A 230,686-nucleotide genomic window follows, 5' to 3' on the forward strand; every position below is an offset into this window, starting at 1 on the left:
GAAGGTGAAGAGGTAATGTTTGATGTTGTAGAAAAGGAAAAGGGTCCAGCAGCAATTAATGTACAAAAAATTGAATAAGTAATTTTAGATAAAAACTTCGTAAAACTTACGAAGTTTTTTATAAAAGTAAGGTAAATTTATAAATAAGCGTTGCTCAATTTATTTAACAACATCAGACTTAAATGAATATCATATAGTAATCTATTTTAAATCACTTATTAACTTATCTTATGGAATCTCCATTTTATTTTATGATTTAAGGGTAAAAAGTGTTACACTGTGGAAAAATAATATTGACAAGGAAAGTGTGGGTATATATTTTACCATAATTAATAATGAAGTTCATTATCAATTATAAAGGAGTAGAAATTATGTGCAAAAGAGATGAAGTAGAATATATTAAAACTTTTAATAAAGAAGATTTGCTATATGTTACAATAAGCTATCACATTGCTCCAAGTATATTAGAAGATAAGCCCTCCACAATGTTGACTTTTAGTAAAGATGATAGAGATTTATACAAGCTTTGGAAGAAGTATGGAAATGAATATATTAAGCTTATGGATATAGAAGCATTTGAATTAGCAGAAGATGATAAGAAATGTACAGTTTTGTTTTATGAAAAAGAAAAACTAGAAAAGATTATTTTTAATAATGAAAATATGCAGTTTTTAAAAAACTTTGGGTATAATAACTTTTATAATTTAACTAAGTATTTAAATCACTTGAGAGATAGATTTAAGGTGTGTTGCCCTCATGAAATGGGCATATTTTTAGGGATTCCATTAAAAGATGTTCAAGTATTTATTTGTGGAGAAAACAAAGATTGCTTATTATGTGGATACTGGAAGGTATATTATAATGAAAAGGAAGCAAGAGACACATTCATAGCTTATGATAAGGCAAAGGAAAAGGTCATAGATTTTATAAAAACTTATGATAAAATGGATGTTAAAAAATTTAAGAAGTTTATGGAACTTCAAAGAAAAAATTCATTATTTGTACATTAATATATGATATAATAATAAGCTGTATAAGAAAAGGACATCTGAAGGGGGAATTAAAATGAATCCAATAGCGTTTAATATTTTTGGGTTGGATGTACGATGGTATGGGATATTTATTGCTACAGGTATACTTATTGGAGTTATATTTTCAAAGTATACGTGTAAGTTAAAAAGTATAGATTACGAAAAGATGCAAGATATAGTATTTATTGCACTTCCTTTTGCTATTATTGGAGCCAGGCTATATTATGTATTATTTAATTTGAATGATTATGATACACTCTTTGAGGCTATTAACATACGAGAGGGAGGGCTCGCAATACATGGAGGAGTAATAGGTGCATTCTTATCTGCATGGATTTATACTAAAAATAAAAATTTAAGCTTCATAAAATATGCAGATGCAGCAGTACCATGGCTGATTTTTGCTCAAGCATTAGGCAGATGGGGAAACTTCTTTAATGGAGAAGCACATGGGGGTGAGGTAACTTATGAGTTTATAAGTAGATTTCCTCAATTTATTCAAAAGGGAATGTTTATAGAAGGAAGTTATTATCATCCTACATTTTTGTATGAGTCACTGTGGAATTTGATGGTATTTTTCATTTTAATATATTTGCTCAAAAGAAAAAGTAAGGATGGAGTGGTTTTAGCTACATACATAGGCATGTATTCTTTAGCAAGATTCTTTATTGAGGGGCTTAGAACAGATAGCTTAATGTTTGGACCTATAAGAATTGCCCAACTTGTAAGCCTTATAGGAATACTTGCCTCAATTGTAATTTTAGTAATCATAAAAAGACGAACAGAGTAATACAGTGATTATTTTAACTATCAGTTATAAAGATAACTTTTTAGTTATTTTATACAGTAGAAATTCTACTAGGGATTAGCGAATAGAGACTACATATTAAAAAGGAAATTGCAATGCAATTTCCTTTTAGTGTATTATTCCTTCTTTTTTCATGTAATCTTCTAGCTTCTTTCCAGAACTTTTAAGAAAATCACTATATTTATCATCAAATTTTAATTGGGTGTCAGCTATTTTTTGCACATCTTCACTTTGAAGAGACTTATCACTCAGCTTAGTTGTCATATCTTGTAGGGTGTTTTGATCTGTAGAATTTAAGGAATTCAAATCAGTAATAACATACCAAGATCCATTTTTATTAAGTAAATTTAAAAATTCAAAATCTAGCTTTTCTTCTTGAATATTACTCATTGAAGTTTTAAAGGAGCAAAGGGCTACAGAAAGAGTGTCTCTTTTATCAATTGCATGTATGAGATTTAAAGATACTTTTTTTATATCATAAGCTTTAGATTTTGCATTTAACAATTTAATACTTGTAGTTTCAGAAGGATATATAGATGATTTGAATTCTTCTGAGTCGGTATCTAATTGATACATATAGTAATTTTTGATTGCTTCTTCAGGAGTAGTATTTTTAACAACAACTATAGAGTCTTTAGTTTTTTCTTCTATGGTATTAGTGGTTCCTGATTTTGTACTACAGCCTAAAAGCAGAAATATAGTTGCTGCTGAAATAACACATATACTTAAAAGTTTTTTCATTTTCACACCACCTTTTAGAAATATTACGACGGTTTTTAATGCTCTGTGTTGCATAGAATTCTCATCTAGGAAGACGTTCATTTCGCTAAAAACAGCTAATATTTATAAATTAAAAATTCCTAAACCTCCTAAACTCGCTGTTGCTCAGACAGTAGGAGGTTCTTAACGGAATTTTTAATTTATAAATAAAGCCGTTTTAAAGCTTATTCAATGTCTTCTACGATGAGAATTATATACTCTCAGAGCATTAAAAGGTTCTTCATATGAACTGCTGAAGGAAGAAATTCAGCTAACTGAATTTCTAAGATGTTTTAGGAATTAGCACATAAAGATCTTTTAGGACGACAGTCCTTAACGGTACAAGAACTTACACTAAATAAAAAAATTTACAAGCTAAAGATAAGGGAGTACTATAAAAAATAGAATACTTAATATCTTACGACCTATCGGTCTGCGGGCTTATTAGCCCTTTTATAAGTGTCAATTTAAAGGAAATTTCGCCAAAGCGAAATTTCTTCCTTCAGCAGTATACATAAAGATATTTTTAATGTTGAATTTAGTATGAGATTTGCATTGTAGAAGGCTTTGAACAAGTAATTAGAAGCTCTTTATTTATGAATTTAAAGCACCGTAAAGAACTTTTTACTGTCTGAGCGACAGCGAGTTTAAAAAGTTTAGGTGCTTTAAATTCACAAATATTAGAACTTCTTTACGTAGTGAACGCCTTCCTAAATGCAAATCCCATATGGAAGATTCAACATTAAAAACGTCGAAGTATCCTTAAAATGACCAATTTCCATTTTTAAATACAGGTATTTCTCTGTTGTCATAAGTTACACCTGTAATTTCTAAATCAGATGTTCCTATCATAAAGTCCTCATGTACTAAAGAGTTGTTAACTCCTGCCTGATTTAATTCCTCTTCACTCATATTCTCACTGTTCTTCAAGCATACAGGGTAAGCCTTTCCAATGGCTAAGTGACATGAAGCATTTTCATCATATAATGTATTAAAGAATACTATATTAGAATTTGAAATAGGTGAATCATAGGGAACCAATGCAACTTCACCTAAATAGTGGGAGCCTTCATCTGTTTCTACAAGACTTTTTAAAGAATCATAGCCTTCTTCTGCTTTGAAATCTACGATTTTTCCATCCTTAAAAGTAATAGAAAAGTTTTCAACTAAATTCCCATTACAATTTAATGGCTTTGAACTTACAACAGTGCCGTTTACCCCTGTTTTCAATGGAAGAGTAAATACTTCTTCTGTAGGCATATTCGCAATAAATTCAACACCATCTTGAGTTTGGTCGGCTCCACCAAGCCATATATGATCTTTTGGAAGCTCTATCTTTAAATCTGTTCCTATAGAATTTTTGTAATATAAGTATTTAAAATTATAATCATTTAATACTTTCATATTTTTTTCTAAGTTCTTTTTATGTTCTTCCCATGCTGCTACAGGATTCTCTTTATCAACTCGAACAATTGTAAATATAGCATCCCACATTTTTTTAATAGCTTCTTCGGTAGAAACTCCTGGGAAAACTTTTTTGGACCAAGCTTCAGTAGGAACGGATACTATAGACCAACTATTTTTATTACTCATAAGTCTATCACTATATTCTTTTAATGCTATTTTTCTAGATTTTTGAAATTTAGCTATTCTTTCAGGGTTCACGTCCTTCATAACTTCAGGATCAGATGCAGATATACTTAAAAAAGCAGCACCTTCTCTTGCATAGGAAGTATAAAATTCCTTTTGCCACTTAGGTACTATATCAAATATTTCATCAGGAGCTTTTATATATCTTATTTTGGAGAAAAGCTCATCATTCCAATTCATAACTACATCTTTAGCACCAGCTTCAAAAGCTTCTTCAGCAATCAGTCTTGCAAAAGGTGCACACTCAATAGGAGAATTTAAAATTAAAGTTTGCCCCTTTTGAATGTTTACACCAACCTTTACTGCCAAGGCAGCATATTTTTTAAGTATTTCATTGTTTACCATTTACATACTCCTTTCCTGTGTGATTTATAGAAATTTATAATTTCATTATAAATCACCACATCTCAATTCATTGAGATGCTCTATTAATTATTATTTATATTAAAGTTTTTTCATAGCAATAAAAAGTTCCTTCTTTTCCACTAAAGGTAACTTCTCCAACAAAGTTATATCCGCATCTTTCAAATAAGTTTTGAGCTTTTGTATTTAACGAATTTGTATCTATTTTCATGTAGTTTATACCTTTTTCTAGTGATAAGAGTTCTGCAAATTTCATAAGTTCTAACCCAATACCGCATCCTCTGAATTTAGGATTAACTGCCATTCTATGAACTATCATGGAAGGCTTTTTTAAAGACCAAGGTAAAGTATTATATTCTTCAGGTTCATCAAAATTTATACATGCAACTCCAGCAACTTCGTTATTACTCTCACAAACGAAAAGCTCTCCATTATATATATCATTTTTAAAATCTTCGTTTCTAGGATAATTTTTATCCCATTGAAAGTTATTATATGAATGCATATCAGATATAGCTATATCTACAATTCTTGAAATTTCTTCAATGTCTTTTAAATGTGCTTTTCTAACCAATTTAGTATCCCGCCTTTTATAATAAAAAATATATTTCCTATTATAATACCACAATTTAGAAAAGAGAGTACAATTTTCTTGAAAATAGTACTTAAAATTGATAATTTCAAATACTTTAATATTATAGAAAGTTAAAAGAGGGGAAGGGGATGAATGATAAAGAAGATAAATCTAAGAATAAGAGTGATTATGGTATTAATGAACTTAAGCAGTATTTAGAAAAGTATATAAAAGCATTAAAAAGCAAATTAATTCGCATGGATTATGAAATAGAAGCAAAAAAGACAGAACTTATAAAGATATTAAAGGAACAAAAGTCGCTAAAAAAGAATTTATCTAAAGTAAAAATACATCCTTTAAAAAAAGATTTAATAATAGATACAAAAACTGAAAATATAAATAATTGCACAAAACTATGGAGTATTGATTATATAGGAAAAGGTAATAAAAAGTGCAAGAAATGTCAGGAGGAGCTATATTTAGATATTGTATGGCTTGGATTGTTTAAAAATAAATATGAACAAAGTACTTCAGCGTTTATAGAATGTCCTGTTTTATATTGTACAAAATGCAAACTTTATTATATAAATAATATATTCAAAAAAGAAATTCAAAAGAAAATAGGGAAAAACGTTATAAAAATAGGTACGCCAAAGGAAAATGAGATTAAGCCTAACGATAATGTAAACATAGAAAGAAAATTATATAAAGAAGATGGGAACAAAGATAATTTGACAAAGGATAATGCCTATTTTGATAGCTTAAATAAGAAAAGTGAATTATATAAGCTAGGATACAATGTATCTAAATTAAATAAAGAAGAAAGAAAACAGATACTCTTGTACAAGGCTATTCCAGAGCTTGGTATTGATAATATATTGAGTCTTTTAAATTATCTTGTAGAGCTGAGAAAAAATAATAAAAGATATGTTAAAGCTGTGGCGGCATGGAAATGTGATATAGAACTATTAGAAAAACATAAAAGGGGAGAAGAGGTAAATGGCTCGTGATAATGAGAAAGTATATGAGTCCATAGATAGGCTTTTAAATGATATAAGAGATATATTAGATATTATTTTAAAAGAATTAGCAAGGAAAAGAAAGCACTTGGAGTATCTAGAAAAAAGAATAGACGTAGAAGGCAATAATAATTTACAATTGAAAAAAGTCTTAGATTATTATAATGTTAATAGTAATAATAATGAAAAATGATATGATTTTATGATACTATAAACAATCCCTTTTCTCGTATATTAAAGAAAGGTCCTTAATATATTTATATATGAAATAATAAATAATATAGGGGGAAGGGAAAAGATAAATGGATAAGGAAAGTATGATAATTCATCTGGAAAACTTAATAAGCTTATTGCAAGAGAAGAAAGCAAAAGACGCTAAAGTTAAGCATCTTAAATCTCAAGGTAAAGATGTCATGGAGGCAACTATAGCGATATCTATGATTATGATTATAGTAGCTTTCTTTGGGCATATGAATTCCAGTGCTTATATAAAAACAGTAAGTTTTATATTTAATAAGGAATTGTCAGAAGTATATATATATAATTTTTGTACTATGCTTATGTATATGGGGAGTGTTATACTTATTTCAGGGATTTTATATAAACAATTATTTAAGAGAATAAATTTAGATAGATTAAAAAGCTTAAAAAGAGATATCAAGGATATTGAAAACGAGCTCGATAATAATAGCATATATAATTTGTTAAAGGATACAGAATTTATTGATATAGAAGTACTTAAATATTTTCAAAAAAATTTAATAGCAGGACGAATGGATACTTTAAAAGAATGTATGAATGTATATAAAAGTGATAAGTATATGGAAGCTTTAACAAATAGTCATTAATCTCTAATCTCCAATTTCTAGTCTCTAGTGGTGATAGAATTACCTGATAGAGACTAATGATTTGGAGATTATTCTTTTGTTTTAGAAGAATTTTATTATATAATTCTAGTGGGGTGATTTTTTGAAAAGTAAATGGATGCTAAAGTGCACTAGTTCTAATGTAAAAGCTTTAGCACAGGAGATAGGAGTAAATGAAACTATAATCAATGTGCTAATAAATAGAGGGATAAAGACCTCACGAGATATAAAGAAATTTGTAGATGCATCTTTAAAAGATTTATATAATCCTTTTTTTATGATAGACATGGATAAGGGTGTAGATATAATAAAAGAAGCAATAGACATGAAAAGAAAAATAGCCATATATGGAGATTACGATGCGGATGGAGTCACAAGCACAGTAATATTATATAAAGCATTAAAAAGGCTAGGTGGGAATTTTATTTATCACATACCAGATAGGGAAGCTGAAGGATATGGAATGAACTTAGAGAGAATAAGGCATTTAAAAGAAGACGGAGTAGAGATAATTTTAAGCTGTGATAATGGAATATCTGCTATAGATCAAATAGCCTATGCAAAAGAACTTGGAATGAAGGTTGTGGTAACAGACCATCACGAATTAACTTTTAAGGAAGAGGATGGTGAAAGAAACTACATACTTCCCAGTGCTGATGCAGTTATAAATCCTAAGAGGTTAGATTGCACTTATCCTTTCAAATTGCTATGTGGAGCAGGAATAGCATTTAAGTTTGTGCAGGCACTTTATTCAGTATTTAACATTCCAGAGAATGAGGTTTTAGAATTTTTAGAGTATGCAGCAATAGGAACCATATGTGACGTAGTGGATTTAGTGGATGAAAACAGAATTATCGCTAAGAATGGATTAAGACTTATTAGGGATACAAAAAACATGGGATTAAATGCAATAATAAAAGAAACCTCAATAAATAAGGATACTATTAATTCTTATCATATAGGCTTTATAATAGGACCATGTATAAACGCTACTGGAAGACTTGAAACTGCTAAGCTTTCAGTGGAGCTCCTTTTAACAGAGGATGAGGAAGCTGCAAAGGGTTTAGCAATAAAGCTTCACCAGCTTAATATGGAAAGACAAGAAATGACTATTAAAAGTGTTGAGGAGATAGAAAGTATTGTAGAAAACTCATCACTAAAAAATGATAAGGTGCTAGTTATATATAAGGAAAATGTACACGAAAGTATAGCAGGTATTGCAGCAGGAAGAATAAGAGAGAAGTATAATTTACCCACTATAATACTCACTAAAGGTAAAGACATGCCAAAGGGTTCGGGAAGATCTATAGAAAATTATAATATGTTTGAGGAACTTTTAAAATGTAAGGAGTTTTTAGATAAATTCGGAGGACATCCAATGGCAGCGGGGCTGTCTTTAAAAGAAGAGAATATAGAACTTTTACGAAGAAAACTAAATGAAAACTGTATTCTTACAAAAGAGGATTTAATTCGTAAAATATCTATAGATAGAAGAATGAAGCTTAGTGAGGTATGCGTTTCCTTAATAAAGGAACTTAATATCTTAGAGCCATTTGGAAAAGGCAATGCCTCTCCGGTATTTGCAGAAAAAAACGTGGACATATATAAAATGAATTTTATAGGAAAGGATAAAAATACTTTAAAGTTCTCCTTGAAAATTGATGGAAGTTATAATAAAATTGATGCGTTGTGTTTTGGAAAGGGAGATGAATTTAAAGAGTATATAAAACAATACTTTGGTGATGATTATTTAGATATTATAGATAACCCTAAGAACTTAAAGATGGATTTTATATTTTATCCAAGTTTAAACGATTATAATGGATGTATAACTCCACAATTAAGAATAGTTGACTATAGAATTAGTGGTAAATAAGTTAGATTAAAAGGTAGGGTTAGATAAGAATTCTTGGGAAAATTAACCGGTTTACTAAAAAATACAAAAAGCTAGAAGGAAATTGAGGATTTTAATAGAATAATAGTATAGTAATTTATCTAACTAAATTGGGGGATAGTATATGGAGAGCAGGTTTGAAGGACTACCTTTTGGAGTTGTAATACTAGATAGGGAAACCTTAGACGTAAAATATAAGAATAGCATTATGGACAACATAATAAAACAACACGAAGATATTTCAGAAGATGAACTTAATATAATAGATGTGCCGCTAGCAATATTTAAAATAGTTAATACATGTGCAGATGATGGAGAAGAGCGATATATACCAGGAGTTGAAGTGTTTCCAGGATGCTTTTTTAATATAACAGTAAATACTTACAAAGATACAGTACAATTATTTTTATATGAAATAAAAGAGCCTGTATTAAATAAAAAACAGCAAACATTAAATAAGCGTGAGTTAACAACAGATATTCTAGAATCTATTCCTTATGTAGTGTATATAACAGATAAATCTGGAGAAATAAATTATTTAAATAAAACTGCATATCAATTTTTTGAAAGTGAAGATTCAACTTATATAAAAAATGCATTTGAATTTATAAAATATTATAATATCAAAAATGAACAGGGAAATGATTTGAAAATAGTAGAATTCCCACCATACGTAACTCTTACAGAAGGAAGAAAAGTTGAAAATAAGGTGATGAAATACTTTAATAAAGGCAAAACTGAATATTCTTCCATATCTTCATATCCTATATTTGAAAGAGATGAGGTTGTAGGGGCAACTGTAGTGTGTGAAATTATAACTGAAAGATATCTACAGAAATTAAGACAGGAAGAAGAAAAAAATAAATATTTAGAGGTTTCAACTGAACTTAAAACTAAGTGTGATATCATAGAAACCTTGAGAAATAGAGAAAAGGATCATCTTCGGCATTTAAGAGATGTGATAAACAATATATCTGAAGGTATAGTGGTTATAGATAAAGAAGATAGAATTACTTTATGTAGTAGTTCTGTATATGAAATAACCGGACTGAGACATATAGAACTTATGGATTATAAAAATATAATAAGAAAATATGATATAGCTGTAGAAGAAAACAAGGGCAGAAATATAGAATGGTTTTATAATGGATTTTATAAAAATAGACTTCCTATAAAAGATTTGATATTAAAAATTACTGAAAAGTCTAGTAAAAATATAAAATATATAGAATTAAATACGAGTCCAATACTTAGAACAAATGGGGAGTTGTTACATACCGTTGTAACTTTAACTGATATTACAGAAAAAAGAATTAATCAAATAATAGCAGAAGAACAGGCTCTATTTGTAGAAAATGTAGTAAATACATTAGATGTACCTATTGCAGTATTAGATTATCCTAAATGTAATTATAAGCTCTTAAATAAAAAATATGAGGAGCTGGTAAGTTGTATTGCAAAAAGAGAAATTAATGCATCAATGATGATTAATAAGAGTATATACGATGTGTTTAAAGAAAGTACAATTAGTGGAAACTTAACTAAAATAGCAGAGAGTGGAGAGGCTCAGATATTTCCACCGTTATATATTAAAGATTATCAAGGAAGAGATAAATATTATAAACCCAAAGTTGCTCCTTATAAGGATAAGAATGGGAAGACAACTATATATATACATGTGGTAGATGTAACAGAGGAAATAAATCATAATATTCAATTAGAAAAGGTAAATAAGTTAAAGGATGAGTTTTTTAATATAATTTCGCATGAACTTAGAACTCCTTTAACTATGATATATGGATCCTTGCAGCTTGCTTATGATGTATACAATGGGGAAGTTACTCCTAATATAGATAAAACATTAACAAGAATAAGAGAAAATTCTAGCAGGCTTTTAAAGTTAACTAATAACATGATGGATATTTCAAAGGCTGATGCAGGACTTTTAACCTTAAATAATGTAAATTTTGATGTAGTTATGCATAGTGAAAATGTAGTAAATTCATCTTTGTACTATGCTCAAAGAAAAGGAATAAATATAATATTTGATACAAATGAGGAAGAATGCAGTGTATTAATAGACAAAGAGAAATTTGAAAGAATTCTATTAAATCTTTTATCTAATGCTATAAAGTATACCGCTGAAAATAAACATATTTATGTAAACCTTGAAGTGGAAGAAGAATCTTTTATTTTAAGAGTTAAGGATGAGGGTGTTGGAATCCCAGCGGACAAAATAAATTCAATTTTTGATAGATATTCCCAATTGAATAGTTCATTGTCTAGAAGGGCAGAGGGTACAGGACTTGGACTTGCAGTAGTTAAGAAGTTTGTGGAAGCAATGAATGCATCTATTAAAGTAATTAGTGAAGAAAGAAAAGGTTCTGAATTTATAGTGAAGTTTAAAAGATATTCAAATGGTAAGAGCGGCTGTGCTCAATATGTAACCTTGTCTGATAATTTTGATGATATATTAAATATTGAAATGTCAGACGTGTATTAAAAACAATGAAAAAGGAGTTTGCTAAAGATGCAAACTCCTTCTTTATTTATAAGTTTCTTTCGTATTCTTCTACCATTTTCTTAACCATTGCTCCACCAACGGAACCGCATTCTCGTGAAGTAAGATTTCCGTTGTAATCAGAGAACTGTACTCCTAGTTCTCTAGCAGTTTCCATTTTAAATCTATTTAAACCTTCTTTAGCTTCTGGGACAACTACTTTATTTCCTCTACTTGCCATAAGTCTCTACCTCCTTAAATATAGAATACATATTTAGTACTTCTAGTAAGCTTAATCTAAGCCTTGTAGATTGCTAATAGTGTATTTTATCCTAAGGTGTGAAATTTCATTTAATTGTCTTATGGTATTATAGATTTCTTTCGTAAGCTTCCACCATTTTTTTAACCATGTATCCACCAACGGATCCATTTTCTCTAGAAGTAAGGTTTCCATTATAGCCTTCTGTTAAGTTAACGCCTAATTCTCTAGCAGTTTCCATTTTAAATCTATTTAAACCTTCCTTAGCTTCTGGAACAACTACTCTATTTCCTCTACTTGCCATAACTTTCTACCTCCTTAAATATAGGTTATGGCTATATCTATAAGATATTACTCCTATAGATAAACCATAAACTATATTATATCTATATTTTAATGATTTTTATTATAAATTTCTTTCATAAGCTTCTACCATTTTCTTAACCATGTAACCACCAACAGAACCATTTTCTCTAGAAGTAAGGTTTCCGTTGTAGCCTTCTGTTAAGTTAACACCTAATTCTCTAGCAGTTTCCATCTTAAATCTATTTAAACCTTCTTTAGCCTCTGGAACAACTACTCTATTTCCTCTACTTGCCATAACCTTTCACCTCCTTAGAATAAATTTTCGAATGGCGGCATCTCCTAAGACTAATTTCTTACAAGACACCAAATATTATATATATTATATTTAAGTTATGTCTTTATAAGTTTCTTTCGTACTGTTCTACCATCTTTTTAACCATATAGCCACCAACTGAACCATTTTCTCTGGAAGTAAGGTTTCCATTGTAACCTTCTGTTAAGTTAACACCTAATTCTCTAGCAGTTTCCAACTTGAATTGGTTTATTCTTTCTTTAGCTTCTGGAACTACTAATTTGTTACTTCTGTTTGCCATTTTTATTACCTCCTTTTACTTTTGTAATATTATCTTCTCCAGCTTACAAATAATTATATTAGTGAGTTAAAGGTAACATAAACACTTTGTACATATATTGTTAAAAAATTCTTTTTTATAAATAGAAACATAGACAAGAGCATGGGAATAATATAAAATTATAGAGAAATTATTCTAAAAGAAGGTGTAGACGTGGCAAAAAAGAAGATAATTTTAACTGGCGGAGGAACAGCAGGACATGTAACTCCAAATGTAGCTTTAATACCTAAATTAAAGATGATTGGATATGAAATTCAGTATATAGGAAGTAAAGATGGTATAGAAAAAAGCATAATTGAAAAGGAAGGAATAAAGTATCACAGTATATCTAGTGGAAAGCTTAGAAGATATTTTGATTTTAAAAATTTTTCTGATCCCTTTAAAGTTTTAAAAGGGGTAGCAGAGGCTTTTAGTATAATAAGAAAAGAAAAGCCAGATATAGTTTTTTCAAAGGGCGGATTTGTAGCAGTACCAGTGGTTATGGGGGCGTATTTTAATAGAATACCTGTTATTGCTCATGAATCAGATATTACTCCCGGACTTGCAAATAAAATATCAACTCCTTACTTAACAAAAATATGCGTTACATTTCCTGAATCACTTAAATATATTAAGGGAGAAAAAGGTGTGCTTACAGGAACACCTATAAGAGAGGAACTTTTTAAAGGAAGTCGTAAAAGAGCTCTTGAAATATGTGGGTTTAAAGATGATAAACCTATATTATTTATAATAGGAGGAAGCTTAGGTTCTAAATTTATAAATGATACTGTAAGAAGTATATTAAATGTACTTTTAAATAAATTTAATGTTATTCATATATGTGGTAAAGGAAACTTAGATAAATCTCTTGGAAATAAAGAAGGTTATAAGCAATATGAGTACGTAAAAGAAGAACTTCCTGATTTTTTGAATTCTGCAGATATAGTTATTTCTAGAGCTGGGGCAAATGTTATATTTGAGCTCTTAGCACTTAAAAAACCTAATATATTAATCCCTCTTTCCAAAAAATCTAGTAGGGGGGATCAAATATTAAATGCTAAATCCTTTGAAAAAAGTGAATACAGTATTGTATTAGAAGAGGAAAATGTTAATAAGGAAAATCTTTTAAATAAAATTAATTACTTATATGAAAATAAAGATAAATATATAGAAAATATGAAAAAGAGTCCTGTACAAGACGGAGTTGAAAATATAGTTGGATTGATAGATAAATATTGCACAAAGAGAAGTTAATAAGCAATCATAATAATTATTCATCTGATTTGAAGTATTTAGTAATTAATAATAAGTTATTGAAATATAATAAATAATTAAAAGGAAGCTTGCAAGCTTCCTTTTAATTATTTAGCGTAAAGTGTTAAATATTTACCATTAACTCATTTAATGCACAGCAGGTTCTTCTCTCCTTGGATTTTCAAAGGATGGTGGAGTAGGATTTGGGGCATCAAAGAACTTACCAGGTGTTGATAAATCAAAATAAAGCTTTGAATCATGTGTTACTCCAAAATCTTTATTGGAACCTTGATTTTGAACTTTATTTAATGCTTCTCTAAATAATGCATTATGAGCTTCTTCTCTATTTAATAAGAAATCTATAGTTTCCCTAACATACTTATCGTTAATTTGACGATGTAAATATTCATATACTACTTTAGCTCTTTGTTCTGAAGCTATATCAGATAACAAGTCGGCGCATATATCTCCAGTAACATTTACATAGTTAGCTGTCCAAGGTTCACCAGAAGAATTAACAAGACCTGGTGCTAACCCTGTCAATACATGGGTCTCTATTTCTCCGGCTGGTGTGGTTCTATAATCTACTGTATGGCCATTTAATAAATTTATCGTTTGTGCAACCATCTCCATATGACTTAACTCTTCAGCTGCAATATCTATAAACAAATCTTTTATAGCAGGGTCAGCTATTCTAAAACTTTGAGAAATGTATTGCATGGCTGCTTTAAGTTCTCCATTTGCTCCGCCTAGTTGCTCTTGCATAAGGACGGCATATTGAGGATTTGGCTTTTCAACTCTAACATCCCTAAGTAATGGTTTTTCGTGTTTGAACATAATAAAACGCCTCCAAGCTTGAAAATATAGTTTATAACAAAGTTAGTTTTGCATTTGGCTAGTCTATTTATACATTGTATGAATATTGTAAACTTATTTTAAAGTGCCTTGTAAAAATTAACCATAGGTATAAAATGAGAATATAAATATGCGTTGTATTAAAAACATTAAGGTAATAAAACTTAAAATTAGCGGCAAAATAAAATAGCTAGATTTTTAGTTAATAAATTATAAAAGTATAAGGAGGTTTCATTAATGAAAAAGATAGCTGTCATATATTGGAGTTACAGTGGTAATGTTGAGGTGCTTGCAGATAATATAGCAAAAGGAGCTAAGGAAGCTGGAGCAGAAGTTTTAATAAAGCATGTAGATTATGCAAAGGTAGAAGATGTACTAGAAGCGGATGTAGTGGCATTTGGAAGCCCATCTATGGATAATAACAGAGTGGAACAAGAAGAAATGGCTCCATTCATACATGAATTTAAATTACTTCCAGTAAATAAAAAGCCTGTAGTATTATTTGGGTCCTATGGATGGGATAATGGAGAATTTTTAAATAGTTGGGAAGCACAGATGAAGGATTATGATTTTAATATAATAGAGAAATTTGCAGTAAAGGAAGCGCCATCAGAAGAGCAAATTCAAAAGGCAGTAGAAATTGGAAAGAGAATGGCAGAGTTAAAAGAATTTGCTGCGTTCTAAGATAATATTGAATTCGATTTATTAATCTATAGAAACATCTCGATTTAATGGGATGTTTCTATTTTCCATATCCTAACACTAGTCCTAATGCTTTTATTTTTTTGATAAAACTACTACATAAAAAAATTATTTATGTTATAATATCACTTGTAAGTATTTTGTTAAAAAATAAACATAGATTAAAAGAAATAGAAAAATGAGTTAAAACGGAAAAAAATCATATTTATGACCAAATTTTTGTATTATTATGCGACTAAGAAGGTTTACATATCTATATTTTTGTTGTATATTAAATAACGTAGGGTATAGTACATGCTTTATAAGAATTATAATTTACCTATAAATTATCGCATCTTAATTGACGGAGATATTTTTCAGGAAGTATTATTGAAAATGTAAAGCATTAAATTAGCTTTAAAAATTTTGTAGAATTTCTACGAAATTTTAATTTAATTATATATACTTTAAAATTGTATAGAAAGAAGGGAAATTTTAATGAGAAGAATGAAGACTATGGATGGTAATACTGCTGCTGGATATATATCCTATGCGTTCACTGACGTTGCAGCTATTTACCCAATCACTCCTTCATCCCCAATGGCAGAACATGTTGATGAATGGGCTGCTCAAGGAAAGAAAAATATTTTTGGACAAACTGTAAAACTTATGGAAATGCAATCAGAAGCTGGTGCTGCTGGTGCGGTTCACGGTTCATTACAGTCTGGTGCATTAACTACTACATATACTGCATCACAAGGTCTTTTACTTATGATACCTAATATGTATAAAATTGCTGGTGAATTATTACCAAGCGTATTCCATGTTAGTGCAAGAGCTCTTGCAACACATGCTTTAAACATATTTGGAGATCACGCTGACGTTATGGCAGCAAGACAGACAGGATTTGCAATGCTTGCTGAAAGTAGTGTTCAGGAAGTTATGGACTTAGCAGCTGTTGCTCATCTTGCAACTATAAAGACAAGCGTTCCTTTCATGAGTTTCTTTGATGGATTCAGAACTTCCCATGAAGTTCAGAAGATAGAAGTATTAGAATATGATGAGTTAGCTAATTTAGTTGACATGGATGCTGTTAAAGCTTTCAGAGCAAAAGCTTTAAACCCAAATCATCCTGTAACTAGAGGAACAGCTCAAAACCCAGACGTATACTTCCAAGGAAAAGAAGCTTCAAATAAATTCTACAACAGAATTCCTGAAGTTGTTGAAGGATACATGAACGAAATCAACAAATTAACAGGAAGAGATTACAAACTATTCAACTACTACGGAGCAGAAGATGCTGAAAGAATAATAGTTGCTATGGGTTCTGTATGTGACTGTATAGAAGAAACAATAGACTACTTAATGGCTCAAGGAGAAAAAGTAGGTCTTATCAAAGTTCATCTTTACAGACCATTCTCAGTAGAACACTTAATGGCTGTTATGCCAAAGACTGTTAAGAAGATATCTGTTCTTGACAGAACTAAGGAACCAGGATCAATTGGAGAACCTTTATACTTAGATATTAAAGCTGCATTCTATGCAAATGAAACATTAAAACCAGTTATCGTTGGTGGAAGATATGGTCTTGGATCAAAAGATACTTTACCAGGACATATGATTTCTGTATTCGAAAACTTGAAATTAGATGCACCTAAGGATTTATTCACAGTAGGTATAGTTGATGACGTTACTAACACATCATTAGATATGGGACCAGACGTTGATACTACACCAGTAGGAACTACAGCTTGTAAGTTCTGGGGTCTTGGATCAGACGGTACTGTTGGAGCAAACAAGAGTGCTATAAAGATCATAGGAGACCACACAGACATGTATGCACAAGGATACTTTGCATATGACTCTAAGAAATCCGGTGGTATCACTGTATCTCACTTAAGATTTGGTAAGAAAGCTATAAAGAGCCCTTACTTAATCAATAAAGCAGATTTCGTTGCTTGTCATAATCAAGCATACGTTCATAAATATAATGTTCTTGACGGAGTAAAGAAGAATGGAACATTCTTATTAAACTGTATATGGTCAGATGAAGAGCTAAATGCTCAATTACCAGCTTCTATGAAGAATTTCATAGCTAACAATAACGTTAAATTCTACACAATTAACGCTGTTAAGATAGGCCAGGAAATCGGATTAGGCGCAAGAATCAACATGATCATGCAGTCTGCTTTCTTCAAACTAGCTAACATAATTCCAGTTGAAGATGCAGTTAAATACTTAAAAGACGCAGTTGTAAGCTCTTATGGTAAGAAGGGTGAAAAAGTTGTTAACATGAACAACGCTGCTATCGATTTAGGTGTTGAATCAATTCATGAAGTTGCAGTTCCAGAATCATGGAAGACTACAACTGAAGGATTTGTAGAAGAAGAAAAAGCAAAACCAGATTTCATAAAGAATATCGTTGATGTTATGAACAGACAAGAAGGAGATAAACTTCCAGTTTCAGCATTCAATGGATATGAAGATGGTACTTTCCCAAATGGAACAGCTGCATACGAAAAAAGAGGTATAGCAGTTAACGTACCAGAATGGCAAGCAGATAAATGTATACAATGTAACCAGTGTTCATATGTTTGTCCTCACGCTGTAATTAGACCATTCTTATTAAATGAAGAAGAAGCTAAGAACGCTCCTGCAGGATTCACTATGGTTGCTGCTAAAGGTGGCGCTACATTCAAGGGATTAACTTATGCAATGGGTATAACTCCACTTGATTGTACAGGATGTGGAAACTGTGCTGACGTATGTCCAGCTCCAGGAAAGGCTCTTATCATGAAGCCAGCTGGAACACAGTTAAAAGAACAAAGCAACTGGGAATATGCATTAACAGTATCCAAGAAAGAAAACCCAATGAACAAAATGAATGTTAAGGGAAGTCAGTTTGAACAGCCATTACTAGAGTTCAACGGAGCATGTGCAGGTTGTGGAGAAGCAGCTTATGCTAAGCTTATAACTCAATTATTTGGTGACAGAATGATGATCGCTAACGCTACAGGATGTACATCAATTTGGGGAGGATCTGCTCCTGCAACTCCATACACAATCAACGAAAAAGGTCAGGGTCCAGCATGGGCTAACTCCTTATTCGAAGATAACGCTGAGTTTGGTTTAGGTATGTCTCTTGGTGTTCAACAGTTAAGAGAAAGATTAGCTACTAAAGCAGCAGCAGCTATAAACGGAAACGTAAGTGAAGAGTTAAAGGCAGCTTTACAGGCATGGGTAGATACTAAAGATAACGGTGAAGCTTCAAGAGAAGCTACTAACAAGTTATTACCATTACTTGAAGCAGCTAAAGATTCAAATGAAGATGTAAAAGATATGTATGAAAACAAAGACTTCTTAGTAAAACAGTCTCAATGGATATTTGGTGGAGACGGATGGGCTTATGACATCGGATACGGTGGATTAGACCATGTATTAGCTACTGGAGAAGATGTAAATGTATTTGTATATGATACAGAAGTTTACTCAAACACTGGTGGACAGTCTTCAAAATCTACTCCAACTGCAGCTATTGCTAAGTTTGCAGCATCTGGTAAGAAGACAAGAAAGAAAGATCTTGGAATGATGGCAATGAGCTACGGATACGTATACGTTGCACAAATAGCTATGGGTGCTGATAAGAATCAGACATTAAAAGCTATTCAAGAAGCAGAAGCTTACAACGGACCATCATTAATAATGGCTTATGCTCCATGTATCAACCAGGGATTAAAAGCTGGTATGGGCGCTAGCCAAGCTGAACAGAAGAAAGCTGTTGAATGTGGTTACTGGCAGATGTACAGATTCAACCCAGAACTTAAAGAACAGGGTAAGAATCCATTTGTACTTGACTCCAAAGAACCAGATTGGACTAAGTTCCAAGACTTCTTAATGGGCGAAGTAAGATACGCTTCATTAAAGAAAGCATTCCCAGAAGTAGCAGATAAATTATATGCTAAGACTGAAACAGATGCTAAGGATAGATATGATGGATACAAGAGATTAGCTAACTACCAATTCTAATCTTAAAGTTTATAAAAAAGGGAAGACCGAGCAATCGGGCTTCTCTTTTTTTATAGCTTTTTATAGTGTCCATGGATTACAGAGTGAAAAGAAATTATTGTTTGACAATAATAAGATGATAATTCATAATTTTTTAGGGACTAGGTTAAGTCCATAAGTTAACAAAAAATATTTTTTTAAAAGGAAGAATATCATCCCCAAAAAAACACATACTATAATTGTAACTTCTTTCAAAGATTAATCTCAATAACTTTCTGTGATAACTCATAGAAGGCAAAAAGGAGATGGTTAACTTGGGCTTTAAGAATATGATGAAGATGAAAAACACGAAGATGAAAAAAGGTAACCCTATGAATGGCATGATGAATGACATGGAAAAGGGAGTAAAAAAACTAGTGAATAACATCAAAAAAGTATTCTAGGAAGTTACAAAAGGCAGGGGATAAACTCCTCTGTCTATTAATTTGTATTAATTATTATGATAATATGATAAAAAATGTTATTATTTTTAAGAAAATCATTATTTTTAGCTAATTTTTTAAAGAAAATTTAAAAAAACTCTTTTAAAATTACTAAATAAAGGTTAAAATTATACCATAACTAAAAAGGAGGTGACAATCTGGTTGTATTTATATGGCCAGAGAGTGAATATGGATAAAGAAAAAGAAGTTGGATGCGGATGTGGATGCGGAAGCGACCATGAAAATGAACATGAAGGATGCGGATGTGGATGTGGTGATGATCACGGACATGAAGCGTTAATGGTAGATCTAGAAGATGAAAACGGCAACACTGTTGCATGTGAAGTTGTAGATGGATTTGAGTATAAAGATAATGAATATGCATTAGTACAAAATCCAGAAGACGGTTCAGTATACCTTTTCAAGATCGTAGGAGAAGGAGAAGAGGGAGAACTAGTTATACCAGAAGATGAAGAATTTGATGAGGTATCAGCTTATTACCAATCAATTTGTGATGAACAAGAAAAATAATTTACTTAAAAAGAACCGTTGATACGGTTCTTTTTGTTAATCTTTAATCTTTATAACTAAAAGGAGGATGCTTTGCTTTGGATAACAATAGAAATAAAGAAGCAATAGACATTAATAATGACGAAAAGGTTCGTCTTGCAATATTTGATGTGGATTATACTTTAACTAAAAAAGAAACCTTGATAGAGTTTTATAAATTTATGTTGAGTAAAGATCCAAAACTTATAAAATTTCTCCCTAAAGTATTAATAACAGGTATACTTTATGCCTTTAAGATATATGATGCACACGCTGCAAAGGAAAATTTCATAAAATTTATTGATGGCGTAAAACAAGAAGAAATGATAATTCTAGTAAAACAATTTTATGAAGAAAAATTAAGTAAGATACTTTATATAGATGCTATAAATACAATGAGAAAATTAAAAGAAAAGGGATATAAAATATACTTAATTTCTGCATCAGCAGAATTTTACTTAAATGAGTTATATAATATAGATATAGTAGATAAGATAATAGGAACTCGATTTACTTGTAATAATGGTATTTATGGAAGAAAAATAGAAGGAAAAAACTGCAAAGGTGAAGAAAAAGTAATTAGATTAATGCAAGTATTAAAGGAAGAAAACTTGAATGTAGACTTTAAGAATTCCTATATGTATTCAGATTCATTGTCAGACCTTCCATTGTTTAAATTGGTTGGAAATCCTTATTTAATTAACTATAGAAAAAATCATGAAAGTATTGAAAGACTCACTTGGAGGTGAAGGATTAATGTATGTATTGGGTAAGTTTTTTTTAATGAATGATGAAAAGGTTACCACAAAAGAGTTTAAAGATGAATATATTAAATTCGGCAAAAGTCTCTACGAAGTAATAAAAGTTCAAGAAGGTACCCCGCTTTTTTTAGAAAAGCATTTGCAAAGACTTCATAATTCAGGAAGGCTTACAGGATTTGAGATATTTTTAAGTGATGAAATTATAAGTAAAAGACTTAAGGATCTTATAGAAGTAAATAAGATAAAAGAAGGGAGCATAAAATTTGTATTGAATTTTGATAAGAAGTTGTTTATAGCTTATTTAGAGCAGACCAATTTTCCAAAGGAATATCAATATAAAGAAGGGATTAAAACTGATTTATTCTATAAGGAAAGAGTGAACCCAAATGCAAAGGTATTGAATTTGTCTTTTAGAGAAGAAGTAGATAAATTCATAAAAGAAAAAAATATATATGAAGCTATATTAGTGGATAAAGAGGGCTATATAACTGAAGGAAGTAAATCAAATGTGTTCTTTATAATAGATAAAAACTTATATACAACACCTATATCAGGAGTGCTTCCAGGAATAACGAGGAGTACAATATTGGATATATGTAATGAAAATTCCATAAGTGTTATAGAGGAAAGCATAAATGTAGAAGATTTAAATTCAGTAAAGGGTGCATTTCTGTCTAGTACTCCATTTGATGTTCTTCCTATAAATGAAGTAGGGAATATTAAACTTAATTCAGCGGAAACTGAAATTATAAAATACATTATGAAATGTTATAATAACAAGATTTTAAGATATATTGATAAAAATAAATAAAGATTGAGGGAATGACAACGATAACTATAGAAAAGCCTTAAGTATGGTAGTGTGTTGTGGTATAAGTTATTATAAATACATCTGGATAATTATTTAAATAGGGGGAATTTTGTATGGAAACAATAACAAATATTTCCACAAAAACAAATACAGCTACAAATGTAAGCGGCAGTGTAATGATTAAAAATGGGGATATAATGGTAAAAAACCCTAATGAAAATGATAAAGCAGCCTGTCTCGTAATAGATGATTCTATTAAGGTAAAAATAAATGGTGAATTAGTAAAAGGTAAAGTTGAAATTTATGAAAATAGTGTAATAGAAATAGAATTAGAAGATGAGGAACTTCCTAAGAGATATTTAAATATATCTATATCAGATGATAGGATGAATGCGTATATAAGCATAGCTTATGAGCCAAAGTTTATTTATAAGCTAAAAGATGTAGAAGAGGGAAATAGTGCTATATTAAAAAAAGTTATAAAAGATCAAATTATGCCTGCAAAATATACAGTAAAAGAAATTAAAGAAGAGTTGGTCAAAAAAGGTATTATTTGTGATATAATAGAGGAAAATATAGCAAAATATGTAGAAGAAGGTTGCGAGAAAGTCTTAATAGCAAAAGGGATTTACCCTGTAGATGAAGAAGACGATTATATGGAATATAAGTTTTCTACAAGTGATGAACATATGGACTTTCAAGAAGATAAGAATGGAAATATTGATTTTAAAAGCATCGGTAATATAAAGTCAATAGAAAAGGGATCTGTAATAGCTATAAAACATCTTGGAAAGCCAGGGCATGACGGTAAAGATGTAATGGGTAAGGTTAAGAAACATAAGGCAGGAAAAAAGATAAAACTTAAATTAGGCAACGGGTGTGCCATTAAAGATGATAATATAATTATAGCTACAATAGAAGGAAAACCTTGTGTAAAAGGCAATGCCATATGTGTATACTCTATACACCAAATTAAGTCAGATGTTGATTTGGAAACTGGAGATATTAAATTTGTAGGGGATATAGATATACTTGGTAGTGTAAAAGAAGGCATGAAAGTTGAAGCAGGAAATTCTGTAACGGTTCACAAAGACATCTATAGAGCTTCTATCATTGCTAAAGGAGATATATATATTCGAGGGAATGCGGTATCTAGCACTATATTTGCTGGTGGAGTAAATGTAGACAAGCTTCAGTATTCAAAAACTTTAAATGCACTTAAATCTATGTTGAATGATATCATAAATAACATAGGGGAAATAAAGAAGTTTAATATTTTAGGTAATGCTAGAAAAGATGGTGAAATATTAAAGGCACTTATCGAAACTAAGTTTAAAAATTTAAATAGAGTTTGCCTTAACATTATTAGCCATATTAAACTAATAGGAGATGTAAAGGGACAAGAAGAGCTTATTCCACTTATGAAACATAAATTAATGGGATTAGCACCTATAAATGTGAAACATTATTCAGAGTTAGATTTAATTACAAAATGCATAGACAGCATAACAAGAGAAATGGATGGGGCACTTATACTTCCAGTAAACATTAATCTAGCTTATTTACAGGATTCTCGTATCAAGAGTACAGGAGATGTAATAATTACCGGAAAAGGTCAGTATGTTTCAGAGATAATTGCAAATGGAAGCATATATTTTATAGGACAAAAGGCCGTTTCAAGAGGAGGAGTACTAAAAGCTCAAAATGAAATAAAGTGTAAGGTCGTAGGAAGTGAAGGCGGGGTTAAAACTACACTTATGGTAGAACGCGGAGGAAGTATATGGTGCGATATAGCATATACTAACACAGTATATGTAATAGGAAATAGAGAAGTCGTATTAAATGCACCAAGTAAAGATATTCATGCTTATTTAGATGACAGGGGAGAGTTAATTCTTGATAAACTGATGTTATAGGAGGGATATAATGAATAATGAAGAATTAAAAGTTCTTATATTTAGTGTAGGCAATAATTATTATGCCACAGATATAATGGAAATTGAAAGAATTTTAGGATATGAGGAGCCTACAAAGCTTCCAGACTCACCTGAGTTTTTAGAAGGAGTAATGAATTACGAAGGAAATATCTTACCTGTAATATCCTTAAATAAGAAGTTTGCAATAGAGAGTAAAGAAAAGTCAGCAGATACTAAAATAATAGTTGCAAAACAAAATGATTATAAAACAGGAATAATAGTTGACTTGGTTTTAGAAGTAAAAGATGTAAAGAAGGAAAATATAGAAGATGCTCCCCAAATAGTGGGAGGAATCTCAAAAAGATATATTAAAGGCCTTATAAAGATAGATAAAAAAATAATAATATTTTTAAATTTAGCAACAATACTTACAGAAGACGAAAGACGTCAGATGCATGATTTATAGAAATTTCTAATTTCGTTATAAATCAGCACATCTTAATTTATTAAGATGTTTCATCTATATATAATTTATATAAATTATTAATTTTATTATAAATATTTAACAAGTTTTTATGAAAGGTGCATGCTATGGAAGTGATAGAATATAAAGTTGGAATTGCAGATATGGATGCGGCCTTGTCCCCTCACAAGATAATAACAGTAGGACTTGGTTCATGCATAGGTATAGCCATGTATGATAAAGTAAATAATGTAGGGGGGCTTCTGCACATAATGCTTCCAGATAGTACTCAATTTAATAATGTATCAAATCCCCTTAAATTTGCAGATTTGGGAATACCTCTTTTAATAGGGAAAATGCAAAAAATGGGAGCAGTTAAGAGAAATTTAAAAGCTAAAATAGCAGGAGGAGCTTCGATGTTTAGCTTTTCTGACAAAAGTATGAATATGGACATAGGATCTCGTAATGGAACTGCTGTGAAAAATATTTTAAAGGAATTATCTATCCCTGTAATGGCGGAAGACATTGGAGGAAATAAGGGAAGAACTATGATACTTGATTTAAAAAATGGGATAGTACAAATTAAAACAGTTGGTATGGGAGTAAAAGAAATTTAATGGAGCTGATATGCCGTGAGAAAGTTTAAAGTATTGGTAGTAGACGATTCTGCACTGATGAGAAAAATTATATCCGATATGATAAACTCAGAGAATAATATGGAAGTTGTGGCAATTGCAAGAAATGGGCAAGATTTTATAAAAAAGCTTGAAGATGTAAAACCAAATGTAGTAACATTAGATGTGGAAATGCCAGTAATGAATGGTATTGAGGCGTTAAAAGAATTAAGAACGCGAAATATAGGTATTCCTGTAATAATTTTAAGCAGTGTTTCTAAAAAATCCTCAGAGCTTACTATGGAATGCTTGGAAAATGGAGCTTTTGATTTTATAGCAAAACCTTCGGGAGCTATTTCATTAGATATAGACAAAGTGAGAAATGAACTAATAAGCAAATTAAATTTAGCTTATGAAAAATGTCAAAATGGATGCACTATTGAAGAAATAAGAGCTATATCAAAAGACATATCAAAGGAATTGAATGAAGAAAATAAATCTATCCCTAAAAAAAAGTTTGTAAATAAAATATCAGCGTTAGTTATTGGAGCATCCACAGGAGGACCTAAGGCACTTCACCAAGTAATATCAAATTTGCCTGATGATTTGGGGGTTCCAGTATTTGTGGTACAGCATATGCCGGCTACATTCACAAAAGCATTTGCTGAAAGGCTAAACAGTAGAAGCAAAATTACAGTAGTTGAAGCCTATGATGGACAAGCGGTTTCAAATAACGTTGTATATATAGCTCCAGGTGGTTTTCATATGGAAGTAGGAAAAGATAAAAAGATACACTTAAATAAAGAACCTACGGTTTGGGGAGTTAGGCCGGCAGTGGATAAGCTTTTTAAATCTGCAGCAGCGGTATATAAAGAAAGGTTAATGAGTGTAGTCCTTACTGGTATGGGAAGGGATGGAGCAGAAGGTACTATAGAAGTTAAAAAAAATGGTGGAATAACTATATCAGAAGATCGATCTACTAGTGTAATATATGGTATGCCAAAGGCAGCATATGAAACAGGTATGGTGGATATGGTTTTAAGATTAGATAAGGTAGCTTCAGAAATAGTTAAGATAGTTAAATGGAATGGGAGGTAAAATATGGATTTGGAATATTTTAAGCAGTGGGTATATAAAGAGTTTAGAATAAACCTCTCAGCTTACAAAGAAACTCAGCTGCATAGGAGACTTTTAAGTCTAATGTCAAGAGTAGGAGTAAATTCTGTAGAAGAATATATTGCTATTTTAAAAAAAGATGCAGGGCAAAGGCAAAAGTTTTTAGATTTTATAACGATAAATGTATCGGAATTCTTTAGAAATCCTGAAATATTTTCTGATTTAAAAAATAAAATAGAAACAGAACTTTTGCCAAATAATAAAAACTTAAAAATCTGGAGTGCCGCATGTTCCATAGGGGCAGAACCATACTCCATAGCTATGATACTTGATGAAGTAGCACCAAATGGGAATCATAGTATTTTAGCTACAGACATAGATAATACTATTCTGCAAAGAGCTCAAAAGGGAGAATATGCAGAATCTGAAATTAAAAATGTAAGTAAAAATGATATTAAAAAATACTTTACCCAAATAGGAGACAAGTATGTAGTAAATAACAAAATAAAAAATATGGTTAAATTCAAAAAACATGATTTAATTTTAGATAACTACGAATCAAACTTTGATCTTATTGTATGCAGGAATGTAGTTATATATTTTAATTCAAATATAAAGGATGAGATATATAAAAAGTTTCATGCCTCTTTAAAAAAAGGAGGACTTCTTTTTGTAGGGGCTACTGAAAGTATATATAATTATAAAGAATTTGGGTTTGAAAAAACTTCAACCTTTATTTATAGAAAGGTATAGGGGGGGTACAAAATGGATACATCACAATACATGTCCATGTTCCTTGAAGAATCTATGGATAACCTTCAAACTTTAAATGAATCACTGCTTCAGCTAGAACAGGAGCCAAATGATTTAGATAGAGTAAATGAAATATTCAGAGTAGCTCATACTATAAAAGGTATGGCTGCTACCATGGGATTTAATCAAATGGCAGAACTTACGCATAAAATGGAAGACGTTTTAGCTGAATTTAGAAATGGAGAGCTTAAAGTAACAGAAAAAGTAGTAACAGTATTATTTAAATGTCTAGATACCCTAGAGAGAATGGTAAATAATATTTCTGAGGGCATAGAAGAGGCAGTGTTTATAGACGATATAATGAATGAACTACAACACATTAAAGAAAAAGAAATTGAAATAGAATTAAATGAAGAAGCTTATAAAAGTGAAGAAAATAATAAATTTGCTATAAATGATAAGTTAAATATAGAACTAAATGAATATGATATAGATGTAATTAAAACAGCTGTGGAAAGAGGTTATATACCATATCATATAAAAGTGGTTTTATCTGAAAATACCTTGCTTAAATCTGCAAGAGCATTTTTAATATTTAAAAGCTTAGAAGATTCTGGAGAAATAATAAAATCTCTACCTAGTGCTGAAGATATTGAAAATGAAAATTTTGAATTTGAATTCGATGTGGTATATATTTCAAGTAGTAGCCAAGAAGATATATATAATGTTATTATGAGTATATCTGAAGTAAATAACGTAATAATTGAAGAAATAAATTTACAAAAAGAAAAGGCTAGAAAAGTTGAAGAAGATATCAAAGCTTCAGAAGTAATAAAAGAAAAGGTAATAGAGGTTGAAGAGACTAAAGTAAAAGAAGATATTAAAAAAGAAAGCAAACAAAATGTAAGTGTTAAAAACACTTCAAGTAACAATAAAGAAACTACCCATAAAAAACAGCATCAATCCGTAAGAGTAGATTTAGAAAGATTAGATAAATTTATGAATATGGTATCGGAGCTTGTAATTCACAGAACTAGACTTGAACAAATAAGCTTAAACTATAAACTTGGAGAGCTAAATGAAACCTTAGAACAGGTTGCAAGAACAACATCTGATCTTCAAGACTTAGTAATGAAGATCAGGATGCTTCCACTAGATGTTGTGTTTAATAGATTCCCTAGAATGATCAGAGATTTATCCGTAGAATTAAATAAGGATATGGAACTTATAATAGAAGGTCAAGATACAGAGCTTGATAGAACTGTAATAGATGAAATAGGAGAACCTTTAATTCACCTTATAAGAAATGCAGCTGATCATGGAATAGAGTCAAGAGAAGAAAGAATCAAAAAGGGTAAAGATCCAGTAGGGAAAATAAAACTTGTAGCGTATCAAGAAGGCACCAAAGCAGTTATAAAAGTAGAAGACAATGGTGGCGGAATAAATGTAGACAGGGTAAGGGAAAAGGCAGAAAGAATAGGCGTAAATACTGAAGGAATGACAGAATATGATATAATCAATCTAATATTTCTTCAAGGATTTAGTACTAATGAAAAGGTAACAGACATATCAGGTAGAGGCGTAGGCATGGATGTGGTTAAGACAAAAATCTCATCACTTGGTGGTACTGTAGAAGTTGTTAGCGAAAATGATAAAGGATCAGCATTTATAATAAAACTTCCATTAACGCTTCAAATAATACAGGCTCTTTTAGTGAAGATAGGTACAGAAACCATGGCAATATCTCTAGGATATATAGATAGAGTTATAGATTTTAGTGAAAATTTAGTGAAGAGAACAAATAGTAAAGAGGTTATAATATATAATGAAGATGTTATACCACTTGTAAGACTTAATAAGAAGCTACATTTAAATGAATCTGATAGTTTGAAGAAATATATAGTAATTGTTAAAGTAGGAGAAAAGAATATTGGGCTTATGGTGGATAGTTTATTTGGACAGCAAGAAATAGTAATAAAACCTCTAGGTAAAACACTTCATGGTATGAAAGAATATATAGGTGCAACAATACTAGGAGATGGACTTGTAACTCTTATCTTGGATGTAGCAGCCTTAGTTTAAGGAGGAATTTTTATGTCATATAAGGACCTTACACCTTTACAACTAGATGCACTGCGAGAGGTTGGAAATATTGGAGCAGGAAATGCAGCTACAGCACTATCCCAGCTTTTAAGTAAAAAGGTGGATATGTCTGTACCAGCTATTAACATTATATCCTTTGAGGACATATTTTCAAATTTAAGTGGAGAAGAAATAGTATATGGAGTACTGGTAAGGGTACTTGGAGATGCTCCAGGAAATATTCTGCTTGTGCTTAAAAGGAATACAGCTATGCATGTAATAGAAGCATTAACAGGTCAAAAGGGAGAAGACATAAACGAGATGGGTGAATCTGTTTTGGCAGAAATTGGCAATATACTTTCTGCAACTTATATGAATGCAATAGGCAGGTTTACCAATTTAAGTATAATACCATCAGTACCAGCACTTACTTATGATATGCTAGGTGCTATACTATCTACTACGTTTATAGAATCCGGACAATTTGATGAATACGTATTAGATATAGAAACTGCATTTATAGAGGGTGAATCAGAAATAAATGCACACTTTTATTATATACCAATGCCGGGTTCATTAGAAAAAATATTAAATACACTAGGAGTAATATAATTTGGAGGGAATATTAAATGGCTAAAGTATTAATTGTTGATGACGCTGCTTTTATGAGAATGATGATAAAGGATATTTTAGAAAAAAATGGATTCGAAGTAATAGGTGAAGCAAATAATGGTTTAAAGGCAGTTGAACTATATAAGAAGGAAAGACCAGATGTTGTAACTATGGATATAACAATGCCAGATATGGATGGAATACAAGCTGTAAAGGAAATAAAAGCAATGGATCCAGATGCAAAAATAATAATGTGTTCTGCTATGGGACAACAGGGAATGGTTATGGATGCTATAAAAGCAGGAGCAAAAGACTTCATAGTAAAACCATTTCAAGCAGATAGAGTTCTTGAAGCAATAAAAAAGGTTATAGGATAAATAACAGTTAGTAGTAAAACAAATATTTAATAGTTGTGGATGAAATTCAGCAAAAGCTGAATTTCAACTAAAACTATTAATAGTTAATTAGTAACTGTTAATTGTAACATTGGGGGTGTTTTTACAGTGCAGGTTGTAGTATTTACTTTAAGCAATGAACAGTTTGCAGTGGAAACTGCAAGAGTTCAGGGAATAAATGATATGATGGAAATAACAAAGGTGCCTAATGCACCAGCATATATAAAAGGACTTATAAATTTAAGAGGAAATGTAATATCACTTTTAGATATAAACCTTATATTAAATTTAGAAAAGTTAGATACAACTCAAAATAATATAATAATACTTCATATGGAAGAAGAGCTAGTAGGTATTGTTGTAGATAAAGTAGATGAAGTGCTTGAAATAGATGAAGATATTATTGAGAGAGTTGAAGATGAACAAATGGAGTTATACGTAAAAGGAGTTATAAATTTTAAAGATAGAATAGTAACTCTAATTGATATAGACAAACTCCTTGCAAACTAGCAGGAAATGAGGGGAACAAATGGCAGAAGTTTTATCACAAAGTGAAATAGACGCCCTTTTAAATGCCTTATCTACGGGGGAATTAAATCCTGAAGAAGTAAATAAAGAAGAAGAAAAACAAAAGATAAAACTATATGATTTTAGAAGTCCTCAAAAATTTTCTAAGGACCACATGAGGACATTAGAGCTAATACACGATAATTATGCCAGAATAATATCTAATTATTTAACAGCCCAATTAAGAGCCAATGTCAAAGTTAAGATTGAAACAATAGAACAAATAACATATGAAGAATTTATACATTCCATTCCAAATCCAACTATGTTAACAGTATTTAAAATGCCTCCTTTAAGTGCCACTATTTTATTTGAAGAAAATCCACAATTTGTATTTGAAGTAACGGATGTACTCTTAGGAGGAACGGGACATGGGAAATATAAGATAAGAGAATTTACAGATATAGATAAAAATATAATAAAAAAGGTAAATGAAGGAATGATATCAAGTTTAAAACTTGCATGGGAAGATGTACTCGAAGTACACCCTGAAATAGAGGGTTTGGAAACCAATCCAGCTTTAAGTCAAACCCTAGCCCCTTCAGAACCTGTAGCACTTATAACATTTTCTGTTGAAATGGGAAAAAATAATACTTTTATAAATATGTGTATCCCATATTTAAGTATTGAGAAGATATTAGATAAATTAATAGTACAATATTGGTTTCAGGATAATGATGAGGAGATTTTATCTCAATCAAGAGAAAAGATAAGAAAGAGAATGGATGTAGTTGAAACTGATGTTTCTGTTTTAATTGGAAAGACTGCTATAACCGTAGAAGACTTCCTAAGAATTAGTGTAGGAGATGTATTAACTTTAAAAGAGCAAATAAATTCAACAGTAACTGTAATGGTAGGAGATGAAGAATATGCCTACGCAAAACCAGGCACTATTGGAAGGAAGATGGGAATACAGATATTAGATATTATAGATAAGGATGTGGAAAAAGATGAGTAACGACTTTCTTTCACAAGAAGAAATAAATGCACTACTGAGTGGAGAACTAAGTGATTTTGTAGATGAAGGCAATTCCACTGAAGAAAGCAGTAATGATGATATGGAAAACGTATTTACAGATATAGAAAAGGATATTTTGGGTGAAATAGGAAATATATCTATGGGATCTGCATCTACTGCGTTATCTCAAATATTAAACCAAAAGGTAAATATAACAACTCCTGTTGTTAGCGTGACAACTCTAGAGAAGCTAAAAGCTGATTTTAAAGTCCCTAATTTAGCTTTAGAAGTTCAATATACAAGCGGTATTGTAGGTGAAAATCTGCTTCTTATGAAGGTTACAGATGCCTATGTAATTGCTAATCTTATGATGGGTGGTAATGGTGAAGTTGAACAAAATGATGGAGAACTTTCAGAATTAGAGCTTAGTGCTGTATCAGAGGCTATGAATCAAATGATAGGTTCTGCAGCTACTTCTATGGCAACTATGTTTGGAAGAGAAGTAAATATATCTCCACCTCATTCAAAAGTATGGATAGACTTAACCGAGAGTCTTTCTGACAATATAGCAGAATCTGAAGCAATAGTAAAAATATCTTTTAAATTGACTATAGGAAATCTTGTAGACAGCAGTATAATGCAGCTTTTACCTATTAATACTGCAAGGAAAATAGTATCTATAATGCTTGGCAAGGAAGAACCTATAGAAGAAAATAAAAAAGAAGAAATATCTGTGAGCGGTCATAAAGAAGTAGAAACTTCTAACTCTCAGGGAAAAATGAATGATGGTAATTACAATACATATCAGGAAAATTTATACACTGAGCCTTATAATTCTGAAGCAGCTATGATGAGTTATGAAAAGCCTGTAGAAGTTCAACAAGCTACTTTTAAGCCTTTACAAGAACAAGCAAGACGTGGAACTGCATTACCTAAAAATATTGATCTTATAATGGATGTGCCTTTAGAAGTATCTGTGGTACTTGGAAGGACTAAAATGAATATAAGAGATATTTTAAACCTAGCTACAGGTTCTTTAGTGGAACTTGATAAACTTGCAGAAGAGCCAGTAGAAGTTTTAGTAAATGGTAAACGTGTAGCATATGGAGAAGTAGTTGTAATAGATGAGAACTTTGGAGTAAGAATTACTAGTATTGTAAGTAATGAAGAAAAGATTAAAAGTCTTGGAAAATAGTTAAGAAAGCCTTGCATTAAGCAAGGTTTTTTTATTTTTTAACTAAATAACTATATTATGTGTTCGATAATATACATAAGAGTACGTTAAGAAATTTTGGAATCAATTGGAAAAGGTTGATATAAATAAATGTGATATAATAACGATGAATAATTGTTTGGAATATAGTTAAATACTAGTAAATATCAATTGATCACCAGCAATAAATAATAGAAGGAGGGTAAAAGATGCGTGTTGGAGGATTGAATAATGCAGATAAAATTATAAGTCTTTATAATAAGAAGAAAAGTGTTGATAACAAAGAACAAAACCATAAGGGTAATGGGAAAGACTCTATACAAATTTCTTCTTTAGGAAAAAGTCTTAGTGCATATTCTACAAATGGAGAACTCGTAAACTCTTCGGAAAAGTTAGAAAAAATAAGAGAGGAAATATCAAAAGGTATTTATAATAGGGACTCTAAGCTTGTAGCTGATAGCATATTAAGAGCTATAAAAGAACAAAAGTAAAATTAGGTTATAGGAGGAGCTATGGATTTAAAGTCGATTGTTATAAATGAAAAAAGAGCTTTGGAAACACTTTTAGAAAGACTAGAAAAGCAGCATAAATTTGTGGTTAAAAATGATGTGTTCAATATGGATAGCATAGTTAGAGATATAAATGAATCTTTAAGAGAAATAGCAAGTATAGAAATGGAGAGAAGAAATCTAACTACTGGTAAAGATATGAGTAAAATAGTTGAGGAATTTGGTGATGAAGAGCTTGAACGAGAATATAGAGAAATAAAAAAAATGCTCCATTCACTAGAACTTCAAAAAAGCACAAATGAGCTGCTAATAAAACAAAGCTTAAGTTTTACAAATAGAATGCTCCAATATATAAACCCAGATAGAAGCGTAAAGACTTATGGAGCATATGGAAAAATGAAAAAATAATATAGATAATTATTATTTTGGGGGGAGTAAATTTGTCAGGATTATTTGGTACCCTAAATATAGGGAAGTCGGGTTTGTTTTCAAACCAAAAGGTCATAAACACAATTTCTCATAATATAGCAAATGCAAATACAGAAGGATATTCAAGACAAAGGGCGGAGCTTCAAACCACAAGACCTTATTCGAATCCTTCTCTTAACAGTTCATCTGAAGCAGGACAAGTAGGTACGGGAGTAGAAGTATCTCAAATTACAAGAATTAGAGATACATTTCTTGATTTTCAAGTACGTGAAGAGCTTGGAATTGATGGATGGTATTCAGGAAGAGATAAATTTTTAACTGAAATAGAAGGAGTATTTAATGAACCAAGTGAAACGGGCTTATCAAGCCTCATAAGCAAATTTTTTGGTTCATGGCAGGAGCTTTCAAAGCAAAGTGAAACTTCAAATGCGCGAACTGTTGTAGTAGAGCAATCTCAAGCCCTAACAAATGAGTTGAATCATACATACAACAAACTTCAAAGTGTAAAAGAAAATGCTCAAGACCTTATAAAACAAACGGTATTTGAAGCAAATAAGATATTAGATCAAATAACTCAGTTAAATCAGGAAATAATCCAGGTAAGTGTAGCAAAAAATAATCCTAATGATTTAATGGATAGAAGAGATTTGCTACTGGATCAGCTTAGTGGGAAGTTTGGAATAACTGTAGATAAAAAAATATTTAATGGAGTAGATGTAAGTACAAGGAAAGATGAGGATGCCAACACTCCAGATGGAATAAACTTGGTTCAAGCTGTGGACCCCAAAAAGGATGCAGATGGAGATGGTGTTGCAGACAAAGCCGTAGTTGGGAGGCTTTCATATATTAGCAGTATTGAACCTGTAGAGGGTGAAGCAGGAAAATATAAAATTGAATATTACAAAGATGGAGATATGACTGACGATAAAAACAGAGTAGTAGTTGAAGAAGTAAGTTTAACTAAGGAAGAATTTATGAAATTGGATCAATGCAGAGTGGTATGGACGAATAGCGAAGGTCAGTTGTTAGATGCTGATGGAAAACCAAGCACAACAGACATGGTGAAATTTACTCCATCTTCTGGAGAACTTAAAGGATATATGTCTGTACAAGAGGATGTGGATAAGTATATTGACCAGTTAAATAAATTGGCTAAGTCTATAGCTTATTCTGTAAATGCAGTACATGGACAAACAAATGATGCAACTAAAGATGATTGCCTTTTCTTTGTAAATAAAGATAATGCCACTGCAGCTGGAGAATCGGGAATTACTGCGGGAAATATAAGCATTAATAAGAATATAATAGATAACGTTATGCTTATAAAGACAGGAAAAGATAATGGCGGAGAAAGTGATGGAACAAGAGCGCTAGCTATTGCTCAGCTTATGGATAAACTTATGGAAGTCCAAAAGGTAACAGAGGATACAGATAGGGAAAGTTTTATAAACGTGCTATGTGATGGACTAGAGTTGAATAGCGAAGGAATACAAACTGTAAAAGGTAGAACCAGTGGAATGAAGGTAAATAATTATTTTAAAGATGTAACAGATGCGTTAGGTGTACAAACTCAGCAGGCTAAAAGAATGGTTAAAAACCAATTTGTACTTTTACAAAGCTTCGAGGAATCAAGAGCATCTGTATCAGGAGTATCATTAGATGAAGAAATGGCAAATTTAGTTCAATCTCAACATTCATACCAAGCAAACTCAAAGATAATAGCAACCGTTGATGAACTTTTGGATGTTGTAATCAACGGGTTAAAGCGCTAGTAAGAATCACTAATTGCTAAAATTTAAAATGTAATGATTGACAATCAAAACTATATAAGATAGGAGGAGTATAAAAGTGCGTATAACAAATAAAATGCTTTCAAATAATTTTTTATATGACATGCAAAATAATTTGCAAAATTTAAGTAAGCTTCAAGGTCAGCTTAGCTCAGGCAAGGAAATTAGGAGACCTTCAGATGATCCTTTTAAAGTTGCAAGAGCTATGCAAATGCATACAGACATAACTTCAAATAAGCAATATAACACAAACATAAAAGATACTACAAATTGGCTTGATCAAACAGACACAGCATTGAATCAATTAGGGAAGCAATTTCAAAGAATGAGGGAACTCATGGTTTCATCAGGTAATGCTGCTTATGGAAGCGATGAAAGGCAAAAGATAAAGGATGAAATGAACGGAATTGTAAGTAATATATCTCAAACATTGAATGCAAGTTTTGATGGGAAATACATATTTGGGGGAACTAGAGGAACATCAAAGCCTGTGGGAATAAAAGAAGAAAATAATAACAATATAATAACTTACAAGGCTGCAGATGGTTCGGATTTAACTTTTACTGATGCCGAGGATCCTGTTAAGAAAATTATGAGTGAAAGGCTGGTTACAGAAATATCCCAAGGGGTTACTGTAGAATATAATGTCACATCCATAGATGTTTTGGAATTCAAATATAAAAAGTCAAATGCGACAGGTGAAGTAAATATGGATGTAAAAGATATATTAGAAAACATAGTAAAGCATTTAGATGGTAATATTGCAAAGGCTGACGGAAGCGGATGGGAACAAAATACTTCAGAAGCTAGCGCTGCGCTAATGGGACAAGACTTAGATGATATGGATGCAGTAATAAATAATATTTTAAAGCTTCGTTCCCAAGTAGGAGCAAAAATGAATGCCATGGATAGCGCACAGGAAAAGAATTTAGATGAAAACTTAAATCTTACTGATATACTTGCTCAAACTGAGGATATTGATATAACTGAAAAAACTATGCAGTTTGCTACAGCACAAACAGTATATATAGCAGCTCTCCAAACCAGCGCAAAAGTACTACAACCAACACTTATGGACTACTTAAGATAGGAAGAGGGGTTTTTATGCAACTTATTACAAAGTATCATGGTGCAATTGAATATAATGAAGAAGATATAATTACATTTAAAAAGGGACTTCCTGGATTTGAAAATCTAAAGAAATTTATAGTAGTTCCATTTGAAGATAATGAAGTATTTAGTATTTTAATTTCATTAGAAGATATGGAAGTTGGAATACCTGTTATATCACCTTTTAATGTAGATGAAGCTTATGAATTCAAACTGTCAGATGAAAAGATAAATGAATTAAGTGTAAATTCTCCAGAAGAAATACTAGTTTTAAATACCGTTACTTTAAATAGTAATGTAAAAAATATCACAATTAACATGAAAGCTCCAATAATAATAAATATAAAAGAAAAAATTGGGGAACAAATAATACTAGATAACGAAAAATACAGAATAAAAAAGCCCCTTTTTGAGGAGGAAAGTTCATGTTAGTAGTAACAAGAAAAAAAGGAGAATCCATATTAATAGGAGATAATATCGAAATAACAATTGCAAAAATAGATGATGGATCTGTGAAAATTGCTATATCTGCTCCTAAAGAAGTAACCATACTAAGAAAAGAACTATATAATGAAGTTCAAAATGAAAACAAGGAAGCTGCAAAAATTGACATGTCAATACTTAAAAACCTTAAAGGAAAATAAAAGTAATATAAGGGGTGTCTAAAGCATGGATGTTAAAGTGTTAAGTCATGGAGGACAAAGGGATTTTGACATAAACTTAAAAAACTCAAATGAAGTTATTATAAATAATGATAGTGTTAATCATAAGGATATAAATAATAATTTAGAAAAAGAAATTAAGTTATCAGATGTGGAAAAGGCAGCAGAAAAGCTAAACAAGCTCTTTGAAGATAAAAATACTCATATAGAATATGAACTTTACGGAAAGTCTAAAAGTATGACTATAAAGATTGTTGATAATAGCACAAAAGAAGTAATAAAGGAACTCCCTCCAAAAAAACTTATCGATATGGTGGACAAGCTTTGTGAGTTAGCAGGATTAGTTATGGATGAAAAGGCTTAAATGGAATACAAACTTAATAAAGTGGATTTAGATGTTCGTCAAAGAATTGAGGATTCTGTTAGGGATGGAGTTGTCCATAGAAAAGATGAAATATCAATAAAAAAAGATGGAGGAAATCCAGAAGAAAAGAGTAAAAATGAGTTTTCAAAGAGTTTGAAAAAGGTAAAAGAACAGAATAAAAAAGACAAAGAAAATAAAAGAAATAAACAAGATGATAAAATTTTAATTGAAGCGGTAAAGATGAAAGTTGTTAATATAGAAGCTTCTATAGAAAATAAAGATAAAGAAATCATAACATCGGGAAGATTTTTAGATACTAAGAGATAACTATGTAGCTTTATAAATGGGAGGTCTATATATGTATGGAAATAATGCATATAATGCATATAAAACAAATAGCGTAAACTTTGCTTCAAAGGAACAGTTACTGCTTATGCTTGTAGATGGGGCAGTAAAGTTTGCCAAAATAGGAAGACAAGGGATTGAAGAAAGAAATATTACTAAGGCCCACAGCAATTTAGTTAAAACTCAGGATATATTTTATGAATTAATGGCTACATTAGATGTTAGCCAAGCTGGAGAATGGGGACAAAACTTAATGAATATTTATGACTTTATTGTTAGAAAGTTAACTGAAGCTAATATTAAGAAAGATGTAAAAATTGTTGATGAAATTATTCCTTTAATAGAAGATATTAGAGATACTTGGAATGAAACATATAAACTTTCTAAAGCGGTGAAGTAAATTTAAAATACGTATGGAAGGGAATGTTCAAAATGGGTGGGATTACCTCAGCAAGTAGTAGGTTAAGATTAACTGGAATGGCTACTGGAATAGATACGGACGCAACAATAAAACAGATGATGTCTGCATATTATACTAGAGTAAATAAAGTAAAACAGCAGCAGCAAGTATTACAATGGAAACAGGATTCATATAGAGATTATATAGGTCAAATAAACTCACTTAAAAGCAAATATTTTGATGTGTTGTCAAAGGATTATATACTGTCAAGTAATAATTTTTCAGCTTTTCAGGTAACTCCTTCAGATACATCCAATACTTCAATTATAGCTAAAGCTACAACTGGGGCTATAGAAGGGAATTATAAGATAGAAGTAACTTCAGCTGATATAGCAACAAAAGCTTCACTTAGTCCAACTAAAAGTGTAAATGTTAAGGAAGCTACAGCAGGAGTTTCGTTTCCAATAGTTATAAAAGCAGATTCAAATAGTACTGGTAATTACAATAATATTTTACAAGTTACTTATAAAAATGAAGCAGGAGATAGTGTAGTTGAAGATTTAACTATAACATCAGGAACTTACAGTAATTTAACCAATTTAGCTGCACAAATTAATAAAGATATGTCTAATGTTGATATTGGTGGGGAGAAGAAACTTAGCGATAATGTTAAAGCAGTTGTAAAAGATGGTTCTATTAAATTCCTTCAAAAGGTCACTATAGATGATACAAATAAAGAATTAACAATTGATATTAATGGAACAACACAAAATATCACAATAGAAGCAGGAAGCTATACCATGGAGGAGCTAGCTATAAAGATAACAGGTAAGCTGTCAGGTGGATACAAAGCAGCTGCTTCAAGTGATGGATTATCAATTTCTTTGTCTAAAGATGGATCTCCTATTAGTGGTACTGCATATTTTAAAGATGATGATGAAGACATTACTAATAACAAAGAAATTTTAGTTGAGAATGTATCGCTACAAAGGCCTGTTGGGGCAGCAAATGCAGAGACTTTTTCTACTCCAGCAATAGATGGTAATTCATTATCTTTTGATAAGAGAATAATCGCAGGAATTAATGATACTTTAACCTTTAACGTTTTCGATGGAACTGGAGATACAACAACTCCTATAAGTGTTACATTAACAGCTGGTGCATATAATACATCTTCGCTTATTACAGCAATTAATGATGAACTAGGAGTAGGAAGTACAATAAAACTTTCCGAATCAGCTGACGGTAAGATATTATTTAATTCTACCACTAGTAACCAAATAAATGTAACTGGCAATGCGGCTACAACATTAGGAATATCAAGTGGATTTAAAATAGATCAAAGCGCTAGTGAGAAGATGGCTAATATTATAAGTAATACTGGAAAAGACAATGTTTCGTTTACCATAAATGGGAAGTCTTATAATTATGATTTTACCAAGACAAGTAATGAAGCAACTAATGGAGCAAAAGATAAAACCGTATCCGATATATTAAATGATATTTCAAAAGGTTCAAATGTAGATATATCTTACAGCCAATTGGATAGAAAGTTTTATATGACTTCAAAGGATACTGGGGCAAGCCAGGATATTAAAATAACAGATGATCCTAATAATAAATTTATAGAAAACTTATTTGGTACTACAACAGCTACCAAAGGTACTGACGTTGTTGTAAAGATAACGCAGCCAAATGGTTCAAGCAATACTCTTATACAAAGTTCTAATAACTTTACAGTCGATGGAATCAGCTATACATTAAATAGTAAACCTACTTCTCCGGTAACTTATGGAGTTAAAGGTGATACTGAAGGTACCTTTAATAAGATTAAAGGATTCATAGATAGTTATAACGAGCTTATAGGAAAAATTTCAAGTGTAGTAGAAGAGAAAAAACAGTACACCTATTTGCCACTTACCGATGAAGAAAAGGAATCTATGAGTGAAGATCAAATAGAAAAGTGGGAAACAAAAGCCAAACAAGGCATACTTTCAGGAGATAGTACCTTGGAAAATATGCTGCTTCAAATGAGAAGAGCATTTACCGATAAAATTGAGGGGTCTGGTACTAGTTTCTTTGAAATAGGGTTGAATACCTCAGCTGATGTATCTCAAAGAGGGAAAATAGTCATAGATGAAGAAAAGCTAACAGAAGCTTTGAAAAATGATCCTGATAAGGTAATGAATTTATTTATTCAAAAATCTACAACTCAGAGTTATTATTCAAGAACAATGAAAAGTGATGATAGAAAGATAAGATATAATGAAGAAGGAATTTTTAATAGAATAAGTGATATTTTTGAAGATAATATATCAACTTATAGAGATAGTAATGGTAAAAAGGGAATATTGCTTGAAATAGCAGGGATTAAAGGAGATTTTACAGAATTTAAGAATACCATTACTGATCAAATTGAAGATAAAAAGACAAGAATAAATGAAATGCTTGAAAGAATATCCGATAAGGAAGAGAGATATTATAAGCAGTTTGCACAATTGGAAGCTGCAATGAATAATATGAATTCCCAAAGCAGTTGGCTAGCTAGTCAGCTTGGAATGAGTCAAGGATAAACAAGTAAACTTGATATGGAGAGTTTATTATGAATTTAAGTGAAGAGTTAATCAAATATAAGAATTTAACTTTAGAATTAATTACTAGTGTAGAAAAGGAAGAGTACGACAACTTAGATAACTTATTAACTAATAGGCAAAATGTAATAGCACAAATAAATGAGTTAACATATTCTAAAGATGAGTTTTTATACTTATGTAAGGATTTAGATATATTAGTATTAAATCAAAAGTTAATAAAGATATCAAATCAAAAAAAGTCTGAGATTCGTAAACATATAGATGAACTAAGAGTCTCTAAAAATGCAAATAAAGGTTACAACAAAAAATTTGCAGTGGATTCAGTATTTTTTAATAAAAAAACTTAAAAATTTTTATAAAAGCTATTAAGCATTAAAAAAGCTTAACGATATATTAAATATAACAAATAAAAAAGTGGAAAAGGATTTCCGCAAATAAAAATTCAGGGAGGAATTTTATTATGATTATCAATCACAATTTAAATGCAATGAATGCTCACAGAAACATGGCTACAAACAATGTTAATTCAGGAAAGTCTATGGAAAAATTATCTTCAGGCTTAAGAATAAACAGAGCTGGAGATGACGCAGCAGGTCTTGCAATTTCTGAAAAAATGAGAGGACAAATCAGAGGTTTAGACCAAGCTTCAAGAAACTCTCAAGATGGTATATCAATGATACAAACAGCAGAAGGTGCTTTAAATGAAACTCACAGCATTCTTCAGAGAATGAGAGAATTAGCAGTTCAATCAGCTAATGACACAAATGTATCTACTGATAGAGAAGCTATTCAAGGAGAATTAAACCAATTAACTTCAGAAATAACAAGAATAGGAAATACAACTGAATTCAATACTCAAAAGGTATTAAATGGTGGCTCAGCTTCAACAATAAATCAAACTTTCACAGCAACATTACAAATAGGTGCTAATGAAAGCCAAACATTTAAAATTGAAATTAAAGATATGAGAGCTAATGCTCTTGGGTTAACAAATGCAGCCTCAGGTACAAATCCAGGTGATACAAATACAGCAGAATTAACAGATACTTCACTTGATGGAACAGCTGAATTTGCATTAAATGTTGGAAGCACTGCAGCAGCAGGAACAGCAATAACAACAATAAATACTGCAATTAATACAGTTTCCACAGAAAGAGCTAAGCTTGGAGCATACCAAAACAGATTAGAACATACAATTGCTAACTTAAATACAGCTTCAGAAAACTTAAGTGCATCTGAATCAAGAATTAGAGATGTTGATATGGCTAAAGAAATGATGTCATTCTCAAAGAATAACATTCTTAGCCAAGCTGCACAAGCAATGCTTGCTCAAGCTAATCAACAACCTCAAGGAGTTCTTCAATTATTAAGATAAGTAGAGAACTAATTTTAGTAATAACTAAAATTCAGTGAATCGCTTACTCCGCTGACGTAAGGAGGCGGAGTTTCCTATAAAAGATCAGAAAGAAATTTCTGGTTTTTTGTTTTTTTAAAGAAAAATATTATAGAGACGATATTAATAATACAAAAGAAATTAATTTGAGAGTTGGTGCAAGTATGAAGCTAAGTGCATGTATCATTGTAAAGAATGAAGAACAACATATAGAAAGGTGTTTAGAAAGCATATATCCTTTAGTTAAAAAAGGTATCGCAGAAATAATTTTAGTAGATACTGGTTCAAAAGATAAGACTATAGAAATAGCTAAAAGATACACTGATAAGATTTATTTTTATGAGTGGATGGACAACTTTGCAGAAGCTAGAAATTTTAGCATTTCTAAAGCTAAAGGAGAGTATCTTTTAATAATAGATGCGGATGAGGAAATAGAAAAAGAAGCATTAAATAAAATAATAGATTTATTTAATGCTAATAACTATAAAAAATTTAATGCTTTTACTTTTAAAGAAAAGAATTTTACAGATAAGGACTTAAAAAACTTTGGCATATTTACTAGGGCATTTATCTTTAAAAATTCTAAGGATTTTTTCTATACAGGAAGTATACATGAACAACCGAGTATTTTAAGGCCATCCCAAAATTTAGATGCAAATATACTACATTATGGATATATAACTAATGAAGAAACAAAAGAAAAAAAATTTATTAGAAATTCAAAGATGTTAAAAGAAGCATTAATTAAAGATCCTAATAATCTTTATTATAGGTATCAATTAGCAGTAACCTATGAAGTAAATTATAATTTAACAGAAGCTGTAGAACAAATAGATATTATTATAAATACAATAAAAAATAAAAAACATAACCAATTATACCTACTTTATTATAGTGCTGCTGCTAGAATTTATAATTCATATAAACTTTATAGTAGGGTAATAGATATTTGTAATATAGGATTAGAAAAACAATATGATTTTATTGATTTGATATATAGTGAACTTGGAGCATTTTATGCCATGGAAAACTATCAAGAAGCATTGAATTATTCAGAAAAATATTTAAATTTACTAAAAAGTTTTAAAGAACATGATATTTTCCATGATACAAGATTTTTATTTCACTCATTAAACTGTAAGGATGAAATAGAAAAAGTAAAACTCATATGTTTGTATAAAACAAAGAAAATAGAATTAAAAGAGCTTATAAAGAAATGCAAATTTGAAAATATTAGCGAATTGTCATCAAGGTACATAATTGAAGATTTAGTTCGTTTTATATGGAATTATAATATTGACAATAATATGCATATAGATGATTTAAAGTGTTTAAAAGATACTATTGATTTTGTATTTCAAAGAACATTAAACTCTAAACAATTAGTACCATTATCTAAAGAACAAAATTTATACATAATAGATAAATACTTTAAACTAGGCAAAACATTTCTTGAGATAGGGCAAATTTTAAATGAAGAAGAAAAGGTGTTTTTTAAAGAGATAGATAAGTGTTTCAAGAATGTTCAGAACAGTGATTTATTAAATGCTATAAAGAGTTTAAAATATGCAGTTGAAAAAAATCCTAATATGGCAAGACCTATGGAGATTTATATAGAAGAATTGTTAAGAAAATATAAGACTCTAAAAGAAGAAAATGAAATGGGTAGGCTTGTTAAAGAATTAAAAGATAAAATTGAATGGCTTATACAAAAAGGATATATAGAAGAAGCTGAGGGTTTAATTAAAGAATGCGAAAAGTATAATATAGATGAACAGTTATATTCGATGAAAGCTATAATATTAATTATGAAGAATAAAATTGAGGAAGCAGAAGAGTTGCTGATTACAGCTGTAAAGAAATACTCGGAGTGTTCAGACTTAATATATAATTTAGCTTATGTATATGAAATAAGTAAAAATGAAGTTTTAGCGTTAGAATATTATAAAAAAGCTTTAAAATTAAATAAAAATAAAGAAATTAAAGATCAATTAATAATTAAAATAAATAGTATAGAAAAAACTAATCTGAATTTAAATTATATAGAAAAATTAGCTGAAAACTATTTGTTTAAAAAGAAAGACTTAGAAAGAGCACTAATAATGTATAAAAAAATAGTAGAATTAAATCCGGATTACCCCTATGGAAATTATTATATAGCTGAATGCTATTTAAATATGGAAAATATAAATAAATCTAAGGAATATTTTCAAAAATCTATGGATTTAAAGCAATATAATGTTTCAGGTTTTAATAATTATGCTCATTTATTAAGTAAAACTGGAGAAAACGAAAAGGCTATTTATTATTTTGAAAAAGCCATTCAAAGAGCGGATAGGAAAGTAGAGATGTTTAGCAATTTGCTATTAACACTAAATTATGATTTGTTTTTAAGTAATGAAAAGATGTTTTTAAAACATTTAGAATTTGCAAAACTTATAGGGGAAAAAGAAGAGAAATTTAAATCGGTAAAAAAAAGTTTAGATATAAATAAAAAATTAAAAATAGGATACGTTTCTTCAGATTTTAGACAACATTCAGTGATGTATTTTATTTCATCTTCAATAGTTGCACACAATAAAAATAATTTTGAAGTATTCTGTTATTCTGATGTGTTGAAAGAAGATAGAATTACAGAGAGTTTAAAGATATTCTCAGATAATTGGAGAAATATAAGTAGTTTAGCAGATGAAGAAGTTGAAGAAGGTATAAAAAAAGATGATATAGATGTACTTGTAGATTTAAATGGGCACTCTGGTAAAAATAGGATGAGCGTTTTTGCTAAAAGAGCAGCACCAATACAAATAACATGGATAGGTTATCCTAATACCACAGGTCTGAAAAACATGGATTACAGAATAACAGATAGTCTCGCAGATCCAGAAGGAGTTACAGATAAGTATTACAGTGAAAAGCTTATACGAATGCCAGAATCCTTTCTTTGTTATGCATCAGGAGATTATCCTGATGTAGCAGAACAAATTCCTTATTACAGAAATAAAAAAATAACCTTTGGTTGTTTTAATAATATGGCTAAAATTACAGAGAAAACCATAAAAATTTGGTGCGATATTTTAAAAAATGTGAAAAATTCAGTATTAGTTTTAAAGAATACAGCATTCTTGGACGAAGACATAATAAATAGCTCTAAAGAAAAGTTTTTAAAGCACGGTATAAAAGAAGAACAATTAATTTTTTTAAAAAGAGATAATAATGTTAAAGAACATCTTAGTAGATACAATGATATAGATATAGCATTAGATACGTATCCGTATAATGGAACTACGACTACTTGTGAAGCTATGTATATGGGGGTTCCTGTTATAAGTTTAGCAGGAGAAAGGCATGCTTCAAGAGTAGGTGTAAGTTTGCTTACCAATGTGGGACTTGCAGATTTTATAGCATATAGTGAGGAAGAGTATATAGAGAAGGCAGTTTGTTTAGCTTATGATATAAAAAGATTAGAAAAAATTAAGCTAAAATTAAGGCATAATATTAAAAAGTCTCCTTTAATGCAGGCAGATAAATTTACGAAAGAACTTGAAAGAATTTATAGAAATTTATGGATTAGACATTGTGAGCGTGAAGATGTAGCTAAACAAAAAACAAATTTAGAATTTGGAGAATAATATGAAAAATCTAAGTATAGTTATAAAAGAAGATTCGAAAGATAATATATATAATTACATCAAAATTTTAAACACGCTTTTGGAAGATGGGGAAAGCCAACTAGTTATAATAAACAATTTAGAAGAAAAGCTTGATATAGAGTATGATCATATAATATATGAATTTAAAGAAGATTATAAAAAATTTCGGGAGTTTTGCTATGCATCATGCTTTAATAAGAACATATTAATTATAGAAAGCGGTATGGTCTTAAATGAGGAGTTAGTTAAACATATAAAAGAACTACTAGTAAAGTATAAAGATGTAAATATAAAATTGAATATAAAAAGATATTATTTAAAAGATAACTATTATAAAAAAGAAAGTAATATTATTTATAACTTGCAAACTTTAGACGAGAAAAAGTTAGAAGTTGAAATTGATGATTTTTGTTATTTTAATAACTTGGAAGTTAATTTAAATCATAATGTAACTAAATTTATAAAAGATAACAAATTTCAAGAACTTTATTTATGGTATAAAAATTATATTATAAAAGATGAAAATATTAAGCTTAAATTTTATAATTGTTTAGAAAAGTCTAAGATAGAATTAGAGAATATTTTTAATCAAACTATAGAAAATTACTTTATTTCTGAAAAGCTAGATTGCAAATATTGTGAATATTTGTGTTTGAGAAGGAAAATTATAAACAATGAATTATCAAAAGATTATCTAAAAAATGTATTAGAAGGAAATGAGTTTAACGAAGAGGATATTTATTTTACTAACATCATACTTGAGTTATTTAAAAGAAAAGAATTAATATGTGAGATATTTACAATTATAAATAAAGATACTATAGATGCTTATATGAAAAATATATTTGATGAATATAATAACTTTTATTTAATCATATATGATTTTTTAACTTCAACAGATACAAAACAGAAATTAAATACTATTGAAAATCAAACTATAGAAATATATATGAACTTAATTGAAATATACTCAAAAAATATGAGTTATCGTTCAGAAAAAAAGCATGAAAAAGATAAGATAATACGATTATTTGAAGACTATCTACAATATGGCTTATGGTTATTAAATAATAATAGTGATATAAAGAAAGATAAAAGAGATTTTTTAATACAAATAAAACAAGCATTAAATCTTATAAATTTAAGAAAAGTTGAAGATGCTGTTACTATTTTAAAAGAAGTAGCCGAAATTTACGAGATAATGACGATGCCAACAAGGTATTATATACAAAAGATTATAAGAGTTAATAATATTTATAAATATAAATTAAGTATATGCATAATGGCTAAAAACGAAGAGAAGTTCTTAGGTAAATGTTTGAAAAGTATAAAGCCATTAATAGATTCTGGAATTGCTGAATTGATTTTTGTGGACACGGGATCTACAGATAAAACTTTTGATATTGCATCAAAATATACAAATAAAATATATATCAAAGCATGGCAAGGTAATTTTTCTAAGATGAGAAACTATTGTATATCATTAGCGCAAGGAGAATATTTATTTATTCCTGATGCAGATGAAGAGTTAGAACAAGATGGATCAGGAAAATTAATTGAGCTATTTTCAACTGAAGAATATAAGGAATATTCAACATATACTTTTAAAGAAAAGAATTATGAAGATACTCAACTTAAAAAGTACTCAATGATTGTAAGAAACTTTATATTTAAAAATGAAGACACATTTTATTATTCAGGAAGTGTTCATAACCAACCTAATTTCAAAAAACCTATAATGAATTTGGATTTAACTATACTTCATTACGGTTATATAATGAATAGCAGAGAAGTTAAAGAAAAAAAATTTAATAGAACAGGTTATATTTTAAAAAAGGAATTAGAAAAAGAACCACAAAATCTTTATTATAGATACCAACTAACAAAGAGTTATTCTATATATGGAAAACATAAAGAAAGTCTAAATCAAGCAAAGCTATTTATGAAAATATTACAAAAGGTTCCTTTAGATTATAAGTATATAGTTTATTATAATGCAGCAGCGATAGTATACTTTTGCAATACTTTATATGATGAAACAATTAAAATATGTGATGATATTTTAAGTATAAGTCCTGAGTTTATTGATGCGATATATTTTAAAGCTCAATCATTATTCTTAAAAAAGAATTATGAAGAAGCCATAGATTATTATAAATATTATTTAAAGATACTAAAAAATATATATAAGAATCCTATAATAAATGATACAAGATTAGAATTCTACAGTGTTGATTCGAAAAAAATAGCAGAAACAGATATTATGATTTCTTATTTAAGTCTTTGTAAGTATTCAGAGTTTATAGAGTATACATTGACTGAAAACAAGGATGGGATAGTTAGGCATCAATTTGGAATGATTAATAGCTATATACAGCTTAAAAGTTTCAGAGAATTAGCTATATTTTATAAAGAATATATATACTTTGCAACAGAGAATGATAAGCTGAACTTTATTTATTATATCAGAAATGAAATAATAAACTTAAATGAGCAAGAATTAAAAATACTTTTTAATGAATTTAATAAGTTAAATATAAAAGATGAATATACTTATTTGATAAAATCATCCATAGAGAAAAGAGAGAAAAATTCATTAAGAGATACAATTAAATTTATGTCTAATCAGGATGTAGAAAACTTAAGTGCAGTAACGTTAGAAAAAGCAATAATAAATATTATTACTTTTTTAATTAATAATGAAGATGTAGATTTAAATTTGGATGAAATAACGAAGCTTAGAAAGATTACTAAATATATTTTAGTACAAGCTCTTAATAAGAAGACTATAAGTGGATTGAATAAAGAACATATATTAAAGATTATACTTAAACATATGAATTATAGCTTTTTAGTATATGAAAATATGAAAGAAAATTTAAGTAATGAAGAAACGTTGTTCCTAGAAAAGATATCTTTAGCTCTTCAGTATATTGAAAATAAAGACATAGTATCTGCAGTGAAAGCAATTAAAGATGCTGTACTTGAAGATGAAGAAATGGCTAATGCTATGGTAGTATATATAGAACATTTAATAGGTAAAAATGAAAAAAATATTGAGTTGGAAAACTATGCATTAGTGATAAAAGATAAAATTAAAAGATTAATAGAGCAAGGAATTTATGAAGCGGCGAAAAAATTAATAGAAGAATATGAAAGTATAATTAAAAATGACTTAGAGATATTATCCATGAAGGTTATTATTTATATCGTAGAAAATAAACTTAATGAAGCAGAGACGTTGATAAAAGAAGGATTAGAGCTAGATGGTAATAACTTTGATTTGCTATATAATTTAGGATATATTTATGAAATAGAAAAAAGATATCATGAAGCGATAGAATTCTATAGTATGGCAAAGGAAAATGCTAGTGAAAAAGAAATATATGTTGAGATAGATAAGCTAATTGATAACATAACAACTGTTGTAGAAGGGGATTCCAGTCTTAGAGGAAAAATATAAACTTATCAATACTCTTTAAATTGATGGACTATTTGAAAATGATTTCTTAAATTATCTTGAGATAGTTCATTTTTTCTGTTGCATTAGATAATAAGAGTCTTGCATTAAAGATTATGGTTTCCTGCACGATAAATAAATAATTAAGCCATATGAGGTGATTATCAAAATGAAAGAAATGGACAATCTAAAGGTTACTCTGAAAAATAATATAACTATGCTTATAGACAACGGAAAGTTAGAGGAAGCAGTATTATTAATACAGCAGTATAAAGAGATAGTTAGTGATGATGTTGAAGTATATTCCATGGAAGCTATTATATACATGATGAAAGGGAATTTTGATAAGTCAGAAAATATATTACTTGATGGTCTTATTATTGATGAAGAAAACTTTGATTTAAATTATAATTTGGCTTATGTATATAATGAAAAAGAAGATTATAATTTAGCATATAAATATTATAAAAAGGCATCAGAAAGATGTAATAACCAATTTGTAAAAGAAGAAATTAGTATTGTTTTAGATAATATAAGAATTAAGAAGCCAAGTTTATTAAAAGAGAAAAAGAAAATAGTTTTCTTTGATAAAGGTGATGATAAATTCATTTGGGATATAGTAAATGAATTATGTAAAGAGTATGAAGTTAAAAAAGTAACCATAACCAATTTGAGCCAAATTGATGAGTGGATGGAATGGGCTGATATTTGTTGGTTCGAATGGTGCGATGAACTGGTAGCCTATGGAAGTAAACATAAGTTAGCTAAAGAGAAGAAAATTATATGTAGGTTGCATAGATATGAAGCTTTGACATCTTATCCTCAAAATGTAGAATGGGAAAACGTAGACAAGTTAGTTATAGTAACTGACCATTTGAAAAATTTTTTGCTAGCTCAATTGCCGGATATTGATAAAAGAGTTGAGATTATAACAATAAGAAATGGTGTTAATTTAGATAAATATGAATTAAAAGAAAGAAATAGTGGATTTAACATTGCTTATATTGGATATATACATCAAAGGAAAAATCCTTTTCTATTAATACAAATAATTGAGAAGCTTGTAAAAATTGATAAAAGATATAAGCTTTATGTAGCAGGGCAATTTCAAGATTCGCTTATTGAACTTTATTGGAATTACCAAGTTGAAAAGATGGGATTACAAAATAATGTTATCTTTCAAGGTTGGCAAAATAATATAAACAAATGGTTAGAAGATAAAAACTATATAGTATCTACAAGTATTCACGAGAGTTTCGGATATGGTATTGCAGAAGCTATGGCAAGGGGCATAAAACCAGTAATTCATGATTTCGTTTTTTCAGAAGAAATATGGGATGAAAAGTACCTTTTCAACACTATTGACGAAGCAGTAAATATGATACTAGATAAGAAGTATGATTCTAAAGAGTATAGAAAATTTATTGAAGAAAAATATTCATTAAATAAACAAATTGAAATGATAAAAGGAACTATTGAAGAAATTAATAAAAAAGAAAATAATAATATAATCATTTTAGAGTATATATATGATAGATTGAATAAGTTTATTGGGTATAGTCAATATAATTTCGATAACTATGATTTTGAGTCATCAAAAATAATAATTGGCAAAAAAGAAAATATAAACGATGACTATGAATTAATTGAATTTATTATAATGAATAGTAGTAATAAAAAGCTCGTTATTAGCAATATTTGGAGTGATAGAAAAAATAATCAGATTATCATACCAGACCAAATGAAGAGAAGTAAGAACATAAAATTCATTGTGAAATTTATCCATGAAGCTATGCAGTGTCAGGTGGATTTTATTAATGGTATTGCAGGATTTGTATTTAATAAAGATATGATTGAAGATATAAAAATAAATGCAGATGTTTACAATTGGGAAAGGGCAATTCCAGCATCACAATTTATGACTATGCTAGGATATTTAAAAATTGCTGAAAGGTATATATTTGCAGGTGATTTTATTAATAACAGTGATACAGTACTGGAAGCGCCATGCGAGTTTGGATATGGAGCAGCATATTTTTCAAGTTTATGTTCTCATGTAGAGGCATTAGATATTGCAGATGATAATATTAATTTTGCTAAAGAAACATACTCAATGAATAACATTTCTTGGGTAAAAGGAGATGTAACTAATCTGGAATATAAAGATGATGAATTTGATGTTTATGTCTCATATGAAGTTTTTGAGCATTTATCTTTAGATATGGTTGAAAAATATTTGCACGAAGCATATAGGGTTATAAAAAGAGGAGGAAAATTTATCATATCTACTCCAAATAGAGAAATGAGAAAACATATTAATAATCCATTTCATATTAAGGAATATAGTTTTGTTGAGTTTAGTAGATTGATAGAAAAATATTTTAATAGAATAGAATATTATTCAGTAAGCAATTATAAAGTTGAAAAGGGAATGAAGGATACTGCTGTTAATATGATAGCGGTTTGTATGAAATAATGATATTACTTTAATATATAAATAACATTTGTATATTAAGTTACCGAGACAATAAACTAAATATTGGAGGTTAAGACATGAATGTAGAGGATCAAGCAGAAGAATTCTCAAAACAACAGTTTGAAACTCTTCAAACTGCAAATGAATATATAGTAAAACTTGAGGCTGGAATAGTTGAAGGTATAGGAGTGTTTAGAAGTAATGAAGAAGGAAAAGCTGTAGAAATAATTCCTTACATACTGGACGGGGTAGAATGGCTAAGTGATGCTATGAAACTTACAGTTGGTATTCATAAGCAAGAAGTTAATTATGATGAAGTTAGAGAAAAATTGGTAGAGATAATTGATGCATTTAATAATGAAGATTATATTTTAGTTGGAGATTTATTAGAATATGAAATATTACCTGTAATAGGTCAGTGGAAGAGTATAATAAGGAATTCTATAATAAATTAGTGAGAAAGGTCTTATATGTTATGGTCATATAAGACCTTTCTTTCTATATAATCTAGACAAAAAAATTTAAAGATTATGTTTTTCTACACGATAAATAATTAAAAGTAGACAAAAATCAGCACAATTTCTGGAGGAAATAACCAATGAGTTATTTTACTAACAAAAGTATATTAATAATAGGTGGAACAGGAACCATAGGAAATGGTCTAGTAAAAGAACTAATAAAACATAGTCCTAAAGTAATTAGAATATTTAGCCGTGACGAATATAAGCAGTTTTTGATGGAGCAAGAATATAAAAACTCTGCAATGTTTAGGTTTTTAATTGGAGATGTCAGAGATTACGATAGAGTAGAAAGAGCTATGAGTGGAATAGATATAGTATTTAATTTAGCTGCTATGAAACATGTACCAGCTTGTGAATATAATCCAACAGAAGCAATAAAGACAAACATATCAGGAATGGAAAATGTAATTAAAGCAGCAGAATATCATAACGTTGAATGCGTGCTATTTACAAGTTCAGATAAGGCTATAAATCCTACTAATTCTTATGGAGCTACCAAGCTTCTTGCAGAAAAGCTTGTTCAAGCTGCAAACTATAGTAAAGGTAATAAAAGGACAAAATTTGTTGCAGTAAGATTTGGAAATGTTATGGGATCTAGGGGATCAGTAATACCATTATTCAAAAAACAGATAGCTGAGAATAAAATGATTACCGTAACCGATTTTAATATGACTAGATTTATGATGGCTTTAGATGAAGCAGTAAATCTCATTATGTATTCAGCAGAGAACTCAGTAGGAGGAGAACTTTTTATTTTAAAGATGCCAGTAATTAAATTAAAAGATTTAGCTGAAGTTATAATAGAAAGTACTTGTAGCAAACTAAATTTACAATCACAAAAAATAAAAATTCAGTACATAGGGTTAAGGGCTGGTGAGAGAATGTATGAGGAACTGATGACAGAAGAAGAATCACTTAATGCCTATGATTTAGGAAAGATGTATGCGGTGCTTCCAACAGCTTTTTATATAGGAGTCCATGACTATTATAAGAATAAGAAAAAGGCGAAACAAGGAAGCTATAATTCTATGCATATTAAACCTATATTAAAAGAAGAAATTAGGTTGTAAATGTAAATGGTATATTAATTATGATAATTAGTTTAAATTAAAGGACGTGAAGGTCTTATGAATACAGTTAGTTTAATATTAGCAGGTGGTTCAGGGACAAGGCTTTGGCCTGTAAGTCGAAAAAATACACCTAAACAGTTATTGTCTTTAATAGGAAATAGAACACTATTGCAGGAAACTTGCAAGAGATTATGGCCTATAGTGCCGCCGGACAAACAATGGATAATAACAAATAAGGAATTATATAATCCAGTAACAAGTCAAATAAAGATATTAAAAGAGGAATTTCACAAACATATTAAAGATGAGGAATATATATCAATTCTTCAAGAGCCAACAGGTAAAAATACTGCGCCGGCAATTTTTTGGGCAGCTGCAAGATGCAAGGAGCTTTATGGTGAAGATACAATTTTATTAGTATTGCCTTCGGATCATTTAATTATGGGAGAATATGATTTTATTAATACAATAAATATAGGTATAGAAAAGGCAAAGGAAGGCTATCTTGTAACCTTTGGAATTAAGCCAACGCACCCTGAAACAGGTTATGGATATATAAAAGTGGATAAGGAAAAGATTAAATCAAATAAACCTTATTCTATTAATAAATTCGTTGAAAAGCCTGATTATAATACAGCAAAACAATATATTAAAGAAGGTAATTATTTATGGAATAGTGGAATGTTTGCTTTTCATGTAGGAACGCTATTTAAAGAAGGGGAAAGATTGTGTAAAGATGTTTCAAAAATATATAATAAGTATAATTCTCTTGTTATGGAGGAAGTTGCTTGTGCCTACGATGAAGTAGAAGAAGATTCTATTGATTACGCTATCATGGAAAGTACAAATAAAGCATGGGTTGTTCCTGCATCCTTTGGGTGGAATGATATAGGAACATGGAAGAGTTTATTCGAAGTAAGTCAAAAGGATAAAGAAGATAATTTAATTTCAGGTGATCACATTGTAATAGATACAAAAAACAGTCTTATCTATGGAAAAGATAGATTAATAGCTGCTATAGGACTAGAGAATATGGCAATTATTGATACGGATGATGCACTTATGGTATGCCCACTTAGTGAAACTCAAAGGGTTAAGGAAGTTGTTAATAAATTAAAGTTAAAAAATAGTAAAGAATATATAGAGCATAAAACAGTTGAAAGACCTTGGGGAAGCTATAAGATTATAGAAGAAAAATCAGGATATAAAATAAAAAAAATAATAGTAAAACCTAACCAAAAACTTAGTTTACAATTACATTATCATAGAAGTGAACATTGGATTGTTGTAAGTGGTACAGCAAAAATTAAAAATGGAGACAATGAAGAGTTTCTTTATGAAAACCAGTCTACGTATATACCAAAAGGAACCTTACATAGACTTGAAAATCCAGGCTTAATTCCTTTAGAAATTATTGAAGTTCAGTGTGGAGCTTATTTAGAAGAAGATGATATTGTTAGATTTGATGATGAGTATGGAAGAAATATATAGTAAATAGGAGATGAATTTATTGAAAAAAGCACTAATTACAGGGATAACTGGACAAGATGGTTCTTATCTTGCAGAATTTTTACTTTCTAAAGGGTATGAAGTTCATGGCATGATAAGAAGAGCAAGTACTTTTAATACCAAAAGAATAGATCATTTGTTTGAAAATCCCAACATAGGAAATAAAACTTTATTTCTACATCATGGAGATTTAACAGATTCAAGTAACATAAATAGAATGATAGAAAAAATCAAACCAGATGAAATATATAACCTTGGAGCACAAAGCCACGTTCAAGTATCTTTTGAAGTTCCAGAGTATACAGTAGAAACAGATGGAATAGGGACTTTAAGAATTCTAGATGCTATAAAAGAAAGTGGAATAAAAACTAAATATTATCAAGCTTCAACGTCAGAACTTTTTGGAGGGTTACCTGGAACAGCTCCTCAAAATGAAGACACGCCTTTCTATCCAAGAAGTCCTTATGCAGCTGCAAAACTTTATGCTTATTGGATAACTGTCAATTATAGAGAAGCCTATAATATATTTGCTTGCAACGGAATACTCTTTAATCATGAATCCCCAAGAAGAGGAGAAACCTTTGTTACAAGAAAAATAACAAGAGCAGTAGCGAGTATTATAGGGGGAACTCAAGATAAAGTTTCTTTAGGAAACTTAGATGCAAAGCGTGACTGGGGTTTTGCTGGGGACTATGTAGAAGGTATGTGGATGATGCTTCAAAATGATAAACCAAAAGATTATGTATTAGCTACAGGGGAAACTCATACAGTAAGAGAATTTGCTGATTTATCATTTAAAGAAGTAGGAATAGAATTAGAATGGATTGGAAAAGGTATAGATGAAAAAGCCATAGATAAAAGAACAGGAAAAGTACTTGTAGATGTAAATCCAAGATATTTTAGACCAACAGAAGTTGATCTTCTTTTAGGAGATCCATCTAAAGTGGAAAAAGAAATTGGATGGAAAAGAAGGGTGAGTTTTCAAAAATTAGTTAAAATGATGGTAGAATCAGATGTTAAAGATATATGCGGATTTACATCACAGCAATATAAAGAAGTAGCAGCAACAAGCAAGAAATAATAAATGGTTAAACTGTTTAGAAAATGACTATTATTAAGTATAACAGTTTGTAATTAATATTGTTAGGTTTTGTATAAAAATTGGAGATGGAAATATGAAAGAGAGAAGTAAAATTTATGTAGCAGGACACAGAGGACTTGTTGGATCGGCTATAGTTAGAAATTTAAAATCTAAAGGATATAAAAATATAATAGGAAAAACTCATAGTGAGTTAGATTTAACAAATCAAACAAATGTGAGAGAATTTTTCTTGAAGGAAAAACCAGAATATGTTTTTTTAGCAGCAGCTAAAGTTGGAGGTATAAATGCAAATAATACTTATCCAGCAGATTTTATATATGGAAATCTAATGATAGAATGTAATGTAATTAAGGCAGCCTATGATTTTGGAGTAAAGAAACTTATGTTTTTAGGAAGCTCATGCATATATCCTAAAAATTGTCCTCAACCTATAAGGGAAGAATATTTACTTTCAGATTATTTAGAACCTACAAATGAAGCTTATGCTCTTGCAAAAATAGCTGGACTTAAGATGTGCCAGTATTATAATAAACAATATGGTACTAAATTTATCTCTGTTATGCCAACAAATTTATATGGTCCTAATGATGATTATGATTTAGAAAATTCTCATGTGCTACCAGCACTACTTAGAAAATTTCATGAAGCTAAAATAAATAATGAACCTTATGTAGAAGTATGGGGTACAGGAAAACCACTTAGGGAATTTTTACATGTATATGATATGGCAGATGCTTGTGTATTTTTAATGGAGAATTATGAAGGAAATGACTTTTTTAATGTAGGAACGGGAAAAGAAGTTACTATAAAAGAGTTAGCGGAAATGATAAAAGAAGTGGTTGAGTATGAAGGAGAGCTGAGATTTAATATTGATAAACCAGATGGAACTTTAAGAAAATTATTAGATGTAAGCAAACTTGAAAAATTAGGTTGGAAATATAAAATAGAACTTGAAAATGGCATTGAAAATACATATGAAAAATATGTTTTGGATATATAAAGTGTTGTTAAGATTGATAATATAAAAGTAAGCGTTAAATAGTCCCCAGCCAAATAATAGCTGGGGACTATTTAACGTTTACATATCGTATAAGGCTTTTATATAATTTAGGTAAAAAAATATTTTAAAGATTAGTTTTTTTTATACGATAAATAATTAAAAGCAGACAAAATTCAGTACAATTCTTGGATAAAATAGACAATAAGGTACAAAGTACTATAATGAGCAGACATAAAAAGCGATTATAAGTCCATATATAACTTATATGGATTTTATAAGAGATATATTTATATAGTAACATATTGAAATGGGTGATGTTATGAATAAAATAACCAAACAAACAATTGAACTAATAAATGATGTTCAGTTAAATGAAGAATGTAATATAGAAATAAGTAAAGATAACAAATATGTTATGAGAATAAAAAAAGATGATAAATTAAAGTATATAGGAAGCAAATATTCAGTAGAAAGAGATATAGAAAGTTTTTATAAAAACATAGGTGAAATTAATTCTCAAACAATATTTATAATTTTTGGATTAGGTGCTGGAGAACATATTAAACACTTACTGTCTCAATTATCAGAGTATAATAAAGTTTTTATAATAGAGCCTAGTGCAACTATTATAAAAGAAACAATAAAAATAAGTGATTATAGTTTTATACTACAAGATAATAGAGTAGCACTATGCTATTTTGATGACAAAATAAGAAAATATCTAAATGATTTTATTGAAGATCATATGATAGATAATATAAAGATTGCAGTATTTTCAAATTATAATGTGATATTTCAAAATGAATATGAGCTTTTTATTAATGAAGTTAAAAGTGTTAAGAAGACTAAAGAGATGGGAAATAATACCCTGAACACTTTTTCACATGTATTGTTTAATAATTTTATTGAAAATGTATTTACTCTAGACGAATTTTATACTGTTAATTATCTAAAGGATATATATAAAGATAAACCAGCAATTATAGTATCAGCGGGACCATCATTAACTAAAAATGTACATTTACTTAAAGAAGTTCAGGATAAGTTTATAATAATATGCGGACCAAGAACTCTAGGAATATTACTGAAAAATGGTATAAATCCGGATTTTTTGTGTGAAGTAGATCCACAAGAAGAAGTGTACACTTTTGTAAGGGATTATATAGATTTGAAAATACCACTTGTTTTTATGGATTCTGCAAGTAATAAAGTAGTAAAGGAACATAAGGGTACAAAAATAATTGCTGCAAATCAAGGGATGGAAAAGCATTTAGAAGAGATGCTTGGAATTAAGGTGGATTCACTTATCCAAGGGGGATCTGTAGCACATTTTTGTATGGGTTTAGCAGTTTATATGGGCTGCAATACAGTAATATTCATTGGCCAAGATTTAGCATATACTAATGAAAAGTTTCAAGCAGAAGGAACCTATGCAGGAAAGATTGATGAAAAAAAATATAGTTATGAAAATGATAAAGAAAAATGGAGTAAAGATGAAAGCTATAATGTTTATGTGAAGGATATAAATGGGAGTTCGGTTAGGACGAGTATAGTACTCAATTCTTATAGGGAAGAATTTGAGGATATTATACAAGACTGCCAAGCAATAAAATTTATAAATAGCACAGAAGGCGGTGCTCATATAAAAGGTACTGAAGCGATGCCGCTAAAATACTCTATAGATCTATATGCAGTAGAAGCTTTTAATAAAAATTCAAAAGAAGTACTTCCTAAGCCTATAATAATAGATAAAGAACAATTTATAAAAAGAATGCTTAAAATAATAGATAAGCTAGAAATTATAAAAAAAGCTTGCAAAGAAGGATTTCAGTATTCAGAGAAGATGCTTTGCTTTTATAAATATAATAAACCTTGTGACATAAATAAAGTGTTTTCTCAATTAGATAGAATAGATGTTATTATAAACAATAAAGAAGATTTGGGTTTTTTTGCTTATAAATTAGTTGCTGCAATTGAAAGTGTTATGAGAAATGAAGATCTTAAAGAAAAGGAAAATGAAACTGAAAAAGAAATGGGTATAAGATTGTCTAAAAGAAGCTTTGAAATATATGCAGTTGTATCAAATGTAGTAGAGGAGTTTATAGAAACTTTAAAAGAAAAGTTTATATTTGTTCAATGCTTTCAGTTACAGTTAAAAGATAATTTTTATTAAATAGATGGTATTTCTTAATTATAAAGGTTGTGAAAAGAAAGTTAGGTGAAATAGTGAAGAATAAAATAAAAACAGAGCAGCGTTCTTTATTGTGGGATAATTTATTAGAAGATAATTATATAATAAAAAACATTAACTTTAACTATGATATAGATAAAGAATTAAATGAAAGATGTATATATAATATTAGTTCGGAGGGTTGTCTAAATTTTTTTTACGAAATAATCGAAGAAATAACTAAAGATGATTGTAAATTGATAGCCGAAGATATTGTTGAAACAGAACAAAGAGGATTATTACCTAAAATTAATGTTTCTAATAAAATTGAAAAAGAAGATAGATATTCACACTATTTTGTAACAAAAGAAATAGATACTAAGTATCTAATATGTATAAATCATTCAGGTTATGTTGGTCCTTATTATTTTATGCTAGCAAATAAGGAGCATATAGAAAAGTTAGACGAGATTTATGATGAGAAAATAGAGATTAATAAAGGTTTATTAGAAGAAGATAAGATAGATGGATTTATCTCTTATACTTGGAATAATGGTTGTTGGATAAATCAATATAAGAACAATGTAGTTATCGAAAAAAATGAACAAATATATCATGAAAAACCCATAATACAAAAGGTATTAAATGTTAAAGAAAATAAAATGATAATGTTAGATATCAATGGTAAAAAACATATAAAATATATCAAAAATTTAAATTCATTTGAAAAAAGATATATCTTGTTATCGATAAAAACATCAGATATCAATAAGATTGGACTCGACAAATTTATAAAAAACTTATCTTTAGGTAAAAAAGAAGGATATATTTATTTTAAACCAATACAAGTAAAAGTAAAAACTGTACAAGCTTTTATGATTTATTCGGGCAATCCTAACTTACAATATTTTAACAAACGGAAATCTGAATGGGAAAATATAAGGGAAGGCCAAAAACTAGATGTATATGATAACATAAAACTAAGAGTAAAAATGAGTAGTGGAGATAGGATAGAGGATATTGTATTTGTATCACCAAAAGAAAAAAGTTTCAACGGATATAATTTATTGAAAGAAATAAATTTTTCTAATGACTTGGATGTAGAGCTATCAGATAAATTTTATATAGATGAAATGAAATCTTACTTGCAATTTTTGTATGGCATAGATCGAAAAGTTAAATTAGACACCTTAGTTCCACTTGCCAACGTCCATATCAATAAAAATAATATATCTTTTGCACCTACTATTACAGAGAAAGATAACTGGATTAAAAGGAGGGGTATTGCAGATTGTTTATTAAATGAATCTATAGAACCTGAAAAAAGAGAAATAATTATAGTTAATTTTAGTAAAGAAAGAAATGTTAATTTTTTCATACAATTTTTATATGATTCTAGTTATCGTAAAGCTTTAGATGTTTTAAATAGAGATGGATTTTTAAATGAAATCGTTCGTTCAAATGTAAGTCATACGTTATTACATTCATTTAGAAAAGATAAATTGGAATTATATATAGCAAAAGAATTTGATTCTGATGTTCTGGGAATATATAGATTAGAACAAACGGATGATTTTTCATATTTAATTAACTTTAAAGAAGGATACGTTCAATTAAACAAATTTGAAAAACAAGTAGAAAGAATTTATAATGACAAATTAATTCTAAAAGATACGTTACATCTATATATGAGTTGTATAGACTTTGAAGATTTTATATCATCTCAAAGGAAAGCAGAAGTTTCAGAAATTGTTTATGGACTACAGAGTGGATTTGTTTATTTTAAACCTATTAAGATAGTTAACGGTAGTTTTTTTGTGAAAATAAATTCAAAAGGAAATCCAGTACTGCAATATTATTTATATAAAGCAGAAAAATGGATTGATGTAAAGAATGAAATTAATGTGGAGAATATTAAAGAGTTAAGAATGAGAGTGAAAATGAATACCGATGACTTAATATATAATATAGTAATTTTGGAGCATAGAAAGTAAATTGTTAAGTATTTTAATTAGTTTATATTAAAGAGTTAACAAAAATTAATGGATTTTAAAGAAATTGGTTTTATACAATGTAACTGATTGATATTAGGAGGAAAAAATGATTTCAGATCGATTTAAGAATGATGGTATTCCAAGTTGGAATATGAATGAAGTTCAATTAGAGTATAAAAAATTATTAGAATTTAAAATTAATAGTAAAGAATATGAATTAGAAAAAGTTGATAAGTGTATTTGTGGGAGCAATAATTTTGAAGTTTTAAGTGAGAAAGATCGATTTGGGTTAAATTTTACCGCTTGTATATGTAGAAATTGTGGATTAATAACAACATCTCCTAGAATAAAAAATGAATATTTAGATCATTTTTATGAAAATGAATATCAAGGTTTAACATTTGGATTTAAGATTGATAATAAAAAGGTTTATCAGACAGATAAAAGTTTAATGAAGTATAGACTGAACTTTTTAAAGGAACATCTTAATAAACATATTAACTCTATTATTGAAATTGGATGTGGAACAGGTCATAATTTAGTATGTATAAGAAATTTTTTAGCTGAGAATGGGGTAAAGTGTAATGTTTATGGTTGTGATTATTCTATGGAATGTATTTTAACTGGAAAGAATGTATTTAATCTAGATATTTATCAAGGAAATAGTAAAGTTTTAATAGAAAAGGGATTAAAAGCTGATTTAATAATTCTTAGTCATGTGTTTGAGCACTTTACACAGCCTTTAGAGGAAATAAAAATTATTAAAGAATTATTAAATGAAAATGGACTTATATATATTGAAGTGCCAGGTATTAAAAATTTAAAAGAAACTGGTATGTATGAGTATGATATGCTAAAGTATCTTACTTTAGCACACATGTATAATTTTTCGCTAGGAACTTTAGAGAATATAATGAAAATAGCTGGATTTAAACTAGTAAATGGAGATGAGTTTGTACATTCAATTTTTGCATTAAACTTAGAGAGTAATAAAATAGTTTTAAAAAATTATTATGAAGATATTAATAATAATTTGAAAGAACTTGAGAATTATAATGATTTTTATAAACAATTAACGAAAATGTATGCAGAAAAAAACTATAATAATATTATTGGAAAATATATAGGATATAATTTATTAGAGGTATTTTATTATTTATATAAATCTTATTTAGAGATTGGAGATAGTAAAGAAGCATTAAATTATTTAATGAAGTACATTGAAAAGGTAGTAAAGGTTAAAAAAGAAATGAGTATTGAATCATTAAAAAGAGAAGTTAAGGATAATTTTTTTAATGTTGCTTTAAATGATTTGGTTGAATTATTAATAGATTTGGAATATAATGTCGAGGATATTTATCTAAATGCAATATATCGGCTTAGTATAGAATATAAACTAATACGTAAAAAATTATTTAAAAATTTATACTCACAATTTACTTTGAATGAATACCATAAAATTTTAAACTGTGTAAGAATAGATTTACCTGAAACAAACTTTTATTTAGGAAAAACATATAAAATTCTTAAACAAAATACAAATGCAATCAATTATTTTATTAAATATATTAATTGTATAAATAAAGAAAGCTGGGATACAGAACTAGCCGTTTGTTCTAAGGATTTTATAATATCTGCATATTACCACTTAGGGGAACTGTACTTAAGTAAAAACAATAAATTAGAAGCTAAAAAATGTTTTGAAAAATCTATTGAACTTTCTGATAGTATACATATAAAAGCTCAAGAGTATTTGAGAGAAATAGATAATATTTAGTACGTAAAAACATGTTAGAGGGTAGAAAAAGGTATGAATAAAATTCAAGTTCCTTTTTGGAAAAGGCAATGATGGAAATATAAAATAAAAAAATCAGAAGCAATAAAATGCTTTTAAAATTGTATAGAGCTTTGTGGTGGTAATCATAAAAAAGCACATGAATATTTAAATAGTACGTATCAGTAAGACTAGAAAGAAACTATTCATTTAATATAATTATTATGAAAAATAAGAATTATATTAAATGGATAGCAAAAATGAATAAAAGGGGGAGAAAGGTTGCATTATTTATTACCTGAATTGAACCATACAGATAACCAGCAGTATATCATATATGGAACTGGTGAAGCAGCAAAACAGTATTTTTTACAAATAAAGTCACGATATGGAGAAAAATCAGTTAGTTTTTTTCTTGAAACAAATCCTAATAAAAATGAATTTGTGGGAAAGGATGTATTTAGCCCAAGTAAGTTGAAAACTATTGATATAAATCGATATAAGTATATTGTGACTTCATTTGCATCAACACAAATCATGATAGATAAATTAGTTTCATTAGGAATAGATGAAAAAATGATTATAAGACCTATAAAACCACTTTACAATATGACATTAGGTAGAAATATAGATATTGCTAACGATATATGCTTTTATCCTAAGGTTACTGATAAAAAAGTTTTACAAGATTTATTAGTGAGGATAGAATGGTATATACCTAAAACTAAATTTAATAATGTGAAATTATATTTAGCTACTGATATAGATAATGTAGAAAAATTAGAGAATGTTATTTATGTTGATACAGAACAAATTGAAAAAAAAATGTTGAATTGTGACATTATTTTAGTTTGGGATAAAAAGTCTTTAGATGAAACAATCATTGAAGCAAATAAATCAAAAGTATACTGTGTGGATCATATGTTTTATTCAACTGTAGAGTGTCAGACTTATAGAACAATATACTACAATTGTTTAGATAATAATGCTAAAGAATATTTTAATAATTTATCAAAGCTGAATTTTGGTGAGTTAGTTAAAAAGAATAAAAATAAACAAAAGGCCTATTTATTTGGAACGGGACCTTCGCTAGATCAAGCCTATAGATTTGATTATACTAACGGTTTTAATATAGTTTGTAATAGCATAGTTAAAAATCACAGACTACAAAATCATATAAAACCTGACTTGTTGGTCTTTGCAGATCCTGTATTTCATTTTAGTCCTTGTGAATATGCAAGAAAATTTAGAGAAGATGCTTTAGAGTCAATGAAAAAGTATAATGATTTGTATTGCTTGGTGCCAGATTATAATGTTCCTATATTATTAGCTCATTATCCAAATATGAAAGATAAAATTATTGGAATGCCAACTATAAGCAAAGATAAATTCAACTTTCCTAATATAGAGCATTTTTACACTAGAGGCTCATCAAATATATTGACTTTATTTATGATTCCAGTTGCTTCTTCTATAGCGAAAGAAATATATATTTTAGGTTGTGATGGAAGACAAAAAAGTGAAACATACTTTTGGAAACATAGCAAGGATGCTCAGTATGAAGGCTTAATGAAAACTGTTTTTGATATGCATCCATCATTTTTTAGAGATCGTATATACGAAGATTATTATGAAGAACATTGCGAAAATTTAAGAGGATTAATAGAATATGGTGAGGAACAAGAGAAAAAGTATTATTCTTTAACTCCTTCATATATTCCTGTACTAAAAGAACGCATGATTTCTAATTAAGAAATTAAAGGAAGTGATAAATTGAATAAAATAGTAGCTTTAGTGCCAATGAAAGGCCATAGTGAAAGAGTTCCAAATAAAAATATTCGAGATTTTGCAGGAGAACCTCTATTTTTTAAAATTTTAGAATCACTAGAAAAATCAAGATATATTAAAGATATATATATTGATACGGATAGCGATGTTATTCAGGAACTAGCAATTAAAAATTTTGATGTAAAATTTATTAGAAGGCCTAAAGAATTAATCGGGGATTTTATATCTATGAATGATATCATCAATTATGATTTAACACAAATAGATTCCCCATATTACATACAAACACATTCTACTAATCCATTACTAACAACTGAGACAATTGACAAAGTCATAGAGTTTTACTTTGAGAATATTTCTACTTATGATTCGTTGTTTACAGTAACTAGACTGCAAACTAGGTTATTTGATAAAAATCAAAATGCTATTAATCATAATCCAAATGAATTAATAAGAACACAGGATTTATCACCTGTTTTTGAGGAAAATTCGAATATATACATGTTTTCAAAGGATAGCTTTATAAAAAATAAGCAAAGAATTGGAAAGAAACCTTATATGTATGAGTTGGATAAATATGAGGCTATTGATATTGATGACGAATCAGATTTTATTTTAGCAGAGGCATTATATAATTTGAAATCTATAAAATAAGAAAATATAATTTGGAGGACAAAAATTGAAAAATATAAGCTTGAATAAAGAAGAAACTATTACTGTAGCTACATCTATATCCCCTAAAGATATTGAAAATCAAAGAAATGCAATAAATACGTGGATTGAATTAGGTTTTCATGTTGTTTCTCTAAATTGTATTGAAGAATATGAAAAATTAAAGCCATACTTTCCAGATATTGAATTTGTAGTAGTTAAAAGAGATGCTAGAAATGAATATGGTAAACCATATGTGTATTTCGATGATTTTATGGAGTTTTTTAGAAATTGTGATAGTAAAATATGCGGTATTATCAACTCAGATATCTATTTATTTGTTGAGAGCCATATTTTTAAAAACTATATTTATAAGCAGGCAGAAAAGTCAATAATTTTTGGATCGCGAATGGATGTAAAATCATTAGATAGTTTAATCGGAACGATGTTGAATAATGGATTTGATTATTTCTTTTTTGATAGAGAAATTTCATTTTTATATCCTAAAGAAGAGTTTTGTATAGGACAACCAGTATGGGATTATTGGATAATTCTTATACCGATCCTTAATAAAGTGAGAATAAAAAAAATTATTAATCCAATAGCTTACCATATTAAACATCCATTAAACTGGAGCAGTGAAACAGGAGCTAAATTTTTAAAGAGAATACTTAAGAATCACGGAGATAAATTGTCTGAATTCCAAAATGAAATAAAATGGCATAAGCACTTTATTAATTTATTAAAAATTATAAATGATCATTGTGAAGAAATTGTCCTTCATAATAATAATGATAAACAGAGAATTTTAGTTGTGTACGATAATTGTGGAGTAAATATTGAAAAATCTATTACATATAAAAGTATTTTGGAGCAAACATATAATAATTTTAGAATCATCATCGATAAAAGGGAAAATATAGATGCGACTCAATTTGATGAAGAGTTGATATATTTTATAAGAGAAGGTTGTATTTTAAATAAATACTTTTTGACATTTATGAATGATATAATTAAAAAAAATGATTATGCAGTATGTGGAATAAAATTAATAGATAATAATAATGGGTTGAATCAAAGTATTTATCCTGTTAATTTATCTACTATGAATTTTAAAATAAATGAGATAATCGAAGAATGTATAATTTATAGAACTAAATTTTTACAAAGGGTTAATAAGGATTTTAATAATCTAATGAATGGTACGCTATCATTTGTAGGAGATACTTTAGTTCAACTAAGTAATATTGAATATATTTCTAGGAGACTTAACAAAATAAAAAGTTCTAAAATATATATTTATGGTGCTGGGGGACATACCAAAGATTTATTCAATAAAATAGATTTTTCACAATTTAATATATGTGGAATTTTAGATAGCAATAAAAATTTGGAAGGTTTTGGAGTGAATAATTATCCAATATATCATTTCTCTAAAATAAATGAATTGCAAATAGATTATATTCTAATATCTTCTCTATCATATGAAAAAGAGATTTATAATCAACTAAAAGAAAGTTTTCAAGAAGATAAGCTAATAAGGATATACTTTATTTAATAAAACTTATGAGGTGTTAATTATGAGTATATGTGAAACTTGTACAAGTTTAGTAAATGACAATAATCTAAAGAATCCAGTAGTCTCAATTATTATGCCTGTTTACAATGGAGAAAAAGTAATTGCTGATTCTATTAGGTCGGTACAAAACCAATCTTTTAAAAATTGGGAACTCATAATTGTTAATGATAATTCTATTGATAAAACTATAGAAGTTGTTAAGAATATCTCCCAGCAAGACTCAAGAATTAAAATTTATAATAATATAGGTAAAGGTGTATCCTGCGCACGTAACAGGGGATTAGAGCTGGCAAATGGGAAATTTATAACTTTTTTAGATTCGGACGATGTATTTTTTCATAATGCATTAAAAAATCGAGTCGAAGCACTTTTGAAAAATCCGAATTTTAAAGGTGTATATTGTAGGACAGAGTTAGTGGATGACAATTTAAAAAAGCTTGATTGGCAAATGGGAAATCAAACTGAAATTACATTTAGGAATATGAGTAGTAATCCTATTCATTTAAACTCTATTATGGGACAGGCTCAGATATTTAAGTCTATTTGTTTTAAAATAGATTTGCCAAATGGAGAAGATTGGTTATATATTTCGGATATTCTACGTAGTGGAGCAACTTTTTATAGAGTGGATGGCTGTGCTATAGGTTATCGAATTCATAGTGGTTCTACTGTTTGTAATAATTATTTAAAGCATGAGAATAATCTGATACATGTTATAGATAGTATATATAGTGAAAGAGCGGGATTAACCAATGTTTTACCAGAGTTTATTAACGGGCTAACAGAACCTTCAAAAGAAAGCGTATTTTTACATCGACGTATAGGACTTTTAATATGGCTAATTTTAGAACAACGTGCAGAAGATATGGAAATAGCTATCAATGAACTTCATAGATATGATATGCTATCACTATCATCTAATTATATAAGAAATCAAATTAAGTTTCAAATTATGAGATATTATGTTTATAGAGGTTGTGAATTAGAACAAGGTATTGAAAAAGATAGTAAAAAAATATTAAATTTTATTGATAAAAGTAATATTTATAAGGAGTTTCCTGGATTTACGAAAATACTAAGAAAAATCATACTAGATATCTGTGAGTTTGGATATAAAGTAGTAAGATATGATTTACAAGGTTTAAAGGAAGGACAAACTTATTTGTTATATGGAACAGGTAGTATGTCTGAAAGAGTATGTAAAAATATTGAATTGGTTGGTGCAAATATAAAGTTTTTTACTGATTCAAATCCTGAAAAATGGGGCGGAAAATTTAAGGGAAAGAAAGTAATTCCTCCCCATGAAATATTTAAAGTTAGAAATGAATTTGATAAAATAGTTATTGCAAGTTCTTTTAATGATGAGATAGCAGGAAAGCTTTTAAGTCTTGGCTTTAAAGAAAAAATAGATTTTTTATAGAATGATAAAATGATATTTATTAAAAAATTAAGGAGGTGAGCCTTAATGAAAAAGATAGTATCTATCATTATAAGAACTTATAATGAAGAAAAACATATTGATACACTGTTGAACAAAATATATACACAAGATTTCAAAAAAGACATACTTGAGGTAGTTATTGTTGATTCTGGATCTGAAGATAATACATTAGAAATAATAAAGAAATATCCAGTTAAATTAGTTCAGATAACACCTGAAGAGTTCACTTTTGGCTATTCATTAAATGAAGGTATTAAAGTAGCAAGTGGTAAATATATGTTGATGATTAGTGCACATTGCTATCCAATTAATGATAAATGGATTAGCAAAATGATAGAGCCGTTTGAAAAAGATGAGAATATTGCTTTAGTTTATGGGAAACAAAGGGGCTATGATACAACTAAATATTCTGAACATGAAATCTTTAATACTTGGTTTCCTGATAATAAAAATGGGAAACAAAATGATCCTTTTTGCAATAATGCCAATTGTGCCATAAGAAAAAGTCTTTGGGAAACCTATAATTATGATGAAAAATTAACAGGGTTAGAGGATTTAGATTGGGCTAATGTAATATATAAAAAAGGCCATGATCTATACTATCAATCTGAAGCGGGTGTATATCATATTCATGAAGAAAAGTATAAACAAGTATATAATCGATATAAAAGAGAAGCCATTGCACTAAAGAATATATTTCCGGATACAAAATTTAATTTTTATGATTTTATCGCAATGTTTCTTTCTAATCTATTAACTGATTTGTATAGTGCTTTTAAAGAAAATAAATTCAAAGAGTTTTATGGAATTTTCCTATTTAGATTTTGTCAGTTTTGGGGTGCATATAAAGGACATAGATTTAAAAAACAGATTACTTATGAGCTTAAAAAAAGATTCTATTACCCAAGGAAGTTTAAAACTGATAATAAAGAGGATTACATTGCACCAGTAAAATTTATTGTTAAATTAAAGAGGGATAACTAATGATTCAACTTATAGATATTAGCTTAAAAGTGGGAGATACAATACCAATTTGGCCAAATATGCCTGCTCCTAAAATAGGCAAATTGAAGGATATACTCAATGGAGATGAAGTAACAAATAGTTGTTTATATACAGATATACATTGTGGGACACATATAGATGCTCCAGCTCATCATATACCTAATGGTAAATTGGTAGAAGATATACAATTACAATTATGTACTGGAAAAGTATTTGTTATAGAAATTACAGATGATGTGATTAATAAAGAAATAATTAACACATATAAAAATGTTTTTTGTGAATATAAAAAGGTTTTATTTAAAACTAAGAACTCAACACTATTGAATAATAAATTTGATGAAAATTATGTTGCATTTGATATGTCAGGTGCAGATGAAATTTCAAAGTACAATATGGAACTTTTGGGAATAGACTATTTGTCGATACAAAAGTTTGGAAAAGAATATAATACCGTACATAAAATTTTATTGGAAAAAGATATTGTATTGCTTGAAGGATTAGATTTAAGAAATGTTGAAAGTGGAGAATATGAACTTTATGCTTTTCCTATCAATATTTCTAATTCTGAAGGAGCACCAGTAAGGGCAGTATTAAAAAGGGAGAGTGAATAAAATATGAAATGGAAAGTTTTGGTTACAGCACCATATATGCAAAAAGAAATTGATAGGTTCGAAGAATTTTTTAAAGAAAATGAAATTGAAATAGATGTACCTTTGGTAGAAGAAAGAATGGAAGAAGCTCAATTAATAGATATTATAGAGAAATACGATGGAGTTATTTCAGGTGATGATAGATTCACAGAAAAGGTATTTGCAAAGGCAAAAAAATTAAAGGTTATCTCTAAATGGGGTACAGGAATAGATTCTATTGACAGAAATGCAGCTAAAACATATGGGGTTAAGGTTTGTAATACACCCGATGCGTTTTCACACCCAGTTGCAGATACAGTCATGGCGATGATATTAAGTTTTTCTAGAACTATTATACCTTCAGATAAGGCAATGAAGAATAGAGAGTGGATTAAAATAAAAGGGAAAGCACTTTCTGAACAAACAATAGGTATTATTGGAATGGGCAATATTGGTATGCGTGTAGCGAGAAGAGCTCAGGCTTTTGGCATGAAAATAATATCAAATGATATTAGAGAAATTAGCAATGCTGTTAAAGAACAATATGATATTGAAGAGGTTTCAAAGGAAGAGTTATATAAAAGAGCAGATTATATTACTTTAAATTGTGATTTAAATGAAACATCTTATCATCTATTGACAGAAAAAGAATTTGCAAAAATGGAAAGAAAACCAATAATTATTAATACTGCAAGAGGACCAATAATTAAAGAAAAGGATCTAGTTGAAGCATTAAAAAATAATATGGTTAGTGGAGCAGGGTTGGATGTTTTTGAATTTGAACCTCTTCCAAAGGATAGTCCATTAAGAAGTATGGAAAATGTTATTTTATCATCCCATAATTCCAATAGTAGTCCAAAATATTGGGAAAAAGTACATCAAAATACTTTAAATAACTTGTTAAAAGGCTTATTGGAGAAATAATTATGAAGAAAACAGTTTTAATTACAGGAGTTTTTGGTGGTATAGGCTATGCCACTGCAAAAGTATTTCATCAAAACGGATGGAAGGTTATTGGAGTTGATAGAAAAAAAAGTGAAGATAAAGAAAATGTTATTGACTTATACATAGAGCAAGATCTTTGTAAGCCGGAACAAGTTAATTATATTTTTGATAAGATAGCCGTTAACTATGGACGATTAGATTGCTTAGTGAATAATGCTGCTATTCAAGTATGCAAAAGCATAATAGAAACTACTGAAGAAGAATGGGATAGTGTTTTTGCAACAAATATGAAATCTATATTTTTAACTGTAAAAAATTCATATAACCTTTTAAGAGAAACCAGAGGAGCAATTGTTAATATTAGTTCTGTACATGCAATTGCTACTTCTAAAGATATTTCGGCCTATGCAGCATCAAAAGGAGCAATATTAGCATTTACAAGAGCAACAGCATTAGAATTTTCAGATGTTGGTATTAGAGTAAATGCTGTTTTGCCTGGAGCTATTGACACACAAATGTTAAGAGAAGGGCTATCTAGAGATCATGGTATAGGTGGAGACATACATGAAAGAATTGAAAATTTAGGTTTGAAACATCCGTCTAAAAAGATTGGCGATCCAGAAGAAATTGGGAAAACTATATACTTTTTAGCTGATAATAATCAGTCATCTTTTATAACAGGTCAAGCTTTAATTGCTGATGGAGGAGCACTTGCTCAGCTAAGTACAGAAACATAGATTACTAAATAAAATAAAATGAAAGTGAAAATCTAAAAATGGTAAGATGTCTTAAAATAACAATTATTACTGCTTGTTATAATTCAGAAAAGTCTATAGAAAAAACAATAAAAAGTGTCCTAAATCAAAAATATCAATATATTGAGTATATAATTATTGATGGTAACTCAACAGATAATACTATGAATATAGTCAATAAATATAAAGATGAGATTGATATAATAGTATCAGAAAAAGACGATGGAATTTATAATGCATACAACAAAGGAATAAAGTTATCAACAGGAAGTGTAATATACTTTTTAAATTCTGATGACTATTTATACAATGAAAATATTATAGGAGAAATTGGAGAACTTTTTATTAATAATGATGAAATCAAAATGATATATGGAAATGTCTTATCTGTAGATAATAAAAGTAAGTTTCAATATGAATTAGGAAGAAAGGTAACGTTAAATGATTTAAAGGAATGCAAAATGATACCCCATCAAGGTATATTTGCAAAAAAGCAACTATTTGAAATGTATGATTTATTTAGTGAAAGTTACAAAATATGTAGTGATTTTGACTTTGTGGTTAAATGTTTTAAAGATAATGAGAAAGATATCAAGTATATAAACAAAATAGTGGCGGTATATAGTCAAGGTGGAATTAGTACAAGACCAGAGAATGCAAGATTATTAAAGAAAGAATTTAATGATATAGTAAATAAGCATTTTGGTGTCTTGGACATAACTAGTGATGAAGAAAATTTAGATATTAACGCATTATATAAGGAATGGTTAGAGATCCTTTTATTAAATAATAAGGGTATTTCTAGTGTACTTACAGTATATGAAATAAAAAATGTAGCTATTTTTGGTGCTATGAAAACAGGATTGTACTTATTAAGTGATTTAAAGAAAGAAAATATCAATGTAATTAATTTTATAGATAATAATGTTAATATGCAGGGAAAAAAAATTGCAGAGATAGAGATAGTATCAATGGATTCTATAAAAAATAGAAAAATAGATGCTATATTAGTATCTATTGAAGGTGTTCACGACACAACAATCATTAAACAAATAAAAAAAATGGTTGGAAAAGGCATTAAGGTATTTTCATGGAAAGACTTGATTAGAATATACAAAGAAAATTAATTTATAAGGGGCTAACATATGGTTAGTATTATAATTCCAGTTTTTAATGGAGAGAAATTTATAAGTGATGCAATAAGAAGTGTATTAAACCAAACATATAAAAATATTGAAATAATAGTAATCGATGATGGTTCTATAGACAAAACTGCAGATATTGTAAAAAACTTTGATAAAATAAGATATATTTATCAGAATAATAAGGGGCCGGCAGCAAGCAGGAACTTAGGGATGGCTTTATCAAAAGGTGAGTATATAGCATTTTTAGATGCAGATGATTTGTATGAACCAGAAAAGATTCAAAAGCAGATGGAAATCTTAGAAAAATACAAAGAAATTGATGTTGTTTATAATGATATGAAGCTAGTGGATGAAAATTTACAATTTATAAAATATATTAATAGCGATTATGTAATAGAAGATGGAAAAAGCTTTTTAGCTATGCTTTTATTTAGACAAATAGTACCGATACCTCCTTCAATAATGATGCGTAGGAAATGTTATGATGAAGGAATTAAGTATGATGAGAAATTAATACATGCTGAAGATTATGAATTTATTATTAGATTAGGTGAAAAACATCAATTTAAATATTTACAGGAACCTTTATACATATATAGAAGGCATGAAGAAAATTTAACAAATAAACATGAAAGTCAAGTAAAAGCAGAAATAAATATAGTAAAATCATTAGGAATAGAAAAAATTAAAAACATAGTAAAAGATTCTGACTTCAATTACTATAATAAAAACATGTTATTAGCAAAAATATATATAAAAATAGAAGAATTTAAGTTATCAAAAGAAATATTAATAAATCTTTCGGAACATTATAATGATAAATTCATATGGTTTTATCTAGGAAATTGTTTTTATAATGAAGATGAATATGAGAAAGCATCAGACTGTTATAAAAAGGCTTTAGAAATTGATATGGATATGGTAGAGGCGCATAACAATTTAGGATGTGCCTATGCTTTAAGTGATAAATTACTTGCTAAACATATGTTCCAAAAAGCTTTGAAAATTAAAAGTGAATATATGGACGCAGTTTTTAATGTTAATCAAATTAATTGTGGAAGAAATGAGTTTAAAAGTACGAAAAGGGAATTAAGAAGAGTACTTATGGAGTATAGGTAATAGCCTGTTGTATTTAGAATGGATCGTGTTATTCATTGCTATTCTTCTTAATTCATCTATTAGTGTTTACTGAAATTAAAGGATATATCAAAAGCACGATCTATTATTAAATTGGAGGAAAACTTATACTAATGGAAAAATTTTCAATAAAATTATTGAGCTAATTTATATAATATAGAATAAAGGAGTTATTATTAAGTGAATGCTTAATAAGTTTCTATTATAGAAAGAGGCAAGAATATGAAAATATTACTCACAGCCATAGGTAAAAGAATACAACTTATTAAATATTTAAAAAAATCTTGCAAAGTTTTTGGCACAGATTGCGGTGAAGTGGCACCAGCAATTTATTTTGTAGACAAGTTTTTCAAAGTTCCAAAGTATAATGAACATGGATATATAGATAGTTTAATTAATATATGTATAGAAGAAAATATAGATATGGTTATACCTTTATATGAGAAAGAATATAAACTTTTATGTGAAAATAGATATAAATTTACTGAAGTTGGAACAAAGTTATTATTAAGTGACTTAGAGGTAATAAATACCTTTAATGACAAATATAAAACCTATGAATTTTTTAAAGAAAATAATATAAATACTCCAAAGTCATATATTAAAGGTAATTTACCTAATAATATAAAATATCCACTTATAATAAAGCCTATAGATGGAATGGGTAGCAGTAATGTATTTAAAGTTAAAAATGAAAAGGAATTATCATTTTTTATAGATTATGTAGAAAATCCTATAATCCAAGAGTACATAGAAGGTACGGAATATACTATAGATGTATTATGTGACTTTAGTGGAAGAGTAATTTCGTCAGTTCCAAGGGAGCGTTTAGAAGTACGTTCTGGAGAAGTATCTAAAAGTAGAACTGTAAAGAACTTTAAAATAATAGATGCTGTTTTAGATTTATGTTCTAAGACAAAGTTTATAGGACCTATAACTATTCAATGCATTGTGAGTTCAAACAAAGAAATTAAATTTATAGAGGTAAACCCTAGATTTGGTGGAGGAGTTCCGTTAAGTTTTGAAGCTGGGGTGGACTATGGAAAGCATTTTGAGATTATGTGCAAGGGAGAAGAAATAAGTCCTACTATTGGTGAGTTTAAAGAAATAACTATGTTAAGATATGACGAGGCGGTATTCATATGATACAATTAGTAGCTTTTGATTTAGACGATACACTTTATAACGAAAAGGATTTTGTATTTGGAGCTTTTAAAGAAGTATCTGAATATCTTTCTGCCAAATATAATTTAAATTCAGAAGATGTCTATATAGATATGATAAATATATTACAAAGTCATGGCAGAGGTAAAATATTTAATATAATATGCGATAATTATAATATAAATGAAGATATAAAAGCTTTGGTTCAGGTGTATAGAAACGCCAAACCAAAGCTAAAATTATATGAGGATAGTGTAGAGATATTAAATAAGTTAAAGTATAATTATAAATTGGGACTTATAACTGATGGCTTAGGCTATGTTCAGTGGAATAAGATAAAGCTATTAGAAGTAGAGAAGTATTTTGACAACATTATTGTAACGGATGATTTAGGGAGAGAGTATTGGAAGCCTCATATTATGTCTTTTAAAAATATGGCTGAAAAATTTAATTTTTTACCTAGTGAATGTGTATATATAGGGGACAATCCTAATAAGGATTTTTATGGAGCTAAAAAGCTTGGGTATAAGACTATAAGATTAATTCGAGAAGCTGGAGATCACATTCATGTAAGGCTTGACTCGGAATATGAAGCTGATTATGAGGTAAGTAGTTTAAATGAAATAATATCTATAATTGAAGAAATTTGATTTTAAAGTTGGGGTGAAGACATGAAAGTACTAGCAATTATTCAAGCTAGAATGGGTTCTGAAAGACTGCCGGGTAAGGTTATAAAACCTATTATAGGAAAACCTTTAATAATACATACCCTAGATAGATTAAAGAAAAGTAAGTATATAGATGAAGTTATTTTAGCTACTTCTAACTTAGACAAAGATAATATCCTAGAATCTACAGTAAAAAACTATGGATATGAAGTCTTTAGGGGAAGTGAAGATGATGTGCTACAAAGATATAAGGCTGCAGCGGATAAGTATAATGGAGATGTAATAATAAGAATTACTGGAGATTGTCCTTTCATTGATCCTATAATAGTAGATAATGTAGTAAGCTATTTTTTAATGAATGACTTTGATTATGTAAGATTAGATGTTCCAGATACATTTATAAGAGGATTTGATGTGGAAGTGTTTTCAAAGGAAGCTTTAGATAAAACAATTAGCCTTGCCGATGAAGAAAAGTATAGGGAACATGTAACATTATATATGTATAATCATCCTGAAGACTTTAAAATTGGCTATGTTAAAGGAAGTGATCTTTACAATAAAGATTATAGGTTATGTGTTGATACAGAAAGCGATTTTAAATTAGTGAAATTAATATATGAACATTTTAATGATGAAAATGTGTCAGCTAAAGATATAGTTAAATTTTTAGATGAAAATAAAAAAATTGCAGATATAAATAAAGAAGTAATGCAAAAGAAGATTTAATCAAATATAAAGGACGTGATGATATGAACATTTTAGTTACTGGTGGAGCAGGCTTTATTGGAAGATGGGTAGTTAAAAAGCTTTTAGAAGATAATCATAAAGTAGCAGCTTTAGATAATTTATCTAATGGAAGTTTAAAAAACATTGAAGAGTTTATTAATGATGATAACTTCACCTTTGTACAAGGAGATATAAAAGATAATGTGCTTTTAAAGAACTTATTTAAAGAAAATAAGTTCGATATAATATATCACCTAGCTGCTTCAATTATTGTACAGGACAGTATTGATGATCCTGAAACTACTTTTTATAATGATACGATTGGAACTTTTAATATACTAGAAAGAGCAAGAATGCAAATGTTTGGTGAAAGTGCAAAAATGCAGGGAGATAAGTGGATTTGTGATAATGCTGAAGGAACACATCCTTGTAAAGTAGTTTTTATGAGCACCTGTATGGTATATGATAAGGCAGGAGAAGAAGGAATTGATGAGTTTCATCCTACTAAACCAATATCACCCTATGGAGCAAGTAAAATTGCAGCTGAAAATTTAGTGCTATCTTATTATTATACATATAAACTGCCTACAGTAGTTATAAGACCTTTTAATACTTATGGCCCATTACAAAAGACTAACGGAGAAGGCGGAGTTATTGCCATTTTTATAAATAAAGCTTTAAAAGGAGAAGAACTGAATATTTATGGAACTGGAAAGCAAACAAGAGATTTATTATATGTAAAAGATTGCGCTAGATTTGTAATAATGTCTGGATTTAACGGTAGGGTTAATGGGGAAATAGTTAACGCTGGTACTGGACGAGATGTTACTATAAATGAATTAGCGAGTGTTATATCAAGAGGAAGAAGTAGCATAAAGCATGTTGATCATATTCATCCTCAAAGTGAAATAATGAAGTTAAAATGTAATTATGCCAAAGCTAAAGAAATCGCAGGTTGGGAACCTGAATATAGTCTTGAAGAGGGAATTAATGAAACCGAAGAATGGATAAAAGGCTGTCTTAATTAAAGCAGTCAGGTATTATATAAACGTTAGATAAAAAGGAGTAAAATTCATGAATCATACAATAAAAATTGGAGATAAAGTAATAGGAGGAAATAACCCTGCTTTTATAATAGCTGAAATGTCTGCAAATCATCTTCAAAGTTTTGATAATGCAGTGAAAATTATCAAAGAAGCAAAAAGAGCAGGTGCTGATGCTATAAAGCTTCAAACGTATACTCCAGATACCATAACTATAGATTGTGATAATGAGTATTTTCAAATTAAACAAGATACAATTTGGGATGGAACCACCTTGCATAAACTTTACCAAACTGCTTATACTCCATGGAAATGGCAGCCAAAGCTTAAAAAGATAGCTGAAGAAGAAGGATTAATATGTTTTTCATCTCCTTTTGATAAAACAGCTGTAGATTTTTTAGAGGATATGAATGTTCCAGCTTATAAAATAGCATCCTTTGAAATTACCGATATTCCTTTTATTGAGTACATAGCATCTAAAGGAAAGCCAATTATCATTTCTACGGGGATAGCTACTCTTTCAGATATAGAGGAAGCTGTAAATGCTTGCAAGAGAATGGGAAATGAACAGGTTGCGTTATTAAAGTGTACCAGTGCATATCCCTCCCCTCTTGAGGATATAAATTTAAATACTATGCCTAATATAAGAGAAACCTTTAAGACAATTGTTGGTTTATCTGATCACACTTTAGGTCATTCCGTTGCAGTAGGAGCGGTTGCTTTAGGAGCTAAGATAGTTGAAAAACACTTTACTTTAAGTAGAGCTGACGGTGGGCCAGATGCAGCTTTTTCTATGGAACCAGATGAATTTAAGAATATGGTTAACTCTATAAGGGAAATTGAAAAAGCTCTAGGTGAGGTAAACTACGATTTGACATATAAAATGAGAAGAAGCAGGGAACACTCTAGATCATTGTTTATAGTTAAAGATATAAAAGCTGGAGAAGAACTTAATGAAGAAAATGTAAAATCTATAAGACCGGGCTTTGGAATGCATCCAAGGTATTATAATGATATACTAGGCAAAAAGGTAAAAATGGATATAAAAAAAGGGGCTCCATTAAGTTGGAATTTAATTTTATAATAAGGTGAATGTACTATGAAAATAGGTATTAGGGCAGATGGTGGCAGTTCTATAGGTATGGGACATATAATGAGAACATTGGTTTTGGCTAAAGAATTGGCTAAATACGCAGAAGTTTTTTATATATGCAAAACAGACAGCAATGAATTAGATAAGTACATAGGGGGAATTAATAAAGTTAAAAAAGAAGGATTTGAGGTGCAGTTAATAGAAGAAAATAATATAATTGAAGGATTAAAATATATTAACGCAGATATTTTAATTACTGATAATTATGACGTAAATGAGGAGTATTTTAATAAAACTAAATTAATGTTTAAAAAAGTTGGATATATAGATGATAATAACTTGTTATCTTATTATAATGTAGACTTTTTGATAAATCAAAACTTAGGCGCTGAGGAATTTAAGTATAAGGCTAATATTGATACTCAATTTTTACTAGGTTCTAAGTATATACTGCTAAGAGAAGAATTTAGAAATTTATTGCAAGATAAAACTTTAAATAATAAAGTAGAAAATATTATAATTACTATTGGCGGAGCAGATCCCAATAATGTAACAGGAAACATATTAAAAAATGTATCAAATTCAAAGTATAATTTTCATGTGATAGTTGGAGCTTCTTTTAATAATTTAGAAGTGTTAAGAGAACTTGTTGCTGAAAATGACAATGTAAACTTATATTTTAATGCTAATATGGTAGAAGTTATGAATAAATGTGACCTAGCTATAGCTGCCTGTGGAAGCACATTGTATGAATTATGTATATGTGGGGTTCCAACAATCGGAATAATAACCGCTAAGAACCAAGAAAAATTAGCAATAAAGATGGGTAGCTTAGGGATAATAAAGAATTTAGGATGGTACAATAAACTAGATAATAATTTATTGCATGATAGTATAGAAAATATTAGCGATAATCTAGCTGTAAGAACAAATATGATAGAAAAAGCTAAATATTACATTGATGAAAAGGGAGTATATAGATGCATTAATGCTATAAAATCCTTATTTAATGAGGCTTAAATATAATTTGTATTAGATTATTTGGGAGTTGTTTAAATGATAAGTTTATGTATGATAGTAAAAAATGAAGAACAAGGATTGGCACAATGTTTAGATTCTGTAAAATCTATAGCTGACGAGATAATAGTTGTAGATACAGGTTCTAATGATAAAACCAAGGAAATTGCACTAAGTTATACAAATAAAGTTTATGATTTTATCTGGGAAAATGATTTTTCAAAGGCAAGAAATTTTTCCATATCTAAAGCAAATAATGATTGGATATTAGTATTAGATGCAGATGAATTAGTAACAAATTTTAATAAGGAAAGCATTTTGAAACTCATTAAAGGTACTGATAAAGTAGTAGGAAGAATAAAAAGGATAAATACCTTTGAAGATTCCACTGGAGAAAAAAGATACATAGAAAGAATAAATAGATTTTTTAATAAAAAATATTATAATTATACGGGAATTATTCATGAACAGGTAACTTCACTAAATAATACAAGCTATACAACAGCCCCTTTAGATGTAGATATTGAACATATAGGATATACAAAGGAAGTATTAAATAAAACTAACAAGATATCAAGAAATATTTCTATGCTTAAGCAGGCAATTCATGATAATCTTAATGATCCATATTTGCATTATCAATTAGGCAAGTCTTACTATATGGGTAAGGAGTATACTTTAGCCTGTGAAAGTTTTGAAGAAGCTCTTAGATATGATATTAATTTTAATTATGAATATGCAGAGGATTTGGTTGAAACTTATGGATACTCATTGATAAATTCTAATAGATTTAATGATGCAATTAAAATTGAAGATTTTTATATTTATTATAAACAGTATCCGGACTTTAACTTCTTAATGGGATTAATTTATATGAATAATGGGAAATTTAATGATGCAGTTAATAGTTTTTATAAATGCATTGGGAATGCGGAAGGGAAAATAGAGGGAGTTAATTCATATCTAGCTTATTATAACATAGGAGTAATTTTTGAATGTTTAGGATATACAGAAGAAGCATTTAAACATTATAATATGTGTGGTGATTATAAGCCTGCATTATCTCGACTATCAAAATAAAAAATGCAGTGGATGATATAAAGAAATCAAACTAATATATATGGCAAGGAACCTCATAATAAAATATGTGGTTCTTTTTTAATTTAAACTTTAGTGAAATAAAATTTTATATTCTATACATTTTCGTTAAATTCTCTTCGATATAATATTATAAAATTTTAACGTTTTAGATTTTATTTGTAATGTAAATCAAAGAGGAGAGACACAAATGATTATAAATCATAATTTATCGGCTATGAATGCTTATAATAGATCAAAAAATAATAGCATAAATGCATCAAAAGCTATGGAAAAACTTTCAACAGGGCTATCAATAAATAGAGCTGGTGATAATGCTGCAGGTTTATCAATTTCTGAGAAAATGAGGGCTCAAATTAGGGGATTGCAGCAGGCTGAAAGAAATATCCAAGATGGCGTTTCTTTTTTACAGACTGCTGAAGGTGCATTAGGGGAAATAGAAAACCCTAATTTACAAAGAATCAGGGAACTTGTGGTACAAGCAGGTAATGACACTTTAACTAAAGAAGATAGGGACATAATTCAGCAGGAAATAGATGAAATAAAGAAGAGTATTGATGGCATAGCAAATTATACTGAGTTTAATGGAATTAAACCCTTAAGTCCACCATCCATTAAAGAACCTCCTAAATGGACACCAGGAAATGCCGATATTGTATTTATTATAGATAGAACAGGAAGCATGGGAAGTGCCATAGAAAAGGTAAAATCCAATATAGATGGATTTGTAAATAGATTGAGTTCAAATGGTGTGGATGTAAAATTAGGTCTTGTTACTTATGGAGAAGTAAATTCAGGAGAACCTACAATAAAAAAAGAATTTACTAGTGACTTAGATAAATTTAAATCTAATTTAAATAGCATTAATGTAAGTGGTGGCGGTGACTGGTATGAATCGGGACTTGAAGGTATTGCAGATCCAACTAATGGAGCAATAGCTTACAGTTTTAGAGATGAGGCACCTAAACACTTTATACTAATTACCGATGCACCAGTACATGATGATAATCAAGACTCAGATGATGGAGATGATTTGTCAACATTTGATATTGATGAAGTAGCAAATGATTTAAAAAGTAAAGGCATTAAACTCACAGTTGTAAGCAATATGTACGGAGAAACAAATAGTCAGCTAAAAAGACTATCTGATCCAACTGATGGGGATTATTTAGATATAAGCGGTAATTTTGGAACTCAATTAGATGCTCTTGCAGGTAAGATAATGATAGACGCTGGAGCTGAATATGATACTGAAGATATGCCAACTATTACCCTGCAAGTGGGTCCCAATTCTAAAGAAGTATTTAAAGTAGAGTTATATGATACAAGAACTTTTAAGATAGGATTAAGTGATGTACAAGTTGATCCTATTGAAGAAGTACAAAAGGCATTATCGAATATAGATAATACAATAGCTTTAATTTCTGGGAGAAGAGCTAAGTATGGTTCTTATGTAAATGCCTTAGAACATATTAATAATAATGTAAGTAACTATAGCCTAAATTTAGAAGCTGCAAATTCAAGAATTTTAGATACAGATATGGCAAAGGAAACTATAAATTTAAGTAAGACTTCTGTAATGCAAGAGGCATCATCGGCAATGCTAAAACAAGCAAATAATTTACCTAATGGAGTGCTTGAACTTTTAAGAAAAGAATAGCTATATAATCTCCTTATTTAACATTAATTTAAAGTTTTTTCTTAGAATCACGATAATTTAAGATATAGCTGGATAAATAGGAATTATGTTACAATAAGGAGGTGAGATTGTGTTTGTTCAAAGTAATTTATCACTTTTAAATTCTTATGGAAAGTTTACAAGTAATAAAACAAGTAAGAATGATATTATTGAAAAAATATCAACAGGAAAAAGAATTAATAAAGCAGCAGATGATGCAGCAGGACTTTCTATAAGTGAGAGTTTTAAGTCTCAAGTAAGGGGACTAAGCGTAGCTGAAAGAAATATACAAGATGGAATTTCTATGATCCAAACAGCTGATGGAGCTATGGGTGAAATAACCAAAACTCTTCATAGAATAAAAGAAATGGCAGTTCAGTCTTCTAATGGAACTTTAACAGATGAGGATAGAAGTGCACTAGAAGAAGAATTTAATCAACTCAAGGAAAATATAGACACTATATCCAATCAAACTGAATTTAATGGAATAAAACTTTTAAATGAGAATAAAACATTAACTTTAAAAATTAAAGATAATCCGGATATTTTTTATGATTTATCTTTATTTGATAGCTCCACTAATGCTTTAGGATTAGATGCGACTTCAATAAGTACTATAACAAGTTCTAGTAATACTATTACAAAAGTAGATAAAGCACTAAATAAAGTTATAGAAAATAGAACTATTTTGGGGGCTCATTTAAATAATTTACAATCTTCTTTTAATGATGCAAGTAATTCAAAGTTAAACCTAACTTCATCAGTTTCTCAAATTGAAGACATAAATATGGCAAGCGCTGTTATGAAGTCAGTTAAAGACAATATACTTGTAAATAGCAACCAATCTTTGTTGGTATCAGCACGTCAAAATAACGAAAGTGTAAATTCGGTACTTAATAAATGGCTTAGTTAGCTAGATATGGAGGAGATTAAATGGATATAGCAGGATTATCTGTTGCGATGAGTCAGTCAAAGGTTCAAGATGCAGCAAGCTTGGCAGTAATGAAACTTGCCATGAATACAGGAAAAGAAACTGCAGCACAAATGACTGAAATGTTACAAAGTGCAGCTGTAGATCCAAGTAGAGGACAGCACATAGATATAAGAGCATAAATATCACCCCAGGGGTAACACCCCTGGGGTTTAAATATTGGGAAAAGGGTTATAATCAAGAATAAAAAAGGAGATCTTGATTATGCCAACGATTAAAAGAAATTGGTATCCTGGGGCAAGTTATCATATAACAGCTAGGGGAAATCACAGAAGCGATATATTTAAAGATGAAGGTGATTTCAACAAGTATTTGTCTTTAATGAAAGAAGCACTAGAGTATTTCCAATATGATAACTATGAAATAATATGTTATTGTCTAATGAATAATCATGTACATTTATTAATAAAAACAGAAAATAAACCTATAGGTAATTTTATAGGTAGAATAAACAGTATGTATGCAAAATATTATAATAAAAAACATAATTACATTGGACATTTATTTCAAGATAGGTATTATTCTGAGTTAATTAAGAGTGATGTACAAATGTTAGAAGTGAGCAGATATATACATTTGAGTCCTGTAAGAGCTAAAATGATAAAAACTCCAGGAGAATATAAATGGAGTAGTTATAACATATACATAGGTAAGCAAGAGAGTAAGTTAATATTATATGGTAGAATACTCTCTTATTTTAACAAAGAAAGAAAAGTAGAATTGTATAGAGAATTTATTGAAAGTGCTACCCCAGGGGTGTAATAACAAATTTCATATTTCTGCATATTAAATATATAGGTAGAAATTTTTTGGAGGTAGATACTTATGGCACTATATAGACAATTACAATTATCATTTTGGAGAGATGCGTTCGTTATGGATTTGACACCGGAGGAGAAGTTTTTCTATGTTTACTTACTTCAATGCACTAATAGTAAACAATGCGGGATTTTTGAACTCCCTAAAAGAACTATTGAATATGAGACAGGCTATAATAGAGAAACTGTCAGCAAGCTGCTACAGAGGTTTATTAGCTATGGCAAAATAGAATACTGTGAGGAAACAAAAGAAATAATGATTTTAAATTGGATAAAGTACAATTTTATAAACAGTCAAAACACAATAAAGTGCATAAATAAGGAAATAAAGGGAATTAAACATAGAGAGTTTGTACACAAACTCTATGATTTATGTAAGAAGCTAGTATACCCTGTACATTTAATTTTTGATGGTGTAGAGGACTTTCGGAGAAAAATAAGGGGCTTAGAAGGGACTTATAAGGACCTAGGGGAAGAAGAAATTAAAAAAGAAATTAAAGAAGTAGAAGAAAAAGAAGAAGCAGAAATAATAGAGAACTCTGCTGATGTTTATGGGGATGCAGCTGATGAAGTAGAAGATACAGGTATCGGTGAAGCGTTAGATGTGTTTGATAATAATATTCACCCAATAAATCCTATAGAGTTTGAAAGTCTTATGGATTGGAGTGAGGACATGAGCCGTGATTCCATAGTTTTGGCAATTAAAGAAGCAGCATATCATAATGCTCAAAGTATGAAATACATAGAGTCTATTTACCCAGCAGCGTTAAGGTATGACTATTATTTCTTAAGGGATTTGGCCCAAATTAAGTACCAGCAGCTTATATATCAGCTACTAGTACTTACCATTTCTAATTTCAGAGATATGTTAAAGCGTTATTTCGGAATTATCCTATTGAAAATTTCTTTAATTTCATTTCCAAACTCTGATATAGGTTTGCCAGCTTGTATGCCCTGGCCAATCTTAGATATTCTACTAAAAAGGTCTGGATCTGCAGACACTGCTACTGTGTCAATTTCCTTATCAGTTTCTTTAACTTTAGCTTCAACACTGCTCTTAATTTTATCTGTAAGATTACCTTCTACATTGTTACCTATGTTAACTCCCACTAAAGCTCTCTTTTCAGTTATTACTACTGCTGCGTCTTTTACTCCACTTACAGTTTTAACAGCGTTAGCAATCTTTTGTGATCTTTGATGTAAGTCATTTGCTGTTCCTTGGTTTTGTCCTTGGGTCTGTGGAGATATTTTACTTTCTACTGCGCTATTTCCTGGTGTTTGATTTTGAGCTTCTTCCGTTTTAGAAATCTTCTGTTCTGTAGTAGTATTTTTGTTACTTTGTTCATTTTTACTTGTGGCACCGCCACAACCATATAAAGTTAAGAAAAATAACATAATAAAGCTAGTTAAAGCTGTAGATAATTTCAAATCTTTTTTCAATTTTATCACCTCAAAAATATATTTTCTCATTTTGCTTTTATTATGCTATTTTTATATTTTAAATATTATAAAATAAAGAAGAGTTTATTTAATTATCACCATCAAAGAAGTTTCCAAGACCACCTAAAATACTTCCTTCTTCTTTTCTTCCACCAGTATGAGGGGAAGCTGCAAATACACGCTCTGCAAGTCTGCTAAATGGAAGGGATTGAATCCATACACTTCCAGGGCCTGATACAGTAGCAAAAAATACTCCTTCACCACCAAATAAAGTATTTTTAATACCGCCTACAAATTCTATATTGTAGCGTACATCTCTTGTCATAGCAACTAGACAACCAGTATCTACTCTTAAAGTTTCACCAGGAAGTAAATCTTTTTTTACTAGTGCACCACAGGAGTGGATAAATGCTAGGCCATCGCCTTCTAATTTTTGAAGTATAAATCCTTCGCCACCAAAAAAACCAACACTTAATTTTTTTCTAAAATCTATGCCTACAGAAACTCCCTTTGCTGCACATAGGAAAGAATCCTTTTGACATATAAGCTTTCCGCCAAGCATGCTTAAATCCATAGGAAGTATTTTACCAATGTATGGTGCCGCAAAGCTCACCTTTTGTTTCCCATAACCTGCGTTAGTAAAGGCTGTCATAAATAAGCTTTCACCTGTTAAGATTCTCTTTCCAGCTCCAAAGAGCTTATCCATAAATCCTCCAGAAGACTGTGATGAACCATCTCCAAATATTGTTTCCATTTGAATGCTCATATCCATCATCATCATGCTTCCAGCTTCAGCTACTACAGTTTCTCTAGGGTCAAGTTCTATTTCCACGAATTGGGTATCGTCTCCATAAATCTGATAATCAATTTTATGCGAACTCATAAATGATCCTCCATCCATAATTTTATTTTTAGTATATTCAATATACAATATAATTATTTTACTCTAGGTGTGTAGACTTTTCCATTTTTACTTGAATTCATAATTAGTAAAGAAGTCATCAATAATTTTTTCAGATAATCTTTTGTAAGTGTTTGCTTGATTTATAAGAGTAAGAACGGTTATAAGCATTTGTGAAAACTCTAGGTTTTTAGATGACAAGTCTTTTGTATTTTCAAGTACTAAGGTAACCTTTTTATTTAAATCCTCCTGTAAAGTACTCGAATCAGCTTTTTTTACATGTAAAAATGACTGATATATCTTTTCAATTTCTAAGCTTTCATTTTTTGTAGATTCCACGGTTTTAATCATGTCTTTAAATAATAAACTTATATCACTTATAGATAAGTTTTGCTTTAGATAATATATAAGTATTAGCAAAATAATATGAGCTTTTGAGTACTTCTTTTTGGTAGAAGGCATAAGTATTTTAGCCTTAGTGTAGTTATTTATCATAGTCTTAGTTAATATCTTATCGTCTTCATTTCGTCTTAAATGCGACAACTTGCTATCAAATAAAGTAATAACTTGATCCATATACAAATCTAAGTTTGGAATATCTGAAAGCTCAATATCTTCATAGGAAGAAATCTCTTCAATCAATGAAGATAATTTATTTATATCAAATTCCATTTTCAGCACCTCTAATTGTAGTTATTTAACAAAATGTTACCATATGTATATTACTATTTCAATATAAAGTATACAAAACTAGATTATGAGGTAAGTTAAATGCTAAGTTAGATAAATCTAGCAAATTAAAGAAAAAATAGATATGATTTATAAAACCTAGGGAATACTTAAGAATATGGGGGAAAATCATTCTATGAAGTAGTTATAATTTATTTAAAATTGTGGTATTATAATAACATGACACGAGGTGGTTTTAAAAACTACATAACATGGTTATAGATAAGTAAATGTATCCTTATAAGATACATTGATAAATAAATTATTAAAATGGAGTGATGATATATGCTTACAAAGTTTAGGGAACCCATAAGTGGATTAACTCATTTAATTGGAGCTGTAATTTCTCTTGTAGGGATGATACTGCTTATTTGGCGTGAAAGTACAGTGCCAAAACCTGAACCATTGGCTTATGTTGCAATAGCTATGTTTGGATTAAGCTTAATACTTCTTTATACAGCAAGTACGGTATACCATTTAGTAACAGCTTCAGAAAGAGTGATTAAGTTTTTAAGAAAACTGGATCATTCAATGATTTTTGTTTTAATAGCAGGAACATATACTCCTATATGCTTGATAGCTTTACATGGGACTTTAAGATGGGCAATGTTTATAGGTATTTGGGCTTGTGCTATCATGGGCGTTGTATTTAAGATGGTATGGTTTAATGCTCCAAGATGGATATCTACTTTGTCTTATGTACTTATAGGATGGATTTCCGTATTTCTAATTCCAGCTCTTTCAAAGACCGTGTCAACAGGAGGAATTGTTTTATTATTTCTTGGTGGTGTTTCCTATACTTTAGGTGCAGTTATATATGCAACAAAATGGCCAAGGATAAAATCTAATATATTTGGATTTCATGAGATATTTCATTTGTTTGTTATGGCGGGCAGTTTTTTTCATTATTTTATGGTATTTAAATATATGCTTTAAATTATCTATAGATGCAAAAGTGAATTTATCTTATTTCACCTAAAAGCAGTAATATTTTCGTTTGTAAATTAGACAAAAATAATCAATATTCAGAAGTGAAGGTTTATGATATGAAAGATAAGATTGAAGTAGAAATTTTCGACAATCTAGTTACTGATTTAAATTCAATATTTCAAACTAATAGTTATTATTGAAGTAATATTTAAAAGGAAGGCTGTAAGTGCAGTCTTCCTTTTAAATATTAAGATTTTTTATAAATTAAAAGCCTTCAGGTAATGGAGCTTTTGTTGATTCATTAAACATAGATATCAAATCTACTAAGTCTATGGATTTAACATCTTCTTTATTTGGAACCTTTATATCTATGTTTTTATTGATATCAAACACATCATAACTAAGATTAAAGGTTATTGAATCTTTTTCAGCTATAAGGTCTGCATTTATTTTTTGCTGAACTATATAACCATCTTTAATAGCAAAGCTCATTACTAATCCATTTTTACCAAATATATCTTCCATTTTATCAATTTCTTTATTTAATTCATCCATATTAATTTTTTCATTTTCTTTAGAACCTTCAGGAACTAAAGCTGTAAAATAATCTTTAAGCTCTATAACTCTTTTTTCATCTTTTACATAAGCTTTTAAAAGTTTTTTAAGCCCTTCATTATTTAACTTAATTTCATAAGTCTCAAGTTTTTCCTCTGTTCCATTAATAGTCACAGAATTCTTACCTGTGTATTTTATTAAATCCTTACCATCTTCTTTTGTATAATCCTTTAAGAATAATAATGAGGATTTTTGAATATTTCCAGCATTTGCAGCGATTTTATTCATATTAATATTCTGCGAAGTTTTTGCATCTTGATTTTGTGTCTTTTCCATCTGTTGTAGTTTTTCAAGACCCTTTGAGTCAATATAAATATAGTCAGTATTTTGAAACATAGGGCCAGCTTGAGCTTTTAACATCTCGGGTACTTCTAAAAGCATTTTAAGGTCTGCATTATCCTTATCTAATGATATTTGCTGAATTAAATCTAAATCAGTACTTACACCCATAGCTCCAACTTTTATATTTGTTTGAGATTTAGCTAAGGTTTTGCCTTCTGTAACGGATTTACCAGTTAACTCTAAGTTAAATCCGTTAAATCCGCCCATTTCTTGAGCTGCTTGGCCACTAAATTTAAAATCTGCATTAGCCTTATAGCTTAATGACTTGATAGTGCTGGCTTTTTCTAAAGCTTTTATCAGCTTGTCCTCTTTTGAAGTACATCCTGTCAAAGAGAGTAAGCTAATACCAATTAATAATGTACCAATAAGTCCTTTGAATTTTTTCATGTTTTCCTCCTATGTAATAAACTATGATTAGTCCTATTTTTATCAGAAAATAGGACCATATAAAATTAATTATATGTATATTTTAAGTTAAACACAATGGAGTTAATTGGAAGAATAAGAGCAAATGTTTTTTACGACTATAGACAACAGAGATCTGATATTTAACGTATACTGAGTTTATAGCTATAAATTTTTAATTTCATATTTAAAGCTGATTCTTCATATATCTGTATAAAGACGCAGAGTTTATACAGATGAAGGAGGAGATGACTAATATTATGGATAAAAGAGATATTAAAAATAGATTCAAAAATAATATAGTGACAGTAATAAGGGAAAAGGATTTAGATTTTGCTGAAGTACTTTGTAAAAATATAATATCTTCAGGAATAGATATAGTTGAGGTTACTTGTATAGTCAAAGAAGCACCAATACTTATAGATAGACTTAAACGTAAATATCCAAACGTTCTTATTGGGGCAGGAACTATAGTAGATAAAATACAATTAAAGCAAGTTTTAAATAGTGGAGCAGATTTTATTGTATCTCCATGCATAGTAGAGGATGTAGGAAAGTACTGTAAATCTCACGGGATATTTTTTTCACTAGGAGTTGCTACTCCAACAGAAGCATTTAAAGCATATAGTTTAGGCTCAGACATCATAAAGGTGTTTCCAGGAGAATCGCTAGGTCCAGAATTTATCAAAGCTTTAAAGGGACCATTTCCATATATGGACTTAATGCCAACAGGAGGAGTAACAGAGGATAATATGGACAAGTGGTTTGAAGCAGGGGCCTATACATTAGGGGTAGACGAAACTTTAGTTCAAGACATAACAGCAGATAATTTATATGAACTAAGAAATAGATGTGACAGATTAGTAAGAGCGCTTTGTGAGTTTAGGTAGAAATATGGAAAGTGTATTACTATCTTTCTAATATTTGCAGGAAAATAGATATATGGGCAGAATATATAAAGTTAATGAAAAAACAAGGGGGGCGAAGTTTTTGAATACAAATCTTGAAAGAATTAAAAGGGACATTGAAGCATTAGGTGAATTTACATCTACACCAGGAGTAGGAAATACCCGTCTTTCATTTAGTGAGGAAGACAGAAAAGCTAGAGAATATATAAAGGGGCAAATGAAAGAAGCAGGACTTCAGGTTTATGAAGATGCAGCAGGAACTATAGTTGGCAGACTTGAGGGAGAACTTAAAGATGCGCCAGTAGTTATGATAGGTTCCCATTATGACTCGGTTAAAAATGGAGGCATATTTGATGGACCAGCTGGAGTGGTTACTGCTCTTGAATCAGCAAGGGTTTTTAAGGAAAATAATATAAAACCTAAATATCCTGTGGAGTTTATTGCAATGATAGAAGAGGAAGGCTGCAGATTTGGTGGAGGTCTTTTTGGAAGTAGAGCAATGGTTGGAAAAGTAACAAGAGAAGAACTTGATAAATATAAAGATACACAAGGAATAAGCATAGCACAGGCTATGAAAGATTTTGGATTTAATCCAGATGAAATAAATAAAGCAGTAAGAAATCCTAAGGATATAAAGGCATTTTTAGAACTTCACATTGAACAAGGACCTATCCTTGAATCTAATAATAAGGATTTAGGAATAGTTCAATATGTAGTTGGTATAAGAGAATTTGAAGTTATAATTAAGGGAAGAGCTGATCATGCAGGAACAACTCCTATGGATATGAGATTAGATGCATTAGATGCTGCAGCACCAGTAATATCAAAGATAAGTGGATTTGCAAAAGAAGCAGGAGAAGGAACTGTAGCTACTATAGGAAAATTTCAATTGCTTCCAGGAGCTGCAAATATAGTTCCGGAAGAGGTTAAATTTACTGTGGATATAAGATCAAAAAGTAAAAATCTTATAAATGAAGTTTCAAATAAAATAAGTAAAGATCTTGAAAATATGGCTGAAACTAAGGGTGTTAAATATGAAATTATAGACAAGCTTAATGTAAATCCAGTAAAGCTTTCAGAAAATATAATAAGTATAATGAAAAATAAAGCAGATAATATAGGTTTTACAACAGAAGATATGTTAAGTGGAGCAGGACACGATGCTATGATTATGGCTGGAGTTACAGAGGTAGGTCTTTTATTTGTGCCAAGCAAAAATGGAAGAAGCCATTGTCCAGAGGAATGGACTGACTACGATAAACTCCAGAAGGGCGTAGAAATCATGTGTCAAACACTTGAAGAACTTTGCCGAAATAATTAGTAACTATTGATTTCCACGATAATAACTTTTACTTAAATCTTGTTCTATGGTAATATTATCATTATTATCATAAATACTCATAGCAGTTACCTTAAAGTGAATTGAGAAAATTAGGTATGTTGACAGCATGCATGTTATATATTTAAAGTTTTTTTCATAAATTTTCTCCTTTAAGGTTATTCTAAATTTATAGAGGTGATTTTAATGAAGGTATTATGTATTGTTCAGCCAGAAACCGTTTGTAATGGTAATATGGAGCTTTTAACAAGGTCTATTTCTGGAAAGCCAGTTATAGTACATACCTTACAAAGGTTAATGAAGGCAAGACTTATAGATGAAGTTATTGTAGCAGCGTCTAATAATATTAAAGATTCCTCTTTGGTAAGTGCACTTCAGGAAACCGAGTTTCATGTATTTACAGGAAGCAAAGAAAATATGTTAAAAAGATTTAAGGAAGCTTCTGGTAGACATTTTGGGGACACAATAGTGAGAATAAAAGGGAATTGTCCTTTTATATCTCCTGATATTGTGGACAATGTTATATCTTATTTCAAAATGTATAATTATGACTATGTGCATTTAGATGTACCAAATTCCTTTCCAGAGGGCTTAGAAGTAGAAGTTTTTTCAAAAGAAGCATTAGACAAATGTCTGCAAAAGGTTATTAAGAGCTCAGGAATAAATACTATATCTATAAGGGAAGCTATGTATTCAAATGAGTGCTCTCCTTGTAAATACTATGAAGGAGTAACAAATTATATATTGAAACATCCTAAGGAATTTAAGATAGGAACAGTAAAAGGTGAAGAAACATACAATAGGAGATACAAGCTCTCTGTTGATACAAAGGAAGATTTTAAGCTTATAAGTAACATTTATAGGCATTTTGATACTGACTTTCCAAATGCTAAGGAAGTTATAAGATTCTTAGATGAGAATCCAGAAATTGCAGAGATAAATCAAAAGCAAAAAAGTCAGCCCTAGGCTGACTTAAATCATTATCACTTCTTATTATCATTTTGTTCATTTTCTGATGAATTTAAATTAGGTGAATTTTGTTCAATTTCATCCAATCTTTTTTCAATCAGTTCTATTTCCTTTCTGATTTCTTGAAGCAAATCATATATTTCTTTTTGCATAATAATCCTCCATTCATTTTATCTATACATATAGTTTACAAAATTAGAATTATTATTCAATATAGTATGTATAATCTTTTATGTATTGACTATTTTTCATTAAAGCTTTAAAATTTAGCTAAGAATTGAAATAAAAAAGTGGAAAGTCAAGGCTAGATTTTTCCATAAGTTAATGGATTTTCAGAGCAATAAGGGAGGAATACATTTATGACAATTGGAATTATACTTGTGCTTATAGGAATAGTAGGTATAGGCACTGTTGTAGGTTTTTTAGTACTTAGAAAATATGATGAGGATGATTTTATAGAAGACGATGATTTTGATGAAGATGATGATATGGAAGAAAATAAAAATGAAAATGAAAATGGTATGATACATAAAAAAGCCGAAGAAGAAGATGTTAAAGAAATAATAAATGAAGAAGATGCTAATATTGAAAAACGTACTCATAAGGACAGTAAAAGCAGTGAAGAAAATAATTTATTAGTTGAAAAACAAGCTACAGAATTTGATGTAAAAAGAGAAAAAAATTCAACTATAAGTGATGATACTATAATTTTAAGTAATTTTTATAACAATATAATTGCATTTTTAGTGCAGTTAAATGGAGTAAAAAGAGGAACCAATTATGAGATTAAGCCTGGAGAAAGTCATATAGGCAGAAGCGATGAAAATGATATAATACTTGAAGATATGTATGTAAGTGGGAATCATGCAATAATAAAGCAGCAAGAAGACAAGATGTATATATATGACTTGGGTTCAAAAAATGGAGTTTTTGTAAATGGAGAAAAAATAGAAGAGTCAAAGGAATTAAATAATAATGATACGATAATAATAGGGGAAACAAAATTAAGGTTTGTGGTAATACAATAAAAGTTATGTTAACTCTTAATAATTGTATTAGGAAGTCTGTAAATATAGACTTCCTAATTTTATGCATTTTTATATGCAATTTAAATAAAGTGTTAAAATGGATTGCAAATCTTTGAAAAAATTTTAAAGTTTTATTATAGCTTGTCGATAATTGATGATGTTGGTATAATGTTGCTGTGACAATATAATAAAACAAGTAATTTGCATAAGGGGAAGATGAGATGGAAAAGTTATCAAACAAAAAGAGAAAGCGCAGAAGTATAAAAAACAAGCTATTGCCACTTATAGTTATTGCTATGGTATTACCTCTTTTAATACTTAGTATATTGAATTATGGAATTTCAAATAAAGTTCTTTTAGATAGTTTTGAAGATAATTCAAAAGAAATGGCTCATCAAATGAATACTAATTTAAATGATATGTTTATGGAAATTGAGGCGACTATTAATTTTTTATCCATGGATGAGAATTTAAAAAATATAGTGATTTTAGAAGATAAAATGAGTAGCAAAGATGCAGCGAAAGAAGAAATAAAAGAAGAACTTGAAAAAACAAAGTATTTTTCAAGAAAATTATTGGATAACAAGATAAAGACGGGTAATGGTATATTTTCTCTATATATAGGAGCTAAAAATAAAACATTTTTTGCAAATTCTACTAATAAGGCAGGGGATATGGCAGGGTATGATCCTACACAGAGACCTTGGTACAAAAAAGCAATGGAAAACCCAGATAAGGTGGTATATATAGATCCGTATGTAAGTCCAAGCACAGGAAAGCTTATGTTTACTATGGCAAAGACTTTAAAAAGTAATAACGGAGAAATACTTGGAGTAGTAGGTACAGATATTACTCTTGATAATTTTGCAACAAAATATAAAGATGTTAGTATGGGTGATACTGGAGTGCTATTTGTTATGAGTCCCGATGGTATAGTACTTTCCCATCCTGATGAAAAATTAATTGGTCAAAGTGTTAAAGATCAAGAAGTTTTTAAAGTAATTAATTCTGAAAAAGAAGGTTTTAAAGAATATACATTTGAAGGGAAACATAAATATACATCATTTATAACTAATGATAAAACTTCATGGAAGATTGCATTAAGCTTTAATACAAATGAGACCGCAAATGAGCTAAATACTATAAACAAAACTAATATACTAATTGCCATATTGAGCTCAATAATGGGAATAATATTTGCATTATATATATCTAGGATGATAACTAAGCCTTTAAAAGTATTAGAAGATGGAATAAATAAAGCAGCTTCAGGAGATTTAACAGAGGACATAAATATAAAATCTAAGGATGAGTTTGGCAATATAGGAAATGCTTTCAATCAAATGACGGCTAGTTTAAAGTCGCTTATAGGGGAGATAGTTTCATCAGCTAAAATAGTATCAGAAAATTCTATGTCTCTAAGAGATATGTCGGCTCAAACTTCTAGTGCCACAACAGAAGTTGCGTCTACTATAGGGGAAATAGCAAAAACTGCTACATCACAAGCTGTACAAACTCAAAGAGGTATGGAAAAATCAGAACAGCTTTCAGAAAGTATTGATGAAATTTCAAAAGCAATACACACTGTAAAGGAAGTTTATGATAATGTTACAAAATTAAATTCAAATGGTATGAAAGAAATAGAGGATTTAACAAGTAAAACTGCCCTTGTAAATTCTGAGACAGAAAGGCTTAATGAGGTTATAGTAGCTATGGATACAAGTTCTCAAAAGATAGGAGAAATAATAGAAACTATTAAATCTATAGCAGATCAAACTAATCTTTTAGCGTTAAATGCATCAATTGAGGCAGCTCGTGCAGGAGAAGCGGGACGTGGTTTTTCTGTGGTAGCAGAGGAAATTAGAAAGCTTTCAGAAAGTACAGCATATTCAACAGAAGAAATAAATAAGCTTATTATTGACATACAAAAAAGATCCTCCAATGCCGTAACTTCTATAAGTGCTACAAAGGATACGCTTGGAAAGCAAATTGGTGCAGTAAATGGAACCCGTGAAGTATTTGGAGAAATGTACAAGTCCATAGTTGAGGTTTCTAACTATATGAAGCATATAGAAGCATTAAATAAAACTATGATTATTAATAAAGAAGATATAGTAGAAGCTATAACAGAGATATCAGGTGCTTCTGAAGAGACCTCAGCCTCCACAGAAGAGGTTTCTGCAAGTGCAGAAGAAATACTTGCTATTATAGAAGACCTGTCAGCAAGTACAAATAAGTTGTCAGAGCTAGCTGAAAATCTTTTACAAGAGGTACACAGTTTTAAGGTGGAATAGATAATTCCTAATAAATCACTGAAAATAAGGACGAGATAGTGCAAGACATTTTAAATGATAGGTTATTTTTTAAAATGTTTTGCACTTTTTCATTTTGTGGTGCATTAAGGAAAAATATTAGGAAATACGTCATATAATATAGTATGATTATATTACATTGGATTTTCAACGTGAAAATAAAGTTTAAGTTAGGCATTATAAAAAATTTGGATAGTACATAAAGGGGTGGAATAATGGGAGCGGATAAAATGGTTGTTTCTAAAGATATACTCATAAAGATAAAGTCAAGAGCTCAAACTATTAAATCATTATGTAAGGACAAGGTGTTAGTTAAAGAAGCAGATGAAATATTAGATTTAATAAGCAAAGAACTAAATAAAGACACGGAAACCGTGCTAGAAAAAATCGAAAAAAAAATGAAAGAAACTAGGAATGTAAATCCGGACTTAAATGCAAATTTATATATACTTCGTAGAAATCTCATGAAGAATAAAATAACTGAGGAAGATGCTTTAGCGTTATATACAATGTACTTAGAATCCGAGGTTTTCGACAAGAAAATTTACTAAGTAAATAAAAATAGGTACTAAAAATTAAAGCTTTATATAGTCTTTAATCTTTAGTACCTAATCTATGCTATTTTTCTAATAATATGTATTAAAGCACCTTTATAACTTCAACTTCGTAGTCTCCATCAGGGGAAATTACTTTAGCCTTTTTACCTGTAGTGAGCTTATATAAAGTTTTTCCTAAAGGAGAATCTATACTTATTTTCATATTTCTTGGGTCAGCTTCTACAGAACTTACTAATGTTACTTCTTCCTCTTCATCCATATCGTAAAATTTAACTATTGCAGTTTTGTTGATGTCAAATATGTTTGCATCATTAGAACTTTCTACTATTACTGCATTTCTTAATTGATTTTCCAGCTCAAGTATTCTAGTTTCATTCATAGATTGATCATCCTTTGCAGCAGAATAATCCGCATTTTCACTTAGATCTCCTTGAGAACGAGCATATTTTAATGCTTCCTTAATTTCAACTCTTTTAACGGTTTTTAAATATTCCAATTCTGACTCTATCTTTTTTTTAGCTGTTTCAGTTAAAATAATTTTATCCATAAACAAATTCACCTTCCTAGTAATTTATTATTGACAGTCAATAAAATTTTAAACAATGTATGAAAATCCTTTAGTATTTTCCCATAATGCCATTTTATCATCAATATATTACTATAATCAACAAATATATAATATTTTAATATATTCAACTATGAATATTTAACAATTAAGAATTTGTTTGAAAAATCAAAATAAATGCAAAAAATTCCCGAAATTTATCTTGTTATGTAATAAATTATTGTATATAATGTAAGTAGATTTGCTTGTTAGAGTAGGCGATTGCGCGTAAAGTGCTAGATGGACAGGAAGTTGCCACTAGACGAAGAGATTTTAATGTTATTTAAAATTTCGCGATGCAGTTACCGCATTCCGCTAACATTTTTTAGCGTCACTTTCTCTATTGGCAAATACTATGAAGGGAGGCGCCATTATGAAAAATACAAGAAAAATGGTATTTTTAGGTCTATTTATTTCATTACAGGTCATACTTACAAGATTTTTAGGAATTGAAGCGCCAATTATTCGAGTAAGCTTTGGATTTTTGCCGCTAGCTTTATGTGGTATGTTATTTGGTCCTTTGTATGGAGGAATATGTGGAGCGATAGCCGATATTTTAGGTATGTTAATATTTCCTAAAGGAGCGTATTTTCCGGGTTTTACATTAAGCACGGCTTTATCAGGAGTGGTATATGGAATATTTCTATATAAAAGACCTAAATCTATGATTAATATAATTTTAGCTGTGTTAATCATAACGATTTTTATAAATTTGGGACTTAATACTATATGGCTTTCTATGATTACCGGTAAAGCAGTATATGCTATAATAGTTCCTAGAATAATAAAAAATCTTATAGAAATTCCGGTAAAAGTGCCACTTATATACATGTGCTGGAAAGCAATTGGACATTATATGGACAAATCCTTCCGTAATGTGGCAGTTTAAATTAAGTATAAATTTATGTTCTGCATGGCAAAATATAATCAAATACATGTAGAAAGGAAGGATATCTATGAGACCTTTTAGAGGAGATAAACATCAAAAGGGTGGCAAAAATGATGGTGTAAAGCCTGTAGATAGAGCAAGAAAAAGGAATGAAAAGAATCCTCCAACTTATGAAACCTTTGATGGAGAAAAGATATATTAATATAATACAATAATAAAAAAGTAAAAGTTTAAAATATAATCTAGGAAGTTTGCTTGCAAACTTCCTATTTTTTATAGAATTATTTAATTACCGATAAATAAAAAATTATTAATATTTGTAACTAATTATTATTATGATTATAGAGAATAATACTTGGATGAAAGTAATATATTTCAAATGTAGAATATGTTATAAGGTTGAATAAGTTGTATTAAAAAGGGGGATGGGAAATGACTTATCATTTTCAACGTAAAAAAACTATTTCATTACTTCTATCAATATTTATGGTTTTATGTATGATTTTTTCAGGAAATGCATTTGCGGCTTCAGAAGATATTAAGACTATAAATATATTGTCCGTTAACGACTATCATGGACAGGTTTTAGAAGGGAAAAAGGAACCTGGAATATCAAAATTTACCAAGGCTATAAAGGATTTTAAGTACAACAATAAAAACACTATAGTAGTTGCAGCTGGAGATCTTTATCAAGGCTCCGCCATATCTAATTTGAATGAAGGTGCTCCAATAAATGAAATGATGAATAATTTAGAAGTGATAGCTTCAGCCATAGGTAACCATGAATTTGACTGGGGAATAGATAAAATTGAAAAATGGTCTAAAGAAGGAAATTTTGAATGGTTAGCTTCAAATATATACGATAAAAATACATTTAAGCCTGTAGCTTTTGCAAAACCATATAAAATTGTAGAAGTAGATGGTGTGAAAATAGGTTTTATAGGACTTTCAACTCCAGAAACTACCTATAAAACAAAGGCAGCTTATATAAAAGATTTAGAGTTTAAAGATCCTATTAGCTCAGCTAAGGAATGGGCTCAAAAGCTTAAGAGTGGAGAATTAGAAGAAGGAAAAGCGGATATAGTTATAGCTCTTACCCACCTAGGCGCTTTTCAAAATAAGGATAGTAAAGTTATAACAGGAGAGGCAGCAGATTTTGCTAAAGCAAGTACTTACGTAGATGCTGTAATAGCAGCACATACACATCAAACTGTTTCGGGAAAAGTAGAACAAATTCCTGTTGTTTCAGCTTATTATAATGGAAGGGCTTATGGAAGACTAGAAATAAAATATAATTTAAATACTAAAAAAGCAGAAATAACACCATATGCTGTTGATTTAATAGCTTCACTAAGTGAATTAAAGGAAGATGCAGAAGCTAAAGCTATAGTTGAAAAATATGAAAAGTTATCAGGACCAAAGCTTAATGAAATATTAGCTGTTACAGACAAGGATTTAGCTCATGATAAATTAAGTGGCCCTTCGATACTTGGGGAATGGATATGCGAGGTTATGGCGAAGGTTACTAATTCTCAAATAGGTATAACTAATGGAGGAGGAATAAGAACTTCATTAAACAAAGGAAATATAACTATGGGCAATTTATATGAAGTTATGCCATTCGATAATACATTATTTACTATGGAACTTACAGGAGCAGATATAAAGAAAGTTATCGAAAATGGTATAGGAAATGACAAGATTGGTTGGGTTCAGGTTTCAGGATTAAAGATAAAATATGACTTGGATAGGGCATTTGGAAATAGAATAACTGAAATGAATCTTATGAATGGAACAAAGCTGGATATGAGCAAATATTATAAGGTAGTAACTAATGACTTTATGGCTTCTAATGGAGATGAATATGATTTTTCAAAGGGCAAAAATAAGTTGGATACAAATATCCCGGTAAGAGATGCATTAGTAAATGAATTAAAGGCTTGTAAAGAACTTTCATTAGTTAAAAAGAATTATCTGCAGCAAGGGAAAAAGATAGAAGGTCCAACTATACCGGTAATACCACAAAAATCAGTTATATATACTGTGAAATTAGGAGATACATTATACTCTATAGGATCAAAATACAATGTTGATTATAAGGAAATAGGAGAAATTAATAATATAAAAAATTTCAATTTAATTTTTGTTGGACAAAAACTTGTTATTCCTCAAAATTAAATTAATAAAGGAACTTGAATAATGTATTCAAGTTCCTTTATTGCTTTTATCCTAAATTTCTAGAAGATGAACTTACGACATAGGTGTTACTCTTAGATTGAGTGTATACTACCCAGTATAAGAATCCAACAAGGATGGAGCCGCCGACTATATTTCCAACTGTCACCCAAAATAAATTGTGAAATATATTTGAAATATTTATGGCCGAAATAGCTGAAGATTTAAGCCCTGAAGCTCCTATATAAGCAATGTTTCCTTTAGATAATAACCCGACAAATAAATAATACATATTAGCCACACAGTGTTCAAAACCACCCACTATAAAAGCCATTATAGGAAACCATATGATGAAGATTTTTCCTATTATATCTTTAGCAGCATAAGCTCCCCATACTGCCAAACTTACCATGAAGTTACAAAGTATTCCGCTGGATAATGCCTTCATAGCAGTTAGTGAGCTTTTAGTATAAGCAATCTTTAGTGCATAGCCTCCTAGCTTTCCCCCGTTCATATCAAAGGATCCACTAAGAAGAAGCAAAAGTACTATTAAGAGAGCGCCTAAAAAATTTCCTAAGTATACTATAATCCAATTTTTAGCCATAGCTTTTAAACTAATTTTGTTTTCAAGTATACCAGTAATCATAAGGGAGTTTCCTGTAAAAAGTTCTCCGCCGCATATTATAACTAGTATAAGGCCAACGGGGAAAACAGCTCCTGCCATAAATTTGGAAAGTGAAACATTCGATATACTGTGAGAAGCTACTGCAGCAGCAAAGCCTCCCATAGCTATAAATGCACCTGCAAGTATTCCGAGTATAAGAGTTTTAATAAATGTAGAGTTTGCTTTTCCTGTAGCTGTAGTTATTGCTTCAGGGCATAATTCCGACCATTTTAACATCTGTTTGTCCATAACATATCCCCCTGTTAATTTTGTAGTTAATAGCAAACGCTATAAAAATATAATAATTTACCATTAAGTTAATTATTATATTTTTATTATACTGTAAAAGCATCTATAAATCGTCTACATAAATTCAGTCTTATTTAGAAATTTTCAAAAATTCGATATATTGCTGCAGTATCTATAGTTTTTATTATATGGTTAAGGTGTTTATAATCTTCAACAAAGGTGATTAATACATAATAATTTGGGTATAATCAATAAAAAATAAATATAGAAGGTGAAGAAATGAATAAAGTTCTGTTAATAGGAAGGCTGGCTAAGGACTGCGAATTAAGATATGTAGGAGAAGATAAAACAGCGGTTTTAAATTTTACATTAGCTGTACAAAAGCCTTTTTTAAACAAAGATGGAGAAAAAGATGCGGATTTTATTCCAATAGTGTATTGGAAAAAAGCAAGTGAAGCATTAGCGCCTTATCTTAAAAAGGGAAAGGTTATAAGTGTCATGGGAAGAATAAATATTAGAGCTTATACTAAAGAAAATGGTGAAAAGAAATATTCTGCTCAAGTAGTGGCAGAACAAATACAATTTGTAGATTTATTCAAACATAAAGAAAAAGCAGAATAAATATATTGACCATTATTATATGTCCCTATAATATAAGAATGTAGAACAAAAATATATTATAGGGAGATATAAATTATGATATATAAAAAGCGCGTTAATTGTAAATTTGCAATTAAAATTGTAGTAATTTGCATGTTAATCATTCAATTGTATTTTATAATAAAATATAGGACAACTCTTCTAGGGATAAATAAGGAATGCCTAGAAAATTTTATAAGAAATCAAGGTACTTTATCGAAATTTATATTTGTGATTGTATTTGCGTTAAAACCACTTGTAATAGTTATACCTGCTATGCTTATGACTATAGTAGGAGGGAGTTTATTCGGACCACTGCAGGGATTATTATTAAGCTTAATTGGATTTTTTTTATCAGGAACGCTAGCTTTTTTTCTTGCAAGACTTTTGGGTGAATCTTTTGTAGATAAGATAGTTAAAGGAAAAGGCATGAAAATGGATAAAGTAATAAATAAAAATGGAGTTTTCATCATAGCGCTTATAAGATTTATACCTGTATTTCATTACGATATAGTAAGCTATACCTTAGGACTCACGAAAATAAAATATAAAGATTATATTTTAGGATCTATATTAGGTGTAGCTATAGAAACTGCAGCTTATGCATATCTAGGAGAAAATATATTTAAACCTCATTCTCCTGAATTCATAATATCTATATTAGTAATAATTATTTTAGGAGTTTTAGGTTGGTTTTTGGCGAAAAAAAGATCTTTTAAATAAAGTAATATGTTTTAATTCCGATAAATAAAGTGTTGATTTTTATTTATAATTTGATTTTGGAGTGATAATTTATGAGATTAATGCAAAATATGTCTTCACAAAGAATATATAGGCAATATCAAAAGTCTTTGGTAAATCAAAGTAAAGCATTAAAGCATATATCTTCTGGAGAAAAGTTCACAAAGGCTGGGGAAGCGCCAAATGAAATAGCTAAAAGTGAAAGAATGAGACTTCAAATAAGAGGACTTCAAATGGCTCAAAAAAATGCACAAGATGGAATAAGTATGATGCAAACCGCCGATGGAGCATTAGATTCTATGACTAATACTATGCAAAGAGTAAGAGAGCTTTTGGTCCAAGCAGGGAATGGAGCAAATAATACTGAAGATAAAGAAACTATACTAAATGAAGTAAAACAAATGATAGCTGGATATGATGATATAGCAAAAAATAGTGAGTTTAATGGTGTATCTCTATTTGATCCACAAGATGGTGCGAATAGTGTGAAAATGCAAATAGGAGCTAATGCCTATGAAAATGTAAAAATAGAGTTTTATGATTTAAGAGCAGAAGATTTAAAGGATTTAGAAACTGGAGACAGCTTGAATTTAAATCTTATAATTGAGTCAGTAAAAGATAATGATTTAGGTAGTGCTATTGATCAAATGGATTCAGTGATAAAAAACTTAAGCAATGTTAGAAGTAAATATGGATCATTAGCTAATAAATTTGAAGATTGTTTTGAAGGTTTAGGAGAATTTGAAATAGCAACTCAGACTGCAGAAAGTTCCATTAGAGATGCAGATATAGCAGAAGAAATGATGGAATTTACTAAAAACAATATACTAATAGAGTCGGGTAATGCGATGATGGTTCAATCTAATAAATTGCCACAGGAAATACTAAGAATACTAGAAAATGTAAGAAGTAGATAAGAGATATAGGCAATCAGTATAGATATAAAAGCTGATTGCCTATTATTTTTTTGTTAAATTAAATAAAATTTAATTTAATAAAAAATAAAATGTGTTTAAAATTAGATGAAAAATAGTAAAAAATGTAGTATAATTGCATAGTATAGGAAAAAAATGTTTTAAATTGTTAATTTAATAACAGTATTTAACAAGATATAATACACTAAATTTGTATCATAATAGCACCATTTACATTAATTTTACTAAAAAACTTTCCAACTATTAAAAAAAGTTAAAAAAGTTTATAATTTATTTAAATATTTTAAAAAAAGTAAATATTAATACTATACAAAAGCTTGTTTTTATTGTAAAATTGAAGCGTATTTTGAATTTAATGTAATAATATTAGAAAAATATAGAAAAAAATGGGAGTTGATAATTTGAGAATTTCTAATCTTTCGCAAGATCAATTTACATATGAAATTATAAAAAAAGGGCTAGACGCTTCTTCTGAAAGAAGTAAGGTTATAGCTAATAATATTTCAAATATAAATACAGCAAATTATAAGAGAAGATATGTAAGTTTTGAGGAAACTTTAACACAAAATGAAAAAGAATTAAATTTAAAAATTTCTAATGAAAGGCATTTTAATGATGGTGCTTCTTTTGGAGAAATTACTGTAAAGGAAGATAAGACAAGCAGTATGAGGGATGATGGCAATAATGTTAATTTAGATTTGGAAAAGGTTAATCAAGCTGCAAATACTCTTATGTACAATGCAATGATTGCTCAGCTGAATAATAGAATTTCACAAAAGAGGATTGTTATTAGTGGGAAATGATGATTAATAGTATACGTATCATTAATGAAATTAATAAATAATAAATATTTAAAATAATGACAACGAGGTGAAATATTGTGAAAGCGTTTAATAATTTAAGAATAAGTGCCAGTGGACTATCAGCTGAAAGGTTGAGAATGGATACCATTGCGTCTAATATAGCAAATGCTTCAACTACAAGAGGGAAAGATGGAGAGCCTTATAGAAGAAAAATTGCATTATTTCAGGAAAACTTAACAAGAGAGATGGATAAATCTACTGGGAAAGAAAAGGAGAGACTTTTAGGTGTAAAGGCAGTAAAGGTAGCTGAAGATCCAACGGAGCTTAGAAGAGTATATGATCCAACTCATCCTGATGCAGATGAAAGTGGATATGTATTGATGCCAAATGTTAATATATTAAACGAGATGGCTGATATGATAGCTGCAACTAGAGCCTATGAAGCTAATGTAGATGCAATAAATTCGCAAAAATCAATGTTTTCTAAAGCATTAGAAATAGGAAGGTAGGTGAAAAATATTGAAAATAAATGAATTTACTCCATTAAGTTCTATGTTTGAAGATATGAAAATATATGGAGGAGTGGAAAATAAATCAAATGAAAAAGAGAGTGATTTTTTCTCAGTTCTTCAAGATAAGTTAGATGCTGTAAATGAAAAACAAATAACATCAGAAAATACAACAAGTGCTTTTATAAGCGGAGAAGAAGTAGATGTACATAAGGTCATGTTAGATGCGGAAGAAGCTAAGCTATCTTTAGAGTTGGCGGTACAGATGAGAAATAAGATAGTTGAAGCATACCAAGAAATTAATAGAATGCAATTATAGTAAGGAGTGCTAGTGAATGAACAAGCTATCCCAATGGATTAGCAACCTAAGGACAAAATTATTTGAATTGAGCACAAAAAAGAAGATAGCTTATGGAATTATTTTAGTAAGTATTATTGGAGTTTTAATATATGGTGTTATTTCAGTAAGTTCTACTAAATATGCTGTTCTTTTTCAAAATGTAGATTCTGACGATGCAGGAGCAATTTATACTAAACTTAAAGAAAAAAAAGAGGATTTTAAAGTAGAAGGCAATACTATATTAGTTCCTACAGATAAGGTTGATTCCTTAAGAATGGAAGTGTTAGCTGAAGTGCCTATGACTAATGGAAGTCAAGGATTTGAGCTTTTAGATAAAAGTAAATTTGGAAGCACAGATGCAGAAATGAAAATAAACTATCAAAGGGCACTTCAAGGAGAAATTGAAAGGACTATAAAAGCCTTTCCTGAAATAGAAAATGCCAGAGTGCATCTAGTACTTCCTGAAGATAGTGTTTTTGTTAAGGATTCTGCACCAGCAAAAGCGTCGATTACATTGAAAATGAAATCTGGCAAAAGGCTTACAAATGATCAAGTAAAGGCTATAGTTTCTTTGACATCTGGTAGCGTGAAAAATTTGCCAAAAGAAAATGTTGAAATAAATGATACAAAAGGCAGCTTAACGCAAAACTTTTTTGAAGATAGTGAATTTGAAGCATCTTCTTCAGCGGAAAAACAGCAGGTATTGGAAAAGGATTATGAAAAAAAGCTTGAAAACAAAGTTACTGATATGCTTTCGGCTGTCTATGGGAAAGATAAGGTAAGGGTTATTGTAAATGCTGACCTAAATTTTGATGCTCAAGAAACTGATAAAATAACTTATGACCCTAAGAATGTAGTGGTAAGTGAGAAAAATTCAAAAACCACTGAAAAGGGTTCAGAAGGTGAAGTGACAGGAAGTCCTGTAGATGACAATATGAATAATGAAATTGAGACTAATGCTGATGGCAGCGTAACAACTCATGAGGAAAACACTAAAAATTATCAAATATCTGAAAGTAAGGAAAAGATAATAAAAGCACCAGGAGATGTTAATAGACTTACAGTTTCTGTAATTCTAGATGGCACTATGGATAATGCTACAAGAGCATCTGTTAGCAATAGTGTTATGTCAGCTGTAGGATACAATCAAGCTAGAGGAGACAGTATCAGCGTAGAAGGATTAGCCTTTGATAAAGAGTCAGAAAATAAGATTAAAGATGATTTAGAAGCAATGGAAAAGGAACAAGAAAGAGCAGCTCTTATGAAGAAATATGGATTAATAGGAATTGGAGTAATTTTATTATTAACATTAGTAATAGGAATGATTTTAAGAAGAAGAAGCCATAAAAAAGAAGAAGAGGAAATTTTACAGATAGATCATATAGATACTATTATAGATGATGAAGTTGAACTCGAACAAAAACCTAAATTTAAACCTATAGAATTGGAAACAGAAACTGAAATTAGTCATACAGAAAATGAAATAAGAAAATATGCTATAGATAAACCAGATCAAGTTTCAGAAATAATAAAATCTTGGTTGGCAGAAGATGAGAGGTGATTTAAATGTATAACGGGGTAGATGGCGAAAAATTGACTGGAGTACAAAAGGCAGCAATACTTTTTATAACTTTAGGACCAGAGGCTTCTGCTGGAATTATAAAGAAACTTCCTGAATCAGAAATACAAAAGATTACCTATGAGATTGCTAATATTAGTGCGGTAAAATCAGAACAAAAGCAAAGCATATTTGAAGAGTTTATTCAAATGAATAAAGCAAAGGATTATCTTGTAGAAGGAGGCTTAGATTACGCTAAAACCCTTCTATCTAAGGCATTAGGAAGCCAAAGAGCAATAGAAATATTAGATAAGGTAACAGAGGCTACTCAGCAGTTTAGACCATTTGCTATTGCCAGAAAAGCAGATGCAAATCAGCTTTTAAATATTATATCTAATGAACATCCTCAAACTATAGCTCTTATACTTTGCCATCTTCAGTCAGATAAGGCAGGACAAATTTTATCTGAGTTATCTGAAGAAGTACAGGGAGACGTAGCTTATAGAATTGCAACTATGAATAATACTTCTCCTATGGTATTAAAGGAAATAGAAAAGGTACTAGATAGTAAATTATCTTCAGTAGTAAAATCTGAAATGAAAGCTATGGGTGGGGTTCCAACTATAGTTGATATATTAAATCAAGTAGATAGAACTACAGAAAAGAATATAACAGAGGCTCTAGAAAGAGAAAATCCTGAACTTGCAGAAAAGGTTAAGTCATCTATGTTTGTATTTGAAGATATTATTACATTAGATGATGTATCAATACAAAGAGTATTAAGAGAAGTAGAGACAAAAGAACTTTCACTGGCACTCAAGGGAGCTTCAGAGGAAGTAGCCAATGCTATATTTAAAAATCAATCTAAAAGAGCTGCTGCTTCATTGAAAGAAGACATGGAATTCTTAGGGCCAGTAAGACTTATGGATGTTGAAAAGGCACAGCAAAAAATTGTTGGAATAATAAGAAGACTTGACGAGGCTGGAGAAATAGTAATTGCAAGAGGTGGAGAAGATGCAATCATCGTATAAAGTAATAAAAGGAGACAGCTTAGTTAATCAAGGTAAAAGAGAAATAATAACTGAATATATTCCTAAAGTTTATAAGGGATTCGCTGAAGAAAGTTATGTTAAAGATAGAAGTGAAGGAGTTTACACTAAAGGTATAGTTGAAAGTTATGAAGCTTTAAGTAATTCCATATTAAAGCAGGCTAGGGCTAAAAGGGAAGATATATTAATTCAAACTTATAAAGAAGCAGATATAATAAGAAATGAAGCATACAACGAAGCATATATGAAAGGATATGAAGAAGGAAAAAATAAGGGATACAGTGATGCATACGAAGAAGGATATGAAAAAAATATCAAAGAAGCAAAAGCAGAAAGGGAAGCACTATTAAAGGAAGCACAAAATACTTCAAGTAAAATTGTAGAAAGTGCTAAGGCTGAATATTTAAGATATCTTGATGAAAAAAAAGATGAAATGGTGAGGACTATTAAAAATATAGTAGAAGCTGTATTTAAAAGAGAAATTAAAGAAGAAGATAGTTTGAATGATATGGTATTGGATGTTTTACAGTTAGCTAAGGGAGCTAAATCGGTAATAATAAGATGTAATCCTATATATGAGCAGGAGTTAAAAAAAGCCATAGATATTTGGAAAACTCGTGAGGTATTTAAAGGAGAAATATTTATCATACTAGACGAGACAATATCTGAAGGGAATTTATTAATAGAAAAAGATAATGGTAAAATACTCATAAGTACAGAGAAGGCCTTAGAAAAAATAGAGGAAATACTTCTTTCGGAATAATGGAGTAAATAAGAGGGTACAGTATGGAAGCATTAAAGTTTCAGCTTATAAATAAAAGAATTAAAGAAACTAACTTTTATCATATAGAGGGCATTGTTAAAAAAGTAATAGGGCTTACTATTGAAGCAGAAGGAATAAAATCTTTTGTTGGTGAAGTTTGTATTATATACAATGAAAGGAATAATCCTATAGATTGTGAAGTTGTTGGTTTTAAGGAAAAAGATGTGATACTAATGCCGCTTGGAGAACTTATAGGTATATCACCTGGTTGTAGAGTAGTGCCGACTGGAAAACCTTTAAGCGTAAAATGTTCTGAAGAACTATTTGGGAAAGTTTTGGATGGATTAGGAAGACCACTAGAAGGTGAAGAAGTAAGGTGTGGGGTTTACTATCCCCTAGATACAGCACCTCCAGATCCTATGAAGAGAAAAAGAATAAAGGATATAATTCCAACAGGAGTTAGAGCCATAGATGGTTTTATAACCTGTGGTGAAGGGCAGAGAATAGGAATATTTGCAGGAAGTGGTGTTGGAAAAAGTACAACCTTAGGGATGATAGCAAAATATGCTGAAGCAGATGTAAATGTTATATGCCTTATTGGTGAAAGAGGAAGGGAAGTTTTAGATTTTATAGAACGAGATTTAGGACCTGAGGGTATGAAAAAAAGCATAGTAATATGTGCAACTTCTGATAGACCAGCTCTGGTGAGAATTAAGGGAGCATTTACAGCAACAGCTATAGCAGAATACTTTAGAGATAAGGGGAAAAAAGTAATTTTAATGATGGATTCTGTAACTAGATTTGCAATGGCTCAAAGAGAAGTTGGACTTGCTATAGGTGAACCTCCAGCAACTAAAGGCTATACTCCTTCAGTGTTTGCAATGCTTCCAAGGCTTATGGAAAGGTCAGGAATGTCTGATAAAGGTTCTATAACAGCATTTTACACAGTACTTGTAGATGGGGATGATTTTAATGAGCCTATTGCTGATGCAGTAAGAGGTATATTGGATGGACATATAGTACTTTCTCGTGCGTTAGCAGCTAAAAATCATTATCCCGCCATAGATGTACTAAATAGTATTAGTAGACTTATGAGTGAAATTGCAGAAGAAGAGCACAAAAAGGTTGCAGCAATTTCAAGGGATCTTATGGCAACTCATAAGGAATCTGAAGACTTAATAAACATAGGTGCTTATGTTAAGGGAAGTAACAATAAGGTAGATATGGCTATACACTACATTGATAGTATAAATAAATTTCTTACACAAAGCGTAGAGGAACACACATCGTTCAATGATACTATAAATTGGCTTAAATCAATGTTTAAATGATTGACAATTGAGAAGAGGGAGTTATATGGAAAACTATAAATTTAGGCTTCAAAAACTTTTAAACATAAGAATGGATAAAGAAGATGAATCAAAGAGAAAATTTAAAGAAGTTCAAAAAGAAAAGATAGAAGTTGAAAATAAATTAATTTATCTTCAGGAAAATTACAAGAAGTACTCCTGCTTATGTGATAATCAAAGTATAGTAGAGCAAAAAATAAAATACCGATATTTATCAGCATTAAATGTAGGAATAAATCAAACTTCAAGGGAACTTGAAAATAAGGAAAAGCTTTTAAATAATGCACGCCAAGAATTGAAGCAAAAGCAAATAGAGAGAAAAACTGTAGAAATATTGAAAGAAAAAGGATATGAAACGTTTATAAAAGAACAAAATTTAATTGAACAAAAGACTAATGATGAATTTGCACTTTATGCTCACATAAGAGCTATGCGAGGGAGGTAAAGTAATTGAATGTAGCATTAGGAGAAATTACACCTAATTTTAATGTAAAAAATATAGAAACTCCTAAAAAGTCAGAAGATACTAAATTTAAGGATGACTTTTCTAAAACTTTAGAAAATAAGTGTAAGTTGTCCTCTAAGGAAATTAAAAGAGATAATTTGCAAGAAACAAGAAGTAAAAGTGAAGGCAAAGAAATAGATAACAATTCTAGTTTGGACATGAATAACATAAAAGATAAACTAAAGGAAGTAGGAATAAGTGAAGAAAAGCTAAATAATATAAACTCAATTGAAGATTTAGAACAACTTATAAAAGATGATATATTAAGTGCACAGGAAAGTAATGTTTTACCAAATGAAGCTATTTCAATAATGGGAGTTTTAATATTAAATTCCTTAAATAACATTACTTCTAAAGACGAAGTAAGTCAATTAAAGGAAGTAATAATGTCCAATGTGAGACTTTTAATTGATAATGTTAATTTAGATGATAGCTACTTCAAGAATAAACTTAATTCATTATTAGAAAATATTGATGCAAATATTTTAGATAATAAGTTACATATTGGTTTGCCAGAATCTTTTAAACAAAATTTACAGGAAGAACTTGCTTCACTTGTAAAAGAAGCTAAAGAAAGTTTAAATAAATCTTCAAATAAAACTGGAGTTATATTTGAAGAGCATGAAGTAAGTTTAAATAAAGATACTAATGTAGTATCTAATAATATTAAACAAGATAAAGGAACTAATGTAATATCTAACAATATTAAACACGATAAAGATAGTTTTTTAAGTTTAAAAGATAACAAGCTCTCACAAGAAGAAAATATACTTAAAAATTTATCTAAGGACTCTTCCAAAGATAACAAAATTGAAAATGCAGTTAATTTCATCAATCATTTAAAGACAACTGTAGAAAATGTACAAGTCCCAGCAGAAGAAAATATAGTTATAAATAAAGATACTTTTGTAAATGACATACTAAAAACAGTGAAATATATAGAAATAAACAATCTTAAGGATTTAACTGTGAAAATTAATCCTAAAGAACTAGGAGAAATAATAATCAAAGTAACTGTAGAAGGAGGCGTAATGAAGGCAACCATTAATGCACAAAATAAGGAAGCCTTCAATTTATTAAACGCTCATCTTTCAGAGTTAAATGATAAATTGCAACAAAATAATATACGTATTGAAAGTCTTAACATAAATATATACGAAGATACAACTTTTTTTAGGGGACAATCTCAACATGAAAATAGTGGGAAACAGCAAGAGAAAAAAAATAAATCATCTACTACAGAAATTCAAGGACTTGATATGGATGAAATAATGATACCAAACGAAGAACTAAATAATGTAAATTTGTTTGCTTAAGGAGGTGAAAGAATGGCAGAAACTACAGGCGTTAATACTCAAAATCAAGCATATTCATCCACTAAAACAAATAGAGGTACTAAGATAGTAAAAGCTGGAGGAGAATTAAGTAAAGATGCTTTCTTACAAATACTCGCAGCAGAACTTACTAATCAAGACCCATTGTCAGGTGGGAAAGATGGAACTGAGTATGTAGCTCAAATGGCTCAATTTGCTAATTTAGAGCAGATGACAAATATGAATACTTCCATGAATTTTTCTGGAGCATCAGGTTTAATTGGTAAAACTGTAATGATTGATTCCTTAAATGATAAGGGACAATATCATGTAGGTACAGTTACTGGAGTATCCAAAGATGGAAGTGTAGTAAGAGTAAATGTTAATGTTGGTAAGATAAAACTTGAAGATGGTACAGAAGTAGATGATATAAGACAATTTATGTATAGCTCTATTATAGAAGTTGTGGAAACACCAAAGAGTTCTCAAGATAACGTAGAAACACCAGATGATTCCAAAGAGGAAAATGAAGATAAAAGTGTTTAACATATAAAGATATTTTAAATTGGAGGTTATATGAAATGATACGTGCAATGTATTCAGGTATAAGTGGGCTTAGAGCAAATCAAACTAAGTTAGATGTAATAGGTAATAATATAGCTAATGTAGGTACTACAGCTTTTAAAAATCAAAGGATAAGATTTCAAGATATGTTAAGTCAAAATGTTAGGGAAGCAACAGGGCCAGGTAGAAATATTGGGGGAACTAATCCAAGCCAAGTAGGGTTAGGCGTGCAGGTTGCTGGAATTGACACAACAATGACTCAAGGTAATATGCAGCCTACAGGAGGAATGCTTGATGTAGCTATAGATGGAGAAGGATTTTTTATAGTAGGTAAGGGAGACGTAGAAGGGAAAATTACTATTGACACTAGTGACGAAAAATATATGACGATTAAAAGCGCGACGGATATGGAAACAATGTTCAGCCGTGATGGAGCTTTTAAGTTAGACTACAATGGTAACTTAATAAATTCTGACGGCTTGAGAGTATTAGGATATGCTTTTGAAGGATACGAGGTAGAAGATGGCAAAGTAAAAATGGCCTATGTGGATGCAGAAGATAAGGATTTAAAACCTGAGAATGAGGAGGAGCTAGTACCTTTAGCTATACCAGATGAAATTGAGGGTGAAGATGGAGAAATGAAAAGAGTAAAGAGCTTTTCCATTGACAAAAATGGACTTATAAAGGCCGTTTTAAGTGATAATACAGTGACAGCAGTTGGTCAAATTGCTATGGCGTCCTTTAAAAATCCTGAGGGTATGACTAAGGCAGGCAAAAATATATGGCAAAACTCAGCAAACTCTGGTCCTGCAGTTATTAGAACACCAGTTGGAACAGCTAAAGAGGATGCAAATGATGAAGGGTATGGAGACTTGGCACAAGGAATGCTTGAAATGTCCAATGTAGACTTGGCAGAACAGTTTTCAGAAATGATAGTTGCTTCTCGTGCTTTTCAGGCTAATGGAAAGATAATAACAACTAGTGATGAAATACTTCAGGAGTTAGTTAATCTTAAGAGATAGTTTTAATTGGCAATTTTGTTATTAATATTAATCAAGTGTATAGAAATTTCCTTATTGATGAAATTTTTATACACTTGATTAAAACTTATAATTAAAACTATAGTGACAAGGAGGTCAAAGTAATGATTGAAGTTACGGGATTAGATCGAAAAAAATTTATACTTAATGCAGAGCATATAGAAAAAATGGAGTCTGTGCCTGAAAGCCTCATTACTTTAGTTAATGGAAAAAGGTATTTAGTACGAGAATCTTTAGATGAGATTTTAGAGAGAGTTCTAATATACAAAAGGAGAATATTTTCCATGAACTCACAGGAGGCTGCTAAGAAATGAAAAGAAGGGATATATTAACAGCAATAGGTATAACGTTAGGTTTTGGAATGATGCTATGGGGTATGGCCATGGTAAGTATTACAGAATATAGTATTGGACAGCTTAAACTTTTCTGGGATATATCTTCTGTGATAATAACTATAGGTGGGTCATTTTGTGCCTTGCTAATAGCTTACCCATTTAATACATTTAAGAAATTATTTAAAATAATAATTCAGGCTTTTAGAGAAAGTGAAAAATCTGCACCAGATATAATAGGTGAATTTGTATCTCTTTCAAGAAAAGCAAGAAGGGGAGGACTTCTTTCTTTAGAAGATGAAATAAGCTCTATAGAGGAGGATTTTTTAAAGAAGGGACTCCAGATGGTAGTAGATGGTATTGAGCCAGAAACCATAAGGGAAATAATGGATTTAGAAATTTCTGAAATGGAAAGACGTCATAAAGAAGGAATAGAGATGCTAAGGACTTGGGGAGGATATGCGCCAGCATTTGGTATGGCAGGTACACTTATAGGACTTATACAAATGCTTGCCAATCTTTCGGATTCAAGTCAAATAGCATCAGGTATGGCAAAGGCACTTATAACTACATTTTATGGTTCATTAATGGCATACCTTATATTTAATCCTATGGCAGCAAATTTATCACTGAAAAGTGAACAAGAGGTTGTTATAAGAGATATGATGTTAGAAGGAATACTTTCTATTCAATCAGGTGTAAATCCAAGGATAGTTGAAGAAAAGCTTATGGCTTATTTGTCACCTGAAGAGAGAAAGAATTATGCAGTATCTGTAAAAGCAGAAGGGGTGGCTGAAAATGGCTAGAAGAAAAAGAAGGGGTAGCGATGCAGGAGGAGCAAATAATGAATGGCTTGCAACTTATTCGGATACAGTAACCTTGCTTTTAACCTTTTTCGTTTTACTATATTCTTTTTCCAGTGTAGATGCTCAAAAATTTAAACAAATAGCCTCTGCATTTCAAAGTGTTTTATCTGGAGATAGTGGACAGACAATATTTGATTTTAACATGAAAAATGGAGATGTGCCTTTGGTAGGGGAAACGGTGGATTTAGGGTCTGATACTGGCGGAAGAGAAAATGAGCTTTATGATAAAGTCAGAGATTTTGTTGAACAAAACAAACTTCAAAATACTGTGAGCGTAAAATCAGATAGACGCGGAGTGCTATTAGAGTTAAAAGATAATGTGTTTTTTGAAACTGGACAAGGGGAAATAAAGCCTTCTAGTTTACCAATACTTGATAAATTAAACAAGATAATATTAAATTTACCTAATGAAATAGTGGTAGAAGGGCACACAGATAATGTGCCTATAAGCAATTATAAATATAACTCCAATTGGGAGCTATCAACAGCTAGAGCGGTAAATGTGGTAAGATACTTTGTTGAAACCAAGAAACATACTCCTTCTAGATTTACTGCAGCAGGATATGGAGAATATAAACCTTTATATTCTAATGATACAGAAGAACATAAAGCAAAAAATAGAAGAGTAAATATAGTAATTGTAGCATCAGAAAAGGAGAATGGTAGTAAATGAGTGAAAAGACAGCTAAAGAAGGAAAAGGAAAAAAAACTTTCAAAACTATAATAATTATAATTATCGTAGTTTTAGCTATATCTGGAGGAGCTTTTGGAGGATATATGCTAGTCAATAAAAATAATAGTCAGGCAAGTGGGGGTAATACTCAAGTAGTAAATAACAATCTATCTACACAAGCACCTTCAACACAAATAATTGCAAATGGGACAATGCAACCTGTAATAAGTGAGTTCACATTTGAACTTGGCGAATTTTTAGTAAATCTTTCAGATGAGGGAGAGAAAAGGTTTGTAAAAGCAAATATTTATATAGGGCACAGCAATAAAAAGCTTGCAAAGGAACTTGAAGGTAAGACACCAATGCTTAGAGATGCAATTAATAGTGTACTAAGAGCTAAAAAAGCAAAGGATTTTACTCCTAAAGGAACAGAAGATATAAAGCTTGAAATATTAAATAGAATAAATCCAATGTTTAAAGAAGGCAGATGTGAAAGTATTTATTTTAATGAAATATTAGTTCAGTAAAACTAAAGAATAAAGGTAAGGTATATATGGATTTACAGTTTTTCGCAACTTTATTGAAGATAATAGTGGTCCTCCCCTTTGTACTAATGCTTATATATATATCAATAAAATATGGGGGAGGAAAGCTTCAAGATCTTCAAAAAGGAAAATATATGAAAGTATTAGATAGGCTTTCACTATCCAAAGAAAATAATATTTTAGTAGTAAAGATAGGAGAAAAGGCCTATGTAGTATCTAGCGTGCAAGGTAAAATAGAAATTCTTTTTGAAGTACCTAGCGAAGATATAATTAAAATTGAGTGCTCAAAGGAAATTCCAGAGTACCGTAACATAAAAGATTTAATTAATAAATTAAAATCTAAAAAGGAAGATAAAGATGAAGAAACTAAATATTAAAAATGCTAAAGTCTTAGTTGGAACAATATTAATAGCAGTATGTTGTGTGCTTATATTTTCATCTAAAATTTATGCAGCTCCTGCGAATGTGCCAATCCCAAGGGTTAATATATCTTTAGATGGAGCAGGAAACTCTAAAAATTATGTAGATAATATAAAGCTCCTTATAATGCTTACTATACTTACATTACTTCCTTCTTTTATTATAATGATGACTAGTTTTATAAGAATTACAGTGGTGTTTGGATTTTTAAGAAATGCTATAGGTACTCAGCAATCACCGCCAAACCAAGTATTTATAGGACTAGCACTGTTTTTAACAGTATTTATTATGACACCAGTATATAATGAAATTAATTCTAAGGCCTTTACTCCATATATGGAAAATAAAATAAGTCAAGAACAAGCTATAGAAATTGGAGCAGCACCGCTAAGACAATTTATGCTAAAGCAAACTAGAAAAAAGGATTTACAGCTTTTTGTAGAGGTGGGAAAGATAAATAAAGATGTGACAAGTGAAAAGATGCCTCTGTATATTGTAGTTCCAGCATTTATAATAAGTGAATTGAAAACAGCTTTTCAAATAGGATTTTTACTTTTTATTCCATTTTTAATTGTAGATCTTGTAGTAGCAAGTATACTTATGTCCATGGGTATGATGATGCTTCCACCAGTGATGATTTCATTGCCATTTAAACTTCTTTTGTTTGTAATGGTTGATGGATGGCACCTCCTAGTAAAATCTTTAATAATGAGTTTTAAATGAGGTGATTAATAAATGAGCGAAAATGTGGTAATAGGAATCGTAAAAGATGCCATACAAACAGGACTTATAGTAGCGGCACCAATACTTGGAGTTTCAATAATTGTAGGTCTTATTGTAAGTATATTTCAAGCAACAACACAAATACAGGAGCAAACACTGACATTTGTACCAAAGCTTATAGCTGTAGCAATAGTTGGACTTCTTACAGGAAGTTTTATGCTTCATCAGCTTGTAAACTTTACAGAAAGAATATTTGCATTGATTTCAAATATAATACAATAAATCGTTGGGGTGTTTTAGTTGATAGATATAGCATATTTTACAGCACTTATCTTAGTCTTTTTAAGACTTATTAGTTTTTTTACTGTAGCAACTGGACTTTTTCCCAAAGGAACACCGCCAATGGCAAAAATAGGTGTAGCAATTATATTATCGTACATTATTTTACCAGGTGTAGACTTTTCAAAAATAAATTCTGCTTCAAATATGATGATTTTTATGGGAAATGGTATAAGTGAAATTATCACAGGAATAATACTTGGATTTGCAGTGGAACTTTGTTTTATGGCAGCTAAATTTGCAGGAAGTATGATGGATATTCAATCAGGATTATCCATGGCAAGTATGTTTGATCCTAATTCAAATAGCAATGCTACTTTAATAGAAAGACTTTTATATTGGATAAGTCTTGTAATGTTTTTTATAGTAGATGGACATCATATTTTGTTATTGCAGCTTATTGAAAGTTTTAAATGGGTAACTCTTGGAAAACTTATACTATTCCAGGGATCCCCAGGAATTATAGTAGAGGCATTCATAAGTTTCTTTATAATTGGCTTTAAAATGGCAATACCAATTATATTAATTGTAATAATAACAGATTTAGTTTTGGGACTTATGTCTAGAACTGTTCCTCAACTAAATGTTATGATACTAGGGCTTCCGATTAAAATACTTATGGTACTGGCAAGTTTTTTATTTGCAATGCCTATATTTTTAAACTTAATTGGGGAAGCATTTAGTTTAATGACAGAGGTTTTTAAAGGAATATTTAATACATTACCAATGATTCCTGTATTATTTATATTTGCTTCAGATGATAAAACTGAGGAAGCTACCCCTCATAAATTAAATGAAGCAAAAAAGAAGGGACAGGTAGCTAAGAGTAAGGAAGCAAGTTTAGCACTTACACTTTTAGCTTGTACATTGATTATAACAGCACTAGGAAATTATATAGTAGAAGGACTTAAAGACACTATAATTCATTTTTTAACTAATTTCTTATATATGGAATTATCTTATAATAATTTATTTTACATAACATTTATAACATTAACGAGAGTTGCAATGCTTGTATTACCTGTAATGATACCTATTATGATTATGGGAATAGCTGCAAATCTTATGCAAACTGGAATTATGTTTACAAAGGAGCCTATAAAACCTGATTTTAAAAAATTAAATCCCATAAGCGGGATTAAAAGGATGTTTTCTGTAAGAACTTTAGTAGAACTAGTAAAAGATGTGCTTTTAATAACAGTAGTTGGATATATAGGATATAAATTTTTAATGGAAAACTACATTAAAATTTTAAATTTGTATAATTTAAGATTTTCAGTTCTTATAGAAGCTATAAAGGAATTGATTCAAAGTATATTTTTTAAAGTTACTTTAGTACTAGTAGCACTAGCACTAGCGGATTACATATTTCAAAGAAGACAATTTAAAAAAGATATGAGGATGACAAAACAGGAAATAAAAGAAGAATTTAAGCAGCAAGAAGGAGATCCTCAAGTAAAAGGAAAGATAAAACAAAAGCAAAGAGAAATGGCAATGAGTAGAATGATGCAAAGTATTCCAGATGCATCGGTTATTGTTACAAACCCAACTCATTTAGCTATAGCACTAAGATATAAACAAGGAAAAGATGAAGCTCCAAAGGTAATAGGAAAAGGAGCAGATTATATAGCATTAAAGATAAAAGAAAAGGCAAGGGAATATGAAATACCGATTATAGAAAATAAACCATTAGCTAGAATGATTTATGAAAAGGTTGAAATAGATGAAGAAATACCTGTAGAGATGTATCAAGCAGTGGCAGAAATATTGGCAGTTATAATGAAAAGCAAGTAGTTAATTATAAGGATTATTAACTAAAAAGTGAGGAGAATTAATGTGGAAAACACAGGCAAAAGATTTAATATAAAAAATAATATAGACATTGTAATAGCTTTTGGAGTTATAGCCATAGTAATGATGATAATAATTCCACTTCCATCATGGTTTTTAGATGTGCTTTTAGCATTAAACATTACAATTTCAGTGGTAATAATGCTTTTGACTATGTTTACCACAGATGTACTACAATTTTCATCATTTCCAACCATGCTGTTGGTTACAACATTATTTAGATTAGGACTTAATATATCTTCTACAAGACTTATATTATCTGAAGGAAGTGCAGGGAGCGTAATAGAGGCCTTTGGAAGTTTCGTTGTAAGAGGAAATTATGTAGTTGGAATAATAATATTTTTAATAATAGTAATAGTTCAGTTTGTTGTAATAACAAGTGGTGCTTCAAGAGTTTCAGAGGTATCAGCAAGATTTACATTAGATGCTATGCCAGGTAAGCAAATGAGTATAGATGCAGATCTTAATTCGGGACTTATAGATGAAACTGGAGCAAGAGATAGAAGAAAAAAGCTTCAACAGGAAGCAGATTTTTATGGATCTATGGATGGAGCATCTAAATTCGTAAAGGGAGATGCAGTAGCAGGACTTATAGTTACAGGTATAAATATCTTAGGTGGAATAATAATAGGAGTTTTAATGATGAATATGGATGCTGCAAAGGCAGCAGCAACTTTTACAAGACTTACTATAGGAGATGGACTTGTGAGTCAGATACCAGCGCTTTTGATATCAACAGCTTCTGGTATATTAGTTACTCGTTCAGGAAATGAAGAAAATTTTGGTTCGGTCGTAGGTAATCAGCTTACTGCATTTCCGAAGGTAATTGCTATGGCATCTGCAGTACTATTCTTTATGTTTTTAATACCGGGACTTCCAAAGCCACCATTTTTAATACTTTCTATAGCTTGTGGAGTATCAGCATACATGCTTTATAAGGATGAACAAGCTAAAGTTATAGAGCAAATAGAATTGGAGAATCAAGAAATTACTGAAATACAAGCCAAGGAACCTGAAAATGTTATGAATCTTATTAGTGTTGAACCAATGGAAGTGGAAATAGGATATGGAATTATACCACTAGCAGATGAGGCATCAGGTGGAGATTTACTTCAAAGAATTACGTCAGTTAGAAGACAATGCGCTATTGAAATGGGAGTTGTAATACAGCCTATAAGAATAAGAGACAACCTTCAACTTAAAACTAACGAATATGTGATAAAGATAAGAGGAACTGTAATTGCAAAAGGAGAACTTATGCCTAGTATGCTTTTATGTATGGATCCATCAGGAGAAGTAGAAATGCCGGGGATAAAGGCTATAGAGCCAGCATTTGGACTTCCAGCTATATGGATTAATAATGATAAAAAAGAAGATGCAGAGATAAAAGGGCTTACAGTGGTAGATCCGACAACGGTAATGGTAACACATTTAACTGAAGTTATAAAATCCCATTCCTATGAGCTTTTAGGAAGACAGGAAGTTAAGGTCATCATTGATTCGGTGAAGGAAAAATATAGCACAGTAGTAGAAGAACTTATACCAGATCTTATGACAATAGGTGAAATACAAAAGATTCTACAAAATCTATTAAAGGAGAGAGTATCTATAAGAGATATGGTAACTATACTTGAATCTTTAGCAGATAACTCAAGAACTACAAAAGATATAGAAGTATTAACAGAATATGCGAGATTTTCACTTGCAAGAAGCATATGTAATTCTTTAATAGATGAAAATAACTCTATAACAGTTATAACTTTAGAACCACAAATAGAAGAAATAGTAGCAAATAATATACAAAAATCCATGCAAGGTTCTTTTCCGGCAGTTGATCCAGAAACCACTGGAAGAATTTTGAGCTCTTTAAGAAATACTATAGAAGGTACATTCTTTTATGAAGGTCAACCTGTAATATTGGTATCTCCTAAAATAAGACCAGCTTTTAGAAAGCTTACAGAAATGGTATTTCCAAATTTATGTGTACTTTCTATAAATGAAATACCAAATGATGTAGAAATTAAGGCCGAAGGAGTTGTGGCTGTATAAAATGATGATAAGAAAATATATTGTAAATAACATGAATGAGGCTATGAATAGAATAAAGTACGAACTAGGTCGAGAGGCAGTAATAATAAGTCAAAGAAGAGTAAAGAAGCCTGGGATTTTGGGGTTTTTTCAAGGAAAAGTATTGGAAGTTACAGCAGCTGTAGACAACAGTGCTAAAGAAGTACCTAAAAAAGAAGAGGATAGTTTTGAAGTTTTAAAAACATTAATTAAAGACAAAGCTTCATTAGGTATGAATCATAAAAGTGCAGAATTAGAAGCTAATAAAACTCAAAATGAACTTTTAAAAGAATTTCATGAAATGAAAAGCATGATGAAAAATATGATGAATGTAACAGATGATAAAGAATCTTCTAATAGTAAATTAAAGCAAAAGCTTCAGGAAAATGATGTAGAAATTAAAATAATTGAAGAAATATTTACAAAGCTTCCTAAAGAAGAAGAGGAAAATATAGGAGCTGTTAAAGAGATATTACATAAAAGTATCGAATTAAAAGAAAAAACACTAAATGATATAGTAGTTTTGGTAGGGCCTACAGGAGTTGGGAAGACCACTACCATAGCAAAACTTGCTGGAAGACTTGCACTTTTAGAGAAGAAAAAAGTGGGACTAATAACTATAGATACGTATAGAATTGGAGCGGTAGAACAGCTTAAAACCTATGCGGATATAATGAATATACCTTTTAAGGTAGTATTTTCTATAAAGGATATGGAAAGTGCAATAGAAGGCATGAAAGATTGTGATACCATTTTAGTTGACACCACAGGAAGAAGCTCTAAAAATGTAATGCAGATTTCAGAACTAAGAGCCTTTATAGATAAAATAAATACAAAAGATATTCATTTAGTTATAAGCGGAATAACAAAAAATAAGGATATACATACAATATTAGAAGGATATAAAGCACTAGAATATAATTATATTATAGTAACAAAGTTAGATGAAACTACAACTTATGGGCCAATTTTGAATATACTAAATACTGCTAAAAAGCCGCTAAGTTTTATAACTACCGGACAAAATGTTCCAGATGATATTAAAGTTCCTTCTAAAGATGAAATAGTGAATTTAGTTCTAGGAGAAGATAATGTATGCTAGATCAAGCAGCAAATTTAAGAAAGCTTATAGAACAAAGGCAGGAAAACAAAGCTGAAAAAGTTAAAAAGGGCCCGCGTATAATTACTATCACCTCCGGCAAAGGTGGAGTTGGTAAAAGTAATTTGGTAGTTAATTTAGGAATATCCCTCCAAAGGCAGGGATTTAAGGTAATGATATTTGATGCAGATGTAGGTATGGGAAATGATGATGTGCTAATGGGACACATACCTAAATATGATATATATGATGTTATATTTAAAGACATGAGGATAAGTGAAGTATTAGTAGAAGGGCCATTTGGAATAAAGCTTTTACCTGGAGGAAATGGATTTTCAAAGATAGATGAGATTTCAGATTCTCAAAGGGAAGAGTTTATAACCAAATTGAGGGAAATAGAAGACGTAGATTTCTTGCTTATGGATACAGGTGCAGGAGTAAATAGAGATGTATTAGCCTTTGTGGCATGTTCAGAGGAGCTCATACTTATAACTACTCCAGAACCTACATCCCTTACAGATGCATATAGTCTTTTAAAAGCTGTAAGACATTTTAAGTTAAAGGATACAGCATATGTGGTTATAAACAAGTCATTTAACTTAAAGGAGTCTATAAGTACTTATGAGAGGTTTAGGAGTACTGTAAGCAGATTTTTAAATATGGAATTAAGTTATTTGGGAGATATTCCTGAAGATAGAAAGCTTACAGAAGCAGTAAGAAAACAAGATCCAGTGGTAATAAGTGCACCTTATTCAGAATCAGCAAGAGCCATAGAAAAAATAGCAGAAAAGCTTGTAGGAACTAGTGTGTATAAGGACAATGTTTCTGTAAAAGGTTTATTTAAAAAGATTTTTGCTATATTTTCATAAAATATAAACTAGGGTAGGAGTGTTATGAGCATGAGTGAGAGGATAAATTTCAAAGTAAATGAGAAGATTGAAATTTTGATGGAAGACGGAATTTATAAGAGTAATATACAAGATTTAACCGATGAATATATTGCAATAAGCGTTCCTGTTAAGAGTGGAAGTTATTTACCTTTAAGAAAAGGTGAAATTATAGAAGGAATATATTACCAAGATAAATCTGTGTATAAATTTTTTACTCCTGTCTTAGGAAGAAAAATAGACAGAATAATGATGATAACTTTAAAGAAGCCTGAAAAGTTTACTAAAATACAAAGAAGAAATTTTGTAAGAGTATATTTTTTAAGCAATATATTATTTGCTGTCATAGGTAATAAAAATGGACTACTAGATATAAATGAGGATGAAATAACCTTTGATAGTGGATACGCACTGGACTTAAGTGCAGGAGGAATAAGGCTTAGCGCAACAAGGGATTTATATTTAGGGGACATAATCATGATGAATATTCCTGTTAAAGAGGAGAACTTAAGTTTAAAAGGGAAAGTTGTAAGGGTAGAAAAAGATGAAAATAATAAAGGCATATATGGAATATGTTTTATAGACATAGATAATAAAACTGTAGATAAAATAATGAGAATATTATTTCAAATAATGAGGGAACAAAGAAAACTTGGGATAGAAGGGGATTAAAATTATGGCAATAGCGATAGAAGGAAATTTTAAAGAGCAAATAATACAAAAATACATTCCATTAGTAAAATATATAGCATCAAGGGTTATTATAGGGAAAACAAAATATATTGAATATGAGGATTTGGTAAGTTATGGATTAATTGGGCTTATGGATGCAATTAATAAATTTGATCCTTCTAAAGGTATGAAATTTTCAACTTATGCTTCTATAAGAATAAAAGGGTCAATGATAGATGAACTGCGTAAAATAAGCCCTATATCAAAGGGAGCAATGGACAAATTAAACAGATATAATGCTGCAGTAGAAAACTTGCAAAAGAGAGAGGGCAGGGAACCAAAGATATTTGAGATAGCAACTGAACTTGGAGTTTCAATACAAGATGTTTCAGAAGTGGAAAATTATATTAATTATATATCAGTGATCTCCTTAGAAAATTTAATATTCTCAGAAGATGATGATATGCCATTGATAGGTACAGTAGTAGATGAAAAAAGTCCAAGCCCTGAAAAAACCTTGGAAGAAAAAGAACTTTTAGAGTATTTGGCAAAGGCTTTAGATAATTTAAAAGAAAAGGACAAAACAGTTCTTTCATTATACTACTATGAGAAATTTACATTAAAGGAAATAGGCAGTGTACTTGGGGTATCTGAATCAAGAGTGTGTCAGCTTCATAGCAGAGCAATATTGCATCTAAGAGATGAGCTTAAAAGATTAAAATATAATATAGAGAATTAATAAATTAATTCAAAAAGGAGTATTATTAATGCCATATTTTTTAATAATAATTTCTTTAACACTTATAGTTTTGAATATTATATCCTTTAAAAAAGATAAAAATTCATTTAAACACATTTTAATAAATAAGGAAGAAAACATGCAAAACTATGAGGTAGAAATAGGGAAACTTAGACGAGAGATGGGAGAAACCATATTAGATATACAAACGGAAATGAGAGAATTAAAAGAAAAATTAAATAAATTAGAACATGATATAAAAGAAGAAGAAATTTTAAATAAGGAATATAATATAATTCAGGAAGAAAGTCTTATAAATATAGAAAAAGAAATAAATAAAAATATAGAAATACATAATGAAGGAATTAAAGCTAAAAATTACGAGGCAGTGACCGATAATAAAGATGATAATAGAAATAGTGTTAAGTTAGAAGAAATAAAAAAGCTTATTGATAAAGGTATGAATGAGGATGAAGTTGCAGAAGTACTACATATAGGCAGGGGTGAAATGCTATTAATAAAAGAACTATACTTAAAATAAAAAAACTTATACTATTTTTAAGCGATAGAAAAATATTACTTGGAATAGGAATAGGAATATTTATAGGAACTATAGCAATGCTTGGCACTAAGATTAATTATCAAATGAGTGATTATCAAGTGGAAAAAAGGGCACGAAATATGGGCATGGAATATCCAGAAGAAGCAAAAGTTATATTGAATAAGGAAGTGAAAAAATGATAAGGGGATTATATACAGCAGTATCAGGAATGATAACACAAGAAGCAAAGCAAGATGTTGTAACAAATAATCTTGCAAATGTAAACACTGTAGGCTTTAAAGTAGATAACTTAGCAACTAAGTCCTTTAACGAAGTACTTTTAAGTAATAGGGACAAAATAGTAAATGGTAAGAATGTAAAAGTGAACCTTGGAACAATAAATTTTGGAAGTAAAATTGATGAAGTTGCTACAAGCTTTACTCAAGGAACTTTAGATGAAACGGACAAGGAAACTGACTTTGCAATAAATGGAAGAGGGTTCTTTGTAGTAGAAAGAAATAATGGAATAAATGCTGAAAGATATTATACAAGGGATGGACATTTTCATGTGAATTCTCAAGGTTTTTTAGTCAATGATAATGGAGATAATGTAATTGGCATAAATACTGGTACAGGACAAGAGGGACCTATAAATGTAAATGTTAATAGGTTAGACAAATTCAATATGATGCTTGTAGATTTTCAGGATTATAATTCCTTAACTAAAATTGGAGATAATATGTACAGTGGAGATGGACAGCAGGTAGCAGCTAATGGGGATATAAAGCAATATTCTTTAGAAAAATCTAATGTAAATATAACCCGTGAAATGATTGAAATGATGACTGTCATGAGGACTTTTGAAACAAATCAAAAGATAATTCAATCATTAGATGAAACCTTAGGAAAAGCAGCAAATGAAATAGGAAGGGTATAATTTTAGTAATCAGTAGATAGTAACCAGATACCAGTAATGTCAGGAATAAGGTGCTAGATACTATGAACTTATTAGAGTGGAGGTTAAGAGCAGTGTTTAGAGTTTTATGGAATGGTAGAAGTTCTATGATGGCACAGCAGGAAAAGTTAGATACTATATCAAATAATATAGCTAATTCTAATACTACTGGATATAAAAGAGAAGAAGTTTCATTTCAAGATTTGATGTATGAAACATTAGATAGAAGAGGATATCCTGTGAATAAAGGAGAAAATAAAAATCTCATAACTGGCACTGGCGTTAAAGCAGGACAATGGATAAGAGATAATTCTCAAGGAACCGTTGTACAAACAGGGAGTAAAACAGATTTAGCCATAGATGGGCCAGGCTATTTTAGAGTTAGGGGACCTGAAGGGGACATGCTAACACGAGGTGGAAGTTTTAATATAAATTCCAGTGGAAATTTAGTGGATAAAAACGGCAACTTATTAGTTATAGAATATAATAATAATACCAATATACCTTTAACTAAGGATAACTTTTCAATAGATGAAGATGGAGTAATAACCGTAAAACAAGGAAATGATTACATTGAAATGGGGAAGATTAATATTTATAATACGGTAGGAGATAATGACCTTTTATCTGTAGGTGAAAATCTATACGTTCCTAAGGAAGGGATTGAGCCTCAACCTGTTGTTAATTCCAGCATAATGCAGGGATTTTTAGAAAATTCCAATGTAGATATGGCAAAAGAAATGTCTGATATGATAATTACACAAAGAGCATTTAGCTTTGGTTCTCGTGCGGTAACAACTGCAGATGAAATGTGGGGAATGGTTAATAATATTAGAGGAAAATAAAATAGAACACTTAAGAAATAGTCGCTAGTCTCAAGCATATAGAGATTGGCGACTAAATTTTTTCAGGTTAGGAAGTTAGAATAGTAATTAGAAAAAATATAATAAACCAAATCATACAAATTCCATAAGAAATGCCTATATAATCTCTTATACATATCTGATCAATTTTATTTTTGTATTCACCATAGCTTTTAAGATAGGATGTATTTTGCTTAGAAAAATAATGATAAAAATTAACTGATTCTACATAAGCAGCTAGAATATCTATATTTAACATGGGATTCATATAAGAATTTATAAAATAATCTCCCTTAAAATCTAATGAGAACTTCTTATTTCTAGTAACATAAATAATATATAAAAATCCTTGAGCTATAAATGCAGGAATAAAGGTAGATATATTAAAGCATATAGTTATAAAATTTAAGTTACTTATAATACGAAGATTACACGTTAATGTATAAATAATTGCAAAGCTGTTGCCAAATAACATGATATAAAGGAAGGGAGCTATAAATCCACAAACTGTAGAACGTGAAATGATTGATATTGAATCATAAAAATGAACCTTTTCTCTTCTTTTTAAACTTTTACGTTCACTGTTACTTATATCTGTAACTAAAAATGCAGTTATGCCATTGAATACCTCTTTATTATTTATATCAGATAGCCAAATACATAATAACACGGCACACAAATAATAAAAAAATACAGGTATTACTGGATTTTTTACAACTTTTTTCAATGTATTATTTATTCTACGATATATTATTTGCCTATCTATTTTCCATAATAAAATACTAAAAAAGCACCCTAGTACATAGCCCACTCCCATATATGTTACCCCCTTTGCATACCTTAATAGTGAATAGTTACCTTAAATACTTAATATAATGTTGAAATTTCGAGGGATATCCCCTCGAAATTTCTTAAAAAGCAATAACTATTAAAATTAAGTATTATCGATTTAGTCCATTAAATCGTCAAGTTTTACGGTTTTCATCTTAATTTTGGGAATTTCATCATCTTGGCTTGATATGTTCTTAGTTTTAGGCATTATAAATTCATGACAAGGCATTACACGTTGATTCATATAGCACATATTCATCATAGGGCACATAAACATGCCTTTATTGTTAGGATTATTCATATTTTGATAAGGATTCATATGCATATAATTACACATGCACTTATTCATCTTATACATATAGATTTCCCCCTAAAAGATTATCAGTACTATTATATGAACGAAATTATAAAAACTTTACATAAGATTATGAAAAGTGGATAAGAAAATTATCTATAAACATCATATATGGAATTTAAGTTAAAATTAAGGTTCAGATGATATTATATTTTTAAGAGTAATATATTGAAAAGTGATTTGTATAACTGGTATAGAAATTTCTAGGAGGAAAGTTTATGAATAAAAAACTTATGACTATGATAATTGGATTAGCTTTATGTACAGGCATAACGGGATGTACAAAGAAAAGTGATGCAACAACTTCATATTCTACTATAATTTCAAACATTACAATGTCTTCTGGTGAAAAGGAAGTTGTAGGAGAAGCAAATACCTTTATTGAATTAGCGGATACAATAACTGTAAATGGATCAGGGGCATCTGTAGATAAGAATAAGGTCACTATTACTTCTGGTGGAACATACAGCGTAAAAGGTTCTTTAACTGATGGACAAATAATAGTGAATGCAGGTGATAAAGATAAGGTGTATATTATTTTAAATGGGGTAAATATTGCTTGTTCTAATAATTCACCTATTTATATTATGAATTCTTATAAAACAATTATTTCATTAGCGGATAATACAAAAAACTATGTAAAGGATGGAAAATCTTACGTACTTGAAGATGCATCTGCTGATGAGCCCAATGCAGCAATATTTAGTAAAGACGATCTTACCTTTACTGGGAAAGGTTCATTGACTGTTAATGCAAACTACAAAAATGGTATTAGAAGTAAAGATGATTTAAAAATAGAAGGGGGTACTATCAATATAACTTCTAAGGCAGATGGTATTAGAGGCAAGGATTCAGTTGTTATAACAGATGGAAATATAAAAGTTAACTCAGGTGAAGATGGGATAAAATCAGACAATGCTGAAGAGTTAGAAAAGGGCTATGTATTAATTGAAGCCGGGATACTTAATATTACTGCTGTACAGGATGGTATACAAGGTGCAACAAACACTCTAGTAAAAAATGGGAATATAACAATCAACTCAGGTGGCGGTAGTAAAAATGCAGTTGTAAAAAAAGGAGAGCAATTTGGAGGCATGATGGGAGAAAGACCTGATTTCGGGGCTAAGCCTGGTGGTACCGATGAAGCTACTATAGCTGCTTCTAAAGCTGATACAAAACCCACTACTGAAACTACTGAGGATGCAGAAAGCAACGAGTCAACTAGTGCTAAGGCTATAAAAGCAGGTATTAATATTGTAATAGAGAATGGAAGTTTTACCATTGACTCTTCTGAGGATGCTATGCACTCAAATAATAACTTAGTAATTAATAATGGCAATTTTAATATATCTTCAGGTGATGATGGTATACATGCTGATTCTACTTTAACAATAAATAAGGGAACTATAAATATTAAAAAATCTTATGAAGGTATTGAAAGTGAAACTATAACAATTAATGATGGAAATATTAATGTTTTAGCAAATGATGATGGGTTGAATGCTGCTGGTGGCAATGATTCTTCAGGAATGGATGGAAATCCTGCCAAAAGTGATCATTCAAAAACAGGAGGTGCACCTGGTAGTTCCTCTGGCAATGGTATAATAAATATTAACGGCGGCTATATTAATGTAAATGCTGCTGGAGATGGTATTGATTCAAATGGTTCAATATATATGAAAAATGGTACCGTTATTGTAAATGGCCCTACAAATAATGGAAATGGATCCTTAGATTATGATGGAAAGTTTGAAGTGACAGGTGGCATTTTAGTTTCTGCTGGCAGCTTAGGAATGGCTCAAGCCCCTAGTTCAACTTCAACTCAAAATTCTGTGAAAGTAAATTTATCTTCACAAAGCGCTAATACCTTAGTTCGTATTGAAGGTGAAACCGGAGATAACATTATTACATTTGCACCATCAAAACAATATGCATCAGTTGTTGTATCCTCACCAAAGTTTAAAACTGGTTCCACATATAAAGTGTATATAGGTGGGAGTTCAACTGGTGCGCCTACCAATGGAGTATATTCCAATGGAATATATACAAAGGGAACAGAGGTTGGAAGTTTTACAATTTCAAGTACTGTAAGTGAAGTAACTCAAGAAGGTGTAACTATTAAAAATATGGGTAGAGGACAAGGTGGACCTGGAGGTCATGGCGGACAAAGAGGTCAAGGAGATCCAGATGGCATGGAGCCACCACAAAAACAAACTATCCTAAGATAAAATTAATGAAAAAAGTCGCATAAAAGCGACTTTTTTCATTAAATATATTTGTTAACTTATATTTGATATCTAAAGTGTTACTCTGTAGCTGCAGCAGTTAGTGGTGGAATAACTTGTTTCTTTCTAGACATTATTCCTGGAACATATACACTGTTGCCTTCAAATTGAACGTTAAATGCCTTGTTTATAAGATATTTTTCATTACCAACTACAAGGAAGTCAGAACCTTCTTTTAATAGGTCGGTTACTAAAAGAACTAAAAGATTGAAGTTTTCTTCTTGTTCCTTCTTTTCCATGTAAGCTATCATTTCATCTTTCATCTTAGCAAAACCTTCAGTATCCATAGTGTTTACCTGACCAACACCCACTTTTAAGGATCCTATTTTAAATACCTTAAAGTCCTGATTAAAGATCTCTTCAATAGTTTTTCCTTGAAGTGAGGTACCAGCTTTAAACATTTCTTGTGCAAATTTTTCAGCATCTATGTTTGCAATCTCAGATAATCTCTTAAGCATTATTTTATCCATACTAGTAGAAGTAGGAGATTTAAATAATAAAGTATCGGATATTATAGCTGCACATAAAATACCCGCAATATTCTTTGAAGGTCTTATCCCGTTTTCAAAGAATATTGAAGCTACAATAGTTGCAGTACATCCTACAGCTTCATTTCTAAAGTATATTGGATTACCAGTTTGTATGTCTCCAATTCTATGATGATCAATAACTTCTAATAGTTCAGCATCTTCAAGACCAGGGATAGATTGACTTCTTTCATTGTGGTCAACTAATATAACTTTTTTCTTGTTTTTAGAAATTAAGTGATATCTTGAAATACTTCCTATTACCTTATTATCATCATTAACTATTGGATAACTTCTATATCTTGTTTGAAGCATTGTTTCTTTTACATCATCCACTAAATCTGTTGGATTAAATACTAGTAAATTATCCTTAGTCATAACATAACTTACAGGCACACTTTGAGGTATAAGTCTTGCAGCAGTAAAGGTATCGTAAGGAGTCATTATAATGGAACATCCCACTTCCTTTGCTTTTGCGAGTATTTCTTCGCGTACAATATGCTTGCCTGTAATTATCATAAGAGAAGCTTTTTTATCAAGTATTATTTCTTGAGCATCTTCTCTATCACCGCAAATAACTACGTCGCCTTCTTCAATAAGCTCGCAGGCACTATCAGGCTTCATAGCAGTGACTACTATTTTACCACTAAACTTTTGAGCATTTTGAGCTACATATATAGATTCAGCAGAAAGAGTTTCTATTATATGTTCAAGTTTAACTCCACTTTTTGAAAGTATATTATTATCCCATATATCCATATAATTAGAAGTTATATTAGATACAGAAGCAAGACCTACAAGTTTTTCAGAGTTATCTACTACTGGAAGAGTTTTTATATTGTTTTTTGACATTATAGACCAAGCCATCTTTAAAGTTATATCAGGGTTTATTGGCGGAACTGTATCTATGTCCAGATCTTGAATTTGAGTCCTCACGGTTTCAACAAACTCAGGAGACTTTACTCCAAAATAGTCCAGTGCAAATTGAGTTTCACGACTTAATTCACCAAGTCTTACTGGGATAGCTGGTATATTTCCAGTTTTATTTTTAAAATCAGCATAAGCTATAGCGGAACATATAGAATCCGTATCAGGATTTTTATGTCCACTTATGTATATTAAATCCTTCATAAAAAAACCTCCTTTTATTTACCTTATTAATAATAGCAAAAAAACAAGGAAATTTAAAGTAACTTTAAGAAGAAGCAAGAAAAATGTACAATTAAGCATATTTTTAAAATTTAAAATATTTATAGCATTTAGCACATATATTTAATTAGTGAGAAAAAATAAATACATATTTATGTTATACATAAGGGGGGATTATTATGGTAAATGAAAAAGAACTAATTCAAGGATTAGATTCCTTAGAAGCGCAAAGGAGGCTTACAAGATACGGTCCTAATAAACTTGAAAGTAAAGAAAAGATTTCACCTATAAAAATACTTTTACAACAGTTTAATGATTTTATAGTTTGGATATTAATTGCTGCAACTATAATATCTGGTATTATGGGGGAAAAGGCAGATGCGATAACAATACTTATAATTGTAATAATGAATGGTATATTAGGATTTATTCAAGAATTCAAAACAGAAAAATCCTTAGAAGCTTTGAATCAACTAGCATCACCTACTGCAAAGGTTATAAGAGATGGAGTTTTAAAAGTATTAAATGCTGAATTTCTAGTAATAGGAGATGTAATTTTAGTAGAAAGCGGAGATAGGGTACCTGCAGATGCAATAATTTTTGAGGACTCAAATTTGATGATAGATGAATCTCTTTTAACAGGGGAATCTGTAGGAGTTAATAAATCCTCTGCTAATAAATCTAGTTCGAATTTATATATGGGAACAATAGTTTTAAAGGGAAAAGGAAAGGCAAAGATAATAAGTACAGGCATGCAAACCGAAATGGGAAAAATTGCAGGCATGCTTCAAAGTATAGAAAAGGAAAAATCACCTTTAAAAGAAAAGCTAAATTCATTGGGTAAAATAATGGTTTATATGTGCCTAATAATATGTGCTATAGTTACTGCCACAGGCATATTTAGAGGACAAGATGTTACTGAAATGTTCCTTTTAGGTGTAAGTCTTGCAGTAGCTGCTATTCCAGAGGGACTTGCAGCAATAGTGACAGTAGCTTTAGCACTAGGAGTTTCTAGAATGCTTAAGAAAAATGCATTAGTAAGAAAACTACCAGCAGTAGAAACCTTAGGATGTACATCTGTAATTTGTAGTGATAAAACAGGAACACTTACAGAAAATAAGATGACAGTAAAGGCAATGTATTTTAATAATAGTATGTATAATTTAGATAAGGAAAATGTACCTAGTAATGTGCTTTTTAAAAAGACTGTGGCTTATTGCAATGATTGTAATATAGACCCAAATAAAAAGGAATTAGACAAAAGTCTTTTAGGTGATCCAACAGAAACTGCTCTTATTAAAGCATTTTTTAAGGAAACAGGAGAAGTAAAAAACTTTTTAGGCAAAGCATATAGGGCTAAAGATAATCCATTTACATCTGAAAGAAAAATGATGTCTGTAGTTATGAAGGAAAATTCTAAGTATACAGTATATTTAAAAGGGGCTCCAGAAAGAGTAGCTGAAAATTGTAAGTACATTTTAATAAATGGAGAGGTAGTTCCTTTTACATCTATTTATAAAGAAAAAGTTTTAAAAGCAGTAGAAAGTATGTCCTTTAAGGCTTTAAGATGTATAGGCGCAGCTTATAAAGAAATTTCAAATATTCATGAGAGTAATCTGGAAAAAGATCTAATATTCGTGGGAGTTGCAGGGATTATAGATCCACCAAGACGTGAAGTAAAGGATGCAGTATTTAAATGTAAACTAGCTGGAATAAGACCTGTAATGATAACTGGAGATCATAAGAATACAGCTTATGCTATAGCAAAAGAGCTTGATATAGCTAAAGATGAAAGCGAAGTAATAACTGGGGAAGAATTAGATAAATTAAGCGACAAGGCACTAGAGAAGAAAGTAGAAAATATTAGAGTATTTGCAAGAGTAAGTCCAAATCATAAACTAAAAATAGTTAAGGCCTTTAAAAATAATGGAAATATAGTAGCAATGACAGGGGATGGAGTAAATGATGCACCAGCAGTTAAGGAAGCAGATATAGGAATTTCTATGGGTATTTCAGGAACAGATGTAACAAAGGAAGCATCTTCTATGATACTCTTAGATGATAACTTCAAAACAATTGTATCAGCTGTAGAAGAAGGTAGAGTAATTTATGATAATATAAGAAAGTTTATAAGATATCTGTTGTCTTGTAATTTAGGAGAAGTATTAACTATGTTTTTAGCTTCAATTTTAGCACTACCTACACCGCTTCTTCCAATACAGATATTATTTGTAAATTTAGCTACAGATGGACTTCCAGCTATGGCACTTGGAGTAGATCCTGCAGATCCTGATATAATGGAGCAAAGGCCTCGTCCTAAGAGAGAAAGTATATTTGCAAGAGGACTTAAAGAAAAGATAGTGATTAGAGGAACTTTAATTGGAATATGTACTTTAATGGCATTTATGGCGGGTAAAATATATAATATGGGGCTTGAAACTTCTAGAACGTTAGCGCTTTGTACTTTAGTACTATCACAGCTTATACATGTTTTTGAATGCAGATCAGAAAGACATTCTATATTTGAAATAAAGTTTTATACTAATATGTACCTAGTAGCGGCGGTTTTTATATCTATAATAATGCTGAATTTAGTATTATATGTGCCATTTTTAAGTAACGTATTTCATACTGTACCTCTAGACCTTGGTAAGTGGTGTATAGTTATATTTTTCTCAGGAGTAATTGCATTTATAAATAGCACTTACTTGTATTTAACTACAAAAAGAAGGTAAATAAAAAAGCTATTCTTAGCATAGGTCAGGCTGTTGATAAGCATATTTTGTCAACAGCCTTTAATCTTTATTAAGTTTTAAACTTTATAAAGATTAAATTAACTTGCAAATCGTAAAATTTTAATAAAATATATATGCAAAGGAATAAAGGAGAAGGACTTTTGAAACAAGTGTTGAATATTATGAATATTCACTAAGGTAAAGGTATAGGGGGAATAAAATGAATTTAAGCATGTTGGGGAATTTATTAACAGATTGCTTTTCAGGTATTATTATTCTTGATGAGGAAGAAAAGGTTATATGGAGTAACGATTTAATTGAAAAAGTATGTAATGATAAAAGTCCAATAAATAAGAAGTTTTCTGAACTGTTCTCTATTAAATTATATGAAATTATAAAAGAATTTAAAATTATTAAGACACTGCCTGGTAATATATATAATCTAAAGGCACGGCATATTAAAGAAGAAAAAATATATATAGTATATATACAAGAAATTACAGACATTTATAATAAAGATATAAAGCTTTACTGTTTAGAAAAAATAATAGAATCTATAAATGATGGTATTATAATTAGTAATCATGAAGGACGTGTTGTATTATACAATAAAGCTCAGGAAAATTTAGAAGAACTATTAGCAGAAGAAGTGGTTGGGAAGCACCTTTGGGAAGTTTATGAGTATAATCCTGAAAACAATCCAGAAATGGCTGAACACAGAATGGTTTATAAGACTAGACAACCTATAATAGAAAAATATAGAGCTCATGCTTATAAAGATGGAATACCTAAATATGTATCGTATAGCACATATCCTATAATAAAGAATGATGAAGTAATTGGTGTTTATTCTATAAGCAAAAATGAAACAAGCCTTCAATCCCTGCTTTCGGAAACTATAGAATTGAAAAGAAAATTATTTAGTAAAGGTGAAGCAAAAGAACAAAAATATAAAAATAATGGAACCACATATACATTTTCAGGTATTGTAGGAGACAGTGAGGTGACTAAGAACACAATAAAGGAGGCACAGACTGTATCATTGCTAAATAGTACGGTACTTATTGTTGGAGAGACAGGAACCGGAAAAGAAGTTTTTGCACAAAGCATACATAACTTCGGTAAAAATAAAAATGAACCTTTTGTGGCTATAAACTGTGCTGCAATTCCTGAAAATTTACTGGAAAGTACATTGTTTGGTACTATCAAAGGAGCTTATACAGGAGCAGTTACTCAAAGTGGCCTTTTCGAAGAAGCTAGAAATGGAACAATATTTTTAGATGAACTTAATTCTATGCCTATGTCAATGCAATCTAAGCTTTTAAGAGTATTACAGGAGAGGGTTGTACGTAGAGTTGGAGGGGCCACGGTAACTCCAATACAATGTCGCGTAATAACTGCTATTAATGAGGAACCTTCAAAGCTTATTGAAGAAGGACGATTAAGACAAGACCTTTTTTATAGAATATCGGGATTTTGCCTTTATATACCTCCATTGAGGGAAAGAATAAAAGATGTAATATGTATTGGTGAGTTTTTTATAAAAAAGTATAACAAGCTGCTAAGTAGAAATATAAAGGCTTTTTCAAAACAATTAGAGCAGATAATGATGAGCCATAAGTGGCCTGGCAATATTAGAGAACTAGAACACTTTGTAGAAAATATGATGATTAAGGCCACAGAAAATCAAAGGGAACTTAATTATGAAGACATTCCTAGATATATAAAAAATGAAATGTTAAATGAAGTAGCAGTAAATATGATACAAGATAATGAAAAAACTTTACCTGAATTTCTACGTTTTGAAGAGAAGAAAATAATTATAAATAGTTTAAATAAAAATTTATGGAACTTAACTAGAACGGCTAAGGACTTAGGTATTATACGTCAAAGTTTAGAGTATAGAATGAAAAAATTAGATATAAAGAGGGATATAAAGTAGATATTATAAAGAATTTGCCTATTGCATAAAAATTATGCAATAGGCAAATTTTTTATGCAATAATTTTACAAGTGTTACAACGATAATTGCATAAAAACTATGCACTAGATACTTATAAGTCCTAATATTTACGTTGAACAAATACCCAAGCCCATTGTTTTGATGTAATGTATTTTAAAAATTCTATTGGCATGGCATTTGCTATATATAAATGTGTAAAGAAGTTAATTAAATAAATAAAAACATATAAGATTAAGGGGGAAATAATTATGGAAAAACCAGAAATCCTATATTCAGTTAAAGCTCAGAGAGGTTCAGAATTAAGATGTAAGGGCTGGAAGCAAGAAACCATACTTAGAATGTTAGAAAACAATATGGAAAATGCAGAAATACCTGAATTACTAGTTATCTATGGTGGTAATGGTAAGTGTGCTAGAAATTGGGAGTCATATCATGCAATAGTTAAATCACTTAAGGAATTAGAAGACGATGAAACTTTAGTTGTACAATCAGGTATGCCAGTAGCAATATTTAAAACTCATAAATATGCTCCAAGTGTTGTAATGGCTACCACAAATATAATGAAAGCTGATTGGCCAACATTTTATGATCTTCAGGACAAGAATTTAACTATGTTTGCTCAGTATACTGCTGCTCCTTGGGAGTATATAGGAACTCAAGGTGTTATAGAAGGAACATTTGAAACATTATCAGCTATAGCTATGCAAAAGTTTAATGGTGATTTATCGGGAAGAATTTACCTAACTGCTGGAGCAGGTGGAATGGGTGGAAACCAAAGCTGGGCGATGAAGATGCATGGTGGAGTTGCTATAGTAGTTGATGCTGATGAAAGAGTAATTAGAAGACGTATAGAAAAGGACTACATGGATACTATAGTATATTCTATGGATGAAGCGATAGAAATGGCTACAGCTGCAGCAGCTAAGAAAGAACCATTGTCTATAGGAGTTGTAGGAAATGCTGCTGACTTATTTGAGTATGCATATAATAAAGGATTTATGCCAGACATAATAAGTGAAATGTGTCCATGTCATGATCCAATTTCATATATACCATCTGGATATACTGGAGAAGCAGCAGACGCATTTAGAGCTGAAGATCGTGAACTTTATCTAGAAAAAGCTAGAGAGACTATGATAAGACAATTACGTGCAATGAATGCATATTTTGCAAAGGGTGTTGAAGTATTTGAATATGGAACAAGTATAAGAAAAGAATGCCGCGATGCAGGAATGCCTAAAGAGGAAGCATTTACAATCCCAGGATTTGTTGCTAAGTATATTCGTCCTTTATTCTGTGAAGGTCGTGGACCATTTAGATGGACCTGTATATCAGGGGATCCAGAGGACCTTGCTAAGACAGATGCACTTGCATTAGAGTTATTTAAAAATGACCCACTAGTAACAAGATGGATAACACTTGCTCATAAACACCTTCCAATAGAAGGGCTTCCAGCAAGAGTTTGTTACATGGCATTTGGAGAACGTAAAAAATTTGCACTAGCTGTAAATGAACTTATTAAAAAGGGAGAAATTAAGGGACCGGTGGCTTTCTCAAGAGACAACTTAGACTGTGGCTCTATAGTTAATCCAACCTTTGAATCAGAAAATATGAAAGATGGTAGCGATTTGATTTCTGACTGGCCATATTTGAATGGATTGCTTAATGCTGTGGGAATGTGTGACTTAATAGCTATACAATCTAACTACTCCATGGGTGAAGCAGTGCATACAGGAGTTACAATGATTGCAGATGGTACTGATGAAGCAGCTATGAGACTTGAAGTTTGTATGGCAACAGACTCTGGAATAGGTATCATAAGACATGCTCAAGCTGGATATGAAACTTCAAGGGAAATTGCTGAAGGAAGAGGAAAATATACAACTGATAGTATTAAGGTTCCATTATGGTGGACACCAGAAGCAACATTTGGACCAAATGGAAAAGCTCCAAGATAATAGTTATCGAGCCATTAAAATATTAATATAAATCATAATTTTTATTGCAGCTGTACCTCTTCAGAAATTGGAGAGGTACAAATTACATTATTAGAGGTGAGCTTAAATGGAGAAAGGGAAATGTAAATTAAAAGTTGATTTACTTATTGAAGATTGTTCACAATTAGTAACTTGCAAGAAAGATTCTATAGATGAAATCGGACTAATAGAAAATGGATGGATTGCAATAAAAGGTGAGAAAATCGTTGCAGTAGGGTCTAGAGAAGATGTAATAGGGCTAGTGGATTGCAGTAAAGCAAGTATAATAAGTGCTAAAGGAAAAGTAGTAGTGCCTGGATTTATTGATGCTCATACTCATTTAGTTTTTGGAGGATCTAGAGTTAGGGAGTATGCTGCTAGATTAACTACAGATGACCCAAAAGTATTACAGGACATGGGAATTAAGACAGGGATAATGGTAACGGTAGAAATGACCAGAAATGCCTCAACAGAATCCTTATATAAAACAGCTGCAAGTAGACTATACAACATGCTAAGTTCTGGGACTACAACTGTGGAAAGCAAAAGTGGATATGGGCTTACTACTGTAGATGAAATAAAAATGTTAAAAATTAACGACCAATTAAATGAAAGCTTGCCTATAGACATAGTTTCTACTTTTTTAGGAGCTCATGGATGGCCAGATGACATACCACGTGAAAAATATATAGATACGCTAATAGAAGAAATGATACCCTGGGTGGCAAAGCTTGAGTTAGCAAAGTTCTGTGATATATGGTGTGATGATGGGCATTATACTGCAAAAGAATGTGAAAGAATACTGCAAGCGGCAAGAGATGTCGGTATTGAACCTAAGATACACACGGATGCTTATTCTTATATAGGAGGGTCCGACTTAGCAGCTGATATGAAAATGATTTCAGCAGATCATCTAAATTACACACCAAAGTCTGTACTAAATAAATTATCAAAAGCCAATGTACCAGGAGTACTACTTCCAGCAATTGATTTTGCTGTAAATCATCCAAAGCCCTTTGATCCAAGGTCAATGATAGAAGAAGGCATGACTATAGCATTAGCTACTAATTGCTGTCCAGGCTGTTGGAACGAATCAATGCAGTTTATCATGGCTCTTGCTTGTAGAAGACATAGGATGAGTGCCGCAGAGGCATTAAGGGCAGCTACCTTAGGTGGAGCAATTGCCCTTGGCTTAGAAGAAGATAGGGGCTCTCTTGAAGTTGGAAAGCTTGCAGATATTCAGATATGGGATGTTGACACCTATGAAGATGTGGTATATCGCTTGGGTGGAAATGTTGTGGAAAAAGTAATAAAGAGGGGAAAGGTTGTAATAGAAAATAACTTATCAGGGTTTTCTTTTATTAACAATACTGTGAAAAAGGATGATTAATATGAATTACATTGATGCACTAAATAAAATTATCGATTCCAGAGATTTTACAGTAGGTGGAGGATCAGCAGCGGCTTTAGCAGGAGCAATGGCTGCAGGACTTATTGGTATGGTAGCTAGATTATCTACTAAAAAGGAATATGGACTTTCAGCTGAGAAGTATATTTGTATTGCTGATAAGTTAGATGAAATCGGTAAAAATTTACTTGATGGGGCAGTAAAGGATACGGATTCATTTAAAAAAATAATAGAAGCTTATGCTATGCCTAAGGAAACCGAAGATGAGAAATTAGCTCGCAGTCAAGCTGTTCAAGAGTCTGCAATAGGGGCAGCTACTGTTCCATTAAACAATGGAAAACTTTGCAGAGAAATTTTTGATTTTTATATTTTAATAGAAGGTAAGTGTAATCCTAATGCTGCTTCGGATTTAGAGGAAGGAAAGTTACTTTTAAATGCAGCAATTTCAGGTTGTGTGCTAAATATAGAAGCTAATCTTCCATTGATTAAAAATGTAGATATTAAATCGAAATTTCAAAAGGAGATTGATTATCTGAACTGTATATCACAAAAGGAACATTTTAAATATTAAGGGGGATATTATATGTTAACAAATCCTGTAATACTATCAGTTTTAGTGATGTCAATACTGTGTCTTTTAAAGTTAAATGTTCTCATTGCTTTAATACTTGCAGCTCTAGTAGGTGGAACTGCAGCGGGCATGCCTATTTCTAAAACTATGGAGGTATTAATTGGAGGTATGGGAGGAAACTCTCAAACAGCACTAAGTTATATTTTGCTTGGAGCATTAGCAGCAGCCATACACAAAACGGGAGCAGCAGAAGTTCTCTCTATAAAAATTGCAGGATGGATTAAGGGGAAAAAGATTATTTTGCTATTTATATTTGCGATAGTTGCTTGTTTGTCAGGAACAGTTATACCCGTTCATATAGCTTTTATACCAATTCTTATACCACCATTATTATCATTAATGAATAAACTTAAGATGGATAGAAGAGGAGCGGCATGTGCCTTGGCTTTTGGATTAAAAGCTCCATATATTACTTGGCCTATTGGTTACGGATTAATATTTCATGGAATAATAAAGGATCAAATGGTAGCTAATGGAATGCCTGTAACTCTGGACATGGTTTGGAAGGCTACTTGGGTTGGGGGACTTGCCATGCTAGTTGGTTTTATTATTTCTTTATTTACCTATAGAAAACCAAGAGACTATGAGATTGTATCCATACAAGAAGAACAGGTAGCAGCAGTAAAAGAAGAAGTTAAGATTACCTCAGCTCATATAGCTACACTATTAGCTGGAGTTGCAGCATTAGGTATTCAACTAGCATTTGGATCATTGCCACTTGGAGCAATTGTAGGGCTTGCCATTATGATAGGGGCAAGAGCAATCAAATGGAGTGATATGGATGAAATGCTTAATGGTGGTATTAAGATGATGGGACTTATAGCATTTGTTATGCTAGTTGCAGCTGGTTATGCAGCTGTAATTAGAGAAACTGGTGGTGTTGAAACCTTAGTAAATGCAGCTGCTGGAGCTATGGGTGGAAGTAAACCTGTTGCGGCTTTTGTTATGTTATTATTAGGATTACTAGTAACTATGGGAATTGGGACATCTTTTGGAACAGTTCCAATTCTTGCAGCAATATATGTACCTCTTTGTATAGCTATAGGGTTTAGTCCAAAGTCTACCATACTATTGATAGCTATTGCAGGTGCTCTAGGAGATGCGGGATCTCCTGCATCAGATACTGCACTAGGGCCAACAGCAGGGTTGAGTGTAGATGGGCAGCATGATCATATCTGGGATACTTGTGTTCCTACATTCTTGCATTATAATATACCGCTTTTTATATTAGGTTTGATAGGAGCTCTTATGTTCACATAAAAAATGCAAAGCAATTTTTAGGAGTAAGGTTCTAGGAGCTAGGAGTTAGGAAATGTACAAATTTTGTATGGCAAAATTTCTTCCAAACTAGTACCTAGCACCTTAATCCTAGTACTTAAGTATTTGAAATTATAGGGAGATGTATGAAATACGTAATAAAAACTAAAGGGGGATTTCTTAAATGAGTATTATATATATTGATGGAAATAGTTTAACATTAGAGGATCTTGTAAAGGTTGCTAGAGAAAATTATAAGGTGGAATTAACTAAGGAAGCAGCTGAAAGAGTAAATAAAGCAAGAGCTTTAGTTGATGAATTTGTAGATGGTGGAGAAGTTATATACGGAATTACTACAGGATTTGGATTATTTAGTGATGTTCTTATATCAAAGGATCAAACTAAAGAACTTCAAAAAAATTTAATTATAAGTGATGCTTGTGGAGTAGGTAATCCTTATCCTGAAGAAGTTGTAAGGGCAGCTATGCTTTTAAGAGCTAATGCTTTATCAAAGGGCTATTCTGGAATAAGGTTAAGTGTGTTAAATACATTAATAGAAATGCTAAATAAATGTGTACATCCCATAATACCTGAAAAGGGTTCTGTAGGTGCTAGCGGTGACTTGTGTCCATTAGCTCATATGGTTTTAGTAATGCTGGGAGAAGGAGAAGCTATTTATCAAGGGGAAAGATTGTCTGGTAAGGAAGCAATGGCTAAAGCTAAAATAGATACTGTAGAACTAATTTCAAAGGAAGGCTTGGCACTAATAAATGGTACCCAGGTTCTAACAGCTGTTGGAGCATTGGCAGCTTATGATGCAAAAAAGCTTACAAAGCTTGCAGATATAGCTGCAGCTATGACAGCAGAAGCATTAAATGGAATAGTAGATGCTTATGATGAAAAAGTTCAGCAGGTAAGACCTCATAATGGTCAAATTATATGTGCGCAAAATATGCTTAAAATATTAAATGGTAGTAAGTCCACTTCTAGACAAGGTGAGATAAGAGTACAGGATGCTTACACTTTAAGATGTGTACCTCAAATTCATGGCGCTAGTAGAGATGCTATAGATTATGTTGTAGATAGGGTCAGCACAGAAATCAACTCTGCTACCGATAATCCGTTAATATTTGCAGATGATAGACAAGTTATATCAGGAGGAAATTTCCATGGACAACCAATGGCATTAGCGTTTGATTTCTTAGGAATTGCTGTGGCTGAACTTGCCAATGTTAGTGAAAGAAGAATTGATAGACTTGTGAATCCTTCATCAAGTGGGCTACCAGCGTTTTTAGTTAAAAATGGTGGATTAAATTGTGGATTTATGATACCACAATATGTTGCTGCAGCTTTAGTGTCTGAAAATAAAGTATTAGCACATCCTGCATGTGTAGATTCTATACCTACTTCAGCTAATCAAGAGGATCATGTTAGCATGGGTTCTATTTCAGCTAGAAAGTCTAGAGAAATTTTAAATAATGTTATGAATGTTCTTGCTATAGAGATAATGACCTCAGCGCAAGCAATAGATTTTGGAGCTTCAGATAAACTTGCTTCTGGGACAAGAGCGGCATATAATAAAATAAGAGAGGAAGTGGCCACTTTAGAAAATGATAGAATTATGTATTTAGATATAAATAAATGTTATAAATTAATAGCAAGTCATAAGTTGGTGGAAATAGTGGAAGAAGAAATAGGAGAGTTAAAATAAATTAACGAGTATATAATTATTATATTGACAATTTTTAAGATTACAAATATAATAGTCATTAATAAATAAATTAATATTATGAATATTAAAAGCTATGACAGAGAGAAAAATATTCAAATACTTTAATTACAGAGAATCAACATTTGCTGAGAGTTGATGTTAAAGTGAATATATAATAGTAGCTCTAGAGCTTCCTTGTTGAAAAAAATGAGTAGATGAGGACGTATACCAGCGATATATGGTTAGGGTTCATCAGAGATAACATATAGTATGTATTAATTATACTTTATTTGTTATTTACTATAGATCGACCTGAAAAAGATGTGGTTATAATATAACCATAAATAGGGTGGTACCGCGGAAGTATAGTCTTTCGTCCTTATAATATTTTAATTATAAGGACGAAGGGCTTTTTTTATTCTAAAGAATAAAAAAGGGGTGCAGGGGAAGAATTCCCCGTTTCTTTAAGGAGGGTGCTCAGACGCGGATGCGTCGTCGAAGGGAACCTAAGGTTCCATAGCGAAAGCGACGAAGGAGCTTTTTTATTATCCATTTTTAAAATAAATAAATTAAGGGGTGTTTTATTCATGAAAAAAACTACAAAGGATTTTTTAGTAATAGGTCTTGCATTGTTTGCTATGTTTTTTGGGGCAGGTAATTTAATTTTTCCTCCTTACCTTGGAAATTTAATGGGAAGTAAATTTATCTTAGCTACATTGGGATTTGTAATAACAGGAGTGGGGTTCCCGTTTCTAGGTATACTAGCTTGTACTAAGACCAATGGAAACTTTAATGATATGGCAGGAAAGGTAAGCAAAAGCTTTGCTATAATATGTTCTGTTGCTATTTTTTTAGCTATAGGACCAATGCTCGCAATACCAAGAACTGCAGCTACCACTTATGAATTAACTATACAGCCTGTATTTCCATGGATGTCCTCTATGGTTTCTATGATTTTATACTTTGCACTAAATTTATGTTTCGTTTTAAGACCTTCTAAAGTAATAGATAGTATAGGAAAGTTTTTAACACCGGCCTTATTAATTGCCCTATTAATATTAATAATTAAGGGACTATTATCTCCAATAGGAATTGTTATAGATACAAATACATCATCTGTATTATCTAATTCCTTAATAGAAGGATATCAAACTATGGATGCTTTAGCTGGATTGATGTTCGCCACAGTAATTACTTCCTCAGTAATTCAAAAGGGTTATAAAAATAAGGAGGCTATAAGTATAACAATAAAATCTGGGCTTGTTGCAATATTTGGATTAGCTATAGTATATGGTGGACTAATGTATTTAGGAGCGCAAACAAGTTCTATACTCCCAAAAGATATATCTAAAACTGCTTTATTATTAGAAATATCAAAAAGAAGCTTAGGTGGATATGGAAGCACAATAATTGGAATTGCCATGGGGCTTGCTTGTTTTACTACCTCTATAGGATTAATAACAGCAGGGGCAAGCTTTTTTGATAAAATAAGTAATGGAAAGTTACCATATAAAATAAATGCTATAGTAATATCTTTAGTTAGTATAGCTATGGGGAATTTTGGAGTAGATAAAATAGTTAAAATATCCGTACCGGTATTAAGTATCCTATATCCTGTGGCCATAACTCTTATATTAATAACTTTATCTAAAGGTTTATCTAAAAATAATTTTGTGTTAAGGGCTTCAGTATATACTTCATTAATATTTGGGATAATTGAAACATTGCCATCTATAGGTGTTAATGGAGGATTTATTAAAGAATTTCTTAATATAATTCCATTATCAAGTATAGGATTTGCTTGGGTCACTCCTACACTACTATCTTTAGTAATATCATTATTTATTACCAAAGGAAATGGAAATGGTTCTAATAAGATTTTAGAAAGCTAGATGTTCTTTCTGAAGTAAATAAAAAAATCAGGGAAATTCCCTGATTTTTTTATTTATCTATATTTTTGTTTAACTCTTTGAACCTTTGGCTCTTTTCCTTCAAGAGGAATTAAATCTTTTTTATTTGTCATATTTCGTATATTCATTATTTCTATTTGTTCTCTATTTTCCTTACCTTTTTTACCTTTTAGTCCTTGAACTAGAACATAATTACCTTGAGACACAGGAATAAAGGTGATAGGTTTAAACCATCTATTTTTTTTATAAGTACATTTAACAACATTTTTACTGCGTTCTGGTTTTACAAGAAGCGTTGCGGTTAATTTATGGAAAATCCAAAGTATGGTTTTTTCTTCAACTTTTACAGATATTACATTACCTTGTACTTGAGATAATCTGTCACCATATTTTTTCATATAATTTTCTGCATAGTACTTATTTATTTTTTCTCTGAAGCCCATATTTTATTACTCCTTTGCGTTAAAATATTTGTAATAAATGACAATATAATTCCAAAATATAATATTATGTGTATATTATAGCATACTATTTTAAGTTTTAAAAGAAACTTTGATAATACCGAATCCACTTTTATATTTTATCCATAGAGTATAGTTATTATTTGCAGATATTAAAAATTAGAAATCATAATCTGGAAAATAAAACACGCTCTTAAAATATTTTAATAAATAATGGTAAATAATATACAATGATGTATAATATTTATTGATATGCAAATTAAATAAAAACTATTTATTATTAAAATATAACTAGTTTTTATTTAATTTATAAAAGAAAGGGGAATATATTATGACAAAAAATGAATTAGCAAGAATGATAGATCATACTGTTTTAAAGGCTGATACAAAAGAGGAAAAGATAGAGGAAATATGTAAGGAGGCACTTCAATATAACTTTGCGTCTGTGTGTATTAATCCGTGTAACATAGAATTTGCAGCTAAGCTTTTAAAGGGAAGTGAAGTGAAAGTTTGTACTGTAATAGGATTTCCATTAGGGGCAAATACTACAGCTACAAAAGCATTTGAAACTAAAGATGCAATAGAAAAAGGTGCTTCAGAAGTTGATATGGTTATAAATATAGGAAAACTTAAGGATAAGGATTATGATTATGTAAAGAAAGATATAGAGGCAGTGGTTAAAGAGGCAAAAGGAAAGGCTTTAACTAAAGTTATTATAGAAACATGTCTTTTAACTGATGAAGAAAAAATAATGGCATGTAAATTATCAAAGGAAGCAGGAGCAGACTTTGTGAAGACCTCCACAGGTTTTTCTACAGGAGGGGCAACGGTTTCAGATATAAAAATTATGAGAGAAGCTGTAGGAGAAAATTTAGGAGTTAAAGCATCAGGTGGAGTGAGAACCTATGAAGATTCTATAGCCATTATAAATGCAGGGGCAACAAGAATTGGTGCATCAGCTTCCATTGATATAATAAATAAGGCAAAATAATAAATACTAGTCTTAAATTAAAGCCGGTTAAAAGCTGGCTTTTTTCTTTTTTTTACTTATTTACATAAAATTTATTTCTAAAACTAAATTAGACGAATATTATTATAATAACGGGATAAAAGGGGGGAGAATAATGTTAAGAAAACTTACAGTGGAGGAAGTAAAATATAAATCTAGTTTTAAAAATATTGCTATGGGTATAGATAATAAATACTATCTTCCAGAGTATGATGAAGTATATACTCAAATAAAGACTGCCTTAGAGATAAATAAGGAAGGTTATAATGTTTATCTTATAGATGATTTTTCAAAGGATAAATTAGAAAATATAGTAAGCTTTGTGGAAAGTAACTTTAAAGAAGAACCTCCAAAGGATATATGCTACGTGGTTTATGAAGACACTAAGAATCCCAAGGTATTTTTTTTAAGTAATGGAAAAGGAAATGTATTTAGAAAGTATGTAGAAGATATTCAAAGAATTTATTTAGAAAATACATTTGATTTTTATAACACATCAGAGCATAAAGAAAAGGAAAAGCTAGTTGAAATAGTTGAGAAGAATAGAAGCGAACTTGTAAGTAAAATGGTAAAAATTGCAGAAGAAAATGGGTTTGATATAAAATTTAATCAAGGAGGATTTACCTTTGTTCCTATAAAAGATGATGGAAATCCTATGAGTGAAAAGGAATATGATGTGCTTGAGTCAATTGAAAAAGATGATATTTTAAATAAGGTTTCTGTATTAAAGAAAAAGGCTCAAGATATACTAGATGAGATGAAAGATAAAGAAGAAGAAGGAATTGAAAATATAAAAGAATTATTAGTTGAATACTATACTGAGTGTAGTAAGGAGATAAAAAAGTCTTATAAAAAGGAATTTAAAGGTGAAGAACAAGTACTTAGTTTCTTAGATAATATGTGTACTGAAATAGAGAAGCAGCTTGTGGATAACTATACAATGAGTTATGAGGAAGATGAAGAAGGCATAAGTGAAATAATATATAAATATACAGTAAATGTAATTGTTGATAATACAAATTATAAAAAACCTAGATGTATATATGAAGAAGATCCAAGTCTTTCAAATCTTTTAGGAAGCATAGAATACGAGAATAAAAATGGAACCTATGTAACAGATGTAAGTTTAATTAAAGCAGGGTCTATGTTAAAGGCAAATGGTGGATGCCTTATTATTAGAATAAATAACTTGCTTGCAAATCCATCATCCTATTATTATTTGAAAAAGTCTCTTATGAATGAAAAAGTTGATATGGATTATAACAGGGGATATTTAGAACTTCTTTCATTAAGCGGACTGCATCCAGAACCTATTAAAATAAAAGAAAAGGTTATATTAATTGGAGATTATCAAAGCTATGATGTGCTTTATAGCTACGATGAGGATTTCAAGAAGATATTTAAAATAAAGGCGGAATTTAATCCTTTAGTAAAAATAAATGACAATAATCATAGTGCACTAATTAGAATTATAAATAAGATAACAAAAGAAAATAATTTAATGCCTCTTGAGAAAGGCGCTGTGCTGGAAGTAGAAAAATATCTTTCAAGAGTTGCAGAAAGCAAAAGAAAGATGCTATTTAATGATTGGCAAATAGATAAGATTTTAATGCTTGCAAATAATAAGGTTGTAAATGAAGGCAGAAATAAAATAAAGGCTAAGGATATAGTAAGTATAGCTTATCAGGAAGAAAGTATAGAAAAGGAATTTCAGGAGTACTTTGAGGAAAAGAAAATATTTATAAATGTATGTGATAAGGCTGTTGGGCAAATAAATGGTCTTACAGTTCTAGACACAGGATACATTAGCTTTGGAAAGCCTGTAAAAATAACCTGCTGCTGCTATAAAGGAGATGGCAATATAATAGATGTTCAAAAGGATAGCGATTTGAGTGGAAAAATACACAGTAAAGCAATAAATATATTAAGGGGGTACATGAATACTTTAATGGGAGGATATAGAAAACTTCCAGTAGATTTTCATTTGACCTTCGAGCAAATATATGGAAAAGTTGATGGAGATAGCGCATCAGTTGCAGAAGTGGTTGTAATGTTATCCTCTTTAAGTAAAATAGGCATAAAAAACAATATAGCTGTAACAGGTTCTTTAAATCAGTTTGGAGAAGTACAGCCTATAGGAGGAGTAAATGAAAAAATAGAGGGATTCTTTAAGGTTTGCAAAAAGATAGATACAGTAAAAGGTAAAGGAGTTTTGATACCTGCAACTAATATAGATAATATAGTATTAAGTCCGGAAGTAGAGCAGGCCATAGCAAAGGGAAGTTTTTCAATATATACTATGGATACTATTGAAGATGCAGTAAACTTGCTTATGGGAGAAGATGGGATCGATTTTAAAGGAGTGCTAAAAGTCATGGAAAATGAAATGCTTAAATACACTTCAGTCCCTACTGCCACTCCTAAAAAGAAAAAATCACCTTCTAAGGCAAAAGTGAAAGAGGAAGTTGTTGAAAAAAATGACATAGAATAAATAAAACAAAAGACTTAAGGGGTAAAATATCTCTTAAGTTTTTTTATTTTAAATTATTTGCATTACTAACTTTGGTATATTATAATTTATAAGGAATTATACATAAAGTTAGGAAGGGAATGTGTACATATATGAAATTAGGAATTGTAGGTTTACCAAACGTAGGTAAAAGTACCTTGTTTAATGCTATAACTAATGCAGGAGCGGAAGCTGCAAACTATCCATTTTGCACTATTGAACCAAATGTGGGAGTTGTAACTGTCCCAGATAAGAGATTAAATGTATTGGAAGAAATATATAAATCCAAAAAGAAGGTATATGCAAGTGTAGAATTTTATGATATAGCAGGTCTTGTAAGGGGTGCAAGTAAAGGTGAAGGATTAGGAAATAAGTTCTTATCACATATAAGAGAAGTTGAAGCTATACTTCATGTGGTAAGATGTTTTGATGATCCTAACGTAGTTCATGTTGAAGGCAGTGTGGATCCTATAAGAGATATAGAAACTATAAGCTTAGAACTAGTATTTTCCGATATGGAAGTTTTAGATAGAAGAATGGAAAAGAATAATAAACTAGCAAGAAGCGGAGATAAGAAGGCAAAGTATGAACAAGAACTTATGGAGCAAATAAAAGTTCACTTAGAATCAGGAAAACCTGTAAGAACTATGGAACTAAATGATGAAGATGCAGAATTTGTGAGAGGATTATTCCTTTTAACATCTAAGCCAGTATTATATGCAGCAAATATATCCGAAGATGATTTAATGTCAGGGAATTTAGATAATGATTATGTAAAAAAGGTTAAGGAGTACGCAGCTACTGAGGACTCAGAAGTTGTTGTTATAAGTGGAAAAATAGAAGAAGAACTTTCTTCTTTAGATGAAGAAGAAAAGAAGGAAATGCTTGAAGAATATGGTATTGAAGAGCCAGGTCTTGATAAGCTTATCCATGCGGGTTATAAGCTTTTAGGACTTATGAGTTATTTAACTGCAGGACAGCAGGAAGTAAGAGCATGGACCATAAAAATAGGAACTAAAGCACCGGAAGCTGCGGGTAAAATTCACTCTGATATAGAAAAAGGATTTATTAGAGCAGAAGTAATAGCCTATGACAAGCTTGTGGAATGTGGTTCTGAAGCAGCTGCAAAAGAAAAGGGATATTATAGATTAGAAGGAAAAGAGTATGTTATGAAAGATGGCGATATAGTTCAATTTAGATTTAATGTTTAATCCAAATTATAGATTACTAATTGTTATCAGGAAACGTATAAATTTAGAGAAAAATTCTGCATTTAGCAGAATTTTTTTTGTTTATTTATAAAAAAATCTTGACCCTTACCTAACGTAATGGTTTACTATATACATATAGGGGGAATAATATGAAAAAAGAAAAGTTATTTACAGTAGGTGAATTTGCAAAAGCTGCCGGAATAACTATAAGAACTTTAAGATATTATGATAAAATAGGACTTTTAAAACCCTGTGAGTATAATAAGTCTGGATATAGACTTTATAATAAAAGGGATTTTGGTAAACTCCAAAATATACTTACATTAAAGTTTATAGGACTTTCGTTGGAAGATATAAAATATATCATAGAAAAGGATATAAGCGACGAAAATTTTAAAAAATCACTAGAAATTCAAAAAAGCATAATGGAACAAAAAATACATCATCTTAATCATGTAATAAGATCCATAGATGAAACGATTCAAATGGTAAATAAAAATGAAGGATTAGATTGGGATAAGTTTATAGATATAATAAGCATAATAAATATAGATAATAAATGGATGGAACAGTACTATAATGCTTCTAATTTAAGAGAAAGAATAAAAATTCATGAATTATATAGTACTAATAAAGAAGGTTGGATGGAGTGGTATTTTAAATTCTTAAATTTTAATAATAAGAAAAAGGTTCTTGAGTTAGGTTGCGGAGATGCAACTTTTTGGACAAAGAATTTAGATAAGATTCCAGAAGGCCTAGAAATAACATTAACAGATTTTTCTGAAGGAATGTTAATGGATGCTATGAAAAATCTAGAAAAAGCTAAAATGAAATTTAGCTTTAGAGTTGTAAATATAGAAGAAATACCTTTTGATGATAACTCTTTTGATATAATTATAGCAAATCATATGCTATACCATGCTGAAGAGTTAGATAAGGCATTAAGTGAAATAAAAAGAGTTTTGAAACCTGATGGGCTATTTTATGCGTCTACTGTAGGAAAAGGTCATATGAAAGAAATGAGAGAATTAGTTGGAAATATAGATGAAGAACTTTTGAATATAGAGTCGTTTAATTTAACTAAAAAATTTCAGCTGGAAAATGCAGAAGATATACTTAAAGATTATTTTAATCATATTACCTTGAAAAGATATGAGGATAGCTTAAAACTTACGGACATAGAAGCTCTCATAAACTATATACTTTCTATGCCAGGTACAATAGAAGAGAGCTTTGACTATAAGAAAATAAATGACTTAAAAGTTTTACTAAAAGATAAAATTACTGATAAAGGGTATATATATATAACAAAGGATACAGGTTTTTTTATGTGTGAAAAATAATTTTTTATAATATAAATATGATTTTAAGGAGAGTGTTTTAAATGACAAATAAAAAGATACCTTTTTCACCACCAGATGTAACTGGCGAAGAAATAGAAGAAGTGGTTAAAGCATTAGAATCTGGATGGATAACTTCAGGACCTAGAGTTATGGAGTTTGAAAAAGTTATGGCGAAATATACAAATACAAATAATGCTGTAGCAGTAGCTAGTGCAACTGCAGGAATGGAACTTATTTTAAAAGTTTATGATATAAAAGAAGGCGATGAAGTTATAACAACTCCATATACCTATACTTCCACAGCTAATGTAATACTTCATAGAGGAATAAAACCTACTTTTGTAGATGTAGAAAAGGAAAGCTTTCTTATAGATATAGAAGGGATTGAAAAGGCTATAACCCCTAAAACAAAGGCAATCATGACAGTAGATTTTGCAGGAGTTCCTGTAGATTATGATAAGATAAGAGAAGTGCTTAAGAGAAAAGGAAGAGAAGATATAATTTTAATTTCTGATTCTGCACATTCCTATGGAGCTTCTTACAAAGGAAAAAAGGTAGGAGGACAATTTGATTTTCATGTATTTTCTTTTCATGCAGTGAAGAATTTGACTACTGCAGAAGGCGGAGCAATAACATATAACGATAATAATTTTCATGGAAAAGAAGATTTGCTAAAGGTGCTTAAGTATACATCACTTAACGGCCAATCTAAAGATGCATTATCTAAAATGAAGGCTGGAGCATGGAAGTATGATATAATAACTGATGGACTTAAATGTAACATGACGGATATTCAAGCTGCATTAGGTCTAGTACAAATGAAACGATATGAAGAAATGCTTAATATAAGAAGAAGTATATTTGAAATATATACAAATGCATTAAAGGATAAACAGTGGGCTATAATACCATTTTCAAAAGATGATATAAAAGAAACTTCTTATCATTTATATCCGCTTAGAATAAAAGCATTTGAAGAAGATCAAAGAAATGCGGTTATTCAAGAGCTCGCAGAAAAGGATATTGCAACTAATGTTCATTTTATACCTTTACCAATGTTTACATTATTTAAAAATTTGGGATATAAAATAGAAGATTATCCAAATGCATATAATCAATATAAAAATGAAATAAGTCTTCCGGTATATTCTACTCTTTCATTAGAAGATGCTGAATATTTAATAATGGAACTTATAAAGGCAGTCGAAAAACAACTATAGAAATAAGACGACGATTTTTAATGCTCTGGGTCGTATAGAATTTTCATCTAGGAAGGCGTTCATTTCGCCGAGAATCGCTAATATTTATAAATTTAAAATCCCTAAGCCGTCTAAACTCGCCATCGCTCAAACAGTAGGCGGCTCTTAACGGTATTTTAAATTTATAAATAAAGCTATTCTAAGGCTCATTCAATGCCTTCTACGATAAAAATTCTATGCTTCCAGAGCATTAAAAAGTTATTCATGTGAACTGCTGAAGGAAGAAATTCAGCTAACTGAATTTCTAGGATGTTTTAGGAATTAGCACATAAAGATTTTTAGGGCGATAGCCTTTAAGTTTAGAAGAATTTATACAAAATAAATGAAAAATTTAATTTATAAGTTAAAGAAAAATAGTATTATAATAGATTCTTAATAAAAAAATAGGATGATTAGTATTTTGCGACCTATCGGTCTGCGGGCTTATCAGCCCTTTGATAAGTGGTAATTGAAAAGAAATTTCGGCAAAGCGAAATTTCTTCCTTCAGCAGTGTGCATGAAGACATTTTAATGCTGAATTTAGTATGGGATTTGCATTGTAGAAGGCTTTGAACAAGCAATTAGAAGCTCTTTATTTATGAATTTAAAACACCGTAAAGAACTTTTTACTGTCTGAGGGGCAGCGAGTTTAAAAAGTTTAGGTGATTTAAATTCATAGATATTAGAGCTTCTTTACGTAGTGAACGCTTTCTTAAATGCAAATCCCATACGATAGGTTCAACATTAAATATGTCATAATATCCTTTTAGTGTGTTTTTTAAACCCAGCTATATAAATGGTAGCTGGGTTTTATTTTTTGACTATTTTTAAATAAATTCTTATAAAAGATGACAAAATAAATATATTCTTAAATAAAAAAGGGAGTGATTATATGAACAGAAGAAAAGGGGAACACGAAGAAGCTATAGAGAGAGCTAAAAATATGGTGGAATCTAATATTGGAATAACTGAGATACTTTCAACTACAGATTTAAGTGAAGATGAAGTGAAAAAAGCAATGCAGAATACGGATAAAAAGCTTAATGATTAAGAGATAAATTTTTAAATTTGCTTTGAAGATTTCAAGAGCTAGGTTGTATAAAATAGTTCTTTGATATATCAGCCTAGCTTTTGAAAAGGTTATCTTAAGTATTAATGAATACTCTACTTTCCATTAGAGTGTTATAGTTACAATAAAAAGGATTTTAAAATGGACTGAAATGGCATACTTTAATATTTTTTAAATTTTTATTAAAAACTTCTTTTAAAGAAGGATTTTTTGGTTTATTATAGAATAATAAGAGAAGTGGTATAAAGTGGTTTAATGTGGAGTGAAATAGTTAATTGAGGTGTAAAAATGTTTATAGGGGAGTATATCCATGCTATAGATCCTAAAAATAGAATGATAGTCCCTGCAAAGTTTAGAGAAAATCTAAGGGAAAAGTTTATATTAACCAAGGGATTGGATGGATGTTTATATATTTACACACTAGAAGATTGGAAGGAACTAGAAATAAAGCTAAAAAAGCTCCCTTTAACTAGCAAAGATGCAAGAGCATTTGTAAGGTTTTTCTTTTCAGGTGCTAACGAAATAGATATGGACAAGCAAGGAAGAGCATTAATACCTCAGAACTTATTGGAATATGCCCATATAAAAAAGGAAATAGTAAGTATAGGAGTATCTAATAGAATAGAAATATGGAGTAAGGAAAGTTGGGAAGAATACAATGAATCTAATGTAGATTACGAAGCAATAGCGGAAAAAATGAGTGAACTAGGAATTTAAAATATAAAGGTGGTAACAGTATGGAATTTAAACATGTATCTGTATTATTAAATGAAACAATTGATAGTTTGAATATAAAGGAAGATGGAATATACGTAGATTGTACATTGGGTGGAGCAGGGCATTCCAGTGAGATACTTAAAAGACTTTCTGATAAAGGAAGACTTATAGGTATAGATCAAGATGAAGATGCTCTAAGTGCTGCAAAAGAAAAATTAAAGGACTATAAAAATGTAACTTATGTACACGATAATTTTTATAATATAGAAAATATTTTAGAAAACTTAGGTATAGACAAGGTAGATGGAATAATTGCAGATTTGGGAGTTTCTTCATATCAATTAGATGAAAAAGACAGAGGGTTCAGTTATATGAATGATGCTCCATTAGATATGAGAATGGATAGAAGAATAGGGTTTTCTGCGTACAATGTGGTTAATGAGTATTCTTTTGAAGAATTATATAAAGTTATAAGAGAATATGGAGAAGAAAATTTTGCGAAGAGAATAGCCCAATTTATTGTAGAACATAGGAGTGAGAAACCTATAGAAACTACAGGTGAGCTTACTGAGATAATAAAAAGGGCAATACCAGCTAAGTTTAGAAGAGAGGGGCCTCATCCATCAAAAAGAACTTTTCAAGCTATAAGAATAGAAGTGAATGGAGAACTTAGAATTTTAAATAAGGCAATAGAAGATGGAGTAAGTAAACTAAAAAGTGGAGGGAGAATGTCCATAATAACCTTTCACTCGTTAGAAGATAGAATAGTTAAAAATAAGTTTAGGGAATTAGAAAGTCCATGTGATTGTCCAAGGGACTTTCCTATATGTGTATGTGGAAAAGAATCTATGGTAAAGGTTATATCTAGGAAACCAATAGAACCATCAAAGGAAGAAGTGGAAGGGAATCCAAGAAGTAGAAGCGCTAAGCTAAGGGTTGCAGAAAAAAAATAAAGTTACTTGTTCTAATTAAAAAGGGGAGTGAATAAAGTGATAATAACGGAGAAGAAGGCATACGGCAGCTATATAAATGGTAATACGGTGCTAGCACCAGAACCTGAAATATCACAAAATGGGGGGCACAAAGAAAACAATAGTAAAAAGGGGATAAAAAAAGATAAAAAAGTTTCAAGTGGGAAATTAAAGGCACTTAGAAATATAGGGGTTACTTTTATAATTGGAGTTACACTTATAGGACGTTATAGTATGATATACGGAATGCAAAGGGAATTAAATGCCATCGGTCTAGAAATTAATACTATAAATAAGGAAAATGAAAATTTAAGAGTAGAACTGGTAAAGTTTAATAACTTGCAGTATATAGAGGATGTTGCTACTAATAAACTTAATATGGTAAGTCCTACAAAATCAAATATAATTTACTGCAATTTAAAAAACGAGATGGTTAAGGCTTCGGAAAAACAATTAGATACACAAAAGGATGAAGGATTGATAAAAAATTTTTTTAGCAAGTTATTTTAACGGAGGTATATGTTTTGGATAAAAAAGTATATAGGGATAGAGTTATAATTAAGAAAAGAATGTTTATTATACTGCTAGTCCTTATATTTTTATTTACCTGCCTTATAGGAAGGTTAAGTTTTATTATGATATATAAATCCCCAAAGTATGAAAAGATGGCAGTAGACCAATGGACCAGTGAAGTTCAGATTTCTGCTAAAAGGGGAAGAATATTGGATAGAAACGGGAATGAACTTGCAGTAAGTGCTAATGTGTATAGAGTAGATTTAGACTTAAATACATTGAGAAATACCATGGAAGATTTAAATTTGACTCCGGAAGATATAGGATCAAAGTTATCTCAAATACTTGAAATGAAAACAGATGAAATAGTAAAAATTATAAACAAAAAATTTCCAAGTGGCCTTCCTTATGGATCGGCTACATTGAAAAGAAGAATAGAGAAACCTATAGCGGATAAAGTTAGAGATTTAAAATTAAATGGTGTAATAGTTTCTGCAGATACAAAAAGATATTATCCTAATAATAATTTTTTAGCTCATGTATTAGGACACACTAATTCTGATGGAAATGGTTTGACTGGAGTAGAACTTAGTTACAATAAGATACTTTCAGGGGAGCCTGGGAAAAGAATAGCAGAAATGGATAGTACAAGATCTAGAGAACTACCATATGTTATTTCTGAATTTAGCAAACCTAAAGATGGGAAAGATGTAATTTTAACTATAGATGAAATGATACAGCATTTTGCTGAAAAGGCTGCTGACCAGGCTTTAAGCGATAATAAAGCTAAAGCTGTTACTATAATTGCAATGGATCCTAATAATGGTGAAATACTAGCAATGGTTAATAAGCCAGATTATGACCCTAATAATCCTTGGATAGAAGGTAAGAATTATGAAGAACTTCAAACCTCTTGGAGAAACAGAGCAGTAAATGATGCCTATGAACCAGGTTCAATTTTCAAAGTTATTACTGCTGCTGCAGCACTGGAAGAAAATGCAGTAAGCGATAGTGATAAATTTGTTTGTAATGGTTCTGTAACAATAGGTGGGAGAACTATTCATTGCTGGAAAACTTCTGGTCATGGAACACAAAACTTTACAGAGATACTTAAGAACTCTTGTAATGTTGGGTTTGCAGAAGTAGGTAAAAAAATAGGCAAAGAAAAGTTATATGAATATATTAAGAAATTTGGGTTGGGTGGAAAAACTGGTATAGACTTATCTGGAGAAGCAAGCGGCATAATTAAGAAACCTGAAAATATGGCAGAGATAGATTTAGCTACAATTTCTTTTGGACAGGCAAATACAATGTCTCCAATTCAGTATTTAACAGCTTTTAATGCAGTAGCTAATGGTGGAAAGCTTATTACACCACATGTACTTAAAAAGGTAGTTCACTCTGATGAAAAGACAGGGAAAGAAGTTGTAGATGAGGAATATAGTAATTTTAATGAAAGACAAATTTTAGATAGCAATAAGGCGGCCATTTTGAGAGGTTATTTAGAAAAGGTAGTATCTGAAGGTGGAGGAAAGAAAGCCTTTATTGAAGGATATCATATAGGTGGAAAAACAGGTACTGCACAAAAGGTTATAAATGGGGTATATGGTCAAGGTAAATATATATCTTCATTTGGAGGTATGGCACCAGCAGATAAACCTCAAATAACTTTATTTGTATCTATTGATGAACCAGATCCATCTAACTATTATGCTGGGCAAATTACAGCTCCAGTAGCGCAGCAAGTATTTAATGATATATTTAATTATTTAGCATTTAAAGCTGATGCCACCTCAGATGAAGTTGCAGAAAGCCTTAAAAAGGATGTAGTTATTCCTGAAATAAGAGGTATGAAAAAAGCGGATGCATTAAAGATATTAAAAGAGTATAATTTAGATTATCAAGTGGAACAAAATGGAGAGTATATCGCGGATATTAATCCAAAACCTGGATATACTGTGAAAGAAGGAAGTAAGATTCTTCTTTACACAGGAAATTCTTCAAATTATAATAATAAAGTGGTAGTAGTTCCAAGTATAACTGGATATAGTATTGAAAGAGCATCAGAACTTTTAAATAGCTTAGGACTTAAGGTTCAGTATGAAGGATATGGACTTATATATGATCAAAGCGTAGAGGAAGGTAAGGAAGTATCTAAAGGAACTACGGTTTTTGTAAGATTGGAAGAAGTAGGAGATTAATTACAGTGAACGGCTTGCCGTTCACTGTTATACTGTAAAGGGGTGTTTGAAATGCTTTTAAGAAAATTATTAAAAGGATTAGATTACGAATTACTAAATGGTGATGATAATTTAGAAATTAACAATATAAACTATGATTCAAGAAAAGTAACGAATGGAGATATGTTTGTTGCTATAAAAGGATATAGTACCGATGGGCATAAGTTTATACACAAGGCATATGAAAGTGGAGCAAAGGTAATCCTATGTGAAGATATACTTGATGACATGCCAAAGTGCACAATAATTAAGGTTTCAGATAGTAGAAAAGCGCTAGCAATTGCAGCATCAAACTTTTATGAGAATCCTAAAGATAAGCTTAAAATAATAGGAGTTACAGGTACCAATGGAAAAACCACTTCTACATTTATGATAAAATCAATACTTGAAACAGCAGGTTATAAAGTAGGTCTTTTAGGAACTATTGCTAATTACATTGGTAATAAAAAGTTGCATGCTGATAGAACTACCCCAGAATCGTTAGAAATGCATAGTTTGTTTAAAGATATGGTAAATGATGGTGTAGATTATTGTGTAATGGAGGTGTCATCACATTCTCTTTATCTGGATAGAGTTTATGGAATAGAGTTTCAGGAAGGTTTATTTACAAATCTAACTCAAGATCATTTAGATTTTCATGAGACTTTTGAGAATTATTACAAGGCTAAGTTCTTACTATTTAAAAATAGTAAAAATTCCATAATAAATATTGATGATATTTATGGTGAGAGAATATACAAGGAAGTTTTATCAAATAAAATAACTTATTCTTTAGACAAAAGTGCCAATGTAGCGGCTTCTGATATAGTTATGCATTCCCGTGGAGCAGAATTTGATATGAATTATAATAACAACAAAATTCATGTTGAAATTAATATACCGGGGAAATATAACATAATGAATGCTTTGGGTAGTGCTTCTGTGTGTATATGTGAAGGAATAGATATTGAAGTTATAAATAAGGGACTTGCAAATATGTCAGGGGTACCTGGTAGATGCGAGTTAGTTACTAAAGATTATGATTTAGGATATGATGTTATAATAGATTATGCACATACTCCAGATGGTCTTGAAAATATATTAAAGACAGCTAAAGAATTTACTTCAGGAAGACTTATAAGCGTATTTGGCTGTGGAGGAGATAGAGACAAAACTAAAAGGTCTATAATGGGTAAGCTAGGCACTGAGTTAAGCGATATAGCTGTAATTACTTCCGATAATCCAAGAAGTGAAGAACCAATAGCTATAATAAATGATGTAGTTTCAGGAATAGAAAAACATAATTATATAGTAGTAGAAAACAGACGTGATGCTATAAAAGAAGCTATGAAAACTGCAAAAAAAGGTGACGTAGTGGTTGTTGCAGGGAAAGGTCATGAAGATTATCAAATATTAAAGGATAAAACAATACACTTTGATGAAAGAGAAATAGTAAAGGAAATAATACAGGAATTGTACTAGAGGAAGGAGTTTTTCAAGTGGAATATATGAATTTTGATGAAATAGTAACTGCTGTAGGAGGGAAGGTAATAGTCAGAGGGAATGCCTTTGATTATGACAATATATCAACGGATACGAGAAAGATAGGGGAAAAGAGTATATTCATAGCTCTTAAGGGAGAAAACTTTAATGGAAACAATTATATAATTGAAGCAAGTAATAATGGAGCTTTGGTATGTATAGTTGATGAGCTGAATTTTAAAACGGAAGATTTAAAGGAGTATACTTCTATAATAAAGGTTGATGATACGAAAAAGGCTTTACTAGATTTAGCAGAATACTATAGAACGATGCTTAATATAAAAATTGTAGGAATCACAGGTTCCACTGGAAAAACTTCAACAAAGGATTTAACCCATGCAGCATTAAGTGGTAAGTTTAAGGTTTTTAAAACAGAAGGGAATTTTAACAATGAAATAGGACTTCCGCTTATGATGTTTAAATTAGATAATACCTATGATATAGCAGTACTCGAAATGGGAATGAATAATTTAGGTGAAATACACAATATGGCAAAGGCTGCTAAACCGGACATAGCTCTTATAACTAATGTTGGAATAACACATATAGAAAATTTGAAAACTAGAGAAAACATATTAAAGGCTAAATTAGAAATTACAAACTTTTTTAATAATGAAAATACACTAATATTGAATGCAGATAATGATTTTTTATCAGAAATTGAATTTAATAATTTTAATGTCATGAAAACAGGAATAGAAAATAAAAAAGATTTATATGCTTATAATATAATGTTAAATGAAAAAAGTATAAGTTTTACAGTTCGGGAAGATTCTACGGGAGAAGAAGAAGATTTCTATATTGAAGCACCAGGTAAGCATAATGTGCTTAATGCACTCCTAGCTATAGCATGTGCTAGAAAGTTAGGTATAGAATTTAAATTAATAAAGCAAGGCTTTAGTAATTTGAAGTTCACTTCTATGAGATTGGATATAATAAAAGAAGAAAGGTTTACCATAGTTAATGATTGTTATAATGCAAGTCCGGATTCTATGAAAGCGGCTATAGAAGTACTTATGAACATAAACGGGGATAGGAAAATGGTAGTACTTGGAAGTATGAAAGAACTAGGACATAAAGCATATGAAGCTCATAAGGAAGTGGGAATATTTTCAAAATTAATGGGAGTAAATACTTTAATAGCTGTAGGAGAATTCCAAGATGCTTATGAAGAAGGGTTTAAAGAAGATATAAGCAAAAGAGATATTGGGGAAGTTATAAAAGTGCAGGATACAGACCAAGCGGCAAAGGTTTTAAAAGAGTATTTAAAAAAAGATGATGTAGTACTTGTGAAAGCATCTAGAGCTATGCGTTTTGAAAAAATCGTAGAAGCTTTAAGAAGCAATTAATTCGAGGAGGTGAAGGGCTCTTAAGTAAGAGAGCCTGACTATTGATGAACAGCAAGATAATTTATTCTGTATTAGTAGCTTTTATATTTTCTGTTATAGGAGGACCAATACTTATACCAATTCTTCATAAACTAAAATTTGGCCAAAATATAAGAGAAGAAGGACCGAAAAGCCATCAAAAAAAAGCAGGAACACCAACTATGGGAGGGGTAATATTTATTGTAGCCTCTATTATATCTATGATGATACTGGTAAGAAAGCCAAGTGATGAGGCAATGTTTGCATTATATGCATTTATTGCATTTGGATGTATAGGATTTATAGATGATCTTCTTAAAATTATACATAAGAATAATTTAGGGCTTAGAGCTTATCAAAAGATGTTAATGCTCCTTTTGGTTTCTTTTGGATTCGGATTTTATGCAGCAAATAATCCTGAAATTGGAACCTCTATTATAATTCCTTTTGTAGGCAAAGCAGTTGATTTGGGAATGCTTTACATTCCGTTTATAATAATATATTTTGCAGCAACCACTAATGCTGTAAATTTGACAGATGGTTTAGATGGGCTTGCCACATCTGTTACTATACTTGTTATGACTTTTTTTGTTATAGTAAGTTTTAATATGGGAAATTATACTTTATCAATATTTTGTGCAGTAGTAGCAGGAGCTTTGCTTGGTTTTTTAAGATACAATGCTTTCCCCGCTCAAGTATTTATGGGTGATACTGGATCACTTGCATTGGGAGGAGCATTGGCTGCAGTGGCTATGATTTTAAAGCTTCCTTTATTGGTAATAATAGTAGGGGGAGTATATGTTATGGAAACATTATCTGTAATACTTCAGGTTGCTTCATTTAAGTTGACAGGTAAGAGAATATTTAAAATGAGCCCTCTTCATCATCACTTTGAGCTATGTGGATGGCATGAAACTAAAGTAGTATCAGCATTTTCTATTGCAACTGTGATACTTTGTATGATTGCATTTTTATCATTTTAAGGATTTATAAGTAATTTTTTAGGAGGTTATTATGAGAAGGCTCCAAAAGAAAAGATTCCAAAATAAAGGATTCTCAAATAAAATGGGAACAGTTGATTTTTTTCTTTTTTCAGTGATAATGTTACTCGTGGCTGTAGGAGTAATTATGGTTTTTAGTGCTAGTTCTTATTTTGCCTTTTATAAGTATAAAGACAGTATGTATTTTTTAAAGAGGCAAGGATTATGGGCAACACTTGGAGTAATATTTATGTTTATTGCCATGAGCTATGATTATCATGAAATAAAAAAACATACAAAAATAATTATGATTATTACTACACTTTTGCTCTTAGTAGTATTTGCGTTTCCAGAAAGAAATGGTGCAAGAAGATGGATACCGCTGGGACCAGCTACATTTCAGCCATCAGAAATAGCCAAGTATATGGTAGTTTTGTTTATAGCTAAAAGTATAGAAATGAAAGGAGAAAAGATAAAGACTTTTTTCCGTGGAGTAATACCTTATCTTTTAGTTGGGGGATTTTATGCTGCACTTGTATATTTAGAAAAAAACTTAAGTATAGCTACTGTTATAATGGGAGTAACTTTTATAATGCTTTTTGTGGCTGGTGCAAAGTTTTCTCATCTTTTAGCAGTAGTAGCACCAGTTGTATGTGCCGGAGCAGCAGCCATACTTTTAGTGCCTTTTAGAAGAGCTAGATTTTTTACCTACAGAAATCCTTGGATAGATCCTCAGAGAACAGGTTATCAATTAATACAGTCTTTCTTAGCATTAGGTTCTGGAGGAATTTGGGGAGTAGGGCTAGGGCAATCAAGGCAAAAGTGTTATTATATTCCTGAGCCACATAATGATTTTATATTTGCAGTTATAGGGGAAGAATTAGGGCTTATAGGGTGTGCGTTTATAGTACTGTTATTTTCTATATTTATATGGAGAGGAATAGTAACTGCTGTTAAAGCAAAAGACACCTTTGGTACAATGCTTGCTACAGGTATAACTGCAGTTATAGCAATACAGGCAATTATAAATATTGCAGTTGTTACTGGTTCTATTCCTGTAACTGGAGTTCCACTACCATTTATAAGCTATGGAGGCTCATCTTTAGTATTGAATCTCACAGCTATGGGAGTACTTTTAAATGTATCAAGACAAAAAAGTAACTGTTAAAAAGTTTGGATTATAGCATTGCAAGCATTTGCAATGCTATAATTTTGTATTAAGAAAAATTTAATAAAAATTTTAATGAAATTAATCATAGCAAGTGTTATTATTAATATATGAACAAATGGTTAGGGTGGAGAATTGAAATGATAGAAGTTACAAACATAAATAATAAAAACAAAGAAGTAGAGGATGATACTAACGAAAAAAATGAATTTATAATAAAGAGAAGAAGAAAAAAATTTATGAAAAAATTAGTGCTGTCATTATTATTTTTAATTGGAGTTTTAATGACTTTACTTCTTAAGCATCCGTATTTTAATATAAAGGATATAAATGTAAAAAATAATAAGAATATATCTATAAGTAATGTTATAGAAACTTCTAAGATTAGCAAAGGGAATAATATTTTTTATATAGATTTAGATAGTGCTAAAAAGAACTTATTAAAGAATCCATATATATTAGAAGCTCAGATAAAAAGAAAACTACCAAGTACTTTAGTTGTAACTATAAAGGAAAGGGAAGCAGTATTTTACGGAAATAAAGGAAATAAATATTTTGTATTAGATAGAAATGGTGCTGTACTAGAAGAAAGACAAGATATAAATAATATGAAACTAGTAAAACTACAAGGGTTTGATGAAAGTAAAAGTAAATTGGGCCAGCCGATTGTAGTGGATGATGAAAGAAAGATAGAAACTGCCAGAGAATTGTCTGCTCTTTTAGGAAGTAAAAAGGATAACTATGGAATCTCAATAGTAGATATAGGTGATATAACAAATATAAAAGTATATTATAATAATATTTGCATTAAACTTGGGAATAATCAAAACTTAGATGTGAAGCTTAATAAGGCATTTAATATAGTTTTTCAAAAGGAAGAATTAAAGGGGAAAAAGGGATATATAGATGTGAGTTTTGAAGGCAATCCTGTAGTTTTTATAGAGTAAGTGGGAGGAATTTTTTATGCGTAAATGGACTTCGCAAATAAGTTTAGCTTTAGTGTGTGCAGTGCTTGGATTTACTTTAGCATATCAATTTAAAGCTATTTTAAAAAGAGAAAAATTATTAAATGTAAATCAGTATACAGCCAATAATGTTAATACGGAAATTGAACAATATAAAAAGGATAAAGAAGGATTAAATAAAAAAATAGAAGAACTTCAAACTAAATTAAATGATTATGAATCAACAGCAGCAGGAAACGATGATACTACTAAAAAACTCTTAGTAGATTTGGAAGAAACTAGACTTTTAACAGGTACGACAGATGTTAAAGGGGAAGGTATAGTGATACAACTGATACCTAATCAAGATATTTTTGGAAATAACGGAGGAATGACTATAACAGATAGGCATTTAGTTTATTTAGTAAATGAATTAAGATTTGCTGGAGCAGAAGCTATTTCCATAAATGATATAAGACTTACATTAAAGTCTGGTATAAGAATTTCTGGAAGTACTATTATAATAAATGGTGAGGATAGAGTATCACCCTCACAAAAGATAACAATAAAAGCTATAGGAGATAAAAAGAATTTAGAGGCTGCTTTGAATTTTCCAGAAACATTATCAGATTTTAAAGGTATTTCTGAGGTTAAATATGAAGTATCTGATGATATAAAGGTTCAAAAATATAATAAAACATATAAATTTAACTATGCAAAACCTGTAGAAAAAGAAAATAAAAAATAGAGGTGACTTGAATGATTGCGTTTTTGGGACTAATAATAGGTATGATATTAGGACTTGTACTTAATATAAATATTTCAGATAAGTTTTCTCCATATTTATCTATTGCAATACTAGCCGCTTTAGACTCTGTATTTGGAGCTATAAGAGCTAATCTTTCTAAAAACTTTCAAGCTGATATATTTATTTCAGGCTTCTTTGGAAATGCTATTATTGCAGCAGCCCTTACATATATTGGAGATAAGCTGGGTGTTCCAATATATATAGCTGCTGTAGTAGTATTTGGAGGAAGAATATTTGATAGCTTTGCAATGATAAGAAGAATTCTTATTGAAAAGATAAAATCTCGTCAATGAGGTGAACTAAATGAAAAAAAATGAGGCTAATATATTTTTATTTATAGCTTCTATTATTATAGGAGTACTGATAGCTACAAATATTAGTTTTTCAAGACAAAGTCAAATAATGTTAAGCAGTAGGGAATACCAGGATAACTATGCTCATAAAAATCAACTTATAAATGATATAAGTAACTTAAATAGACAGTATGAAGAATATTCTAATAAGCTTCGTAAATATGAGGAAAGTATACAAGATAGAAATAAGATAAAAAATGAAATAATAAAGGAAATAGACTACAATAATAATATACTTGGTGGAACTGAAGTGCATGGACAAGGAATATTAATTACACTAAATGATGCAAGCACAGAATTTGTAGAGGACCCTTTTGAATATCAATTAAAATTGATACATAATACTGATATGGTGCAGGTAATAAATGATTTGTTGAATTCTGGTGCAGAAGCTATTTCAGTAAATGGGAATAGACTTATAGGGAATTCAAGTATATACTGCAATGGTCCTTTTTTAAGAGTCAATGGCATACAAATAAGTGCTCCCTTTTATATAAAAGCTATAGGAAATAAAGAAACATTAAAAGCATATATGCTTGGAGATGAAAACTACTTAAAGGCATTGATGTTTAGAGACATACAAGTAGATATAGAAGATTCACAAGATATTATAATACCAGCTTTTAGCGGAAATTTTAAAAATAAATTTATAAAATCTTTTAAGTAAATAGATAAATATGAAGGAATTTTGGATTTTATGAAGAATAATTAAGATTAAAAGGGGATGATAATATGTCTATTGCTGAAAATGTAATAAATATTAATCCTACTATTCCAAGTGGAGTTAAGCTTATAGCTGTATCAAAAACAAAGCCATTGGAAGATATGGATGAGGTATATCAATGCGGAATAAGAGATTTTGGAGAAAATAAGGTTCAGGAATTAATGTATAAGATAGAGCATTTTAATAAAGAAGATGTAACATGGCATTTAATAGGACATTTACAGCGAAATAAAGTTAAATACATTGTAGGCAAAGTTAATCTTATACATTCCTTAGATAGCATAAAGTTGTTAGAAGAAATAGAAAAACAATATGCTAAGACAGGATTAATAGCTCATGTTCTTATAGAAATAAATATAGGAAAAGAACAAAATAAGTCTGGAATAATGAAAGAAGACTTAGAAGAACTATTAAATGTTATAGAAAATTGTAATTACGTAAATGTAGAAGGACTTATGACTGTAATACCTATAGGTGATGAAAATTCTTGTAGAATATACTTTAAAGAGGTTAAAAATATATTCGATAACTTAAGTAAGAGAAGTTTTAAAAATATTAAAATGAAATACCTTTCAATGGGTATGACTGGAGATTATAAGATAGCCATAGAAGAAGGCTCTAATATGGTGAGAATAGGTCAAGGGATATTTGGTAAAAGAGATTACACAATTATTAATGCTTAATAAAGGAGGAAATTTACATGGCAGGAAAAGTACTAAATAAGATGATGAGTCTTATAGGGCTGGAAGATGAAATAGAAGAATTAGAAGAAGATACAGATGAAATGGAAGATGGAATATCTGGAAATGATAATGGAAGGGAAGAATATGAACCTATAATTTCATCTAATTCAAAAAAACCAAATAAAATAGTAAGTATACATACTTCTGTAAATCCAAAGGTTTTAATAGTTAAGCCTTCTACCTATGATGAAGTAGTAGATATATGTGACCACTTGAAAAATAGAAAGATAGTAGTGGTGAATTCTACAGGATTAGAACCTAAAGTAGGGCAAAGGTTACTAGACTTCATGAGTGGAGCAACTTATGCATTAGGTGGGAATTTAGAAGAAGTAGGATGTAAAATATATATAGTATCCCCTTCTAATGTAGAGGTAGATAGTGAACTTAAAGACGAATTGTCAAATAAGGGGATTTTTAGCTGGAATAAATAAAGCTGGAGGTTTATATGAACGTTATTTTATACAAAATTTTTAGTCTTTTATTTGTTGTAATGGAGTATGCAATATTTGCAGAAATAATACTTTCATTTGTTATGAGGGGAGTAGAAAATAAATTTACTTATTTTCTGCACTCTATCACAGAACCATTACTTGCTCCAGGAAGAAAAATTCAGGAAAAAATTATGCCAGGGTTTATGATCGACTTCTCTCCTATTCTTGCCCTTTTTATTATATCCATATTAAGACAAATTGTAAGGAATATTCTTTTTTGATGATATGATAGATAAAAAAGCATTTTTAAATGCATTGTCCTTTGAAGACAAGAATAGAGTTTCAAAGTTATATGAGAAAATATGTTTTTGCTTAAAAACAGGAAGAGAAGTGTACACAGAGGAATTTTATCCTCCAAACATTTGGAGGTATCTGGAAAAGGCTAAAGGGGCCTTGGGGCTAAATGTAAGTTCCTTTGGGATATTTGATGAGGCGGAAAGAAAAGTAATAGCTTTTTCGCAAGAAGAAATATGGCAATTTCCAATAAGTTTAATTAAGATACAAAATAAATCTGAATTTACTAAGTTAACTCATAGAGATTATTTAGGAAGTATCTTGTCATTAGGTATAAAGAGGGAAAAATTTGGAGATTTAATATGTGAAGATTCCTCAGCATATGTGGCAGTATATGAAGAGCTGGCTGATTATATAATATATAACTTAAAATCTGTAGGAAATAGTCCATGTATTGTGGAGATAGTTGATATATATACTGAAGATTTGCCACAACATAAATTTCAAGAGGAAAATATAATATCAACTTCATTTAGATTAGACTCTATTGTAAGTTCTATAACAGGGCTTTCCCGAAGTAAAGCTTTAGATATTATAAAAGAAGGCAAGGTTATAAAGGACTATAGAGTAGAAACTGAAAAAGATGAAATAGTTCAGGAAAATGCAATACTTACTATAAGAGGTTATGGTAAGTATAAAATAGTATCTCAAGTGGGTATTACAGGCAGCGGCAGATTTAAAATATTACTAAAGAAATTTATCTAAAATGAGGTGGTCGTATGAAAACAACATCTATGGATATAACAAGTAGGGAATTTAAGAAATCCTTTAGAGGATATGACATGGACGAAGTAGAAGAGTTTTTAGAAAAGATAGCAGAAGACTATGAAACTTTGTATAAAGAAAATTCATATTTAAAAGAAAAAATAAATGCATTGCAAGAAAATATTGAGCATTATGCAAAAATGGAAGATACAATTCAAAGTACGCTTTTACTTGCGCAAAATGCTTCTGATCAAGCTAAGAGAACAGCTCAAAAAGAAGCAGAACTTGTTGTGTTAAATGCCAATGAAACAGCTCAAAGAATTTTAGATAAGGCTCATAATGAAGTAATGAAAATAAATGATGATTTTGAGCGAACAAAGCAAGAGTTCATAATCTTTAAGACAAAGTTTAAAACTTTTATGCAATCTCAGTTAGAAGTATTTGAGACAATGGAAAAAGATTATATAAGAAGCTATAATATAGGTAACTATGTAGATAAAAGTAAAAATGATAGTTTAAATCTAGAGGAATTAGGAAATAATATAAGCATAGAATTAAGTAATGATGAAAGTTTCATGAAAAAAGATTTAGAAGAAACTAAAATTCTTGATCCTGAAGAATTAAATCAAATTAAGAGTTTTTTTGCAGAAAGATAATAAAAAATCTCGCTCGTCAGAGTGAGATTTTTTATTGAAAATTTATTTATCCTGCTAATTAAGAGAGGGGATAGAAATATGAAAGAAATAAGTGTGAAGCTAAAGGATAGGGAATACAAAGTATATATAACTTCATCTATGGATAGATTTTCACAAGCTTTAATTGAAAATAAGATAAAAGATAAAGATTCAATGTTTATAATTACAGATGATAAGGTGCATTCGATTTATAAAGATAGTATTGAAAAATTGAAGGAACAATATAACGTAAAGGAATATTGTTTTAAGGAAGGGGAAGAAAATAAGAACATAAATACGGTTCAAGGAATATACTCTTTTTTAATGGAAAATAACGCAAATAGAAATAGTTTATTAATAGCATTAGGTGGAGGTGTTGTAGGAGATATAGTTGGGTTTGTAGCCTCTACTTATATGAGGGGAATAAGATATATTAACATACCTACAACTCTTTTATCCCAAGTAGATAGTTCTGTAGGAGGAAAAGTAGGATATAACTATAATGGCGTGAAAAATATAATAGGAAATTTTCATCATCCAGAGTTTGTGTATATATCTACAAATTTCTTGAAGACATTAGAACAAAAGGAGTTCCAAGGAGCATTAGGGGAAGTAGTAAAATATGCGCTTATTAGAGATAGTAGTTTTTTAAACTTTTTAAATGAAAATTATAAGGGTATATTGGAAAAAGAAACAGATAAAATGATTCATATAATAAAAAACTCTCTTAAGATAAAATCAGAAATAATAAAAGATGATTTAAATGATAGAGGAATTAGAAATGTATTAAATTTTGGGCATACAGTAGGTCATGCTATTGAAATAAATTCAGGAGGCAAATTAACTCATGGGGAAGCTGTAGCGCTGGGCATGCTTACCTCAATAAAACTTTCTGAAAACATATGTAAGTTAAGAAGGGAATTATATGGAAATATCGTTAACTTATATGAAAAGCTAAGGCTTCCTACAAAGTATAAAGTTGACAATTATACTTTATTTATGTATGCTATTAATCGTGATAAAAAAAATGATGATAAAATAAAATTTGTATTATTAGAGGACTTGAATGAGCCAAAAGTAAAAGTAGAAGTAAATAAAAAAGATATTATAAATGCATTAAAAAATAGCATATCTTGAAGGAGGAAATAATTATGATAATAGGAATAATAGGAGCGATGATTGAGGAAGTAGAGCCAATCATAAATGAAATGAGTATAGAAAGAAAGCTTAGTAAAGCACAAATGGAATTTAACCTAGGGAAAATATGGGCGCATGATGTGGTTGTTGTTAAGAGTGGTATAGGTAAGGTAAATGCAGCAGTATGTGCACAAATACTTATAGATGAATTTAATGTTGATAAAGTTATAAATGTTGGAGTAGCAGGAGGGGTAGGAGAGGATGTACTTCCTGGGGATGTAGTTATTGCAGATAGTTTAGTACAACATGATTGCGATTCAACTGCATTTGGAGAGAGAAAAGGACAAATTCCTAGAATGGATACATTTGATTTTAAATGTCATGATGAATTAGTTTTAAAAGCAAAAGCAGCTTGTGAAAAAGTAAGTGAATGTAAATGTTTTGTGGGGAGAATAGTTACAGGAGATCAATTTATAGCTGATAGGGATAAAATTATTTGGCTAAGTGAAGAGTTTGGCGCTCTTGCATGTGAAATGGAAGGTGGAAGTATTGCTCAAGTTTGCCATTTAAATAATGTGCCTTTTGTAATAATAAGATCTGCATCTGATAATGCTAATAATGGAGCACATATAGAATATGAAAAGTTTAAGCCAATAGCTGTAAAAAATTCTATAGGTATTCTTAAGAATATGATAGAAACTATGTAGGTGATAAGGGAATGGAAAATTTATTGGTAGACATAAAAAATGGTGAAAGGATAAAAGTAAGAGTAAAAGATATCGAGATAGGTGGAAGTGAAAAAATAATAATGTCTGGACCATGCGCCGTAGAAGATTATGATACTATGATTAAAATTGGAAAGACATTAAAAGATTTAGGTGTTCATATGTTAAGAGGTGGAGCTTTTAAACCAAGGACTTCACCATATTCCTTTCAAGGTCTAAAATTTGAAGGTATGAAGATACTAAATGAAGTAAGTAAAGTTACAGGGCTTCCAGTGGTATCCGAAATAATGGATACTCGTGATGTAGAAGAAGGAATAAAGTACATAGATATGATTCAAATAGGTTCTAGAAATATGTACAATTATAGCCTTTTAAAAGAAGTGGGAAAAACCAATAAGCCTGTACTTTTAAAAAGGGGTATGAGTGCAACTTTAGCAGAGTGGATTTATGCAGCGGAATATATCATGGCAGAAGGCAATATGAATGTAGTTCTTTGTGAAAGAGGAATAAGAACATTTGAAAGTTATACAAGAAATACTTTGGATTTAAATAGTGTAGCGGTGATAAAACAAAAATATAGAATACCTATAATAGTTGATCCAAGTCATGGAACAGGACTTAGAGAACTTGTTTTACCAATGAGTATGGCCTCTTTAGCTGTGGGAGCTGATGGACTTATGATAGAAAGTCATATACATCCAGATAATTCTGTTTCAGATTCTAGAGAAACGATCTCTATGGAAAACTTAAAGAATATTATAAGTAAAATTAAAAATAAAGAACTTTTTTAGATTGATAAAATTCTAGTTTGAAACCAATTCACTTATAAAGAAGGTTCGTTTAAAGAACCCTAAATTACTTTAAGGATTTTACAAGAATAATTTAATTTATTAAAGATAAAATAACTATAGTTATAAAAATTCATCTTTAAGGAGAAAGGGGATAATTATAGTTATGGATAAATCTAAATTAGATTATTTTAGAAAAAAGCTTGAGAAAGAAAAAGATGATGTAATAGAAACATTACATTTAATGAAGAGAAATGATACTATAGATTCCAATGTATCCTTTTTAACTGAACTTTCACTATATGACAATCATCCTTCGGATTTAGCAAGTGAAGTATATGATAAAGAAAGAGGATTGGCTTTAAAGGGAAATGAGATAAGCATATTAAATAAGATAAATGGTGCATTAGATCGTGTAAAGGATGGAACTTATGGAAAATGCCAAGAATGTGGAAAAGATATAAATGAGGAGAGATTGGAATTTGTACCTTATGCAGAGTACTGTGTAAATTGCCAAAGTCTTAATCATAGTGGATTTAACGTAAAACTATATAGTCGTGCTTTTCAACCTAAGAATAGACCTATAGAAGAAAAGGTAATTCAAAACTTCGATTATACAATTAATGATTATGATGAGGCTGCTTTTGATGGAATGGACTCGTACGGTGATGTAGGATTTTTCAATAAAAGAGAAAATATATTTGAAGATGACTATTATGAAGACCATGAAGGTATTGTAGATATAGTAGACACTATAAGTAACGAACAATATAGAAAAACTATAGAGTAAATATTAATTATCAAATAAATAATGGTGCATATATTGAGGAAATATCTAAAATAATTGATATAGATTAAGCTATAAAAATGTTGTAAGGTGTTATAGGTTATATAAGTAAGAAATTTATAAGTAATATTATAAATTTCTTACTTTAATGGTTAGTATTTTTATTGCTGATTGTCAAAGGGGGTAGGGTGTCAATGGAAATAATTATAATAATTCTAGGAGTTATATTAGATAGAATAACTAAAATGTGGGCTCTTAAAGATCTTGCTATAGGAAGGGATTTAGTAATAATAAAGAATTTCTTTCAATTCTCGTATTTAGAAAACACGGGAGCGGCCTTTGGGATATTTAGAGATAAGACTATATTCTTAGCTATAATTACATTTATAATTGCAATAGGTATATTATTTTATTTATTTAAATACAAGCCACAATCATTGATATTAAGATTATCTTTAGCTTTTATCATAAGTGGAGCTATAGGGAACCTAATTGATAGAGTTTATTATAAATACGTAGTAGATTTTATATTATTACATTATAAAGATGTGTATTATTTCCCTACATTTAATGTTGCAGATATATTTGTGACAATGGGAACAGCTTTATTAGCACTTTATGTTATAAAGGAAGAGAAAAATGGAGAATAGAAAATTTTTAATAACTGAAGAAAATAAAAGTAAAAGACTTGATACGTTTTTGACAGAAAACTTCGATGGAAAATCCAGATCTTTTATACAAGGACTTATTGAAAAAGAAGAGGTTTTAGTAAACTCCAATATTAAAAAAAGCAATTATAAACTAAGAATAGGCGATGAAGTACAAGTAAATATTCCTGATCCTACTCATGTTAATATAGAACCAGAAGATATACCTATTGATATAATTTATGAAGACAGTGATGTTATAGTAGTAAATAAACCTCAGGGGATGGTAGTACACCCTGCTCCAGGAAATTATGAAGGTACTTTAGTTAATGCTCTTTTAAATCACTGTAGTGATTTGTCCGGAATTAATGGAGTTGCAAGACCTGGAATAGTTCATAGAATAGATAAAGATACTTCGGGAATACTTGTTGTTGCTAAAAATGATAATGCTCATAATAAATTGTCAGAGCAGTTTAAAGAACATTCAATTACTAGAGTGTACTTAGCGCTAGTTGAAGGAGTAATAAAGGAAGATGAAGGAACTATAGATGCACCGCTTGCAAGACATCCAAAGGAAAGGATAAAAATTGCAATAGTACCTAGTGGTAGAAGAGCAGTTACTCATTATAAGGTAATTAAAAGATTTAAAGAGCACACCTTAGTACAGTGTAAGTTGGAAACAGGAAGAACTCATCAAATAAGAGTACATATGTGTCATATTGGTCATCCATTAGTGGGCGATCCCGTATATGGATACAAAAGGCAAAAATTTAATTTAGAAGGTCAAATGCTTTATGCACAAAAGCTTGGATTTATACATCCAAAAACTAATGAATATATTGAATTTCAGTGTGATATTCCAAGTTACTTTAAAAATGTATTAGATATTTTAGAAAAACAGTTGAAATAATATTAAATTAATGATATTCTAATTATAGAAATAAGTTCCCTTTAAGTGGTCCTGTGAGATCATAAGGCGCGATATAGATAGTAGAGTATAAGTGCGTCTTGATTCACAGATCAAGGCGCTTTTTTATATTTTGTGAAAGGTGGTTAAAAAATGGAATTAAAAGCAGTTATTTTAGATGACAAGGCAATGAAAAGAGCATTGGCTAGGGTAGCACATGAAATTATAGAAAAGAATAAAGGTGTAGAAGATATTGTTTTAATAGGAGTAAAGAGAAGAGGGGTACCTCTTGCACAAAGAATAGCTAAAAATATTGAAGAATTTGAAGGTGTTAAGGTTCCAGTAGGCAGTGTGGATATTACATTGTATAGAGATGATTTAACTACTTTAAATGAGGATCCAAATATAAATAATGATAAAATAGAAGTTGAAATTAAGGGCAAGAAAGTAATTATAGTTGATGATGTAGTATATACAGGAAGAACAGTAAGAGCTTCTATAGATGCAATATTTCATAATGGAAGACCTAATATGATACAGCTTGCAGTTATGGTAGATAGAGGTCATAGAGAGCTTCCTATAAGACCAGATTATGTGGGGAAAAATATACCTACATCCCACGAAGAAATAGTTTCAGTAGCAGTAAGTGAAATAGATGGAGAAGATTCAGTAAAAATTTATGAAGTATAAGCTTTCTATAAAGCTACTATATACTTTTAAATTAGCCCAGAGAGGCTAAAAAGGGGGAAAATAAATGAAAAATTATGTAGATGTAAATGAAAAATTACCTATTTTAAAGACAATACCATTAAGTTTTCAGCACTTATTTGCTATGGTAGGAGCTACCGTTCTTGTACCTATGCTTACAGGGATGAGTCCATCCATAGCACTCTTTGCTAGCGGTGTTGGAACGCTCTTATATATTTTATGTACTAAGGCAAAATTGCCTTCATACATTGGTTCATCTTTTGCATTTATTGGTCCAATGGTAGTTGCATCCTCAGCATATGGTAAACAAGCAATGTTATCTGGAATAATAGCGGCGGGACTATTGTATACAATAGTGGCATTAATTATTAGTTATACTGGTACGGAGTGGATAAATAAACTATTGCCTCCAGTAGTGGTTGGCTCAGTAGTTATAGTTATAGGTTTAGGACTTGCAGGAACGGCAATAAATTGGGCAGGTCTTAACGCCAGCTTTACAGATCCTTCTATGGCATCAGTATCAAGAGGAGCATGGATTGCAGTTTCAATGATAACTTTAGGTGTAGGGGTTATAGGGACAATGTACTTTAAAGGGTTTCTTGGAGTAATTCCAATACTTATAGCAATGATAACAGGATATATGTCAGCACTTTTATTAGGAGTAATTCCTGATGAAAGTATAAATAAAATTTTACAAGCACCATTATTTCAAATACCACCTTTTATGGCACCCAAATTTAATCTGAATGCTATAATACTTATGGCACCGGTAGCTTTTGTAACACTAGCAGAGCATATAGGACATGTATATGTAGTAAATAATGTAGTTGGAAAGGATTTTACTAAGGATCCAGGCCTTCATAGATCAATACTAGGAGACGGAGTTGCTACCATATTTGCTGGATTTGCAGGAGGTCCCCCAAATACAACTTATGGAGAAAATATAGGTGTTATGGCAATAACTAGAGTTTATAGTGTGTGGGTAATAGGAGGAGCTGCGATACTTGCAATAATACTGTCCTTTATAGGACCAGTGGCCACTGTAATAGAAACTATTCCAATCCCAATAATGGGAGGAGTAAGTATACTACTCTTTGGAATAATAGCTTCTTCAGGATTTAGAATATTTGTAGAAGATAAAGTTGATTTCGGTATGAAAAGGAATTTAGTCATATCATCTGTTATAATAGTTTTAGGTATAGGTGGAGCGGCAATAAAGTTTACAGTAAATGGAGCGCCAGTAGAAATAGCAGGTGTAGCTCTTGCAACTTTAGTTGGAGTAATATTAAATATAATACTTCCTGAGGTGAGTAAATCAGAAGAAGAAGTACCAAATTCATTAGATGACAAAGAATCAAAGGCAGTATAGTTTGGAAGTAGAATTCTAGAAAGTAAAATTAGGGAAGTTTGCGAATGCAAACTTCCTTTTTAAGTTATTTTATTATGGTAATAATTAAAGAAATGTTATAAAATGAATAAATAATGATATATAATCTATACTTTGGAGGTAGCTAATGTTAAGAATTTGGGGGAAACTCATAAAAGATAATAAAATAATTAAAGATAAAGTAATTGAACTAGTAATAAAAAATACATATCAAGAAGCTTTAAAAGAAGCAGTAACGGAAATATGCAAGGAAATGGATGTTGCTAAACCTTACTGGCTTAATCACAATTTAGAAGAATACAATAACAGAAATAAAACTTCTTTTGATGAAAATAACTTTATTGAAGAAATAGATTTCGACAAATTTGAGATTGAAGAATTAGAAGATGAAAAAAGATAGAAAATATAAGCTGTAATATATGGAGGAAATATATGAATAACCTTATGGAATTCTTTACATATTTAGATCCAATAGTTACTATAATGGCAAAGATGGCTTTTATATTCTTATCATATAAAGCTATACAAACTATGAATGTATATATATATTTTAAGCGATTGGAAAAATAGTGTTATAAGAATGTATTAATTTAATAGTTAATATATAAAAAGCTTCAATAATTTTATTGAAGCTTTTTTAAGTTTGGTTTTTCAGGAGTTATATATATAGTTTTATTTGTATAATATATGACCATACCAGGTTTTGCACCGTTTGGCTTATGAACATGGCGAGCTTCAGTATAATCTATAGCAACTTTAGAAGAATCTTTAGCCTTGCTATAATAAGCTGCTAAATTCGCTGCTTCATCTAATGTTGTTTCAGGTAAATTTCCCTTATGCTTTATAATTACATGTGAACCTGGGATTTCCTTTGTATGAAGCCATAGGTCATTTTTATCAGCAAATTTTAGAGTTAAAAAGTCATTTTGAATATTGTTTTTACCTACATATATATCTATACCGTCAGAGGATATAAAATGCATGGGCTTACTTTTCTTATCCTTCTTTTTGGAATCTTTCTTGAATTTTATATATCCAGTTTCCATAAGCTCATTTTTAATTTCATCAATGCTATTGTAATCCTCAATATTTAGTATGTTTGTGAGTACTGATTGTAGATAGCTAATTTCATCTTTAGTGCTCTCTATTTGTATTGATGCAGCTTCTTCAGATTTTTTTAATTTATTGTATTTTTTAAAATACATTTGTATATTTTGAGAAGAGGACTTATTTGGATCTAGTTTTATCTTAACAAACTCCCCATCTTCACTATAATAATTTAAAACTTCTATAGTTTCATTGCCTGGTTTTATATTATATATGTTGGCAGTTAAAAGTTCTCCGAATATTCTATACGTATCCTTTTCTGCACACTCTTTTAAGTTGTTTTTAAGTATATCTAATTTTTTTAAGCATCTGTCTAAATTTGTATTTACAAGTTTTTGTAAGTTAGATGACCTACTAGATAATCTATCTTCTTTATCCTTTTCAGCATAGTATTTATCTAAAAGCTTTGAAGGAGAATTATATTCTATATAATCATAGTCATTCATATAAGTTAACTTGATGCAGTGAAAATCTTTTAAACGATTTTCCAGAGAATATGTTGCAAAATAAAAGTTTTTATTATATAAATTATTAAACACATCACATATATAATCATTAATAACATTTAAGTTTTCTAAAGAAAGAGTAATATTTTCTAAAGTTAATCTATTGTGTAATTCTTTAGAAAATCCAGTGCTTACTCCTGTAAATACTTTAGAGAAGAAATTCTTATCTACTTTTAGTTCTGATTCAGTAACAAATTTAGATAAATCTTCGTATGTATAATTAAAAGGATTTAATTTTTCTGAAGAAGGTGGATATACAAACTTTATTCCAGGATAAAGACATCTAATGCTATTTATATCTGGAGTAACATGTTTTATGCTATCCATTATCATATTGTCTTTAGCACGTACTAAAGTTACATTGCTATGTCTTCCCATTATTTCAATTACTAAAGTATAAATGCTGTCAAAACCAAATTCATCTTTGCTTTGAAAATCCAAAAATAATACTCTATCCGATTCAAGCTGTCTGATATCTACAATTCTAGAACTAGTCAAATATTTTCTTAAAAGCATACAAAACATAGGAGGAGACATGGGATTTTCTTTTGTTATATCTGTAAAATGAATTCTAGGATACACAGCACTAGCACTTATAAGAAGCTTAAAAATTACTCTATCCTTTTTTATGGATAATAGTAATTCATCTTTTTCGGGTTGATTTATTTTTTCTACCTTACCTCCAATAATTTTATCCTTAAATTCTTGGGCGAGGCTATATAAAAAAATACCGTCTAATGCCAAAGTAATCATCCTTTCAAAACAATGTATGAGTAAAGGCAAATTATGGCCTTTTCTCGTAGTATATAGTATAACATTATAAAAATTTAAAATAAAGATATATTTAATTATTGATATTATTTACATAAAGTAGTAAACTATTTTTGATATTTTTTAGGAGGTATAAATTATGAAATTTGTTAAAATGCATGGAAATGGGAATGATTTTGTCGTTATTGAAGATATTGATGGTATATATAAAGAGAATTATGGAGATATAGCTAAGAAGTTATGCGATAGACATTTTGGAGTAGGGGCAGATGGGCTTATTATTGTAACTAAAAGTACCATAGCACCTATACAAATGATAATAATTAATGCAGATGGGTCTTATGCATCTATGTGCGGAAATGGAATAAGATGCTTTGCAAAGTATGTATATGATAATAATATAGTAAAAGAAAAAAGTATGAAAATAGAGACAGGGGACGGAATTAAACAAGCGTTCTTAGAAGTTATTAATGATAAAGCAGTTACTATAAAGATAGATATGGGAACTCCTTCTTTCAAACCTGAGGATATTCCAGCAAATAGCGATGATGAAATAATAGAAAAAGAGATACAGATAAATGATAAAACTTATACAATAACTTCATTACTTATGGGTGTGCCTCATACAATTATAATAGGTAAATTGGAGGATTTTGACGTAACAGAAGGGAAAGTTATAGAAAAATACAAATTATTTCCCAAGGGAACAAATATTAACTTTTGTGAGATTATAGACAGAGAAAATATCAAAGTAAAGACCTGGGAAAGAGGAGCAGGTCCTACTTTAGCTTGTGGTACAGGAAGCTGTGCATCTGTTGTTGCATGTAACAAATTAGGAATTGTAAGTTCAAAAGTGCGAGTAGAGTTGCCAGGAGGAATACTTGACATAGAAGTTAACCCTTTAGGAGTGTTTATGAAGGGACCTGCTGAAACAATATTTGTAGGAGAGTATAAATTAGAGTAATGACGCTTATTAAAAGATATATTTTGTTAGTAACACTAATATTTTTAATGATAGTTACTTGTTCTTGTAATAGAAATAAAGTAAATGACAATGTTTCTCAGGTGATTTTACCTAAGTATTCTAAAGTTTCTATATTAAGAAGTGAAGAAAATAATATAAATGTTTTTCAGGAAAAAGAACTATCTTTAAAAAGCATAGAGAAACTAAAAAATATAAGTGATATAAAATATAATAACGAAAACAATATATATGTATTTAAAGAGATAATTTCTAAAGGGGAAAATTTTAATAAAAGTATTATTAAGATATTGAGTTTAAATGGAGAAAAAGTTTTACAGGATTTTTATACTGCTGAGGATATGAAGTTATCCCCTAATGCTAACTATTTAGCATATAGAAGCTTTAAAGAAGATTCATTTGATAGTGCAGAAGGACTTAAAATATATGATATAAAGATGAATAAACCTATTTTAATTAATAATCAAACATTGGTATCTGGAAACTTATATACATGGCTAAATGAAGATGAAATATTATACTATGGGGCATCAGATGACAAAGGGGTAAATATTTTCAAATACAATATAAAAAATGAAAAAGAAACATTATACACACCTCTACTTAATGGATATTGTAAATTTTTTATCCCTTATAAGGATAACATACTTATGTTGTTAGATAATGGAGAATCGAATAATTTAATGATATATAGTAAGAGTGATAACTCGCTAAAAAAATTGGATATAAGTTTTGAAATTATATATGATGGAATATATAATGAAAAACAAAAAGAAATATTTATGATTGCAGCTGAAAATGGAGAAGAAGCTAATTTGTTTAAATTATCTCTAGATGATCTAAGTTTAAACAAGGTAAATTATGATTTCCCTAAATCCGCAGATGCTAATGGAGGATTAGCAATAGATGATAGAGGATTTATATATTATCTAGGATATTCCGAAGATGATAAATTAAAAAATGATGTGTTTATATATAATGAAGATGAAGATTCTAACGTATTAATTTCTGATGAACCGTCATACTATAAAATAATAAGTGAATAATTAAATGAAGTGACTCATTTGTATAATTTTTAAAGAATTGTATAAATAAAGTCACTTTTTTATTTTATATGATTATTTCTAAGAATAATGGATAGTATTTTAAATGGATAATAAAGGAAAGGCGGTGAGTGATTTGGAATTAAGGTATATAGATGTAGATACGCTGAAAATAAGTAGTGAAGCACTTAAGCTTATACCTATGGATATATCTCGTAGATACTCAATATTGCCCTTTAAAATTGCTCAAGATAAGCTCCAGTTGATTTCGGCAGAGGATTTGAATGCTTATACAATAGAAGAACTAAAATTTATTTCTAAAAAGAAAATAGAAGCATTTAAAGGAGACAAAGAAAAAGTTTTAAATTTAATATATAAAAATTATGAAGTAAAAGAAGCACAAGAGACAGTATATAAATTAAATGAAGCAGAAGAGAACAAAAATCATCTTATTAAAAAGGAAAATTTAAATTCACCAATTATAAAAATTTTAAACTATCTGATAACTGAAGCTATACTTAAAAAATCAAGTGATATACACTTAGAACCTAATAACCATAATGTTACTATAAGATTTAGAATAGATGGGGTTTTATATAGGGTACAGGAGATACCAAAGAACATATTTAATCAAATTACAATAAGAATAAAGATATTAAGTAATTTAGATATTACAGAAAAGAGGATACCTCAAGATGGGAAATTTGAGTATAAAGCAAATTCTAAAACTTATGATATAAGAGTATCAAGTATGCCAACAATTTATGGAGAAAAATTGGCTTTAAGAATTCTCTATAAAGATAGTGAAAATATATCTCTTTCAAAGCTGGGATTTGATAATAAGGGTATACAACTAATAAAGAGTTTTCTAAATATTCCTTATGGAATGATACTTGTTACAGGGCCTACAGGTAGTGGCAAAACTACAACTCTGTATTCAATGATAAACGAGATAGATAAGGAACACAAAAATATAATTACTATAGAGGATCCTGTAGAGTATTATGTGAAGGATATAAATCAAATAAATGTAAATAATAAAACAGGACTTACTTTTGCAACTGGTCTAAAAAGCATTTTAAGACAAGATCCAGATATGATATTGGTAGGAGAAATAAGAGATGAAGAAACGGCACAAATAGCAGTGAGGGCAGCAATAACAGGGCATTTAGTTTTTTCTACGTTACATACTAGTGACATAGCTTCGTCAATTTTAAGACTCTTAGATATGAAGGTTCCACCCTATTTAGTATCAGATGCACTTGTGGGAATTATATCTCAAAGACTTGTAAGAAAACTATGTTCCCACTGTAAGGATATGGGGAATAGGGGTGAATGTCCATACTGTAGCGGAACTGGTTACAGTGGAAGAACTGTAATCTATGAGGCTATCAAAATGGATGAAAATCATAAAAAGATAATTGCTAGGAACTTTTCCATAGATGAATTTAATAAGTATAATACTTCACTACATCATATACCTCTCAAGGAAAATGCATTAAGTCTTGTAAGTTTAGGAGTTACAAGTCTTAATGAAGTGAAAAAAGTATAGGTGGGTGAAAATATGTATAGTTATAAAGCACAAAAATTAGATGGTAAATATAAAAAAGGTATATTTAAGGGTGAAGATATTGAAGAGCTTGAATGCGATTTAAGAAAAAATGGATGGTACCTTTTAGGTTATAAAAAGAAAGTCCATTTTTGGAATTTTAATAAAAAAATAAACAAGAATACTTTATATATGTTATGTAAAAGCCTTGAAATGTTATTAAAGTCAGGAATAAATTTAATTCAAGCTATAAATTTAATGTCAGATAAGACTAAAAATAAAAAGTTAAAGGAAAGCTTGATTGAAATAAATGAGGCTATTTTAAAGGGGGAAAGTCTTTATTCTTCTTTAAAGCTTCAAGAAAAAATATATCCATCACTTTTTATAGAGATGATGTTTGCTGGAGAACAAAGTGGAAAGCTTGAAGAAATATTAAATAATCTAGCAATGCATTATAAAGAAGAGATGAAACTTATACAAAAAATAAAAAAAGCATTTATATATCCCTTCATAGTTTTTATAACGTCAATATGCATTACATCATTTCTTATAACAAATATACTTCCTGAATTTTTACAAACCTTAAAAGATCTTGGTGGAGAAATTCCTATATATACAAAGATTATAATTTTTGTATTCCAAGAAGCATATAACAATACCTTTTTCATTATAGCAATTTTAATTTTTGTATCTATAGGAATTAGGTCAAAATTAATTAATAAAATAAAAGATTGCAAAGGAGTAGTGTACAAAATACCGCATATAGGCAATTTGTTTAGGAGTTATGAACTCCAAAAGATATTTTATTATCTTGGCTTTTTATTGTCATCTGGAATAGATATATTGAGTTCTTTAGAAAAGCTTCAAGGTTCATTAAACAGTCCATTTTTTAAAGGAAAGATATTAGAAGTACTAAATAAACTTAAAAGTGGAGAATCAATCTCAGAAGCTTTTGAAGAGTTGAATTTAATTGATAAAGAAAAGATTATCATGTTAGAAGTGGGGGAAGAAGCGGGTAATATAGAGGAAATGTTTCTGAAGGTTGCAGATATGTATTTACAAGAAATTTATGAAAAAGTAGATAAGTTATCCATATATTTAGAACCTGTGATGATAATTATAGTTTCTTTTATGGTAGGAAGTATAGTTGTAGGACTTTTGATTCCTATGATAAATATTATGGATTTAATAGCTTACTAAATTAAGTAGGAGGTAATAAAAATGAGTAAGAAAAGTATCAAAAGTATAATTTGCAAGAGAGGCGTAAAGAAAGGCTTTACGTTAATAGAGCTTTTAATAGTTATATCAATAGCACTTATACTTATGAGCTTTATGCTTCCGAAATTTAATGGATATATGACAAAAGCTAAGAATTTAAAAGCTGAAAATGAAGCGCAACAAATATACACTGCAGCTATGGCTAGTTATGGAGAAAGGGGAGGCAAATTTGATGGAGAACAAATAGAACAAGATATTATAGAGCTTGTGGGGGAGGTATCTGGTTTATCTGCTGTACCAAGTAGTAATATGCTTAGAATAAATTTTACACTGGATAATAAACAATATTTATTAATTATAAATGCTGAAAAGAATGGTTATGAATTTAAGGACACAGAAGAAACTATAGATGAAGATGATCCTATAAAATAATATTAGCAAAGAGGCGAACTAAGTATTGAGAATGATTAAGAAAGGTTTTACTTTAATAGAAACATTAATGGTTATGAGCATAATAGGAATTTTAATATCCTATGGAATATTTAAACATAATTACTTTGTTAAATTACAAAATGGGGTGGATTATAAGTTTTGTAATAACTCTATAGTAAATATAATAAATAATTCAAAACAGTATTGCAGAGAAAACAATATAACTGGTTCATTAAAATTTAATAAGGGTAGTGGTACTATAGTTCTAAGCTGTAGTGGTATACCGATATATAGGTATAGTATCCCTAGTAATTTTAGATTTACGTATATAAATACGTATGACAGTATTATTTTGATAGATAACTTAGGATTTACCACAAGTGCTTGTACAATTAAATATTTAGATAGGATGGAGGAAGAGCATGTACTTTCATTATGTGTGGGGACAGCCCATGTTCAAATTAAATAAAAAAGGTTTTTCAATCATAGAAGTATTGTGCAGTATATCTATATTATCTATAACGATAACAGTGAATACATCAATGATAGTAAATAGTTTAAGAATAAAAAACTACAATGATAACTTACAAAGGTATTCTTATTTTACAGAAGCATTAAAAAATAATTTAGTATACAATTTAGAATTTAAAAATCTCACGTCTTTGAAAAATAAGAAACTATATATTGGTGAAAGTGATTTCAAGGTAGATATTCTAAAAGAAAATAGGCTAAAAGAAATAATAAAATCTTCACCTCCGAACACCAAGGCTTATATAGAATTAATGCTAAATGAAGAAGAAGAAAACTATATAATTTCTATTAAACTATATTATCCACAAGAAAAGATAAATATAAGGACAGTATGGCGAGGAGAAAAAGAGGCTTTACCCTTATAGAGCTAATAATATCATTGGCTTTAATAGGAACTATAAGTTTAATAGGAATAAAAAGTTTGGTGTTAAACAATAAGCTTTATTACTTGGAGGTAAATAAAGATTTAGAAGAGTTTTATATAAACGAAGCTTTTATATTTATAGAATATAAAATTAGTAAAAGTACAAGTGTAGAGAAGACAAGTAAGTATGGAAGAAGTATGATAAAGCTTATCTCTAATAGACAAAGTTTTATTGAACTTTATGGAAGTACCCTTATCATAGCTTATGATACTGAGTATCCTACAAATTATAATAATATTATGTATAGTATAAAAGGATTTGACGTTGATGAAAAAGGTAATGTGATTTATATAAAAATAATAGATAAATACGGAGATGAATATGAAAGGTGTTTTGGCAAAAGAGGAGCAGAGGTTTTATCTTAATTTATACAATGTTAATATGTACAGTTTGTATTTTGATAGGATTTTATATGTTTAAGCTTCAGTGCATGAGAGCTGTAAATATTAATCATTATATAAAGTATATAGAAGTGTATTAATAAAGGTAGGTGAAATATAGTTGTTAAAGAAGAATAAACTTGTGGAGTTAGATAGTAAATGTTTTTATTGTAAAAAGGATAAAGGAGAAGGGGAAGAGGTTATACCATTAGAACAAATAAAATATGTAAATATCAAAAGAAGAAATATTTATGTTTTGGTAAAGGGAGAAGAAGTTTTTATAAAAAGATTTACCCTTCCAAATGTAAAAGATAAATATATATTAGAGCAAATGATAGAAAGGGAAATTATTTACTATTTTAAAGATATTACTAATATGTGTTATTCCTACTATATATATGGAGAAAGTAAAAATACTCTAGAGATAATGATCTTTTGTTTGAATTGTAATGGAATAAGCAAGATAAAAGATATTGCTTTGAAAAACAATTTAAAGGCAGTATGGATTATACAAAATATATTTTTGGAATATTTTAATAAACACATCCTTCAGAGACAATTTGTTTTTATGTGTAATTATGAGGACAACTTATATTTGGTTGCATGTAAGGAAAAATGTATTGTCGCTACTAAAACTTTAAAGCTATTATCAGATAAAATAAATCTAAGCTGCATTTTAGAAGATTTTTTGAAGGAATGTTGTGAAAAAGATATATCTATGAATAATACAAATATATATGTGGTAAATATTGAAAAAGAATACTTAAAGCCGCTAGATAAAAAACATATCTGTATTGACTTAGGAACTATTAATAAACAAGAATTTAATGCATATATGGAAAGAAGGTTAAAAGTGTGACTGAATTAAATTTTACACCTTCATGGTATATAAAGATAAGAAGAAATAGACTGATTAAATTATATAAAACTATAATGATTATTCTAGAAATAATTTTAATATTAAGTTCTTTAATCTTCATAGTTACACTTATTAATAGGAACTCTTTAAGTAGTAAAAATAAAGAAATAGCTGATAAAATAGGGAGTTTAGTTACATCTGAATATGATAAATATAATTTTGAAATTATACAAACACTCGACACAAAATTACCTAAAAGTATTAATTATTCGGAAATAACATTGGAAAATGATAGTATATTCATTGATTTTAAATATGTGGATAAAAAAAGTTACACAGATAATTTGAAATTACTTGAAAAGATAAAAGGATTTAAAATAAATTTTATAGGAGTACCAACACAAAATGAAAAAGGAACATATTATAGGGTAGGGATGAAAAAAGATGAAAAATAGCAATTACAGGTATATTGTAATAAAATTCGCTTTACCTTTGTGCATTATAATATATATGAGTTATAATGTATGTATAAATATAAGTTATATAATATACTATAAAAATGTAATTAGTAAAAATAACTCTTTATATTTGACATTGATGAGTAATGCCAAACATAAACAAGAAAACTGTAGTGAAATTCTAGAGAAAATCAGTAAAGAGAAAAACTGCATATTATCAAAGGTAATAAAAGATGACAGTAGAAATGTATTAGAAGTTAGTCTGTCTTATATAGGAACACTTGGGGAACTCAGAAAATTTATTGGAAAAACTTCTAAGGAAAAAAGTTTTCAGGATATAAACTATATTCATATTTATAATAATATATCCAAAGTTCAGTCAGAGTTACGTATTACATTTAAAATATAAATTTATAAGATGAATAAAGGCCGCAATACATGAACATAATATTAACAGGTATGCCGGCAAGTGGAAAAACTACCATAGCTGGTGTATTACCTAAAAAATTATATTCATAGAAGAATAAATATTTACAAGAATGCAGATATAATAATTAATACAAAAACGCTTGAGAAACAAGCTATAGCAGAGTATGTAATTAAGAACATAGAAGATACTAATTTACATAAGTAAGTATTGAAACATGAAATATTTATCATTATTATTTGCAAATAATCACAACTTTTGATAAAATATCATTGTTGCGCGAAAAGGACTTATGGAGGTGCATAGGTAATGTTACAACAAAGGATAGAAAAGTTAAGAGAAATTATTAAGAAAAAGGGAATAGATGCAGTTTTACTTATAAGTAATCCAAATAGAAATTACATGACTGGTTTTACTGGTGATGAAAGTTTTGCAATACTTACATTAGATAAAGGGATATTTATTACGGATTCAAGGTATACGGAGCAAGCTCAGTCACAAGTAGAATATTATGAAGTAAGGCAATATAAAGGAGCTATAGCAGATTATCTAAATGAAGTTATAGATGAACTAAATATAAGAACTTTAGGATTTGAAGAAGACATACTTACATTTAAAGAGTATAGTACATATAAAGCAAAGTTTAAATGTGAACTTATACCTATGGAAGGTATGGTAGAAAAATTAAGACTAATAAAAGATAGTGATGAAATATCAGCTATAAAAAGAGCAGCTGCTATTGCAGATAATGCTTTTGCAAAGATACTTCAATTTGTAAAACCAGGTATGACCGAAAGGGAAGTTGGAGTAGAACTTGAATATTGGCTAAAAAGATTTGGTGGAAGTGGACTTTCTTTTCCATCTATAGTTGCATCGGGTGGAAGATCATCTCTTCCTCATGGGCAGCCTACAGAAAAGGTTATAAAGATGGGAGATTTCCTTACATTAGATTTTGGATGTATTTACAATGATTATTGCTCTGATATGACCAGAACAATAGTTATGGGAAATGCTACTGATAAAATGTTAGAAATATATAATATAGTCCTAGAAGCACAAGAAGCAGCTCTTAAGGCATTTAAGCCAGGTGTTACTGGTGCGGATGTAGATAAGGTAGCAAGAGATATAATAAAACAAAGAGGATATGGAGAGTATTTTGGACATGGATTAGGGCATGGAGTGGGAAGACAGATACATGAAGAACCTAGAGTAAGTCCAATGGGAAACACTGTTTTAGAGCCAGGTATGGTTGTTACAGATGAACCAGGAATATATATTCCAGATTTTGGTGGTGTGAGAATTGAAGATTTAGTTCTTATAACTGAAAATGGATGTGAAATACTTTCTAAATCACCTAAAAGTTTAATTACAATTTAAAATTATAGTATTAACTTACCTTAAAAGGTTATAATATAAATGAATTAATAGTTTTGGAGGGATACTTACAATGATATCAGCAGGAGATATAAGAAAAGGAACAACTTTTGAATTAGATGGACAAGTTTACACTGTAACAGAATTCTTACATGTAAAACCTGGTAAAGGTGCAGCTTTTGTAAGAACAAAATTGAGAAATGTTATAAATGGGGGAGTTACTGAAACAACATTTAACCCAACTGCAAAACTTCAAGAAGCTGTTATTGAAAGAAAAGAAATGCAGTATTTATATACAGATGAAGTATTATATTATTTCATGGATCAAGAAACATTTGAACAAATTCCATTAAATCACAGTCAAGTTGAAGAAGCTATAAAATATTTAAAAGAAAACATGTTTGCAGTTATAAAGTTCTATAAGGGAGAAGCGTTTTCTGTAGAACCTCCTAACTTTGTTGAGTTACAAATAACTCAAACTGATCCAGGTGCAAAAGGAAATACAGCTACAAACGTATTAAAACCAGCTACTGTAGAAACAGGAGCGATAATTCCAGTGCCTTTATTTGTAAATGAAGGAGATGTAATCAGAATAGATACTAGAACTGGAGAATACATGGAAAGAGTATAATTATTATTTAAGCGACATACATTATGTATGTCGCTATTAAATAAATAAAAAAAGGATGTGAATGTTAATGGATTCTATTAAGTCAAGGGTTTCCTATTTAAAAGGTTTAATGGATGGTCTAAAAATTGATGCAAATGATAACGAAGGTAAAGTCATAAGGGAAATAGTAGATGTATTGGAAGAAATAGCAGATGAGCTAGATGAATTAAAGGATTCTCAAAAAGATATGGAAGAGTATGTAGACAATTTGGATGAAAATTTAGCATACATAGAAGATGAATTATTTGATGACGAAGATGATGACTATGATGAAGATGATATAGATGGGTTCGTAGAGGTTGCTTGCCCAGATTGTGGTGAAACAGTATATATAGATTCAGGAATACTAGATGAAAAAGAAAGTATAATCTGTCCTAATTGCCACAAAGATATTCCGCTTCAATTTGAATGTGATGGTCACTGTGGAGGATGCACAGAGGACTAAAAATTTTTATTTTAAATATACAAAATATTTAATTAATTATAACAAAGCTTGAGTTTGTATAAACTCAAGCTTTGTTATTTTTTGACAAAATAAACTTTATAAAAAATCATTAACATAGGAATATTTTTAGATAAATATAAATACTTTTTAATAAGGGGAGGAGGATAAAAAGATGATAAACACTAAAGAAATTTTTCGAATACTTCCAGATAGCATAAAATCTCTAATAGGGGAAGAAAACTTTAATAAAGTTCAAGAAATTAGACTAAGGGTAAATAAACCTCTAATGTTAGAAATGGAGCAAAAGGAAAAAGTCTTTAATTATATCGTTTCATCTGAGGAAATAGATATAGTTTTAAAAAGAATGAGTAATTACTCCATTTATGCTTATGATGAAGAAATAAAAAGGGGGTATATAACTGTTAAGGGTGGCCATAGAATAGGAATATGTGGTAAATGCATAGTTGAAAAGGAAAAAATAAAAACTATAAAAGATATATCTTCTCTTAATATTAGAATAAGCAAAGAAATTCTAGGATGTTCTGATAATATAGTTAAATATTTAGTGGACAAGGGTGAGATAGTAAATACAATAATAATTTCACCACCTAAATGTGGAAAAACTACATTGTTAAGAGATATAGCAAGAAATATATCTGATGGTATTGTTAAGCTTTCATTACTAGGCAAAAAGATTACAGTCATAGATGAAAGAAGTGAACTTTCAGCTTGCTATAATGGTGCACCACAGCTGAATTTAGGGATAAGAACTGATGTGTTAGATAGTTGCCCTAAAAGTGAGGGGATAATAACAGCGATAAGAAGCATGGCCCCAGAGGTCATAATATGTGATGAAATAGGAACAGTAAGAGACACAGAAAGTATAGTAGCTGCTATGAATTCAGGGGTAAAGGTTATAACAAGTATACATGGGTATGATATTTCAGATTTATATAATAGACCTGTATTTAAAGAGATTATAGATAATAAGGTTTTTAAGAGAGCTATAGTGATGAGTCATAAAAAGGGACCAGGAACTATAGAATATATATATGATTTTTTAGAGCAAAAGAAAATTTTTAAGGAGGTACTATGATTAAAATAATTGGAAGTATTTTAGTGATAGTTTCTGCAAGTGTCTTAGGGTATTCTTCTGGAGAATTGTTTAAAAAAAGAACCAGGGAATTAAAGGAGTTAGAAAGAGCTATAGGTATTTTAAAAAATGAAATAGTATATGCATATACTCCACTTCCGTATGCATTAGAGAAAATTGGATTAAGACTTATAGAACCGATAAAAAGTTTGTTCTTAAGTATATCAAGGGATCTTGAAGAAAATGTATCAGAAGGAGTATATGAAGCATTTTATAGTAATACAAATTTATATAAGAAAAATTTGAACTTAAACAAGGAAGATATTCACATTTTACTAAATCTAAGTAAATCATTGGGAGAATGGGATGTAGAAAGTCAAAAAAATATTTTTCGTGTTACTGAAGAAGAGTTTAGAAAACAAATTGAAGAAAGTGAAACTCTTACAAGAAAAAATCTAAAAATGTATAGGTATTTAGGATTTTCTATAGGGGCGATTATAGTAATTATGTTTATTTAAAGGGGGTAGGTTGAAATGTTAGATATAAGCTTAATATTTAAAATAGGGGCGGTAAGTATATTGATAATCATATTAGACAAGATACTAAAAAGCAGTGGTTATGATGATTATGCTGTACTCACCAATCTAGCTGGAATAGTAATAATACTTATGATGGTAATAAATCTTATAAGTAAGCTCTTTAATGCAGTAAGGACTATGTTTCAACTTTAGGAGGATAACATGGAGATTATAAAAATAGTTGGATTTGCCTTTTGTTCTCTTTTTATTGTTTTAGTAGTAAAGGAGGCTAAGAAGGAAGATTGGGCTGTACAAATAAGCATGTGCGTTGGCATACTTATATTTTTATATATGGTTGGAAAAATAACATCAGTAATGAATTTGCTTCAAACGTTAGCCCTTAAAGCTAATATTGATTTTATATATTTAAGAACAGTATTTAAAATACTTGCAATTGCTTATTTAGCTTCCTTTTGCAGCGAAATATGTAAGGATGCTGGACAAAATAGTATAGCATCAAAAGTTGAGTTTGCAGGTAAGATACTTATATTAGTATTAGCCATACCGATACTTATGGCAGTTTTGCAATCAATTCTAAAAATAATGTAGGGGATAAAATATGAAAAAACTAATTATTCTATTGATAACGCTACTATGCATTGGGATTATTCCTTTTAATGTACAAGCTTCTTCAAGTGGAACTGATATAGATAATAATATGGAAGTCCAACAGCTTTATGATTACATGACAAATATAAAGAGTGAAGAAGAAATATTAAAGGATATGGATATAAAGGAATATATACACACCTATATGAAAAGTGGAGAAGGAACGTTTTCAGTGAGCAAGGTATTTAAAGGAATTGCATCTTATGCTGTAAGAGAAACTTCAGCTGCAATAAAACTTATGTCTGTTTTGGTTATAATTTCTATAATATGTGCTCTCATAACTAATTTAGAAAGAGCATTTAGTAATGAAACGCTGTCGCATATAGCCTATTTTGCTTGTTATTCGTTAATAATAATAATTATGGCAAAGAGTTTTTATGTAGGCGTGGAACTAGCTAGAGAAACAATACAAAGGATGTCAGACTTTATGCTTGCCCTGATACCGATATTAATTATGCTTCTTACAGGAGTTGGAGGTATAACAGAAGCAACGCTTATGGATCCTATAATAATCGGAGCTATAAATATAAGCGCTGAATTATTTGCTAATATAATTATCCCATTAATCACAATAACTTTTGTGCTTCAATTTGTTAATAATATCTCTGATGAATTTAAAGTGGATAAGCTTACTAAGTTACTAAATCAATGTGCTTTATGGATGCAGGGAATACTTATGACAATATTTATCGGAATAATAACAATAAGGGGAATATCCTCCAAGACTATAGATCAGGTAGTAGCAAAAACGGCAAAGTATGCAGTAGACAACTTTATTCCTATAGTTGGAAAGTGCTTATCTGATGCTATATCTACTGTGGCAGGTTATTCAATATTATTAAAAAATTCTATAAGTAGTGTGGGACTTATAATACTTATTGGTATGGTGCTGCTGCCAATATTGAAAATTATAATAACTGCCTTAGTATATAAGCTTACAGCTGCTCTTATAGAGCCTATAGGAGATAAGAGACTAGTAAGCTGTATAAGCTCGGCTGGAGACTCACTTATACTTATATCTGCATGCTTAATATGTGTATCTGTTATGTTTTTTATAATGATAGCTATATTAGCATCAGCAGGTAAGGTTGCAGTAGGAGGTTGATTAACTTTGGAGATAATTAAATCTTGGATATCAAATATATGTACAGTGGTGCTTTTTATAACTGCAGTGGAAATAATACTTCCAGATAATAGTTTGAAAAAGTATGCTAAGTTTGTATTGGGGCTCATACTTATGACAGTTATTATAAATCCTATAATGAAAGTATATGATAAAAACTTTGATATAAATGTCATGAGTAGCAATGTAGAAAAGGCTATAGAAATAAAAGAATCTAAGAGCAATATGGAAGAATATAAAAAGAATAATTTAAATGCAACTTTAGAAACATTTAATTCTAATTTAAAAAAATTGTCAGAGGAAAAGCTAAAAGAAAAATTCAAAGATATGGACTTTGAAGTAAAGGTAAAATCAGATATTGAACATAATCAAGTAAAAATAACGAGCATAGAGGCTGGTGTTAAGGAAAGAGGAATACAAAAAATAAAAAAGGTAGCGATAGAAAGTTTTAAATCTGAAAAAGAGAATACAAATGAAAATGAAAATGAAAGATTTAATGAAGTTAAACAATTTTTAAGCAAAGAACTTAATATACAAGAAAAGTTAATTAAAATTTACCAATTATAAAAAGGAGGTATACCATGAATTTCAAAGAAATCTTTGAAAAAATCAAAAGTGAAACAAAGGAAAAAATATTTGGCAATAAGATAATTGCAAACTTTATAATAATATTCTTGGTGGGAGTTTTAATTTTGGTAGCATCGAGTTTTTTCAAAACAACAGGAAATAATGGGAAAGCACTATCTGTGAGCAGTAATCCTGAAAACAAGGAGGAAAATATACAAAATAACAAAAATAGTGAGGAGGAGGAAGATTTAAAATTTGATTTAAAAAATATTCTTCAGCAAACTGATGGGGTTGGACGTGTAGAGGTTATGATTTATTTTGAAAGTGGCGAGGAACAAGTGCCAGCATTTAATGTTAATGATTCAACAAATCTAACAGAAGAAGTTGATAATGAAGGGGGTACTAGAAAGACTACACAAAAAAATAATGGAAATACTGTTGTCATAACAAATGATGGAGATCAAACAAAGCCGCTTATTATAAAGACAAATAAACCTAAGATAACTGGAGTTCTTGTAGTAGCAGAAGGTGCTGAAAATAAAGTTACTGAATATAGAATAAGAAAAGCTGTAACTAATTTATTTGATATACCTGACAATAAAGTTAATGTTTATCCAATGAAAAAATAGCATATATGTTAATTTTAAATCATATAATTTTGTAAAAAGATAAATGGGGGGAATTTTGTATGAATAAAAAACAAGGCATTATCATTGTAACTTTACTTGCTCTAATAGTATGTATGGGAGTTTTAGCAACAAAACTTAATAATCCACTTTATACCCAATCTGGAGGAGAAAAAAGTGCAATTTCACTAAAGAGTAATGACAAAAATGCTAAAAATACTTCCAGTTACTTTGTAGAAGCTAAAATGGCACGTGACAATAAAGTTACACAAACTTTGCAGAACTTAAAGGGTATAATGGAGGATAAGAACATATCTCAAAAGCAAAAAGATAGTACAGCTGAGCAATACGCTGCTTTAGCAATGTCCTATAATTATGAAACTAAGATAGAATTAAATCTTGAAGCTAAGGGTTATGAAAATTCAGTATGTCTTTTAAATGGAGATAAGGCTACAGTTATAGTAAAAGGCAATCCTAGTGAAAAGCTTACTGATAAACAGTTAAGAGAAATCCAAACTATAGTAGTAAATGAAGCTAAAATTAAAAACGTAGAGGTTTCTGTAAGAGAATAATTAATTTGATATAATAGGATGTATTTGATATAATGTACTAAAGATTAAACTTTTGCCAAAGTGTAAAAGATAAGTAACCAGGAGGTGTAATAATATGGAAGAAAGCATGAGCAGAGAAATAGATATGGGCATAGTTAAAATATCCGATGAAGTAGTAGGAGTTATAGCAGGTCTTGCTACTACAGAAATTGAAGGTATAGTTGGTATGAGTGCTTCCGTGGTTGGAGGTATAACTCAAATACTTACAGGCAAGAAGAATCTTTCAAAGGGAGTAAAAGTTACTGTAGGTGAAGATAGCTCAACTATAGATTTACATGTAGTGGTAGAATACGGCATTAGAATCCCAGATGTAGCATTAAAGGTTCAAGAAAATGTTAAGAGAACAGTAGAAGCTATGACAGGTCTTAATGTTGATGCTGTAAACATCCACGTTCAAAATGTTATTATTCCTAAGATGGATGAAGGAAATGTTGAAGAAATAGAAGAATAAATTTCACCCTCTGTTAAACAGAGGGTGTTTTCATGTAAAATATAATTTAGTATAATAAAATAATGTATAATACATGGCTTTTGTTTAATAATTATTATTAAATATATTTATATAAGTATTTTAGGAGGTACAATATGAACAGAAAAAAAAGTAGAGAAGTAACTATGAAGCTGTTATTTGAATCAATGATAAAGGGTGAAGATTATAAAACCATATTAGATGACTTGAGGGAATCAAATGAAAGAGAAGATAGCACAATGGAACTTATGGGAATGAAGATTGAAGAAGACCCAGAAGATACAAGTTTAGATCAGGTAGATATGGGCTATGTTATAAATATGATGAAAAACATACAAGAAAACGAAGATATGTTAGATGAGAAAATAAAAAAATATTTAAAGGGATGGAAAATAAATAGAATTTCCAAGGTGGAACTTGCAATACTTAGATTGTGTACATATGAAATACTTTTTGAGGAGGATATTCCAGAAAGAGTTTCAATAAATGAAGCTATAGAACTTACTAAAAAGTATTGTGATGATAAATCTAAAAATTATATAAATGCCGTACTTGATAATATAGCAAAAGAAGTTAAAGGAGAGTTATCTTAAATGGGAGTACCTATAGATGGCAAAAAGGTTGCATTAAGTTTTAAAGAAGAGCTTTTAAACCTTATTAAAGAAAGGATAAGAAATGGATTAAATGCACCTTGCATTGCAAGCGTATTAGTAGGAGAAGATAAAGGTTCCCTATTTTACTTGAAGAATCAAAGCAGGGTATGTGAAGAACTTGGAGTAATCTTTAAAAGCTTTATAATGGATAAGGACTCAACAGAAGAGGCAGTAATGAGAAAGATTAAAGAATTAAATGAGGAAGATAGTATACATGGGATTATACTTCAACTGCCACTTCCAGAGAACTTGGATGAAGAAAAAATAATAAATTCTATAAGTCATTTAAAGGATGTAGATGGACTTACAGATATAAATGCAGGAAGATTTTATAAGGGAGAAAAATGTTTTATTCCTTGTACTGCTCAAGGAATATTGGAACTTATAAAAAGTACTGGAATAAATATTTCAGGTAAAAATGCAGTAGTTCTAGGAAGAAGTACTATTGTAGGTAAACCTGTTGCGCAACTTTTAGTTAATGAAGATGCTACAGTTACTATATGTCATTCTAAAACTCAAGATATAAGAAAGATATGTAGAGAAGCTGATATAGTGGTTGCAGCGGTTGGTATTCCAAAGTTTGTTACAGAAGACTTTATAAAGGAAGGTTCAGTTATTATAGATGTAGGTTTTTCAGTGGTTAATGGTAAAATGACTGGAGATGTAGATTATGAAAATGTAATACATAAGGCAGGATTTTTAACTCCAGTGCCTGGAGGGGTTGGATCTATGACTCCTATAATGCTGATTAAGAATACATGTGAGGTATTAAAATAATGTATCTAAAAACTTTAACAGTTTCAGATATAAATAATTACATAAAAAAAGTAGTAGATAATGATTTTATATTAAATAATGCAGCTATAAGTGGCGAGATTTCTAATTTCAAACTTCATTCATCAGGTCATATGTATTTTTCATTAAAAGATGAATACAGTAAGATTAATTGTGTTATGTTTAAGGGAAGCACTAGAACATTAAAGTTTGTTCCTGGTAATGGAATTAAGGTTATAGCTAAAGGAAGAATTTCAGTATATGAAAAGGATGGGTCTTATCAGCTTTATTGTAATAGTATTGAACCTGAAGGATTAGGTGAATTATATATAGCCTTTGAAAAGTTGAAGAAAAAGCTAGAGTTAGAAGGATTATTTAATGTTGAACATAAAAAGCCTATACCAAAGTTTGCGGAAAAAATAGGAGTTATTACATCTCCTACAGGAGCGGCTATACGAGATATAATAAACGTATCTAAGAGAAGAAATAATAACTGTCAAATAATTATATATCCTTCACTAGTACAGGGGCTAGGTGCTAGTGAGGATGTAATAAGAGGAATTAATACCTTTAATAAAATGGGTGATTTAGATACAATAATTATTGCAAGAGGTGGAGGATCTATTGAAGAACTTTGGGCATTTAATGATGAAAATTTAGCAAGAGCTATATATAATTCTAAAATACCTATTATTACAGGAATAGGTCATGAAGTGGATTATACTATTGCTGATTTTGTCAGCGATAGAAGAGCTCCTACACCTTCTGCTGCTGCAGAAATTGCAGTATTTAATAAAGAAGAAATATTAAATTCTGTAGCAAATTATAAAAGTACCTTAAATTATCGTATGATGCAGCTTTTAAAAGATAGATATAATAATATAGAAAATTTAAAAAGGAATCTAGAAATGAACAGTCCTGAAAGAATAATAGTAAATGAATATCATAAATTAGATAAGATCAAAGAAGCATTAAACTATAATATTAAAACTAATTTAGATTTAAAAAAACAAAAGCTATCTAAATCTAGTGCACTTCTTTCAGCTCATAATCCATTGAATATATTAAGTAAAGGATTTGCTGTTATCGAATCAATGGATGGAAGTATAGCATCATCTTTAAACAAGTTACAATCACTCCAAGAAGTGAATATAATATTAAAGGATGGAAAAGGGCAGTTCAAGATAGAAAAAGCTTAAGGAGGGAGTTTATGGGGAGAAAAACTGAAAGCTATGAAGGATTAATGGCTAAATTAGAAGAAATATTAAGTAACATGGATAGTGGCGAAATATCTTTAGAGGACTCGATGAAAAAGTATGAAGAAGGTATTAAAATTTGTAATAAGCTTTATAAGATTTTAAATGATTCAGAAAATAAAATTAAAATACTTATGAATGAGGGAGAAGAAAACTTTGAATATCAATAAGGGGAAAGAAGAAGTAGAATCTTGGCTCAAAGATTATTTCAAAAATAAAGATTCCTATAATAAAAAAATATATGAAGCAATGAGTTATAGTTTAAATATTGGAGGAAAGAGAATAAGGCCTATTTTAACTATACTAACATATGATATGTTTGAAGATAATTATGAAGAGATACTTCCTTTATGCGGAGCTTTAGAGATGATTCATACATATTCACTTATACATGATGACTTGCCATGTATGGATAATGATGATTTAAGACGAGGAAAACCAACAAATCACAAAGTCTTTGGAGAAGGGTTAGCTGTGCTTGCAGGAGATGGACTATTAAATGAAGCTTTAAATATACTTCTCAAACTTTCATTAAAAGAAGATAGGAAATGGGCAAAGGCAGCACTACTCATTGGAGAAGCTTCAGGGGTAGAGGGAATGATAGGCGGTCAAACTGTAGACATATTAAGTGAAAATGAAGATATACCTAAAGACAAGCTGCATTACATTCATAGCAAAAAAACTGGTGCACTTATAAAAGTTTCTATACTTGCTGGAGCAATATTAGGCAAAAGTACAGAGAAAGAATACAATATATTAAACGAGTTTGGAGAGAAACTAGGATTGGCGTTTCAAATAAAGGATGATATATTAGATATAATAGGTGATTCAACGAAGATAGGCAAAACAGCAAAAAAAGATATAGAAAGTAATAAAAGTACTTTTGTAAAACTATATGGATTAGAAGAATCTAAACAGATGTGTTTGAAATTAACAGAAGAGTGCTTAGAGCTTTTAAATAAAATAGATAAAAATACAGAAAGCCTTGAAAAACTTACATTAATTCTCCTAAAACGGGAATATTAAAAAGTTGACTTTTTAACATATTAGGTATAAAATAGGTTAGCATTAACATAGATATTTATAATGTTTTTAATATATATCTAAACTATATAATAGTGTAACATTTAAAAAGGTGGTGCAGTATTCTAGTCGGGTAAGTATCTTTTGAAGGCGGGGCTAAAAATCCGTCAAAGGGCATATCGATGAAGTTCCTTGTGCTGGCTTATGACGCCCAGTCATGGGTTGGTGCTGGGAGTAAGGAGGATGGGGCAGCCGCAACGGCATGCGGGAACTGACCCTACCTTCGCGGAGACCATTTATTGTATAAAAGGTTAGATACCTTTTATACGAAAATGGATTAAACCTGCAATGTGGTGAAGAGCTATGTGCAGTGTAGCCTGCCTTGAGTGGTTTAGGGGGAAAGCAGTAACACCATTTAATTTTGGCCAAAATTAAAGGAATCTGTTTGCTGAAACCTAAGTTGCAAAAGAGGCTAGGGAGATACCTAACTGTTGAGGAAAACTCCTAGACTGTTCTACTTGAAATATGCTGAGGATTGCAGTGCGGACTAAGTGGCAATCCAGTCCTGCTCTTGGCAACAAAGCAGATAGGGAATTAAAGGGAAACCGCCAAAATGGCGACATTTAGGTTGACCTATGGGAAATCCTACTGGACCTAAGCCGCAAGGTTTACTCAGTTTATTACCACCTTTTTATATACATATTTTGGAGGATATAAGTTTTGGACGTTGACGGTAAAATTAATTCTAATAGTTCGAAAAAAAATAATAAAAAAAAGAAAGAAACAAGCTGGGTAGTGACCATAATATTATGGTCTATATTAATATCTGGTAGTGTTAATCTTTTGTCCGATATGCTACTAAGAAATGTAAATATATTAGTAGCTTTTGTTATATTAATTTTTATAATAATCTTAGGTGTTGTATTTGATATAATAGGAGTGGCGGTTACTGCAGCTCAGGAAAAACCTTTTCATGCAAAGGCAGCTAAAAAACTTCCTGGAGCAAAAATTGCAATAAAACTTATAAAAAATGCAGATAAGGTATCTAATTTTTGCAATGATGTAATAGGGGATATATGTGGTATAGTAAGTGGAGGAATAGGAGCTTTAATTTTGGCAAAAGTTATTATAGCATTACCTGAATTAAATGCTGCTCTTATTTCAGCTATTATAGGATCAATTATAGCAGCAGCTACAATAGGCGGAAAGGCTGCTGGAAAAAGTTTTGCGATGAACCAAAGTAATAAAGTAATAGATAAAGTATCTAAGATTATATATTTTATAAAAAAGGATAGATAATTATGATAAATATTTTAAATGAATATAAAGAACCAAATGACATTAAGAATATGACTATAGAGGAATTAAATAGTCTAGCTAATGAGATAAGAGGCTTTCTAATAGAGAATGTTTCCAGGACTGGTGGGCATTTAGCATCAAATCTTGGAGTAGTAGAACTTACGTTGAGCTTGTACAATATATTCAATTTTAAAACGGATAAAATAGTATGGGATGTAGGGCATCAATGTTATGTTCATAAAATATTAAGTGGAAGAATGAGTGAGTTTAAAACTTTAAGAAAATATGGTGGACTTAGTGGTTTTCCTAAAGTTTCCGAAAGTGAATATGATCATTTTCAAACAGGTCACAGCAGCACTTCTATTTCTGCAGCATTAGGTATGGCAAGAGCTAGAGATTTAAAAGGTGAAAAGAATGAAGTTCTAGCTGTAATTGGTGATGGAGCTTTAACCGGTGGAATGGCTTTTGAAGCATTAAATGATGTGGGATACAGTAAAACTAAGATGATAATAATATTAAATGATAATCAAATGTCCATAGGTAAAAATGTAGGTGGAATGTCTGCATATTTAAGCAAAATAAGAATGGAGCCTGGATATGCTAAATTAAAACAAGATATAGATGGAATCTTAAAAAAGATACCTAGTATAGGTGACAGTATGGCTCGTACCTTAGAAAGAGTTAAAAATGGCATAAAACAGATGGTGGTTCCAGGAATGCTTTTTGAAAACATGGGAATAAAATACTTAGGACCTATCGATGGACATAATATTAAGGAAGTAAGTGAAATTTTAGAAAAAGCAAAGTCAATTAATGGACCTGTAATCATACATATTGTTACTAAAAAGGGTAAGGGATATAAATTTGCTGAAATGAATCCAGGAAAATTTCACGGTATAGGACCATTTAACTTACAAAGTGGTGAGGTTGCTGTGACAGGAGGAATATCATATTCCAAAGCTTTTGGTAATGCAATGGTTAAATTAGCAGAAGAAGATGATAGGATAGTTGCAATCACCGCAGCAATGAAGGATGGGACAGGACTTCAGCAGTTTGAACATAAATATAAAGGCAGGTTTTTTGATGTAGGTATAGCAGAACAGCATGCAGTAACTATGGCAGCAGGAATGGCCTCTCAAGGTCTAAAGCCAGTATTTGCGGTATATTCTACATTTCTTCAAAGAGCTTATGATCAAGTAGTACATGATATATGTATTCAAAAGCTTCCTGTAATACTTGCTATTGATAGAGCAGGAATAGTAGGTGCAGATGGAGAAACTCACCAAGGAGTATTTGATTTGTCGTATTTATCTCATATACCCAATATGACTATAATGGCTCCAAAATGTGTAGAAGAAATGGAACCTATGTTTAAATGGGCATTAAATCAAAATAGTCCTATAGCCATAAGATATCCAAGAGGTGGAGATGTTTTAGATTTAAATTTAAACCCTGTAACTGAATTTAAATATGGTAAGTGGGAAACAATTTATGATGAGGGAGATATTAGCATAATAGCAGTAGGAAAGATGGTTCAAAATGCATTAATTGCTAGAGAAAAGCTATTAAGGATGGGAATTAAAATAGGAGTTGTAAATGCAATATTTGTAAAGCCTATAGATATTGAGCTGTTAAGTAAGTTTTCTAAAACAAAAAAAATTATTATTACCGTAGAAGATAACATAGTTACAGGAGGATTTGGCTCTTTGGTGTCAGAATATATCCAAAGTACAAATTCAACGGCTAAGGTTATAAATTTAGGATTTAAAGATGAATTTATTCCTCATGGTAATGTAGATGTCTTTTATAAAGCTAGCGGTATTGATAGTGATGGAATAGTAGAAAAAGTAATAAAATTTATATAAAAAGGAGTAGAGTATGGCAGAAAGTAAATTAAGACTGGATATACTTTTAGTAGAAAAGGGTATCTTTTCTTCAAGAGAGAGAGCGCGTGCAAGTATAATGGCAGGAGAAATATTTGTAGATGGACTTCGAGTTGACAAGTGCGGAGAAAAAGTCAAAACAACTTCAAACATAGATTTTAAGGGAGAAAAAATGCCCTATGTAAGTAGAGGAGGATATAAGCTTGAAAAGGCAATAAAATCCTTTGAGATAGATCTTAAACATAAAGTATGCATAGATATAGGTGCTTCAACAGGTGGGTTTACAGATTGTATGCTTCAAAATGGAGCATGTAAGGTATACTCTATAGATGTAGGATATGGACAGTTAGCTTGGAAACTTAGAGTAGATCCAAGAGTAGTATGCATGGAAAGAACCAACTTTAGATATGTTACCTATGAAGAGATAGGAGAATATGCAGATTTTGCAAGTATAGATGTGTCTTTTATTTCTTTAGAAAAAATAATTCCTGCAGCAATAAATTTATTAAATGATAAAGGTTCTATAATGGCATTAATAAAACCTCAATTTGAAGCTGGAAGGGATAAGGTTGGTAAAAAAGGAGTAGTAAGAGAAAAGTCAACACATGAAGAGGTAATACTAAAAATAGTAACATTTATTAAAAATATGGGTCTTAACATTATAAACATAGATTATTCCCCTATTAAGGGACCTGAAGGTAATATTGAATATTTAATATATTTTACTAAAAACAATGAAATATTCTCTGATTTCAAAGATGAAAAAATAAAAGATATAGTAAATTTATCTCATGGACAATTAGACGAGGTAAAATAATGAAAAATATAGGGATTAATGTAAATACAGATAAGGATATTAATGGGAATATATTAGCTTCTATTGTACAAAAGATAAAAAATCAAGATAATAATATCAATATAAAAGTATATAAGGATTGTAATGGGCTAGAAGATGAAGAAAGCAAAGATCTTGATGTGGTAATTGTACTTGGTGGAGATGGTACCATACTTAATACATCTAAATATGTTTCTAAATATGGTGTACCTATCTTGGGGATAAATATAGGACATTTAGGTTTTTTAGCAGAGGTAGAAAGTGCGGATTTTAGTTTTGCTATAAAAAACATTTTAAATAATAACTATACTTTAGAAAATAGAAAAATGATACAATGTGCTATTGAATTTCCTAATGATCAAAGAATACTTTATGCACTAAATGATGTAGTTATAGCTAAAGGTGCTATTGGAAGAGTAGCAAAATATAAAATTTATGTAAATGATAACTATTATACTACATTTGTATCTGATGGAGTTATAATATCAACTCCAACAGGATCCACAGCCTATTCTCTTTCAGCAGGTGGACCCATAATATATCCTACGTTAGATGTGATAAGTATCACACCTATTTGTTCCCATTCATTAGGGATGAGAAGTATAGTCCTTCATGGGGATAGTAAAATAAAAATTACAACAGAACGTAGAAGAAGCAATATACATGTTGCAGCAGACGGACTTGAGTCAGTAGATTTAGGCATTATAAATGATATAATAATAGAAAATGCGCCATATAAATGTAAGCTTATAAGATTAAATGGAGAAGATTATTTTAGTATTTTAAGAAAAAAATTATATTTATAACGAAAGAATGTGAAGGTGAAATATATGAAGGTAACTCGTCACGCCAAAATATTAGAACTAATTACTGGTAAAGACATTGAAACACAGGAAGAATTAGCAGAGGAACTTAGAAAAGGTGGAATGAATGTAACTCAGGCAACAGTATCTCGTGATATCAAAGAATTAAAACTTATAAAAGTACTATCAAATTCAGGAAAATATAAATATGCAACTATAATGCATACTGAAAACTATCTATCAAATAAGCTTGTAAATATATTTACTCAAACTGTCACAAGTGTAGAAAATGTAAATAATTTTGTGGTTATAAAGACATTATCCGGCTCAGCTTCAGCAGCAGCAGAAGCCATAGATACACTGCATTTTCAGGGGATTGCTGGAACGCTTGCAGGGGATAATACTATATTTGTAATGGCAAGAACCGAGGAACAAGCTTCAATTATAACGCAAAGAATGAAAAAAATGTTATTAGAACAGGAGGATTAAAGATGCTTCTTCAGTTAAATATTAAGAACTTTGCTTTAATTGAAGAATTAAGCATATCGTTTGATAATGGATTTAACGTGCTTTCTGGAGAAACAGGAGCAGGAAAGTCTATATTAATTGATGCTATAAATTATGTTTTAGGAGGCAAATTCAATAGAGATTTTATACGAACAGGAGAAGATAAAACCTTTGTAGAAGCTATATTTACTTTAGAAAATGAGAAGTCTAAGGAAGAACTTATAAAGCAAGGTATAGAATATGAGGATTGGATAATAATAAGCAGAGAAACATTTCAATCAGGAAAAAGTATTGCTAAAGTAAATGGAAGATCAATTATTCTTTCTCAACTTAAAATGCTTACAGAGACTCTAATTGATATACATGGACAACATGAAAATCAAAATTTATTAAGCTATTCTAATCATATAACCTATTTGGATTACTTTGGAGAAGAATCATTAAAAAAATATTTAAACAAATATAAAAATCTATATAAAGAGTTAAATGAAATAGAAAATAAAATATTAAATTTGGCAGGAAAAAATGGAGAAAGAGAAAAGACAATAGATTTTTTGAAATATCAATTAGAAGAGATAAATGCTGCTAATTTGAAAATGGAAGAAGAAGAAGAGCTAGAAGAAAGATACAATATACTATCTAACTCTGAAAAAATAAATAAGTCTTTATCGTTAAGCTATAAAATGTTATATGACGGAGATGAAAACACATCTTCTATAATTGACGGCATAGGATCTATAGTAAGAGATTTGAAGTCTGTAGAAAATCACATGGAAAAAATAAAAAAAATATCTATTTCATTAGAAGAAATCTACTATAATTTAGAAGAAAATACAAGAGATATTAGAGAGATTAAGGACACTATATATTATGATGAAGAAGAATTGAATATTATAAACAGCAGGCTTTTTCAAATTGGTAGTTTAAAAAAGAAATATGGAAATAATATAAAAGAAATTTTGAATTATAGAGATAAAATAAATGTGAAATACGAAGAACTTATAAATAGTGAGGCTATAATAGAAGAATTAAATCATAAAAAAGAGATTATAATAAAAGACCTTAAAGAACAGGCGTTTGAAATACATTCACTTAGAGAGAAATTTGCAAATATTTTGGAAGTTAAAATAAAAGAAGAATTAAATTATATAGGCTTAGAAAAAAGTACTTTTAAAGTTTCTGTAGAATTAAAAGAGGAATTAAATGAAAATGGACTAGATAAGGTTCAATTCTTAATTTCTACTAATCCTGGAGAACCACTAAAGCCATTAGAGAAAGTTGTATCAGGTGGGGAATTATCGAGAATTATGCTAGCTTTAAAAACAGTATTTGTAAATAAAGATAAAATTCCATCTGTAATTTTTGATGAAATAGATACTGGAATTAGTGGAAGAATTGCACAAAGTGTAGGAGAAAAAATGTATAGTATTTCTAAGACACATCAGGTTTTTTGTGTAACTCATCTTCCACAAATAGCTTGTATATCTGATGTTCATTATCAGGTTGCTAAAGAAGTTATAAACAATAAGACATATACATCTATAAATAAATTAAACGATAAAGAGAAAGCACAAGAAATAGCTAGAATGATAGGCGGAACAGAAGTAACTACTCTTACATTGAGACATGCTGAGGAAATGATAGCCTTAGCTAATCGTAAGAAACTAGACATGTGATTAAAAGTATATAAAAGAAGAAAAGGGTTACAATAAATAATGTTATTGTAACCTTTTTTTTGATTTTAATTATTAATTTTAGTTTAAACAAGTAATACTTAACTGCTTATACAAAAGAATAATAACATAATAAATTTTTGAACTGGGCAACTTAAGGATATAAAAAGAAAGACAGGAGGTATAATGATGAGAAAATTTAAAATTAAATATACACTTTGTTTTGTGTTATCCATCCTGTTATTTACTTTGGTTGCCTATTATCAAGCCTTCAATATACCAACTACAATTTTTATAAGAGAAGGAGAGAAGCTTGAATCAAGCAATATAATAAAATTGGTTCAAGAAAATACTGTAAGTGCATCTAGTAGATTAAATAGCCAAAGTAAAAATGTAAATGTAAGTTTACTTGGAATATTAAAGGTTAAAACTGTAGAAGTAAAGTCAGTTCCAGAAGAAATAAAACTATACCCAGGAGGGCAACCAGTAGGAGTAAAGCTTAAAACAAAAGGTGTTTTAGTAATTGCATTATCAGATGTAGAAACTTCCAAAGGGAAGATTACAAGTCCAGGGGCTCAATCAGGTATAGAAATTGGAGATAATATTATTGAAATAAATGGTGATAAAGTTACAGGTACGGAAAAAACTTCATCTTTAGTCAATATTGCAGAAGGGAAAGATTTAAATGTAATTATAGATAGACAAGGAAAAACAATGGAGAAGGTTATAAAACCTATTAAAGACATAAATGGAAAATATAAAATTGGATTATGGGTAAGAGACTCTACTGCAGGAGTTGGAACTTTAACATTTTATGATGATGACAATAAGATCTTTGCAGCATTAGGTCACCCAATAACAGATGTTGATACAGGGTCAATACTTCCATTGGGATCAGGACAAATAATAAATTCATCCATCGTTTCTGTAAGAAAAGGTGTAAAAAGGGCACCAGGAGAATTAAAAGGAATATTTATTGATGAAGATATAGTTCTTGGAAAAATTTCAAGAAACAGCGAATGTGGTATTTTTGGTAAAGCAAATTTAGAACTTAAAAATAAGTATGCAAAAAAAATGCCTATAGCTTTAAGACATGAAATAAAAGAAGGTCCAGCAAAAATATATACTACTATTGAGGGAAATCAACCTAAAACTTATGATATAATAATTGAAAAGTTGCTTCCACAAAGTGCGCCGGGACCTAAAAGTATGATAATTAAGGTTACTGATAAAGAACTTTTAAATAAAACCGGTGGTATAGTACAGGGAATGAGTGGAAGTCCTATAATACAAGATAATAAGATAGTTGGTGCAGTAACACATGTTCTTATAAACAAACCAGATACAGGATATGGTATATATATAGAATGGATGTTAAAAGAAGCTGATATGGTGAAATATAACAATTAACAATTTAATAAATAGTTAGTATAATAGAATAGATAATGTATAAAAATATTGTCTATTCTATTATAGTTTTGATAAAATATTTTTTTATTTAGAAGGAATTCTCTATCTTTTGTCGAATTTATTATTTGTTAAGATATGGGAATTAATTTGAAAAGGGGAGTAGGTTTATGGTAGATTCAAAAATTAATGTAGTTATTGCAGACGATAACAAAGAATTTTGTAACATTTTAAATGATTATTTATTAAATCAAAGAGATATTGTGGTAGTTGGTATAGCTAAGGATGGTTTAGAGGCTTTAAAATTAATTGAGGAAAAAAAGCCTGATTTAGTTGTTTTAGATATTATTATGCCGCATCTAGATGGATTAGGAGTTCTAGAGAGACTAAATGGGATGAATATAGATCCCATGCCTAGAATAATAGTTCTATCTGCAGTAGGACAAGATAAGATTACTCAAAGAGCAATTACATTAGGAGCAGACTATTATGTTGTAAAACCATTTGATATGGATGTGTTTACTAAGAGAATAAGACAAATGTTTAATAACACAATATCAAGCGATGAAGTAAAAAGAAGTGTTCCAATATCAGAAAATATTGAAGTAAGAGTTAATAAGAATGAACCCATGGACTTAGAAGCAGAAATCACAAATATAATCCATGAAATAGGGGTTCCTGCTCATATAAAAGGGTATATGTATTTAAGAGAAGCAATTACAATGGTTGTAAATGATATGGAACTTCTTTCAGCAGTTACTAAGGAGCTGTACCCATCTATTGCTAAGAAATTCAATACAACTGCAAGCAGGGTAGAAAGAGCTATAAGACATGCCATCGAAGTAGCATGGAGCAGAGGTCAAGTAGACACTATTAACAGGCTCTTTGGTTATACAATACACACTGACAAAGGCAAGCCTACAAACAGTGAATTCATCGCAATGGTTGCTGATAAATTAAGACTTAAAAATAGAGCATCAAATAATGCCTAAAATAATCATTTAAAATAAAAACTCCGTAATTTTTACGGAGTTTTTATTTTAAATGAATTTATAGATGTTTATTAGTATATTTTCAGCTCTTTATTCATAAATATTAAGAGGTGAATAACAAGGGGGAAAATATATGAGCAGAAATAATTTTGTTCTGGGCTTAAATGATCATATAAAAGAAAATTTTTGGCTTTATGTTATAAGCTTAATATGTATATTCACAGGAATGGTACTTGGAGTATATACAGTAAAATATATGGGAGAGATATATAAAACAGATTTAATTAGTTATTTTCAAGGTTTCACTGAGTATTTAAATACAGAAAACTTGAATTATAAGGGAGTATTTTTAAATACTATAAGAAGTAATATTCCATTTATATTATTTATTTGGTTATTAGGAATGACCATGGTAGGAATTCCTGTAATACTTATAATTGGAATTATAAAGGGATATACATTAGGTTTTACAATAAGCTTTATAATTAATTCAGTGGGATTAAAGGGAATAGGTATTGCAATATTTGGAGTTATTATTCAAAATATAATATATATACCTTGCATGATAATTGCATCAGTGCTTGCTATGGAATTTTCGCTTAACTTTCTTAAAGAAAGAATTGACAGAAGAGTAAAAGAAAATATATGGATTAAGATGTTAAGTTATTCTTGTTCATTTTTGGCCATAATAGCTGTAATGTTTGTTGGATTCTTTATGGAAGCCTATATAATTCCTAATATATTAAAAATAATTATATAAAAAATTTCTTTATAAATCATATAGGACATGCAGGGAGGAGAAATTATGAATATAAGAATTTTAGAAGAGTCTCTAGTTATAAAAATAGTAAAGTGTTTTTTTATACTGCTATTCTTTGGAGAAATTTTTCCTTTTATTTTAGACATATTTTTTTATTACTTTGTTGATAAAGTAGCTGTTTATGATAACAGTATTTTAGTATACAATATTATTAATAGAAATATTGACATATTATATAATTATATATATATATTTCAGGAATTTTTAAAATATTAAAGGATTTTTCATCGTTTTGTGGAAGTAATATATTATAAGATACATAGGAGAAGAAAAAACATGGATGAATTTCTATTAAGGTATATTAATTATTTAAAGAGTAAAAATATGAGTAAGAATACTTTAGATGCATATAAAAGAGATATAGATAGATTTTTAAAATTTATTTTACTTAGGAATGAGGATTTAAATGGTGTAGATGATATAAGTATAATGGCTTTTGTTCAAGAACTACATAAAAATAAAAAGGCTAATTCATCTATTGTAAGAAACATAATTGCTATAAGAAATTTTTACAAATTCCTGAAGAAGCAGGGGATTATAAATGAAGACCCTGTCATAAATTATGAAATACCTAAAATAGAGCGTAATATGCCACAAATACTTACGCTAGAAGAAGTTAATAAACTTCTTAATTCACCAGATTTAACAACAGAAAAGGGCGTAAGAGACAAAGCTATGCTGGAGGTAATGTATGCTACTGGAGTAAAGGTTACTGAACTTTTAAATATAACAACCTTTGATGTTAATCTTAAGTTATCCTATATAAAATGTAGAGGAAGCAAAAATAAGGAGAGAATAATACCAATAGGAAGTTATGCTGTAGATTGTATTAATAATTATCTTAAAATAAGAAGCTTACTTAATATATATAATTTAGAATATTTATTTTTAAATTTACAAAGTACTAAAATGACAAGGCAAGGTTTCTGGAAGATAATAAAACAATATGCAAAAATAGCAGGAATAAATAAAGAAATAACCTCTTACACATTAAGGCATTCTTTTGCAGTTCATCTTTTACAAAATGGAGCAGATATAAAATCTGTTCAAGAACTTTTAGGTCATAAAGATATGGCTGCAACTCAAATATATTCAAGTATATCTAGGAAAAGCAAAATTGCTGAAGTGTATAAAAAGGCACATCCTAGGGCATAAAGGGAGGACATTGTATGAACTTAGAAAAGGTAAAAGAAAGTGTTGATTTTATAAAATCAAAAATAGATATTTCTCCTGAAATAGGAATAATTCTTGGGTCAGGACTAGGAGATTTAGCAGAAAAAGTAGAAAATAAAGTTATAGTGAAATATGAGGATATACCTAATATGCCTAAGTCTACTGTAGTAGGTCATGCTGGGCAGTATGTATTTGGGAAATTAAGTGGAAAAGATGTAGTAATGATGCAAGGAAGAATTCATTATTATGAAGGACATCCAATGGAGATAATAGCTCTTCCTATACATATAATGAAGTTTTTAGGTATAAAGACTTTAATAGTTACAAACGCAGCAGGAGGAGTAAATACAAGCTTTAATCCAGGAGATTTAATGATAATTACAGATCATATAAATTTTGTATTTAATAATCCATTAATAGGGAAAAATGATGAAGAAATTGGGCCTAGATTTCCAGATATGAGCATGCCTTATGATAAGGATTTAGTTAACTTATCAGAAGAAGTTGCAAAAACTCATAATATAAATATTCAAAAGGGAGTTTATGTTATGATGCCAGGACCAACCTATGAAACGCCAGCTGAAGTAAAAATGATAAGAATAATAGGTGGTGATGCAGTAGGAATGTCTACTGTACCTGAGGTAATAGTTGCAAAACATGCAGGACTTAAAGTTCTTGGCATCTCATGTATTACAAATATGGCATCAGGAATACTAAATCAACCATTAAATCATCAAGAGGTAATAGAGACGTCTAATAGAGTTAAAGATACCTTTACTAGACTTATTACAAATATTGTAGAAAAAATGTAATTATAAGGAGCGGCTAAAGCATGGGAAGTTTATTACATAAGATAGAAGATGCAAAGAAATATATACAAGGTATAGATAGCAGCAAGTTTGACACAGCAATAATACTTGGAACTGGGCTTGGAAGTATAGTAAATAATATAGAGAATAAAAAAGTAATAAAATATCAAGATATCCCTGGATTTCCTGTATCTACAGTTACAGGTCATAAGGGAGAATTAATTATTGGGGAATTAGAAGGTAAAAAAGTAATAGCTTTTAATGGAAGATTTCATTACTATGAAGGATATGCCATGGACCAAGTAGTATTTGGAATAAGGGTAATGAAAGCTTTAGGTATAGAAAATGTATTAGTTTCAAATGCTGCAGGTGGAATGAATCCAGAGTTTGAACCAGGAGATTTAATGATAATTACAGACCATATAAACTTTATGGGTACTAACCCACTTATAGGGAGAAATTTTGAAGAATTAGGACCAAGATTTCCAGACATGTCTAGCGCATATAATAAAGATTTAGTAAAGCTTGCTTTTGAGTGTGCGACAAAACTAAATATAAAGGTTCAAAAGGGAGTATATGCAGCAGTGTCAGGACCAACTTATGAAACACCGGCGGAACTAAGAATGCTTAGAATATTAGGTGGAGATGCAGTTGGAATGTCCACAGTACCAGAAGTAATAGCAGCAAATCATATGGGAATGAAGGTGCTTGGAATTTCATGTATAACTGATATGGCTATAGCTGATAATTTGGAACCATTAGATCATTCAAAGGTAGTGGAAACAGCAAATAAGGCAATGGCTAAGTTTGTTAACTTAGTAAAGGGAATAGTAAAGAAATTATAGTTAATAATTATTGATTTAAGTAGGATTTCTTCTGGTTTTTCAGAAGAAATCCTTTCTAACTCTTAATTATTAACTATTGATTAAACGGGGTGATATGCATGAGAATGTATGATATTATACTAAAAAAAAGAAATGGCAGTGAGCTTAGTAAGGAAGAAATAGAGTATTTTGTGCAAAATTATACTAATGGCAATATACCAGACTATCAAGCATCTGCATTACTTATGGCAATATTTTTTCAAAAGATGAGTAAAAGAGAGACTGCAGATTTAACTATGGCTATGGCAGAGTCAGGTGATATTTTAGACTTATCTAAAATCAATGGAATAAAAGTAGATAAACATAGTACAGGAGGGGTAGGTGATACTACTACACTGGTACTAGGACCTATGGTAGCAGCACTTGGAATACCAGTAGCTAAAATGTCTGGAAGGGGACTTGGTCACACAGGAGGGACTATTGATAAGTTAGAAGCTTTTAAGGGATTTTCAGTAGAGATGAGTGAGCAAAAGTTTATAGAAAACGTAAACAAAATAAAACTTGTAGTAGGGGGGCAAACAGGTAACTTAGCTCCTGCAGATAAGAAGCTTTACGCATTAAGAGACGTTACAGCTACTGTAGATAATATATCTCTAATAGCATCTAGCATAATGAGTAAAAAAATTGCTTCAGGTGCTGATGCAATTGTCCTAGATGTTAAAGTTGGAGAAGGGGCCTTCATGAAAACTAAAGAAGATGCCCATAGACTTGCACAAGAAATGGTAGATATAGGTCATCATGTAGGAAGACAGGTAATAGCTATAATTTCGGATATGGATCAACCGCTAGGCTTAGCAATAGGAAATGCTTTGGAAGTTAAAGAAGCTATAGATACATTAAAGGGAAATGGACCTAAGGATTTATTAGAATTATGCTTAGCTTTGGGATCTCAAATGGTGATTTTAGCTGGAAAAGCTGTTAGTGATGATGAAGCAAGAAAGATGCTTATAGACACAATTGAAAGCGGCAAAGCATTAAATAAGCTTAAGGAGTTTGTGATTGCACAAGGCTCAGCAACTTCATGTATAGATGATACAGATAAGCTACCTAGATCAGAGTTTTTAATTCCCGTAGAAAGTAAAGAGGATGGATATGTAAATAAAATACATGCAGAAAGTATAGGAATTATAGCTATGGAATTAGGTGCTGGAAGAGCTACTAAGGAAGATATAATAGATCTTTCTGTTGGAATAGTTTTAAATAAGAAAAGAGGAGATAAAGTAAAGAAAGGTGACATTTTAGCATATATACATGCTAATGATATAAACAAGGCAGAGAAGGCTAAAAAAGACATATTAAATAATTATGTAATAAGTGATAAGTATGAAGATATAATTCCACTCATATATGATATAGTAAAATAATATTAGAGAGAGCATTACGTCATAGTGTAATACTCTCTTTAATTTTTTTAAAACATTTTTAGTGGATAAATTTCTAAAATGCAGGAGAAAATACTATTGAAAGGAAGGAGGAATATTAGACATGAAAAAAATCAATAAAAAAATCATAAGTAAAATTTTAATAGGGGCACTTATTTTTAGTGGCATATCCTTTTCTCCTGTAAAGGCTAAGGCGCAAGAAGAGGTAGGAATTCAAGTTGAAGCAAAATCTGCGCTACTTATGGAGCCAAATTCAGGCAAGATATTGTATGAAAAAAATTCTCACGAAAAGTTAGCTCCAGCCTCAGTAACTAAGATAATGACTATGCTTTTAGCAATGGAAGCAGTAGATTCAGGTAAAATTAAGCTTACAGATAAAATGACTGTTAGTGAAAATGCAAAGATGAAGGGTAAGAATGGGAATAGTAGCATGCTTTTAGATACAGGTGAGGTTAGAACTGTAGAGGAGATTCTAAAGGGTATAGCTATAGCATCAGGTAATGATGCAGCAACAGCTATGGCAGAATATCTATCTGGAAGCGAAGAAGCATTTGTAAAACTTATGAATGATAGAGCACAAGAATTGGGTATGAAAGACACAACCTTTAAAAATTGTTCTGGACTTTCAGCACCAGGACATGTAACTACAGCATATGATATTTCACTTATGTCAAGAGAACTTTTGAAACACTCTATAATATTAAAATATACAGGTACATATATGGAGACTATATCTGAAGGTAGAAAATCACCTATAGGCCTTGTAAATCATAATAAGTTAGTAAGATTTTTTAAAGGGTGTGATGGACTTAAAACCGGATTTACCAATGAAGCTAAGTATTGCATATCTACCACAGCAGTTAGAGATGGAGTAAGAGTTCTTGCAGTTATAATGGGTGCTCCAACTTTTAAAGTAAGAAATAGAGACGCAAGTATGCTTATGAATTATGGATTTTCTAAGTTTGAATCTAAAAAGGTTGTAGAAAAGGATAAAGATATAGAAAAAATAAAAATAGGTAAAAGTGAAGATAAATTCTTTATGGCCAGGGCTTTAGAAGATTTAAATATTACTTTAGAAAGAGGAGTCAATCCTAAAGTAGAAAAGAAATGTATAGTAAATATGGAGAAGAAGCGTTATAACAAGGGTGAAGTAATTGGCTACTGTGAAGTATATGTAGATGGTAAGTTATCAGGTAAAGTTAAGATATATTGTGATAGAGATATCCAGAGATCTAACTTCTTAGATAATTTAAAGTTTAATTTTAAAAATTTATTTGATAAATCTGTATAGCATTATAAGCTATGTTAGGAGATAAAAGTTTATATTCTTAACATAGCTTAATTTTTTATAGTATACTTATGATAAATTTATATATTTTTGTGCTTCAGATAACAATGTCTCTTTTTCATTTAGTAATTTTTCATCAATTACAGATTCGAGTAATTGATTTAATAGTTTTCCAATACTTTTCCCAGGTGGAATACCAAGAGCAATTAAATCTTTTCCGGTGATAGCTAAATCTTTTAATGTGAAACAATTATTTTCTGTAAGCACCTCATTTAAGAGTTCTTCAATTGTATGAATTTCTTTTAAGCGATTAGCTAAATTAGTGGGAGACTGAGCTAAAGCATCAGCTCTTTTTACTGAAAGTAGTCGCTTAAATTGTAATGCACTACCATCTAATTTCCATAACATTTTTTTAACACTTGGTTTTGTTGGGTGAATCATAATGTCATGATATTTAATTAATTCTATAATATCTTTTAAGTCAGCTGCATTAATTCCTTCTGCATTTGTCATTTTCATTCTCTTAAAGATTTCAGATGTAATTTTAGCAGAAATATCTGCATGACCATAAAAATGACCTATTCCTTGCCCATCGATAGTGTAGCAGCTTGTTTTTCCGATGTCATGAAAAAACATAGTCAATTTTAATATTAATCCTTCAACATTATTAGTTGCAACAAGTGTATGTTTCCAAACATCATAAATATGGTAGGGATTGTGTTGTTTAAACCCAACCATAGATTTTGTTTCTGGAATAATATATGTTATGATATCTTGAAATTCATCAAGTATATTAACTGCATTTTTACCTTGAAGCATTTTTACAAATTCAACTGTAATACGTTCTTTAGAGATATTTTTTAATAGTTCTTTATTTCTAAGCATAGCTGTTTTCGTAGATTCTTCAACTTTAAATCCCAGCGTAGATGCAAATCTAATGCCTCTTAAAATTCTCAAAGCATCTTCTTGTAATCTTTTATTTGCATTTCCTACACATCTAATAATTTTATCTTCAATATCAGATACTCCATTAAAGGGGTCTATAATTCCCTGAAATTCATTGAAAAAGATAGCATTTTGAGTATAATCTCTGCGGCTTAAATCTTCTATTAAATTCTTTGTAAAATATACATTGTTTGGTCTGCGGCAATCAGAGTATTCACCATCTATTCTGTAAGTAGTAATTTCAATTTCTTCACCATCCATAATAATAACAACTGTGCCATGTTTTAGTCCTATACCAAGCTGTTTAAAGTCTCTGAACACTACTTGGATTTCGGCTGGTGTAGCAGATGTGCATATATCCCAATCATGAGGCTCTTCCTCCATAATAGCATCACGGGTACATCCCCCCACAACACCTGCTTCAAAACCTGCATCAACTAACATTTTTATTGCTAAAGCAGGATTTTTAGGTATATGTATTTTAAAATTCATTTATATTCCTCTGCTTTCTTTTATTTGATAACATAATGTTTTGTACTAATTCTTTACTTTTTTCTTTAAAGTATACTATATAAAAAAAAAAATCAATACTTTAAAAGATAAAAGGGTAAAATTATTCAAAAAACTTTATCAGAATCGACATATTAAATCTATTTTTTTAAAAAATAGACAAAGTATTAGGATTTAATTATAATAAAAGGGATAGAAGTGGTTGAACGATATTATATTAGGGGAGATATTAAATGGCATTAAATATAAAGATTTCTAACTTTGAAGGACCTTTTGATTTATTACTACATCTTATTAAAAAAAATGAAATGGGAATATACAATGTTAGAATATCTGATATAACTACTCAGTACTTAGAGTACATAAGTAAAATGAAAGAAATGGATTTAGAAATTACTTCGGAATTTATAGTTATAGCTGCTACATTGCTTGAAATAAAGTCAAAGGAACTTCTACCTAAAGAGAAAAAGGACGAAGCTGCTATGGATTTAGAAGAAGACACTGAAAAAATATTAATTAACAAGCTTATAGAATATAAAAAGTTTAAAGCTGCATCTGAATTTTTTAAGAACAGAGTTGAACATATGGGAGTAATGTTTAGTAAAAAGCCAGAAATAATAGAGATAAAAGAAAAAAAACAAGAAAATATATTAAACAACATTACCATGTTAGAATTGTATAATTTATATATTGAAATTATGAGAATTTATAATAGTAAAATAAATTTAAATTTCATCCCAAGAGAAATTCATGTGGAGAGTTACAAAATAGAGGATAAAATGATGTATATTTCTGAACTAATGCATAAGAACAAAAAAACAGTTTTCTCTAGCTTAGCTGAAAGTTGTAACGAAAAAATTGAGGTAGTAGTTACATTCTTAGCTTTATTAGAGCTCATAAAGTTACGAAGATTAAAAATAGTACAGGAAGATAACTTTAAAGAAATTTACTTGGAAAGGGTTGACGAAGATGAATAAAAAGGATATTAATCAAATAGATTTAATAGATGCATCTATTAAGGATAGGTACAAGTCTATTATAGAATCTTTACTATTTATGAGTGGGGAACCATTAAATATAAAAGAAATAAGTAATATAATTGAATGCGACATTGATTATACAAGGGAAATATTAAACAATATGAAAGATGAATTTGGAAAAGATAATAGAGGAATAAAATTAATTCAATTAGAAAGTAATTTTCAATTAGTAACTAAGGAAGAAAATAGCAATTATGTACAAAAACTTTTAAAAACAAATATAAGACAATCCCTATCACAAGCGGCTTTAGAAACTTTAGCTATAGTATCATATAAACAACCGATTACAAGGATTGATATAGATGAAATAAGGGGAGTGAAAAGTGATAGAGCAATACAAACTTTAGTAGAAAAAAAGTTGATAAAAGAATGTGGAAGATTAGAGGTTCCAGGAAAACCTATATTGTATGGAACTACTGAGGAATTTTTGAAACATTTTGGCCTTGAAAGTTTAAAGGCACTTCCAAGCTTAGAACAAATATTAGATGAGTTTAAAGAAGAAGGAAATGAGGAAGCAGCCAGCTCAATATAGTAAATTGAGCTGGATTTTTTTGTAATTTTATTTAGATAGGGTGATTTTTATTATCCTCTGATTTGCAAATAATAACATCATCTTCTGTATCAGAATTTTTTCTAAAACCTTTTAGTAACTCTATAATATGAGGAATGTTGTCTAATACTTTATCATAAGGGTTATCCGGTGAAATTGATAACATTCTTAATGAATTTTCCTTTGCTACTAGAAATGCTACTGGTTTCACACTAACTCCTGCACCAGATCCCCCTCCAAAGGGATACTTAGAATTTTCCCTATCTTTAGGTTCACATTTTTCTAATTCACTTCCACCGCAGGCAAATCCAAATGAAACTCTAGATATAGGAATTATCAATGATCCATCTTTAGTTTCAACTGCATCACCTACTATTGTATTTACATCTATCATGCTTTTTATATTTTCCATTGTTGTCTTCATAAGATTATCAATTGGATGATTTTCCATAATTAAGCCTCCTTAAATTCTCCTTTTGTTTTATGTATATATTTATTGTTTCTATAGGATTTAAATAGTATTAACCCTATAGTAAAACATATATTAATAATTTGAACTATATTTATATAAATTATACTTTTAATTTCCAAGTCTAATTTGCTTCCATTAAAATCTGGCATAGCATTTAACTGAAGTTTTTTAATTTTAAAAAGTGAGGATAGTATATTTTGCAATGGAACAAAGAATGAATTTAAGAGTCCATAACTTAATCCTGTTAAGGCAGCATCTTCAAAACCATAATCTAAGTTAAAGTCTAGTTTTAAGCTAGGTTTTAACTTGCTTTTACAAAAGCGATGAAATATTTGCTTAATAGTATGCTTATCAAAGGCTTTTTTAAAATCAACGGTAAGTTTACTTTTTTCTTTAACTTTAGCAACGGTTGTAGGCATATTTTTTAAATCTTTAGAAGGATAAAGGGAAAATTTATAAAATCTTATAATAAGTTTATTATTTTTATAAAGTATATATATCTTTAAAGGTATTGGAATAAATAATAAAAAAATTATAAGGAAACCAATAAAAATTTTCATAATATTACCAAATCCTCCTTCAATAATTTTTATTTTAACCATATAAATAATTATTATGCATTATAAAATTAATTTTATAAGAATTAAAACGAAGCTTTGGAGGCAAAATAAAAAAGAGCGAGGTGATAAAAATGAAACATTATACAAGATTTATTGCAAAATTTATAGGGGCTTTTCTAAGTATAATTTTAACTTTGTCTAATATAAGTACAGTAAGAGCTCAAAGATTAGATAAAACTGAGAATCTCTCAATAAATGCGCGAGCATACATAGCTTTGGATGTAAATTCAAAGTCAGTACTTGTGGAAAATAATTCAGAAATTATAATGCCTATGGCAAGTACTACTAAGATATTGACAGCATTAGTAGCATTAAAATATGGAGATTTGGATAAAAAAATTGAAATATCTAAAAGATCAGCTGGTATACAAGGTTCTACTGTAGGATATTCAAAAGGAGAAAAAATAAGTTTACTAGAACTTATATATGGATTAATGCTTAGATCTGGAAATGATGCAGCAATTGCCATAGCTGAAGGCATAAGTGGAAGTGTAGAAGAGTTCGTTAAAGTTATGAATGAATATGCTTTAAATTTAGGATTAATAGACACACATTTTTATTCTCCTCATGGCTTAGATAATGAAGAACACTACACTACAGCTTATGATATGGCATTAATAACTTCTGAAGCTAAAAAAAGTGACATATTCAATAGAATCGTAAGATCAAAACAAGTAGATGGAAACGCATATGGATTTAGCAGAAGTTATAATAACATAAATAAGATACTTTGGCTTATGCCTTTTGCTGATGGAGTGAAAACTGGATATACAGGTCAAGCAGGTAAATGTCTTGTTACTTCTGCAGATTTTAAGGGACATGAAATTGTAATAGTTGTTTTCAATGCTCCGGAAAGATGGAAGGAAACTATAAAAATATTTAATTATATTGAAAAGAACTTTGAGTATAAAAAGTTCTTTAGTAAAGGGGATATAATAGCACATGGTCCTAAGGTAGATCCAAAAATAAGTTTGCAGTGTAAAAATGATATAGTTCTTCCAATCAAAAATGGAGATGATTTTGAAGCGAAAATAATAATACCAAAGGAAATAAAAGCAGGTATAAATAAAGGAGATAATGTAGGAAGAATATGTATATTGAATAAAGATAAAATAGTATATAGTGATAATTTAGCCGCTGGAAATGATTACAAAATAGGCTGGCTTAAAAAAATAAATATATTTAATAGAATTTCAAAAAAATAATAATCATACAATACAGGGACATTAAAATGTTTAGTTTAGTTCCCTGTTTTTCTATATAGTAGAAGAAAAATTTGGTATAATATATTTAAAGTTATTTGAAAATAATTAGTGAGCTTATAATTAAGGAGAGTGAAAACTTTATGGAAAAACATAATGATGAAATTTCTATGAAAGACATGATGGGAGAAATAGAAAGATCAATGAAGAAGCTTAAGGAGGGTGACATAGTAAAAGGTAAGGTTATTTCAGTTACTAATGATGAGGTCTTGGTAAATATAGGATATATGTCAGATGGAATAATACCAAGAAATGAAGTATCTAATGAAGAGATAAACTTAAAAGAAATAATTAAACCTGATGATGAAATATATGTATCTATAATTAAGTTAAATGACGGGGAAGGTAATGTATTACTTTCTAAGAAAAATGCTGATGTTATAAAATCATGGGATAATTTAGAACAGACATTTAAAAATAGGGATATATTTAATATAAAAACAAAAGAAGTAGTAAAAGGAGGAATTATAGGTTACATAAGCGGCATAAGATGTTTTATACCAGCGTCTCAGTTATCTATGAATTATGTAGAAGATTTAAACTTGTATAATAACAAGGAATTAGAAGTTAAGTTAATAGAATTTGATAAACACAAGGGAAAAGTAGTTGCTTCGGCAAAGGAAGTGCAAATGGAAAAAAGGGAAAAACAAAAGCAAGAATTATTAAATTCACTTCAAAAGGGTGAAAAGAGAACAGGTAAAGTAGTTAGACTTGCAAAATTTGGAGCTTTTGTAGAACTAGGAGGAGTACAAGGATTAATACATCTTTCTGATTTATCCTGGAAAAGAGTTAATGACCCATCAGAGGTTGTTTCAGTAGGAGACACTGTAGAGGTATATGTATTGGATTTTGATAAGGAAAAAGAAAGAATTTCATTAGGTTTAAAGGATATAAAATCTGATCCATGGAATGAAGTATTAAATAAGCTTAAAGAAGGAGATATAGTACAAGGAACAGTGGTAAAATTTATGGACTTTGGAGCATTTGTAGAAGTGATAGATGGAATTGAAGGTCTTGTACATATTAGTGAGATATCAGATGATAGGATACTAAAGCCTTCTGACGTATTAAAAATTGGAGATACAGTAAAAGTTAAAGTACTTGAAATATCTAGTGAGAATAAAAGAATATCTTTAAGCATAAAATCAGCATCAACGAATATAGAAGAGGATTTAGAAAAATACAATGATAAAACTGAAGGATTTACATTAGCAGATGTATTTAAAGATAAATTAAAAGATTGGAATAAATAACTTACATTATTAATAAATGAATAGCTAAGAACTAGGCATATTTAATTTTAATTAATTAAAATTAAATATGCCTAGTTCTTAGCTATTTTTTAATTAATAATTAAAAAACTTAGAGTTTTAAATATAGCTTATAGAAGGAACATTGCAAATATTGTAGTAGCTATAAGACCTATGGCAACAGGTTTCAAATTTCTTCTTGCTAGCTCAAATGGATCTATTTTACATATTGCAGCAACAGGTAAGATTGCCCAAGGAATTATTGTTCCTCCACCAACCCATATTGCGCCTAACTGACCTAAGGCAGTTAAAGTAGCGGTGCTTTTACCTAACGCAATACCAAATATCTTAGCTACAGAACCAGCCAGAGATATTCCAGAGAATCCAGAACCATCAAGTCCAGTAATTATACCAACTGAAGTTAATGTTACAGCTCCAACAGGTGCATTGACGGGAACAGTATTTGCCAGTGCTAGTCCTAAATCATTTACTAAACCTGTTGAAGATTTTGGTAAAACCTCACCAAATATTTTTATAAATCCTGCGTCACCTAAATAAAAGAAAGCTGCTATAGGAATAACAGGACCAAATACTTTAAATCCAAATAATAAGCCTTCAACTATATAAGATATCATATGGGAGGAAGCATCTTTTTTAACTACATATATGGTAATTATAGTCATAACTACCAGCGCAGTACCACCTATCAATGCACTAGCATCGCCTCCCTGTAAATTGAGCTTATACATAAGATAAATATCAAGAGCAAACATAATGCTAACGAATACAGCAAATATCTTTTTAGTACTTGATGTTAACAATTTTTCAAATTCCATATCTTCTTTTTCTGTATGCTTGAAGTCTTCTTCTGTTAATACTAGGCTTCCATTCTTCATATCCCTTCTTAAAAATACAAAAGAGAGTATAGTTGTTAAAACACCCATAAATATTACAAGTGGAATGGATGCAGATATTACATCTCCAACTGGAATGCCGGCACCACCTGCAGTCAGCTTAGGGGCACCTTGTATTACAAAATCTCCAGAAAGTGCAACGCCATGACCAAAAATATTCATTGCTATTGCGGCTCCAATAGCAGGTAGCCCTGCTTTAACTGCGGCAGGAACAAGTATTGCTCCAATAAGAGCTACGGCAGGAGAAGGCCAAAAGAATAGGGATATTATCATCATAAATATACCTATTATCCAGTATGCTAATGTTGGTGTCTTCATTAGTTTTGTAAAAGGATAAGCCATAGCTTCGTTTATTCCTGTTTTTGTAAGTATTATTCCCATAGCTGTAATTGCGGCTATTACCAAAATTATATCAAGTAGCTGCCCTATAGCATATACAAAGCTGTTAAATACTCCTGTTATAGAAGATGCTAATGAACCTGTAGCTATAAAACCAAGAGCAAATATACCTGCAATACAAATTAAGGTAATATCTTTCTTTAGAATCATGAATAGAAATATTAAGAGAATTAAAATAAGATAGACGTAGTGAAGTGCACCTAATTGAACTATCATAAAAGCCTCCTATTATAATAAAACTACTAATAATTAAAAATATGATTTTAAACAGTGAATTGTGCATGTTTCACAGATATAAAGCATATATATATTTTTTTTTTATTTAGAAGATAAAGAACCTTTTTTAAAAAAAACCATATAGTGATATTAGAAATGCAAAAGAGGAAAAATGGATTACTTAAAGAGTAAAAGGAGGTGTAATTTATGATAGATATTCTAGGAGTAGTAGGTTTCTTTGGAACTTCAGTAATTACTGTAATAACAACAAGTGATGTTTTCCCAATAGCAAGAGGAGAAATAATACCAGCTCAAAGCTCAGCAACACTTTTAGCAATAAGATTAGTAGAACCTTATGATTGTTTTGGACCAGGAGCTACAGTTTACTTCGCAGGAAGCCAAATAGTAGCATTAGGATAACAAATCAAATTTAAGTGGATTTAGAGTCAAATGGCTCTAAATCCTTTAAATAAAATGCAGTTGTAGGTGGAGTTAATACATTATATGGAGAAGTGGTAAAAGGCTTTGATAATATATTAATTTTAAAGGTTAGAGACATACTTACTCATGTAGATGGCGAATATATAGTGAGCTTTTTTAAAATTATACTTAAAATATTTTATAGCACAGAGAATGATAATTCTCTGTGCTTATTATTTTTTAAATAATAATTGTTAAAATATTTTCAAGGTTGTACAATATTACTATATAGTTTCCATATTAATGGGAAATTACTGATAACAAATTTAGTATAGTAATATTAAAGAAAAATTTTTAATGGGGGGAGAAAAGTAAAATGAAATTCATATGTGCTAAATGTAATAATGAATATCCATTAAATACACTTAAATATAAATGTGACTGTGGTGGATTGTTTAATATTAAAAAAGATAAAGAAGAAAAAGTGAAAATAAATTTATCACTAGGAGAAGTAAAAACTCCAATTGTAAAAAGAAATATATATGGAATAGATATGTTTTTAAAAATGGATTATTTAATGCCGTCCGGGTCATTCAAGGACAGAGGAGCTATAACTTTAGTAAATAAAATAAAGGAAATGGGAATAGAAGAAATAGTGGAGGATTCATCAGGAAATGCAGGGGCAGCTATTGCAGCTTATGCAGCAGCTGCAGGAATAAAGTGTAATATCTATCTGCCTGAAAACACATCACAAGGGAAAATAAAGCAGATAGAGGCTTATGGTGCAAGTATAGTAAAGATTCCTGGGATGAGGGATGATACTTCAAGAGCTATAAAGATAGCAGCTGAAAAATATTATTATGCTTCTCATGTATATAATCCATTATTTTTTGAAGGAACTAAATCCATGGCATATGAAATATATGACGAAATAGGAATACCAGATTATTTGTTTGTACCAACAGGAAATGGTACTATGTTTTTAGGTGCTTATTATGGATTCAAGGAGATAGGGAAACTTCCAAGACTTATTGCAATACAAAGTGAAAATTGTGCACCTATTTATAATAAGTACAATAATTTAGAAGAGGTATGTCCAAAGGAAACTTTAGCAGAAGGAATTGCTATAGGTACACCTATGAGAATTGATGAGATCATAAAAGGAATAGAAGAAAGCAATGGAGATATTATAACCGTATCAGATAATGAAGTAAAAGAGGCAAAGGAAGTATTATCTCATATGGGAATGTATGTAGAATATACTTCAGCAGCTACTTTAGCAGGAGTAAATAAATATTTTAAAGATAATATAAATAAGGATTTTAAAATAGTTGTACCACTTACTGGAACAGGATTAAAGAAATAATTTATTATGCCCAAAATATAAAGTTTAATTTTTTAAAAATACAATATAACAAAACCCCGTGAACATTTTTTAAAGTTGTTCATGGGGTTTTGTTATATAAAATAGAAGTCTTTTATAATACATAAAATACAATTATTAGTCTAATAATACTTATGTAAAACTTATATTTACTATTAAGGAGGAAAAAGAAATGGCAAAGACTAAAACAATGGATGGAAACCAAGCAGCGGCTTATGCATCCTATGCGTTTACAGAAGTTGCTGCAGTATATCCAATTACTCCATCAACTCCTATGGCAGAAGGTGTTGATGAATGGTCTGCAGAAGGTAAAAAAAATATATTTGGCCAACAAGTTAGGGTTGTTGAAATGGAATCTGAGGCAGGTGCATCAGGTTCGGTTCATGGGTCCCTTGCAGCAGGAGCTTTAACTACTACATATACAGCATCCCAAGGGCTTTTACTTATGATACCTAATCTTTATAAAATAGCGGGAGAGTTGTTACCTGGAGTATTCCATGTAAGTGCAAGAGCAATAGCAACTCATGCACTATCCATATTTGGAGATCATCAAGACGTAATGGCTTGTAGGCAAACAGGCGTTGTAATGCTTGCGTCTTCAAATGTTCAAGAATCAATGGATTTAGGATTTGTTTCTCACTTAGCAGCCATAAAATCAAGCTTACCTTTCATGCACTTTTTTGATGGATTTAGAACATCTCATGAATATCAAAAGATCGAAGTGATAGATTATGAAGATATAGCTAAAATTGTAGATTACAATGCAATTAATGAGTTTAGAAATAGATCATTAAATCCTCAGCGACCTAGCTTAAGAGGAACTGCTGAAAATCCTGATATATATTTCCAAGGTAGAGAAGTTTCAAATAAATTTTATCAAGCAGTGCCAGATATAGTAGAAAACTATATGCAGGAAATAAAGAAGATAACTGGCAGAGAATATCATCCATTTGATTATTATGGAGCAAAGGATGCAAAATATGTTATAGTGGCAATGGGCTCAGTATGTGACACTATAGAAGAAACTGTAGATTATTTAATAGATAAGGGAGAAAAGGTAGGAGCAATAAAAGTACACTTATATAGACCATTTTGCGAAAATTATTTCCTAAAAGTTCTGCCAGAAACAGTAGAAAAAATAGCTGTTCTAGATAGAACAAAAGAGCCAGGAGCTACAGCTGAACCACTATACTTAGATGTTTCAAATGTATTTTATTCAAAGGATAAAAAACCTGTGGTGGTTGGAGGAAGATATGGATTAGGATCAAAGGATACTAGACCATCACAAATAATTTCAGTATTTAATAACTTAAAAGAAAATAATCCTAAGGATCATTTTACTATTGGAATAAATGATGATATAACAAACACATCCCTTCCAGAAGTAAGTGCAATAGATACTACTCCAGAAGGGACTATAAGCTGCAAATTCTGGGGACTTGGTTCTGACGGAACTGTTGGAGCAAACAAGAGTGCAGTTAAGATTATAGGAGATAAGACCAATTTATATGCTCAAGCATATTTTTCATATGATAGTAAAAAATCAGGAGGAACCACCGTATCTCACTTGAGATTTGGAAAGAAGCCTATTAAATCTCCATACTTAGTATATAATTCCGATTATGTTGCATGTCATAATAAATCATTTATATACAATTATGATTTATTAAAGGGCTTAAAAAAGGGTGGAGTTTTTGTACTAAATTGTGCATGGAAAGCAGAAGAATTAGATGAAAAACTACCAAGCTACTTGAAGAGATATGTGGCTGAAAATAATATCGATTTCTATACAATTGATGCAATAGGCATTGCTAGAAGTATAGGACTTGGCGGAAGAATTAATATGATAATGCAAGCTGCATTCTTTAAGCTAGCAAATGTAATACCAGTAGAAGATGCTGTGAAATATCTTAAAGAGTCTATTCAAAAACTTTACGGTAAAAAAGGTGAGAAAATTGTTACAATGAATCAAGCAGCAGTAGACGAAGGAATTAAAGGACTTACAAAAGTAGCTGTACCAGATTCATGGAAGAACATAGAAATAAAACAACAAACAGCCAATGAAAAGGATGTACCTGAATTTGTTAAAAATATTCAAATTCCTATGGCAAGACAAGAGGGTGATGAGCTGCCAGTAAGTGCTTTTGTTGGGATGGAAGATGGTTCATTCCCACTTGGAACTACTGCTTATGAAAAGAGAGGAATAGCAGTAATGGTTCCAGAATGGCAAATTGACAAATGTATACAATGTAACCAATGCTCATATATATGTCCTCATGCTACAGTAAGACCATTTCTACTTACTGGGGATGATTTAAAGGAAGCACCAGATACCTTTAAGGCAAAGAAAGCAATAGGAAAAGGATTAGAAAATTATCAATATAGAATTCAAGTTGCACCACTAGATTGTACTGGATGTGGAAACTGTGCAGATATATGTCCAGCACCAGGTAAAGCTTTAATAATGAAACCAGCAGAACAGGAAATTGAAATGGAAGAAACTAATTGGGAATTTGCTGCTTCATTATATGAAAAGTCAAATATACAAGAAAAAGAAGATGTAATGGATGCTTACACAGTAAAAGGCAGTCAGTTTAAAAAGCCATTACTAGAATTTAACGGAGCATGTCCAGGATGCGGAGAAACACCTTATGTTAGACTTATAACCCAGTTATATGGTGATAGAATGATGATTGCCAACGCTACAGGGTGTTCATCAATCTGGGGTGGAAGTGCACCTTCAGTACCATACACAACCAATCATAAGGGTTATGGACCAGCTTGGGGAAATTCATTATTTGAAGATAATGCTGAATATGGATTTGGAATGTATTTAGGAATTAAACATATAAGAGAAAGAATAGCTGAGCTTATGCAAGAAGCTATAACACAAGATATAGGAGGAAATCTAAAAAAATATTTTGAAGAATGGCTTCAATACATGAATAATGGTGAAAAATCAAAAGAAATTTCTGAAAGCATAATAAAAGAACTTAAGATTTGTAATTTAGCTGAAAATAAAATTTTAAAAGAAATTGCTGAAAAACAAGATTACTTAATTAAAAAGTCTCAATGGATAATAGGAGGAGATGGTTGGGCTTATGATATAGGTTACAACGGAGTTGATCACGTATTATCTACTGGAGAAGATGTAAATGTTTTAGTTTTAGATACAGAAGTTTACTCAAATACTGGAGGACAAATGTCAAAAGCTTCACGCCCTGGTGCTGTAGCAAAGCTTGCAGCTGCAGGTAAGGAAACAAGAAAGAAAGACTTAGGATTAATGGCAATGACCTATGGGAATGTATATGTAGCTCAAATATCTATGGGTGCTAACATGAATCAAACATTAAAAGTAATAAAAGAAGCAGAAGAATATGACGGACCATCCTTAATTATAGCTTATGCTCCATGTATAAACCATGGAATAAAGACTGGTATGGGAAGCAGTATAGCAGAAGAAAAGAAAGCAGTGACATCGGGATATTGGCACTTATATAGATATAATCCAATGCTTAAAGAAGAGGGCAAAAATCCATTTATGTTAGAATCTAAAGAGCCAGAAGAATCATACCAAGACTTTATAAAGGGAGAAATAAGATATACATCACTTATGAATATATTCCCAGATAAAGCAGAAAAACTTTTTGCAGATTCTGAAAAACAAGCAAAAGAAAAATATAAATTGTACAAAAAATTATCAGAAATACTATAAATTAAATAAAAGAGGATGCCTTAATAAAACAAGGCATCCTTTTTTAAAATATATTTTATTTTTGATTTGAATCTACCCATTCCTTAGCATTAAATACTTCAGTATCACTTGGTACTGATACTTGAGATACAGGTTTTAGATATTCTATATTAGCCCAAGCAGCAGTATCGTGTTGTTCAATAGGTGTTTTCTTAGAATTAGCATTAACTTTTATACTATCTGTTTTGTTCATAATATCACTCCTATTCGATATAATATATTTTCAAGTCTATTATTAGCAATAGCATAAAAGGTTATACAAATATAATGAAAGTGATGATTGTATAGTTATGGTAGCTTTTTCTTAAAGGATTTGTATACATAATAAATATTATGTAAATTTAAAAACTGTAAACTAAATATTTTAAAATATAACTAACAACAAAGGGAAAATATAAGCAAAATAAGATATAATATAAATATAAATCTTAATAAATATTAAATTAACTTGAAAAATAAGGAGAGAAATATATTAATGAGAAGAGAATATATTGAATATTTACCTGAACTACCTTTAAAGGTATCTAAAGTAAATATTGAAGAATATCCTATACATTGGCATGATTCTATAGAGATATTGTTTGTACTTAAGGGTAAGATAAGGGTTTCTATAGAATCTGGGACCTATGAAGTAGAAGAAGGAGAAATTGAGATTATAAATTGTGATGAATCTCATAGTATAAAAAGTGAAGCATATAATGAAGTTTTAATGTTTAAAATAGATCCTAACTTTTTTGAAAAGTATATAAATGATATAAGAAATATTGCATTTTATACAAATTCTTCAGATGAAGGAGCACAAGAAGAAGAAAAGTATCATGAATTAAGAAAGTACTTATCTATAATTATTTGTGAGGTTATACAAAAACAGGATAAATATGAGGACTTTATTGAAGATACACTAGTTGAGCTGTTATACCATCTTATTAATAATTTTCATCAGTTGATTTATGAAAAGGAAGACTTAAAAGAAAATGAAGAGCAGTTTGAAAGATATGATAGAATAGTAAGATATATATATAATAACTATAAAAACAAGATAAGTCTTCAAGATATAGCAAAGAAGGAGTTTTTAAGTTCCTATTACTTATCACATGAAATAAAGAATACAGTAGGATATGGCTTTAAAGACTTTTTAAATTTAACAAGAGTAGAGGAATCTGTAAAGCTACTTTTGGACACAGATAAGAGTATTTCTGAAGTATCAGAGGAACTAGGATTTTCACATATAAGATACTTTAATAAACATTTTAAAAGACATTATAAATGTACACCTATGCAGTACAGAAAAAAGCATAAAGTAAACGATGATGTTTTAGATTCTATGAAAAAATATGAAGTATTGGATGTGAAAAATGCATTAGAATATCTTAGTATTTATCTTGAAGACTATGATAGGTTTAACTATGAAAATAGAATAATAAAGTTGAATATAGATGCATCCATAGATGGTGAAGAATTTAATCATACCTTTAGTGAGATAATAAGTGTTGGAAAGGCAAAAGAGCTTTTTAAAGAAAGGCAACGACAATTTTTAATAAATATACAAAAAGATATACAATTCAAATATGCAATGATATTTGAGCTTTTTACCGAAGAC

General features: G+C 29.9%; 229 protein-coding genes, 1 pseudogene, 1 riboswitch and 1 other annotated feature (2 of these 232 only partly in view). Of the genes and pseudogenes, 205 read left to right on the top strand and 25 right to left on the bottom strand.

Annotated elements, in window-relative coordinates; all coding sequences use genetic code 11:
* From BSD9I1_RS07690 to lgt, 3 genes are all read left to right on the top strand, one after another.
* Positions 1 to 78, top strand: partial view of a cold shock domain-containing protein gene (locus BSD9I1_RS07690; protein WP_035310694.1) — the final stretch only. Its footprint begins 129 nt before the window's first position; 78 of the gene's 207 nt are visible here — the last part of the coding sequence; the start codon falls outside the window, past its left edge; it ends in the stop codon at positions 76 to 78.
* A gap of 293 nt (positions 79 to 371) precedes the next feature.
* Entirely contained in the window at positions 372 to 1,010 is a 639-nt protein-coding gene (locus tag BSD9I1_RS07695; protein WP_186429847.1) for a DUF3793 family protein, read from the top strand.
* A gap of 55 nt (positions 1,011 to 1,065) precedes the next feature.
* Positions 1,066 to 1,821 carry a prolipoprotein diacylglyceryl transferase gene (lgt, locus tag BSD9I1_RS07700; protein ID WP_186429848.1) on the top strand — a complete coding sequence of 252 codons (756 nt, stop codon included), beginning with the start codon at positions 1,066 to 1,068 and terminating at the stop codon, positions 1,819 to 1,821.
* Positions 1,822 to 1,947: 126 nt separating this feature from the next.
* On the opposite strand, the gene BSD9I1_RS07705 is transcribed toward lgt, so the two are convergent.
* From BSD9I1_RS07705 to BSD9I1_RS07715, 3 genes are all read right to left on the bottom strand, one after another.
* Entirely contained in the window at positions 1,948 to 2,580 is a 633-nt protein-coding gene (locus BSD9I1_RS07705; RefSeq protein ID WP_186429849.1) for a hypothetical protein, read from the bottom strand.
* Between the two features lie 780 nt (positions 2,581 to 3,360).
* A complete protein-coding gene (locus tag BSD9I1_RS07710) occupies positions 3,361 to 4,593 on the bottom strand; it encodes an aminopeptidase (protein WP_186429850.1) in 1,233 nt (410 codons plus the stop codon).
* A gap of 94 nt (positions 4,594 to 4,687) precedes the next feature.
* On the bottom strand, positions 4,688 to 5,185 hold the full coding sequence (locus BSD9I1_RS07715; protein ID WP_186429851.1) for a GNAT family N-acetyltransferase: 498 nt from the start codon (positions 5,183 to 5,185) through the stop codon (positions 4,688 to 4,690).
* A 149-nt stretch (positions 5,186 to 5,334) separates the two neighbouring features.
* Here BSD9I1_RS07715 and BSD9I1_RS07720 point away from each other — a divergent pair, with 149 nt between their 5' ends.
* From BSD9I1_RS07720 to BSD9I1_RS07740, 5 genes are all read left to right on the top strand, one after another.
* On the top strand, positions 5,335 to 6,195 hold the full coding sequence (locus BSD9I1_RS07720; protein WP_186429852.1) for a hypothetical protein: 861 nt from the start codon (positions 5,335 to 5,337) through the stop codon (positions 6,193 to 6,195).
* Positions 6,185 to 6,397 (top strand): hypothetical protein, encoded by a 213-nt coding sequence (locus BSD9I1_RS07725; protein WP_186429853.1) that lies wholly within the window; start codon positions 6,185 to 6,187, stop codon positions 6,395 to 6,397. Before BSD9I1_RS07720 ends, BSD9I1_RS07725 begins: the two co-directional genes overlap by 11 nt.
* A gap of 109 nt (positions 6,398 to 6,506) precedes the next feature.
* Positions 6,507 to 7,052 carry a hypothetical protein gene (locus BSD9I1_RS07730; RefSeq protein ID WP_186429854.1) on the top strand — a complete coding sequence of 182 codons (546 nt, stop codon included), beginning with the start codon at positions 6,507 to 6,509 and terminating at the stop codon, positions 7,050 to 7,052.
* A gap of 121 nt (positions 7,053 to 7,173) precedes the next feature.
* Positions 7,174 to 8,946 (top strand): single-stranded-DNA-specific exonuclease RecJ, encoded by a 1,773-nt coding sequence (recJ, locus tag BSD9I1_RS07735; RefSeq protein ID WP_186429855.1) that lies wholly within the window; start codon positions 7,174 to 7,176, stop codon positions 8,944 to 8,946.
* A gap of 142 nt (positions 8,947 to 9,088) precedes the next feature.
* A complete protein-coding gene (locus BSD9I1_RS07740; RefSeq protein WP_242966442.1) occupies positions 9,089 to 11,467 on the top strand; it encodes a PAS domain-containing sensor histidine kinase in 2,379 nt (792 codons plus the stop codon).
* 46 nt (positions 11,468 to 11,513) lie between these two features.
* Here BSD9I1_RS07740 and BSD9I1_RS07745 read toward each other — a convergent pair whose 3' ends face one another.
* From BSD9I1_RS07745 to BSD9I1_RS07760, 4 genes are all read right to left on the bottom strand, one after another.
* Entirely contained in the window at positions 11,514 to 11,705 is a 192-nt protein-coding gene (locus BSD9I1_RS07745) for an alpha/beta-type small acid-soluble spore protein (protein ID WP_035310721.1), read from the bottom strand.
* A 127-nt stretch (positions 11,706 to 11,832) separates the two neighbouring features.
* Positions 11,833 to 12,027, bottom strand: a complete 195-nt coding sequence (locus tag BSD9I1_RS07750; RefSeq protein WP_035310723.1) for an alpha/beta-type small acid-soluble spore protein — start codon at positions 12,025 to 12,027, stop codon at positions 11,833 to 11,835.
* A gap of 102 nt (positions 12,028 to 12,129) precedes the next feature.
* Entirely contained in the window at positions 12,130 to 12,324 is a 195-nt protein-coding gene (locus BSD9I1_RS07755; RefSeq protein WP_035310723.1) for an alpha/beta-type small acid-soluble spore protein, read from the bottom strand.
* 103 nt (positions 12,325 to 12,427) lie between these two features.
* The gene (locus tag BSD9I1_RS07760; RefSeq protein WP_186429856.1) at positions 12,428 to 12,622 is read right to left on the bottom strand and encodes an alpha/beta-type small acid-soluble spore protein; all 195 of its coding nucleotides are present in this window, start codon (positions 12,620 to 12,622) and stop codon (positions 12,428 to 12,430) included.
* Positions 12,623 to 12,814: 192 nt separating this feature from the next.
* On the opposite strand from BSD9I1_RS07760, the gene BSD9I1_RS07765 reads away from it, so the two are divergent.
* On the top strand, positions 12,815 to 13,894 hold the full coding sequence (locus BSD9I1_RS07765; protein ID WP_186429857.1) for an undecaprenyldiphospho-muramoylpentapeptide beta-N-acetylglucosaminyltransferase: 1,080 nt from the start codon (positions 12,815 to 12,817) through the stop codon (positions 13,892 to 13,894).
* Positions 13,895 to 14,041: 147 nt separating this feature from the next.
* Here the strand turns inward: BSD9I1_RS07765 and BSD9I1_RS07770 are convergent, their stop codons facing one another.
* On the bottom strand, positions 14,042 to 14,731 hold the full coding sequence (locus BSD9I1_RS07770) for a manganese catalase family protein (RefSeq protein WP_186429858.1): 690 nt from the start codon (positions 14,729 to 14,731) through the stop codon (positions 14,042 to 14,044).
* Positions 14,732 to 14,986: 255 nt separating this feature from the next.
* Here BSD9I1_RS07770 and BSD9I1_RS07775 point away from each other — a divergent pair, with 255 nt between their 5' ends.
* The 62 genes and pseudogenes from BSD9I1_RS07775 to BSD9I1_RS19135 all read left to right on the top strand — a co-directional run.
* The gene (locus BSD9I1_RS07775) at positions 14,987 to 15,433 is read left to right on the top strand and encodes a flavodoxin (protein ID WP_186429859.1); all 447 of its coding nucleotides are present in this window, start codon (positions 14,987 to 14,989) and stop codon (positions 15,431 to 15,433) included.
* A 495-nt stretch (positions 15,434 to 15,928) separates the two neighbouring features.
* The gene (nifJ, locus tag BSD9I1_RS07780) at positions 15,929 to 19,456 is read left to right on the top strand and encodes a pyruvate:ferredoxin (flavodoxin) oxidoreductase (protein ID WP_186429860.1); all 3,528 of its coding nucleotides are present in this window, start codon (positions 15,929 to 15,931) and stop codon (positions 19,454 to 19,456) included.
* Between the two features lie 293 nt (positions 19,457 to 19,749).
* Positions 19,750 to 19,878, top strand: coding sequence for a hypothetical protein (locus BSD9I1_RS18995; protein WP_278281161.1), 129 nt, complete (start codon positions 19,750 to 19,752; stop codon positions 19,876 to 19,878).
* Positions 19,879 to 20,106: 228 nt separating this feature from the next.
* Entirely contained in the window at positions 20,107 to 20,448 is a 342-nt protein-coding gene (locus BSD9I1_RS07785; protein ID WP_035311007.1) for a DUF1292 domain-containing protein, read from the top strand.
* Positions 20,449 to 20,525: 77 nt separating this feature from the next.
* Positions 20,526 to 21,215, top strand: a complete 690-nt coding sequence (locus tag BSD9I1_RS07790) for an HAD-IB family hydrolase (protein ID WP_242966443.1) — start codon at positions 20,526 to 20,528, stop codon at positions 21,213 to 21,215.
* 7 nt (positions 21,216 to 21,222) lie between these two features.
* Entirely contained in the window at positions 21,223 to 22,038 is an 816-nt protein-coding gene (locus tag BSD9I1_RS07795; RefSeq protein ID WP_186429861.1) for an aminotransferase class IV, read from the top strand.
* A gap of 113 nt (positions 22,039 to 22,151) precedes the next feature.
* Positions 22,152 to 23,954: a DUF342 domain-containing protein gene (locus BSD9I1_RS07800; RefSeq protein ID WP_186429862.1), complete on the top strand. Its 1,803-nt coding sequence runs from the start codon at positions 22,152 to 22,154 to the stop codon at positions 23,952 to 23,954.
* 10 nt (positions 23,955 to 23,964) lie between these two features.
* The gene (locus BSD9I1_RS07805; protein WP_035310738.1) at positions 23,965 to 24,420 is read left to right on the top strand and encodes a chemotaxis protein CheW; all 456 of its coding nucleotides are present in this window, start codon (positions 23,965 to 23,967) and stop codon (positions 24,418 to 24,420) included.
* A gap of 125 nt (positions 24,421 to 24,545) precedes the next feature.
* Positions 24,546 to 25,034, top strand: coding sequence for a chemotaxis protein CheD (locus BSD9I1_RS07810; RefSeq protein WP_186429863.1), 489 nt, complete (start codon positions 24,546 to 24,548; stop codon positions 25,032 to 25,034).
* 15 nt (positions 25,035 to 25,049) lie between these two features.
* Positions 25,050 to 26,129 carry a chemotaxis response regulator protein-glutamate methylesterase gene (locus BSD9I1_RS07815; RefSeq protein ID WP_186429864.1) on the top strand — a complete coding sequence of 360 codons (1,080 nt, stop codon included), beginning with the start codon at positions 25,050 to 25,052 and terminating at the stop codon, positions 26,127 to 26,129.
* A 3-nt stretch (positions 26,130 to 26,132) separates the two neighbouring features.
* The gene (locus tag BSD9I1_RS07820) at positions 26,133 to 26,900 is read left to right on the top strand and encodes a protein-glutamate O-methyltransferase CheR (RefSeq protein WP_035310744.1); all 768 of its coding nucleotides are present in this window, start codon (positions 26,133 to 26,135) and stop codon (positions 26,898 to 26,900) included.
* Between the two features lie 12 nt (positions 26,901 to 26,912).
* Entirely contained in the window at positions 26,913 to 28,982 is a 2,070-nt protein-coding gene (locus tag BSD9I1_RS07825; protein WP_186429865.1) for a chemotaxis protein CheA, read from the top strand.
* Between the two features lie 12 nt (positions 28,983 to 28,994).
* The gene (locus tag BSD9I1_RS07830; protein WP_186429866.1) at positions 28,995 to 29,594 is read left to right on the top strand and encodes a chemotaxis protein CheC; all 600 of its coding nucleotides are present in this window, start codon (positions 28,995 to 28,997) and stop codon (positions 29,592 to 29,594) included.
* A 17-nt stretch (positions 29,595 to 29,611) separates the two neighbouring features.
* Complete coding sequence (locus tag BSD9I1_RS07835) at positions 29,612 to 29,971, top strand: response regulator (protein ID WP_186429867.1); 360 nt, start codon at positions 29,612 to 29,614, stop codon at positions 29,969 to 29,971.
* Between the two features lie 126 nt (positions 29,972 to 30,097).
* Complete coding sequence (locus BSD9I1_RS07840; protein WP_035310749.1) at positions 30,098 to 30,499, top strand: chemotaxis protein CheW; 402 nt, start codon at positions 30,098 to 30,100, stop codon at positions 30,497 to 30,499.
* 19 nt (positions 30,500 to 30,518) lie between these two features.
* Positions 30,519 to 31,514 carry a flagellar motor switch protein FliM gene (gene fliM, locus BSD9I1_RS07845; RefSeq protein ID WP_035310751.1) on the top strand — a complete coding sequence of 332 codons (996 nt, stop codon included), beginning with the start codon at positions 30,519 to 30,521 and terminating at the stop codon, positions 31,512 to 31,514.
* The gene (gene fliY / locus BSD9I1_RS07850) at positions 31,507 to 32,709 is read left to right on the top strand and encodes a flagellar motor switch phosphatase FliY (RefSeq protein WP_186429868.1); all 1,203 of its coding nucleotides are present in this window, start codon (positions 31,507 to 31,509) and stop codon (positions 32,707 to 32,709) included. The genes fliM and fliY overlap by 8 nt, the downstream gene beginning before the upstream one ends.
* Before the next feature lie 227 nt (positions 32,710 to 32,936).
* Complete coding sequence (locus tag BSD9I1_RS07855; RefSeq protein WP_186429869.1) at positions 32,937 to 33,218, top strand: flagellar biosynthesis anti-sigma factor FlgM; 282 nt, start codon at positions 32,937 to 32,939, stop codon at positions 33,216 to 33,218.
* 21 nt (positions 33,219 to 33,239) lie between these two features.
* Positions 33,240 to 33,644, top strand: coding sequence for a flagellar protein FlgN (locus tag BSD9I1_RS07860; RefSeq protein ID WP_186429870.1), 405 nt, complete (start codon positions 33,240 to 33,242; stop codon positions 33,642 to 33,644).
* 32 nt (positions 33,645 to 33,676) lie between these two features.
* Positions 33,677 to 35,437, top strand: coding sequence for a flagellar hook-associated protein FlgK (gene flgK / locus BSD9I1_RS07865; RefSeq protein ID WP_186429871.1), 1,761 nt, complete (start codon positions 33,677 to 33,679; stop codon positions 35,435 to 35,437).
* Between the two features lie 76 nt (positions 35,438 to 35,513).
* Positions 35,514 to 36,545, top strand: a complete 1,032-nt coding sequence (flgL, locus tag BSD9I1_RS07870; protein WP_186429872.1) for a flagellar hook-associated protein FlgL — start codon at positions 35,514 to 35,516, stop codon at positions 36,543 to 36,545.
* Between the two features lie 14 nt (positions 36,546 to 36,559).
* The gene (fliW, locus tag BSD9I1_RS07875) at positions 36,560 to 36,997 is read left to right on the top strand and encodes a flagellar assembly protein FliW (RefSeq protein ID WP_186429873.1); all 438 of its coding nucleotides are present in this window, start codon (positions 36,560 to 36,562) and stop codon (positions 36,995 to 36,997) included.
* Positions 36,991 to 37,209, top strand: coding sequence for a carbon storage regulator CsrA (csrA, locus tag BSD9I1_RS07880; protein WP_186429874.1), 219 nt, complete (start codon positions 36,991 to 36,993; stop codon positions 37,207 to 37,209). Before fliW ends, csrA begins: the two co-directional genes overlap by 7 nt.
* Positions 37,210 to 37,234: 25 nt before the next feature.
* On the top strand, positions 37,235 to 37,591 hold the full coding sequence (locus BSD9I1_RS07885) for a flagellar protein FlaG (RefSeq protein WP_186429875.1): 357 nt from the start codon (positions 37,235 to 37,237) through the stop codon (positions 37,589 to 37,591).
* A complete protein-coding gene (locus BSD9I1_RS07890; RefSeq protein WP_186429876.1) occupies positions 37,592 to 37,918 on the top strand; it encodes a hypothetical protein in 327 nt (108 codons plus the stop codon).
* Between the two features lie 31 nt (positions 37,919 to 37,949).
* Positions 37,950 to 38,336 (top strand): flagellar export chaperone FliS, encoded by a 387-nt coding sequence (fliS, locus tag BSD9I1_RS07895; protein WP_186429877.1) that lies wholly within the window; start codon positions 37,950 to 37,952, stop codon positions 38,334 to 38,336.
* A gap of 32 nt (positions 38,337 to 38,368) precedes the next feature.
* Entirely contained in the window at positions 38,369 to 40,909 is a 2,541-nt protein-coding gene (fliD, locus tag BSD9I1_RS07900) for a flagellar filament capping protein FliD (protein WP_186429878.1), read from the top strand.
* A 29-nt stretch (positions 40,910 to 40,938) separates the two neighbouring features.
* On the top strand, positions 40,939 to 41,277 hold the full coding sequence (locus tag BSD9I1_RS07905; RefSeq protein ID WP_186429879.1) for a flagellar protein FliT: 339 nt from the start codon (positions 40,939 to 40,941) through the stop codon (positions 41,275 to 41,277).
* Between the two features lie 113 nt (positions 41,278 to 41,390).
* Complete coding sequence (gene hag / locus BSD9I1_RS07910) at positions 41,391 to 42,305, top strand: flagellin Hag (RefSeq protein WP_186429880.1); 915 nt, start codon at positions 41,391 to 41,393, stop codon at positions 42,303 to 42,305.
* A gap of 182 nt (positions 42,306 to 42,487) precedes the next feature.
* A complete protein-coding gene (locus tag BSD9I1_RS07915) occupies positions 42,488 to 45,952 on the top strand; it encodes a glycosyltransferase (protein ID WP_186429881.1) in 3,465 nt (1,154 codons plus the stop codon).
* Between the two features lies 1 nt (position 45,953).
* Positions 45,954 to 49,436, top strand: a complete 3,483-nt coding sequence (locus BSD9I1_RS07920) for a TPR domain-containing glycosyltransferase (protein ID WP_186429882.1) — start codon at positions 45,954 to 45,956, stop codon at positions 49,434 to 49,436.
* Positions 49,437 to 49,602: 166 nt separating this feature from the next.
* Complete coding sequence (locus BSD9I1_RS07925; RefSeq protein ID WP_242966444.1) at positions 49,603 to 51,909, top strand: methyltransferase domain-containing protein; 2,307 nt, start codon at positions 49,603 to 49,605, stop codon at positions 51,907 to 51,909.
* Positions 51,910 to 51,986: 77 nt separating this feature from the next.
* Positions 51,987 to 52,364, top strand: a complete 378-nt coding sequence (locus BSD9I1_RS07930; RefSeq protein ID WP_186429883.1) for a hypothetical protein — start codon at positions 51,987 to 51,989, stop codon at positions 52,362 to 52,364.
* Positions 52,365 to 52,507: 143 nt separating this feature from the next.
* Entirely contained in the window at positions 52,508 to 53,500 is a 993-nt protein-coding gene (locus BSD9I1_RS07935) for an SDR family NAD(P)-dependent oxidoreductase (protein WP_186429884.1), read from the top strand.
* Between the two features lie 57 nt (positions 53,501 to 53,557).
* On the top strand, positions 53,558 to 54,991 hold the full coding sequence (locus BSD9I1_RS07940) for a mannose-1-phosphate guanylyltransferase/mannose-6-phosphate isomerase (protein WP_186429885.1): 1,434 nt from the start codon (positions 53,558 to 53,560) through the stop codon (positions 54,989 to 54,991).
* A 19-nt stretch (positions 54,992 to 55,010) separates the two neighbouring features.
* Complete coding sequence (gene gmd / locus BSD9I1_RS07945; protein WP_186429886.1) at positions 55,011 to 56,090, top strand: GDP-mannose 4,6-dehydratase; 1,080 nt, start codon at positions 55,011 to 55,013, stop codon at positions 56,088 to 56,090.
* A 94-nt stretch (positions 56,091 to 56,184) separates the two neighbouring features.
* Entirely contained in the window at positions 56,185 to 57,111 is a 927-nt protein-coding gene (locus tag BSD9I1_RS07950) for a GDP-L-fucose synthase (RefSeq protein ID WP_186429887.1), read from the top strand.
* Positions 57,112 to 57,430: 319 nt separating this feature from the next.
* Positions 57,431 to 59,284: a motility associated factor glycosyltransferase family protein gene (locus BSD9I1_RS07955; RefSeq protein ID WP_186429888.1), complete on the top strand. Its 1,854-nt coding sequence runs from the start codon at positions 57,431 to 57,433 to the stop codon at positions 59,282 to 59,284.
* Positions 59,285 to 59,337: 53 nt separating this feature from the next.
* A complete protein-coding gene (locus BSD9I1_RS07960; RefSeq protein WP_186429889.1) occupies positions 59,338 to 61,275 on the top strand; it encodes a hypothetical protein in 1,938 nt (645 codons plus the stop codon).
* 106 nt (positions 61,276 to 61,381) lie between these two features.
* The gene (locus BSD9I1_RS07965; protein WP_186429890.1) at positions 61,382 to 63,052 is read left to right on the top strand and encodes a methyltransferase domain-containing protein; all 1,671 of its coding nucleotides are present in this window, start codon (positions 61,382 to 61,384) and stop codon (positions 63,050 to 63,052) included.
* A gap of 279 nt (positions 63,053 to 63,331) precedes the next feature.
* Positions 63,332 to 64,801, top strand: a complete 1,470-nt coding sequence (locus BSD9I1_RS07970; RefSeq protein WP_186429891.1) for a hypothetical protein — start codon at positions 63,332 to 63,334, stop codon at positions 64,799 to 64,801.
* A 21-nt stretch (positions 64,802 to 64,822) separates the two neighbouring features.
* The gene (locus tag BSD9I1_RS07975) at positions 64,823 to 65,491 is read left to right on the top strand and encodes a cytidylyltransferase domain-containing protein (protein ID WP_207653896.1); all 669 of its coding nucleotides are present in this window, start codon (positions 64,823 to 64,825) and stop codon (positions 65,489 to 65,491) included.
* Between the two features lie 25 nt (positions 65,492 to 65,516).
* Positions 65,517 to 67,046, top strand: a complete 1,530-nt coding sequence (locus BSD9I1_RS07980) for a nucleoside-diphosphate sugar epimerase/dehydratase (RefSeq protein ID WP_186429892.1) — start codon at positions 65,517 to 65,519, stop codon at positions 67,044 to 67,046.
* Between the two features lie 22 nt (positions 67,047 to 67,068).
* The gene (locus BSD9I1_RS07985) at positions 67,069 to 68,487 is read left to right on the top strand and encodes a glycosyltransferase family 2 protein (RefSeq protein ID WP_186429893.1); all 1,419 of its coding nucleotides are present in this window, start codon (positions 67,069 to 67,071) and stop codon (positions 68,485 to 68,487) included.
* A 45-nt stretch (positions 68,488 to 68,532) separates the two neighbouring features.
* On the top strand, positions 68,533 to 69,492 hold the full coding sequence (locus BSD9I1_RS07990) for a glycosyltransferase family 2 protein (RefSeq protein ID WP_186429894.1): 960 nt from the start codon (positions 68,533 to 68,535) through the stop codon (positions 69,490 to 69,492).
* On the top strand, positions 69,492 to 70,127 hold the full coding sequence (locus BSD9I1_RS07995; RefSeq protein ID WP_186429895.1) for a cyclase family protein: 636 nt from the start codon (positions 69,492 to 69,494) through the stop codon (positions 70,125 to 70,127). Before BSD9I1_RS07990 ends, BSD9I1_RS07995 begins: the two co-directional genes overlap by 1 nt.
* Positions 70,128 to 70,130: 3 nt before the next feature.
* Complete coding sequence (locus tag BSD9I1_RS08000) at positions 70,131 to 71,069, top strand: NAD(P)-dependent oxidoreductase (RefSeq protein ID WP_186429896.1); 939 nt, start codon at positions 70,131 to 70,133, stop codon at positions 71,067 to 71,069.
* A gap of 2 nt (positions 71,070 to 71,071) precedes the next feature.
* Positions 71,072 to 71,827, top strand: a complete 756-nt coding sequence (locus BSD9I1_RS08005) for an SDR family NAD(P)-dependent oxidoreductase (RefSeq protein WP_186429897.1) — start codon at positions 71,072 to 71,074, stop codon at positions 71,825 to 71,827.
* 38 nt (positions 71,828 to 71,865) lie between these two features.
* A complete protein-coding gene (locus BSD9I1_RS08010) occupies positions 71,866 to 72,972 on the top strand; it encodes a glycosyltransferase (RefSeq protein ID WP_186429898.1) in 1,107 nt (368 codons plus the stop codon).
* 18 nt (positions 72,973 to 72,990) lie between these two features.
* Positions 72,991 to 74,109, top strand: coding sequence for a glycosyltransferase (locus tag BSD9I1_RS08015; RefSeq protein WP_186429899.1), 1,119 nt, complete (start codon positions 72,991 to 72,993; stop codon positions 74,107 to 74,109).
* A 240-nt stretch (positions 74,110 to 74,349) separates the two neighbouring features.
* Entirely contained in the window at positions 74,350 to 75,273 is a 924-nt protein-coding gene (locus BSD9I1_RS08020; RefSeq protein ID WP_186429900.1) for an ATP-grasp domain-containing protein, read from the top strand.
* Complete coding sequence (locus BSD9I1_RS08025; RefSeq protein ID WP_186429901.1) at positions 75,270 to 75,941, top strand: HAD family hydrolase; 672 nt, start codon at positions 75,270 to 75,272, stop codon at positions 75,939 to 75,941. Before BSD9I1_RS08020 ends, BSD9I1_RS08025 begins: the two co-directional genes overlap by 4 nt.
* Positions 75,942 to 75,962: 21 nt before the next feature.
* Positions 75,963 to 76,685 carry a cytidylyltransferase domain-containing protein gene (locus BSD9I1_RS08030; RefSeq protein ID WP_186429902.1) on the top strand — a complete coding sequence of 241 codons (723 nt, stop codon included), beginning with the start codon at positions 75,963 to 75,965 and terminating at the stop codon, positions 76,683 to 76,685.
* A gap of 23 nt (positions 76,686 to 76,708) precedes the next feature.
* A complete protein-coding gene (locus tag BSD9I1_RS08035; protein ID WP_186429903.1) occupies positions 76,709 to 77,713 on the top strand; it encodes a dTDP-glucose 4,6-dehydratase in 1,005 nt (334 codons plus the stop codon).
* A gap of 46 nt (positions 77,714 to 77,759) precedes the next feature.
* A complete protein-coding gene (gene pseI, locus BSD9I1_RS08040) occupies positions 77,760 to 78,812 on the top strand; it encodes a pseudaminic acid synthase (protein WP_186429904.1) in 1,053 nt (350 codons plus the stop codon).
* 15 nt (positions 78,813 to 78,827) lie between these two features.
* Entirely contained in the window at positions 78,828 to 79,841 is a 1,014-nt protein-coding gene (gene pseG, locus BSD9I1_RS08045; RefSeq protein ID WP_186429905.1) for a UDP-2,4-diacetamido-2,4,6-trideoxy-beta-L-altropyranose hydrolase, read from the top strand.
* Positions 79,842 to 79,877: 36 nt separating this feature from the next.
* Positions 79,878 to 80,918: a glycosyltransferase gene (locus tag BSD9I1_RS08050; RefSeq protein ID WP_186429906.1), complete on the top strand. Its 1,041-nt coding sequence runs from the start codon at positions 79,878 to 79,880 to the stop codon at positions 80,916 to 80,918.
* 208 nt (positions 80,919 to 81,126) lie between these two features.
* A complete protein-coding gene (locus BSD9I1_RS08055) occupies positions 81,127 to 82,596 on the top strand; it encodes a VWA domain-containing protein (protein WP_186429907.1) in 1,470 nt (489 codons plus the stop codon).
* 109 nt (positions 82,597 to 82,705) lie between these two features.
* Positions 82,706 to 83,527 carry a flagellin gene (locus BSD9I1_RS08060; protein ID WP_186429908.1) on the top strand — a complete coding sequence of 274 codons (822 nt, stop codon included), beginning with the start codon at positions 82,706 to 82,708 and terminating at the stop codon, positions 83,525 to 83,527.
* Between the two features lie 20 nt (positions 83,528 to 83,547).
* Entirely contained in the window at positions 83,548 to 83,727 is a 180-nt protein-coding gene (locus tag BSD9I1_RS08065) for a YjfB family protein (RefSeq protein ID WP_186429909.1), read from the top strand.
* A gap of 82 nt (positions 83,728 to 83,809) precedes the next feature.
* The gene (locus BSD9I1_RS08070) at positions 83,810 to 84,367 is read left to right on the top strand and encodes a transposase (RefSeq protein WP_186429910.1); all 558 of its coding nucleotides are present in this window, start codon (positions 83,810 to 83,812) and stop codon (positions 84,365 to 84,367) included.
* Between the two features lie 312 nt (positions 84,368 to 84,679).
* Positions 84,680 to 85,165, top strand: a pseudogene (locus tag BSD9I1_RS19135) (DnaD domain protein); the annotation flags it as partial.
* Positions 85,166 to 85,299: 134 nt separating this feature from the next.
* Here the strand turns inward: BSD9I1_RS19135 and BSD9I1_RS19140 are convergent.
* The 3 genes from BSD9I1_RS19140 to BSD9I1_RS08085 form a co-directional block, all read right to left on the bottom strand.
* A complete protein-coding gene (locus BSD9I1_RS19140) occupies positions 85,300 to 85,893 on the bottom strand; it encodes a YhcN/YlaJ family sporulation lipoprotein (protein ID WP_373419348.1) in 594 nt (197 codons plus the stop codon).
* Between the two features lie 58 nt (positions 85,894 to 85,951).
* Positions 85,952 to 86,746 (bottom strand): TIGR00266 family protein, encoded by a 795-nt coding sequence (locus tag BSD9I1_RS08080; RefSeq protein WP_186429912.1) that lies wholly within the window; start codon positions 86,744 to 86,746, stop codon positions 85,952 to 85,954.
* An 87-nt stretch (positions 86,747 to 86,833) separates the two neighbouring features.
* The gene (locus BSD9I1_RS08085; RefSeq protein WP_186429913.1) at positions 86,834 to 87,436 is read right to left on the bottom strand and encodes a DUF1836 domain-containing protein; all 603 of its coding nucleotides are present in this window, start codon (positions 87,434 to 87,436) and stop codon (positions 86,834 to 86,836) included.
* A gap of 342 nt (positions 87,437 to 87,778) precedes the next feature.
* Here BSD9I1_RS08085 and BSD9I1_RS08090 point away from each other — a divergent pair, with 342 nt between their 5' ends.
* Entirely contained in the window at positions 87,779 to 88,429 is a 651-nt protein-coding gene (locus BSD9I1_RS08090) for a hemolysin III family protein (RefSeq protein ID WP_186429914.1), read from the top strand.
* A gap of 258 nt (positions 88,430 to 88,687) precedes the next feature.
* Here BSD9I1_RS08090 and BSD9I1_RS08095 read toward each other — a convergent pair whose 3' ends face one another.
* Complete coding sequence (locus tag BSD9I1_RS08095) at positions 88,688 to 89,767, bottom strand: hypothetical protein (RefSeq protein ID WP_186429915.1); 1,080 nt, start codon at positions 89,765 to 89,767, stop codon at positions 88,688 to 88,690.
* A 278-nt stretch (positions 89,768 to 90,045) separates the two neighbouring features.
* Here BSD9I1_RS08095 and BSD9I1_RS08100 point away from each other — a divergent pair, with 278 nt between their 5' ends.
* The 3 genes from BSD9I1_RS08100 (at position 90,046) to BSD9I1_RS08110 (ending at position 92,998) form a co-directional block, all read left to right on the top strand.
* A complete protein-coding gene (locus BSD9I1_RS08100; RefSeq protein WP_186429916.1) occupies positions 90,046 to 90,675 on the top strand; it encodes a bifunctional 4-hydroxy-2-oxoglutarate aldolase/2-dehydro-3-deoxy-phosphogluconate aldolase in 630 nt (209 codons plus the stop codon).
* A 100-nt stretch (positions 90,676 to 90,775) separates the two neighbouring features.
* Positions 90,776 to 92,014, top strand: coding sequence for a Zn-dependent hydrolase (locus BSD9I1_RS08105; protein ID WP_186429917.1), 1,239 nt, complete (start codon positions 90,776 to 90,778; stop codon positions 92,012 to 92,014).
* Between the two features lie 204 nt (positions 92,015 to 92,218).
* Positions 92,219 to 92,998 carry a cytidylyltransferase domain-containing protein gene (locus BSD9I1_RS08110; RefSeq protein ID WP_186429918.1) on the top strand — a complete coding sequence of 260 codons (780 nt, stop codon included), beginning with the start codon at positions 92,219 to 92,221 and terminating at the stop codon, positions 92,996 to 92,998.
* Positions 92,999 to 93,015: 17 nt separating this feature from the next.
* On the opposite strand, the gene BSD9I1_RS08115 is transcribed toward BSD9I1_RS08110, so the two are convergent.
* Positions 93,016 to 93,153 carry a hypothetical protein gene (locus BSD9I1_RS08115; protein ID WP_186429919.1) on the bottom strand — a complete coding sequence of 46 codons (138 nt, stop codon included), beginning with the start codon at positions 93,151 to 93,153 and terminating at the stop codon, positions 93,016 to 93,018.
* Positions 93,154 to 93,360: 207 nt separating this feature from the next.
* On the opposite strand from BSD9I1_RS08115, the gene BSD9I1_RS08120 reads away from it, so the two are divergent.
* From BSD9I1_RS08120 to BSD9I1_RS08130, 3 genes are all read left to right on the top strand, one after another.
* Positions 93,361 to 94,029, top strand: coding sequence for an FHA domain-containing protein (locus BSD9I1_RS08120; protein ID WP_186429920.1), 669 nt, complete (start codon positions 93,361 to 93,363; stop codon positions 94,027 to 94,029).
* 221 nt (positions 94,030 to 94,250) lie between these two features.
* Positions 94,251 to 96,323 (top strand): methyl-accepting chemotaxis protein, encoded by a 2,073-nt coding sequence (locus BSD9I1_RS08125; RefSeq protein WP_186429921.1) that lies wholly within the window; start codon positions 94,251 to 94,253, stop codon positions 96,321 to 96,323.
* A gap of 233 nt (positions 96,324 to 96,556) precedes the next feature.
* The gene (locus tag BSD9I1_RS08130) at positions 96,557 to 96,892 is read left to right on the top strand and encodes a hypothetical protein (RefSeq protein WP_186429922.1); all 336 of its coding nucleotides are present in this window, start codon (positions 96,557 to 96,559) and stop codon (positions 96,890 to 96,892) included.
* A gap of 88 nt (positions 96,893 to 96,980) precedes the next feature.
* On the opposite strand, the gene greA is transcribed toward BSD9I1_RS08130, so the two are convergent.
* Positions 96,981 to 97,445, bottom strand: a complete 465-nt coding sequence (greA, locus tag BSD9I1_RS08135; protein WP_035310829.1) for a transcription elongation factor GreA — start codon at positions 97,443 to 97,445, stop codon at positions 96,981 to 96,983.
* Between the two features lie 265 nt (positions 97,446 to 97,710).
* Positions 97,711 to 97,822, top strand: a riboswitch (THF riboswitch).
* Positions 97,823 to 97,875: 53 nt separating this feature from the next.
* On the opposite strand from greA, the gene BSD9I1_RS08140 reads away from it, so the two are divergent.
* The 3 genes from BSD9I1_RS08140 (at position 97,876) to BSD9I1_RS08145 (ending at position 100,569) form a co-directional block, all read left to right on the top strand.
* The gene (locus tag BSD9I1_RS08140) at positions 97,876 to 98,391 is read left to right on the top strand and encodes a folate family ECF transporter S component (protein WP_186429923.1); all 516 of its coding nucleotides are present in this window, start codon (positions 97,876 to 97,878) and stop codon (positions 98,389 to 98,391) included.
* 67 nt (positions 98,392 to 98,458) lie between these two features.
* Positions 98,459 to 98,593: a hypothetical protein gene (locus tag BSD9I1_RS19000; protein WP_278281162.1), complete on the top strand. Its 135-nt coding sequence runs from the start codon at positions 98,459 to 98,461 to the stop codon at positions 98,591 to 98,593.
* Between the two features lie 230 nt (positions 98,594 to 98,823).
* Entirely contained in the window at positions 98,824 to 100,569 is a 1,746-nt protein-coding gene (locus BSD9I1_RS08145; protein WP_186429924.1) for a 5'-nucleotidase C-terminal domain-containing protein, read from the top strand.
* Between the two features lie 46 nt (positions 100,570 to 100,615).
* Here the strand turns inward: BSD9I1_RS08145 and BSD9I1_RS08150 are convergent, their stop codons facing one another.
* Entirely contained in the window at positions 100,616 to 101,479 is an 864-nt protein-coding gene (locus BSD9I1_RS08150; RefSeq protein ID WP_186429925.1) for a formate/nitrite transporter family protein, read from the bottom strand.
* Between the two features lie 279 nt (positions 101,480 to 101,758).
* Between BSD9I1_RS08150 and BSD9I1_RS08155 the strand changes: the two genes are divergently transcribed.
* The 31 genes from BSD9I1_RS08155 to BSD9I1_RS08300 all read left to right on the top strand — a co-directional run bounded on the left by BSD9I1_RS08155 (position 101,759) and on the right by BSD9I1_RS08300 (position 127,141).
* On the top strand, positions 101,759 to 102,100 hold the full coding sequence (locus tag BSD9I1_RS08155; protein WP_035310835.1) for a single-stranded DNA-binding protein: 342 nt from the start codon (positions 101,759 to 101,761) through the stop codon (positions 102,098 to 102,100).
* 75 nt (positions 102,101 to 102,175) lie between these two features.
* The gene (locus BSD9I1_RS08160) at positions 102,176 to 102,841 is read left to right on the top strand and encodes a TVP38/TMEM64 family protein (RefSeq protein WP_186429926.1); all 666 of its coding nucleotides are present in this window, start codon (positions 102,176 to 102,178) and stop codon (positions 102,839 to 102,841) included.
* 71 nt (positions 102,842 to 102,912) lie between these two features.
* Positions 102,913 to 103,776, top strand: coding sequence for a flagellin (locus BSD9I1_RS08165; protein ID WP_186429927.1), 864 nt, complete (start codon positions 102,913 to 102,915; stop codon positions 103,774 to 103,776).
* A gap of 419 nt (positions 103,777 to 104,195) precedes the next feature.
* Complete coding sequence (flgB, locus tag BSD9I1_RS08170) at positions 104,196 to 104,597, top strand: flagellar basal body rod protein FlgB (protein WP_278281163.1); 402 nt, start codon at positions 104,196 to 104,198, stop codon at positions 104,595 to 104,597.
* Between the two features lie 74 nt (positions 104,598 to 104,671).
* Positions 104,672 to 105,106 (top strand): flagellar basal body rod protein FlgC, encoded by a 435-nt coding sequence (gene flgC / locus BSD9I1_RS08175; RefSeq protein ID WP_242966471.1) that lies wholly within the window; start codon positions 104,672 to 104,674, stop codon positions 105,104 to 105,106.
* Between the two features lie 55 nt (positions 105,107 to 105,161).
* A complete protein-coding gene (gene fliE / locus BSD9I1_RS08180; protein ID WP_373419352.1) occupies positions 105,162 to 105,425 on the top strand; it encodes a flagellar hook-basal body complex protein FliE in 264 nt (87 codons plus the stop codon).
* Between the two features lie 16 nt (positions 105,426 to 105,441).
* Entirely contained in the window at positions 105,442 to 107,007 is a 1,566-nt protein-coding gene (gene fliF / locus BSD9I1_RS08185; RefSeq protein WP_186429931.1) for a flagellar basal-body MS-ring/collar protein FliF, read from the top strand.
* Between the two features lie 5 nt (positions 107,008 to 107,012).
* Entirely contained in the window at positions 107,013 to 108,035 is a 1,023-nt protein-coding gene (fliG, locus tag BSD9I1_RS08190; RefSeq protein ID WP_186429932.1) for a flagellar motor switch protein FliG, read from the top strand.
* Positions 108,019 to 108,816: a flagellar assembly protein FliH gene (locus BSD9I1_RS08195; protein ID WP_186429933.1), complete on the top strand. Its 798-nt coding sequence runs from the start codon at positions 108,019 to 108,021 to the stop codon at positions 108,814 to 108,816. Before fliG ends, BSD9I1_RS08195 begins: the two co-directional genes overlap by 17 nt.
* Positions 108,817 to 108,839: 23 nt before the next feature.
* Positions 108,840 to 110,147: a flagellar protein export ATPase FliI gene (gene fliI / locus BSD9I1_RS08200; protein ID WP_186429934.1), complete on the top strand. Its 1,308-nt coding sequence runs from the start codon at positions 108,840 to 108,842 to the stop codon at positions 110,145 to 110,147.
* Between the two features lie 25 nt (positions 110,148 to 110,172).
* Complete coding sequence (gene fliJ / locus BSD9I1_RS08205; RefSeq protein WP_186429935.1) at positions 110,173 to 110,610, top strand: flagellar export protein FliJ; 438 nt, start codon at positions 110,173 to 110,175, stop codon at positions 110,608 to 110,610.
* A 5-nt stretch (positions 110,611 to 110,615) separates the two neighbouring features.
* The gene (locus BSD9I1_RS08210) at positions 110,616 to 111,986 is read left to right on the top strand and encodes a flagellar hook-length control protein FliK (RefSeq protein ID WP_186429936.1); all 1,371 of its coding nucleotides are present in this window, start codon (positions 110,616 to 110,618) and stop codon (positions 111,984 to 111,986) included.
* A 12-nt stretch (positions 111,987 to 111,998) separates the two neighbouring features.
* Positions 111,999 to 112,529, top strand: coding sequence for a flagellar hook capping FlgD N-terminal domain-containing protein (locus tag BSD9I1_RS08215; RefSeq protein ID WP_186429937.1), 531 nt, complete (start codon positions 111,999 to 112,001; stop codon positions 112,527 to 112,529).
* Positions 112,530 to 112,564: 35 nt separating this feature from the next.
* Positions 112,565 to 113,569, top strand: a complete 1,005-nt coding sequence (locus BSD9I1_RS08220) for a flagellar hook-basal body complex protein (protein ID WP_186429938.1) — start codon at positions 112,565 to 112,567, stop codon at positions 113,567 to 113,569.
* A 122-nt stretch (positions 113,570 to 113,691) separates the two neighbouring features.
* A complete protein-coding gene (locus tag BSD9I1_RS08225; RefSeq protein ID WP_186429939.1) occupies positions 113,692 to 113,901 on the top strand; it encodes a flagellar FlbD family protein in 210 nt (69 codons plus the stop codon).
* A complete protein-coding gene (locus BSD9I1_RS08230; protein ID WP_186429940.1) occupies positions 113,898 to 114,725 on the top strand; it encodes a motility protein A in 828 nt (275 codons plus the stop codon). Before BSD9I1_RS08225 ends, BSD9I1_RS08230 begins: the two co-directional genes overlap by 4 nt.
* Complete coding sequence (locus tag BSD9I1_RS08235; RefSeq protein ID WP_186429941.1) at positions 114,718 to 115,458, top strand: flagellar motor protein MotB; 741 nt, start codon at positions 114,718 to 114,720, stop codon at positions 115,456 to 115,458. The genes BSD9I1_RS08230 and BSD9I1_RS08235 overlap by 8 nt, the downstream gene beginning before the upstream one ends.
* Positions 115,455 to 115,985, top strand: coding sequence for a flagellar basal body-associated protein FliL (gene fliL / locus BSD9I1_RS08240; RefSeq protein ID WP_186429942.1), 531 nt, complete (start codon positions 115,455 to 115,457; stop codon positions 115,983 to 115,985). Before BSD9I1_RS08235 ends, fliL begins: the two co-directional genes overlap by 4 nt.
* Before the next feature lie 26 nt (positions 115,986 to 116,011).
* Entirely contained in the window at positions 116,012 to 116,380 is a 369-nt protein-coding gene (locus BSD9I1_RS08245) for a flagellar biosynthetic protein FliO (RefSeq protein ID WP_186429943.1), read from the top strand.
* Complete coding sequence (gene fliP / locus BSD9I1_RS08250; RefSeq protein ID WP_035310870.1) at positions 116,361 to 117,146, top strand: flagellar type III secretion system pore protein FliP; 786 nt, start codon at positions 116,361 to 116,363, stop codon at positions 117,144 to 117,146. Before BSD9I1_RS08245 ends, fliP begins: the two co-directional genes overlap by 20 nt.
* A gap of 12 nt (positions 117,147 to 117,158) precedes the next feature.
* Positions 117,159 to 117,428, top strand: coding sequence for a flagellar biosynthesis protein FliQ (fliQ, locus tag BSD9I1_RS08255; RefSeq protein WP_186429944.1), 270 nt, complete (start codon positions 117,159 to 117,161; stop codon positions 117,426 to 117,428).
* Positions 117,429 to 117,446: 18 nt separating this feature from the next.
* Positions 117,447 to 119,279 (top strand): fused FliR family export protein/FlhB family type III secretion system protein, encoded by a 1,833-nt coding sequence (locus BSD9I1_RS08260; RefSeq protein WP_186429945.1) that lies wholly within the window; start codon positions 117,447 to 117,449, stop codon positions 119,277 to 119,279.
* Between the two features lie 42 nt (positions 119,280 to 119,321).
* Entirely contained in the window at positions 119,322 to 121,385 is a 2,064-nt protein-coding gene (gene flhA, locus BSD9I1_RS08265) for a flagellar biosynthesis protein FlhA (RefSeq protein WP_186429946.1), read from the top strand.
* A 1-nt stretch (position 121,386) separates the two neighbouring features.
* On the top strand, positions 121,387 to 122,505 hold the full coding sequence (flhF, locus tag BSD9I1_RS08270) for a flagellar biosynthesis protein FlhF (RefSeq protein WP_186429947.1): 1,119 nt from the start codon (positions 121,387 to 121,389) through the stop codon (positions 122,503 to 122,505).
* Complete coding sequence (locus BSD9I1_RS08275; protein WP_186429948.1) at positions 122,499 to 123,371, top strand: MinD/ParA family protein; 873 nt, start codon at positions 122,499 to 122,501, stop codon at positions 123,369 to 123,371. Before flhF ends, BSD9I1_RS08275 begins: the two co-directional genes overlap by 7 nt.
* Before the next feature lie 30 nt (positions 123,372 to 123,401).
* On the top strand, positions 123,402 to 124,061 hold the full coding sequence (locus BSD9I1_RS08280; RefSeq protein ID WP_186429949.1) for a flagellar brake protein: 660 nt from the start codon (positions 123,402 to 123,404) through the stop codon (positions 124,059 to 124,061).
* Between the two features lie 4 nt (positions 124,062 to 124,065).
* Positions 124,066 to 124,800: a FliA/WhiG family RNA polymerase sigma factor gene (locus BSD9I1_RS08285; protein ID WP_035310882.1), complete on the top strand. Its 735-nt coding sequence runs from the start codon at positions 124,066 to 124,068 to the stop codon at positions 124,798 to 124,800.
* 28 nt (positions 124,801 to 124,828) lie between these two features.
* Positions 124,829 to 125,341, top strand: a complete 513-nt coding sequence (locus BSD9I1_RS08290) for a hypothetical protein (protein WP_186429950.1) — start codon at positions 124,829 to 124,831, stop codon at positions 125,339 to 125,341.
* A 77-nt stretch (positions 125,342 to 125,418) separates the two neighbouring features.
* The gene (locus BSD9I1_RS19005; protein WP_278281164.1) at positions 125,419 to 125,541 is read left to right on the top strand and encodes a hypothetical protein; all 123 of its coding nucleotides are present in this window, start codon (positions 125,419 to 125,421) and stop codon (positions 125,539 to 125,541) included.
* Positions 125,538 to 126,278 carry a flagellar hook-basal body complex protein gene (locus tag BSD9I1_RS08295; protein ID WP_186429951.1) on the top strand — a complete coding sequence of 247 codons (741 nt, stop codon included), beginning with the start codon at positions 125,538 to 125,540 and terminating at the stop codon, positions 126,276 to 126,278. Before BSD9I1_RS19005 ends, BSD9I1_RS08295 begins: the two co-directional genes overlap by 4 nt.
* 92 nt (positions 126,279 to 126,370) lie before the next feature.
* Positions 126,371 to 127,141, top strand: coding sequence for a flagellar hook-basal body complex protein (locus BSD9I1_RS08300; protein ID WP_186430749.1), 771 nt, complete (start codon positions 126,371 to 126,373; stop codon positions 127,139 to 127,141).
* Positions 127,142 to 127,208: 67 nt separating this feature from the next.
* On the opposite strand, the gene BSD9I1_RS08305 is transcribed toward BSD9I1_RS08300, so the two are convergent.
* Together BSD9I1_RS08305 and BSD9I1_RS08310 are read right to left on the bottom strand one after the other, a co-directional pair.
* Positions 127,209 to 127,976, bottom strand: coding sequence for a hypothetical protein (locus tag BSD9I1_RS08305; RefSeq protein ID WP_186429952.1), 768 nt, complete (start codon positions 127,974 to 127,976; stop codon positions 127,209 to 127,211).
* Positions 127,977 to 128,108: 132 nt separating this feature from the next.
* The gene (locus BSD9I1_RS08310) at positions 128,109 to 128,348 is read right to left on the bottom strand and encodes a hypothetical protein (RefSeq protein ID WP_186429953.1); all 240 of its coding nucleotides are present in this window, start codon (positions 128,346 to 128,348) and stop codon (positions 128,109 to 128,111) included.
* 215 nt (positions 128,349 to 128,563) lie between these two features.
* Here BSD9I1_RS08310 and BSD9I1_RS08315 point away from each other — a divergent pair, with 215 nt between their 5' ends.
* Positions 128,564 to 130,573, top strand: a complete 2,010-nt coding sequence (locus BSD9I1_RS08315; RefSeq protein ID WP_186429954.1) for a carbohydrate-binding domain-containing protein — start codon at positions 128,564 to 128,566, stop codon at positions 130,571 to 130,573.
* Positions 130,574 to 130,650: 77 nt separating this feature from the next.
* Here the strand turns inward: BSD9I1_RS08315 and BSD9I1_RS08320 are convergent, their stop codons facing one another.
* A complete protein-coding gene (locus tag BSD9I1_RS08320; protein ID WP_186429955.1) occupies positions 130,651 to 132,288 on the bottom strand; it encodes a putative manganese-dependent inorganic diphosphatase in 1,638 nt (545 codons plus the stop codon).
* Positions 132,289 to 132,485: 197 nt separating this feature from the next.
* Here BSD9I1_RS08320 and BSD9I1_RS08325 point away from each other — a divergent pair, with 197 nt between their 5' ends.
* The 8 genes from BSD9I1_RS08325 (at position 132,486) to brnQ (ending at position 145,879) form a co-directional block, all read left to right on the top strand.
* Entirely contained in the window at positions 132,486 to 135,041 is a 2,556-nt protein-coding gene (locus tag BSD9I1_RS08325) for a calcium-translocating P-type ATPase, PMCA-type (RefSeq protein WP_186429956.1), read from the top strand.
* Positions 135,042 to 135,261: 220 nt separating this feature from the next.
* Positions 135,262 to 136,983 carry a sigma-54-dependent Fis family transcriptional regulator gene (locus BSD9I1_RS08330; RefSeq protein ID WP_186429957.1) on the top strand — a complete coding sequence of 574 codons (1,722 nt, stop codon included), beginning with the start codon at positions 135,262 to 135,264 and terminating at the stop codon, positions 136,981 to 136,983.
* 269 nt (positions 136,984 to 137,252) lie between these two features.
* Positions 137,253 to 138,962 carry a urocanate hydratase gene (locus tag BSD9I1_RS08335; protein ID WP_186429958.1) on the top strand — a complete coding sequence of 570 codons (1,710 nt, stop codon included), beginning with the start codon at positions 137,253 to 137,255 and terminating at the stop codon, positions 138,960 to 138,962.
* 106 nt (positions 138,963 to 139,068) lie between these two features.
* Positions 139,069 to 140,370 (top strand): imidazolonepropionase, encoded by a 1,302-nt coding sequence (gene hutI / locus BSD9I1_RS08340; RefSeq protein ID WP_186429959.1) that lies wholly within the window; start codon positions 139,069 to 139,071, stop codon positions 140,368 to 140,370.
* A 1-nt stretch (position 140,371) separates the two neighbouring features.
* On the top strand, positions 140,372 to 140,959 hold the full coding sequence (locus tag BSD9I1_RS08345; RefSeq protein ID WP_207653897.1) for a cyclodeaminase/cyclohydrolase family protein: 588 nt from the start codon (positions 140,372 to 140,374) through the stop codon (positions 140,957 to 140,959).
* A 12-nt stretch (positions 140,960 to 140,971) separates the two neighbouring features.
* Positions 140,972 to 142,279, top strand: a complete 1,308-nt coding sequence (locus BSD9I1_RS08350; RefSeq protein ID WP_186429960.1) for a Na+/H+ antiporter family protein — start codon at positions 140,972 to 140,974, stop codon at positions 142,277 to 142,279.
* A gap of 181 nt (positions 142,280 to 142,460) precedes the next feature.
* Positions 142,461 to 143,987 carry a histidine ammonia-lyase gene (hutH, locus tag BSD9I1_RS08355; protein ID WP_186429961.1) on the top strand — a complete coding sequence of 509 codons (1,527 nt, stop codon included), beginning with the start codon at positions 142,461 to 142,463 and terminating at the stop codon, positions 143,985 to 143,987.
* Positions 143,988 to 144,072: 85 nt separating this feature from the next.
* Positions 144,073 to 144,371: a binding site (T-box leader), on the top strand.
* A 203-nt stretch (positions 144,372 to 144,574) separates the two neighbouring features.
* Entirely contained in the window at positions 144,575 to 145,879 is a 1,305-nt protein-coding gene (gene brnQ, locus BSD9I1_RS08360) for a branched-chain amino acid transport system II carrier protein (RefSeq protein WP_186429962.1), read from the top strand.
* Positions 145,880 to 145,932: 53 nt separating this feature from the next.
* On the opposite strand, the gene BSD9I1_RS08365 is transcribed toward brnQ, so the two are convergent.
* Entirely contained in the window at positions 145,933 to 146,340 is a 408-nt protein-coding gene (locus tag BSD9I1_RS08365) for a hypothetical protein (RefSeq protein ID WP_186429963.1), read from the bottom strand.
* 349 nt (positions 146,341 to 146,689) lie between these two features.
* Here BSD9I1_RS08365 and deoC point away from each other — a divergent pair, with 349 nt between their 5' ends.
* The 33 genes from deoC (at position 146,690) to BSD9I1_RS08530 (ending at position 177,606) form a co-directional block, all read left to right on the top strand.
* Entirely contained in the window at positions 146,690 to 147,349 is a 660-nt protein-coding gene (gene deoC, locus BSD9I1_RS08370; protein ID WP_186429964.1) for a deoxyribose-phosphate aldolase, read from the top strand.
* A gap of 133 nt (positions 147,350 to 147,482) precedes the next feature.
* On the top strand, positions 147,483 to 149,858 hold the full coding sequence (locus BSD9I1_RS08375; RefSeq protein WP_186429965.1) for an AAA family ATPase: 2,376 nt from the start codon (positions 147,483 to 147,485) through the stop codon (positions 149,856 to 149,858).
* A gap of 131 nt (positions 149,859 to 149,989) precedes the next feature.
* Positions 149,990 to 151,087, top strand: a complete 1,098-nt coding sequence (ychF, locus tag BSD9I1_RS08380; protein ID WP_186429966.1) for a redox-regulated ATPase YchF — start codon at positions 149,990 to 149,992, stop codon at positions 151,085 to 151,087.
* Positions 151,088 to 151,236: 149 nt separating this feature from the next.
* On the top strand, positions 151,237 to 152,430 hold the full coding sequence (locus tag BSD9I1_RS08385; RefSeq protein ID WP_186429967.1) for a methyltransferase domain-containing protein: 1,194 nt from the start codon (positions 151,237 to 151,239) through the stop codon (positions 152,428 to 152,430).
* Positions 152,431 to 152,471: 41 nt separating this feature from the next.
* The gene (locus tag BSD9I1_RS08390; protein ID WP_186429968.1) at positions 152,472 to 153,650 is read left to right on the top strand and encodes a DegT/DnrJ/EryC1/StrS aminotransferase family protein; all 1,179 of its coding nucleotides are present in this window, start codon (positions 152,472 to 152,474) and stop codon (positions 153,648 to 153,650) included.
* A gap of 910 nt (positions 153,651 to 154,560) precedes the next feature.
* Positions 154,561 to 154,719 (top strand): hypothetical protein, encoded by a 159-nt coding sequence (locus BSD9I1_RS08395; RefSeq protein WP_186429969.1) that lies wholly within the window; start codon positions 154,561 to 154,563, stop codon positions 154,717 to 154,719.
* A gap of 306 nt (positions 154,720 to 155,025) precedes the next feature.
* Entirely contained in the window at positions 155,026 to 155,454 is a 429-nt protein-coding gene (gene mraZ, locus BSD9I1_RS08400; protein ID WP_186429970.1) for a division/cell wall cluster transcriptional repressor MraZ, read from the top strand.
* Positions 155,455 to 155,474: 20 nt separating this feature from the next.
* Positions 155,475 to 156,407: a 16S rRNA (cytosine(1402)-N(4))-methyltransferase RsmH gene (gene rsmH, locus BSD9I1_RS08405; RefSeq protein ID WP_186429971.1), complete on the top strand. Its 933-nt coding sequence runs from the start codon at positions 155,475 to 155,477 to the stop codon at positions 156,405 to 156,407.
* A 36-nt stretch (positions 156,408 to 156,443) separates the two neighbouring features.
* Positions 156,444 to 156,935, top strand: a complete 492-nt coding sequence (locus tag BSD9I1_RS08410; RefSeq protein ID WP_186429972.1) for a septum formation initiator family protein — start codon at positions 156,444 to 156,446, stop codon at positions 156,933 to 156,935.
* Positions 156,936 to 156,949: 14 nt separating this feature from the next.
* The gene (locus BSD9I1_RS08415; RefSeq protein ID WP_373419349.1) at positions 156,950 to 159,139 is read left to right on the top strand and encodes a stage V sporulation protein D; all 2,190 of its coding nucleotides are present in this window, start codon (positions 156,950 to 156,952) and stop codon (positions 159,137 to 159,139) included.
* A gap of 51 nt (positions 159,140 to 159,190) precedes the next feature.
* Positions 159,191 to 160,639: a UDP-N-acetylmuramoyl-L-alanyl-D-glutamate--2,6-diaminopimelate ligase gene (locus BSD9I1_RS08420; RefSeq protein ID WP_186429973.1), complete on the top strand. Its 1,449-nt coding sequence runs from the start codon at positions 159,191 to 159,193 to the stop codon at positions 160,637 to 160,639.
* Positions 160,640 to 160,656: 17 nt separating this feature from the next.
* Entirely contained in the window at positions 160,657 to 162,048 is a 1,392-nt protein-coding gene (murF, locus tag BSD9I1_RS08425; RefSeq protein WP_186429974.1) for a UDP-N-acetylmuramoyl-tripeptide--D-alanyl-D-alanine ligase, read from the top strand.
* A 44-nt stretch (positions 162,049 to 162,092) separates the two neighbouring features.
* Complete coding sequence (gene mraY / locus BSD9I1_RS08430; RefSeq protein WP_035310928.1) at positions 162,093 to 163,049, top strand: phospho-N-acetylmuramoyl-pentapeptide-transferase; 957 nt, start codon at positions 162,093 to 162,095, stop codon at positions 163,047 to 163,049.
* Positions 163,050 to 163,080: 31 nt separating this feature from the next.
* The gene (gene spoVE / locus BSD9I1_RS08435) at positions 163,081 to 164,214 is read left to right on the top strand and encodes a stage V sporulation protein E (RefSeq protein WP_186429975.1); all 1,134 of its coding nucleotides are present in this window, start codon (positions 163,081 to 163,083) and stop codon (positions 164,212 to 164,214) included.
* A 140-nt stretch (positions 164,215 to 164,354) separates the two neighbouring features.
* Positions 164,355 to 165,161, top strand: a complete 807-nt coding sequence (locus BSD9I1_RS08440) for a cell division protein FtsQ/DivIB (protein ID WP_186429976.1) — start codon at positions 164,355 to 164,357, stop codon at positions 165,159 to 165,161.
* A 16-nt stretch (positions 165,162 to 165,177) separates the two neighbouring features.
* On the top strand, positions 165,178 to 165,906 hold the full coding sequence (locus BSD9I1_RS08445) for a DUF881 domain-containing protein (RefSeq protein ID WP_186429977.1): 729 nt from the start codon (positions 165,178 to 165,180) through the stop codon (positions 165,904 to 165,906).
* Positions 165,907 to 165,917: 11 nt separating this feature from the next.
* Positions 165,918 to 166,259 (top strand): small basic family protein, encoded by a 342-nt coding sequence (locus BSD9I1_RS08450; protein ID WP_186429978.1) that lies wholly within the window; start codon positions 165,918 to 165,920, stop codon positions 166,257 to 166,259.
* A gap of 10 nt (positions 166,260 to 166,269) precedes the next feature.
* The gene (locus BSD9I1_RS08455) at positions 166,270 to 166,986 is read left to right on the top strand and encodes a DUF881 domain-containing protein (protein WP_186429979.1); all 717 of its coding nucleotides are present in this window, start codon (positions 166,270 to 166,272) and stop codon (positions 166,984 to 166,986) included.
* A 65-nt stretch (positions 166,987 to 167,051) separates the two neighbouring features.
* On the top strand, positions 167,052 to 167,726 hold the full coding sequence (locus tag BSD9I1_RS08460) for a YggS family pyridoxal phosphate-dependent enzyme (protein WP_186429980.1): 675 nt from the start codon (positions 167,052 to 167,054) through the stop codon (positions 167,724 to 167,726).
* A gap of 17 nt (positions 167,727 to 167,743) precedes the next feature.
* Positions 167,744 to 168,217, top strand: a complete 474-nt coding sequence (locus BSD9I1_RS08465; protein WP_186429981.1) for a cell division protein SepF — start codon at positions 167,744 to 167,746, stop codon at positions 168,215 to 168,217.
* 14 nt (positions 168,218 to 168,231) lie between these two features.
* Positions 168,232 to 168,498: a YggT family protein gene (locus BSD9I1_RS08470; RefSeq protein ID WP_186429982.1), complete on the top strand. Its 267-nt coding sequence runs from the start codon at positions 168,232 to 168,234 to the stop codon at positions 168,496 to 168,498.
* A gap of 4 nt (positions 168,499 to 168,502) precedes the next feature.
* Positions 168,503 to 169,276, top strand: coding sequence for an RNA-binding protein (locus BSD9I1_RS08475; RefSeq protein ID WP_186429983.1), 774 nt, complete (start codon positions 168,503 to 168,505; stop codon positions 169,274 to 169,276).
* Positions 169,277 to 169,290: 14 nt separating this feature from the next.
* Positions 169,291 to 169,932, top strand: a complete 642-nt coding sequence (locus tag BSD9I1_RS08480) for a DivIVA domain-containing protein (protein ID WP_186429984.1) — start codon at positions 169,291 to 169,293, stop codon at positions 169,930 to 169,932.
* A 78-nt stretch (positions 169,933 to 170,010) separates the two neighbouring features.
* Entirely contained in the window at positions 170,011 to 171,087 is a 1,077-nt protein-coding gene (gene aroB / locus BSD9I1_RS08485) for a 3-dehydroquinate synthase (RefSeq protein WP_186429985.1), read from the top strand.
* Positions 171,088 to 171,101: 14 nt separating this feature from the next.
* Positions 171,102 to 171,794 (top strand): 5'-methylthioadenosine/adenosylhomocysteine nucleosidase, encoded by a 693-nt coding sequence (locus tag BSD9I1_RS08490; RefSeq protein WP_186429986.1) that lies wholly within the window; start codon positions 171,102 to 171,104, stop codon positions 171,792 to 171,794.
* Between the two features lie 11 nt (positions 171,795 to 171,805).
* Entirely contained in the window at positions 171,806 to 172,603 is a 798-nt protein-coding gene (gene aroF, locus BSD9I1_RS08495; protein ID WP_186429987.1) for a 3-deoxy-7-phosphoheptulonate synthase, read from the top strand.
* Between the two features lie 163 nt (positions 172,604 to 172,766).
* Positions 172,767 to 173,390 (top strand): TraR/DksA C4-type zinc finger protein, encoded by a 624-nt coding sequence (locus BSD9I1_RS08500; protein ID WP_186429988.1) that lies wholly within the window; start codon positions 172,767 to 172,769, stop codon positions 173,388 to 173,390.
* A 191-nt stretch (positions 173,391 to 173,581) separates the two neighbouring features.
* A complete protein-coding gene (lspA, locus tag BSD9I1_RS08505; protein WP_186429989.1) occupies positions 173,582 to 174,037 on the top strand; it encodes a signal peptidase II in 456 nt (151 codons plus the stop codon).
* Positions 174,027 to 174,944 carry an RluA family pseudouridine synthase gene (locus tag BSD9I1_RS08510; RefSeq protein WP_186429990.1) on the top strand — a complete coding sequence of 306 codons (918 nt, stop codon included), beginning with the start codon at positions 174,027 to 174,029 and terminating at the stop codon, positions 174,942 to 174,944. Before lspA ends, BSD9I1_RS08510 begins: the two co-directional genes overlap by 11 nt.
* A 150-nt stretch (positions 174,945 to 175,094) precedes the next feature.
* Positions 175,095 to 175,631, top strand: coding sequence for a bifunctional pyr operon transcriptional regulator/uracil phosphoribosyltransferase PyrR (gene pyrR / locus BSD9I1_RS08515; protein ID WP_035310958.1), 537 nt, complete (start codon positions 175,095 to 175,097; stop codon positions 175,629 to 175,631).
* A 64-nt stretch (positions 175,632 to 175,695) separates the two neighbouring features.
* Positions 175,696 to 177,018: a uracil permease gene (gene uraA / locus BSD9I1_RS08520; RefSeq protein ID WP_186429991.1), complete on the top strand. Its 1,323-nt coding sequence runs from the start codon at positions 175,696 to 175,698 to the stop codon at positions 177,016 to 177,018.
* 145 nt (positions 177,019 to 177,163) lie between these two features.
* The gene (locus BSD9I1_RS08525; protein WP_186429992.1) at positions 177,164 to 177,436 is read left to right on the top strand and encodes a hypothetical protein; all 273 of its coding nucleotides are present in this window, start codon (positions 177,164 to 177,166) and stop codon (positions 177,434 to 177,436) included.
* 32 nt (positions 177,437 to 177,468) lie between these two features.
* On the top strand, positions 177,469 to 177,606 hold the full coding sequence (locus tag BSD9I1_RS08530; protein ID WP_186429993.1) for a hypothetical protein: 138 nt from the start codon (positions 177,469 to 177,471) through the stop codon (positions 177,604 to 177,606).
* 53 nt (positions 177,607 to 177,659) lie between these two features.
* On the opposite strand, the gene BSD9I1_RS08535 is transcribed toward BSD9I1_RS08530, so the two are convergent.
* Entirely contained in the window at positions 177,660 to 179,393 is a 1,734-nt protein-coding gene (locus BSD9I1_RS08535; protein WP_186429994.1) for an NFACT family protein, read from the bottom strand.
* Between the two features lie 166 nt (positions 179,394 to 179,559).
* Between BSD9I1_RS08535 and dapF the strand changes: the two genes are divergently transcribed.
* The 43 genes from dapF (at position 179,560) to BSD9I1_RS08750 (ending at position 215,353) form a co-directional block, all read left to right on the top strand.
* Positions 179,560 to 180,384 carry a diaminopimelate epimerase gene (dapF, locus tag BSD9I1_RS08540; RefSeq protein WP_186429995.1) on the top strand — a complete coding sequence of 275 codons (825 nt, stop codon included), beginning with the start codon at positions 179,560 to 179,562 and terminating at the stop codon, positions 180,382 to 180,384.
* Entirely contained in the window at positions 180,384 to 181,448 is a 1,065-nt protein-coding gene (locus tag BSD9I1_RS08545) for a hypothetical protein (RefSeq protein ID WP_186429996.1), read from the top strand. The genes dapF and BSD9I1_RS08545 overlap by 1 nt, the downstream gene beginning before the upstream one ends.
* Positions 181,449 to 181,551: 103 nt before the next feature.
* The gene (locus BSD9I1_RS08550) at positions 181,552 to 182,997 is read left to right on the top strand and encodes a GspE/PulE family protein (protein ID WP_186429997.1); all 1,446 of its coding nucleotides are present in this window, start codon (positions 181,552 to 181,554) and stop codon (positions 182,995 to 182,997) included.
* Between the two features lie 12 nt (positions 182,998 to 183,009).
* A complete protein-coding gene (locus BSD9I1_RS08555) occupies positions 183,010 to 184,194 on the top strand; it encodes a type II secretion system F family protein (RefSeq protein ID WP_186429998.1) in 1,185 nt (394 codons plus the stop codon).
* Between the two features lie 21 nt (positions 184,195 to 184,215).
* The gene (locus BSD9I1_RS08560; protein WP_186429999.1) at positions 184,216 to 184,644 is read left to right on the top strand and encodes a type II secretion system protein; all 429 of its coding nucleotides are present in this window, start codon (positions 184,216 to 184,218) and stop codon (positions 184,642 to 184,644) included.
* 31 nt (positions 184,645 to 184,675) lie between these two features.
* Positions 184,676 to 185,113, top strand: coding sequence for a type II secretion system protein (locus BSD9I1_RS08565; RefSeq protein WP_242966473.1), 438 nt, complete (start codon positions 184,676 to 184,678; stop codon positions 185,111 to 185,113).
* Entirely contained in the window at positions 185,097 to 185,540 is a 444-nt protein-coding gene (locus BSD9I1_RS08570) for a prepilin-type N-terminal cleavage/methylation domain-containing protein (protein WP_186430001.1), read from the top strand. The genes BSD9I1_RS08565 and BSD9I1_RS08570 overlap by 17 nt, the downstream gene beginning before the upstream one ends.
* Positions 185,507 to 185,965, top strand: a complete 459-nt coding sequence (locus BSD9I1_RS08575; protein ID WP_186430002.1) for a prepilin-type N-terminal cleavage/methylation domain-containing protein — start codon at positions 185,507 to 185,509, stop codon at positions 185,963 to 185,965. Before BSD9I1_RS08570 ends, BSD9I1_RS08575 begins: the two co-directional genes overlap by 34 nt.
* 136 nt (positions 185,966 to 186,101) lie before the next feature.
* On the top strand, positions 186,102 to 186,839 hold the full coding sequence (locus BSD9I1_RS08580) for a hypothetical protein (RefSeq protein WP_186430003.1): 738 nt from the start codon (positions 186,102 to 186,104) through the stop codon (positions 186,837 to 186,839).
* On the top strand, positions 186,836 to 187,294 hold the full coding sequence (locus BSD9I1_RS08585; protein ID WP_186430004.1) for a hypothetical protein: 459 nt from the start codon (positions 186,836 to 186,838) through the stop codon (positions 187,292 to 187,294). The genes BSD9I1_RS08580 and BSD9I1_RS08585 overlap by 4 nt, the downstream gene beginning before the upstream one ends.
* Positions 187,284 to 187,706: a hypothetical protein gene (locus tag BSD9I1_RS08590; RefSeq protein WP_186430005.1), complete on the top strand. Its 423-nt coding sequence runs from the start codon at positions 187,284 to 187,286 to the stop codon at positions 187,704 to 187,706. The genes BSD9I1_RS08585 and BSD9I1_RS08590 overlap by 11 nt, the downstream gene beginning before the upstream one ends.
* Positions 187,707 to 188,033: 327 nt before the next feature.
* Positions 188,034 to 189,101, top strand: a complete 1,068-nt coding sequence (locus BSD9I1_RS08595) for a Xaa-Pro peptidase family protein (RefSeq protein ID WP_186430006.1) — start codon at positions 188,034 to 188,036, stop codon at positions 189,099 to 189,101.
* A 70-nt stretch (positions 189,102 to 189,171) separates the two neighbouring features.
* Positions 189,172 to 189,729, top strand: coding sequence for an elongation factor P (gene efp, locus BSD9I1_RS08600; protein WP_035310990.1), 558 nt, complete (start codon positions 189,172 to 189,174; stop codon positions 189,727 to 189,729).
* A gap of 67 nt (positions 189,730 to 189,796) precedes the next feature.
* Positions 189,797 to 190,213 (top strand): CD1247 N-terminal domain-containing protein, encoded by a 417-nt coding sequence (locus tag BSD9I1_RS08605; protein ID WP_186430007.1) that lies wholly within the window; start codon positions 189,797 to 189,799, stop codon positions 190,211 to 190,213.
* Between the two features lie 175 nt (positions 190,214 to 190,388).
* The gene (gene spoIIIAA, locus BSD9I1_RS08610) at positions 190,389 to 191,309 is read left to right on the top strand and encodes a stage III sporulation protein AA (protein ID WP_186430752.1); all 921 of its coding nucleotides are present in this window, start codon (positions 190,389 to 190,391) and stop codon (positions 191,307 to 191,309) included.
* Positions 191,306 to 191,824: a stage III sporulation protein SpoIIIAB gene (gene spoIIIAB, locus BSD9I1_RS08615; protein WP_035307009.1), complete on the top strand. Its 519-nt coding sequence runs from the start codon at positions 191,306 to 191,308 to the stop codon at positions 191,822 to 191,824. The genes spoIIIAA and spoIIIAB overlap by 4 nt, the downstream gene beginning before the upstream one ends.
* Before the next feature lie 15 nt (positions 191,825 to 191,839).
* Entirely contained in the window at positions 191,840 to 192,037 is a 198-nt protein-coding gene (gene spoIIIAC / locus BSD9I1_RS08620; RefSeq protein ID WP_035307006.1) for a stage III sporulation protein AC, read from the top strand.
* 9 nt (positions 192,038 to 192,046) lie between these two features.
* Positions 192,047 to 192,433: a stage III sporulation protein AD gene (gene spoIIIAD, locus BSD9I1_RS08625; protein ID WP_035307005.1), complete on the top strand. Its 387-nt coding sequence runs from the start codon at positions 192,047 to 192,049 to the stop codon at positions 192,431 to 192,433.
* 10 nt (positions 192,434 to 192,443) lie between these two features.
* Positions 192,444 to 193,598, top strand: coding sequence for a stage III sporulation protein AE (spoIIIAE, locus tag BSD9I1_RS08630; protein ID WP_186430008.1), 1,155 nt, complete (start codon positions 192,444 to 192,446; stop codon positions 193,596 to 193,598).
* Positions 193,599 to 193,604: 6 nt separating this feature from the next.
* Positions 193,605 to 194,183, top strand: coding sequence for a stage III sporulation protein AF (gene spoIIIAF / locus BSD9I1_RS08635; RefSeq protein ID WP_186430009.1), 579 nt, complete (start codon positions 193,605 to 193,607; stop codon positions 194,181 to 194,183).
* A gap of 14 nt (positions 194,184 to 194,197) precedes the next feature.
* The gene (gene spoIIIAG / locus BSD9I1_RS08640; RefSeq protein WP_035306998.1) at positions 194,198 to 194,812 is read left to right on the top strand and encodes a stage III sporulation protein AG; all 615 of its coding nucleotides are present in this window, start codon (positions 194,198 to 194,200) and stop codon (positions 194,810 to 194,812) included.
* A 59-nt stretch (positions 194,813 to 194,871) separates the two neighbouring features.
* A complete protein-coding gene (locus tag BSD9I1_RS08645; protein ID WP_035306996.1) occupies positions 194,872 to 195,381 on the top strand; it encodes a SpoIIIAH-like family protein in 510 nt (169 codons plus the stop codon).
* A gap of 94 nt (positions 195,382 to 195,475) precedes the next feature.
* Positions 195,476 to 195,871: an Asp23/Gls24 family envelope stress response protein gene (locus tag BSD9I1_RS08650; protein WP_035306995.1), complete on the top strand. Its 396-nt coding sequence runs from the start codon at positions 195,476 to 195,478 to the stop codon at positions 195,869 to 195,871.
* A 134-nt stretch (positions 195,872 to 196,005) separates the two neighbouring features.
* A complete protein-coding gene (nusB, locus tag BSD9I1_RS08655) occupies positions 196,006 to 196,482 on the top strand; it encodes a transcription antitermination factor NusB (RefSeq protein ID WP_186430010.1) in 477 nt (158 codons plus the stop codon).
* On the top strand, positions 196,483 to 197,319 hold the full coding sequence (locus BSD9I1_RS08660) for a tetrahydrofolate dehydrogenase/cyclohydrolase catalytic domain-containing protein (protein ID WP_186430011.1): 837 nt from the start codon (positions 196,483 to 196,485) through the stop codon (positions 197,317 to 197,319).
* Complete coding sequence (gene xseA, locus BSD9I1_RS08665) at positions 197,319 to 198,515, top strand: exodeoxyribonuclease VII large subunit (protein ID WP_186430012.1); 1,197 nt, start codon at positions 197,319 to 197,321, stop codon at positions 198,513 to 198,515. Before BSD9I1_RS08660 ends, xseA begins: the two co-directional genes overlap by 1 nt.
* 11 nt (positions 198,516 to 198,526) lie before the next feature.
* Positions 198,527 to 198,742, top strand: a complete 216-nt coding sequence (locus tag BSD9I1_RS08670) for an exodeoxyribonuclease VII small subunit (RefSeq protein WP_186430013.1) — start codon at positions 198,527 to 198,529, stop codon at positions 198,740 to 198,742.
* A complete protein-coding gene (locus BSD9I1_RS08675) occupies positions 198,711 to 199,598 on the top strand; it encodes a polyprenyl synthetase family protein (RefSeq protein WP_186430014.1) in 888 nt (295 codons plus the stop codon). Before BSD9I1_RS08670 ends, BSD9I1_RS08675 begins: the two co-directional genes overlap by 32 nt.
* 717 nt (positions 199,599 to 200,315) lie before the next feature.
* Positions 200,316 to 200,894, top strand: coding sequence for a hypothetical protein (locus BSD9I1_RS08680; RefSeq protein WP_242966445.1), 579 nt, complete (start codon positions 200,316 to 200,318; stop codon positions 200,892 to 200,894).
* A 2-nt stretch (positions 200,895 to 200,896) separates the two neighbouring features.
* The gene (gene dxs / locus BSD9I1_RS08685; RefSeq protein ID WP_186430015.1) at positions 200,897 to 202,759 is read left to right on the top strand and encodes a 1-deoxy-D-xylulose-5-phosphate synthase; all 1,863 of its coding nucleotides are present in this window, start codon (positions 200,897 to 200,899) and stop codon (positions 202,757 to 202,759) included.
* A 13-nt stretch (positions 202,760 to 202,772) separates the two neighbouring features.
* A complete protein-coding gene (locus BSD9I1_RS08690) occupies positions 202,773 to 203,594 on the top strand; it encodes a TlyA family RNA methyltransferase (RefSeq protein ID WP_186430016.1) in 822 nt (273 codons plus the stop codon).
* Complete coding sequence (locus tag BSD9I1_RS08695; RefSeq protein ID WP_186430017.1) at positions 203,594 to 204,418, top strand: NAD(+)/NADH kinase; 825 nt, start codon at positions 203,594 to 203,596, stop codon at positions 204,416 to 204,418. Before BSD9I1_RS08690 ends, BSD9I1_RS08695 begins: the two co-directional genes overlap by 1 nt.
* 24 nt (positions 204,419 to 204,442) lie before the next feature.
* Positions 204,443 to 204,904 (top strand): arginine repressor, encoded by a 462-nt coding sequence (locus tag BSD9I1_RS08700; protein WP_035306976.1) that lies wholly within the window; start codon positions 204,443 to 204,445, stop codon positions 204,902 to 204,904.
* A 2-nt stretch (positions 204,905 to 204,906) separates the two neighbouring features.
* On the top strand, positions 204,907 to 206,598 hold the full coding sequence (gene recN / locus BSD9I1_RS08705) for a DNA repair protein RecN (protein WP_186430018.1): 1,692 nt from the start codon (positions 204,907 to 204,909) through the stop codon (positions 206,596 to 206,598).
* A gap of 186 nt (positions 206,599 to 206,784) precedes the next feature.
* Positions 206,785 to 208,005: a SpoIVB peptidase gene (gene spoIVB / locus BSD9I1_RS08710; RefSeq protein WP_035306973.1), complete on the top strand. Its 1,221-nt coding sequence runs from the start codon at positions 206,785 to 206,787 to the stop codon at positions 208,003 to 208,005.
* Positions 208,006 to 208,172: 167 nt separating this feature from the next.
* Positions 208,173 to 208,994, top strand: a complete 822-nt coding sequence (gene spo0A, locus BSD9I1_RS08715) for a sporulation transcription factor Spo0A (protein ID WP_035306971.1) — start codon at positions 208,173 to 208,175, stop codon at positions 208,992 to 208,994.
* Between the two features lie 133 nt (positions 208,995 to 209,127).
* Positions 209,128 to 209,754: a stage II sporulation protein M gene (gene spoIIM, locus BSD9I1_RS08720; protein WP_035306968.1), complete on the top strand. Its 627-nt coding sequence runs from the start codon at positions 209,128 to 209,130 to the stop codon at positions 209,752 to 209,754.
* Between the two features lie 45 nt (positions 209,755 to 209,799).
* A complete protein-coding gene (locus tag BSD9I1_RS08725) occupies positions 209,800 to 210,030 on the top strand; it encodes a hypothetical protein (protein ID WP_035306965.1) in 231 nt (76 codons plus the stop codon).
* Between the two features lie 60 nt (positions 210,031 to 210,090).
* Positions 210,091 to 210,969: a site-specific tyrosine recombinase XerD gene (xerD, locus tag BSD9I1_RS08730; protein WP_035306962.1), complete on the top strand. Its 879-nt coding sequence runs from the start codon at positions 210,091 to 210,093 to the stop codon at positions 210,967 to 210,969.
* A gap of 14 nt (positions 210,970 to 210,983) precedes the next feature.
* A complete protein-coding gene (locus BSD9I1_RS08735; protein WP_186430019.1) occupies positions 210,984 to 211,799 on the top strand; it encodes a purine-nucleoside phosphorylase in 816 nt (271 codons plus the stop codon).
* A 20-nt stretch (positions 211,800 to 211,819) separates the two neighbouring features.
* The gene (locus BSD9I1_RS08740) at positions 211,820 to 212,641 is read left to right on the top strand and encodes a purine-nucleoside phosphorylase (RefSeq protein WP_186430020.1); all 822 of its coding nucleotides are present in this window, start codon (positions 211,820 to 211,822) and stop codon (positions 212,639 to 212,641) included.
* A 98-nt stretch (positions 212,642 to 212,739) separates the two neighbouring features.
* Positions 212,740 to 214,044: a pyrimidine-nucleoside phosphorylase gene (locus BSD9I1_RS08745; RefSeq protein ID WP_186430021.1), complete on the top strand. Its 1,305-nt coding sequence runs from the start codon at positions 212,740 to 212,742 to the stop codon at positions 214,042 to 214,044.
* 121 nt (positions 214,045 to 214,165) lie between these two features.
* On the top strand, positions 214,166 to 215,353 hold the full coding sequence (locus BSD9I1_RS08750) for a D-alanyl-D-alanine carboxypeptidase family protein (protein ID WP_186430022.1): 1,188 nt from the start codon (positions 214,166 to 214,168) through the stop codon (positions 215,351 to 215,353).
* 66 nt (positions 215,354 to 215,419) lie between these two features.
* Here BSD9I1_RS08750 and BSD9I1_RS08755 read toward each other — a convergent pair whose 3' ends face one another.
* A complete protein-coding gene (locus BSD9I1_RS08755; RefSeq protein ID WP_186430023.1) occupies positions 215,420 to 216,787 on the bottom strand; it encodes a CCA tRNA nucleotidyltransferase in 1,368 nt (455 codons plus the stop codon).
* Between the two features lie 251 nt (positions 216,788 to 217,038).
* Here BSD9I1_RS08755 and BSD9I1_RS08760 point away from each other — a divergent pair, with 251 nt between their 5' ends.
* Both BSD9I1_RS08760 and scpB read left to right on the top strand, forming a co-directional pair.
* Positions 217,039 to 217,782 (top strand): segregation/condensation protein A, encoded by a 744-nt coding sequence (locus BSD9I1_RS08760; protein ID WP_186430024.1) that lies wholly within the window; start codon positions 217,039 to 217,041, stop codon positions 217,780 to 217,782.
* Positions 217,775 to 218,377, top strand: a complete 603-nt coding sequence (scpB, locus tag BSD9I1_RS08765; RefSeq protein WP_186430025.1) for an SMC-Scp complex subunit ScpB — start codon at positions 217,775 to 217,777, stop codon at positions 218,375 to 218,377. Before BSD9I1_RS08760 ends, scpB begins: the two co-directional genes overlap by 8 nt.
* Before the next feature lie 31 nt (positions 218,378 to 218,408).
* On the opposite strand, the gene ytfJ is transcribed toward scpB, so the two are convergent.
* Positions 218,409 to 218,846, bottom strand: coding sequence for a GerW family sporulation protein (gene ytfJ / locus BSD9I1_RS08770; RefSeq protein WP_035306937.1), 438 nt, complete (start codon positions 218,844 to 218,846; stop codon positions 218,409 to 218,411).
* A 2-nt stretch (positions 218,847 to 218,848) separates the two neighbouring features.
* A complete protein-coding gene (locus BSD9I1_RS08775; protein WP_186430026.1) occupies positions 218,849 to 219,427 on the bottom strand; it encodes a DUF2953 domain-containing protein in 579 nt (192 codons plus the stop codon).
* A gap of 131 nt (positions 219,428 to 219,558) precedes the next feature.
* Between BSD9I1_RS08775 and BSD9I1_RS08780 the strand changes: the two genes are divergently transcribed.
* Together BSD9I1_RS08780 and rpsA are read left to right on the top strand one after the other, a co-directional pair.
* Positions 219,559 to 220,692 (top strand): D-alanyl-D-alanine carboxypeptidase family protein, encoded by a 1,134-nt coding sequence (locus BSD9I1_RS08780; RefSeq protein WP_052085654.1) that lies wholly within the window; start codon positions 219,559 to 219,561, stop codon positions 220,690 to 220,692.
* A 140-nt stretch (positions 220,693 to 220,832) separates the two neighbouring features.
* Positions 220,833 to 222,002: a 30S ribosomal protein S1 gene (gene rpsA, locus BSD9I1_RS08785; RefSeq protein ID WP_186430027.1), complete on the top strand. Its 1,170-nt coding sequence runs from the start codon at positions 220,833 to 220,835 to the stop codon at positions 222,000 to 222,002.
* A gap of 128 nt (positions 222,003 to 222,130) precedes the next feature.
* Here rpsA and BSD9I1_RS08790 read toward each other — a convergent pair whose 3' ends face one another.
* On the bottom strand, positions 222,131 to 223,528 hold the full coding sequence (locus BSD9I1_RS08790; RefSeq protein ID WP_035311941.1) for a membrane protein: 1,398 nt from the start codon (positions 223,526 to 223,528) through the stop codon (positions 222,131 to 222,133).
* A 207-nt stretch (positions 223,529 to 223,735) separates the two neighbouring features.
* Between BSD9I1_RS08790 and BSD9I1_RS08795 the strand changes: the two genes are divergently transcribed.
* The 3 genes from BSD9I1_RS08795 (at position 223,736) to nifJ (BSD9I1_RS08805) (ending at position 229,047) form a co-directional block, all read left to right on the top strand.
* Entirely contained in the window at positions 223,736 to 223,948 is a 213-nt protein-coding gene (locus BSD9I1_RS08795) for a hypothetical protein (protein ID WP_035311939.1), read from the top strand.
* A gap of 376 nt (positions 223,949 to 224,324) precedes the next feature.
* On the top strand, positions 224,325 to 225,314 hold the full coding sequence (locus BSD9I1_RS08800) for a pyridoxal-phosphate dependent enzyme (RefSeq protein ID WP_186430028.1): 990 nt from the start codon (positions 224,325 to 224,327) through the stop codon (positions 225,312 to 225,314).
* Positions 225,315 to 225,504: 190 nt separating this feature from the next.
* On the top strand, positions 225,505 to 229,047 hold the full coding sequence (gene nifJ / locus BSD9I1_RS08805; protein WP_186430029.1) for a pyruvate:ferredoxin (flavodoxin) oxidoreductase: 3,543 nt from the start codon (positions 225,505 to 225,507) through the stop codon (positions 229,045 to 229,047).
* Positions 229,048 to 229,102: 55 nt separating this feature from the next.
* On the opposite strand, the gene BSD9I1_RS08810 is transcribed toward nifJ (BSD9I1_RS08805), so the two are convergent.
* On the bottom strand, positions 229,103 to 229,279 hold the full coding sequence (locus tag BSD9I1_RS08810) for a DUF3787 domain-containing protein (RefSeq protein ID WP_081957330.1): 177 nt from the start codon (positions 229,277 to 229,279) through the stop codon (positions 229,103 to 229,105).
* 282 nt (positions 229,280 to 229,561) lie between these two features.
* Here BSD9I1_RS08810 and BSD9I1_RS08815 point away from each other — a divergent pair, with 282 nt between their 5' ends.
* Positions 229,562 to 230,686, top strand: partial view of a helix-turn-helix domain-containing protein gene (locus BSD9I1_RS08815; protein WP_186430030.1) — the 5' portion only. It continues 939 nt past the right edge of the window; 1,125 of the gene's 2,064 nt are visible here — the first part of the coding sequence; the start codon lies at positions 229,562 to 229,564; the stop codon falls past the right edge of the window.

The organism is Clostridium sp. BSD9I1, assembly GCF_900185645.1.
GTDB lineage: Bacteria > Bacillota > Clostridia > Clostridiales > Clostridiaceae > Clostridium_AK.

What these genes read in the sequence shown, in the direction of transcription:
- BSD9I1_RS07695 (WP_186429847.1), top strand. Translation starts at nt 372, where the DNA reads ATGTGCAAAAGAGATGAAGTAGAATATATTAAAACTTTTAATAAAGAA.
- lgt (WP_186429848.1), top strand. Translation starts at nt 1,066, where the DNA reads ATGAATCCAATAGCGTTTAATATTTTTGGGTTGGATGTACGATGGTAT.
- BSD9I1_RS07705 (WP_186429849.1), bottom strand. Translation starts at nt 2,580, where the DNA reads ATGAAAAAACTTTTAAGTATATGTGTTATTTCAGCAGCAACTATATTT.
- BSD9I1_RS07710 (WP_186429850.1), bottom strand. Translation starts at nt 4,593, where the DNA reads ATGGTAAACAATGAAATACTTAAAAAATATGCTGCCTTGGCAGTAAAG.
- BSD9I1_RS07720 (WP_186429852.1), top strand. Translation starts at nt 5,335, where the DNA reads ATGAATGATAAAGAAGATAAATCTAAGAATAAGAGTGATTATGGTATT.
- BSD9I1_RS07725 (WP_186429853.1), top strand. Translation starts at nt 6,185, where the DNA reads ATGGCTCGTGATAATGAGAAAGTATATGAGTCCATAGATAGGCTTTTA.
- BSD9I1_RS07730 (WP_186429854.1), top strand. Translation starts at nt 6,507, where the DNA reads ATGGATAAGGAAAGTATGATAATTCATCTGGAAAACTTAATAAGCTTA.
- BSD9I1_RS07740 (WP_242966442.1), top strand. Translation starts at nt 9,089, where the DNA reads ATGGAGAGCAGGTTTGAAGGACTACCTTTTGGAGTTGTAATACTAGAT.
- BSD9I1_RS07745 (WP_035310721.1), bottom strand. Translation starts at nt 11,705, where the DNA reads ATGGCAAGTAGAGGAAATAAAGTAGTTGTCCCAGAAGCTAAAGAAGGT.
- BSD9I1_RS07750 (WP_035310723.1), bottom strand. Translation starts at nt 12,027, where the DNA reads ATGGCAAGTAGAGGAAATAGAGTAGTTGTTCCAGAAGCTAAGGAAGGT.
- BSD9I1_RS07755 (WP_035310723.1), bottom strand. Translation starts at nt 12,324, where the DNA reads ATGGCAAGTAGAGGAAATAGAGTAGTTGTTCCAGAGGCTAAAGAAGGT.
- BSD9I1_RS07760 (WP_186429856.1), bottom strand. Translation starts at nt 12,622, where the DNA reads ATGGCAAACAGAAGTAACAAATTAGTAGTTCCAGAAGCTAAAGAAAGA.
- BSD9I1_RS07770 (WP_186429858.1), bottom strand. Translation starts at nt 14,731, where the DNA reads ATGTTCAAACACGAAAAACCATTACTTAGGGATGTTAGAGTTGAAAAG.
- BSD9I1_RS07775 (WP_186429859.1), top strand. Translation starts at nt 14,987, where the DNA reads ATGAAAAAGATAGCTGTCATATATTGGAGTTACAGTGGTAATGTTGAG.
- nifJ (WP_186429860.1), top strand. Translation starts at nt 15,929, where the DNA reads ATGAGAAGAATGAAGACTATGGATGGTAATACTGCTGCTGGATATATA.
- BSD9I1_RS07785 (WP_035311007.1), top strand. Translation starts at nt 20,107, where the DNA reads ATGGATAAAGAAAAAGAAGTTGGATGCGGATGTGGATGCGGAAGCGAC.
- BSD9I1_RS07795 (WP_186429861.1), top strand. Translation starts at nt 21,223, where the DNA reads ATGTATGTATTGGGTAAGTTTTTTTTAATGAATGATGAAAAGGTTACC.
- BSD9I1_RS07800 (WP_186429862.1), top strand. Translation starts at nt 22,152, where the DNA reads ATGGAAACAATAACAAATATTTCCACAAAAACAAATACAGCTACAAAT.
- BSD9I1_RS07805 (WP_035310738.1), top strand. Translation starts at nt 23,965, where the DNA reads ATGAATAATGAAGAATTAAAAGTTCTTATATTTAGTGTAGGCAATAAT.
- BSD9I1_RS07810 (WP_186429863.1), top strand. Translation starts at nt 24,546, where the DNA reads ATGGAAGTGATAGAATATAAAGTTGGAATTGCAGATATGGATGCGGCC.
- BSD9I1_RS07820 (WP_035310744.1), top strand. Translation starts at nt 26,133, where the DNA reads ATGGATTTGGAATATTTTAAGCAGTGGGTATATAAAGAGTTTAGAATA.
- BSD9I1_RS07825 (WP_186429865.1), top strand. Translation starts at nt 26,913, where the DNA reads ATGGATACATCACAATACATGTCCATGTTCCTTGAAGAATCTATGGAT.
- BSD9I1_RS07830 (WP_186429866.1), top strand. Translation starts at nt 28,995, where the DNA reads ATGTCATATAAGGACCTTACACCTTTACAACTAGATGCACTGCGAGAG.
- BSD9I1_RS07835 (WP_186429867.1), top strand. Translation starts at nt 29,612, where the DNA reads ATGGCTAAAGTATTAATTGTTGATGACGCTGCTTTTATGAGAATGATG.
- fliM (WP_035310751.1), top strand. Translation starts at nt 30,519, where the DNA reads ATGGCAGAAGTTTTATCACAAAGTGAAATAGACGCCCTTTTAAATGCC.
- fliY (WP_186429868.1), top strand. Translation starts at nt 31,507, where the DNA reads ATGAGTAACGACTTTCTTTCACAAGAAGAAATAAATGCACTACTGAGT.
- BSD9I1_RS07855 (WP_186429869.1), top strand. Translation starts at nt 32,937, where the DNA reads ATGCGTGTTGGAGGATTGAATAATGCAGATAAAATTATAAGTCTTTAT.
- BSD9I1_RS07860 (WP_186429870.1), top strand. Translation starts at nt 33,240, where the DNA reads ATGGATTTAAAGTCGATTGTTATAAATGAAAAAAGAGCTTTGGAAACA.
- fliW (WP_186429873.1), top strand. Translation starts at nt 36,560, where the DNA reads ATGCAACTTATTACAAAGTATCATGGTGCAATTGAATATAATGAAGAA.
- csrA (WP_186429874.1), top strand. Translation starts at nt 36,991, where the DNA reads ATGTTAGTAGTAACAAGAAAAAAAGGAGAATCCATATTAATAGGAGAT.
- BSD9I1_RS07885 (WP_186429875.1), top strand. Translation starts at nt 37,235, where the DNA reads ATGGATGTTAAAGTGTTAAGTCATGGAGGACAAAGGGATTTTGACATA.
- BSD9I1_RS07890 (WP_186429876.1), top strand. Translation starts at nt 37,592, where the DNA reads ATGGAATACAAACTTAATAAAGTGGATTTAGATGTTCGTCAAAGAATT.
- fliS (WP_186429877.1), top strand. Translation starts at nt 37,950, where the DNA reads ATGTATGGAAATAATGCATATAATGCATATAAAACAAATAGCGTAAAC.
- fliD (WP_186429878.1), top strand. Translation starts at nt 38,369, where the DNA reads ATGGGTGGGATTACCTCAGCAAGTAGTAGGTTAAGATTAACTGGAATG.
- BSD9I1_RS07905 (WP_186429879.1), top strand. Translation starts at nt 40,939, where the DNA reads ATGAATTTAAGTGAAGAGTTAATCAAATATAAGAATTTAACTTTAGAA.
- hag (WP_186429880.1), top strand. Translation starts at nt 41,391, where the DNA reads ATGATTATCAATCACAATTTAAATGCAATGAATGCTCACAGAAACATG.
- BSD9I1_RS07915 (WP_186429881.1), top strand. Translation starts at nt 42,488, where the DNA reads ATGAAGCTAAGTGCATGTATCATTGTAAAGAATGAAGAACAACATATA.
- BSD9I1_RS07920 (WP_186429882.1), top strand. Translation starts at nt 45,954, where the DNA reads ATGAAAAATCTAAGTATAGTTATAAAAGAAGATTCGAAAGATAATATA.
- BSD9I1_RS07925 (WP_242966444.1), top strand. Translation starts at nt 49,603, where the DNA reads ATGAAAGAAATGGACAATCTAAAGGTTACTCTGAAAAATAATATAACT.
- BSD9I1_RS07930 (WP_186429883.1), top strand. Translation starts at nt 51,987, where the DNA reads ATGAATGTAGAGGATCAAGCAGAAGAATTCTCAAAACAACAGTTTGAA.
- BSD9I1_RS07935 (WP_186429884.1), top strand. Translation starts at nt 52,508, where the DNA reads ATGAGTTATTTTACTAACAAAAGTATATTAATAATAGGTGGAACAGGA.
- BSD9I1_RS07940 (WP_186429885.1), top strand. Translation starts at nt 53,558, where the DNA reads ATGAATACAGTTAGTTTAATATTAGCAGGTGGTTCAGGGACAAGGCTT.
- BSD9I1_RS07950 (WP_186429887.1), top strand. Translation starts at nt 56,185, where the DNA reads ATGAAAGAGAGAAGTAAAATTTATGTAGCAGGACACAGAGGACTTGTT.
- BSD9I1_RS07955 (WP_186429888.1), top strand. Translation starts at nt 57,431, where the DNA reads ATGAATAAAATAACCAAACAAACAATTGAACTAATAAATGATGTTCAG.
- BSD9I1_RS07965 (WP_186429890.1), top strand. Translation starts at nt 61,382, where the DNA reads ATGATTTCAGATCGATTTAAGAATGATGGTATTCCAAGTTGGAATATG.
- BSD9I1_RS07985 (WP_186429893.1), top strand. Translation starts at nt 67,069, where the DNA reads ATGAGTATATGTGAAACTTGTACAAGTTTAGTAAATGACAATAATCTA.
- BSD9I1_RS07990 (WP_186429894.1), top strand. Translation starts at nt 68,533, where the DNA reads ATGAAAAAGATAGTATCTATCATTATAAGAACTTATAATGAAGAAAAA.
- BSD9I1_RS07995 (WP_186429895.1), top strand. Translation starts at nt 69,492, where the DNA reads ATGATTCAACTTATAGATATTAGCTTAAAAGTGGGAGATACAATACCA.
- BSD9I1_RS08000 (WP_186429896.1), top strand. Translation starts at nt 70,131, where the DNA reads ATGAAATGGAAAGTTTTGGTTACAGCACCATATATGCAAAAAGAAATT.
- BSD9I1_RS08005 (WP_186429897.1), top strand. Translation starts at nt 71,072, where the DNA reads ATGAAGAAAACAGTTTTAATTACAGGAGTTTTTGGTGGTATAGGCTAT.
- BSD9I1_RS08010 (WP_186429898.1), top strand. Translation starts at nt 71,866, where the DNA reads ATGGTAAGATGTCTTAAAATAACAATTATTACTGCTTGTTATAATTCA.
- BSD9I1_RS08015 (WP_186429899.1), top strand. Translation starts at nt 72,991, where the DNA reads ATGGTTAGTATTATAATTCCAGTTTTTAATGGAGAGAAATTTATAAGT.
- BSD9I1_RS08020 (WP_186429900.1), top strand. Translation starts at nt 74,350, where the DNA reads ATGAAAATATTACTCACAGCCATAGGTAAAAGAATACAACTTATTAAA.
- BSD9I1_RS08025 (WP_186429901.1), top strand. Translation starts at nt 75,270, where the DNA reads ATGATACAATTAGTAGCTTTTGATTTAGACGATACACTTTATAACGAA.
- BSD9I1_RS08030 (WP_186429902.1), top strand. Translation starts at nt 75,963, where the DNA reads ATGAAAGTACTAGCAATTATTCAAGCTAGAATGGGTTCTGAAAGACTG.
- BSD9I1_RS08035 (WP_186429903.1), top strand. Translation starts at nt 76,709, where the DNA reads ATGAACATTTTAGTTACTGGTGGAGCAGGCTTTATTGGAAGATGGGTA.
- pseI (WP_186429904.1), top strand. Translation starts at nt 77,760, where the DNA reads ATGAATCATACAATAAAAATTGGAGATAAAGTAATAGGAGGAAATAAC.
- pseG (WP_186429905.1), top strand. Translation starts at nt 78,828, where the DNA reads ATGAAAATAGGTATTAGGGCAGATGGTGGCAGTTCTATAGGTATGGGA.
- BSD9I1_RS08050 (WP_186429906.1), top strand. Translation starts at nt 79,878, where the DNA reads ATGATAAGTTTATGTATGATAGTAAAAAATGAAGAACAAGGATTGGCA.
- BSD9I1_RS08055 (WP_186429907.1), top strand. Translation starts at nt 81,127, where the DNA reads ATGATTATAAATCATAATTTATCGGCTATGAATGCTTATAATAGATCA.
- BSD9I1_RS08065 (WP_186429909.1), top strand. Translation starts at nt 83,548, where the DNA reads ATGGATATAGCAGGATTATCTGTTGCGATGAGTCAGTCAAAGGTTCAA.
- BSD9I1_RS08070 (WP_186429910.1), top strand. Translation starts at nt 83,810, where the DNA reads ATGCCAACGATTAAAAGAAATTGGTATCCTGGGGCAAGTTATCATATA.
- BSD9I1_RS19140 (WP_373419348.1), bottom strand. Translation starts at nt 85,893, where the DNA reads ATGAGAAAATATATTTTTGAGGTGATAAAATTGAAAAAAGATTTGAAA.
- BSD9I1_RS08080 (WP_186429912.1), bottom strand. Translation starts at nt 86,746, where the DNA reads ATGAGTTCGCATAAAATTGATTATCAGATTTATGGAGACGATACCCAA.
- BSD9I1_RS08085 (WP_186429913.1), bottom strand. Translation starts at nt 87,436, where the DNA reads ATGGAATTTGATATAAATAAATTATCTTCATTGATTGAAGAGATTTCT.
- BSD9I1_RS08090 (WP_186429914.1), top strand. Translation starts at nt 87,779, where the DNA reads ATGCTTACAAAGTTTAGGGAACCCATAAGTGGATTAACTCATTTAATT.
- BSD9I1_RS08095 (WP_186429915.1), bottom strand. Translation starts at nt 89,767, where the DNA reads ATGAAAAAATTCAAAGGACTTATTGGTACATTATTAATTGGTATTAGC.
- BSD9I1_RS08100 (WP_186429916.1), top strand. Translation starts at nt 90,046, where the DNA reads ATGGATAAAAGAGATATTAAAAATAGATTCAAAAATAATATAGTGACA.
- BSD9I1_RS08110 (WP_186429918.1), top strand. Translation starts at nt 92,219, where the DNA reads ATGAAGGTATTATGTATTGTTCAGCCAGAAACCGTTTGTAATGGTAAT.
- BSD9I1_RS08115 (WP_186429919.1), bottom strand. Translation starts at nt 93,153, where the DNA reads ATGCAAAAAGAAATATATGATTTGCTTCAAGAAATCAGAAAGGAAATA.
- BSD9I1_RS08120 (WP_186429920.1), top strand. Translation starts at nt 93,361, where the DNA reads ATGACAATTGGAATTATACTTGTGCTTATAGGAATAGTAGGTATAGGC.
- BSD9I1_RS08125 (WP_186429921.1), top strand. Translation starts at nt 94,251, where the DNA reads ATGGAAAAGTTATCAAACAAAAAGAGAAAGCGCAGAAGTATAAAAAAC.
- BSD9I1_RS08130 (WP_186429922.1), top strand. Translation starts at nt 96,557, where the DNA reads ATGGGAGCGGATAAAATGGTTGTTTCTAAAGATATACTCATAAAGATA.
- greA (WP_035310829.1), bottom strand. Translation starts at nt 97,445, where the DNA reads ATGGATAAAATTATTTTAACTGAAACAGCTAAAAAAAAGATAGAGTCA.
- BSD9I1_RS08140 (WP_186429923.1), top strand. Translation starts at nt 97,876, where the DNA reads ATGAAAAATACAAGAAAAATGGTATTTTTAGGTCTATTTATTTCATTA.
- BSD9I1_RS19000 (WP_278281162.1), top strand. Translation starts at nt 98,459, where the DNA reads ATGAGACCTTTTAGAGGAGATAAACATCAAAAGGGTGGCAAAAATGAT.
- BSD9I1_RS08145 (WP_186429924.1), top strand. Translation starts at nt 98,824, where the DNA reads ATGACTTATCATTTTCAACGTAAAAAAACTATTTCATTACTTCTATCA.
- BSD9I1_RS08150 (WP_186429925.1), bottom strand. Translation starts at nt 101,479, where the DNA reads ATGGACAAACAGATGTTAAAATGGTCGGAATTATGCCCTGAAGCAATA.
- BSD9I1_RS08155 (WP_035310835.1), top strand. Translation starts at nt 101,759, where the DNA reads ATGAATAAAGTTCTGTTAATAGGAAGGCTGGCTAAGGACTGCGAATTA.
- BSD9I1_RS08160 (WP_186429926.1), top strand. Translation starts at nt 102,176, where the DNA reads ATGATATATAAAAAGCGCGTTAATTGTAAATTTGCAATTAAAATTGTA.
- BSD9I1_RS08165 (WP_186429927.1), top strand. Translation starts at nt 102,913, where the DNA reads ATGAGATTAATGCAAAATATGTCTTCACAAAGAATATATAGGCAATAT.
- fliE (WP_373419352.1), top strand. Translation starts at nt 105,162, where the DNA reads ATGAAAATATATGGAGGAGTGGAAAATAAATCAAATGAAAAAGAGAGT.
- fliF (WP_186429931.1), top strand. Translation starts at nt 105,442, where the DNA reads ATGAACAAGCTATCCCAATGGATTAGCAACCTAAGGACAAAATTATTT.
- fliG (WP_186429932.1), top strand. Translation starts at nt 107,013, where the DNA reads ATGTATAACGGGGTAGATGGCGAAAAATTGACTGGAGTACAAAAGGCA.
- BSD9I1_RS08195 (WP_186429933.1), top strand. Translation starts at nt 108,019, where the DNA reads ATGCAATCATCGTATAAAGTAATAAAAGGAGACAGCTTAGTTAATCAA.
- fliI (WP_186429934.1), top strand. Translation starts at nt 108,840, where the DNA reads ATGGAAGCATTAAAGTTTCAGCTTATAAATAAAAGAATTAAAGAAACT.
- fliJ (WP_186429935.1), top strand. Translation starts at nt 110,173, where the DNA reads ATGGAAAACTATAAATTTAGGCTTCAAAAACTTTTAAACATAAGAATG.
- BSD9I1_RS08215 (WP_186429937.1), top strand. Translation starts at nt 111,999, where the DNA reads ATGGCAGAAACTACAGGCGTTAATACTCAAAATCAAGCATATTCATCC.
- BSD9I1_RS08220 (WP_186429938.1), top strand. Translation starts at nt 112,565, where the DNA reads ATGATACGTGCAATGTATTCAGGTATAAGTGGGCTTAGAGCAAATCAA.
- BSD9I1_RS08225 (WP_186429939.1), top strand. Translation starts at nt 113,692, where the DNA reads ATGATTGAAGTTACGGGATTAGATCGAAAAAAATTTATACTTAATGCA.
- BSD9I1_RS08230 (WP_186429940.1), top strand. Translation starts at nt 113,898, where the DNA reads ATGAAAAGAAGGGATATATTAACAGCAATAGGTATAACGTTAGGTTTT.
- BSD9I1_RS08235 (WP_186429941.1), top strand. Translation starts at nt 114,718, where the DNA reads ATGGCTAGAAGAAAAAGAAGGGGTAGCGATGCAGGAGGAGCAAATAAT.
- fliL (WP_186429942.1), top strand. Translation starts at nt 115,455, where the DNA reads ATGAGTGAAAAGACAGCTAAAGAAGGAAAAGGAAAAAAAACTTTCAAA.
- BSD9I1_RS08245 (WP_186429943.1), top strand. Translation starts at nt 116,012, where the DNA reads ATGGATTTACAGTTTTTCGCAACTTTATTGAAGATAATAGTGGTCCTC.
- fliP (WP_035310870.1), top strand. Translation starts at nt 116,361, where the DNA reads ATGAAGAAACTAAATATTAAAAATGCTAAAGTCTTAGTTGGAACAATA.
- fliQ (WP_186429944.1), top strand. Translation starts at nt 117,159, where the DNA reads ATGAGCGAAAATGTGGTAATAGGAATCGTAAAAGATGCCATACAAACA.
- flhF (WP_186429947.1), top strand. Translation starts at nt 121,387, where the DNA reads ATGATGATAAGAAAATATATTGTAAATAACATGAATGAGGCTATGAAT.
- BSD9I1_RS08275 (WP_186429948.1), top strand. Translation starts at nt 122,499, where the DNA reads ATGCTAGATCAAGCAGCAAATTTAAGAAAGCTTATAGAACAAAGGCAG.
- BSD9I1_RS08280 (WP_186429949.1), top strand. Translation starts at nt 123,402, where the DNA reads ATGAGTGAGAGGATAAATTTCAAAGTAAATGAGAAGATTGAAATTTTG.
- BSD9I1_RS08285 (WP_035310882.1), top strand. Translation starts at nt 124,066, where the DNA reads ATGGCAATAGCGATAGAAGGAAATTTTAAAGAGCAAATAATACAAAAA.
- BSD9I1_RS08290 (WP_186429950.1), top strand. Translation starts at nt 124,829, where the DNA reads ATGCCATATTTTTTAATAATAATTTCTTTAACACTTATAGTTTTGAAT.
- BSD9I1_RS19005 (WP_278281164.1), top strand. Translation starts at nt 125,419, where the DNA reads ATGCTTGGCACTAAGATTAATTATCAAATGAGTGATTATCAAGTGGAA.
- BSD9I1_RS08295 (WP_186429951.1), top strand. Translation starts at nt 125,538, where the DNA reads ATGATAAGGGGATTATATACAGCAGTATCAGGAATGATAACACAAGAA.
- BSD9I1_RS08305 (WP_186429952.1), bottom strand. Translation starts at nt 127,976, where the DNA reads ATGGGAGTGGGCTATGTACTAGGGTGCTTTTTTAGTATTTTATTATGG.
- BSD9I1_RS08310 (WP_186429953.1), bottom strand. Translation starts at nt 128,348, where the DNA reads ATGTATAAGATGAATAAGTGCATGTGTAATTATATGCATATGAATCCT.
- BSD9I1_RS08315 (WP_186429954.1), top strand. Translation starts at nt 128,564, where the DNA reads ATGAATAAAAAACTTATGACTATGATAATTGGATTAGCTTTATGTACA.
- BSD9I1_RS08320 (WP_186429955.1), bottom strand. Translation starts at nt 132,288, where the DNA reads ATGAAGGATTTAATATACATAAGTGGACATAAAAATCCTGATACGGAT.
- BSD9I1_RS08325 (WP_186429956.1), top strand. Translation starts at nt 132,486, where the DNA reads ATGGTAAATGAAAAAGAACTAATTCAAGGATTAGATTCCTTAGAAGCG.
- BSD9I1_RS08330 (WP_186429957.1), top strand. Translation starts at nt 135,262, where the DNA reads ATGAATTTAAGCATGTTGGGGAATTTATTAACAGATTGCTTTTCAGGT.
- BSD9I1_RS08335 (WP_186429958.1), top strand. Translation starts at nt 137,253, where the DNA reads ATGGAAAAACCAGAAATCCTATATTCAGTTAAAGCTCAGAGAGGTTCA.
- hutI (WP_186429959.1), top strand. Translation starts at nt 139,069, where the DNA reads ATGGAGAAAGGGAAATGTAAATTAAAAGTTGATTTACTTATTGAAGAT.
- BSD9I1_RS08345 (WP_207653897.1), top strand. Translation starts at nt 140,372, where the DNA reads ATGAATTACATTGATGCACTAAATAAAATTATCGATTCCAGAGATTTT.
- BSD9I1_RS08350 (WP_186429960.1), top strand. Translation starts at nt 140,972, where the DNA reads ATGTTAACAAATCCTGTAATACTATCAGTTTTAGTGATGTCAATACTG.
- hutH (WP_186429961.1), top strand. Translation starts at nt 142,461, where the DNA reads ATGAGTATTATATATATTGATGGAAATAGTTTAACATTAGAGGATCTT.
- brnQ (WP_186429962.1), top strand. Translation starts at nt 144,575, where the DNA reads ATGAAAAAAACTACAAAGGATTTTTTAGTAATAGGTCTTGCATTGTTT.
- BSD9I1_RS08365 (WP_186429963.1), bottom strand. Translation starts at nt 146,340, where the DNA reads ATGGGCTTCAGAGAAAAAATAAATAAGTACTATGCAGAAAATTATATG.
- deoC (WP_186429964.1), top strand. Translation starts at nt 146,690, where the DNA reads ATGACAAAAAATGAATTAGCAAGAATGATAGATCATACTGTTTTAAAG.
- BSD9I1_RS08375 (WP_186429965.1), top strand. Translation starts at nt 147,483, where the DNA reads ATGTTAAGAAAACTTACAGTGGAGGAAGTAAAATATAAATCTAGTTTT.
- ychF (WP_186429966.1), top strand. Translation starts at nt 149,990, where the DNA reads ATGAAATTAGGAATTGTAGGTTTACCAAACGTAGGTAAAAGTACCTTG.
- BSD9I1_RS08385 (WP_186429967.1), top strand. Translation starts at nt 151,237, where the DNA reads ATGAAAAAAGAAAAGTTATTTACAGTAGGTGAATTTGCAAAAGCTGCC.
- BSD9I1_RS08390 (WP_186429968.1), top strand. Translation starts at nt 152,472, where the DNA reads ATGACAAATAAAAAGATACCTTTTTCACCACCAGATGTAACTGGCGAA.
- BSD9I1_RS08395 (WP_186429969.1), top strand. Translation starts at nt 154,561, where the DNA reads ATGAACAGAAGAAAAGGGGAACACGAAGAAGCTATAGAGAGAGCTAAA.
- mraZ (WP_186429970.1), top strand. Translation starts at nt 155,026, where the DNA reads ATGTTTATAGGGGAGTATATCCATGCTATAGATCCTAAAAATAGAATG.
- rsmH (WP_186429971.1), top strand. Translation starts at nt 155,475, where the DNA reads ATGGAATTTAAACATGTATCTGTATTATTAAATGAAACAATTGATAGT.
- BSD9I1_RS08420 (WP_186429973.1), top strand. Translation starts at nt 159,191, where the DNA reads ATGCTTTTAAGAAAATTATTAAAAGGATTAGATTACGAATTACTAAAT.
- mraY (WP_035310928.1), top strand. Translation starts at nt 162,093, where the DNA reads ATGAACAGCAAGATAATTTATTCTGTATTAGTAGCTTTTATATTTTCT.
- spoVE (WP_186429975.1), top strand. Translation starts at nt 163,081, where the DNA reads ATGAGAAGGCTCCAAAAGAAAAGATTCCAAAATAAAGGATTCTCAAAT.
- BSD9I1_RS08440 (WP_186429976.1), top strand. Translation starts at nt 164,355, where the DNA reads ATGATAGAAGTTACAAACATAAATAATAAAAACAAAGAAGTAGAGGAT.
- BSD9I1_RS08445 (WP_186429977.1), top strand. Translation starts at nt 165,178, where the DNA reads ATGCGTAAATGGACTTCGCAAATAAGTTTAGCTTTAGTGTGTGCAGTG.
- BSD9I1_RS08450 (WP_186429978.1), top strand. Translation starts at nt 165,918, where the DNA reads ATGATTGCGTTTTTGGGACTAATAATAGGTATGATATTAGGACTTGTA.
- BSD9I1_RS08455 (WP_186429979.1), top strand. Translation starts at nt 166,270, where the DNA reads ATGAAAAAAAATGAGGCTAATATATTTTTATTTATAGCTTCTATTATT.
- BSD9I1_RS08460 (WP_186429980.1), top strand. Translation starts at nt 167,052, where the DNA reads ATGTCTATTGCTGAAAATGTAATAAATATTAATCCTACTATTCCAAGT.
- BSD9I1_RS08465 (WP_186429981.1), top strand. Translation starts at nt 167,744, where the DNA reads ATGGCAGGAAAAGTACTAAATAAGATGATGAGTCTTATAGGGCTGGAA.
- BSD9I1_RS08470 (WP_186429982.1), top strand. Translation starts at nt 168,232, where the DNA reads ATGAACGTTATTTTATACAAAATTTTTAGTCTTTTATTTGTTGTAATG.
- BSD9I1_RS08475 (WP_186429983.1), top strand. Translation starts at nt 168,503, where the DNA reads ATGATAGATAAAAAAGCATTTTTAAATGCATTGTCCTTTGAAGACAAG.
- BSD9I1_RS08480 (WP_186429984.1), top strand. Translation starts at nt 169,291, where the DNA reads ATGAAAACAACATCTATGGATATAACAAGTAGGGAATTTAAGAAATCC.
- aroB (WP_186429985.1), top strand. Translation starts at nt 170,011, where the DNA reads ATGAAAGAAATAAGTGTGAAGCTAAAGGATAGGGAATACAAAGTATAT.
- BSD9I1_RS08490 (WP_186429986.1), top strand. Translation starts at nt 171,102, where the DNA reads ATGATAATAGGAATAATAGGAGCGATGATTGAGGAAGTAGAGCCAATC.
- aroF (WP_186429987.1), top strand. Translation starts at nt 171,806, where the DNA reads ATGGAAAATTTATTGGTAGACATAAAAAATGGTGAAAGGATAAAAGTA.
- BSD9I1_RS08500 (WP_186429988.1), top strand. Translation starts at nt 172,767, where the DNA reads ATGGATAAATCTAAATTAGATTATTTTAGAAAAAAGCTTGAGAAAGAA.
- lspA (WP_186429989.1), top strand. Translation starts at nt 173,582, where the DNA reads ATGGAAATAATTATAATAATTCTAGGAGTTATATTAGATAGAATAACT.
- BSD9I1_RS08510 (WP_186429990.1), top strand. Translation starts at nt 174,027, where the DNA reads ATGGAGAATAGAAAATTTTTAATAACTGAAGAAAATAAAAGTAAAAGA.
- pyrR (WP_035310958.1), top strand. Translation starts at nt 175,095, where the DNA reads ATGGAATTAAAAGCAGTTATTTTAGATGACAAGGCAATGAAAAGAGCA.
- uraA (WP_186429991.1), top strand. Translation starts at nt 175,696, where the DNA reads ATGAAAAATTATGTAGATGTAAATGAAAAATTACCTATTTTAAAGACA.
- BSD9I1_RS08525 (WP_186429992.1), top strand. Translation starts at nt 177,164, where the DNA reads ATGTTAAGAATTTGGGGGAAACTCATAAAAGATAATAAAATAATTAAA.
- BSD9I1_RS08530 (WP_186429993.1), top strand. Translation starts at nt 177,469, where the DNA reads ATGAATAACCTTATGGAATTCTTTACATATTTAGATCCAATAGTTACT.
- dapF (WP_186429995.1), top strand. Translation starts at nt 179,560, where the DNA reads ATGAAATTTGTTAAAATGCATGGAAATGGGAATGATTTTGTCGTTATT.
- BSD9I1_RS08545 (WP_186429996.1), top strand. Translation starts at nt 180,384, where the DNA reads ATGACGCTTATTAAAAGATATATTTTGTTAGTAACACTAATATTTTTA.
- BSD9I1_RS08550 (WP_186429997.1), top strand. Translation starts at nt 181,552, where the DNA reads ATGGATAATAAAGGAAAGGCGGTGAGTGATTTGGAATTAAGGTATATA.
- BSD9I1_RS08555 (WP_186429998.1), top strand. Translation starts at nt 183,010, where the DNA reads ATGTATAGTTATAAAGCACAAAAATTAGATGGTAAATATAAAAAAGGT.
- BSD9I1_RS08560 (WP_186429999.1), top strand. Translation starts at nt 184,216, where the DNA reads ATGAGTAAGAAAAGTATCAAAAGTATAATTTGCAAGAGAGGCGTAAAG.
- BSD9I1_RS08565 (WP_242966473.1), top strand. Translation starts at nt 184,676, where the DNA reads ATGATTAAGAAAGGTTTTACTTTAATAGAAACATTAATGGTTATGAGC.
- BSD9I1_RS08570 (WP_186430001.1), top strand. Translation starts at nt 185,097, where the DNA reads ATGTTCAAATTAAATAAAAAAGGTTTTTCAATCATAGAAGTATTGTGC.
- BSD9I1_RS08575 (WP_186430002.1), top strand. Translation starts at nt 185,507, where the DNA reads ATGGCGAGGAGAAAAAGAGGCTTTACCCTTATAGAGCTAATAATATCA.
- BSD9I1_RS08590 (WP_186430005.1), top strand. Translation starts at nt 187,284, where the DNA reads ATGAAAAATAGCAATTACAGGTATATTGTAATAAAATTCGCTTTACCT.
- BSD9I1_RS08595 (WP_186430006.1), top strand. Translation starts at nt 188,034, where the DNA reads ATGTTACAACAAAGGATAGAAAAGTTAAGAGAAATTATTAAGAAAAAG.
- efp (WP_035310990.1), top strand. Translation starts at nt 189,172, where the DNA reads ATGATATCAGCAGGAGATATAAGAAAAGGAACAACTTTTGAATTAGAT.
- BSD9I1_RS08605 (WP_186430007.1), top strand. Translation starts at nt 189,797, where the DNA reads ATGGATTCTATTAAGTCAAGGGTTTCCTATTTAAAAGGTTTAATGGAT.
- spoIIIAB (WP_035307009.1), top strand. Translation starts at nt 191,306, where the DNA reads ATGATTAAAATAATTGGAAGTATTTTAGTGATAGTTTCTGCAAGTGTC.
- spoIIIAC (WP_035307006.1), top strand. Translation starts at nt 191,840, where the DNA reads ATGTTAGATATAAGCTTAATATTTAAAATAGGGGCGGTAAGTATATTG.
- spoIIIAD (WP_035307005.1), top strand. Translation starts at nt 192,047, where the DNA reads ATGGAGATTATAAAAATAGTTGGATTTGCCTTTTGTTCTCTTTTTATT.
- spoIIIAE (WP_186430008.1), top strand. Translation starts at nt 192,444, where the DNA reads ATGAAAAAACTAATTATTCTATTGATAACGCTACTATGCATTGGGATT.
- spoIIIAG (WP_035306998.1), top strand. Translation starts at nt 194,198, where the DNA reads ATGAATTTCAAAGAAATCTTTGAAAAAATCAAAAGTGAAACAAAGGAA.
- BSD9I1_RS08645 (WP_035306996.1), top strand. Translation starts at nt 194,872, where the DNA reads ATGAATAAAAAACAAGGCATTATCATTGTAACTTTACTTGCTCTAATA.
- BSD9I1_RS08650 (WP_035306995.1), top strand. Translation starts at nt 195,476, where the DNA reads ATGGAAGAAAGCATGAGCAGAGAAATAGATATGGGCATAGTTAAAATA.
- nusB (WP_186430010.1), top strand. Translation starts at nt 196,006, where the DNA reads ATGAACAGAAAAAAAAGTAGAGAAGTAACTATGAAGCTGTTATTTGAA.
- BSD9I1_RS08660 (WP_186430011.1), top strand. Translation starts at nt 196,483, where the DNA reads ATGGGAGTACCTATAGATGGCAAAAAGGTTGCATTAAGTTTTAAAGAA.
- xseA (WP_186430012.1), top strand. Translation starts at nt 197,319, where the DNA reads ATGTATCTAAAAACTTTAACAGTTTCAGATATAAATAATTACATAAAA.
- BSD9I1_RS08670 (WP_186430013.1), top strand. Translation starts at nt 198,527, where the DNA reads ATGGGGAGAAAAACTGAAAGCTATGAAGGATTAATGGCTAAATTAGAA.
- BSD9I1_RS08675 (WP_186430014.1), top strand. Translation starts at nt 198,711, where the DNA reads ATGAGGGAGAAGAAAACTTTGAATATCAATAAGGGGAAAGAAGAAGTA.
- dxs (WP_186430015.1), top strand. Translation starts at nt 200,897, where the DNA reads ATGATAAATATTTTAAATGAATATAAAGAACCAAATGACATTAAGAAT.
- BSD9I1_RS08690 (WP_186430016.1), top strand. Translation starts at nt 202,773, where the DNA reads ATGGCAGAAAGTAAATTAAGACTGGATATACTTTTAGTAGAAAAGGGT.
- BSD9I1_RS08695 (WP_186430017.1), top strand. Translation starts at nt 203,594, where the DNA reads ATGAAAAATATAGGGATTAATGTAAATACAGATAAGGATATTAATGGG.
- BSD9I1_RS08700 (WP_035306976.1), top strand. Translation starts at nt 204,443, where the DNA reads ATGAAGGTAACTCGTCACGCCAAAATATTAGAACTAATTACTGGTAAA.
- recN (WP_186430018.1), top strand. Translation starts at nt 204,907, where the DNA reads ATGCTTCTTCAGTTAAATATTAAGAACTTTGCTTTAATTGAAGAATTA.
- spoIVB (WP_035306973.1), top strand. Translation starts at nt 206,785, where the DNA reads ATGAGAAAATTTAAAATTAAATATACACTTTGTTTTGTGTTATCCATC.
- spo0A (WP_035306971.1), top strand. Translation starts at nt 208,173, where the DNA reads ATGGTAGATTCAAAAATTAATGTAGTTATTGCAGACGATAACAAAGAA.
- spoIIM (WP_035306968.1), top strand. Translation starts at nt 209,128, where the DNA reads ATGAGCAGAAATAATTTTGTTCTGGGCTTAAATGATCATATAAAAGAA.
- BSD9I1_RS08725 (WP_035306965.1), top strand. Translation starts at nt 209,800, where the DNA reads ATGAATATAAGAATTTTAGAAGAGTCTCTAGTTATAAAAATAGTAAAG.
- xerD (WP_035306962.1), top strand. Translation starts at nt 210,091, where the DNA reads ATGGATGAATTTCTATTAAGGTATATTAATTATTTAAAGAGTAAAAAT.
- BSD9I1_RS08735 (WP_186430019.1), top strand. Translation starts at nt 210,984, where the DNA reads ATGAACTTAGAAAAGGTAAAAGAAAGTGTTGATTTTATAAAATCAAAA.
- BSD9I1_RS08740 (WP_186430020.1), top strand. Translation starts at nt 211,820, where the DNA reads ATGGGAAGTTTATTACATAAGATAGAAGATGCAAAGAAATATATACAA.
- BSD9I1_RS08745 (WP_186430021.1), top strand. Translation starts at nt 212,740, where the DNA reads ATGAGAATGTATGATATTATACTAAAAAAAAGAAATGGCAGTGAGCTT.
- BSD9I1_RS08750 (WP_186430022.1), top strand. Translation starts at nt 214,166, where the DNA reads ATGAAAAAAATCAATAAAAAAATCATAAGTAAAATTTTAATAGGGGCA.
- BSD9I1_RS08755 (WP_186430023.1), bottom strand. Translation starts at nt 216,787, where the DNA reads ATGAATTTTAAAATACATATACCTAAAAATCCTGCTTTAGCAATAAAA.
- BSD9I1_RS08760 (WP_186430024.1), top strand. Translation starts at nt 217,039, where the DNA reads ATGGCATTAAATATAAAGATTTCTAACTTTGAAGGACCTTTTGATTTA.
- scpB (WP_186430025.1), top strand. Translation starts at nt 217,775, where the DNA reads ATGAATAAAAAGGATATTAATCAAATAGATTTAATAGATGCATCTATT.
- ytfJ (WP_035306937.1), bottom strand. Translation starts at nt 218,846, where the DNA reads ATGGAAAATCATCCAATTGATAATCTTATGAAGACAACAATGGAAAAT.
- BSD9I1_RS08775 (WP_186430026.1), bottom strand. Translation starts at nt 219,427, where the DNA reads ATGAAAATTTTTATTGGTTTCCTTATAATTTTTTTATTATTTATTCCA.
- BSD9I1_RS08780 (WP_052085654.1), top strand. Translation starts at nt 219,559, where the DNA reads ATGAAACATTATACAAGATTTATTGCAAAATTTATAGGGGCTTTTCTA.
- rpsA (WP_186430027.1), top strand. Translation starts at nt 220,833, where the DNA reads ATGGAAAAACATAATGATGAAATTTCTATGAAAGACATGATGGGAGAA.
- BSD9I1_RS08790 (WP_035311941.1), bottom strand. Translation starts at nt 223,528, where the DNA reads ATGATAGTTCAATTAGGTGCACTTCACTACGTCTATCTTATTTTAATT.
- BSD9I1_RS08795 (WP_035311939.1), top strand. Translation starts at nt 223,736, where the DNA reads ATGATAGATATTCTAGGAGTAGTAGGTTTCTTTGGAACTTCAGTAATT.
- BSD9I1_RS08800 (WP_186430028.1), top strand. Translation starts at nt 224,325, where the DNA reads ATGAAATTCATATGTGCTAAATGTAATAATGAATATCCATTAAATACA.
- nifJ (WP_186430029.1), top strand. Translation starts at nt 225,505, where the DNA reads ATGGCAAAGACTAAAACAATGGATGGAAACCAAGCAGCGGCTTATGCA.
- BSD9I1_RS08810 (WP_081957330.1), bottom strand. Translation starts at nt 229,279, where the DNA reads ATGAACAAAACAGATAGTATAAAAGTTAATGCTAATTCTAAGAAAACA.